Origin of the sequence: Comamonas sp. A23, assembly GCF_004522605.1 — a bacterium.
Taxonomy (GTDB): Bacteria; Pseudomonadota; Gammaproteobacteria; order Burkholderiales; family Burkholderiaceae_C; genus Comamonas; species Comamonas thiooxydans.
On record NZ_RSDT01000001.1, the window covers coordinates 226327 to 452883 of the forward strand.

Here is a 226557-nt window from a genome sequence, read left to right on the forward strand (position 1 = left end):
AGTACGCAAATGCGTATATTTGTCAATATTGAGTTACTCATATGGGTATTGGTGCGCGTTTGCGTGAGGAACGAGAACGCCTTGGCTTGAACCAGGAAGGGTTTGGCCAACTTGGCGGTGTGCGCAAGCAGGCGCAGCTGCTCTACGAGAAAGACGAACGAAAGCCGGATAGCGATTACCTTGTTGCGGTTGCCGCAGCAGGTGTTGATGTGCTGTTTGTGCTGACAGGCCGGCGCCAGTCAGATCTTCCAGCGGGGGATGCCAGCGAACAGCTTTTGCTGGAGAACTTTCGACGCTGTTCGTTAGCTGCCAGACAGAATCTCTTGCAGTCTTCTGTGTTGTTGGCCGCGGGCTTGCCAGCCGAAGCATCGTCAGTGGCTAATTCTCCGACCCAGAGCCGACTTCCAAGGCTGTGACACAGGGCGTGTTTGGCATCGACGGTGTCCTGGTCGATTTGACCCAGAGCATTCAGACCCTCGGTAGCAATTTGACAGCCGGATAGGCAGCAAGGTGCACTTGCGGGCAGCTGGCGCGGTATGAGCACCGAAGCCGGGTCGAGCCATTGGTAAGCAAAAGTAGCAGGAATGTCGTGGCTTGGCTGCGGCGGAGTCGGTACTTGCATCTGCAGCAGCGTCGGTGGGCTGAATGTTCACCGGGAACAGCGGTACCGCAGCTTGACGAGGAAGCCGGCTGATGCATGTCACCCGGCTTCTCTCTGTTCTGATTTTTTGCACGTTTTCATCGGCACAGTGCCATGGCGATGATAGGCTGACGCATTGCGCGCAACGGTTTGCGCGGTCTGTCAAACCACAGTTTTTGCCGCGCTGAAAGCACAGTTTCAGCAAAGTGCGGACGAGGTTTTCCGAGGGGAGTTTCGCACTCGCCCTTGGTGCGTAAGCGCCTCGAACTATCAGGATATTGCGTCGATTCGGGACGGGAGACATTGGTGTCGCGTGTATTAGCAACGGAAGCGGAAGTTTTGGCGCTGTCGCCGGATGCTGCGTCATCCAAGGCGGCCAAGGGACTGCAGTCCCTGAGCAAATGGCCGAACACAGGCAGCAATGATGCTGCGGTTTGGGGGGAATGCCAGGGCAGCGGCAGCAAGCCGTATCAGACTCAGGTCGATCTGAGCGGGCCGGCCTTCAAGTGCTCCTGCCCCAGCCGCAAGTTCCCCTGCAAGCACGGGCTGGCGCTGATGCTGCTGCGCGCAGGCGGCCAGGTGCCGGAGGGCGGCGAGCCCCCGGAATGGGTCAGCAACTGGTTGGGTGGCCGTCAGCAAAAAGCCGAGCAGAAAGAGGCCAAGGCGGCCGCCATTGCCGCTGCGCCAGTGGCGGATCAGGAGGCTCTGGCCAGACAGCAGGCCAAGCGCGAGGACAAGCGCTGGGACAAGGTTGCTGGCGGCATGCAGGAGCTGTCGCTATGGATGCAGGACATGGTGCGCACCGGCCTGGCCAATCAGGCCGGCGACAGCCAGACGCGCCAGCACTGGAACACCATGGCGGCACGCATGGTGGATGCCCAGGCCACGGGCATGGCCGCACGTATCAGGGAAGCCTGGGAGTTGGTGGACAGCCACCCGACCTGGCCGCGTGACCTGCTGGTGCAGCTTGGCCATTGGCAACTGCTGGTGGACGCGGTGCAGCGGCGTGACTCGCTGAGCCCCGAGGTGAAGGCCGACGTCATGGCTGCCCTGGGCTGGCCCATGGACAAGGCCGAAGTACAGGCCCGTGGCGAGACCATCAGCGACGATTGGCGCGTACTGGGCCAGCGCCTGATCGAGCGCGAGGGTCGCCTGCTGGAACGCCGCGTCTGGCTGCAGGGCCTCAATACCGGCCGCGCGGCCCTGATGCTGGACTATGCCCAGGGCGGTCGCGGGTTCGAGACGGCCTGGGTGAGCGGCGGCGCTTACCGCACAGCCTTGAGCTTTTATCCGGGCAGGGCGAGCCTGCGGGCGGTTGCCGTCAATGGGGTTGAAGCAATCGACAGCTCCGATGCCGCAGCCCTGACGCTTAAGGCTCTGGGCGAACCGTTGCAGCAACTGGGCGAGCGCATTGCCGCCAATGCGCTGCAGCCGGTGCTGCCGCTGTGGTGTGCGAATGCCCAGCTGTTGTATGTCGAGGGGCAATGGCTGGTGGGCTGGCCCACAGGGCAGAGCCAGCCGGCGCCGGTGCCTGCGGTGATTGCTGACGACGAAGCTTGGCGGCTGCTGGCGCTGAGCGGCGGCACGCCTCTGGCACTGTTCGGCGAGTGGGAGTGTGGGCCGCAACTGGGGCGCTGGCGCTTGCTCAGCGCCTGGCAGCAGGGTGCCCACAGCCAGGACTTGTCCCCCATCTGGCAGAACCAAGGAGAGATGCGATGAGCAGCGCCAATTTATGGGCTGCGCTGCAGCAGTCAAGTCTGGTCGGCGCGGACAGGCTGGCCGTGCCTGCGGTGTTGACCGCGCAGGTCGATGCCGCAGCCAGCACCGGTTTGCAAGCCATGCAAGCCGCCTGGCTGCAGCCGGCTGCATCAACGGCTGCGCAGCTGCTGAGGGCCAGCGCCGTCGCTGCCGTCCTGGAGCGGGCGGGCTGGCAACCCGGCGCGCAGGTCAGGCTCGGTGCACCTTTGAGCTCCCCGGCATTGCCTGCCGACGAGTCTCGCCGTGCGCCCGAGGATGAGCGCTTGCATGGCCTGATGTGTGATGTGTTGCAGCATGGGCCCGAGAGCATGCTGGCTCCCATGTTTCATGCCCTCGATCAGGCTGGACAGCGCTTGCCTTATGCGCTTTTGGTCGAGGCTTTGAACGAAGGCCGCCGTTCTGTGGAGTTGCGTACCTGGCTGACGCCGGTGCTTGGCGAGCGAGGACGCTGGCTGGCCGGGCTCAACTCGCAATGGAGCTATGCCAGCGGCGTGCAGGAGACGGCCAATGCCGAGCTGATCTGGCAGGAGGGCTCCATCGAGCAGCGCGTGGCGCTGCTGCACAGCGAACGTGAGACCGATGCCGACCAGGCGCGCGCCAGACTGGAAGCCAGCTTGAAGGAGCTCAATGCCAAGGAGCGTGCGCCCATGGTGCTGGCTCTGGGCGTGGGACTGTCCATGGCGGACGAGCCGCTGCTGGAAAAGCTGCTGACCGATCGTAGCAAGGAGGTGCGCGAGAACGCGGCCCGTCTGCTGTCGCGCCTGCCGCAAAGCGCGCACAGCCTGCGCATCACGGGCTGGCTGCAGTCCATGCTGAGCCGCAATGCCAAGGGGGAATGGCAGATCGAGCCGCCCGAGGAGGGCAGCAAGGACTGGGAGCGCGACGGCATTGCGCTGCAGCCGCCGGCCTATATCAAGGGCGTGAAAGCCTGGTGGCTGCAGCAGATGGTGGAGCTTGCGCCCATCGATTTCTGGCTGCAGACCCTGGAGATGACGCCCGAGCAGCTCTGGGACTGGAGCCGCCGCAGCGACTGGAAGACCGCTTTGCGTCAGGGCTGGCTGGCGGCCCTGCGCGATCAGCCAGATGTACGCTGGATTGCGCTGTTGCAGACCATGGAACGCGATGCACGGGCCGAAGCGCTGCTGCCGGCCCTGCTGGACCGGCTGAGCCAGCAGGAGCGCGAGGCGCTCTGGCAGGCGCAGTTGCAGCAGGCCAAGGGTAGCCTGGTGGACCGCGTCAACACCATCGAGAGCAGCATGCCTGTGGTTGGCGTATTTTCTCAATCCATGTCTGAGCAACTGATGGACGCTCTGGACAAGGCGCTGGGCGGCAAGCAGGCCACAGGCAGCTGGCATAGCTGGCAGGCCGATCAGGCCGTGCTGGCCTGCGCGCGCCGACTGCATCCGACGGTTCTGCCGCGCTTTGTGCGACTCTGGCGTCAGCCTTCACAGGCTGAGAAACCTGCCGTGCCAGAGCAGCAGCCCGAGGCAGCAGCCCCGTCAGGGCTGGCCGGGCTCTGGCAAAAATTGGTATCCAAGGTGGCCGATGCGGCCGAAGAGGCCACTACCGTTGCTGCGCAAAGCAGCCTGACTCCCGAACAACAGGCGCGGCTGGAGCGCGCCCGTCTGCGTCCCTGGGATGACGAGCGCGTGCTCGAGCAACTCAACCGTATCGTCGATCTGCGCCTGGCCCTGCATGCCGCGCTGAGCGCCTAAGCCTTCGAATTTTTCTGCATTCAACCGAAAGTCATCATGAGCCAAGTACTACGTCAGCACGCCGAGGCGCAATTTGCCGAAGAACTCGATGCCCTGCAGAAGGTGGACGACCGTCCGCGCCCGCCAAACTGGAAGCTCTCACCCTGGGCCGTGCTCCAGTATCTGATGGGCGGCAAGCTCAGCAACGGGTTTGAGCTCAGCCCCAAATACATCGGCAATCCGCGTCTGATGGAGATTGCCGTGTCCACGCTGGCCACCGACCGTGCCTTGCTGCTGTACGGCGTGCCAGGCACGGCCAAGTCCTGGGTGTCCGAGCATCTGTCTGCGGCCGTGAGCGGCGATTCGACCATGCTGATTCAGGGCACGGCCGGCACCAGCGAGGAGCAGCTGCGCTATGGCTGGAACTACGCCCAGTTGCTGGCCCACGGTCCGTCCGAGAAAGCGCTGATTCCCAGCCCGCTGGTCAATGCCATGAAGCTGGGCAAGATCGCGCGCATCGAGGAGCTCACACGTATTCCCGCCGATGTGCAGGACACGCTGATCACCGTGCTGTCCGAAAAGACGCTGCCCGTGCCGGAACTGTCCATGGAGTTCCAAGCCGTTCAGGGATTCTCTGTCATCGCCACGGCCAATAACCGCGACAAGGGCGTCAACGAGTTGTCGAGCGCATTGAAGCGCCGCTTCAACACCGTGGTGCTGCCTGTACCTGCCTCGCAGGACGAAGAGGTGCAAATCGTCACCAAGCGGGTGGCCGAGCAGGGGCGGGCGCTGCAGCTGCCAACCGAGCCGCCTGCGCTGCAAGAGGTGCGCCGTGTGGTGCAGATCTTCCGCGAGCTGCGCCACGGCCAGACCGAGGACGGCAAGACCGTGCGCGTGAAGTCGCCCAGCTCCACGCTGTCCACGGCGGAGGCCATCTCGGTCATCAACAGCGGCATGGCGCTGGCCGGCCATTTCGGCGATGGCGTACTGCGCGCGGCCGATGTGGCCTCGGGCTTGCTGGGAGCCGTGATCAAGGACCCGGTGCAGGACACGGTGGTGTGGAAGGAATATCTGGAGACCGTGGTCAAGGAGCGCAGCGACTGGAAGGATCTGTACCGCGCCTGCCGCGAGCAACTGTGAGTTGTGCTGCAGTGAATACAGCTCTTGATACGTCGTTGCATCACCTCGCCCTGGCGTTGCTGCTGTCTTCGGTGATGACACCGACCGCCCATCCGTGATGGGCTGAGCTGTCTTCACTGCCAGAGACCTTGCCATCCCTTTCTTGAGCCGTCTGACAAGCCCATGGCCACTTCCGCTGATTCTGTTCATTTCTTTGGCATACGCCATCACGGCCCGGGCTGTGCTCGCAGTCTGCTGCAGGCACTGCAAGCACTGCAGCCCGATTGCCTGCTGGTGGAAGGCCCGCCCGAGGGGGAGGTGCTGCTGCCCATGCTGCAAAATGCCGAGCTGCGCCCGCCCGTGGCGATGTTGGTCTATATGCAGGACGAGCCCAGCCAGGCCGCGTTCTATCCGTTTGCCGTGTTCTCACCCGAATGGCAGGCATTGCAGTGGGCCAGTCGCCAGGGTGTTGCAACCCGCTTCATCGACCTGCCCCAGACCCATGGCATGGCCATCGAGTTTGCGCGACGCGAAGCGCTGAAGAAGGCGACACAGGAGGCAGAGGATGCTGTGCAGGCGGCGGCTGTCTCGGACTCGGAGCAGGATGGCGCACAAGCGCCAGACGACGCGAAGGCCGCGACGCTTGCCGATATGCAGGACGGCGATGAGCATGAGCTGCAGCTGGACCTCCCGGCACCGGCCCCTCAACACCTGCACCGCGATCCGCTGGACTGGCTGGCCCATGCCGCAGGCTTTGACGATGGCGAGAGCTGGTGGAACCGTCTGGTCGAGGAGCGAGGCGACAGCGAAGCATTGTTTGAAAGCATTGGCGAGGTGATGACGGCAGCTCGTGAAGAGCTAGCCAAGGACGGCGAACATTGGCGTGGCGAGGAATACATGAAGCGCGAAGCACTGCGCGAAGCCCATATGCGCCAGTGCATTCGCGAGGCGATCAAGGCCGGTCACCAGCGCATTGCCGTGGTTTGTGGCGCCTGGCATGTGCCGGCGCTCAAGGCCAGCGTGACGGCCAAGGCAGATAGCGCCCTGCTCAAGGGCCTGCCCAAGGCCAAGGTGATGGCGACCTGGGCCCCCTGGACTTATCGCAACCTGGCCAGCAGCAGCGGCTATGGCGCGGGTGTGACTTCTCCGGGTTGGTACCAGCATCTGTGGCAGTGCTATCAATCGTCCCCGGGTTTTGAGTCAAATCAGCCTCAAACGCTTGATGGTAAAGCGCAAGCAGCTATCAAAAACGACGTTTCTCCAACCACGCTGCGCACGGCGGGCTGGCTGACGCGCGTGGCCCATCTGCTGCGCGACAAGGATCTGGACTGTTCCAGCGCCCACATCATCGAGGCCACGCGTCTGGCCGAGGGCTTGGCGGCGCTGCGCGGCCAGCCCGTGCCCGGCCTGGACGAAATCAACGAGGCCATAGTCACCGTGATCTGCATGGGCGAGGACGCACCGCTCAGGTTGATCGATGAGGAGCTGACCGTCGGTCATGTGCTGGGCCAGGTGCCCGCCGATGTACCCCAGGTGCCGCTGCAGCGCGATATCGAGCAGCAGCAGAAGTCGCTGCGCCTCAAGCCCGAGGCGGCAAGCAAGCTGCTGGCGCTGGATTTGCGCAAGGACATGGATCTGGCACGTAGCCATTTTCTGCACCGTCTGCGACTGCTCGGCATTGACTGGGGCGTTCGCGCCACCGATGCCCAGCGCAACCGGGGCACTTTCCGCGAAAGCTGGCAGCTGCAGTGGGAGCCCGAGCTGGCGGTGCGCATCATCGAGGCCAGCGTGCACGGAGCGACCGTGGCCCAGGCCGCCACGGCCAGGCTGCGCTCCAGCCTGACCCCCGAGACCTCGCTGCCCGAAATCGCGCAGGCCATCGATGATGCGCTGCTGGCCGATTTGCCGCAGCTGGTCGAGGCCCTGATTGCCACACTGGCCCAGCGTGCAGCCACCACGGGTGATGTGGCCCAGTTGCTGCAGGCCTTGCCGCCACTGGCCAATGTCTATCGCTATGGCAGTGTGCGCCAGACGGATACAGCCCTGCTGGCCGGCGTGATCGATTCGCTGATGCTGCGCGCCGCCATCGGCCTGCCTGTCGCCTGCATGGCCATGGACGAGGATGCTGCGGTCGCCATGAAGACCAAGGTGCTGGCGGCCCACGAGGCACTGCGGTTGCGCACCAGCAACGGCGAGGCGCAGCAAGCGGTGGATGCCTGGCGCCTGGCACTGCGCAGCTTGGCCATGGGGGATGCCGCAGCGGCACTGCTGCGCGGCATGGCTTGCCGTTTGCTGCTGGACGAGCAGTTGCTGGAAAGCGCCGAGATCGTGCGCCAGTTCAACCGCAATCTTTCGCTGGGTGCGGCGCCCATGGATGTGGCGGCCTGGCTGGACGGTTTTCTGAACCAGCAGGCGCTGGTGTTGCTGCATGACGAGTCCATCTGGGGTGCTGTCGATGCCTGGCTCAGTGGTCTGGGCGAGGTGCAGTTTGCCCAGATTCTGCCGCTGGTGCGGCGTAGCTTCTCGAGCTTCAGCAATCACGAGCGCCAAAGCCTGGGCGACAAGGTCAAGCGAACGCCTGTGGGAGGCGTTGCGGCACCCGATCCTGCCGTAGGTGCTGCGGACGATGCCGCGCCCTGGGATGAGTCGCGTGCCTTGCTGGCCTTGCCCGTGCTCAATGAGTTGCTGGGCTTGAATCTGCCACAGGCGCTGATGGGGCAAGCCCAGGCAGCTACCGAATTTGATGCGGCCGCGGCCAAGGTGTGACGATGAAGCAAACAGCAAACTTGGCGACCGAGCCGCAACAGGAGTCCGAAGAGCTGCAGCCCACTACGCGGCTGCAGCGCTGGCGCATGGTGCTGGGTAGCCCCGCTGACGCCAGTTGCGGCGGTGTGACGGGCCGCTTGCAGGAGATGGACCAGGCGCTGGCCGCCTTGTATGAGGAAGACAGCAAGCTGGCATCGCGCAAGGGCGGACGCGGCAACTCCTCGCCTTCGGTATCGCGCTGGCTGGGCGATATCCGCAAATACTTTCCGAGCCAGGTCGTGCAGGTCATGCAGCGCGATGCCATGGAGCGCCTGAATCTGCGCGAGCTGCTGCTGCAGCCCGAGATGCTGGAGAACGTGCAGCCCGATGTGCATCTGGTGGCGGACCTGATTTCGCTGGGCTCGGTGATTCCGCAGAACACCAAGGCCACGGCGCGGCTGGTGGTGCGCAAGGTGGTGGACGAGCTGATGAAAAAGCTCGAGGAGCCCATGCGCAGTGCCGTGGCCGGGGCGCTGGATCGCAGCCAGCGCAACCGACGCCCGCGTCATGCAGAAATCGACTGGAATCGCACCATACGCGCCAACCTGCGCCATTGGCAGCCCGAGTACAAGACCATTGTTCCAGAGACGCTGATCGGTTATGGGCGCAAGGCGCGCCGCCCGCAGCGCGAGGTGATTCTGTGCATTGACCAGAGCGGCTCCATGGCTAACTCGGTGGTCTATTCCAGCATCTTTGGTGCGGTGATGGCCAGCCTGCCGGCCGTAGCCACCAAGCTGGTGGTGTTTGATACGGCCGTGGTTGATCTGACGGAAAAGCTCGACGACCCCGTGGATGTGCTGTTTGGCGTGCAACTGGGCGGCGGCACCGATATCAATGGTGCGGTCGGCTATTGCCAGGGACTAATCAGCGAGCCGCGCAACAGCATTCTGGTGCTGATCTCCGACCTCTACGAGGGCGGTGTGGAGTCGGGCCTGCTGCGCCGCGCCAACGAGCTGGTGGAAGCAGGCGTGCAGTTCATCACGCTGCTGGCGCTCAGCGACGAGGGAGCTCCGGCCTATGACGCGGAACTGGCGGCCAAGCTGGCGGCACTGGGCGTGCCCTCGTTTGCCTGTACCCCCGATGCCTTTCCACAGCTTATGGCTGCGGCCATCCGTCGCGACGATGTGGCAGCCTGGGCGGCGACACAGGGCTTCAAGACCAGCAAATAAGAAGACTGCCCGAAGAAGGCTGCTTGTTGGGGCTCAGCCCGGCAGAATGACGCCGAGTTTGGCCAGCCTGGCGGCCATCACATCACGGCGGCGCGCGGCCTTGGCAGCGGTTTCGCTGACCGTTGCAATGGTCTTGGGGCCTTTGCCTGCGGCGGCCTTGACCAGCGCGGCCTTCTTGGCGGCCTCTGCGGCAAGTTTGCGGTAGCTGGCAATCAGTTCGGCATGAGCGATGGCTTGAGTCACAGGGTTTCCGTTCGATGAGGGCGCTCATTGTCGCTGCAAAGCCAGGGTGTGGCGAACGCGCAGCTGATTGGCAATTTCCTGTCGCAATCGTGGCATGGTTTGCAGGCATGATGGCGATTTTGCAAACCAGCGGGAGAAGCGATGGCAGGTGCCGGCCTTTTGATGTTGCTAGACGATATTGCTAGCTTGCTCGACGACGTGGCCTTGATGACCAAGACCGCGGCAGGCAAGAGCACGGCAATTCTGGACGATGTGGCTACCCAGACCAAGGTTGCGGTGCAGAAGACGGCCGGCGTGCTGGGCGATGACCTGGCGCTCAATGCCGAGCAGGTTACGGGAGTGAAGGCCAACCGGGAGCTGCCCGTGGTCTGGGCGGTGGCCAAAGGTTCGTTGATGAACAAGGCCATCCTGGTGCCGGCGGCGCTGTTGATCAGCGCTTTTGTGCCCTGGTTGATCACGCCCTTGCTGATGGTGGGGGGCGCGTTTCTCTGCTTTGAGGGCGTGGAGAAGATCCTGGAGCTGTTTCACAAGCATCAAAAGCATGATGCGCATGATGCCGTGGTGGATGCCGAGGAGGCGGCACATAAAGGTGTTGCGCCTTCATCGGTGCGTGCCGCGCGTGAAAAGCAGATGGACCCGATGGAGTACGAGAAGCAGAAGGTCAAGGGGGCCGTGCGCACGGACTTTATCTTGTCGGCCGAAATCATGGCGATTGCGCTGGGTACGGTGTCCGCCAAACCCATCTGGGAGCAGGCCTCGGTGCTGATCGCTGTAGCTCTGGCCATCACCGTGTTCGTCTATGGACTGGTGGCCGGGATCGTGCGCATGGATGACGTGGGCGGCTGGCTGATGGCCAAGAGCAGCAGCGCTGCCAAGGCCATGGGCCGTGGTCTGATTGCTTTTACCCCGTGGCTGATGCGCGGGCTGTCCATCGTGGGCACGGCTGCCATGTTCATGGTGGGCGGTAGCTTGCTGGTGCACGGCATAGAGCCGGTCGAACATTGGATAGAGCAGGTGATTGTGCCCACTGGCGGTATTGTTGCAGCGCTGGGACCGGTGTTGGTGCATGTGCTGGTTGGGGCCGTCATTGGCGGTGCGGTTGTGGTGTGCGTGGAGTTGTGGCACAAGCTGCGACCAGCCAGGGTGGCTCATCCGAATTGACGACTACCATCACTGCTGACGCAAATTTTTGCGCTTCATCAGTATCCTGGGCGGACGTGGCCGATGGGCAACGTCCGCTTTTTTCTTTGCGGTGTTGGTGTGTGGGTTGACCTGGGACAAACCCGTGTGGCAGTGGCTTTGTTTCAATGGATGCCAAGGGATGCAAAGCATTGCTCTCACCCAATTCTTCAAGGAAAGAACCCATGAAAAAGACTCTGATCGCGATTGCTGCTGTTGCCAGCGCCCTGACGGCCGGTACCGCTTTTGCCCAATCTTCGTTTGACGGCTCCAGCCCTTGGCAGGTTCGCGTGCGTGCTCTGCATCTGGACAGCGACAACGGTGGCGCTGCCGGAGACGCAGGCGTGAGCATCAACAACAAGTGGATGCCTGAGCTGGACGTGTCCTACTTCTTCACGCCCAACATCGCGGCAGAGCTGGTGCTGACCTATCCTCAAAAGCATGATGTGCGCCTGAATGGCGGCAAGATCGGTTCGCTCAAGCATCTGCCTCCCACCTTGCTGGCACAGTACCACTTCACCAACTTTGGGGCCTTCAAGCCTTATGTGGGGGCCGGCGTGAACTACACACGCTTCTCGAACGTGGACATCCTGGATGGTGCCGTGACCGTGAAGAAGAACAGCTTTGGCGGCGCGCTGCAGGTTGGCTTCGACTATGCGCTGGACAAGAACTGGTCACTGAACTTCGATATCAAGAAGGTGTATCTGGGTACCAAGATCACAGGTGCAGGCGTGTTTGAAAACACCAAGTTCAAGGTTGACCCATGGCTGGTGGGCGTGGGCGTGGGCTATCGCTTCTGATAGCTTCACGGCAAAGAGTGTTCTTGTCTGCGGCCTTCTTCCCGCAGGCGAGGCACGCACCGCAGGCTCTGCGGTGCATCGGAGTCAGCAGGTCGGCATGGCCTGATGACTTCGGAGGCTAGGGTGTATGTTTAGATCGGTATTCCGCCAGCGCGGGGTACCGATTTTTTTTGCTGAATTCTTTGACCAGTATTGACTTTGTCAGCATTGCTGCATGTGCATGCAGTAAAAGGATCGCTGGCTTCAGTCCTACTTCTGCCGATTGCCGGCCGCGCTAGGCTGAGGGTCTAAAGCAGGCTTGGCAGTGATGGCGCGGGCAATGGCTGCATCGCGCGATCAGCTCATCAGGAGGATCAGCATGCGCGCGACACCGGACAGGCAGGCAGCATCGATAGAGTTTGCATCACGCGCAGGGCGCATTCCATTGCCTCTGGCGTCCTCGTTGAGACCTCCACCGCTTCAGGACGAGGGTTGCAGCTTCATGGACGCGTATACCCCCCCGACGCATCTGCGCTATGAGCTGGCGCAGGGGCTGATGCAGCGGCAGGCGCAGATTTCTCCCAAGTTCCTATATGACGCGCATGGCTGCGCCCTGTTTGAGCAGATAACCGAGCTGCCCGAGTACTACCCCACAAGAACCGAGGCTGCCATCATGGCCCGCTATGACCTGGAGATCGCCCAAGCCATGGCGGGTTGCCAGGTGTTGATAGAGCTGGGAGCGGGCAATTGCGAAAAAGTGCGGCGCCTGTGCCGCAGCGTGGGGCCGCAGCAGTTTCTGGGAGTGGATATTGCGGTCGAGTTTCTGCAGGCCGCTGTGGCCAGGCTGGAGCACGACTTCCCGCGACTTACGGCTCGTGCGGTTGCTGCGGATTTCACGGGGGACTGGCATTTGCCGTCAGGCGTGCCACAGACGCGGCGTGAGCTGTTCTATCCTGGCTCCTCGATCGGCAACTTCGATACGCAGCAGGCTTTGCATATGCTCGGACATATGCATTCACTTCTGGGGGGCGACGGCGGGCTGCTGATTGGCATTGATCTGCCCAAGCCGGTATCGGTTCTGATAGCCGCTTACGACGATGAGCAGGGCGTCACAGCCGAATTCAATCTCAATGTGCTCAATCATGTGAACCGTCTGCTGGGCAGCGATTTCAATCTTCAGGACTGGGCGCATGAGGCGCGCTTCGACAGCCGGACATCGCGGATAGAGATGCATTTGCGCGCCCGTCGCCCCGTCATGGTGTGCTGGCCTCAGGGCCTGCGCTATTTTGCTCAGGGCGAGACCATCCATACGGAGAACAGCTACAAATACCCGCTGTCCGATTTCCTCTCCATGCTGGCTTGCGCGGGATTTGCCGCGCCCAGGGTCTGGACCGATGAGCAGCAATGGTTTGCCGTCATTCATGCCCATGCCTGAAACCATGGCGCGGGCATTTTTCATGACACCTGCTGCCGGGGACTGGATAGTGCTGGCGCAGCAGTTCGAGCGGGTGAGGGCCTGCACGCAAAAGCTGGCTGCGCCCTTGTCTGCAGAAGACGCCTGTGTGCAATCCATGCCGGACGCCAGTCCTGCCAAATGGCATCTGGCCCATACCAGCTGGTTCTTCGAAACCTTTGTACTGGCCGTGCACCAGCCAGGGCATCAGGCTTTTGACGGCAGTTTTCGCATGCTGTTCAACTCCTATTACCAGCAGGTGGGGGAACGCCATCCCAGAGCCCAGAGGGGCTTGTTGACCAGGCCGGCTCTGGCGCAGGTCATGGCTTATCGCGCTGTGGTGGATGAGCAGATGCTGGCGCTGATGGCCGCCATGAAAGAGAAAAGTCCGACGACTCAGCAGGCCGTTGCTCAGCTCGTCGCATTGGGCTTGCAGCACGAGCAGCAGCATCAGGAGTTGATGCTCACCGATATCAAGCATTTGCTTTCTTGTCACCCGCTCTGGCCTGCTTATGCGTCAGATGGGGTGGCAGAGGAGAATTGCGTGCAGGCCTATGCTGATCTCACATGGCTGCCGCTTGAGGCGGGCATCTACAGCATGGGTCATGGCGGCGGCAGCTTTGCGTTTGACAATGAAATGCCCAGGCACAGTGTCTATGTGCAAGCTGCGCAGATTGCATCGAGGCCCGTGAACAATGGCGAGTTTCTGCGCTTTGTGCTGGATGGCGGCTACAGCCAGCCTCAATGGTGGTTGGCCGAAGGCTGGGACTGGTGCCAGGCCCAGCAACTGAGCCACCCCTGGTACTGGAGGCAAGCTGAAGATGCTGCGGGTGATGCGGGCTGGCAGGAGTTCAGCCTGTATGGCGTGACGGCTCTGCATGCACTGAGGCCTGCCTGCCATATCTCCTATTTCGAGGCTGATGCCTATGCGCGCTGGGCCGGGGCGCGCCTGCCGACGGAGATGGAGTGGGAGGTGGCAATGGGCAGGCCGGCCTGGCCTGCGTCCCGCTTCGGCGAGCCTGGCAGTCTGCACCCCGAGGTTGCAGGCACCCGTGCGGGAGCCGCAATCGGCCAGGTATGGGAGTGGTCGCAGTCATCCTATGCCGCCTATCCGGGCTTTCGCCTGGCCGAGGGTGCCGTGGGGGAGTACAACGGCAAGTTCATGGTCAACCAGTATGTGCTGCGCGGCGGCTCCTGCCTCACGCCTGCCGGTCATGCGCGGCTGACCTATCGCAACTTCTTTCCCGCAACGGCTCGATGGCAGATGACGGGGCTGCGACTGGCGCGCGATGCCTGAGGTCGCGCGCCGGAGTCTCAGCTCGCTTCAGACCTGTTTCAACGCCTGGTTCAGGTCGGCCAGCAGATCGTCAATATGCTCGATGCCCACGGACAGGCGCACCATGCCTTCGGTCACGCCGGCCTTGGCCAGTTCGTCCGCATCCAGCTGACGGTGCGTGGTTGAAGCGGGGTGGGTGGCCAGCGACTTGGCATCGCCGATATTGACCAGGCGCGTGAACAGCTGCAAGGCGTCCAGGAAGCGTGCTCCGGCCGCACGGCCTTCGCTGCCTTTGAGGCTGAAGGACAGAATGCCCGATGCGCGGCCGCCAGACTGTTTTTGCACGATGGCATGGTCGGGGTGGTCTTTCAGGCCTGCATAGCGCACCCATTCCACCTTGGGGTGTTTTTGCAGCGTTTCTGCAATCTTCTGCGTGTTTTCGCAGATGCGGTCCATACGCAGGGCCAGGGTTTCAATGCCTTGCAGGATCTGGAAGGCGTTCTGCGGCGAGATGGCGGCGCCCATATTGCGCAGCGGAACGACGCGGGCGCGGCCGATGAAGGCGGCGGGGCCCAGTGCTTCAGTGTAGACCACGCCGTGATAGCTGACGTCGGGTTCGTTCAGGCGCTTGAAGCGGGCCTTGTGCTCCGCCCAGGGGAACTTGCCGCTGTCCACGATCGCCCCGCCAACGCTGGTGCCGTGGCCGCCCAGGTATTTGGTCAGCGAATGCACGACGATGTCAGCGCCATGCTCGAACGGGCGCAACAGATAGGGAGAGGGCACGGTGTTGTCGACGATCAGCGGCACGCCGTGCCGGTGGGCCACATCGGCCAGAGCGCGGATATCGGTCACATTGCCCAGCGGGTTGCCGATGGACTCGATGAATACCGCCTTGGTCCTTGCATCGATCAGCTTGCCGAAGCTGGCCGGATCGCGCGGATCGGCAAAGCGCACCTCGATGCCTTGCTGCGGGAAGGTGTGGGCAAACAGGTTGTAGGTGCCGCCGTAGAGCGTGCTGGCCGACACGATGTTGTCACCCGTTTCGGCCAGGGTCTGGATGGCGGCGGTGATGGCAGCCATGCCCGATGCCACGGCCAGTGCGGCAATGCCGCCTTCGAGCGCCGCGACGCGCTTTTCCAGCACGTCGGTGGTGGGATTCATGATGCGCGTGTAGATATTGCCCGGGACCTTCAGATCAAACAGATCGGCGCCATGCTGGGCGCTGTCAAACGCGTAGGCCACCGTCTGGTAGATGGGCACGGCCACAGCCTTGGTGGTGGGGTCGGGGGAATAGCCGGCATGTACGGCGAGTGTCTCTATGCGCATGTGTGTGTCTCTTTGGCAAGTTATTCGAACGCCACAGCCCGGGCTTTGGCGTCATTGATTATGGGCAGGACGTTGACTCAGGAGAACGACCTAATGGCTATGTGCTTATGCCAGAGTGAAAGCGAGCGCTGTATTGGAATATTGGAGATACTTCTCGCCGGAGAATGGACGACGTTGAATTCACAGTTTCCTGCGCGGAGAACCTAAATTGGGCCAGCCTGCAGATTTGTACTTTGCCTTGATTGCGCCGGCTTGCGTGGTGTTGTTCGGGTTTGCCTTGTTGGCTTGCTGGTATGTGCAGCGCCGACAGCCGCGTGCGCTGTTCCTGCTCTGGCTGGTGGGCGGTTATGTGTTGCTTGCGACGGCTCTGGCTGCGCAAAGCCTGATGAGCAATGCGCAGCTGAGCCAGTTTGCAATCGCCACGGCATGTCTGTATCTGCTGGGGACCTGGTCGCTGGCGCAAGGGGTGTCCCTGAGGCAGGGGGCTGCAGGGGCGAGTGTGCCCTGCGGCCTGTTGATCGCTGTCGCCGCCCTGTCCGCGCTGTTCTATTTTTCCCGGATCGAGAATGATTTGTGGGTCCGCGTGCAGTGCCTGGCTCTGGCCATGGCCTTGCAGCTGGCCCTGGCCATGCCGGCATTTCTCAAGGCCGATTCGTCAAAGGACTGGCTGGAGCGTGGCGTGCGCTGGGCCTATGGGCTCAACGTCTGTTATGCCTTGTTCAGGCCGGCGGCCGTAAGTCTGTTGCCCGTTCACGAAGTGCAGGAGCTGACCCGATCTGGATACTGGTTGCTCACCCAGGCCATAGCGCTTCTGTTTGCGATGTGGTTTGCGGTAGGACTGCTGGCCTGCTCGGTCAGGGATGTGATGACGACATTGCGCGAAGAGCGCAACCGTGACTCTTTGACGCGCCTGCTCAATCGCCGCGCCTTCATGGAGGCCGCAGAGTCGCGCTTGGCCGATCAGCGGCTGGTGCCCTGGGCCGTGGTTGCCGTGGACATCGATCATTTCAAATACATCAACGACAACTGGGGCCATGCGGCCGGCGATCAGGTGCTACAGCAACTGGCACAGTTGCTGACTCAGCAGGTCAGAGACTGCGATCTGGTTGCCCGCTTCGGCGGAGAGGAGTTTGTCTTGCTGCTCTCCCGAGTGCAGCTGTTCGAAGCGCAAGCCATTGTGGAGCGTGTGCGTGAGCGCTTGCAAAGCCAGGTGCTCGGAGGATTGGCTGCGCAACTCAGGGTAACAGCCAGTTTTGGCATCGCTGCACTCAGTTCCGCACAGGATCTCGAGCAGGCACTGGCTCGGGCCGATGCGCTGCTATACCAGGCCAAGAAGGCAGGGCGGGATTGTGTCATGAGTTCTGCGCAGGACGAGAGCGAGCTGCAATGGAAAATGTTTGCCTGAATCCCGCTGTCGGGCGCAGAGTCTATGGTGCTTTGACGATTGGCTTCTTTTCGCGATCTGAGGGCTGAACGTTCACGACCTCGGACTCCGGGGGCCGCGTCGGGCAAGGACGGGTTGTGTGCTTTCCCAGGCGGGCAGGCGGGCATAGATCACGACCGGAGCATGGGCGTCATTGGCGGCATAACGCCGCTGGGCCGGGCTGAGTTCTGTGGCAGCCCAGTTGGAGGTGGTGGTGCGCTTGGACTTGCGAAAGCTCTGCTGGAGTACCAGCGCTGCGGCGGCGCGCACACCCACTGATGGGCCATAGCCTAGCCGCTTGAAGCGGCTGTCCAGATCCTGAATATTGATCAGCGGCGCCCCCAGCCTGCGGGGCAGGGAGTGTTTATCGTTATCGAGCCCGAAGCCGACCTTGCAGATATGTTCTGCAGCCAGCACCATGCGCGATACTTCCAGAGCCATGGGCCTATGCAGTTGCAGCAGCCAGACCTGACTGGCCGTGGCAAGCTGCACCAGATGAGGGCCGCTGTCTTGCTGGCCAATATTGAAGATGGGTTTGCTTTCCGTGTCAAAGCCGAGCACGGGCTCGGCATTCATGGCCTTGAAGGCGGCTTCAAATTCGGTTTCGGACTGCGGTATGTGGATTGCATGTTCGGGCAATTCCAGAAACGGAGGGAGCAGGGCACTTTCGTCCTTGCTGGGTGCAATCAATCGGGGCATGTCGGTGATTACACACCAGCTTCGTGCTTATCCCCAGAACATGTGGTCTGGCCTGTGGGTAAATATCGGAATAAATGCGCAAAGCCTTGACTGGCAAGGCTTTGCCTGTTGCGCCTAAAAAACAGGCAAACGATTCAGCGACGCTGAAAAACGGGCTTGCGCTTTTGCAAAAAGGCAGTCACGCCTTCGAGGCTGTTGCCTGAGCGGGCGCAGGCCAGCATGGCTTCGCGCTCGGCACTCAGTTGCTGCTGAAGATCTTGCCGATGTGCCGAGTCACAGAGGCTTTTGATGCCCGCCAGGGAGTTGGTGGGACCGCCGGCAAGCTCTTCGGCCAGCGCGGTTGCCGCCGTGAGCAGTTGTTCGGGCTCGTGCAGCTCGTCGACCAGGCCCATGCGCAGACAGTCCTCGGCCGCGACGGCGCGGTTGCTCATCAGAATGTATTTGGCCCTGGCAGCACCGGCACGGCGGGTGAGATAGCCCGATACACCAAGATCCGGGCTCAGGCCGATGGCGGAGTACCCTCCGCGCAAAAACATGTGACGGCTGGCCAGTACCAGGTCCGCACACAGTGCGAGCCCGATGCCGCCACCTCCGACAGGGCCTTGCACGGCACTGATGACTGGCAGCGGCAAGCTGGCCAGCTGATGCATGACAGGGTTGAGCAGATCAAGCATGGCGCCGATCAGCGGTGCCAGTCGCTCGCGATGTTCGCCAAACTCGCTGATATCGCCCCCGACGCAGAATTGCTTACCGCTTGCGGAAATGAGCAGGGCACCGATATCCGCGTTGCAGGCCCGCTCTACCACTGCCTTCAGGTTGTGAGCCATGGCCGTGCTGATCACGTTGCCCCGCTCGGGCTGGTTCAGGACCATATGACCTACGCCGTTACGAACTTCCCAGAGAACCAGATCAGACATCAGGTGACCTTTCTTTCATGATGGGCCCAGAACGGGGCCCGCAAGCTGGTTTTGAGGATCTTGCCTGCACCGGATAGCGGCATGGCCTCGACAAAGGAAACATCACGGGGACATTTGTAGCCGGCGATGCGCTCCTTGCAGAAATGGATCAGCTCCTGGGCTTCCAGGCTCTGTCCGGGCTTAAGCACGATGAAGACATGGACCTGCTCGCCCCAATGCTCATGGGGAATGCCTATGACGGCGCACGAGGCCACGGCAGGATGGGTGGCAATAACGCTCTCCACCTCGATGCTGTAGACGTTCTCGCCACCGGTAACGATCATGTCCTTGATGCGGTCCACGACAAAGACGTAGCCTTCGTCATCCATGCGGCCGCCATCGCCCGTATGCATCCAGCCATCACGGATGGCGGCTTCGGTTTCGGCGGGCTTGTTCCAGTAGCCCAGCATCACTCCGGGGCCCCGAACCACAATTTCACCGACCTCGCCACGTGGCACCTCCCGCCCTTCGGGATCGACGATGCGCACCTCGGTGCAGGCAGTGGCGCGTCCGGCGCTGCGGTGGCGGCCCTTGGCTCGGCCTGGCTCGCGGTGCATCTCGGCGGAAAGAATGGTGGCGATGGGGGATACCTCCGTCATGCCATAGGCCTGCACAAAATCCACGTCGGGGATGGTCCGCATGGCCCGGTCCAGCAGGCCCTCGGAGATGGGTGAGGCTCCATAAGCCATCTGACGCAGCGACTTCAGATCATATTTGTGCAGATCGGGGTGGTCCACCAGCATTTGAATCATGGTGGGCACCAGCAGCGTATCGGTCACGCCGGTGCTGGCGATGGCCTGCAGTACCGCGAGAGGATCGAAGCGCGGCACCATGACATGGCAGCCGCCTGCGGCGAACAGGGCATTCATGAACGCACCGTCAGCCAGATGGAACATTGGGGCTGCGTGCAGGCCAATGCTGCCTGCGCGCACGATCTGTGACGACACACCCGAAATGGCATTGGTATAGAGATTGCGATGGCAGAGCATGACCCCCTTGGGAGAGCCAGTGGTGCCACCGGTATAGAAGACGCCGGCCAGATCGTCGCCGCTGCGCATGGAGTCTTCAACCGGGCTGCTGTCTGCCACCAGCGCTTCATAGGAGAGCATGTTCTGCGGGGCAGGGCCATCGCCCAGATGGATTAGCGTCTGCAGAGAGCGGGACAGCTTGAGGAGCTCCGGTGTCAAAGGCGCGAAACTGTCATCCACCAGCAGAAGGCGGGTGTCGCAATCATCGAGGGAGTAGGCGATCTCGTTGGCGCTCCAGCGGATATTGATGGGGTTGACGGCCACGCCTGCCCAGTAGCAGGCCATGTAGTACTCCAGATACCAGTCTGAGTTGAGGCTCAGAATCCCGACCCGGTCCCCGGCCTGGGCGCCCAGCGCCTGCAGCGCACCAGCGAAGCGGGCGACCCGCTCCCCCAGTTGCGCAAAACTGCGTTTGCGACCGTTGTAGATGCTGGCTGTGGCATGGGGCGTCTGCTGCATGGCGCGACGCAAGCTTTGCGTGAGATACATGGCTGGCCTTTCTTGAAACAGAGAAAGCGATCAATGCGAGGCTATTGGGCGAAAAGGCGTCTGGCGATCAGGTCCTTCATGATTTCGTTAGCGCCGCCGTAGATCTTCTGGATCCGGGCATCGGTGTACAGGCGCGCGATGGGGTATTCCTCCATATAGCCGTAGCCGCCGAACAGCTGCAGGCATTCATCCATCACCTTGCACTGCTGCTCGCTGCACCACCACTTGGCCATATAGGCGGCCTCGTTATCCAGAGTGCCGTCGAGCAGGCGCTGTATGCAGTCGTTGACAAAGCTGCGCACCACATGAGCCGTGGTGGCGCATTCGGCCAGCTTGAAGCGCGTGTTCTGGAAATCTGCAATCGTCTGGCCGAATGCCTTGCGTTGCTGGGTGTAGTCCACGGTCAGTGCAACAGCCATCTCGATGGCTGCAGCGGCGCTGACCCCCAGTAGCATGCGTTCATAGGGCAATTGGCTCATCAGTTGCTTGAAGCCTTGCCCCTCGGTGCCTCCCAGCAGGTGGCTGACGGGTATGCGCAGGTCTTCAAAGAACAGCTCGGCAGTGTCCGAAATATGTTGACCGATCTTGCCTAGCCTGCGGCCCACGCGAAAGCCGGGCAGGTTTTCCGTCTCCAGCACCACCAGCGATACGCCGCCGCTTCCGGCATCTCCGGTGCGCACGGCCACCACCAGCAAATTGGCCGTGTAGCCATTGGTGATGAAGGTCTTGGAGCCATTGATGACGTAGTGCTCGCCATCGCGCTGGGCCCGTGTGCGCATGGCCTTGAGGTCGGAGCCCACGCTGGGTTCGGTCATGGCGATGCCGGCCAGCAATTCGCCGCTGCAAAGCCTGGGCAACCAGCGCTGCTTTTGTTCCTCGGTTCCATAGGCCAGCAGGTAGTGCGAGGCGATGGTGTGCACGCTGGTGATGGCATGTACCTCGGCCTTGGTCAGCTCTTCCTGTACCACCAACTGATAGGCCAGATTGCCGCCACCGCCACCCCATTGCTCGTCCATCTCGGGCAGCAGAAAGCCATATGTGCCAAAGCCGCGCCAGATCTCGCGCGGCACGTAACCCTGAGCGCGCCAGGCGGGTACATGGGGTGCCAGCTCGCGCTCTATGTAGCGGCTTACCTGCTCTCTGAAAGCATCGATATCTGCATTCATCCAGGCATGTTGAAAGGGTTTGGGCAGCAGCATGTTCAGGCCCCTGTCAGGCCGCCGGTACACATCAAGGTCTGGCCGCTGATGTAGTCCGACTCGGGTTGGCAAAAGAGGTAGACCGCACCCGCCGCTTCGTCGGGCGTGCCGGCGCGACCCAGGGGAATCGTCTGTTCCATGGCTGCCATCAGGCCGGGGTTCACGCCTACCTTGATGTCGCGGCCTTCGATGTGGGCCGTCTCGCCATTGGCGGCGGAGTTGGTCAGCCTGGTCTTGATGAGTCCGAATGCCACGCAGTTCACATTGACGTTCATGCGTCCCCACTCTTTGGCCAGCGTCATGGTCATGCCCGTGATTCCGGCCTTGGCCACGGAGTAGTTGGTCTGGCCCGCATTGCCGAACAGGCCCGCTACCGATGAGATATTGACCACCTTGCGCATGACGCGCTGGCCAGCTTCCAGCTCGGTCTTGGATAAGGTCCTGATAACAGGCTGGGCCGCACGCAGTATGCGAAACGGTGCCGTCAGATGGCAGTCGAGAATGGCGTACCACTGCTCGTCGCTCATCTTCTGGATGACGTTGTCCCAGGTGTAGCCGGCGTTGTTGACGATGATGTCCAGTCCCTGGTATTGCTGGACGGCGGCGCCAACAAAGCGCTCGGCAAAGTCGGTGTGGGTGACATTGCCCACGCAGGCAACGGCCTCGCCGCCCATCTCGCGTATCAGGGCCAGGGTCTCATTGGCGGGTTCGGCATCGAGGTCGTTGATGACCAGGCGTGCGCCTTCGCTGGCCAGCTTGAGGGCGATGCTGCGGCCTATGCCGCGGCCCGATCCTGAAACCAGGGCTACCTTGCCGTCGAGTTTTCCTGTCATTGCTGTCTCCTTGGGCGAATCAATACGTTCTCAGGGCAGGCTGATCCAGGCATCGCCCGTGATCTTGGTCTGGCCATGCTGGTTGCTGCTTTGCACCTCGACGCGGACGCTGCGGTCCGCATCTCGTTTTTCCATAACGCGGCCCGTGCACGAGATCGCATTGGCCAGATGGGTAATGCCCTGAAAGCGCACGTCGAAGCGGCGCAGCCTGGATTGCGGCGCCCAGTTGGTCAGCAGCCGCCCCAGCCAGGCCATGCCCAGCATGCCGTGGGCAAACACATCGGGCATGCCGGCCTTGCGCGCAAAGTCGGTGTCGATATGAATCGGGTTGTGGTCGCCCGAGGCTCCGGCAAACAAGGCCAGCGTGGTGCGGCTGATCGGGGACAGTTCGAGGGTCGGCAGTGCATCTCCAACCTGGACCTTGTCGTAGCGAGGGGTGTTCATTGCCGGCCCTTTCTAGTTGCGAACCACGATGACGGAGCGCATCTCGGCCACCAACTCGTTGTCCTGATTGACAGCGCGCGATGACTTCACGACAAATTCCAGTGCGCCGTTCTTCTTGCTGTAGATGTCATCGATCCTGGACTGCACTGTGATGCGGTCTCCGGCGCAGGCGCTCCGGTGATAGCAGAAGCTCTGCTCGCCATGCAGGATCTTGGCGATCGGGATGTTCAGGGTTTGCAGGAGCAGGTCGGACGCGCCGCTGTCCATCTCCGCCGCAAACAAAAAGGTGGGGGGCGCGGGCAGGTCCGGGTAGCCCGCTGCGCGGGCGGCTTCCAGATCGGTATAGATGGCGTTGTTTTCACCGATGGCCTTGGCAAAGAAGCGCAGGCGGCTGCGGTCCAGGCTGAGCTCGGAAGAGGGCAGGGCATGCCCTATCCATTGGGTGTCAATCATTGGCCACTCCTTCAGACGCGCTCGTAGAGGGTGACCACGCAGGCGCCACCGAGGCCGAGGTTGTGCTGCAGCGCCAGGCGGGCATTGGCAACCTGGCGCTGATCGGCGCGGCCGCGCAGTTGCTGCACCAGCTCCGTGCACTGGGCAAGGCCGGTGGCGCCCAGCGGGTGGCCCTTGGACAGCAGGCCGCCCGAGGGATTGGTCACAAACTTGCCTCCATAGGTGTTGTCGCCGTCACAGACAAACTTTTCCGCGCCGCCCACAGGGCACAGGCCCAGGGCCTCGTAGGTCAGCAATTCGTTCTGTGCAAAGCAGTCATGCAGCTCCACCACGTCCACGTCCTGGGGGCTGATGCCGGCCTGTTCATAGACCTGGCGCGCAGCATCCTGTGCCATGCTGAAGCCCACCACTTCGCGCATGTCGTGGGCCTCGAAGGTTCTGGGACTGTCCGTGGTCATGGATTGGGCGCGGATGCGCACGCTGTGGTCCAGGCCATGCTTGAGCGCATAGGCTTTCGACACCAGCAGGGCCGCCGCCGCGCCGCAGGTCGGTGGGCAGGCCATGAGCCGGGTCATGACGCCCGGCCACATCACGGGAGAGGCCATGACCTCCTCCTCTGACACCTCGGTGCGAAACAGGGCCAGGGGATTGCGCGCTGCATGGCGGCTGGCCTTGGCGCGGATCTTGGCAAAGGTGGAAAGCTGCGTGCCGTACTGATCCATATGCGCCTTGCCTGCTCCGCCGAAGTAGCGCAGGGCCAGTGGCACGCCGTTATCGCCGACCAGGGCATCGGTTTCCGCTTCGAATCGGTCAAAGGGACTGGGCCGGTCGCTGAAGACCGAGCCCAGTGCGCCAGGGGTCATCTGCTCGAACCCCAGGGCCAGCACACAGTCGGCAGCGCCGCTGGCCACGGCTTGACGTGCCAGGAACAGTGCGGTCGAGCCGGTGGAGCAGTTGTTGTTGACATTGATGATGGGAATGCCGGACATGCCCACCTCATACAGCGCTCTCTGCCCGGCGGTGGAGTCACCGTAGACATAGCCCACATAGGCTTGCTGCACTGCGTCATACGCGAGGCCTGCATCTGCCAGCGCCAGGGACGTGGCGCTGGAGCCCATCTGGAAGTAGGGATCACTCTTTCCGGGCTTGGCAAATGGAATCATGCCTACGCCGGCAACAAACACATTGCGACTCATGGAGGCTCCTTGGGAAAGTGGCAAACAGGTGTTGGGCAATGAGAGCCATCGTAGGAATTACCGATGCGCAAACCCATTGCCGAGCGCATCTTTCGTATGTCAAAAGACCTCAATGTGATCTGTTCATGGCTGCTGCTTCCATCATTCCTTTCACGATCTCCATGGCGCTGGTGCGGGGTATTGCTGCCGGGGTGAGAAGACGCGGCCATGACTGCGAGGAGCTGCTGCTGCGTGCCGGCATAGCCCCTTTGCTGCTGGCGCAGGACGGCGCCAGAGTCACGGCAGACCAGTATGTGGCTCTGATGTGGCGAGTGGTGGAGATGCTGGGGGATGAGGCCATGTGCCAGTTCTCCAGACCGCTCAAGCGCGGCAGCCTGGAGCTGATTGCGCGTCAGGCCCTGTCAGGGCACGGGATGGAGACCGCGTTGCAGCGCATGTGCCAGGCCCATGTGCTGCTGCAGGATCAGGTAGATGTGCAACTGGTGCGTGATGGAGCGCTGGCAGGCATTGTGCTGCGCCCTGTGGGCGATGAGCCCTTGCCCAATTTCCTCTATGAGTTTTCCCTGCGCGTGCTGTGGCGGCTTACTACCTGGCTGATGGGCGGTACGCTCAAGGTGCAGCACTTTGACTTTGCCTTCGGCCAGCCTGATTACGCCAACGACTACGGCGATACCTTTCCTGCGCCCTTGCATTTCGGTCTGCCGTTTTCGGCATTCTGGTTTGATGCGCGCAAGCTCGCCCGTGTCTGCAGTCGCGACGAGCAGGCACTGCAGACCTTTGTGGCCAGCTGGCCGGCGGCAGCCATCATGCCGCCGCGTACGGGAGAAGGTGTGGATGCCCGTGTGCATGCCCATTTGCTGCAGTCGCGTCCGCAGTGGGCGGGGCTGGAAGCCACGGCCGCCGAGCTGAACATGTCGGCCCCTACGCTGCAGCGCAAGCTGGCGGCTGCGGGCACCTCCTTTCAGGCCATCAAGGATGAGCTACGCCGAGACATCGCGGTCTCCCGTCTGGGAACCAGCAAAGTCAGTTTTACGGAGCTAGCGGCAGACCTGGGGTTTGCCGACGCAGCGGCGTTTCAGCGTGCCTTCAAGGGCTGGACGGGCAGCTCGCCAGGCCTTTACCGTGCCAGGCCGGTTGAGAGCTGATTGCTTGAAAACCCTTGCGTACAAGCCCTAGTTATTTTTACAAATCAAATGATTGGTAAAAATAGCAAAGGCCGATATGCTGCGTCTCATGCAAACAAGTCATGAAGCAGTCATAGCAAAAAAGCGCGGTCGCGGCAGGCCACCCAAATCGGCCGATGAGCGCAATGAAAGCATGCGTCGTGGCGAGCTGGTGAAGGTCGCGGCGCAGCTGTTCAGACAGCGCGGATTTCACGGCACCAGCACACGCGACATCGCCGCAGCCGCAGGCATGCAGCCAGGCTCCCTGTTTTATTTTTTCGAGAGCAAGGAGGCCATCCTGCATGCGGTCATGCGTGACGGAATGGCGCAGGCTGCAGCGAGTCAGGCCGCCGCGCTCGATGGGCTGACAGCGCGTGCCAGCGGTGTGCAGCGCCTGCGGGCCCTGGTGCGCAATCACCTGCAGATCATGGTCGGGCCCGAGAGCGACTTCATCCCCGTCATGCTTTACGAATGGCGGCTGCTCAGCGAGGAGCAGCGTGTGGATGTGGGGGCGCAAAAAGACGAATACGAGGCGCAGTGGATGCCTGCACTGCAGGCGCTGCATCACACGGGAAAGCTCAAGGCCAGTCCCGAGATTGCGCGCCTGTTGATCTTCGGTGCGTTGAACTGGACGGCTCAATGGTTTACCGAGGGCCGCGGGCTGACGCTGGATGAGTTGACCGAGCAAGCCCTGGCCTTATTCATTGGAGAGCACTGATGTACCGATCCGTATTCCGTGCCGCATTGTTTGCGGGGCAGGTGGTTGTGGTGACCGGTAGTGGCTCGGGCATCGGCCGCTGTGTTGCGCACGAGCTGGCATCCCTGGGCGCCACAGTTGCCTTGGTGGGACGCAATCAGGACAAGCTGGCTGCTGTTCAAGCCGAGTTGCAGCAGGCCGGAGTATCGGAAGATAGAGTCAGCCGGCACGGCGCGGATATACGGGATGAGGCTGCCGTCAAAGCGCTGGTGACCGAGGTTCTGGCCCGCCACGGGCGCATCGACGCCCTGGTCAATAACGCGGGTGGGCAATACATCGCCCCCCTGGCCAGCATCGGAGCCAAGGGCTGGCAGGCCGTGCTGGACACCAATCTCACAGGCGGCTTCCTCATGGCGCGCGAATGCTTTGTGCAACACATGGCAGAGCATGGGGGCTCCATCGTCAACATGGTGGCCGATATGTGGGGCTCCATGCCGGGCATGGGGCACAGCGGCGCGGCGCGAGCAGGCATGGTCAGCTTGACCGAGACGGCTGCTGCGGAATGGGCGCCCCATGGCGTGCGTGTGAATGCCATCGCACCCGGCTACATCGCCTCCAGCGGCATGGATCATTACCCACCCGAAGCGGCAGCCATGCTGCGCAAGATGCCCGCTACCGTGCCGGCGGGGCGCTTTGGCAACGAGGCCGAGGTTTCCGCCTCCATCGTGTTTTTGCTCAGTCCCGCAGCCAGTTTCATCAGCGGCACGGTGCTGCGCGTCGATGGCGCCCGTCCCCAGGTGCGCATGGGCATGGGGCCGGTGGCCGCCAGTGCCGAGGTGCAGCAACGCGGCGCAGTGCGTGCATTTGACGGCTTTTCTCTCTACCAGACTCCCAAGGTGTTTCAGTCATGAGCGTCTTTGCATCGCAATGGAATGCAGCCGGCGAGCAGGCGCAGCAGCGCCGGGCCGCCACGCTGGCGCGCATCGCCGCGCTGCGTGAGCTGGAGCAGCGCGCAGCGCAGGCATCGCAGCGCTCCAAGCCGCAGTTTGAAAAGCGCGGCCAGTTGCTGCCGCGCGAGCGCGTGGCCTTGCTGCTGGACCCGGGTGCCCCCTGGTTGCCGCTGTGCTCACTGGCAGGCTATCTGCAGGACAGGGCAGACCCTGAAAAATCCGTGCCCGGCGGCGGCATGTTGGCGGGCATCGGCTTTGTCAGCGGCGTGCGCTGCATGGTCGTGGCCAGCGACTCGGGCATCGAGGCGGGAGCCATCCAGGAAAAAGGCCTGGACAAGATGCTGCGCGTGCAGGAGATCGCGCTGCAGAACAAGCTGCCCTTTATTCATTTGGTGGAGAGTGCAGGCGCCAATCTCATGCGCTACCGCGTCGAGGGCTTTGTGATGGGCGGTGCCTTGTTTCGCAACCTGGCGCGGTTGTCGGCCGCAGGTTTGCCTGTCATCACCGTGCAGCATGGCTCGGGCACGGCTGGCGGTGCCTATATGCCGGGGTTGTCGGATGTGGTCATCATGGTGCGCGGTCGCTCGCGTGCCTTTCTGGCCGGGCCGCCCTTGCTCAAGGCGGCGACCGGTGAAATTGCGACCGAGGAAGAGCTGGGTGGTGCCGAGATGCACACCAGTGTCTCGGGGCTGGGCGAGTATCTCGCGGAGGACGACCGCCAAGCCCTGGGCATGGCACGCGCCGTGGTGTCTCAGCTGTCTCAGTGGAAAAGGCCTGAAGCGCTTGATATATCCAAACGGGAGGCTATTGGCTCAGGAATCGTCGAGCCGCTTTACCAGGCCGATGAGCTCTTGGGGCTGATGCCGGCACACCATCGCGAGCCAGTGGATATGCACGAAGTCATGGCGCGGCTGGTCGATGGTTCCGAGCTGCTGCTGTTCAAGTCCGGCTACGGTGCGGCCACGCTGTGTGCGCAGGCGCATATCGGGGGCCATGCCGTGGGCCTGATCTCCAACAACGGTCCCATCGATGTGGCTGGTGCCAACAAGGCTGCGCATTTCATCCAATGGATGTGCCAGCTCGGTCATCCCATCATCTATCTGCAGAACACCACGGGCTATATGGTGGGCAAGGACAGCGAGCAGGCCGGCATGATCAAGCACGGCAGCAAGATGATCCAGGCCGTGACCAATGCCACCGTGCCGCAGATCACCATCCAGTGCGGGGCCAGCTTCGGTGCGGGCAACTACGGAATGTGCGGCCGCGGCTATGCGCCGCGCTTTCTTTTCAGCTGGCCCGGCGCCAGGACGGCGGTGATGGGCGGCGAGCAGGCGGCCAGCACCATGCGTCAGGTCACCGAGGCCGCCATGGCACGCAAGGGGCTGCCTGTGGATGCCGAGCTGATGCGAAAGCAGTACGACCAGATCGTGGCCATGTTCGAGGCCCAGGCCGATGCGCTGGTGACCAGCGGGCTGTTGCTGGATGACGGCGTGATCGACCCGCGCGACACCCGCGAAGTGCTCTCGTTCTGCCTGCAGACCTTGTACGAAGCACAGCAGCGCACGGTGCGCCCCATGCAGTTCGGGGTCGCGCGTATGTAGTACCGCACCTTTTCCCTTTTCTTCCAAACAGGACTCGACGGAGACAAGCCATGCAATGGACCCATGAACATCTGGAAGTGCGCAAGACCCTCAAGCGCTATATCGACGAGAAGATCAATCCTCATGTCGATGAATGGGAGCGGGAGGAGATCTTCCCGGCGCACCAGGTGTTCAAGGGGTTGGGCGATCTGGGCCTGCTGGGCCTGACCAAGCCAGAAGCCTATGGCGGCTCGGGGCTGGATTACTCTTACAGCTTGATGATGGCCGAGACTCTGGGCCATATCCGCTGCGGCGGCGTGCCCATGGCCATTGGCGTGCAGACCGATATGTGCACGCCCGCACTGGCACGCTTTGGCAGCGATGCCTTGCGCGATCAGTTTCTGGCGCCCGCCATCGCGGGCGATATGGTGGGCTGCATAGGCGTGAGCGAGCCCGGTGCGGGCAGCGATGTGTCGGGTATCAAAAGCCATGCCCGCAAGGATGGCGACGACTACGTCATCAGCGGCCAGAAGATGTGGATCACCAACAGCATTCAGGCGGACTGGATGTGCATGCTGGTCAACACCGGCGATGGACCGGTGCACAAGAACAAAAGTCTCATCATGGTGCCGCTGCGGGAGGGCCCGCGCGGCAAGCTGACCAGAGGCGTGGAAGTGGCGCAGAAGCTGCGCAAGATCGGCATGAACTCCTCGGACACGGGCCTGCTGTTCTTTGACGAGGTGCGCGTGCCGCAGCGCTATCTGGTTGGGCAGGAGGGGCAGGGCTTCATCTATCAGATGCAGCAGTTTCAGGAGGAGCGGCTCTGGGCCTCGGCCAGCGGCCTGCTCGCCATGGAGGACTGCATTCAGCAGACCATCGAGTGGGCACAGCAGCGGCAGATGTTCGGCAGCACCCTGATCGATCAGCAATGGGTGCAGTTCAAGCTGGCCGAGCTGCAGACCGAAGTCGAGGCGCTGCGAGCACTGACCTATCGTGCCGCTCAGATATATATGGCGGGCCAGGATGCGCTGCAACTGGCCAGCATGGCCAAGCTCAAGTCGGGGCGGCTGACGCGTGAAGTGGCCGATACCTGTCTGCAGTTCTGGGGTGGCATGGGCTTTACCTGGGACAACCGCGTCTCGCGCCTGTACCGCGACGGGCGTCTGGGCTCGATAGGCGGCGGTGCCGACGAGGTCATGCTGGGCATCATCGGCAAGACCATGGGGCTGATCAAGCGCCAGGCGCACTGAGGAGCGGCGCATGACCCAGGTGCTTGAAATCGAACGTCTTCCCTTGGGCAGCGGCTTTGTGGAATGGTGGCGACTGAACTCGCCGCAAACCCGCAATGCACTGACTGATGAGGTGGTGCAAGCCTTGCGCGATCACGCCGCCAGAGCGCAGAAGGATTCACTGCTGCGCGTGGTGGTGCTGTTCGGCAACGGCGGGCATTTCTGCGCGGGTGGGAGCCTGGGAGGCTTTGCCAGCAGCATAGGCTCGCCGCTGCCTGCGGGCGCACAGGACCCGCTGGTTCAGGTCAACCGCGAGTTTGGTCATCTGCTGCAGCAACTGGCAGAGTTGCCCCAGTTGCTGATCGCTGCCGTGCAGGGCGCAGCCATGGGCGGCGGTGTGGGGCTGGTCTGCGTGGCCGACTGGGTGGTGGCGGATCAGCAGGCCGTCTTTGCCACACCCGAGGTGACGCTGGGCATTGTGCCCGCGCAGATCGCGCCGTTTGTGCTGCGCAGGCTGGGCGACGGTTCTGGGCGTCAATGGCTGCTGGGCGGTCAGCGCTGGTCCGCAAGCCAGGCGCAGGAGGTTGGCCTGGTGCAGACCGTGATCCAGGCCACAGACGCTGCCCATTGGCGCGAGCAGTTGCAGCATCAGCTTGAAATCTGCGTGCAGACCGCACCGCAGGCGGTGGCTGCCACCAAAAAATTGCTGGCAGCGATTGGCGGGCAAAGTCTGGATGCATCGCTGAACCAGGGCGCGCAGGTCTTTGCCAGTGCACTGCGCAGCGCTGAGGCAGGGGCGGGGCTCAAGGCCTTTTCCAGCAAGCAGCCCGCTCCCTGGACCTGCGTTGCAGGAGGCACATCATGAAGCGCATTCTGATTGCCAATCGTGGCGAGATTGCGCTGCGCATCATGGCTACGGCCAGGCGCATGGGCATAGATACCGTGGCGGTGTACTCGGATGCGGATGCAGGAAGCCTCCATGTGCAACAGTCCACACAGGCCTATGCACTGGGCGGGCTGACATCGGCACAGAGCTATCTGGACATGCACAAGCTGCTGGCGGCTGCCAAGGCAACAGGGGCTGATGCCGTGCACCCCGGCTACGGCTTTCTCAGCGAGGATGCCGGCTTTGCCCAGGCCGTCCAGGAAGCGGGCCTGATATGGATTGGCCCTCCGCCGGCGGCGATTCGCCAGCTCGGCAGCAAGGCCGCCGCCAAGCAACTGGCCAAGGCCCATGGCGTGCCCTGTCTGCCGGGCTATGAAGGCGATGACCAATGCGACGCGCGCTTTGCCGACGAAGCCGCCATGATTGGCTACCCCGTCATGGTCAAGGCCGTGGCCGGTGGGGGAGGACGCGGCATGCGGCTGGTGGAAAGTGCTCAGCAATTGCATGCCGCTCTGAACAGTGCACGTTCCGAAGCCTTGGCTGGTTTCGGCAATGGTGACTTGCTGGTGGAGCGTGCCGTCATGCATCCGCGCCATGTGGAGGTGCAGGTGTTTGCCGACGGGCATGGCCATGTGATTCATCTGGGGGAGCGCGACTGCTCGGTTCAGCGCCGCCACCAGAAGATCATCGAGGAATCCCCCAGTCCGGCCGTCAATGTCGAGCTGCGAGAGCAGATGGGCAACTGCGCCGTGGCCTTGGCCAAGGCCGCAGGCTATGTGGGTGCGGGTACGGTGGAATTCCTGGTCGAAGGCCGGCAGTTCTATCTGATGGAGATGAATACCAGGCTGCAGGTTGAGCATCCTGTGACCGAGGCCTTGACGGGCCTGGATCTGGTCGAGTGGCAGATTCGCGTGGCGCGTGGCGAAGCCTTGCCGTTGACGCAGCAGCAGGTTCGGCTCGACGGCCACGCCATCGAGGTGCGGCTGTGCGCCGAAGACGAGAACTTTCAGCCACATGCCGGCGTGGTGCGGCATTTCTCGCCCCCCGAGGCTGCCATCTTCAGCCGCGCGCCACTGCGCTTTGACCACGCATTGCACATCGGCAGCGAAGTCACGCCCTATTACGACGCCATGCTGGGCAAGCTGATCGTCCATGCGCCAACGCGGGAGCAAGCCATCGACCGGCTGATTCATGCGCTGGGCCGGCTCAGGGTGCTGGGCTTGCCGACCAACCGCGCCTTTCTGATTGAATGCCTGAACGACGAGGTGTTCAGGCGCGGTCAGGCTCTAATCTCCTATCTGGCGGGCGATGCGCCACGCTTGCAGCAGCAGCTGCGAGAAAAGGAGGCTCTGGCGCACCAGCACTGGGGAGCGCTGTGCGCCGTGGGCCAAAGGCCGGGGCCGCTGGCTTGCAGTTATGCCCAGTTGCGCAAGCTGCAGCACCGGGGCCGGACACAGGAGCTGACCCTGAGGCCCGAGACCGCACAAAGCTGGCTGCTGCAGTGGCATGGCGCCGAGCCTGCGCTGCTGCAGGTGGACGAGTTGTTGGGCGATGGCTGGCGAGCGAGATGTGAGGGCCTGACCCAAACCGTGCAGGCCGTGCAACTGCCCGCCGGGCAGGGCGGCTCGCGCTGGCATCTGCAGGCCGGCGGCGTGGACTGGTGGCTCGAAGATGTGAGCTATGCCCCGCCCGAGAATGCGGCAGCAGCGGGCCAGACTGCAGAACTGCGCGCGCCATTCAACGGCCGTGTGGTGCAACTGGGGGCGGTGGCCGGGCAGGCGCTCAAGGCCGGCGATGTGGTCGTGGTCATCGAATCCATGAAGCTGGAGCACAGTCTGAGCGTGAAGGCCGACTGTCGGGTCGAGGCCGTGCTGGTCAATGCCGGCCAGCAGGTGGCGCCGGGTCAGGTGCTGCTGAAACTGGCGCCCATGTCTGGAGGTCCTGCATGACGGATGCTGCTGAACGTGAAATGCTCTATGACCTGGTGCGTCGCTTTGCGCGCGAGCAAATCGCCCCCCATGTCACGGCCTGGGACGAGGCGGGCGAGTTCCCGCGCCAGCTCTATCGCCAGGCCGCCGAGCTGGGGCTGCTCGGCATTGGCTACCCCGAGGAGCTCGGTGGTACTGCGGCTACACACAGCCTGCGCGCAGCTCTGTGGCTGGCGCTGTGCCGCTACGGCGGCAGTGGCGGCGTGCTGGCCAGTCTGCTGTCGCACAACATCGGCCTGCCGCCCGTGGTGGCTCTGGGTAGTGATGCGCTCAAGCAGCAGGTGGTGCCCGATGTGCTCTTGGGCCGCAAGATCGCGGCGCTGGCGATTACCGAGCCAGGCGGCGGATCGGACGTAGCGGCGCTGCGTACCTGGGCCAGGCGCGATGGCCACGAGTATGTGATCGAGGGCGAGAAGACCTTCATCACTTCGGGCATGCGTGCGGACTGGATCACGGTGGCGGTGCGTACGGGCGAGGAAAGAGGTGCATCCGGCATCTCCCTGATCCTGGTGCCTGGCGGCAGCGAGGGTTTGAGACGCAGCCCGTTGCACAAGATGGGCTGGCAATGCTCGGACACGGCCCACCTGTTGTTTGATGGCGTACGCGTGCCGGCCAGCCATTTGCTCGGCGCCGAGGGCGAGGGTTTTCGCGCCATCATGCAGAACTTCAACGGCGAGCGCCTGGGCATTGCCTGTGGTGCACTGGGCTTTGCCCAGGCCTGCTATGACGAGGCGCTGGCCTGGGCCCAGCAGCGCCAGACCTTTGGCGTGACGCTCAATCAGCATCAGGTCATACGCCACAAGCTGGTGGACATGCAGCAGCGCCTGCGCAGCACCGAAGCCTGGCTCAACGCCGTCTGCGCACGTGCCGATGGTGGCGATAGCGGTGCGGATTGGGTGGGCGAGGTCTGCGTGCTCAAGAACCACGCCACCCAGACCATGCAGTTCTGCGCCGATACGGCGGTGCAGATTCTGGGTGGCATGGGCTTTATGCGCGGCACGCTGAGCGAGCGCATCTACCGCGAAGTCAAGGTGCTGACGATTGGCGGCGGCACCGAGGAAATCATGAAAGAGCTGGCCGCGCGCCAGTGGCGTATCTAGCGCGGTTGTTGCAGCGGCCTCAGCCGTTGCCGGGAAATTTGAGCGAAATCAGCCTGAAACGCTTGTGAATGAAGCGTTATCAGCTTCTATCCAAGGAGCGATATGTCCGACAAAGCCATTATTACCTGTTCCATTACCGGGGTACTGACCGATCCGAATCAGCATCATGTGCCCGTGACGCCAGAGCAACTGGCGCAGGAGGCGCGCCGAGCCTACGACGCAGGCGCATCGGTGGTTCATGTCCACTTCAGGCGCCAGGAGGAGGGCAAGGGTCATCTGCCCAGCTGGGATCCGGCAGTGGCCAGGGCCTGCGTGGATGCCATGCGTGCAGCCTGCCCCGAGCTCATCATCAATCAGACCACTGGCGTGGTCGGCCCCGACTACCAGGGACCGTTGGATTGTTTACGTGCCACGCGGCCAGAGATGGCGGCCTGCAATGCGGGCTCGCTCAACTATCTCAAGACCCGCAGCAATGGAAGCTGGGCCTGGCCGCCCATGCTGTTCGACAATCAGCCCGCCAAGGTGCAGGACTTTCTCGATGTGATGGCAGAGACCGGCACATTGCCCGAGTTCGAGTGCTTTGACGTGGGCATCGTGCGCTGCGTGGGCATGTATGTGGAAACCGGCATGTACCGAGGCCTGCCCGAATACAACTTCGTGATGGGGGTGGAGTCCGGCATGCCGGCAGACCCCGATCTGCTGCCCATACTGCTCAGGCTCAAGATCAAGGATGCGCCCTGGCAGACCACGCTGATCGGGCGCAGCGAGATCTGGCCCACCCATTTGCGCACAGCCGAGCTCGGCGGACATCTGCGCAGCGGACTGGAAGACACTTTCTATCTGCCCGACGGCAGCAAGGTCACATCCAACGCTCCGCTGATAGAGCAGCTGGCTCGCTATGCGCGTGATGTGGGCCGTGAAGTCGCCACTCCCAGGGAGGCCAGGCAGATGCTGCACCTGGCGGCCTGAATCGGGGAGAAGTCACAGATGAACGCTTGTACTCCTCCTCGGACCGTGGCGCAGGCACTGGCGCAGACCGTAGCCGACCATCCCCACAGGAATGCCTATATCGACCAGGGGCGCAGCTACAGCTGGCAGCAGGTGGATGTCATGGCCAGCGCCTGGGCTGCCCATCTGTCCTCGCTGGGCCTGAGACCCGGTGATCGCATCGGCATCATCCTGCCCAACGGTCTGCCCTGGGTGCTGAGCTATCTTACGGCGGCGAAGACGGGGCTGGTCGTGGTGGGCCTCAGCGTCCGATACCGCGATGCCGAGCTGGACTTCATGCTGCAGGACAGCCAGGTCAAGGCCGTGCTTGCGCCGCGCGAGTTTGCCGGCTTCGACTACCAGAACTATCTGGCGCAGGCCCGTCGGCGTTTTGCGGCGCTGGAGCATCTGCTGTGGGTGGATGAAGGATTCGAGCAAGCGCTGCGGTCCGGCGCGAAAGCCTTGCATGAAGGCGACGGTCCTGCACCGGATGACCTGCTGATGATCATCTACACATCCGGCACCACGGGCAGGCCCAAGGCAGCGGGGCTGACGCATCGCTCTCAATTGGGCTCAGCGCTGGCGCAGCATGCGCATGTGAAGGCTGCGGCGGAGGATATGGTGCAACTGGCCATGCCGCTCAACCATGTGGGCGGCATTACCTGCGGCGTGCTGACCATGTTGCTGGCGGGCGGTTGCTGCGAGCTGGTGCCCATGTTCAGCCCCGAATCCGTGTTGAGGATGGCGCAAAAGCATCCGCCGACCTGGCTGGTGGGCGTGCCCACCATGCTGACGCTGCTGCTCATGCATCCGCTTCTGGCCGAGGTGGATATGAGCCGGCTGCGCCTGATTGTGGTGGGCGGATCGAATGTGGAGCCGGTGTTGCTGCAGCGGCTGCAGCAGCAGTTTCCGGGCGTGAACATCATGAATCTCTACGGTCTGTCCGAGACTTCCGGGGCCATCGCGATGACACCTTGGCAGGCGGGTCAGCAAGCCCTGCTGCACAGCATAGGCAAGCCGCTGCAAGGGGCGCAGCTGCGCGTGGCCGGGGCCGATGGCGAAGAGCTGCGCAGCGGCGAGGTGGGGGAGCTGTGGTTTCGTGGTGCAGGGGTGATTCCGGCCTATGTTGGGCAGCAGCAGGACGAAGATGCTTTTGCCGGTGGCTGGCTTCATTCGGGTGATCTGGGGCTTGTCGATGAGGAGGGGCTGATCCACCTCAAGGGGCGGCAAAAAGACATGTTCATACAGGGCGGCTTCAACGTCTATCCCAGCGAGGTGGAGGGCGTGATTGCCAGTCATGCAGGCGTGCTGATGGTCGCCGGCATAGGCGTGCCGGACCCCGTGCTGGGCGAGGTGGGGCGCTACTACATCGTGATCAGACCTGATGCCAGCGTGAGCGAGGAGGAACTGCTCACGCATTGCCGTCAGCAGCTCGCTGACTACAAGCTGCCGCGCCAGCTGGTGTTTCGCACCGAGTTGCCGTTGACCCCGGCAGGAAAGATCCAGAAAGCCTTGTTGCGAACAGAGGAGTGCTTTCCATGAATGTGCAATTCGATTTTTCGGGCCGCCATGTGATGGTGTTTGGCGGCACCACAGGCATCAACCTGGGCATTGCCCAGCACTACGCGATGGCAGGAGCCCGGGTCTCGGTCGTCAGCCGCAAGCAGGCCAATGTGGACGCGGCCCTGGCGACGCTGGGGGCGCAGGCCTTTGGCGTGGTAGCCGATGTGCGCGATGAACAGGCGGTGGCAGCGGCGCTGGCGCAGGCCGTGGCTTGCCACGGGCCGCTCGACGTCCTGGTATCTGGTGCGGCAGGCAACTTTCTCGCACCTGCCCAGCAGATGTCGTCCAACGCTTTCAGGGTGGTGGTGGACATTGATCTGCTGGGCAGCTTTCATGTCGCGCGTCAGGCTCTGGCGCACTTGCGGCAGCCCGGGGCGAGCCTGATCTTCATCACCGCGCCGCAGTCCACCGTCCCCATGATGTACCAGGCCCATGTCTGCGCCGCCAAGGCGGGAGTGGACCATCTGGCGCGGGTACTGGCGCTGGAGTGGGGCGCCAAGGGCATTCGTGTGAACGCCATTTCTCCCGGCCCCATCGAGGGCACGGAAGGCATGCGCCGGCTGGCCCCGCAGGGAGCTGAAGGAGACGCTCTGGTACGCAGCATGGTGCCGCTGGGGCGCATGGGAACGACCGCGGACATTGCCCAGCTGGCCCTGTTTCTGGGCAGCGATGCGGCCAGCTATATCTCCGGCACGGTCATTGCCTGTGACGGTGGGGCGCAGGGCCAGCTTTCGCCCATGGTTGCTGCCGCCGCGATGGCCATGCCGCAGCAGGATTAGAGACACAACAAGAAAAAGCGTGGGTTATGGGTTCCGGGTTGCACACTATCAAGGAGACAAACCATGATCGAGATGAGTCTGACGAAGGAGGCACGGGGCATCCGGCGCATTGCGCTGGGTGATCTGCTCTACCGCAGTGCGCGCAAGTCTGGCAGCCGCACGGCGCTGGTCGATGGTGCTGAGCGCATCAGCTATGCCGAGCTGGATGCGCGAAGTTCACGCTTCGCGCATTATTTGCTCTCGACGCTGGGGACGGGCAAGCAGATCGGCATGCTGTGCGCCAATTCCATAGACATGGTGGTGGCCTGCAATGCCATTCACAAGGCGGGGCAGGTGTGGGTGCCCGTCAATATCAAGCTGGAGGTATCGAGCATCGACTACATCCTGCGGCATGCAGAGGTGTCGGCAGTGGTGGTCGATCAGGAGTTGCTGGCCCTGCCCGGGCTGGCCGAAATTCTGCAGCAATTGCAGGTGCCGCTCATCATCACGCGCCTGCAAACGCAGCAAATACAGCCAGGACTGCCGGGCATGTCGTTGGCACAGTCCGAGGCAGGCCAGTCCGATGCTTTGCCCGAGGTTGATATTGACGACAACCAGGCGGCCTTGCTCATGTACACCAGCGGCACCACCGGCAATCCCAAGGGCGTGGTGCATTCTCATCTGTCGGTATATGCGGCGGTCAAGGGCAATATCGAGGAGATGAAATATGGCGAGGCCGATGTGCTCAGCGGCTGGTTGCCTCTGTTTCATTGCGCCCAGCATGCGCTGGTGCAGACTGCGCTGGCGGCAGGCGCTTGCACCGTGCTCACGCGGCAGTTTGTGCCGGCGGAGGTAGGGCAACTAGTGATGAAGGAAGGTGTGACGATCTTTGTCGGACTGCCCCTGATGTATGCCGCGGTGCTGGCCGATCCGGGTTTCGCGCCCAGCACCATCCGGCAGTGCATCTATGCCATGGCGCCCATTCCCAAACCCTTGATCGCCCAGATTGCGCAGCGCATGTGCCGCAATATCTCTCTAGCCACGGGGCAGACCGAGATATATCCGGCCACCATGACTTTCCACCCCTTGCTCAACGTCGAATGCGATGCCAATTTCTGGGGGCGCTCTCTGAGCACTTGTGAGACCGCCGTTATGGATGACGATGGCAATCTGCTGGGAGCGGGTCAGGTCGGCGAGATCGTGCATCGCGGCCCCAATGTCATGCTGGGTTATTTCAAGGACCCCAAGGCGACGGCAGAGGCACAGAAGTTCGGCTGGCACCATACCGGCGACCTGGGCATGTGGGACGCACAGGGACGGATGGAGTTCATAGATCGCAAGAAGGACATGATCAAGACCGGCGGCGAGAACGTGGCCAGCGTGAAGGTTGAAGCCGTGGTGCTGGCGCATCCGGAGGTGGCGGCCGCCGCCGTGTTCGGACTGCCGCACCCCCACTGGAGCGAGGCGGTCTGTGCCTTTGTCATGCGCAAGCCGGGGGCTCAGGTGGATTCGGAGTCGATACTGGCCCATTGCCGCAATCATCTCAGCGGCTTTGAAGTGCCAAAACTGGTCCATTTTGTGGAGGCCTTCCCGTCCACGGCGACGGGCAAGGTGCAGAAAAACGTGATGCGACGCCAGTTCGAGCAGGTGGCCAGAGAGCTTTGGGGCACCTGATATCCGGGTGTGCCCCGCAAATGCTGCCAGGGCCTGCAAAAGCAGGCTCTGGTTTCACTCTGCGGTCTCCTGCGTCCAGGACAGTACTGGGTCGGCTCGCGTCTCGATGAGCTTGTTGCGGGCCTTGAGCAGCGGGTCCAACATTTCCGGCTGAGGCACGATCCAGTATTCACCACGGTCAATGGCAGCAAAGACGCGGTTGGCGAACTCCTCGGTGTCCATGCCGTTTTCGTCGAGCAAATGGGTCATCATGCCGTGAAATTTTGCCGACGCCGCGTCAGGTGCTTCTCGGAAGATGGCTGTCCTGACGGGGCCTGGTGCCAGCAGCGAGACCTTGATTTGCGGATCAATGGCCGCGAGTTCGCCAGCCAGACCTTCGGTCAGCGCGACCACTGCGAACTTGGTGGCGGAGTAGGGGGCCATCATGGCACTGGGCAGAAAACCGCCTACCGATGCTGTGTTGATGATGCGGGCAGGCCGGTTGGCCTTGAGCAGACGCGGCACAAAAGCGCGCAGGCCATTGACAATGCCGTTGACGTTGACTTGCCAGGCCTGCTGCCACTTGGCATCGCTGATCTCCCAGCTATTGCCGGTGCTGAGAACGCCTGCGTTGTTGAACAGCAGATCGACCTGACCGAAAGCTGCATAGGCTTTGTCGGCCAGTGTATCCAGCGACGCCTGGCTGGTGACATCGGTGGCCACGGCCAATGCCTGATCTCCCAGTTCCAGCGCGACTTTCTCAAGACCCACCTGGTCGCGGTCTGCAACCACGACCTTCATTCCAAGAGTGACTGCCTTTTTGGCAAGGCCTGCACCAATTCCACTGGCTGCACCGGTGATGACTGCAACTTTCATGATTTCCTCATTGGCTAAATACGAATGGATTAAAGCATTTTCGGCTTATCTATATTTCTCACGAATTCCCGCTTGACAGTTATTGAAGGTGTTTACAGTCTTTATTGATTGATTAAATGGGAAGACCTGCTTGACATATAAAAAATCCGGGCACAGTACGTCCGAATGAATTAATGGTTTCTACTAGGGACTGTAAAAACAAACTTATTTTGTAAAGAGGAAAAATCAGAGTGATTTGAATTTGAAAAGAACAAAGAATCTCAATCCTCATCGCCAATTGGTGGCGGTCAGCCAGTATTGAGGTTTGAAAATGAATCCATTCATCAGTGGTTTGGAAGGAAAAGTGGTTCTGGTTACAGGTGGTGCCTCGGGCATAGGCCTGGCCAGCGCCCAGGCCCTGGCAGCCAGCGGAGCCAAGGTGGTGTGTGCCGATCTTCAGCAAAGCCAGGATTTGCCGCAGGGCTGCGAATTTCGCAAGCTTGACGTGAGCAGCGAGAAGCTGACCAATGAGTTGGTTACTTACATGCTGGACCGCTATGGGCAGATTGATGGGCTGGTGACTTCTGCTGGCATTTCCCGCGTGGGTGATCTGGAGAGCATGCCCTTGCAGGAGTGGGAGCAGGTACTGCAGGTCAATTTGACGGGGACCATGCTCAGTGCTCGTGCTGTGGCCAGCCACATGAAACAGCGTGGTCAGGGCTCCATCGTCACCATCGCCAGCATCAACGGAATGCTGGGCAACCCGACCAATCTGGCCTATTGCACCTCCAAGGGGGCTGTGATCCAGATGGTGCGCAGTCTGGCATCGGATCTCGGTCCTTACGGGGTGCGGGTCAACAGCATCAGCCCCGGCTATATCCATACACCCATGACCACCATGCTTGATGAACTGCCTGTAGGCCGGGCTTTCGAGGCCATGCATTTGCTCAAGCGGGCGGGCAGGTCGCAAGAGGTGGGTAATGCCGTGGCATTTTTGCTTTCCGATATTTCTTCATTTATTACCGGGGTCAATCTTCCGGTAGATGGTGGATTCTCTGCAGCAAAAGTAATTAATATTTAAGGAATTCCAATGAAATATGACGTCATAGTGATTGGTTGCGGAATGTCCGGAATTCTGGCTGGTATTCATCTGAAGAATAGCGGGAAGAAATTCATTATTCTGGAAAAGGCCGGGACATTGGGGGGGACCTGGCGGGATAATACTTATCCTGGCCTGACTTGCGATGTGCCATCGCACGCCTATACCTATTCTTTCGAGCCCAACCCCGAATGGTCTCGGGTACTTCCGCCCGGAGCCGAGATTCAGCAGTATTTCGAAGGCGTGTTCAAAAAATACGGTATTGCCGATTTTTCGCAGTTCGGCACCGAAATCACGCGTGCCGAATGGACGTGCGATGCATGGACGCTGCAGGATCAGCATGGCAAGCAATACCAGGGCAAGGTGGTGGTGGCCGCCACAGGTGTGCTGCACCACCCCAACTATCCGCAGATCAAGGGCCTGGAGGAGTTCGAGGGAGACATGATTCACAGTGCGCGCTGGGATCATTCTGTACCGCTGGACGGCAAGAGGATCGCCGTCATCGGCACGGGATCAACGGGCGTGCAAATTGTCTCGGCACTGGCGTCGCGTGCCAGGGTGCGACATTTTCAGCGCACGGCCCAATGGATTTTTCCGGTCGAGAATCCAGCTTTCAGCGAAGAGCAGCGTGCCGAATTCCGCAGCAACCGCGATCTGCTGGTTTATCTGCAGCGCGAACCCACTTATGTAGCCAATGTGGAGCGCTTTACCGAGGGTGTGCTGGATCCGAATTCGGAGCAGATTCAGGAAATTCAGAAAATCTGCCAGGACAACCTGGATGGCTCTGTTGCAGACGCAGCCTTGCGTGAAAAACTGCAGCCTCATTACCGGGCTGGTTGCAAGCGCCTGATTTATTCTCCCGACTATTACAAGGCGATCCAGCACCCCGATTCCGAGTTGATCACCGAAGCTATTGCCAAGGTCGAGAAAAAGGGAGTGCGTACCAGCGACGGCGTGCTGCATGAGGTGGACATCATCGTCCTGGCCACGGGATTCAAGGCCGACCGCTATGTGCGCCCCATGAATGTGACGGGCCTGAACGGAGCCACGCTGGAGCAGGCCTGGAGCGATGTGCCCACGGCATACAAGTCCATCTCGGTGCCGGGCTTTCCCAACTTTTACTTCATGAACGGGCCGACCTCTCCCGTGGGCAACTTCTCGCTGATCGATACCTCGGAAATGCAGTGGGGCTATATCTCGCAGCTGATAGAGCGTGGTCAGCAAGCCGGTGTGGCAGGGCTTTCGGCCAGGCCCGAAGCCCTGGCTCAGTACGACCAGGAGCGCTTGCAGGCCGCCAAAGGCTCGGTCTTCGGCTCGGGCTGCAACAGCTGGTACCTGGACAGAAACGGTGTGCCCAACACATGGCCCTGGTCGCAGTCGCGCTTCCGGCAGGAGATGAGTGCGCCGGTATGGCAGGACTATATCCACCACCAGACCGAAGAGCTTGTGGCCTGAGTGCCGTCTTGCGCCCGTCCTGGCCTGTCCTGGTCGGGCGCGCTCCATCAACTTCAAGGAGTCCCAATGCAGATACACCCAGAAATGGCTGCTGTGCTGGAGCAGTTCAAGGATGCTCCGCCCATGGATTTTGTGGCCACTCCGGTGCCCGAAATCCGCAAGCTCATGGACCACATGGCCTTTCCGCCTGCCGACCTGCCCATGCATGAGGTGCGCGAGATCGACATTCCCGGTGGCGATGGCCAGCCGCTCAAGCTGCGCCTGTACCGTCCCGGCACCGCGCAGGCAGCGCCGGTCATGGTCTATTTTCACGGCGGTGGCTGGTGCATAGGCACGCTGGAAACGCATGACAATCTGTGCCGCCACCTGGCGCGTATAACCGGCATGAATATTGTGTCGGTCGATTACCGGCTGGCTCCCGAGCATGTCTTTCCTGCCGCGCTGGACGACGCCTATGCCGCCACGCGCTGGGTGGCACTGCATGCGGCCGAGCTGCATTGCGATGCGCGGCAGCTGATGGTGGCGGGCGACAGCGCGGGGGGCAATCTGGCCGTCGCCACCTGCCTGCGCGCAAAAGAAGACGGCTGGAGAGGCATATCCCAGCAACTGCTGTTCTATCCGGTCTGCGATGCGCATATGGATGCGCCATCGCATGCGCTTTATGGGCAGATGCCGTTTCTCACCACCGAAGCCATGGCCGCGATGTGGCATCACTATCACCCTGCCAGGCCTGCACATCCACTGGCCTCCATCATGCAGTACCCCGATCTCGCTGGTTTGCCGGCAGCGGTGCTGGTGACGGCGGAGCTGGACATATTGCGCGACGAAGGAGAGGCCTTTGGCCTGCGCCTGCAGCAGGCCGGCGTACCCGTTTCCAGCCTTCGTGCGCAAGGCATGTTGCATGGGTTTGCCAACTTCAGCACCCTGGTGCCGGCAGTGGCAAAGTTGCTGCAGGAGGCTTGTACAAAGCTGTCTTTTGGCAAGATATCGGCTGTTGGACAAGCCTGATACATGCAACTGTTCATGTATACAGTTATGTGTGGTGGATGCCTCAGTTTTATCCCCGCATCATGTGGACGCTCTTGTGGAAAACTATGCTTTCAAGCCTTGAAACCCGCGCCAGATGGTGATTTGCACGGATTGCCTAAAAAATAGACGATTTGAGCAAAGGGATTGAACCGAGGGTTTTTACCAGTGGTTTTGAGGCTGTAAAAAAGCCCGCCAACCGTTGCCGGTGGCGGGCTTTTTTGTGGGCTCAAACGTGCTCAGGAAAGTTGCTGAGGCGTGGGGCGTGTGCGGTAGAACTGCATGGGAGACTCTTTCATTTCCTTGGCATGCTGGTTGAGCACCGACTTCTTCATCTTGCCAACCACATGCATCTCGCAGGGCTTGCAGTCAAAGCGCAGCGTGAGCTTTTCCTTGCCGTTGATCAGCTGCAGCGGCTCTGCCTTGATGGTGCCCTTGACGCCGATCACGCCCTTGGCCTGTTTGGGACACAGGCTCATCGAGAAGCGCACGCAGTGCTTGGTGATCATCAGCGAGACTTCGCCTTCCTCTTCCTTGCTCTCGTAGGCGGCGTCGATGATCTTCACACCATGCTTCACATAGAAGTCATGGGCCTTCTGGTTGTAGACATTGGCCAGATAGGTCAGTGTGTCTTCAGGAAAAGGCACGGGCGGCTCCACGGGCTTGGCGCGGGGCAGACGCACAAAGCCGTCGGCGCGGGCCTGTTCCAATGCGGCAACGGCATCGCGACGCAGCTGGTTGAGCACGGAGGCGGGTACAAACCAGGGCTGACTCAGGCTCAGTGAAATATCGTTCACCTCGAAAACCGTCGCGCCAAAGCGTCCCAGTTGCTCGCGCAGCGTGGCTTCTGCCTTGGCTGGGTCGGTGGCGCTCTGGTGCTCATGCGCGATGGCGGCAGCCCCGACAAACCCGTCCTCGTCGGTCAGCGTCAGCGCAAAGCCGGCAGCAGCTTCCTTGAACTCGGCCCATAGACCGATACGGCGCTCGCTGGACTTCTTCTCCAGCGTGCGTACCCAGTCCATATCGCGGTTGCGGTTGATTTCCAGGCCCTTGCGCAGATCCTTGAATTCGGCGATCTCGTTTTTGGGGAAGACGCGCCAGATGCCTTTTTTGGCGCTCACGCATTCGGCACGGTTGATGTGCACGCCCACCAGTTCCTTTTGCAGATCGTAGTAGCACAGACCGTCGCCGTTGTGCAGCTCGGCGGTCTTGTCGCTGGTTTCGATCTCGAACCATTTGTCGCCGACCTGTGTCACCCAGCCGATGGCACGACCCGGTGTCTTGGGCGTGTCGAAGGCGCCGATGTCATCCTTGCGGCCGTTGACGAAGTAGTCTGTGAACTCGCGGTTGAAATTCTGATCCGGATCGGGTTCGAACGAGAAAGTGGTGCGGCCTGACGACGAGCGCGCCAGCGGCTGATCGGAGAACTCGCGCTCCTCGATGATTTCGTCGAGCAGCTTGCGGTAATGGGCCGTGATGTTCTTCACATAGCCCATGTCCTTGTAGCGGCCCTCGATCTTGAAGCTGCGCACGCCGGCGTCGATCAGCGCGCGCAGGTTATCGCTCTGGTTGTTGTCCTTCATGGACAGCACGTGCTTTTCGTGCGCGATGATGCGGCCGCTGGCGTCTGTCACCTCATAAGGCAGGCGGCAGGCCTGGTTGCAGTCGCCACGGTTGGCGCTGCGTCCGGTATGGGCATGGCTGATGAAGCACTGGCCCGAGTAGGCCACGCACAGCGCGCCATGCACAAAGTATTCGATGGTGGTGCGGCTCGGGTCTGTCGCGGCGCGCACGGCGGCAATCTGTTTCAGATCCAGCTCGCGCGCCAGCACGATCTGCGACAGGCCGGCGTCCTGCAGAAAGCGGGCCTTCTCGGGCGTGCGGATATCGGTCTGGGTGGACGCGTGCAGCTGGATGGGTGGCAGATCGAGTTCCAGCAGACCCATGTCCTGAATGATCAGCGCATCGGCGCCGGCGTTGTAGATCTGCCAGGCCATATCGCGTGCGCCCTGCAGCTCATCGTCGCGCAAGATGGTGTTGAGCGTGATGAAGATGCGGCTGCCAAAGCGGTGGGCATGCTTGATGAGCCGCTCCAGATCGCGGATGTCGTTGCCTGCAGTCGCTCGCGCGCCAAAGGCCGGTCCGCCGATATAGACGGCGTCCGCGCCATGATTGACGGCTTCGATGCCGATATCGGCGTCGCGCGCCGGGGACAGGAGTTCGAGCTGGTGGGGCAGGAGAGACATAGGGGCAGGATTATCTCAGCAAGCCCCGGTTTCGGCACAGCGGCGGGTAATCGCCTGTATCAATGGCCGCGTGGGCTGAATGTGCGCGGAAATACCACGGGCCCGCTGCGGTCCGCCAGCCGGTAGCCCATGGCGGGGCGGTTCGACACGCCTTCCACATGGCCGGCTTCGACCAGAAAGTTCGCTGCCAGCATGCGGGTGCGAAAGCCGCTTTTGTCCACGCTGCGACCCAGCACGGTTTCATAGACTTGCTGCAACTGAGGCAGGGTGAAGGGCTCGTTCAGCAAAAAAGCGGGCAGCGAGGTGTATTCGACCTTGCTGCGCAGTCTCTCCACCGCCGCCTGCAAGATGCTGCCATGGTCAAACGCCAGTGCGGGCCGGCGCAGCAATTCATCCACTTCGAACCAGGCCACATCGGCCGCATTGGCGCCTTTGGTCAGTTGCAGTTCATGGGCGGGAATCAGCGCAAAGTACACATGGGTGGCCGACCAGCCACGCGGATCACGTGCCGCGCCGCCCCAGCTGCCAAGCTGTTCCAGATAAGGGCTGTCCACACCCGTCTTCTCCTTGAGCTTGCGCGCGGCGCAGGCCTGCAGATCGGCATCGAGATCCACATTCACAAACCCTCCGGGCAGGGCCCAGAGGGCGGGAAATGGATCGTCTTCATGGCCTGGGCGTTGCACCAGCAATACATTCAAGCGGGCTTGCGCAATCGTGAAGATCACCACATCCACCGTGGTGTAGGGACGGGGAAAGTCCGGCGCTGGCTTGGAGTGACGCTGTGTAACGGTCATGAATCAGGCTTGACTGGATGAATGTTGGGTTGTATTGTACAACTTGCATAAGTTGTTCAATGCAACTTATATCTGTAGCTGGAGCACAGTCCAAGCATGCAGACGAATGCCAACAAAGCAGGGTCCGGGTTTGCGACCAGGCTGTGGCACCGCGGAAAGTACGCCCAGGCCGGGCCTCGGCAGCGCTAGAACCTGTCATGAGCCAGGACGACAGCTTCAAACAAAGAGAACAAGAAAATGAAAAATCAAAACACCACTGCACGCAGCAAATTCCTCAGCCTGGTGCTGAGACACAGTCCCGAGACCATAGGCCTCAAACTCGACGATGCGGGTTGGGCCCACACCGATGAACTGCTGGCCTGTCTGGCGCGCTCCGGCCGACCCACCAGTCTGGAGGATTTGCAGATCATGGTGGCCAATAACAACAAGCAACGCTATTCCTTCAGCGCAGATGGCAAGCGCATACGCGCCAATCAGGGCCACTCCATCAAGGTCGAACTGGGTCTTGAGGCAAGACGCCCTCCGGCAGTGCTCTACCACGGCACGGCCACGCGTTTTCTGGATGCGATCTTTCATGAGGGCCTGAACCGGCAGTCACGCCATCATGTCCACTTGTCGGAAAGCCAGGCAGTGGCTGCTCAGGTCGGCAGTCGTCACGGCAAGCTGGCCTTGCTGCAGGTGGACGCCGCGCGTATGCAGGGCGAGGGCCATGTGTTCTACCGCTCCGACAACGGCGTGTGGCTGACCGATGTCGTCCCGGCCCGGTATCTGCTGAAGCTACCGTCATGAAAGTTTCAAAAATCATAGCTATCGACGCAGATGGCGTGCTGCTGGACTACAACCTCGCCTATGCCTCAGCCTGGGAGCGGGTGTTTGGCGAGCGTCCGGTGTTGAAGCAGCCTGACGCCTACTGGGCCATGGAGCGATGGGGGGTCGCCAACTTGCAGGGCGAGGCTCTGAACCGTTTTCGCACCGGCTTTGATGCGCAGTTCTGGTCCGGTATTCCCGCGATTGCAGGAGCGCTACAGGCTTGCGAGCAGCTGTGCGCCGCCGGTTACGAGCTGGTCTGTGTGTCGGCGATCAAGCCGCAGTTCGCCGAGGCTCGGCAGACCAATCTGCGCAAGCTGGGCTTTCCCATATCGCGTGTGATCGCCACCAGCAGCCGTACTGATCCGGGCCTCAGCCCCAAGGCTCAAGCCCTGGCCCAGTTGCAGCCCTTGGCATTTGTCGATGACTTTCTGCCGTATTTCGAAGGCGTGGGCGAGCGGATGCACAAGGCACTGGTGCTGCGCGAGCAAGGCGGGTCGCCCAATACCGGGCCGGGTCTGCAGGCCATTGACTCCACTCACGCCACGCTGGCGGGCTTCTCCCGTTGGTGGCTGAACCATTATCAAGAAGAACAGACATGAACCGAGATTACGAAATTCGATCCGTACCCGATCTGGTGGCCCAGCTCGACCAAGGCTACCGCCCCAAATACCTTTGCTTCTGGGGCCATCAGCCCGAGAAGAATGGCTCAGCGGGAAAAGGCTGCCTGAGCCAGTGGTTTCCTGCTCCATTCACCGTCGAAGGAGACCGCTTTGCCACGGCAGAGCATTTCATGATGGCAGCCAAGGCGCGGCTGTTCGGGGATGAAGAGGCGCGCGCTCAGGTGCTGGCTGCGCCGTCTCCGGCCAGTGCCAAGCAGATAGGGCGCAGCGTGCGAAATTTTGACGAGGCACGCTGGAAGGCGGAGTGCTTCGATATCGTGGTGCGCGCCAGTGTGGCCAAGTTCTCGCAGAACCCGGCCATGGGGGAGTTTCTGCTGAGAACTGGTGAGCGTGTACTGGTCGAGGCCAGTCCGCGCGACCGCATCTGGGGCATCGGCATGGGCGCGGCCAATCCCGACGCCGAGCAGCCGCGCAAATGGCGCGGACAGAACCTGCTGGGTTTCGCGCTGATGGCCGCGCGTGCGCAGCTGAGGGGCGGACAATGAGCACGCTGGACCGTTTTGAAGGCGCTCTGCTGGGCCTGGCCTGCGGCGATGCCGTGGGCACGACGCTGGAGTTTCGGACGCGCGGCAGCTTTGCGCCGCTGACCGATATGGTGGGGGGCGGGCCGTTTTCACTGAGGGCCGGACAATGGACGGATGACACGTCCATGGCTTTGTGCCTGGCCGAGAGCCTGGTCGTCAAGGAAGGTTGCGACCCCGGGGACCAGATGACGCGCTACGCCAACTGGTATCAGTGGGGTTACTGGAGCTCCACCGGTCACTGCTTTGATATCGGCATGGCAACACGCGAGGCGATACAGCAATACCTACGCACCGGCAATGCGCTGGCGGGAAGCGAAGATGCGCGCAGCGCCGGCAATGGCTCGCTGATGCGGCTGGCCCCGGTGGCCATGGCGTATGCCCATGACGAGCAAGAGGTGCAGGAGCGGGCGGCGCTGAGCTCTCGCACCACGCATGCGGCTGCGGAGTGTCTGGATGCCTGTCGTCTGTTTGCCGTGGCATTAAGCCGTGCCCTGCGGGGTGCAGGCAAGGCGCAGGTGCTGGATCTGGCTGCACTGCCGTTTGGCAGCCCACGCATTGCCGAGATTGCGCAAGGCAGCTGGCGCAGCAAAAGCCGCGAGCAAATCCAGAGTTCTGGCTATGTGGTGCACAGTCTGGAAGCTGCCTTGTGGTGTTTCGACCGTCACGAGAGCTTTGAAGCCACCGTGCTGGAGGCTGCCAATCTTGGTGATGATGCCGACACCACAGCGGCCATTGCCGGCCAGATCGCGGGGGCGTTCTGGGGGCGCAGAGGCATTCCTGCGCACTGGCTGGAAAGACTGTATCAGCAGGCTGATATTCGCGCGCTGGCGCAATCGATTTATGCGCTGAATCAGGTGCTGGCCCGATAGATTGAGCGTGGCCATGCTCCCACCACGGGACCTGCTCACACTGTGCAGGTAGGTCACAGATCCTTGGTTGTCGCCGCGGAGGTCGGGCCTGCACGGTCTGCGGGTGCCTGTGGCCGTGGTGAACTTGCCGGCCTTCAAAAAAGGCTTTCCCTGCAGCCAGGAAAGTCCGGCGCAGCGTGCACCATCCCTGTCAACGCGGCACAATCAAGGCGCTGAGTCGAGTCGGCGATGGTGCAAGAGCATGGTCGGCAGCTTCAGCCGAAATCCGAAATATCCCCAGCAGCCGGAGTCTGTGCTCAACGCAGGAAGAGTCGGGCCTGCTCGGGCTTGCTAGCAATTGCTCCAATGGAGTTCTGGTCCTTAGACTCCAGGGTTTGCCCCTTCGCTTGCACATCGAGCTGGTATCGCAGGCTTTGCCGCTACGCTTGAGGCTTTGGCCTGGCGTAGGCTTGCGTGCCACAGCCTTCCGCTTCATCAAGGAGAAAGCATGTCCATGACTGATCGCTCGGCCCAGCGCCGCTGTGTTCGCACCTCGTCTGCCCTGAGCCTGGCCCTGGTCGCCGCATCCCTGTCGTCCGCTTACGCTGCGGATGCGGAAAAGCCTCTGGTGGTGCGCATTGCCCATGGAGGCCCGGTCTCCGGTCCCATCGCAGCCCTGGGCAAGGATGAGGAGAACGGCGTGCGCATGGCGGTTGACGAGCTCAACGCCCGCAAGCTGCAACTGGGCGGCCGTCCCGTGCACTGGAAGCTGGAGGCCGGCGACGATGTGGGCGACCCCGGTCAGGCCACGGCGCTGGCACGCCGCTTCTGCGACAAGAAGGTGGCGGCCGTGGTGGGGCATCTTCAGTCGGGCACGACCTTGCCGGCTGCCAAGATCTACAACGACTGCGGCATTCCCAATATCACCCCCGCAGCCACCAACCCCGCGATTACCGAGGCAGGCTATGACGACACCTTCCGCGTCATCGCCAATGACCGGGCCATGGTCAATGCCCTGCTGGACTATGCCGTCAAGCATCAGGGCGTCAAACGCATCGCGATCGTGGACGATCGCACGGCCTATGGGCAAGGCATCGTCAAGCTGTTTGAAGCCGCAGCGGCCGAGCGCGATGTGCAGATCGTCGACAAGCAGTACACCAGCGACAAGGCCACTCAGTTCTCGTCCATCCTGACCGCCATCAAAGGCCGCAAGCCCGATGCGATCTTCTTCGGCGGGCTCGATGCACAGGCCGGTCTCATGCTGCGCCAGATGTCGCAGCTGGCCATGAATCAGGTGAAGTTCCTGGGCGGCGATGCGCAATGTTCGGAGCGCCTGCCTGCCATGGCCGACAAGGTGCCGGCGCTCAAGAACGTGGTTTGCGTGATGAGCGGCAGCTCCCTGGGCAATATGCCCGGCGGTCTGCTCTGGAAGCAGAAGTACGATCAGCATTTTCCCGGCCAGTATCAGGTCTACAGCCCTTACGCGTATGACGCGACCATGGTGCTGGCCAAGGCCATGCTGAGTGCCGATTCGGCCCAGGCCGAGGCTTATCTGCCCCGCTTGCGCCAGATGCGCTACGAGGGGGTGACGGGCACGATTGCCTTTGATTCGCAGGGCGAGTTGCAAAGCCCGCGGGTCACGCTCTACGGCTATGACTCCGGCGAGCGCAAGGAACTGGTGATCAGCGGTCATTGAGCGGTATCGGTGTTTCTTGAAGGAATATCCGTCAAGCCTTTGTCTGTCAGGTGCATATAGCTATGGATTTTGATGCTTCCGTGCACGAGCACTTCATGCACCAGGCGCTGGAGCAGGCGCGCCGCGCCGCCGCCTGTGGCGAGGTGCCGGTGGGGGCTGTGGTCGTCAAGGACGGGCAGGTCATAGGCCGCGGTCATAACAGCCCGCTCTCTGCCCAGGACCCAACGGCCCATGCCGAGGTGCTGGCCCTGCGCGAAGCGGCTCGGACTCTGGGCAATTACCGGCTTGAGGGCTGCACGCTGTATGTGACGCTGGAGCCCTGCACCATGTGCAGCGGTGCCATGCTGCATGCGCGTGTGGATGCCGTGGTCTATGGTGCGGCCGAACCCAGGACCGGTGCGGCAGGTTCGGTGCTCGATGTCTTCGACTACCCCGCCATCAATCACCAGACGCGGGTGCTGCGTGGCGTGCTGGCCGCGCAATGCTCGGCGCTGATGGCCGAGTTCTTCCAGCAGCGACGCCAGGAAAAAAAAGCGCAGCAGCCGCACCCGCTCAGGGACTGGGCGCTGCGCAATGCCGATGAGGCGTTTGCCGACCTGCCCGCCTGGCCCTGGCGGCCGCAGTGGCGCAGCGACCTGCCGGCGCTGCAGGGCCTGCGTCTGGCGGTGGTCGATGAAGGGCCTGAGGATGCAGCACTGACCTGGCTGTGCCTGCATGGCAGCCCGGGCTGGGGCTATGGCTTTCGGCATCTGCTGCCCGATTTGCTGGCCGCCGGTTATCGTGTGGTGGTGCCCGATCTGCCAGGGTTCGGGCGCAGCGACCAGCCCAAGAAAGACAAACGACACAGCGCGCAGTGGCATTTGCAGGTCATCACCGAGCTGATCGAAGCGCTCAACCTGCGGCGGCTGGTCCTGGTCGGGCAGGGCGATGGCGGCCGCCTGGGTCTGGCTGCAGCGCAAGCCCTGCCAGAGCGCTTTGCCGGCGCGTGGCTGATCGATACCTGGCCGCTGAATGCGCAGCCAGAGCCGCGTCGGCAATGGTTTGAGCAGGCAGCGCGCAAGCCCGGCTGGGATGTGGCCAGGACCATGGCCGAATTGGAAGGGTGCAGCAATGCCGAAGAGGACCGCGCCTGGAATGCACCGTTTGCGCAGCCCGGCCATCGGGCCGCGCTCAAGGCCTGGCCGCGTTTGCAGACCGAGCTGGCTGCGCCGCCCGCCGATCTGCTGCAGCAATGGGCGCAGGCCGGCAGGCTGTGGCTGCAGCCCGCAGCCACGCAGCAGCCCGTGTCTGCTGCGCAATGGCAGGCAGCCTGGCTGCAGGCCGTTCCGCAACTGGCGGTGCAGGCCGGGGTCTGGCGGCAAACCCGGCCTGGCGCTCCGGTTCCTGCAGCACAGCAGGGCGGTGGTGCAGCGGCTGTGGAATACTTTGCGCCGTAGCCCGATCGGTCAGACCGGCGGAGCAAGAATCTGAACTAGGACTTACGCAAACAAGAATGCAACAAGGGCTCGCCTTCTGAGGCAGTCGCCCGGCCTGAACCTGTTTTGCGGAAGTCGTATGAACTTCTGAATCTGCGGATTCACCCACTTTTCACGGAGCATGCGGCCGACGGTCGCATGAAAAGGCTTTGGCAACCTCGCGCAAATCCCCTGGATCCACTACAGCGTCCCAGCAGCAAGATCCCCGCCACGCCCACTCGCACGGGCAGGAGTCGGTCCACCAGGCTCATGTGCATGACGAGCACTGCAGCCATGAGCACGGTCACCACGATCATCACGACCATGTGCACAGCGCCGATGGCAGCTGCTGCGGCCATGATCACAGCCATGGCGGCAAGCATGTCTATATCTATTCGCCCTCGGGGGCGGTGCGCGACAAGGCAGCCTTCAAACGCGGCATCAAGCAGCTGGAGGCCCTGGGCCACGAGGTGGAGGTCGATGCCGATGCGCTGGCCAGCAGCCAGCGCTTTGCGGGTGACGACGCCACCCGTCTGGCTGCTATCCACCGTGCAGCGGCCAGCGGAGCCGATGTGGCGCTGATTTCGCGCGGCGGCTACGGTCTCACGCGCATCCTGCCGGGCATCAAGTACAAGACCGTGGCGAAGGCGATTGCGGGCGGTACCAAGTTTGTCGGCCTCAGCGACTTCACGGCTTTTCAGCTGGCCATGCTGGCACAGACCGGTTCGGTCACCTGGGCGGGTCCCGCGCTTAACGCCGACTTCGGTGTGGACAGCAAAAAGACCGGCGAGCCCGTGGACGACATCATGCTGGACTGCTTCGAGGACCTGCTTAGCGGCCAGGGCGAGGGCGCGGGCTGGCAGATGCCCAGGATTGGCGAGCTGCCCAATGGCAAGCCACAACTCAAGGACTTCTATGTTCCTGGCGGGGCCACCTTGTGGGGCGGCAACCTGGCGGTGCTGGTGTCCTTGCTGGGCACGCCTTACTTCCCGCAGGTCGACGGCGGCATTCTGTTCATCGAAGACGTGGGAGAGCATCCCTACAAGATCGAGCGCATGCTGACCCAGCTGCTGCTGGCGGGCGTGCTGCAAAAGCAAAAAGCCATCATCTTTGGCCAGTTCACCGATTTCAAGCTCACCACCCACGACAAGGGCTTCAAGCTGCAGACCGTTGTCGACTGGCTGCGCATGCAGCTCAAGCGCCCCGTGCTGCAAGGCCTGCCCTTCGGCCATGTGCCCACCAAGGTGCTGCTGCCCGTGGGCGCGCAGGTATCGCTGTCTGTGGAAGGCCGGGATGCGCTGATCTACTGGGGGCATGTCTGACGACAGAATGCCGCTGAGGTTGAGCCGCCAGCATGGCCTGCGCCTCGTGTATGTGCCTAAGAAGATTCAGTTTTAATAGCTGTTAACGTAGGCCGCATATGGGCTGAATGCCAATCTGGCTTGTATTTTTGAGATCTGGAAGGACGCACGCATGGGCAAGGCTGCACTGCCGTGGACCGAGGAAATGCTGGCCCTGCTGGGCCAGGAAAAAGACGCCGTGCTGGCCCAGCGCTGGGGCACATCGGCCAAGACGGTCAACCTCAAGCGCAATGCGCTGGGCATTCCCGCCTTCGGGCATTTCCAGTGGACACAGCCAGCGCTGGCTCTGCTGGGCCGGGAAGCGGACGCCGAGGTGGCGAAGCAGCTGGGCATCAGCAAGGCCAGCGTGGTGGTCAAGCGCACCGAGCTCGGTATTGACTCGGTGACAGGAGCTGCTGCCAGCAGCGCTTTCGACTGGAGCAACGAGGCTGTGGCTTTGCTCGGCACCGCATCCGACGCCAAGATTGCCGGGCAACTGGGCCTGAGCCGCCTCACGGTCTACAACGCGCGCATCGCCAGGGGGATTGCTGCAGCAGGCCGTGGGGCAGCGGGCAAGAGCCGCGAACCATGAACCGTGCTGGCGCGCCAGCGACCGAGCTTGGGCCGACCCGGCCGCGGACTCTGCTGCGCGCGGTACTGCTGGGCTGGCTGTGGCTGGCGGCCCTGGCCGGCTTTTCCCATCTGCTGACGCGCTTGCCGCCCTGGGGCTGGCTGTTCGCAGTCTTGTTGCTGGTGCTGTTGCCAGCCTGGGGGCATTGGCTGCTCCTGATGCTGCGCAAAAAGCTGCTGCGCTTGCAGTTCGCGCCGCAGGGGCATATCGGCCGCTGGCTTGGCGGCGGTTGGTGGCCGGCCTGCAAGGCATTGGCACTGGCCTTGCTGCTGTGCACCAGCTCACTCTGGCAGGCCTGGTTTCTGGCGCCCTGGGAATGGGCGCTGCTGGCGCTGGCACCCTTGCTTTATGTCTTGCTGGCCTGTGGCATGCAGGCGGGCCTGAAGCGAGAGTTTTCATCGCCGGCCTTTGCCTGGGCCTGGGCTCAGCGCGCTGCCACTTGGCTGCTGTTGGTGCTTTGGGGCGGCAGCTGGCTCTGTGCCATGGCCAGCCAGCAGGATCTGGGGCGGGGGCTGGCCCCAGGCATGGAGCCCGAGGCATTGAATCATGCGCTGGCCCAGATTCACGCAGCGCCCTCGGGGCTGGTGCGCTGGGGGCTGGATGCCCTGCTGGCCGTGCAACTGGCGAGTGGCGCCATGGCCGACCTGCCCCAGTTGCCCGTGCTGCGCCTGTTGCTGCTGGCGCTGTTCGGCCCCGTAGGCGTGTTGCTGTGCCTGGGGCGCGCCATGCAGGGGGCATCGGCTTCCTCGGCGCTGCTGCTGCAGGCCAGGCCTTCGGGGGCAGTGCGCAATGCCGCGCCTTTGCTGGCCCTGGTTGCCGTGCTGGTGCTGGGCATTCTGGTGCAGACCACGGCCGCCCTTGACGGTCTGGCGCGTGCGCAGGAGAGCCCGCTGGCGCTCAAGCGTCTGCCCGAGTGCGAGCGCGTCGGGCAGCAACTCTATCGCCTCGGCACGCTGAACGCCACACGTCAGCAGGTCCTGCAACTGCTGGGGCGGGCCCAGGCCGGGCAGGCCCTGTGCCAGAGCATCCCGCAGATGAACCGGCAGCTGGATGCCGCCGTCGAGCGCTATCTGGACTGGTATTTCAGTCTGGGGGCGGAGTGGGGCCGCATCCTCAGTCTGCTCACGGGCGATGTGAGCCAGTTTCTGCAGAACAAGCTCAGCGAAACCCTGGGAGCCACGCCAGGGCTGGAGGGCTGGGTGCAGACTCTGCAGAAGCAGGCACTGACCAGCGGCGCTGCTCTGGCCGAGGGCCAGCAGCGCATTGAGGAAACCCTGACGCGTCATCATCTGGCCCTGAGTCCCGAGCAATGTCTGGTGCGTGCCGAGGTTGCCAGCCTGCCTGCGCTGGAGCTGCTGGGCGATGCACGCCAGCGGCTGACGGCCAGTGCCCTGGTGGGCACGGGGGGCGGTGCTTTTGCCGCAGCCGTCGCGGGCAAAGCCATGGCCAAGACCTCGATGAAGGCCGCCAGCAAGGTGCTGGCCAAGGCCGCTGCCAAGCAGGGTCTGGGCAAGGCCGGGGCAGCGGTAGCCGGTGCGGCCGTGGGCTCTGTCGTTCCCGGTGTCGGCACGGCCGTGGGGGCGGTGGCGGGAGCGGTCGCTGGTGTGGTGCTGGGCGTGGGGATTGACTGGGCGGCACTTTATGCCGAAGAACTGCTGACACGCGATGCCATGCGCGCCGATCTGCGTGCCGCGCTGGGCGAGCAGATGCAGAGCCTGAGCCGAGCCATGGGCTGCCAGTAGGCGAATCAGTCGGGTTTCAGCAAGTCCGTACAGAGCGGCGGCAAGAGCCGAGGAAAACCTGTGCTGCGGGTGCTGTCTAGGGCTGCATTCCCGCGAGCGCAGGCGTACAGTGAAGTTTCGCTGCAGGAGTTGCATATGCTCAATTACTCCCTCATGAAACCCGAAGGCATCTTGCTGCTGGAGCCCCATGGGCCCCTGACCGAGCAGGATTTCGACGGCGTCAGCCAGGATGTGGACGAATTCCTGGCCGAGCATCCCAAACTGCATGGGGTGATGATTCAGTCCAAGGACTTTCCCGGCTGGGAAAACTGGGCCGGCTTCAGCGCCCATATGGGCTTTGTCAGAGACCATCGCCATCAGGTGGAGCAGATCGCTCTGGTGACCGACAGTCATTTGGCGGGCATGGCCGAGTTCGTCGGCAGGCATATCACGCATGCCGAGGTCAGGCATTTCCCCTTTACCGAAGATGCCATGGCCATGCAGTGGCTGCATGCGGCCTGAGTCGTCTGTCTGAACCCGCCCGGCAACTCTGCCGCCGAGCCGCGGCAAAGTTGCCTGGATCCGCCTAGCCCTGTTTTCGGTGACCGGTCGTCGCGGTCGCTGCGGTTGCTGCCTGCTGGGGGGCCTGTGCGTAGCGCTTGAACTCCATGGTGTAGGTGGCGCGGCCCTGAGTCATGGAGCGCAGATGCGTGGCATAGCCGAACATTTCCGATAGCGGTACCTCGGCCCTGATGGTCTTGCCGTCGCCTGCGATATCGTCCATGCCCTGCACGGCGCCGCGGCGCGAGGACAGATTGCCCATCACGGCGCCTGCGTATTCTTCGGGCGTCTCCACCTCGACGGCCATGATGGGCTCCAGAATCACAGGGTCGGCTTTCTTGCAGGCTTCCTTGAAGCCCAGGATGGCGGCCATGCGGAAGGCCTGCTCCGAGGAGTCCACATCGTGGTAGGAGCCGAAGGTCAGCCGCACCCGCACATCGACCACGGGGTAGCCGGCCAGAACGCCCGAGTTCATGGCTTCACGCAGGCCTTTTTCCACGGCAGGAATGAACTCGCGCGGAATCACGCCGCCCTTGATTTCATCGACAAATTCAAAGCCCTTGCCCGATTCCAGCGGCTCCACGCTCAGCACCACATGGCCGTACTGGCCCTTGCCACCGGACTGGCGCACGAACTTGCCGTCCACATCGTTGACTGTTTTGCGAATGGTTTCGCGGTAGGCCACCTGGGGCTTGCCCACATTGGCGGCCACATTGAATTCCCGTTTCATGCGGTCGACGATGATTTCCAGGTGCAACTCGCCCATGCCGGCAATGATGGTCTGGCCCGATTCCTCGTCGGTGCTGACTCTGAAGGACGGGTCTTCGGCCGCGAGGCGCGCCAGTGCCAGGCCCATTTTTTCCTGGTCGGCCTTGCTCCTGGGTTCCACGGCCTGGGCGATCACGGGTTCGGGGAAGGAGATTTTTTCGAGCACGATGGGCGCTTGCGGATCGCACAGCGTCTCGCCCGTGCTCACGTCCTTGAGGCCCACGCAGGCCGCAATGTCGCCGGCGCGGATTTCGTCGATCTCCTGGCGTGCATTGGCATGCATCTGCACGATACGGCCTATGCGCTCCTTTTTACCCCGGGTCGGGTTGTAGACCAGATCGCCCTTGGTCAATACGCCCGAGTAAACGCGTACAAAGGTCAACTGGCCCACGAAGGGGTCGGTCATGAGCTTGAAGGCCAGGGCGGCGAATCTCTCATCATCGCTGGCATGGCGTATCAGCGTGGTGCTGGCGCTGTCGTCCTCGCTATGCCCTTCGATGGCAGGAACATCGAGCGGCGAGGGCATGAGCTCGACAATCGCATCGAGCAGGCGCTGCACGCCCCGGTTCTTGAAGGCCGAGCCGCAGAGCATGGGCTGAATTTCGGTGGCAATGGTGCGCAGGCGCAGGCCGGTGATGATGTCCTCGGCATCGAGGTCGCCGCTGTCCAGGTATTTCTCAGTCAGGACTTCATTGGCCTCGGCAGCGGCCTCCACCATTTTCTGGCGCCATTCCTGTGCGCTGGCCAGAAGCGCAGAGGGGATCTCCTGGTACTCGAACTTCACCCCCTGCGACTCGTCGTCCCAGAAGATGGCTTTCATCTTGATGAGGTCGACCAGACCATGAAAACCGGCTTCGGCTCCGATGGGGATGACGATGGGAACCGGGTGGGCCTTGAGGCGGTCCACCATCATCTGGCGCACACGAAAGAAATCGGCGCCCACGCGGTCCATCTTGTTGACGAAGGCCAGGCGCGGCACTTTGTACTTGTTGGCCTGGCGCCAGACGGTCTCCGACTGTGGTTGCACGCCGCCCACGGAGTCGTAGACCATGACTGCGCCGTCGAGAACGCGCATGGAACGCTCGACCTCGATGGTGAAGTCCACGTGGCCAGGGGTGTCGATGATGTTGATGCGATGGGCCGGGAAATTGTGTTCCATGCCCGACCAGAAGGCCGTGGTGGCTGCCGAGGTGATGGTGATGCCGCGTTCCTGCTCCTGCTCCATCCAGTCCATGGTGGCAGCGCCGTCATGGACTTCGCCCAGCTTGTGGTTGACCCCGGTATAGAACAGTATGCGCTCGGTGGTGGTGGTCTTGCCGGCATCGATATGCGCGGAGATGCCGATATTGCGATAGCGTTCTATGGGCGTGTGGCGAGCCATGATGACCTCCCTGAAACACAGTTCTGAAACTGAAGTGCCGGCGCCATGGTTGCGGAGCCGGCAAGCAGAGGAAACGCATCGGAAATACTAGAGAGATGGCTACAAACTCACTGCCAGAGTGGGTATGGCCCGCGGCATAAAACACAAGCCGCAGGCCAGGGCGCAAGGCCTGGAGCCTGGCGGGCATCCGGCTTTCCCTTCATTCAAGAACAAGGACTTGTGAACATGACAGAGCAGAGCATTCAGATCGCAGCCCACAAGATGGTCTACATCCTGGTGGTGGAGCAAAGCTTGCGTGCCGGTGAAGGAATGAGCGAGAAAGCGCTTGCTGCCGACCTGCAAAAGCATGGCATCTTCGACGGCGAGCGTCAGTCTGCGCTGGACTGGGCCGTCGCGAGGGGCTGGCTGCAAAAAGCAGGCGGCGAGGTACGCCTGACTGAAGCCGGCTTCGACATGAATTTCACGCAGTAGCGGCAGGCGTCGGGCAGCCGCCGCCCCGGCGCCTATTCCAGATAAACGCCTTTTTCCTTTTTGCGCGCCCGCATGCCGGTGCGCAGGAACAGCTCGCTGCCGCCCTGCACGGCCAGGGGCTGACCGGGCTTGCCGCCGTCCTGGGCCAGATGGGCATCGGCGCGCGTATTCCAGTGCTCCAGCAGATCATGCAGGGCAAGGCGCTCTGCTTCGGTCAACTGCGGATGCTGCTCCAGGAACTCCTGCAGATACTGGCGCGCATCCAGCTCAAGCTGCTCGCGCGTGGTGGCCAGCGAGATATAGCTGATGTCATCGTCGCGCCCGCTGGTATGCGTGCCCAGCAGATAGCAGCCGATATAGTCGCCCCGGGGCTGACCCACGGCCGGGTCCTGGCTGAGTTTCTTGAACAGACTGAAGGGCCACATGCGTTGAATTCCTTGGGACTGACGCGAACAGGGAAACACGACAGGCATGGAGCGCCATGCCTGATCCGAATCTGCGTAAGTCGTTTTCCTAACACCGGGCCGTGGCCCAAACAGGTATTGTCGCCCATGGCTGGACGCGATCAGCATGTGGATGTTGCGCACCGGACGCATGACAAGAGGCGATATGGGAGACATCACTTCGGCGGCAGAACCTTCCGCCCACCCTTGGCTCAGGCGCACATGGCATCTGGCGGTTGCGGCCACCGGGCTGGTTTTGCTGGCAGGGGCCGCGTTGGCGGTCTATGGCGTGCGGGCCCAGCCGCGCATGGACGGCAAGCTGGTCCTCGCCGGGCTTGAGCGCAGCGTGTGGGTCAGGCGCGACGAGTCCGATGTCACGCATATCAGCGCCCAGTCGCCGCAGGATGTCTGGCGGGCCCTGGGCTTTGTCCATGCGCAGGAGCGCGGCTGGCAGCTCGAGTTCAACCGCCGTCTCATGCAGGGACGGCTGTCGGAGATTCTGGGCCCGGCCACGCTGGAGCTGGACAAGCTGATGCGTGCTCTCGATATCCATGGTGCGGCGCGTCGCCAGTACGCGGCGCTGCCGCCCTCGGTGCAGGAGGCCTTGCAGGCCTATAGCCAGGGTATAGCCGCCTTTTACGCCAGGCCTTCGCAGGCTGCAGCGCCGGAGTTCCTGCTGTTGGGCACCAGGGCCGGAGCAGGAGGGCCATCGACCTGGGAGCCTGAAGACACCGTGGGCTGGGCGCTGATGATGGCGCTGGATCTGGGCGGCAACTGGGGCAACGAGTTCGCACGGCTGAATCTGCTGCAGGTCCTGAGCACCGAGCAGCTGTGGCAGCTGATGCCGGCCTATCCGGGCGAGCAGCCCGCGACGGCGGTGGATCTCGCCAGCCTGTACCGCCAGCTCGGTGTTTACCGGGAGACGAATGCCCAGCCCAAGGCTTCGGCGCCGGCCGGGCAGATTCAATCAGTCTTACAGCAATGGGCGGCCTCCATGGCGAAGGATATGGGCACGAATGACGGACTGGGCAGCAATAACTGGGTGGTGGCCGGCAGCAAGACCCGAAGCGGCAAGCCCTTGCTGGCCAACGATCCGCATCTGGGGCTGAGCGCTCCGGCCATCTGGTACTTCGCGCGTCTTCAGTCGCCAGAGGGCCGGGCCGGTGACGGCAGTGCCCTGAGCGAGCTGGATGTGACAGGGGCCACCTTGCCCGGCATGCCCTTTGTGGTGCTGGGCCGCACGGCGCAGGTGGCCTGGGGCTTTACCAACACCAACCCCGATGTGCAGGATCTGTATCTGGAGCAGATCAACCCGGCCGATGCCAGCCAATACCGCACGCCCACGGGCTGGGAAAAGTTTGTCGTGCGCGAGGAAATCTTCAAGGTCAAGGGCCAGAGCGATGTCAGGGTGACGCTGCGCAGCACGCGCCACGGCCCGGTGATCAGCGACGCGCAGCAGCAATATGGCAAGGTCATCAACACCGATCGCTATGCGCTGGCCCTGCGCTGGGCGGCGCTGGATACGGACAACCGCACGGTGGAGGCCGGCCTCAGGGCCAACGGGGCGCAGACTGTGTCCGAATTGTTCGAGGCATTCTCCATCTACCACTCGCCCATGCAAAGCATTGTGGCGGCCGATGTGCAGGGACATATCGGCTTCAAGGCCGCAGGCAGGGTGCCTGTGCGTGCGCCCGGCAATGACTTGCGCGGCGTGGCGCCGGCGCCCGGCTGGGATGCGCGCTATGACTGGCAGGGCTGGCTGGGGTACGACCAGACGCCGCAGGACGATGGCGGCACGCGAGGCTTTGTGGCCACGGCCAACCAGCGCGTGACGGAAGCCGGCTATGCGCATTTTCTGACCCAGGACTGGAGCCTGCCCTACCGCCACCAGCGCATAGAGCAGTTGCTGGCGGCAGGCAGCGAGCATGACGTGGCCAGCATGGCGGCGATTCAGAACGATGTGCAGTCCCTGGCCACCCGGGCCTTGCTGCCCGTGCTGCGCAAGGCTCAATCGAGCCACGCCCTGGCAGCGCACGCACAGCAACTGCTGGCGGGCTTTGATGGGCTGATGGAGCGGGACAGGCCCGAGCCGCTGATCTTCTCGGTCTGGGTCGACGAGCTGACGCGCGGCCTGGTGATTCCGCGTATTGGCGAGCAGCGCTTTGTCATGAGCTACGGCAAGCGGGACTTCCGTGCCGGGCTGGAGGGAATGCTGGCGCGCAATGACGCCTGGTGGTGCGCGCCGCTGAGCTGCGAGCAACAGGCCGGACAGGCGCTGACCCGCACGCTGGACAAGCTGCAGTCGGCCTACGGCAATGATCCGCGCCAATGGCGCTGGGGCGCTGCGCACCCGGCGCTCAGCGCGCACAAGCCTCTGGGCTCGGTGGCGGCACTGGCGGGGGTCTTCAATGTGAGCGTGGCCTCGGGCGGCGACACCTATAGCATCAATGTCGGGCAGTACAACGCCAACCCGCCGCCCTCCGATGCCAAGGGACCGCTGGCCGGACGTTTTGTCAGCCGCCACGCGCCCTCGCTGCGCGCCATCTACGACCTCGGCGATCCGGAGTCCTCGCAGTTCATCTACCAGACCGGGCAGAGCGGACTGGCGCTGTCGGCCCGTTATGCGGACATGAGTGCGGAGTGGGTCGATGGCCGCTACCGAAAGCTGCAAATGCAGCCGAGGCGCTGGCGCCATGTGCTGGAGCTGCAGACCGGACAGGGCGTGGGCGGCTATAAATAAGTGAGCTTATAGCGCATGTTGTAAATTGATTTCAGATATAGATAATGCTGAAAATCAATGATTACATGCGCTACAAGCTCCTGTAGAGATAGCAAGCAGCAGTCGCAGTCTCAGCAGTAGCAGTCTTTCAGCGCAGAAAGTCCTCGATCAGCCTGGCCACGGCCTCGGGCTGGTCGTGGTGCAGCATATGGCCTGCGTCCTGCACGCGGGCGATCTCGCATTGTGGGATGTGGCGAATGCGTTCGTGGTATTGCTCCAGCGTGTAACGGCCCTGGTGCCAATGGCCCAGGCTGTCGTCCGAGGCTTCGACCGACAAGGTAGGTGCGCTGATGGCGGCCAGGCAGGCAAGTGCTTCATCCACGCGATACAGATAGGGGTTGGAGAGCTTGTGTGCGGCGTCGCCCAGAATATGCCAGCGACCCTGGGCATCGGGGGCCGACCAGTGATGAGCCAGCCATAGGGCTTTGTCGCGGGGCAGGCGGCGATTGGTTTTCTGCAGGCGATTGGCCACGGCCTCCACGCTGTCGTAGGGGGCGAGACCCATGGCGCCCGCCCGCTGCTCGCGCAGCTGATCCATCCATTGGGCCAGACGCCCGGGGGCCTGGTCGGGCCTTGTGGGCGCCATGCCGAAGCCCTCGAGATTGACAAAGCGGCGTATACGCTCGGGCCGCGCGCCCGCATACATGCAGGAGATATTGCCGCCCATGCTGTGGCCGACCAGGTCGATGGGCCGATCGGGTGAAATCTGCTCCAGCAGCATGTCCAGGTCGGCCAGGTAGTCGGTGAAGTAGTAGCTGTCGCAGGGCTCGGCGCTGCGGCTCAGGCCGAAGCCGCGCCAGTCGTGAGCAAGGATACGGCGGCCCTGCACAAAGGCGTCGCTGAAGGCGTCGACCACAAACTGGTAGGAGGCGGCCACATCCATCCAGCCATGAGCCAGCACCAGCACGGGCAACTCGGGATCGATTCCCGAAACTGGTTCGGGCTCCCAGCTGCGCTGGTGGTAGTGCATATTGCGCACGGGCAGCATCTGCGAGCGCCACTGGCGGCGCGGCTGATAGGGCGGGATATCGGTGAGCTGGCCGGTCAGCGTGGGGTTGTGCGTTGTCATATTGTCTCCGTTGTTTTGATTATTGCTGCGCTTGCAGCATGGCCCGTCGTGCACGGGACAGCTGTGTCAGCAAAAACAAGGAGTCTGCCCTGATCTTGTACTGTCAGGCTCTAAACTTGGAAGCATGACTTCTGCTGCATCCACTTCCCGTCTTTCCATGAATCCCGTCGCTCTGGGGCAGAGCGATCTGCGTGTCAGCCCCATCTGTCTGGGCACCATGACATTCGGCGAGCAGGTCGATGAGGCTCAAGCCTGGCGCATCATGGATCGAGCCGTCGAGCGCGGCGTGGATTTCTTCGACACGGCCGAGATGTATGCCGTGCCCGCCCGTGAGGCCACCTTTGGCGCGACGGAATCCATTATCGGCCGCTGGCTCAAGGCCCGCCCCGGCATGCGCGAGCAGATCACGCTGGCCAGCAAGGTGGCCGGCCCCTCGCGCGGCATGCCCTGGATCCGCGAAGGCTCGGGCCTGTCGGCGGATGACATTATTCGTTCCTGCGACGCCAGTCTAGAGCGCCTGCAGACCGAGGTGATCGACCTCTACCAGATCCACTGGCCCGAGCGCCATGTGCCGGCCTTCGGCGGCATGTATTACGACCCGAAAAAGGAAAGCTCGCTCACGCCCATCCACGAACAGCTGCAGGCGCTGGCCGGTCTGGTCAGGCAGGGCAAGATCCGCCACATCGGCCTGTCCAACGAGACGCCTTATGGCGTGCACGAGTTCGTGCGCCTGGCAGAGCAGCATGGACTGCCGCGTGTGGCTGCGATCCAGAACCCTTACTGCCTGATCAACCGCAGCTATGAGAACGGGCTGGACGAAAGCTGTCACCGCCTCGAGGTGTCGCTGCTGGCCTATTCGCCGCTGGCTTTCGGCCTGCTGACGGGAAAGTTCGATCAGTTTGCACCGACCGAGGCCGGTGCGCCCAAGGAGGCACGCATTGCCAGGTATGAATCCGTGCAGAAACAGCGCTGGGGTCGCCCCGATGCGCTGGCCGCAGCGCGCCGCTACAACGCGCTGGCGCGCGAGCACGGCCTCACTCCCACGCAGCTGGCATTGGCCTTTTGCTACACCAAGTGGCAGGTGGCCAGCACCATCATCGGTGTGACTTCGGTAGCCCAGCTCGACGAGGATCTCGATGCCTGGGAAACCAAGCTGTCTGCCGAGCTGCTGGCCGAGATCGACCGCATCCGCTGGGAGATGCGCGATCCCGCTGTCTGATCGCTTTATTGAGGGAAAATGGCGGATGGCCCATATCGGGCATGCGCCACTAGCTATCAAAATTGAATCATGGCAAAAAAAGACAAAAACGCCCATGTGAGCGAGACTCCAGCCACGCAGATGCTCAGGGCCCACAAGGTGGAGTTCACCGAGCACCCCTATGACTATGTGGAGCATGGCGGCACTGAAGAGTCAGCGCGCCAGCTGGGGCTGGACGAGCACGCAGTGGTCAAGACCCTGGTGATGCAGGATCAGGATGCCAAGCCGCTCATCGTGCTCATGCATGGCGATTGCAAGGTATCGACCAAGAACCTGGCGCGCCAGATCGGGGCCAAGAGCGTGGAGCCTTGCAAACCCGACGTGGCCAACCGCCACAGCGGCTATCTGGTGGGCGGCACCTCACCCTTCGGCACTAGGCGCGAGATGCCGGTCTATATCGAGGAAACCATACTCGCGCTGCCACGCATTGCCATCAACGGCGGGCGGCGCGGCTATCTGGTGCAACTGGCCCCTGAGGTTTGTACCCGTCTACTCGATGCCCGGCCGGTGCACTGCGCGCTGGCAGAATAGGGGACTAGCCAGCCGGGGGCAGACGCCGGCCGGCAAAAATGTAAACAACAAGGACTTACGCAAACCAGGATGCACAACGGGCATGGCGGTCTACAAACCGCCATGACTGATCCGGGTTGCGCAAGTCGTGACAACAATCGGTGCCGTCGACCTTGGTTGGCGAGCCTTAGGGCCAGTCTCTGGCCGAGGAATTCCTTTGAACGCCCTCTATCCCGTTATTGCCGTCATCGCGGCCTATCTGATTGGTTCGCTGTCCTTTGCCGTCATCGTCAGCCGCGTCATGGGCCTGAACGATCCGCGCACCTATGGCAGCGGCAACCCCGGGGCCACCAATGTGCTGCGCTCGGGCAGCAAGGCGGCTGCGGCCGTCACGCTGCTGCTGGATGCGCTCAAGGGTCTGGTGCCTGTGGTCCTGGTCAAAGCCTTCGGCGCGCAGTTCGGGCTGGGCGACAGCACGGTCGCGCTGGTCGGCCTGGCGGCTTTCCTGGGCCATCTGTACCCGGTGTTCTTTGGCTTCAAGGGGGGCAAGGGCGTGGCCACGGCCTTGGGCGTGCTGCTGGGCATCAGCGGCTGGCTGGGTCTGGCGACGGCGCTGACCTGGGTCATTGTGGCCGTGTTCTTCCGCTATTCCTCCCTGGCCGCGCTGGTGGCATCGGTGTTCGCGCCCGTGTATTACGTGCTGTGCAGCGGCATTGTCTGGGATGCGGAAACCCCCATCACTGCCGCGATTGTCGTGATGGCGATCCTGCTGGTCTGGCGTCATCGCGAAAACATTCAGCGCCTGATCGCCGGCAAGGAATCCAGGCTGGGACAGAAAAAGACCGATGGCTCCAAGCCTGCAGAGGGCGCTGCCCGCAAGAGCGGTAAGAGCAAGCATCGCTAGGGCGCGGCTGCTGCATTTCTCCGAGGCCGCCCTCAGGCCTTTTCCATTCAAGCGCAAGAAGCTCCTGATTAAATAGCAAAAAATATGGCTTCCAGCCCATCGCAGCGCGACTACAGCGCTCCCTGTCCTGGTTGTGGCGCGCCGGTCCACTTCGCCAGTGCGCAATCGAGTTTTGCCGTCTGCGAGTTTTGCCGCAGCACCGTGTTGCGCGATGGCGAGACGCTCAAGCGCATTGGCTCCATGGCCGAGGTGTTCGAGGACTACAGCCCGCTGCAGCTGGGTGCCTCGGGCATGGTCAAGCGCAACGGCAAGCCCGAGCCCTTCACCATCGTGGGCCGCGCGCAGTACAAAAGCGCGGCCGGCAACTGGTCGGAGTGGGTAGCTACGCTCAGCAACGGCGAGCTGGCCTGGCTGAGCGAGGACAACGGCAGCTTTGTCTTTGCCGTGAACTGGCAGCCGCCGGGCTGGAACGTGAAAGAGTTCCAGCAGCGCGAATGGCGCATGGGCCGCGAGCTCAAGGCAGGCACCGAATCCTTCACCGTCACCAGCATTCAGGATGCGCAACTGATGGCGGCTCAGGGCGAGCTGCCCCAGCTGCCCCAGCTCGGCAAGAGCTTCAAGCTGGTGGAGTTGCGCAGCGACAAGAACCAGATTCTCTCCATCGACTTCAGCGACAAGACACCGGCCTTCAGCCTGGGGGCAGCCGTGGCGCTGGAGGCTTTGCAGATGCAGGGCCTGCGCAGCAGTGCCCAGCAGAAAGCCCAGGGCCGCCACTTCAACTGTCCCAAGTGCGGTGCCGTGGTGCCCGTGCGCTTCGACACCACCAAGGCCCTGAGTTGCCCCAGCTGCGGCAGCCTGATCGACATGTCCAAGGGCATGGGGGCGGAGCTGAGCTATGCCGAGCAGCGCAGAAAGGTCAAGCCTCTGATTCCGCTGGGCAGCGAAGGCACACTCGACGGCCTGAAATGGCAGGTCGTGGGTTTTCAGAGGCGCAGCGGGCGTGGTCTGGGCGAAGATGAGGACGACAGCTTCATCTGGGACGAGTACCTGCTCTACAACAAGAAGGCGGGCTTTTCGTTCATCGTCGATTCGGAAGACGGCTGGAGCACGGCCCGCGTCATCACGGGTGCTCCCAAGCTCAGCAAGAACGGCGCCACTGCGACCTATCTGCAGCGCAAATACCAGCGCGATTACGCCTACCTGGCGGAGACGGAATATGCAGAGGGCGAGTTCTACTGGCCCGTCTTCAAGGGCGCCAAGTCCAGCAATGTGGACTTTGCCAATGGCGGCAAGCAGTCCACGCTGGCGCTGGAGACCGCCAATCAGGAAACGACCTGGACCCATGGCCAGCGCGTTTCGGCTGAGACGGTGGCCAAGGCGTTCGGCACGGCCAAGCTCAAGGATCGCTCCCAGGTCAGTCCTCTGTCGGGCAGCGGCTTCAGCTGGGGCACGATTCTGTTCTGGTTGTTCCTGCTGCTGTTCATCCTGCCGTTCCTGCGTGCCTGCATGTCCAGTCCCAACTGCGACCCGCGCACAGATCCCAACTGCACATACAGCCGCTCCAGCAGCGGTTCCTACGGTGGTTACACCTCGGGTGGCAGCCATAAATAAGCTCGCTGCTCTCACAGGCAGGCTCCCCATCTCATTACAGGAGAGACATCATGAATTTCGACTGGTTCAGCGCCCAGAACTTCTTCGGCTCCATCATCTACGCCCTGGTGGGCGTGGTGGTGTTCTGGCTGTGCTTCATCATCATCGACAAGATCACGCCCGTGGACATGTGGGCCGAGATCGTGGAGAAGCACAACAAGGCACTGGCCATGGTGGTGGCGGCCATGTGCCTGGGGATCAGCATCATCGTCGCTGCGGCGATACATTGAGGCTCCCCCTGAGGCGCTGCGCGCCTTCCCCCTCTCTCTACGCGCTGGGCGCTAGGGGAGGGGGACGACAGCTTTGCTGCGGGGCGGCCCTTGCTCGCTGTCCCTGGCAGGCAGAGGACGGCGCGCCTGTTTTACGGTTAAAGGAATTAGATGACTTCGATGGTGGCCGAGCAGGACAGCGCTGGCCTGGGGCCTAGGCCCATTGATGTGGCGCTGCTGGCCAGCGTCTTCGTGATTGCGGCCTGCGGCCTGCTCTACGAGCTGGCGGCAGGCGCGCTGGCATCCTATCTGCTCGGTGATTCGGTGCTGCAGTTCTCCACCATCATCGGCACCTATCTGTTTGCCATGGGCATAGGCTCGTGGCTGTCGCGCTATTTCGAAGATCAGCTGCCCGCGCATTTTCTGCGTGTGGAGCTGATGGTGGCGCTGGTCGGCGGTGCCTTGCCGGCCGTGCTGTTTCTCGCCAATGCCTATGCGCCGGGCGCGTTCCGCTTTCTGCTCTACGGCATGGTGATGGTGGTGGGAACGCTGGTGGGGCTGGAGATTCCGCTTGTCATGCGCATTCTCAAGCGCAATGCATCGCTCAAGGATCTGGTCTCCAAGGTGCTGACCTTCGACTATCTGGGGGCCTTGGCCGTGTCGCTGGCGTTTCCCATCGTGCTGGTGCCCAAGCTGGGCCTGGTGCGCACAGGTCTGCTGTTCGGCTTCATGAACGCGGCCATTGCCGTGTGGGCCCTGGTGCTGTTCAAGCATGAGCTGCGCAATCTGCGTGCCCATGCCTGGGCCTGTGCACTGGTGCTGCTGGCCCTGGGCGGCGGCATCGCGGGCGCGGATCAGCTGACCCGGCTGGCCGACGACCATTTCTACCAGGACCGCATCGTGCTGAGCAGCAGCTCGCCCTACCAGCGCATCGTGGTGACACAGGGACGCCAGGGCGCGCGGCTGTACCTGAACGGCAATCTGCAGTTTGCCCAGAGCGACGAGTACCGCTATCACGAAGCGCTGGTCCACCCCGCCATGGCCGCACATGGTGCACCGAGAAAGGTGGCGGTGCTGGGCGGCGGCGACGGCATGGCCGTGCGCGAGGTGCTCAAGTACCCCGGCGTCGAGTCCGTGGTGCTGGTGGAGCTGGACCCGGCCATGACCGGCCTGTTCAAGAGCAACGCCATGATGACGGCGCTCAATGGCAATGCACTCAACGATGCCCGCGTGAGCATCGTCAACACCGACGCCTTTCACTGGTTGCAGGAGACTGCGGACACCTTCGATGTGATCGTGGTGGACTTTCCCGATCCCACCAATTTCGCCATAGGCAAGCTGTTCACCAATAGTTTTTATTCGCTGCTGGACAAGCGTCTGGCGGCCAGCGGCTATGCCGTGATTCAGACCACCTCGCCGCTGATTGCGCGCCAGAGCTTTTGGACCGTGGTGCAGACCGTGGAGTCCGTGGGTCTGAGGGCAAAGCCCTATCACGTGCATGTGCCCAGTTTTGGCGAATGGGGTTTTGTGCTGGCCAGCCACCGTCCCTGGCGCGAGCCCGAGGCTTTGCCCGCGGGCATGCGTTTTCTGACTCTGCCCACGCTGCGCCTGATGTTTGACTTCCCTCTCGATATGGCGCGCGTGCCGACCGAGGTGAATCGCCTCTCGAATCAGGTGCTGGTCAACACCTATGAGCGCGAGTGGGGCAAGGTGGAGCATTGATGCGGGCCGATCTGAAGCGGCGCGACTGGCTCGGGCTGGCGGCCGCCAGCGCTTTGGGCGCAGCGGGCCTGGCCGGCTGCAAGCAGCCAGCGCCCAGACTGGAGGACTTGCCTGGCGGCTTCAGCGGCGTGGCGCTGGAGCGTGGTCATGGCCTGCGCCCTTTCTGGCAGCGCCTGGCACAGGGGCTGGAGCTACCTGCACCTGCGATGGTACACCGGGCGCCGGTAGTGATTGCGGGCGGGGGCATGGCCGGGCTGGCGGCGGCACGCGCGCTGGAACTGGCTGGCGTGCAGGGCGCAGCCTTGCTCGATACCCAGGCCGCCATGGGAGGCAACAGCCAGGGCGGGCAAGTCAAGGGCATTGCCTGCCCTCTGGGTGCCCACTATCTGCCCGTTCCCGGCGACGATGCTCATGAGGTGCAGGACTGGCTGGAGGAGCTGGGCGTGCGCCAGCGCTTCGCTGGCCGCTGGCGCTATGACGAGCGCTATCTCTGCCATAGCCCGCAGGAGCGCCTGTACTGGCAGGGCGGCTGGCATGAGGGACTGCTGCCCGTGCAGGGCGTGAGCCAGCGCACGCTGGAGCAATATGCGCTGTTTGAAAAGCAGGTTGAGGCAGCGGCTCAGGCGGCGGCCTTTGCCATGCCTTCCATCCGTGTCTGGCAGCGCGAAGCGGGTTTGCCTGCCTCTCATGCGGTGCTCGATGCACAGCGTTTCGACCAATGGCTGGCGGCGCAGGGCCTCGATGACGAGCGTCTGCTCTGGTATCTGGACTACAGCTGCCGCGATGATTTCGGTGCCGGTCTGAGCCGCGTCTCGGCCTGGGCGGGGATTCATTATTTCGCCAGCCGCCATGGTTTCCACGCGCCGCGTCTGCAGTCCGGGCATGAGAGCGAAGCGGATGGCGAGCAGGTGCTGACCTGGCCCCAGGGCAATGGCTGGCTGGCGCAGCAACTGGCGGCGGGACTGAAAGCCACGCAGCTGCAGACCGATTGCAGCGTGCTTGCCGTCACCGAGGACGCGGGCGGTGTGCAGATCGAGGTTTATCACCATGGCCGCCAGCAGCATGAACGCTGGCTGGCGCGCCATTGCGTGATGGCGCTGCCCAGCTTTATTGCTGCAAGAGTGCTGCGCAATGCGCCCGATTTTCTGCGTGCCGTGGCGGCTCGCCTGGACTGGGCTCCCTGGCTGGTGGCGAACATCCATATCGACCGACCGCTGGCCGACTACCCCGGCGCCGAGCCCGCCTGGGACAATGTGCTGTACCGCGATGGCAATGCGGGCGGGCTGGGCTATGTGGATGCGGGCAATCAGCGGCTGGACCGCATACGCCGCCAGCCAACGGTGCTGAGCTACTACCAGGCGCTGGGCGACTGGGCCGATGGGCGCAGGCAATTGATGCAGCAGCCGTTTGCCTTCTGGCGCGAGCGCATCGTGAACACGCTGAGCGAGCCGCACCCAGACCTGCTGCAGCATGCCACACGCATGGAAATCACCCGCTATGGCCATGCCATGGCGATTCCGCGTCCTGGCGATCAGCAGATATTGAGCGAAATAGCCGTCAAGTTCAGTGCCAGCAAGCGCAATCTGCTATTGAATGGGGAGCGAGTGCAGGGCCTGCCCACGCCTGCGACGGCGCGGCTGAGCTTTGCGCATTCGGACTGGGCCGGCTATTCGGTGCTGGAAGAGGCGTTCACGCGTGGCCACCATGCCGGCCTGATCGCTGCACAAGGCGTTTAGAAAGGGTCAGCGTCTGCTGCCCGGCAGCTTGACCATGCGGTACAGCTCGGCGTTGCCGCGTGCACTGTGAATGCCCAGCTGTGCCATGGAGCGAAGGTCCAGATCCAGCGTCAGCGAGGAACGCGCCAGCGCGGAGGTGATGGCCGGCCTGCGCCCCTCCAGATGCCAGATGGGCGGGTACATGCTGTGGCCGTCACGGTCGATCACGCTGGCAATCTCGGGTTCTTCCAGACTTTTTCCGCGGCGCAGCACCACGGCCACTTCGCCATTGTCCAGCTGCACATAGGTGCCGGGCGGGTACAGGCCCACGACATCGATCAAGGCCTGCTTGACCTCATCGGCGTATTGGCCGCCCTGCTGCAGCACTTGCAGAGACTCGATGGCCGAGCGGCCGCTACGGGTCTTGCGCGGGCTGATCAGGGCAGCATAACGGTCTACCGTGCCCAGAATGCGTACCAGACGCTCCAGCGGCTGCAACTGTGCCAGCGGCGCGGGCTGCAGCACCACATGGTGGTATTGAACGCTGTCCAGCCAGAGTCGGTCACGCACCATGAGCCGCTCCAGCATCAGCCGGCCCTCTGTGGGGTGCTGCTTGACGGCTTCGGCCTGCTGGCTGCTCAGCGGTGTACGTTGCTCGGCCAGCTGGTTCTGTAGCACGGTCATGCCGATGTTCATGGTCAGAGCGGCCTGGATCAGCGTGTCGCGTTCGGATTGAGGCAGGTCAAGCTCCTTGGCAAGGATATGGCACAGGCCCGCGCAGACCACGGCGTGAGACGGGCTATAGCCCACGGTTGTCGAGCTGGCACGCTGAAACATCAGATACAACGCGGCATCGCTGTCCTGCGTGATGAGGTCTTGCAGCCATAGATCAAGCTGGTGCAGCTTGATGGCAAAGCCGGGGATGCGCAGCGGCGCGGTCAGCAAAACCGCGAGTGCGGCCTCCAGATCTGACCATAGGCCCAGCAGGTCTTCATAGGGGTCGTCGTAGCGTGCGTGCATGGGCGAGAGGCGGGTTCAGTTCTTTTCCAGAACCATCTCATTGCCCTTGCGGGTCATCTGAAACCGGGTCAGCAGACTGTTGCCCAGCAGCACATAGGGCATGGACTGGGGGGCAACGACGGCCTCTATGCCGTAGACCTCCATCTCGCCCAGTCTGACGCTGTCGAGCTTGATGCGCCAGCCCTGGGCAGTGCCGTTGGCCGTGCGCATCAGGACGGGGGCACCCTGCTCGTAGGGCAGGCCCATGCGATCGGCATCGGCGCGGCCTATGGCAATGGTGCTGGCGCCGGTGTCCACCATGTACTGCATGGTTTTTCCGTTGATATAGCCGCGATCCACAAAATGGCCGCGCGAGTCGGCAATCAGGACCAGCCGGCCCGAGCGCGCAGCGCCGCCAATGCCGCCCCGGCTGCCCACGCTGACCGGAGCTGCTCCCAGATGCACGGTCTGGCGCTGGCCCTTGATATCCACCACGGCGGAGTCGCCGCTGATCTGCAGCAGGCGCACCTCCTTGTGGCTTTCGTTGACGGCCAGCGCCTTGGGGGCACTGCCATCAATGACCAGCAAGGCCTTGCTGCCCAGCACGCCGGTCAGGGCTACGGACTGTCCAAAGGCACTGCTGGAGGCCACAGCGACTGAAAGCATGAGCCCCATGCGACGCAGGCGAGAGGCGCGGGGCAAGGAGCTGGGCTGGCCGCGTCGCCCTGTGGCAAGGGCCTCGCCCCCCTCTCGCAAGGCGAGGGAAGGGGAAGCAGCGGAGCTGCGCAGGGGGGGCTTCATTCAATCGCGGAAGTTGTTGAACGACAGAGGGTGGTCTGCCAGATCCTTGCGGATCAATGCCATGGCCGCCTGCAGATCGTCACGCTTGGCTCCGGTGATGCGGACCTTCTCTTCCTGAATGGCAGCCTGCACCTTGAGCTTGCTTTCCTTCATCAGCTTCTGGATCTTCTTGGCCAGCTCGGACTCGATGCCGTTCTTGACCTTGATGAGCTGCTTGACCTTGTCGCCGCCAATCTTCTGTGCCTTCTGGATGTCCAGGAAGCGCACATCGACATTGCGCTTGGTCAGCTTGTTGCGCAGCAGGTCCTCGACTTGCTGCAGCTGGAACTCGGCATCGCCGTAAATGGTGATTTCCTTGTCCTTGAGTTCGACGGCGGCCGATGTGCCCTTGAAGTCGAAACGGGTGCCAATTTCCTTGGTGGCGTTGTCAACGGCGTTCTTCACTTCGACGAAATCGGCTTCGCAAACAGTGTCAAAAGAAGGCATGTGTAATTCCTATCAGTATCAGAGCGGTAAACAGCCACAGTGCGCCGGGCCGTGATGTGCGGCTTGCCAGCAGCAGAGCAGGCGCAGTGCGACAATTGGATGGATGTTAGTCGAGAAAAATGTTCCCCTGCAGCATTGCAACACCTTTGGCATTGCCGCGCGCGCCGAAACCTTGGTGCGCATTCGTAGCCAGGACGATATCCGTCAGTTTCTCGCCGACCCGCTATGGGGACGGCAGCCTGTGTTCGTCCTTGGCGGTGGCAGCAATGTGGTGCTGACGGGCGACGTGGCCCCCGTGGTGCTCAAGATGGAAATCATGGGCATGCGACTGCTGCGCGAAACTGACAAGCACTGGATTGTCGAGATCGGGGCGGGCGAGCGCTGGCATGACATGGTGGCATGGACGCTGGCCCAGGGCTATACAGGCCTTGAAAACATGGCCCTGATTCCAGGCACGGTAGGCGCGGCCCCGGTGCAGAACATCGGCGCTTACGGGATGGAGCTGCAGGATCGCTTCGACTCCCTGGACGCGATCGATCTGGTCACCGGCGAGCAGTTCAGCCTCAATGCCGCGCAATGCGCCTTCGGCTACCGTGACTCGGTGTTCAAACATGCACCGGCTCAGCCCAAGTACTGGCCCGTGACGGGCTCGACGGCTGTCCCGCGCGGCCTGGGACTCAAAGGGCGGGCGGTGATCACCCGGGTGCGTCTGGCGCTGCCCAAGAGTTGGCAACCGGATCTGGGCTACCTGGATCTGCAGCGCAAGCAGGCGGAAAAAGGCATAGAGCAGCCGACCGCGCAGCAGATCTTTGAATGGGTCTGCGAGATTCGTCGTGCCAAGCTGCCGGACCCCGACGTCATCGGCAATGCGGGCAGCTTCTTCAAGAATCCCACGGTGACGACCGAGCAATGCGCGGACATCATCGCGCGCGAGCCCAAGATTGTTCACTATCCCATGGATGACGGCTCCATCAAGCTGGCGGCCGGCTGGCTGATCGATGCCTGCGGCTGGAAAGGCAAGACCATGGGCCGGGCGGGCGTCTACGACAGGCAGGCGCTGGTGCTGGTCAATCGCGGAGATCGCCACAGCCTCGACGCCAGCGTGACCGGCGGCGAGGTGATGACGCTTGCAGGGGCAATCCAGACCAGTGTCTACGAACGTTTTGGCATTCGCCTGGAGCCCGAGCCGGTGGTGATCTGACTTTGTCGGTGCCAACAAAAAATGGAGCCGGTAGGCTCCATTTTTGATGGCGAAATGCGCTTATTTCCAGAAGGCCGGGCGCAGCAAAATGCCCGAAATACGGTAAGGAGCCTTGGGCTCGACCGCCAGTTCCATGGGCACAAAGCCCTTGGTGCAGCTCAGCAGCACGCTGGTGGCCAGAGGTGTGGAGCTTTCCATGCGGCCAACCGTCTGGCAGCTGCCGACGCCAGTGCGCACGGAGTCCAGGGCTTTCTGCACGGTGTCGATGGGGGAGTTCTTGAGGAACTCCTCGTTGAAATTGTTGGCAGCCAGCTTGGACTTGCCGTCCATGGCTGCGACAACTGCCTGCAGGCGCTTGCGCAATGCGGCGTCTGCGGCGGCGGCATCCACATTGGCAGGGACTGCCTGAGCTGCCGGTGCTGCCTGCGGTGCAGCAGCCTTGGCGGCATCGGTCGCAGCAGCATCGGGCTGGGCCTGTGCTGCGGTCATGAAGCCGGCAGCAGCCAGCAGGGCGGTCAGACAAACAGCATTGCGTGTTTTGGTGGTAATCATCCGTTGAGCCTTTCGTCAAACAACGAGAGGCACTGTAAACCTTCTGCAAGCTTGATTTCGATAGACGGCAAACTGTTTTTTGTGAATAAATGGCAAAGACCTGATGCTGGCTGTGACGGTGGTGCGACTTTGTTGCAGCGCAGACAAGCTTGTTTGTCAGGGTTACTGCTTGCCGATGAGGCTTGTGCACTGCCTAAAATCTGTTGCACTGCAATAGCTCAATTGACGACGGGGCCGACCCCCAGAACATAAAGGACTTGCGATGCAAGAAAACAAAGAGGGCAAAGAGGGTGATGTCCAGGTGGGGAGCCAGCGAATCATCAAGAAGTATCCCAATCGCCGCCTCTACGACACCAATACCTCTTCATACATCACTCTGGCCGAGGTCAAGCAACTGGTCATGGACAGCGAGCCGGTGGTCATCAGGGATGCCAAGACCAATGAAGACCTGACGCGCTCCATCCTGCTGCAGATCATTCTGGAAGAAGAAGCGGGCGGGGCTCCCATGTTCTCCGAGGCCATGCTGGCCAACATCATTCGCTTCTATGGTCATGCCATGCAGGGCTTCATGGGGAGCTACATCGAAAAGAACGTGCAGATGTTCACGGACTTCCAGAGCAAGCTTGCGGGCCAGTCCCAGGGCATGAACCCCGAGGCCTGGAAGCAGTTCATGAGCATGCAGCCTCAAGCCATGCAGGGTTTGATGGGCAGCTATATGGAGCAGTCTCAGAGCATGTTCACGCAGATGCAGGAGCAGATGCAAAAGCAGACGGAGCAGATGCTGGGTGTGTTCGGCATCAAGCGCTGAACGAAAACTGCTTTTCCATAGCGGGCCAATGGCCCGCTTTTTTGTGTCTGTTGCTGGCGCCTGCCTGCGCTAGTCCTAATTGACGATGTTTGCGATCGTCGCCGGTCGAACAATGATTTCGTTGCTTCGCAATTGCGAGTGGGCAAGGAAGAAGAACGATAAGAGAAGTTCAATGACAGGTAGATGCATGGCGGATGCATCCAAGGAGACTAGGCATGAAGTTAGGAGAGGGACCCCGTTTGATGGCGGTCTTGGCTGCAGGCGTATTGTTTGTGGGGGGGGCTTGGGCCAAGGCGACGCCCGATGAACTGGCCAGGCTGGGCAAGTCCCTGACCTGCACGGGGGGCGAAAAAGCGGGTACAGCCAGCGGTGTGCCCGAGTTCACGGGCAAATGGCTGGGTACGCCGCCCGGCATTCAATACAACCCGCATGCTGGCCAGCACCCGGTGGACCCCTATGCCGGTGAAAAGCCGCTGCTCACCATCACGGCTGAGAATCTGGCGCAGTATGGCGAGCGCCTGAGCGAGGGTCAGAAGGCCATGTTTGCCAAATACCCCAAGACCTATCGTATTCCGGTCTATCAGGGCCACCGTGACTTTCGCTTCTCGGATGCCGTCTGCGCGGCGGCCAGAAAGAATGCCCAGGATGCCGTGATGAACGCAGACGGTCAGGGTACAACGGGTGCGGTCAAGGGGGCGCTGCCCTTCCCGTTCCCCAGAAATGGACTTGAGCTGGCCTTCAACAACCTGCTGCCTTCGCGTGCTTTCACCGAACACACGCTGCGTGACAACGCCAATGTGCTGGCCGATGGCAGCATCGTCTGGGGTCGTGCCGACAATCGCGCCTTCAGTCAGGTCAACGACCCGGCCAACGCAGGTCAACCACTGAGCAGTCCCATGTCCCAGGGCATGAATGCCGTCAAGTTGCCCGAGCGCGAGAAAGGCGGCGTCAGCGTGGTGTCCGAGCCGGTTGAATTTGGCAAGGAAAAGCGCCTGGGCTGGAGCTATGACCCCGGCACACGTCGTGTGCGCCAGATTCCCGAATACGGTTTCGACCAGCCTCTATCGGGCACCGGTGGCAAGCTGACGATTGACTCCGATCGCCTGTTCAACGGCTCGCCCGAGCGCTACAACTGGAAGTCGCTGGGCAAGAAGGAAGTCTATGTGCCGGCCAATGCCTACAGGATTCACGGCAGCAACGTGAAGTATGCCGATCTGCTCAAACCCGGTCATGAAAACCCCGACTACATGCGCTACGAGCTGCGCCGGGTCTGGGTGCTGGAGGCTTCGCTCAAGGATGGCTACCGCCACATGTTTGGCAAGCGCGTGCTGTTCCTCGACGAAGATACCGGCCAGGCACTGATGAGCGATTACTACGATGCACGCGGCCAGCTGTGGCTGCAGGCGGTGGTCAATCATTACTACGCCTTCGACGCAAGGATCTGGCATGCGGGCACCAGCTTCTATCACGACCTGAACTCTGGCGGCTATGTGGCCTACAACCTGTTCCAGGAGCGCCCCCAGGGTCCCGTCTTGAACAAGGGCAATATGACTGCAGCCATGTTTACGCCCGAAGCAGCACGTAATGCAGGCAATTAAAAAATGAATCCGGCAAACAGCTTGTGGCGTAGTTTCTGTGGCTGCGGGCTTTTGCCATTCAAGTCAGGAGGCGCTTGCGCCTCCTTTTTTATGTGGCAGTAGCAATGCCCTGCTCAGGGCTTGGAAAAACAAGAGGAGACGTAGATGACAAATCGTTTGCAGGGCAAGGTGGCGCTGGTCACTGGTGGTGCCAGTGGTGTGGGTCTGGAGGTGGTCAAGTTGCTTCTTGGTGAAGGCGCCAAGGTCGCATTCAGCGATATCAATGAAACGGCGGGGCAGCAACTGGCGGCTGAATTGGGCGAAGGCTCCATGTTCGTCCGCCATGACGTGAGCAGCGAGACGGACTGGACGCTTGTGATGGCGGCGGTGCAGCAACGTCTTGGCCGGCTCGATGTGCTGGTCAACAATGCCGGCATCCTGCTGCCTGGTGATATGGAAACAGGGCGTCTGGAGGATTTCAGCCGCCTGCTCAAGATCAACACCGAGTCGGTCTTCATCGGTTGCCAGCAGGGCATTGCGGCGATGAAGCAGGCCGGTGGCTCCATCATCAATATGGCTTCGGTATCCAGCTGGCTGCCCGTGGAGCAATATGCCGGCTACAGCGCCAGCAAGGCTGCAGTGTCCGCGCTGACGCGCGCCGCTGCGCTGAACTGTCGCAAGCAAGGCTATGCGATTCGCGTCAACTCCATTCATCCCGATGGCATTTATACGCCCATGATGCAGGCTTCGCTGCCAAAGGGCGTGAGCAAGGAAATGATCTTGCATGACCCCAAACTCAACCGCGCCGGCCGCGCCTATATGCCCGAGCGCATCGCGCAACTGGTGCTGTTCCTGGCCAGCGACGAGTCCAGCGTCATGAGCGGGAGCGAGCTGCATGCCGATAACTCGATTCTGGGCATGGGGCTATAGATGAAAGCTTGAATCTGACCGTTCCCCGGAAGGCCTTGAAGCGTTTCAAGGCCTTTGCCGTTTTGCTGAGTAGGATGATGCAGGCAATGGTCTTGAGCGGTAAAGATGCGGTCGTTCAAGTTCGGTTGGGTTTTGAGAGGATGCCTTCATGAAATTGGGTTACACAATCATCTACGTCCCGGATGTCTCGGCATCGCTGGAATTCTTTAGCCGGGCATTCGGCATACAACAGCGTTTTCTGCATGAATCCGGAACCTATGGCGAGCTCGAGACAGGGCAGACCACGCTGGCATTTGCCGCCCATGAGCTGGGCGCGTTGAATTTTCCTGGAGGCCATGTCGAAGCGCACAGCTCTGCCAAGCCATTGGGATTTGAAATCGCGCTGGTCACGGAGGATGTCGAGCAGGCTCATCGGAGCGCGCTGAGCGCCGGCGCCATCGAGATGGCCGCTCCGACGGCCAAGCCCTGGGGGCAGATGGTGTCTTATCTGCGTTGCCCCGACGGCTGCGTGGTGGAGCTTTGTACGCCCATGGCTGGCTGATCCGCAGAGATGCTTGCCTGCAAAGGCGCAAGGTCCGGGCCGGGTATCCCGCACTGTTTGCAATATCGCGAACATGCGACGCAAATTGCACCCCGGCGGAGTTTGACCGGGCAGATCTCTGTGTTGCCTGGCCTGGGAGAGCCTCGAGCAGCAATGCTGTCCCGAGACAAGAGAGACTTCGCGGGCGTATAGCGGCTCTGTGACTACAGTCTAGGGAGAGCCCCGTCGGCAGTCATTTCCGTGCTGAGGCGGGTCAGTATGGTTTTGATAGCTGCCAACGCTTTATGGACAAGGTATTGCTTCTATATACTCCCATTTTTTCTGTGAACAGGGGAAGCAATGCTTGCGCGATGGTCTGGTGCTTTGGTTCTGTCGGCTTGGCTGTCAGTTTGGGGTTGTGCGCAGGCTCAGCCCAGCGAAATGGTCAATGCCGCGAAGACAGGAGATGTCGCGGCACAGTACGAGTTGGGAAAAGCCCATCTTTACGGCAAGGGCGTGGAAAAGAATGCCGACGATGCCTTGCGCTGGCTGCATCTGGCCGCAGAGCACAATCATGCGCCGTCCCAGTATCTGCTGGGTCTGGTCTATGTGCTGGGTGCCGAGGGTGTGAAAAAAGATCCTGAGGCAGGGCTGACACACATTCATCAGGCTGCAAACGCCGGAAATCTCGATGCGCAGAACCTGCTGGGAACTATTTATCTAAAAGGCGAAGCAGTTGAAAAGGACGCCGCAACAGGTGTCGCATGGCTGGAGCGCGCCGCGCAACAAGGCTCTGCAACGGCACAAAATAGCCTGGGCTTTGTCTACCGCAAAGGCGAGTTGCTTGCCCAGGATTTGCAGGCCTCGTTTCGCTGGTATCTGATGGCGGCCCAGCAAGCCGATGTGCTCGCGCAGTTCACGGTGGCCGAGATGTACTACCTTGGCGAAGGCGTAGAGAAGAACCATGCGGAAGCTGCGAAATGGCTGACCCCGCTGGCAGACAAAGGCGTGCAGAAAGCCCAATTGCTGCTGGGAAAGATTTGCTTCGAAGGCCAGGGTGTGGCCCCCGACTACAAGCGGGCCGTGCTGCTGCTGCACGCTGTCGCCATCCGCGGCTCGGGCGAGGCTTACTATGAACTGGGCCGTCTGTTCGAGCAGGGAGAGGGCGAGTATCGCAACGAAAAAGAAGCGATTGCCTATTACACCCAGGCGCTGAAGTACCAGCATGCAGCGGCGGCGCAGCGGCTGGAGCAGCTCTCCGCTTCGTCGCCAAAGTCCGCAGAGTTTGCGCAGTCCATGGAATACATGGAGAACCTGAACTCGGCTCTCAAGGGCAATGTTCTGGCCCAGTACAACGTCGGTGTCTTTCAATATCTGGGCAAGGGCTTTGCGCAACCCAACTACACGGAGGCCGCCAAGTGGTTCACCATGGCAGCCAATCAAGGCTATGCCAAGGCCCAGTACAACCTGGGCACCTTGTACGAAAACGGCGAGGGTGTGGGCAAGAGCCTGGCTCAGGCGCTGAAGTGGTATCGGCTTGCCGCCGAGCAGCAGGATGCCCCGGCCCAGTACGCGCTGGGAACTTTGTACCGGGACGGTCTGGGTGTGAAGAAGAATGCCAAGCAGGCTCGTGAGTGGTTGCAGCGCGCCGCAGAGCAAGGCCATGCACCGGCAAAAAAGGCTTTGGCACAGCTCTGAGCAGACAAGCGGGGCTGTTTTTAGAGGCCCCGGCTTGCCAGCGCGAGGGCGGCTAGGCTGGCTCCGAGATCTCGATGAGGTTCAGGTCGGGGTCACGCACATAGATGGAGCGGATTTTCGATGTGGCACCGGTGCGCATCACAGGGCCTTCGGCGATGGGAACCGACAACTGCTGCAGACGCGCGATAACCTCGTCCAGCGGCACCGAGGCCAGAAAGCACAGATCAAGGGCACCGGGCACAGGCGTGTGGGCCTTGGGCTCGAACTCGCGCCCTTTCACATGCAGATTGATCTTCTGCCGGCCGAACACAAAGGCCTTGCGCTCCACGGGCGGGGTGCCGCCGATGAAGGATTCCAGCCGCATGCCCAGGACTTCGGTGTAAAAGCGTATGCAGTGGGCTTCGTTGGCCGTGGTGAGAACCAGGTGGTCGAGGTGACTGATCATGACAAGGCTACTCTCTGGTTGTGAAAGCGAGTGTGAAGGTACGCGAACTCGCGTTGTAGGGGAACGGCATGACCATGGTGCAGCTGGAGGCCGGCATGGCCGGTAAGGCTGCAGTCGGGGTCGATTCTGTCAGGCTGTCGCCGTCCCATCCTGGCGCATGACTCCCTGCAAAAATGCCTGCTCGGCAAGTTGTGCCAGCGGGGCGCGTGGGATGCGACCGCGGCGCTCTCCATCGATGAGCGCGATCACGGTTCCCAGCCACAGCTCGGTCAGCGTTGCGGCGCTGAAATCGATGCGGAACACGCCTTCCTGTTGGCCGCGCAGGAAAAAAGCGTCGACCTTGGGTTCCCAGATCGCATTTTCCTCCATGGGTTTTTCGACTTCATTCCAGTAATAGGTCAGGAACAGCGTGAATTCGCGGTGTTCAAGATGCTTGGCATTGAGGCGCTTGAGGGCCTCGAGCACCGGGCCTTCCTCGATGCGGGCTTCGTCCAGCGCATCGTCCAGCGTGCGCAGGCTTTGCTCCAGCAGGCGCTTGATCAGCAGATCGCGCGTGGGGCAGAAGCGATAGAGCGTGGCCTTGCTGATGCCTATGGCCTTGGCCAGCTCCTGCAAGGTGGCGCGCGGGTGGTTGACCAGGGCCAGGGCCAGGGCCAGTGGGGGGAGGATTGCTGTGTTGTCGTGGGGGGCGGTCGTCATTCGTGGCTCCGGTTGGGGCGGATACGGATGAACCTATTTTGATTCAAGCGGCGGGCCTAAAAGCTTGGGATAGCAACTTTACTTGGTATCAAAATGCCATGAATCAATATAGGCCTTAATGAATCAAATTTGATTCAAAAAATATTTTCATGCATCATGCGCTTCTTTCAAGATTTGACAAGACTCAAAAGCCATGAAGAAGAAAAGCCAGAATGTGCGTGCCTGGTCGGCCCTGGCCGCATTGGCAGCCGCAATGATGTTGGCCGGCTGCATCAAGTCGGAAGCGGGCGGACCGCCTCAGGAATTGCCGCTGGTGGATGTGGTGACCGTCAAGCCCAGGGCGCTGAGCCTCAGCGCTGAGCTGCCCGGGCGCATCGAGCCCGTACGTGTGGCGGAGGTGCGTGCGCGGGTGCCAGGTATCGTGCTGAGCCGCAACTTCAAAGAGGGTGCCGATGTGAAGGCTGGAGAGGTGCTGTTCAATATCGACCCGGCACCGCTGCGCGCGGCGCTGTCGCGGGCCCGGGGCGAATTGGCGCGAGCCGAGGCCGCGCACTCCGATGCTCAGTCCGTGGTGCGTCGTTACGAGCCGCTGGTGGAACAGGAAGCTGTGAGTCGCCAGGATTTCGACAGCGCCAAGGCCGCGCTGCACAGCGCCTTGGCCATGCGCCAATCGGCCCAGGCCGAAGTCGAGGCGGCACGCCTGAACCTGGACTATGCGACGGTGAGGGCCCCGATTGCGGGCCGCATCGGCCGTGCCTTGGTGACGGAAGGTGCCCTGGTCGGCCAGGGGGAGGCCACACCGATGGCAGTGATACAGCAGCTTGACCCCATTTATGCCGATTTCCGCCAGACCGCAGCGCTGGCCACGCGCTTGCGTTCACAGCAGCAGGGAGAGCAGTCGCAGAAGAGTGCTCCAGTGACGCTGGTGGCGGACGGCCTGGACGATAAGCGCCAGGGACGCATGCTGTTTTCGGATGTGACGGTGGATCGCGGCACCGGCCAGCTTGCACTGCGCGGTGAATTCCCCAACAAGGATGGCTTGCTGCTGCCCGGCATGTATGTGCGCGTGACCATGGGCCTGGGCGAGGATCCTGCGGCCATTCTCGTGCCTCAGCGCGCGGTGCAGCGCGGCGCCGACGGACTGGCCCATGTGCTGGTGCTCGACGAGAACGACATTGTGCAATCCCAGAAGGTGAGCACCGGTGCCATGTACGGCTCCGACTGGCATATCACCGAGGGTCTCAAGGAAAACGCCAGGGTGTTGGTCGGAGGCCTTGCGGCAGCCGTGCCCGGCACCAAGGTGCAGATCAGAGCTGCCGCTGCAAATCTCGCTGACGCTGTCAAAGATGCGGAAGTCACGGAAAAGAAATGAGCACTATGCGCTGGTCCTGCAAGCGCTGAATGCCAAGAAGACAAGCCTTATTCAAGGATAGACAATGTCCCGGTTTTTTATTGATCGCCCCAAGCTGGCCTGGGTGGTCGCGATCTTCATTCTGCTGGCCGGCCTGCTGGCGATCCCGGCCTTGCCCGTGGCGCAGTTTCCCAACGTGGCTCCGCCGCAGATCTCCATCTCTGCAACCTATCCGGGGGCATCGGCCACCACGGTGATGGAGTCGGTGACCAGCGTCATCGAGGAGGAGCTCAACGGCACCAAGGGGCTGTTGTACTTCGACTCTTCCAGCGGTGCCACGGGCCTGGCCGAGATCACGGCCACCTTCGCGCCGGGCACCGATCCCGCACTGGCCCAGGTCGAGGTGCAGAACCGCATCAAGAAGGCCGAGGCCAGACTGCCCGCATCGGTGATGCAGATGGGTCTGCAGGTAGAGCAGGCCAGCGCCAACTTCCTGCTGATCTATTCGCTGACCTACAAGGGTGACGACAGCGGCAAGAACGAGGTCCGCCTCTCCGACTATGCGGTGCGCAACATCAACAACGAGATCCGGCGCGTACCCGGTGTGGGCAAGGTGCAGTACTTCGGCGCCGATGTCGCCATGCGGGTCTGGGTCGATCCGCAGAAGCTGCTGGGCTACGGCCTGTCGGTGGCCGACGTGAATGCGGCCATTGCCGCGCAGAATGCCCAGGTGCCGGCGGGCAGCTTCGGCAGCCAGCCCGGATCGTCAGAGCAGGAACTCAGCGCCACGATTGCCGTCAAGGGAACGCTGAGTTCGCCCGAGGAGTTCGGTCAGATCGTGTTGCAGGCCAGGGCCGATGGCTCGGCCGTGCACCTGGCCGATGTGGCGCGTCTCGAAGTCGGCCAGCTCGACTACAGCTTTGCCTCGCGCGAGGACGGCCACAAAGGAGTGGCGGCCGCCGTGCAACTGGCACCTGGTGCCAATGCTATGCAGACCGCCAAGGCGGTCAAGGCGAGGCTAGCCGAGCTGTCGCAGAACTTCCCCGACGATATTCAGTACGCAGTGCCCTACGACACCTCGCGCTTTGTCGAAGTCGCTATCGGCAAGGTGATCCAGACCCTGGTCGAGGCCGTGGTGCTGGTGTTCCTGGTGATGTGGCTGTTTCTGCAGAACCTGCGCTATACGCTGATTCCCACCATCGTGGTCCCGGTGTGTCTGGCCGGTACCCTGGCGGTGATGTATGCGCTGGGCTTCTCGGTCAATATGATGACCATGTTCGGCATGGTGCTGGCCATCGGCATTCTGGTCGACGATGCCATCGTGGTGGTGGAGAACGTGGAGCGTCTCATGGCCGAGGAGGGGCTTTCGCCGCTGGCCGCCACGGTGAAGGCCATGCAGCAGGTCTCGGGGGCCATCGTCGGCATCACGCTGGTGCTGGTGGCCGTGTTCCTGCCTCTGGCCTTCATGAGCGGCTCGGTGGGCGTGATCTACCGCCAGTTCTCGCTGTCGCTGGCGGTCTCCATCCTGTTTTCGGGCCTGCTGGCGCTGACTTTCACGCCGGCGCTGTGCGCCACGCTGCTCAAGCCTGTTGCCGAGGATCACCACAAGGAGAAAAAAGGCCTCTTCGGCTGGTTCAACCGCCACTTTGCCAAGCTGACCGAGCGCTTTTCGCTGCTCAACCAGCGTCTGGTCAGGCGCACAGGCCGCTATATGCTGATCTATGCGGCCATCGTGGGCGGGCTGGGCTTTGCCTATACGCGCATGCCCGAGTCCTTTGTGCCTTATGAAGACATGGGCTACTACATCGTCAGCGTGCAACTGCCTCCTGGTGCAACCGAAGCACGTACCGAGGCCGTGGTGCGTGACATGGAAGCCTATGTGCAAAGCCGCCCCGCGACGGCCCAGGCCGAGTTCCTGATGGGCTACAGCTTCTCGGGCATGGGGCAGAACGCGGCCATGGCCTTCGTCACGCTCAAGGATTGGTCCTTGCGCGGCAAGGGCCAGGCGTCGTGGGACGAGGTCCAGGCCTTCAACCAGCGCTTCGGCCGTCTGTCCGACGGTGCTGCCATGGCGGTGGACCCGCCACCCATCGACGGCCTGGGCAATTCCGGTGGCTTTGCGCTGCGTCTGCAGGATCGCGCCAGTCTGGGCCGTGAGGCCTTGGTTGCCGCGCGCGACGAACTGCTGAAGAAGGCCAATGCCTCGCCGGTGATCGCCTACGCGATGATGGAAAACCTCGAAGACGCGCCGCAGCTGCGCCTGGACATAGACCGGCGCAAGGCCCAGGCCCAGGGCGTGAGCTTCGCGAGCATCAGTGCCGTGCTGTCCACGGCCTATGGCTCGGCCGTGATCAACGAGTTTCCGAATGCGGGGCGCCTGCAGCGCGTGGTGGTGCAGGCCGACACGGCAGCGCGCATGACGCCCGAGGCCCTGCTGCGGCTGTATGTGCCCAATGCCCAGGGCGAGCAGGTGCCGCTGGCCTCGTTTGCCAGCGTGGAGTGGGAGCAGGGGCCGGTGCAGATCTCGCGCTACAACGGCTATCCGGCCTTCCGTATCGCGGGCGATGCCAAGCCCGGCCACACCACGGGTGAGGCCATGGCCGAGCTCGAACGCATTCTGGGCGAGATGCCGCGCGGCATAGGTTACGAGTGGACGGCGCTGTCCTATCAGGAAAAGGCTGCTGGCGCACAGGCTCCCAAGCTGTTCGCACTGGCCATCGTGGTGGTGTTCCTGCTGCTCGTGGCCCTGTACGAAAGCTGGAGCATTCCCGCAGCCGTGATGCTGATCGTGCCCATAGGGGCGCTGGGCTCGGTGCTGGCCACCTCGGCGCTGGGTCTCTCGAACGACGTGTACTTCAAGGTCGGCCTGATCACCATCATCGGCCTGGCGGCCAAGAACGCCATCCTGATCGTGGAGTTCGCCAAGGACCTGCACGAGCGCGGCCATTCGCTGGCGGAAGCTGCATTGCAGGCAGCCCGTTTGCGCTTCCGCCCCATCGTGATGACTTCGCTGGCCTTCATCCTCGGGGTGGTGCCGCTGGCGCTGGCCACCGGGGCGGGGGCCTCCAGCCAGGCCGCCATCGGTGTAGGCGTGATCGGCGGCATGCTCAGCGCCACATTGCTGGGCGTGCTGTTCGTGCCCATCTTCTTTGTCTTCGTGCTCTCGCTGCGGCGCAAGCGCCCCGCAGTGCCGGAGGAAAAAAACACAGACTCCGAAGGAGAACCCGTATGAACGGGCGAAACACCATGCGTACCGCGACGCTGACGCTGATTGCCGCGATGCTTGCCGGCTGCTCTTTTGCACCGACCTATGAAAGACCTGCTGCGCCCATTCCCGGCAACTGGAGCGCGGCATCATCGGCCTCGGCTGCATCGATGCAGAGCTTGCACTGGAAGGATTTCGTGATCGATGAGCGCCTGCGCTCGCGTATCGAAACGGCGCTGGCCAACAACCGCGATCTGCGCCAGACGCTGCTCAATGTGCAGACAGCACGAGCGGCCTATCGCGTGCAGCGTGCGGACCAACTGCCCGGTCTGGAAGCGCAAGCCAGTGGTAACCGCCAGCGCCTGCCTGCCGACCTGAGCGGCACAGGAGCGGCCAGGGTGCAGAGCAACTATCAGGCAGGCGCCGGGCTGATGGCTTTCGAGCTTGATCTCTTCGGCCGCGTGAGCTCGCTGTCCGAGGCTGCGCTGATGGAATACCTGGCCACCGAAGAGGCCGCGCGCAGCGTGCAGATCAGTCTGGTTGCCGAAGTGATCCAGGCCTCGCTGGCGCAGGACAGCGCGCGGCAGCGCCAGGCCCTGGCGCTGCGCACCCTGCAGGCGCGCGAGAAAGAATTGCAGCTGATGAGCGAGCGTCGCAAGACCGGCATGGCCAGCCGCCTTGACGAGCAGGAGGCTCAAGGCCAGCTCGAGCAGGCGCGCGCCGAAGTCGAGCGCTTCGAGCGCGAGCTGCGCCAGGCCGGCAATGCTCTGGACTGGCTGGTGGGTGATGGCAGGGTCCAGCCGGCAGCAGATCTGAGCGCCACGCCCCTGGTGCAGGAGATAGGCCCGGGTCTGCCCTCAGATCTGCTGGTGCTGCGCCCCGATATCCGCTCCGCCGAATATCAGCTGCGCGCGCGCAATGCAAGCATTGGCGCTGCGCGGGCTGCATTCTTTCCACGCATTTCGCTCACGGGCTCCTACGGCTCGGCCAGTGCCGAGCTTGGCGATTTGTTTGCCGGCGGTCAGCGCTCCTGGTCCTTCATGCCGCAGCTCAGCTTGCCGATTTTCGATGGCGGCCGCAATCGCGCCAATCTGGAGATCGCGCAGCTGCGCAAGGACATGGCGATAGCTAGCTACGAGCGCAGCATTCAGACGGCGTTTCGTGAAGTCAGCGATGCACTGGCCTCCGTGGAGACGCTGAGGCGCGAGGAGCTTGCCCGCCAGCGCCTGGTGCAGACCAGCGCGAATACGCTCAAGCTTGCCGAGCTGCGTTATCGCGCGGGGGTGGACAGTCATCTGCGCTATCTGGATGCGCAGCGCACGGACTACGCGCAGCAGATGGCACTGATCGAGGTCAGCGCGCAGCGGCAGATGGCCCTGGCCACGCTGTTCAAGGCCTTGGGTGGCGGCTGGCAGGCCAGTCCTGGTGCCCAGGGTTGAGTGCGCCCAACCCGTCCGCAGCATGAGAAGAGCGTTGGTGTGGCCTATGAAGGCCGCCCCAACGCTCATGAAACTCAGCCAGATTGCACAGATGGGCCGAGCCTTGCTTGACCTCTGAAATCAAGGAACTGAACCGGTCGTCGAAAGCCATGTGATTCGCCGGATGCCGGTGAGTTTGTTGGCGAGGAGGGGATGGTCGGCAGGCGAAGCACAGGCCGAGCCAAAGTTCCCAAAAAACCACATCTATTTCAATTTTGACTTTAATCGATAATAATTCTCATTATCATAAATGAGTAACGCATCGTATCTTGTCATACCCATTCCGCTCCTTGACCGACGTGGCCAAGATTTATGGAGAGCATCACCCCTGGCTTTTGGGCTGGCTGAGGCGCAAGCTCGGCGGAGCTGATCATGCCGCGGATCTTGCGCAAGATACCTTTGTGAGAGTGCTGGCTGCCCAGGCGGAGCAGCGCGCGCTGGTGTTGCGCGAACCGCGTGCCTATCTGACCACGGTGGCGCGCAATCTGCTCATCAATCATGTGCAGCGGCTGTCGCTGGAGAAGGCATGGCTGGACGCGATGGCCCAGTTGCCGGAGCCTCTGGCGCCTTCGCCCGAGCAGCAGTTGCTGGTGCTGGAGTCATTGCATCAGGTCGATGCCATGCTCAACGGCTTGCCACCCAAGGTGCGCGAGGCGTTTCTACTATCCCAACTCGATGGTCTGAGCTATGCACAGGTGGCAGAGCGCTTGGGAGTCACGTCTCGCACCGTCAAGCGCTATATGGCCCAGGCATTCGAGCAGTGCATTTTGCTGGTGATTTGAGTCATGGTCGTTGTACCTCCTTCGGCTCTGGATATCGATCCGAGCGCAGCACGGCAGGCTGCACAGTGGCTTGTGCGGCTGCATGCCGGCGATGCCGACATGACAGTGCATGCCGAACTCATGCGCTGGCGCAACTCGGATCCGAGTCATGAAATGGCCTGGCAACGCGCTGAACTGGTTCTTGGCAAACTGAATGCAACCCGGGCCGGCAACAGTGCCGAAGCAGGCAATACGCTGGGCGGCCTGAGCGCTGCGGCGCTGCGCGAGGCGAATCGCTCGCAGCGGCGTGCCGTCGCGCGGCTGCTGGCGACAGCGATTGTGGCGGGGCCGCTCGGCTATGGGGTCTGGCGTCTTGCGCCCTGGCATGAATGGTCGGCGGACATGCGTACCGACACGGGCGAGAGCCGTGAATCGACGCTGGCCGACGGCAGCAGAATCCAGCTGGATACCGGCAGCGCCGTCGACATGGCGTTCACATCATCGGAGCGTCGCCTGATCCTGCGCACGGGCGCCATCTGGGTGCAGACCGCCGCCGATGCCGCGCTGCGGCCTTTTCTGGTTCAGACGGCGCAAGGAACGGTCCGGGCATTGGGGACGCGTTTTACCGTGCGCATCGCTCCGCCCTTTGCGCGAACGGAACACAGCTGTCTCATTGCGGTTCAACAAGGAGCGGTGGAGTTGAGTCCCGTCAACGACGACACAAGCGTGCGCATCGATGCGGGAAAGCAGGCACAGATGAGCGCGGGGAATGTCGGCGTACCCGAAGCAGCCGGCCTGGCCTCCGATGGCTGGACTCACGGGGTGCTCTATGCGGAAAAGACACCGCTGGGGATTTTTGCTGCCGAGCTTTCGCGCTATCGCCCGGGCATCGTGCGATGCGATCCGGCTGTTGCTGCGCTGCCTGTGAGCGGAGCCTTTCAACTGCGCGATACGGATCAGGCCCTGGCGGCGCTGGCTGCCTCCCTGCCCATCAGAATCTTGCAGCGCTCGCGTTACTGGGTGACTATCGTGTCGCGCTGAAACGCTCGATTTCTTCACCTTCCATGTCCCCTTTTTGCCAGGACGCCGGTCATACAAGAAAGGCAACACATTTATCGGCTTTTTCAAAAAGGGTTACTCCATGGTCTTGGCGCAGCATATTTCCGGGCAAATTTCAGTGCCCCCATCCTCCTCTGTGTCCGTCGGGAGCCTGGGCCTCAAACAGAACGCAGTTCAAGCTGCGCTGATCCTGCTGCTCGGGATGGCAGGTGCCGGCAGCGTCCAAGCCCAGTCGAGTCAGGGCTCCGCCAGCAGCCCGCAAGCGAGAGAGTACAGCCTCCCCAGGGGACTATTGAGCCAGGCGCTGGCGCGCTTTGCAGGGGAGTCGGGAGTGACGCTATCCGCGGACTCTGCGCTGACCGGGGAGCTCCAGACGGCTGGTTTGAATGGCAGATTTGCCGTCGCTGAGGGCTTTGCGCAGCTGCTGCGTGGTACCGGGCTTGAGGTCGCGCAAACCCAGCCCGGTATTTTCATTCTGCGCAAAAGCACTCAGGCCCCTGTGGCGGCGGGTGCAGCCCCCAGTCTGGCGGAAGTGCTGGTGACTGCTGCGGCCGAAGCATCGACCTTCTCGGAAGGCACGGGTTCCTATGCTGCACAGCTCGTCACGATCGGCAAGAGTGCACAGAGTCTGCGAGAAATTCCGCAGTCAGTATCGGTGGTGACGCGTCAAATGCTGGAGGACCAGAATATCCAGAGTCTCGATGACGCCATGCGCACAGTGCCTGGCGTCACTGTGGAGCCAGGCAGCACAGGGGGCAATCATGGCAATTTCTACCTGCGCGGCTACGCGGTAGATACCGTGCAGATCGACGGTGTCAACACTCCTGCGAGCACCGGCAATGATCTTTCCAGCGGATTCGGCATGGCCATGTATGACCGTATTGAGGTTCTGCGCGGCCCTGCAGGACTGTTCCAGGGGGCCGGCGACCCTGGCGGCTCCATCAATCTTGTGCGCAAGCGCCCCAAGGCGCAGCGGGAGTTCAGCACGCAACTATCGGCCGGCTCTTGGAATCGCTATTACGCGGAGGCGGACATGAGCGGGCCTCTGAGCAGTGATGGACGCATACGCGGGCGTCTTGTCACCGCCTATCAGGATCACGGCTCTTTTGTGGATCATGTGTACTCCAGGAAGCCGTTGATCTATGGCGTGCTGGAAGCCGACCTCACTCCCTCGAGCACGCTTACCGCCGGAGCCAGCCATCAGCAATACAAGGGGCGTCCCGCCTTCGGCCTGCCTGCCTATCCGGATGGCCGCCTGCTGGATATTCCGCGCTCCAGCTATCTGGATCCCATCTGGAACCACATCACCGAACGCAACACCGAGTACTTCGCAGAATTTCAGCATCGCCTGGACAATGGCGGGCAGATCAAGCTCAATGCGACCTACCGGGAGCAGGATGAACCCTCTCGCCTGTTCGGCTGGTCGGACTGCGCGGCCGACCCTGCTACCGGCGACAGCTGCCTCATCAGCTGGGCTTACCGCAGCCACTGGAAGACGCATGGCCTTGACGGCTTCATCACCACGCCGTTTGCCGCGCTGGGCTCATCCAATAATGAGCTGACGCTGGGAGCGGACTATCGCAAGGTGCACAAGAGCTTCAAATACGGCGGCGGAGACGGTGCTCCCATCAATATCTTCGATCCCGACAACAACGTTCCCAAGCCTGCGAATTACAGCTTCTCCAACGGCAACGACAACCGAACCGAGCAGTACGGGCTGTATGGGCGGGTCAATCTGCGCCCGGCCAGCGGCGTGTTGCTCAGCATGGGAGGGCGCATGACCTGGTGGGACAACCATGCCGTCAATCGCAACGCCTATTTCAACCAGTTCTCCGAAACCGATACGCGCATCAGCGGCAAGTTCACTCCCTATGCGGGAGTCGTGTTCGACCTGAGCGAGCAGTTGTCTGCCTATGCCAGCTACACCCGCATTTTCGCGCCGCAGACCGCCAGCGACGCTGAGGGCATGACATTGCGTCCACGCGTGGGCCAGCAGTACGAGGCAGGCCTGAAGGGTGAATGGCTGAACAAACAGCTCAATGCCCGTGCGGCTGTTTTCCGCATGGAGGACAGCAATCGTGCAATGACCGATCCGGCCAATCCGCTGTTCTCCCTTGCCGCTGGCAAGATGCGCAGTCAGGGTGTGGAGGCGGAAATCAACGGTCGCATAGCTCCGGGCTGGAATCTCGCTGTCGGATACGCGTACACACAGACCAAAACGCTGGAAGGAACACCGGACGAGAAGGCCCAGCTCTATACCTTCATCGCTCCGCGCCACAGCTTCAACCTGTGGACACGATACCAGTTTGGTTCGGGGCCTCTGGAAGGCTTCAGTGTGGGTGGTGGTCTGCGCAGCGCCAGCCGGATGTACCGCCTCAATGGTGAGGTGAAGTTCTCTCAGGGTCCGGTGACTACGGCAGCACTGCAGATCGGCTATCGCTTCAACAAAAATCTGGATGCAACGCTGACCGTCAACAATGTCTTTGACAAGGTGTATTACCAGCGTGTCTGGGCGGCTTATGGCTCCAACTACTATGGCGAGCCGCGCAATGTGATGCTGACGCTGCGCGGCAGGTTCTGAGCGCCTGGTTCAAGGCGAACCCTGGGTCCGGCCTGCAGATGCCCTGGCCCGTGAAAGCCCGCCAATGCGGGCGCGAGAGCCCGGGACGCAGTCCGGTGCTCGGGGCATTGCTGGCAGGCAGATCGTGCGCTGCGTTTTTTCAGGCCGGCCCGAAAATGGCCGGGCTCGACTTTTACGATTCGGGCCCCTGGCATCGGCCGGTGCCGGGCAGGATATGCAAGAGGCTATTGCCGTACAGTGAATTCAAATCGCATTCACGGTTGAAGGCGGCAAAAAGAAAAAAGGCCTTGAATTTCTTCAAGGCCTTTTGTCATTTGGCGGAGCAGGCGGGATTCGAACCCGCGGTGGGCTATTAACCCACACACGCTTTCCAGGCGTGCGACTTAAACCACTCATCCACCGCTCCACAGCGATCCCAAAAATACTTCATTGCTGAAGTAAAAAACCAAGTGTGGTCGACTTGATTTTAAAATCTGGCGGAGCAGGCGGGATTCGAACCCGCGGTGGGCTATTAACCCACACACGCTTTCCAGGCGTGCGACTTAAACCACTCATCCACCGCTCCGTGTGATGAAGCCGCTATTCTAACCAGAAATTTCGACCTCAAAATGAAAGTGCAGAAAGTTCTTTTCTGCATGCAGCCTGCAGCGAGCAGGCTCAGGCGCTCTTGCCCACCTGAACCATCTTCATGGCAGAGGCAATCAGGCCGGAGACTTCAGTCATGTTCGCAGGAATGACCAGGGTGGTGTTGGAGTCCGCTGCCACCTTGCTGTAAGCCTCCACGGCGCTCTCAGCCACCTTGAGCTGAACGGCCTGCTCGCCGCCGGGCTGGCGGATGGCCGTGGCCACACGCTCCAGCGCCTGTCCGGTGGCTTCGGCCACGGTGGTGATGGCGGCAGCTTCACCTTGCGCCTTGTTGATGGCGGCTTGCTTCTCGCCTTCGGAGCGGGCGATGAAGGCCTCGCGCTCGCCGGTGGCGATGTTGATCTGTTCCTGGCGTCGGCCTTCGGAAGCTGCAATCAAGGCGCGCTTTTCGCGTTCTGCCGTGATCTGGGCCTGCATGGCGCGCAGAATTTCAGCGGGTGGCGTCAGATCCTTGATTTCGTAGCGCAGCACCTTCACGCCCCAGTTCAGCGCGGCCTCGTCGATGGCATTGACGACCTGGGCGTTGATCATGTCGCGCTCTTCAAAGGTCTTGTCCAGCTCCAGCTTGCCGATCACGCTGCGCAGCGAGGTCTGGGCGAGCTGGGTGACGGCCATGATGTAGTTGGACGAACCATAGCTGGCGCGCATGGGGTCGGTGACCTGGAAGTAGAGAATGCCGTCCACGGTCAGCTGCGTGTTGTCGCGCGTGATGCAGACTTGGCTGGGCACGTCCAGGGGAATTTCCTTGAGGCTGTGCTTGTAGGCGATGCGATCCACGAACGGGATCAGAAAGTTCAGGCCAGGTGTGAGCGTGCCTGCGTATTTGCCCAGACGCTCCTTGACCCATGCATGCTGCTGGGGAACCACCTTGATCGAGCGGACGATGAAGATGACGGCAATGATGGCGATGGCGAGAGGGACTGCGTAATCCATATTGTCTCCAGCCCTTGTGGGGCGTTGGTGTGAAGAAAGAGAGCGAAGCGTTCCAGCGTTCAGCATAACCATGCCGGGGCCGGTCGATGATCAGATCTTGTCAACCAGCAGGCGGTTGCCAATGACTTCGGCCACGCGATGCGGGCCCGGAATGGGCAGCGCGCCCTGGCGTCCCATGACAGTCCAGGTGGCGCCGCGATAGCGGACCTGGGCCGTGCCGTCGGTGTTCCACTGTTCGATGACCACGGTTTCGCCCACATCCAGGTTGACATCGCGATTGCTGGACGCGGGCTGTCTGCGCGGGCTGCGCTTGCGCAGCAGATAGCAGACGAGGACGGCACCGGAGCCCAGCAGGGCGGCAGCGACGATCTGGCTGCTGGTGCCCAGGCCGAAATGAGCGCAAAGCGCTCCGGCAATGGCACCCAGAGCCAGCATGAGGAGATAGAAAGTGCCGGTCAACAGCTCCGCAATGACCAGCAAACCGACAAGCAACCACCACGCGGTGGAGTGATCCATACCTGAGCTCCTGTTAAGGCCTGTATTTAGTGCACCACATTCTGGGTTAAAAACAGCCTGTTTCAAAGCCGCAATAAGGATATTCCTTACACTTCGCGGCTGTTTCGTTTTTTAGGCCTGATTGGTACGGAGGCTGTTCATGAAGTTTCGCTTTCCCATCGTCATCATCGACGAGGACTATCGTTCCGAGAACACCTCGGGACTGGGCATCCGCGCCCTGGCTCAAGCCATTGAAGAAGAGGGCTTTGAAGTCCTGGGCGTGACCAGCTATGGCGATCTGTCGCAGTTCGCCCAGCAGCAAAGCCGGGCCAGTGCCTTTATCTTGTCGATCGACGACGAGGAATTCCAGCTCGGCGGCGACAAGGACCCCATCATTCACAGCCTGCGCGACTTCATCGGTGAAGTGCGCCGCAAGAATGAGGAGGTGCCCATCTATATCTACGGCGAGACCAAGACCAGCCGTCACCTGCCCAACGACATTCTGCGTGAGCTGCATGGCTTCATTCACATGTTCGAGGACACGCCCGAGTTCGTGGCCAAGCACATCATCCGCGAAGCCAAGAGCTATCTGGAGAGCGTGCAGCCCCCGTTCTTCAAGGCGCTGCTGGACTACGCCGAAGACGGCTCCTACAGCTGGCACTGCCCCGGTCACTCGGGTGGCGTGGCCTTTCTGAAGAGCCCCGTGGGCCAGATGTATCACCAGTTCTACGGTGAGAACATGCTGCGCGCCGACGTCTGCAATGCCGTGGAGGAACTGGGCCAGCTGCTGGACCACAACGGCGCCATCGGCGAGTCCGAGCGCAATGCGGCACGCATCTTCAATGCCGATCACTGCTACTTTGTGACCAATGGCACATCGACCTCCAACAAGATCGTCTGGCACCACACCGTGGCACCTGGCGATGTGGTGGTGGTGGATCGCAACTGCCACAAGTCCATCCTGCACTCCATCATCATGACGGGTGCGATTCCGGTGTTCCTCAAGCCCACGCGCAATCATTTCGGCATCATCGGTCCCATCCCGCAGAGCGAGTTCTCGGTCGAGTCCATCCAGGCCAAGATTGCCGCCAACCCGCTGCTCAAGGGCGTGGATGCCAAGGCCGTCAAGCCCCGCGTGCTGACGCTGACGCAGTCCACCTACGACGGCGTGCTCTACAACACCGAGACCATCAAGGGCATGCTGGACGGCTATGTGGCCAATCTGCACTTCGATGAGGCCTGGCTGCCCCACGCTGCCTTCCATCCCTTCTATGGCAGCTATCACGCCATGGGCAAGAAGCGCAAGCGCCCGATGCACTCGGTGGTCTATGCCACCCAGTCCATCCACAAGCTGCTCGCTGGCATCAGCCAGGCCTCGCATGTGCTGGTGCAGGACAGCCAGACCGAGAAGCTGGATCACCCTCTGTTCAACGAGGCGTATCTGATGCACACCTCGACCAGCCCCCAGTACAGCATCATCGCCAGCTGCGACGTGGCTGCCGCCATGATGGAGCCGCCCGGCGGCACGGCGCTGGTGGAAGAGTCGATTGTCGAGGCGCTGGACTTCCGCCGTGCCATGCGCAAGGTGGAGGACGAGTTCGGCGACGACGACTGGTGGTTCGAGGTCTGGGGGCCTGAAGCTCTGGCCGAGGAAGGCGTGGGCACGGCCCAGGACTGGATCATCCGCGGCACGGACGCATCGACCAAGACCCGCTCCAAGAAGAACGGCAAGGAGTTCGACAACTGGCACGGCTTTGGCGATCTGGCCGACGGCTTCAACATGCTGGACCCGATCAAGTCCACGATCGTCACGCCCGGCCTGGACCTGGACGGTGATTTTGCCGACACCGGCATTCCCGCGTCCATCGTCACCAAGTACCTGGCCGAGCATGGCGTGGTGGTCGAGAAGACCGGCCTGTATTCCTTCTTCATCATGTTCACCATCGGCATTACCAAGGGCCGCTGGAACACCATGCTGACTGCGCTGCAGCAGTTCAAGGACGACTACGACCGCAATCAGCCGCTGGCGCGCATCCTGCCCGAGTTCTGCCAGCAGCACCGCCGCTACGAGCGCATGGGCCTGCGTGATCTGTGCCAGCATGTGCACGAGCTGTATGCCAAGTACGACATCGCACGCCTGACGACCGAGATGTATCTGTCGGATCTCAAGCCCACGATGAAGCCCTCGGATGCCTACGCGCATATCGCGCAGCGCAAGACCGAGCGCGTGGAAATCGACCATCTGGTCGGCCGCACCACCGTGGGTCTGGTCACGCCTTACCCGCCCGGAATTCCGCTGCTGATCCCCGGTGAAGTCTTCAACAAGAAGATCGTGGACTACCTGGTGTTCGCGCGCGAATTCGCCAAGGAGTGCCCGGGCTTCGAGACCGATATCCACGGTCTGGTCGAGCTGGAAGACGAAAACGGCGAAATCCGCTACTACGCGGACTGCGTGGCCGAGGAAAGCGCCAAGCCTGTGGCAGCGAAGAAGACTGCTGCGGTGAAGAAGCCCGCTGCCGAGAAGACGGTTGCCAAGAAGACGGCTGCCAAGAAGACGGCTGCCAAGAAGACGGCTGCGGCGCCCGGAGCCACGACAGTTGCCAAGACACCCGCCAAAAAGCCGGCAACAAAGCCGGCAGCCAAGTCCGTCGCAAAGCCTGCGGTGAAGGCTGCGGCCAAAACGGCAAGGAAGGCCGCATAAGCCTTGGCTTTTGCAAGGTCGGGGCGATCCCGGCCTTTTTGCACATCAGCCCGGAGTGCCTGCACTTCGGGCTTTTTCATATCCCTGCCATGCATTCATTCCTGCAACCGGCTGGCGCCGTGCCTCTGTGGAAGCTGTTGGCGGCAGCCAGCCTGGGCTGGGCCTTGTTCATGCTCTGGGGCTGTCTCAATGAGACAGGCAGCAGCGGTGGGCTGATTCTCAGGCTGTTCCCGTTTCTGAGTGGCTTCGCGCACACGGACAAGCTGGTGCATGCCGGCCTGCATACGGTGCTGGCGGGTTTGCTCTGCTGCGCGGGGCTGGCCCGTGCGCATGCTACGGGCTTGCGCTGGACCGCCGGGCAAGCACTGGCCGTGGTGCTGGTCTGTGCCGGCTACGGCGGCGTGATCGAGCTGCTGCAGGCCGGCTTCTCCACCACGCGGTCAGCCGAGTGGCTGGATGCGCTGGCCAATGCCGCGGGCGCGAGCCTGGCCGTGCTGTTCATTCAGGGGCTGCGCTGCATGAAGCAAAAATAGTAGCTGCTTGCGCTTGACCTGAGTTTTGTATAGGCATGAACCTATTTGAGACATAGGTGGTTATTGCGCAAGCTGCTCCTGCTTTTGATGACTATTCCAGCGTGATCTTCGCATCGCGGATCAGCGCGGCCCAGCTGGCCTGCTCCTTTTGCAGATAGGCCTGGGCATCCTGAAGGCTGCCGCCCATGGGTGTGCTGCCTTCGGACTGCAGCTGCTTGAGCACGGCAGGGTCCTGCAGGCCGGTGTTCACTGCGGCGTTGATCTTCTGCGCCAGCGCGGCGGGCGTGTTTCTGGGGGCCACGATCAGCTTCCAGTCCACGGCTTCAAAGCCCGGAAAGCCGGACTCGGCCACGGTGGGGACCTGGGGCAGGATGGCAAGACGCTTGGCCGAGGTCACGGCCAGTGCGCGCAGGCGCTGGCCCTTGATCATGGGGTAGACCGCCTGAGGCGTGCCGAACATATAGTGGGTCTGCTTGCCCAGCAGGTCGGTCACGGCCGGCGCGGCGCCTTTGTAGGGTACGTTGAGCACATCGATCTTGGCCTTGTAGGAAAGCATTTCCCCCGCCAGATGGCCGACGGTGCCCGTGGACGCCAGGCCTTGCTTGATGGCTCCAGGCTGGGCCTTGGCCGCGGCGATCAGATCCTGCAGTGATTTCCAGGGCGAATCGGTGGGCACGACCAGCACCACAGGCTGCGAGGCCACCAGCGCCACGGGAAGCAGATCGGTCTTGGCGTTGAACGGCATGCTGGGCAGCAGCGAGGGATTGATGGCCAGATTGGCGGTCTGCCCCATGCCGAAGGTATAGCCGTCGGCCGGCGCCTTGGCGACGGCATCGAGGCCGATATTGCCGCCCGCGCCGGGCTTGTTGTCCACCACGATGACCCAGCGATTCGCGGTCGCCATGCGTTCGCTGATCTGGCGCGTCACCGTGTCGGTGCCGCCGCCAGGCGTGAAGGGCACGACCATGCGGATCGACTTGGCAGGCCATTCGCCGGGCTGGGCCGCAGCACTGCCGGCGGCCAGCGTCATGGCCGTCAGCGCGCATGCTGCCATCGCCAGGCGGCGGTTCGGGTGTCGGGAAGAGGGGCTGTGCGGCATGGTTTTGTCTCCTGAATGATGGAAATGGGGCGAAAGAATCCCCACAGGGCGCGCTTGGGCGCCCTGTTCTGGGGTGGGTGAGTCGTGCGGGGCGATGGCCCCGCAGGGCCACTCAGTCGGGCTGGCCCTGTGCCAGCGCCTGGGCCTGGGCCTGGCTATAGCCCAGCGCTGTCAGAATCTCCAGGCTGTGCTCGCTGAGCTTGGGCGGCGAGAGGCGCACCTGCAGATGCTTGCCGTCCAGGGTCAGCGGCAGCAGCACGGTCTTGCTGTCGCGGCCGTCGGGCAAGGTGATGGGTGCCAGCGCACCGGTGGCGTTCAGGTGCGGGTCCTCGAGCAGATCGTGCGGGCGGGCGATGGGCGCGAACGGCAGGCCCTTGTCCTCGAAGACGTTGGCGATATGTGCGGCGCTGTAGCCGGCCATGGTTTCGCGCAGCAGCGGCATCAGCCAGCTGCGGGCCTGCACGCGGTCGTTGTTGCTGCCAAGGTGCGGATCGTCACGCAGCTGCTCCAGGCCAAAGGCGTTGCAGAACTCGCGCCATGCTCCGTCGCTGACCACGGCCAGAAAGATCTGCTCGCCGCCCTGGACCTCGAACACGTCGTAGATCGCCCAGGCCGAAATGCGTGCGGGCATGGGTGCTGCAGGCTTGCCGGTCACCGCGTACTGCATCATGTGCTGGGCGATCAGAAACACATTGTTCTCGAACAGAGCGCTCTGCACTTCCTGGCCCTTGCCGGTCTTCTCGCGCTGGGCCAGGGCGGCCATGGCTCCCATGGCACCGAACATGCCGCCCATGATGTCGTTGACACTGGTGCCCGCGCGCAGCGGGTCGCCGGGCCGGCCCGTCATATAGGCCAGGCCGCCCATCATCTGTACCACCTCGTCGAGGGCCGTGCGGTGTTCGTAGGGGCCGGGCAGAAAGCCCTTGTGACTCACATAGATGAGGCGTGGGAATTGTTGCTTGAGACTTTCATAGTCCAGGCCCAGCTTCTTCATGGTGCCGGGCTTGAAGTTCTCGGTCACCACATCGGCCGTGGCGATCAGCTTGAGCGCGGCCTCCTTGCCCTCGGGGGTCTGCAGATCCAGCGTCAGGCTTTTCTTGTTGCGGTTGAACAGCGGGAAAAAGCCCGAGCCCGAGCCCAGCAGCTTGCGCGTGGCATCGCCATTGCGGCCGCGGCCCACGGGCTCGACCTTGATGACTTCGGCGCCCAGGTCGGCCAGCATCAGGCCGCAGCTGGGGCCCATGACCATATGGGTGAACTCCACCACGCGGATGCCGCTATAGGGCAGGGGGGAAGAAGTCTCGGCGGTTTCGGTTGAGGAGTGCATATTCATCTCTTGTGGTGCTCGGCTCGTCGGCGAGCCGAGGCGTGATCAGTAACGGTGAGGCACAAAGCCCTTGGGCAGGCCTGCGGGTGGCAGCATGCCGTAGAGTGCCTCGCCCGGCAGGCCGGCGGCCAGCATTTCTCGCGCTGCAAGCAATCGTTCAATGTCAATGCCGGTGCGCAGCCCCATGGCTTCGAACATGAAGACCAGATCTTCGGTCACCACATTGCCCGAGGCGCCGGGGGCATAGGGGCAGCCGCCCAGTCCGGCCTGGGAGGCGTCGAAAGTGCGTACGCCGGCTTCATAGGCGGCCAGGCAGTTGGCCAGGCCCAGGCCTCGGGTGTTGTGCATATGCGCGGCGCCAGCCTTGTCGCCGAGTTCGCTGCGCAGGCGCGTGAACAGGCGCTTGACCTGGGCCGGGTTGGCCATGCCCGTGGTGTCGGACAGCCCCGATTCATCGGCGCCGGCGGCCACGCAGGCGGCAGCCAGAGCGATCACCTCGTCCTCGGGCACCAGGCCTTGCAAGGTACAGCCGAAGGCGGTGGAGATGCCGGCTTCTATATGTACGGCTGGGGCCATTTCGTCGCGCAGCCTGGCGATGGCGCGCACCTCTTCCACCATCTGCGCCGGGGTCTTGCGCACGTTGGCCATGGAGTGCGCAGGGCTGGCCGATACGGGCAGCGTGATCTTGTGCGCGCCGGCGCGCATGGCGGCTTCGGCGCCCTTGAGATTGGGCACCAGGGCCATGATGGTGACGCCGGGATGGGTGACGGCGTGGCGCACGACCTCGGCGGCATCGGCCATCTGCGGCAGCAGTTTGGGCGAGACAAAGGAGCCGACCTCGATCTCCTGCACGCCCGCTGCCACTAGAGCATCGATCCATGCATGTTTGTGGGCCGTGCTCATGGTGGCCGAGACCGACTGCAGGCCGTCGCGGGGGCCGACTTCGCTGATCAGGAGATCGAAACGCTGGGGGAATGACATGGTTGCCTCACTTGGATTTCATACTTGCATTGCAGCTGGCACAATGCTTTAATGTTGTTCTATCTAGTAGAACTTAATTCTTTCTATTGAAATATTGCCTTGCGTACTGATGCCCTGTCAAGCTGAGGGGCAGGAGTTTTTATGCCGCGTAAATCCCTGAATGAATCCGTAGCCGACGAGAATGCCGCGCCTGGCGGTGTGGCCGCAGTGGACCGCGCCCTCAGCGTGCTGGGCGCATTCCAGGATGGCGATGCCGCGCTGAGCCTGGCCGAGCTGGCCGAGCGCACGCGCCTTTACAAGAGCACGGTGCTGCGATTGCTGGCCTCTTTGGAGCATGGCGGCTGGGTTCAGCGCCAGGATGACGGGCGCTATGCGGTGGGCTCGGCCGTGGCCAGGCTGCATGCGGTTTACGAACAGAGCTTCTCGCTGGACAAGCTGGTCATGCCGGTGCTGCGCGCACTGGTTCAGGCCACAGGCGAGAGCGCTGCCTACCATGTGCGCCAGGGGCGTGAACGCCTGTGTCTGTACCGCGTGGATTCGCCGCACCCGGTACGCGATCATGCGCGTGCCGGCGATCTGCTCCCCCTGGATAAGGGAGCCGGCGGGCGTGTGCTGGTCGCTTTCGATCCGGAGCTGAGCGACTGGGTGAAGAGGAATCGCAACCACTATGCGCGTGTACGGGCCGATGGCTACGAAGCCCTGGTGGGCGACAGGCATAGCGAGATCGCCGGCATCTCGGCCCCGGTTTTTCGCCGCAGCGGGGAGCTGGCCGCTGCCCTGACGCTGACCATGCCCGCGCATCGCTATGACGAACGCTATGTCAAAAACGTGTTGCAGGCTGCACGCGACCTGGGGGCGCAACTGTCGTAGGTTTGGGCGCCGTGGGCTTGAGACGCAGGACCGGCAGTCGCAGGCAGCGATGAAGCCCGAGTCAGGGGCCTGCCGGCTCGGGCTGAAAGCCCGGCTCGCTGCGCACGCGCAAAAAGCGGGCAAAGCGCGGCAGCCCGCTTTTTTCGTGCAGGCCCTGGTAGCGGTAGGTGACCCAGCTGCCGAGCGCGGGCGGGCTTTTGCGCATCTGCGCCGTCAGTCCGGAGCCCAGTGAAAACTGCTTGCCGTCCGGGGTCTGCACCAGCAGCGCACCCGTCATGCCCTGCCATTGTCCGCGTCCGCTTTTGTAGCCTATGACCCGGGCTTCGGCATCATCGAAAGGCTTGAGCTTGAGCAGATCGTCGCTGCGGCCCGGGCGATAGGGGGCGCTGCCTTTGTGCAGCATCAAGCCCTCGCCGCCACCTTTGACGACTGTGTGCAGCCATTGCCGCAATTCGGCTTCCGAGCCCAGCTTGCGCTGCTCCACCATCTGCACCCAGTCCTGGGCAATGGCCCCGACGGTGCGCTGCAGCAGCGGCAGGCGCTGGTCAAAGCTGCCCGGAGCTGCGGGCAGATCAAACACCATGAATTTCATCTGGTGCCAGGCCTTGTCGTCCGGGATGGCCTGTGCCGTGGTGGACTGGGCATGGGCAAACCGGCCGCGTCCGGCCCAGAGCTCGCCATCCATGGGAGTGGCCGGCCAGTCCCGGACAAACCACTCTGGCGTCGCGATCCGCTGCCCGCCACGGCTGACGAGCTGGTGGCCGTTCCAGTAGCCGCGTACGCCATCCAGTTTCTCGCTGACCCAATAGTCCTGCAGCGGCAGGCCGCTGCGCCAGACCTGGGCCAGCATCAGTGAAGGCGGCTGTGTCGTGGTCTGGGCCCGCACGGCAACAAAGCCCATGCAGAGACAGGCACAGACCAGCCAGAGAATGCATTCCCGCAGGGGGCGATGCCGTGGTTCAGGCATGGCTATCTCCCGGTAAAGAGGCAGCTCATGCTAGAGCGCGGAGCCTATGCTGTCGATGCGGGTACGAACCCATATCAAAAAACATGGCTATCAGCGGCTTATCCATCAGTAATTACGGCGATTTCAATGAAAAAGCCGCTGCAGCCAGGCAGCGGCTTTTGTCAAAGGGGCAAGACCTTCAGTCGCGGCTGATAACGGCGCAGGCGATGCGCGCGCCGGCATTGCCCGTGGGCTGGGTGGTGTAGTCGTCGGGCTGCGCATGGACGATGACCGCCCGGCCTATGACATTGCCAGGGCCGGCCAGCAAGGTGATGTCCGCCGACTGTACGTTGACGGTGGCCACGCCGTTGGAGTCGGCCTTCAGGCTGGGCAGGTCGCCCATATGGTGCTGGGTCGAGTCATATTTGCCATGCGGATTGCCCAGCGGGTTGAAGTGGCCGGCAGCGGCATTGCCGTTGTCGCCGCAGTCGCCCTTGTCGTGGATGTGAAAGCCATGCTCGGAATTGGGCTTGAGGCCGTGAATCACGGCATTGACCACCACCTGCTGGCCGGTCTTCTGGGTGAATTTCACATCGCCGCCGACCTTGCTGCCCGAAGTGGCCTGCAGCCTGGCGATGGCCTGGGCGGGCTGGGGCTCGGGAGTGCTGCAGGCCGTCAGGGCAGCAGCGGATGCGGCCAGGACGAGAAAACGATATGGCATGTAAGCTCCTCTTGAATATTCGTCAGAACCATAGAGAAAACACTGTGAACCATAGCGTCAGTGCTTTGCCGCGCTTGTAGGGCAAGGGCCAAGATGTCGGGCACGGCCCCAAAAAACAAAGCCCCGCAGGCGGCTGAGGCCTGCGGGGCTGGTGTCGTCAAAAGCCTGGGGCTCAGACCTGATCGGCAGACAGGCCTGCAGTCTGGCTGAAGCCGCCGTCCACATAGGTGATCTCGGCGGTCACGCCGGAGGCCAGGTCGGACAGCAGGAAGGCCGCGACATTGCCCACGTCTTCAATGGTCACGTTGCGGCGCAGAGGAGCGGCGTCGGCCACGCGGCCCAGCAGCTTGCCGAAGTCCTTGATGCCGGAGGCTGCCAGGGTCTTGATGGGGCCGGCGGAGATGCCGTTGGCACGAATGGCGCGGCCGTCGGCAGTGCGGCCCACGGCTTCGGCCAGGTAGCGCACGGATGCTTCCAGCGATGCCTTGGCCAGGCCCATGGTGTTGTAGTTGGGGATGGAGCGCAGAGCACCCAGGTAGGACAGGGTCAGCAGCGAGGACTTGTCGTTCAGGTAAGGCAGGGCTGCCTTGGCCATGGCGGGGAAGCTGTAGGCGCTGATATCGTGGGCGATCTTGAAGTTCTCGCGGCTCAGGCCGTCGAGGAAGTTGCCGGCAATGGCTTCACGGGGGGCAAAACCGATGGAGTGCACAAAGCCGTCGAACTTGCCCCAGGTGGCACCCAGGTCGGCGAACAGCTTTTCGATCTGGGCGTCGTCGCCCACGTCGCAGTCGAACACCAGCTTGGAGTCGAAGTCGGCAGCAAATTCGGTGATGCGGTCCTTGAAGCGTTCGCCCACATAGCTGAAAGCCAGTTCTGCGCCTTGCTCATGGCAGGCCTTGGCAATGCCGTAGGCAATGGAACGGTTGGACAGAACGCCCGTGATCAGCAGCTTTTTACCGGCGAGAAAACCCATTGTTGTTCTCCAAAGAAAATTGAAAGAGACGATGGCTGCATCTGTGGCAGACGCGCCATCTTTGAAAACGTATCTGTTCGAACTGGGTGCGAATCAGTCGGGGTAGGGCAGAATTGTCGCATGCGCCATTGGATGATTTGCTCAGCCCTGATTGTCAGCAGCCAAGTTGCCACACCTGCCCTGGCAGCACATGGCTATGCGCTCTGGGGTCAGCCCAGGTACGCGGCCGACTTCAGGCACTTTGACTATGTGAATCCTCAAGCGCCCAAGGGCGGCGAGTTGCGCATGGTCAGCAATCTGCGCTATTCGACCTTCGACAAGTACAACCCCTTCACCATCAAGGGCTCGCCGCCTGCCTACCTGGCGGACATGCTGTTCGAGACCCTGTTGACCCCCAGTCTCGACGAGACGGCCACGGGCTACGGCCTGCTGGCCGAGGATGTGGAGGTGGCGGCCGACGGCCTGTCCGCGACATTCAAATTGCGCAAGCAGGCGCGCTTTCACAACGGAAAGCCCGTGCTGGCCCAGGATGTGAAGCACAGCTACGAGACACTGCTGAGCAAATATGTCTCGCCCGGCTACAAGACGCTGTTTGCCGAGGTGGCTGCCTGTGATGTGCTCGACGAGCGCACGGTGCGCTTTCGCTTCAAAAAGCCCAACCGCGACCTGCCGCTGACCGTGGGCGCTCTGTTGCCGGTGTTCAGCCGTGACTGGGGGCTGGGCGCGGATGGCAAGCCCAAGGCCTTCGATCAGGTGGTGATGGACACGCCCATCGGCAGCGGGCCCTACAAGATAGGGCCGGTCAAGTTTGGCAAGGACATCAGCTATGTTCGCGACCCTAAGTATTGGGGGGCAGCCTTGCCGGTGCGTGTCGGTTTGGCCAATTTTGACCGAATCACCATCAAGATCTACAAGGACAACACGGCGCGGCTGGAGGCACTCAAGGCCGGTGAGTTCGATCTCATGCGCATCAACAGCGCGGGCGACTGGGCCAGGCGTCTGACGGGGCGTCGCTTCGCCTCGGGCGAACTGGTTAAGGGCGCGTTCGAGAACAAGCTGCCCTCGGGCTTTCAGAGTTTTTTCCTGAATACGCGGCGTGAGCTGCTCAAGGATGTGCGTGTGCGCGAGGCCTTGGGCCTGGCTTATGACTTTGAGTGGATGAGCCGTCAGATGTTCTATGGCGCATATCAGCGCGTGCATGGATTGTTTGGCAACACCGCTTGCGAAACCACGGGCGATCCCAGCGATGCCGAGTTGGCCCTGCTCAAGCCCTATGAGAGCAGTCTGCCGCCAGGCACGCTGGGGCAGATGGCCCAGCCGCCACGCACCGATGGGCCTGACGGCCTGCGCGGCAATCTGCGGCGTGCGCAGAAGCTGCTGGCCGATGCCGGCTGGACGGTCAGGGATGGAGCCTTGCGCAATGCCGGGGGCGAGCCCATGGTGCTGGAATATCTGGACAGCAGCGACAGTGCGCGTCTGATCAGCTCCTGGTCGCGGAATCTGGAGAAGCTGGGCATCACGCTCAAGCTGCACAATGTCGATTTTGCGCTCTACCAGCAGCGGCAAGACAAGTTTGATTTCGACATCATCACGCTCAATGTGCCGGGTACACACAACCCGGGTCAGGACTATGCCGAGCTGTTTGGCAGTGCCTCCGCCGATCAGGAGGGAGGCTTTAACTTTCCCGGGGTGAAAAGCAAGGCGGTTGATGCCATCATTGCTCGCATGGCCGCCGCCAAGTCCGAGCAGGACATGCTGCCCGCCTGCCACGCGCTGGAGCGCATCATCGTGCACGGCCACTACCTGATCCCGCAATACTACTCAGGCGCGCACCGCATGGTCTATGACGCCTGGAGGCTGGCGCTGCCAGGGCAGATTCCGGCCTATTCTCCGGGCGAGCTATGGGCCGTCTATGCCTGGTGGGCCAAGTAAGATGGCCCCCACGCTCCGCCGTTGCACGGGTCGCTGCCCCCCGAGGGGGCTGGCCTTGCTTGGGGCGGCCCGGCGCGGCGGCCCAGGTAAAGTGGCCCCCACGCTCCACCGTTGCACGGGTCGCTGCCCCCCGAGGGGGCTGGCCTTGCTTGGGGCGGCCCGGCGCTGCGGCCCAGGTAAAGTGGCCCCCACGCTCCACCGTTGCACGGGTCGCTGCCCCCAAGGGGGCTGGCCTTGCTTGGGGCGGCCCGGCGCTGCGGCCCAGGTAAAGTGGCCCCCACGCTCCACCGTTGCACGGGTCGCTGCCCCCCAAGGGGGCTGGCCTTGCTTGGGGCGGCCCGGCGCTGCGGCCATCGCCATCGCGGCTGAAAACAAGGGTTGATCGAAGATGTTTGCCTATATTTTCAAACGCATTTTGCTGATGATCCCCACGCTGCTGGGCGTGCTGCTGCTGACCTTTGTCGTCATCCAGTTCGTGCCCGGCGGCCCGGTGGAGCAATATCTGGCCGAGGCCAAGGCCGGTGCCGGACATGGAGCCGAAGGCGCTGCCATGAGCTACCGGGGTGGCCAGGGCGTGGACCCCAAGCGGCTCGAAGAGATCAAGGCGCTGTACGGCTTTGACAAGCCGCCGGTAGAACGCTTTGTGCAGATGCTGGGTCAGTTCGCGCGCTTCGATCTGGGCACCAGCTTTTTTCAGAACAAAAGCGTCTGGGCGCTGGTCAAGGAAAAACTGCCGGTCTCCATCAGCCTGGGGCTGTGGACGTTTTTCATCAGCTATCTGGTGGCTGTGCCCCTTGGCGTGGCCAAGGCCGTGCGGGCCGGCTCGCGCTTCGATCTGGTGACCACAATCGTGATTCTCATCGGCTATGCCATCCCGGGCTTTGTGCTGGGCGTGGCGCTGCTGGTCGTCTTTGGCGGGCAGCTGCAGTGGTTTCCGCTGCGCGGGCTGACATCGGCCAATTTCGACGAACTCAGCACCATGGGCAAGGTGGCGGACTATCTCTGGCATATCGCGCTGCCCGTGACCGCCATGGTGGCCGGCAGCTTTGCCGTGACGGCCATGCTGACCAAGAACTCGTTTCTCGAAGAGATCCGCAAGCAATATGTGCTGACGGCCCGCGCCAAGGGCCTGTCCGAGCGCCAGGTGCTCTACAAGCATGTGTTTCGCAATGCGCTGATTCCCATCGTCACGGGCTTTCCCTCGGCTTTCATCGGTGCCTTCTTTGCCGGCGCGCTGCTGATCGAGACCCTGTTCTCGCTCGACGGCCTGGGTCTGCTCAGCTATGAAAGCGTGATCCGGCGCGACTTTCCCGTGGTGCTGGGCACGCTGTATCTGTTCACGCTGATCGGCCTGGTGACCAAGCTCATCAGCGATCTTTGCTATGTCTGGGTGGACCCCCGGGTCAAGTTTGACTGATTTATGCAAGATAATCCTCAAACCATTGCCCTGCAAGCGCAAGAAGCTATGAATATAGGAGTGGAACGTGTGCCGGCGACGCCTGCTGCCAAGTCCGAATCCCCGGGGCGCCGGGCCTGGCGGCGCTTCAAAGGCAATCGACTGGGCTTTGTCAGCCTGCTGATCTTCTCGGTGCTGGTGTTGCTCAGCCTGTTTGCCGAACTGCTGTCCAACGACAAACCGCTCATCGTGCGCTACGAGGGGCAGACCTATCTGCCGCTGCTGCACGATTACCCGGAAACCACGTTTGGCGGCGATTTCCATACGCCGACCGATTACCTCGATCCCTTCATCCAGCAAAGGCTCGGCGAGGGCGACAACTGGGCGATCTTCCCCATCAACCGCTATGGCAAGTCCACCATCAACTACTTTGCCAAGTCGCCCAATCCTTCTGCGCCGTCGGCCGACAACTGGCTGGGCACCGACGACCGGGGGCGCGATCTGCTGGCGCAGCTCATCTACGGTTTTCGCGTCAGCGTGCTGTTCGGCCTGGCGCTGACGGCCGTGGGCGTGCTGCTGGGCGTGCTGGCGGGAGCGGTGCAGGGCTTTTTTGGCGGCAAGACGGATCTGGCCTTCCAGCGCCTGACGGAAATCTGGGGCTCCATGCCCGAGCTCTACCTGCTCATCATCTTCAGCGCGCTGTTTGCGCCCAGTGTCTCGCTGCTGCTGATCCTGCTGAGCCTGTTCGGCTGGATGGGGCTGGCCGACTATGTGAGAGCCGAGTTTCTGCGCAATCGCCAGCTCGACTATGTGAAATCCGCCCAGGCCCTGGGTGCCAGCAATCGTTCCATCATCTTTCGCCACATTCTGCCCAACAGCATGACGCCGGTGATCACCTTTTTGCCGTTTCGCATGAGCGGGGCCATCCTGGCGCTGACCTCGCTCGATTTTCTGGGTCTGGGCGTCCCGCCAGGCACGCCAAGCCTGGGCGAGCTGCTGAGCCAGGGCAAGAACAATATCGATGCCTGGTGGATTTCCCTGTCCACCTTTGGCGTGCTGGTCATCACGCTGCTGTTGCTGACCTTTATGGGCGACGCCCTGCGCGATGCGTTGGACCCGCGCAAGCAGGCGCGTACCGAGGCTGCAAAGCGCGCAGGAGGCAAGCCATGAGCCAGGAAAAGTATGGGATTGAGAGCCGCAGCCAGTTGCTGAGCGTGCACGATCTGAGTGTGTCTTTTGCGGGCAAGCCCGTGGTGCAGGGCGTGAGCTTCGAGATGGCTGCCGGTGAAAAGCTGGCGCTGGTGGGGGAGTCCGGCTCGGGCAAGTCGGTCACGGCGCTGTCGCTGCTGCGCCTGGTGGGCGATGCACAGCTGGGTGGCCGGGCCCTACTGGACGGGCGCGATCTGCTGGGGCTTTCGGAGCGCGAGATGCAGGGCATACGCGGCGGCGATATCGCCATGATCTTTCAGGAGCCGATGACGGCGCTGAACCCGCTGATGACCGTCGGCGCGCAGGTGGCGGAGGTGCTGCAGCTCAAGCAGGCCTTGAGCCGGGCGCAGGCCTTGAAGCAGGCCGTCGAGCTGCTGGCCACTACCGGCATCCCTGAGCCAGAGCGTCGCGCGCAGAGCTTTCCGCACCAGCTCAGCGGTGGCCAGCGTCAGCGCGCCATGATCGCCATGGCCCTGGCCAGCCGTCCCCGGCTGCTGCTGGCCGACGAGCCGACAACGGCGCTGGATGTGACGCTGCGTGGCCAGATCCTGGATTTGCTGGCCGATCTGCAGCGGCAGACCGGCATGGCCGTGCTGATGATCACGCATGACCTGAACCTGGTGCGCCGCTTTGCCGACCGCGTGGCCGTCATGGAAAAAGGCCGTCTCGTGGAGCAGGGCGCGGTGGCCGAGCTGATGCGGAACCCGCAGCATGCCTATACCCGCAAGTTGCTGGCCAGCCGGCCGGTGCGCAATGTGGCGGATGAGACCGTGCTGGCCGGTGAGGCTGCCGTGGTGCAGACCCAGGCCTTGCAGGTGAGCTATGCCACGCCCTTGCCCGGCATTCGCGGCTGGTTCAAAAAGGGGGCGTTCGTCGCGGTCAAGGGCGCGGATATGCTGCTGCGGCCCGGCCGTACCCTGGGCGTGATCGGTGAATCGGGCTCCGGTAAATCCACGTTGGCCCAGGCCGTGCTGGGGTTGTTGCCTGCGGCCGGGGAGCTGCAGGTGGCCGGCAGGCAATGGCAGCAGCCGGCAATCCGCAACAGCGCCGCCAATCTGGCGCTGCGGCGCAAGATTCAGGTGGTGTTCCAGGATCCGTTTTCCTCGCTGTCGCCGCGCATGACGGTGGAGGAGATCGTCGGCGAAGGCCTGCAGATCCATGCCCCTGAGCTCGCTGCCGGGCCGCGGCGCGAGCGCGTGCTCAAGATGCTCGAAGAGGTGGGCTTGACCGAGGCCCAGTTTCCCGGCCTGCTGCAGCGCTATCCGCATGAATTCTCGGGCGGGCAGCGGCAGCGCCTGGCGATTTCACGCGCGCTCATCATGGAGCCCGAGGTCCTGGTGCTGGACGAGCCCACGAGTGCACTCGACGTCACCATTCAGCAGCAGGTGCTGGCCCTGTTGCAGCGGCTGCAGAAGGAGCGTGGTCTGGCCTATCTGCTCATCACCCACGATGTGGATGTGATTCGCGCCATGGCCCATGAGGTGCTGGTCATGAAGGACGGGCAGATCGTGGAGCAGGGCGATGTGCAGGCGGTGCTGACTGCGCCGAGGCAGGCATACACGCGCCAGTTGGTCGAGGCCGCCGGGGTCGTTGCCGAGCCTCCGGCGGTCTGAATGTGATGGCGAGCAGTGCCTTCCCTTCAAAGGTTTGAGGCTTTGAATGCCTGCAATTGCTGTCGGTTCACTGATTCGCGAGGCAGGCATTCGCTGAAAAACACTGAATCCGCACTCGAAAGTCTGTATTTATTTGGCGCGAATTCTCTGGCTGTGGCCTAATTGATCCTTTTCAACCTCCCAATTGAGAATTCGACATGGGCAATAAGATCGTTACCGAAGCAGACCGCAAGGCCACTCCCCGTCCCCAGGCACCCAATGGCGTGACCCTGCCCACTCCCGGCCGTGGCCAGCGCGTGAGCCTGGAGCGTGGTTCGCACACTCGCAGCAAGAAGCAGCCCGGCAAGCGCCACGGCTAATTCCTGCGGCAGGCTGCGCCCTGGTGTGCGGCCCGCAAAAAAGCCCTCGTCACTTCGGTGCGAGGGCTTTTTGCTTTTCACGGCTTCAGAGCGTTGGTTTGCTCATCCCTGAAGATTTTTCAGCTTGCGGCGCAGCTGCTGCACTTCCTCGATGAGATCGGTGGTCAGGGCGGCGAGCTGAGGGTCGGCGTCGAAGCTGTGTTCCAGCTGGGCAATGCGGCGTGCACGCACCAGCGTCTGGCTGCTGAAGCGCCATTGCTCGTGGCTGATCTCGCGCAGCTGACCTTCGTTGTCGTAGCTGATGACGCCTGTCTGCACATGCTCGATCACCCATTGCGGGCTGGTGCAGCAATGGCGCGCCAGCTCGTGCAGATCGAGCACGGCCTGTTCCAGCAGCTCGGCAGGCTCGTAGAAAGGGTAGTGGGAGGGGCTCATGGGAAAACCTTTCAACTCAGGCTGCGGGCATCGAACTGCGGGAAGGCCCTGGCAAAGTCGGCATAAGCCTGCTTTTGCGCGGGTGTCGCCGCGGGTGGGAAGACCACATCCAGCACCAGGTACAGATCACCCGGCGTGGCGGCGGGCAGGCCCTTGCCCTTGAGGCGCAGCTTGCGACCCGAGCGATAGCCGGCGGGCACGGTGACTTCCAGTTCCCCGGCCAGCGTCTTGAAGGGGACGGGGCCACCGAGCTCGGCTTCCCAGGGCGCGAGCGGTACTCGCTGGTAGACATCCTTGCCTTCGGACCACCAGCGCGGATCGCTACGGAAGTGCACCTCCAGCAGCAGATCGCCTGGAGCACCCTTGCCCAGACCCGGGTTGCCCTGACCGGCAAGGCGAATCATCTGGCCCTCGCGCACGCCCTTGGGAATGGTGACCTGCAGCTCCTTGTCCTTGTGGGTGGGGATGCCCTGGTCGTCGAGCACGGTGCTGCGCAGATGCAGCGAGCGCACGGCGCCGCTATAGCTGTCCTGCAGATCCAGCTCTATGCTGGCATGCTGGTCCTGGCCGCGCATGTCTGGGGTGCTGCGCGCGCCTTGCTGGCCCTGATGGCGCCGTGCACGAGCGGCCTGGCCGAACATCTGCGAGAAAAAGTCGCTGAAATCGGCGTCGCTGCCGGCATCGCCCTGGCTGCTGAAGTGAAAGTCCTGCTGATCCCAGTCGGGCGGCGGGCGAAAGCCTCCCTTGCCCTGAGCTCTGGCATTTTGAGCAAACTGCATTTCGTCGCCCATGGCGTCGTAGGCGGCGCGCTTTTCGGGGTCAGAGAGCACGGTGTTGGCTTCGTTGACCTCGGCCATGCGAGCAGCCGCGTCTTTTTCCTTGCTGATGTCGGGGTGGTATTTGCGGGCGAGTTTGCGATAGGCCTTTTTGATGTCCTCGGTGGAGGCCTTTTTGTCCACGCCAAGTATCTTGTAATAGTCCTTGTAATCCATGGAGTCACCAATCTTCTTGTCAAAAGATGGGCGCAAGACTGTTGCCTTGGCTGCTGCCATTGCTGCGCCCGCATTCAGGAAAATAATAGGGATAGAGTGCGGCAGCTTCAAGGGTCTCAATGCGCGCTGGTGGGGTGATGACCGGGGTTTGAGTCCTTGGGGGCATCTGGCGCTACCATTGCCGGGATCAATGCAGGGGCGTGTGCGAAGGCCTGCCCAGAGTTCGTGAAATGAAACAAGAAATTACAAAAGCAGACGCATGGCTGGTTGTCTGCCTCTGTGCTGACTGGTGCGGTACCTGTAAACAGTACCGGCAGCCCTTCGAGGCTCTTGCTGCCCAGTTTCCACAGATGCGTTTTGTCTGGCTCGATGTGGAAGACCGTGAGGATGTCGCTGGCGATCTGGACATAGAAACCTTTCCGTCCATTTTGATGGCGCAGGGCGAGCAGGCCAGATTTCTGGGGCCTGTGCTTCCGCAGACGGGGGTGCTGGCGCGGATGCTGCAATCCCTGCCCGCAGATGCGGCGGCGAGGCCCGCCGATGTGCAGGAGGCCCAGGATTTGCTGCAGCGATTGTTGCGCGCTGATGACCTGCAGGAAGTCTTGCGTTGATCGCTGTTTTATGCGAGACACTTTTTGCGAAAACAGTGGTTTGCGGCTACAATCACGGCTTCACGACCAAACGGGCGGGTACATACCGCCCGTTTTTTTTGGGCAATTCATGGCGAAACCTGTTTTTGGCAGAGCTAAGTCCATGATTTGACAGATTTTTCGGGATTGAACTGAATACACGTGGCACTACAGCAAATCGTTGAACAAACCGTGACAGGTCTGGGCTATGACCTGGTTGAAATCGAGCGCTCGGCCGGCGGCCTGCTGCGCATCACGATTGATTTGCCTTGGCAGGCGCCGGAGGAAGGTGCGCCTGAGCTGCCCGAGCAGTTCGTGACAGTGGAAGACTGCGAAAAGGTCACGCGCCAGCTTCAGTTTGCGCTGGAAGTCGATGGTGCGGACTACGCCCGCCTGGAGGTCTCTTCTCCAGGCATTGATCGTTTGCTGCGCCATGAGCAGGACTTCATCCGCTTTGAAGGCTCGGAGGTGGATCTGACGCTCAAGGCTCCCATCGGGGCTGCGGGTGGCGACAAGATCAATGCAAACCGCAAAAAATTTCGTGGCACGCTGGAGCGGACTGAAGAAGGTGGCTGGCAGATCGTCTGGAGCGATGAGCCGCCTCCCAAGCCGGGCGTGCGCGTCAGCAAGAAGCGTGAGCCAGCGCCGTTGAACGCGATGGGCTTTACGCTTGACGAGTTGCGCGAAGCTCGTCTGGCACCGATTGTGAATTTCAAAGGACGCGCAGCCAAGCCCGAATGAGGCAGCTGAAGCGTTTGAATCTTTTGGGGCAAAGAGGTCGCATGCAAATCCTCTTTGTGTGATTGAAATAGGAGAGTCGTCGCATGAATCGCGAACTGTTGATGTTGGTTGAAGCCATTTCGCGTGAAAAGAACGTGGAACGCGATGTGGTTTTTGGTGCCGTGGAATCCGCACTGGCACAGGCCACCAAGAAGCTGTACCAAGGTGAAGTAGACATCCGCGTGTCCATCGATCGCGAAAGCGGCGACTACGACACCTTCCGCCGCTGGGTGGTGGTGTCTGACGATGCCGGTCTGCAGAACCCCGACGCCGAAGAAATGCTGATGGATGCGGAAGACCGCGTGCCCGGCATTCAAATTGGTGAGTTCATTGAAGAGCAGATCGAGTCGCTGCCCATCGGCCGTATCGGTGCCATGGCTGCCAAGCAGGTCATCCTGCAGAAGATTCGCGACGCCGAGCGCGAAATGCTGCTCAACGAATTCCTGGCCCGTGGCGAGAAGATTTTCACCGGTACCGTCAAGCGCATGGACAAGGGCGACATCATTGTCGAATCCGGCCGTGTGGAAGGCCGACTCAAGCGCGGCGAGATGATCCCCAAGGAAAATCTGCGCAATGGCGACCGTGTGCGCGCCATGATCATGGAAGTCGATGCCACCTTGCGCGGTGCTCCCATCCTGCTGTCGCGCTCGGCTCCCGAATTCATGGTGGAATTGTTCCGCAATGAAGTGCCCGAGATCGAGCAAGGCCTGCTGGAGATCAAGAGCTGCGCCCGTGACGCCGGCTCTCGTGCCAAGATCGCCGTGCTCAGCCACGACAAGCGCGTGGACCCCATCGGCACCTGCGTCGGCGTGCGCGGCACCCGCGTGAATGCCGTGACCAACGAACTGGCCGGCGAGCGTGTGGATATCGTGCTGTGGTCCGAAGACCCCGCCCAGTTCGTGATCGGTGCCCTGGCTCCTGCCAATGTCTCTTCCATCGTTGTGGATGAGGAAAAGCACGCCATGGACGTGGTGGTGGACGAGGAAAATCTGGCCATCGCCATCGGTCGCGGCGGTCAGAACGTGCGTCTGGCCTCCGAGCTGACAGGCTGGAAGATCAACATCATGGACGCTGCAGAGTCTGCCCAGAAGCAGGCCGACGAGTCGGCTGTCTCGCGCAAGCTGTTCATGGAAAAGCTGGATGTGGACGAGGAAATCGCCAACATCCTGATCGAAGAAGGTTTCGAGACCCTGGAAGAGGTGGCCTATGTGCCGCTGCAGGAAATGCTCGAAATCGAATCCTTCGACGAAGAGACGGTGAACGAGCTGCGTAGCCGCGCCAAGGATGCACTGCTGAGTCAGGAAATTGCTCGCGAAGAAAATGTGAGCAAGGCATCCGAGGATCTGGTGTCTCTGGACGGCATGACTGCCGAGCTGCTGGACAAGCTGGCGCAAGCTGATGTGCACACCCGTGACGATCTGGCCGACCTGGCGATCGACGAGCTGACCGAAATCACCGGTCAGACTGCCGAAGAAGCCAAGGCCTTGATCATGAAGGCGCGTGAGCACTGGTTTACCGATGGGCAAGAGTAAGGTCAGGGAGGTACAGAGCATTTATGTCGAGTAATACGGTTGCAGAATTTGCGAAAGAGCGCAACACGACCCCTGATACCTTGCTGCAGCAGCTCAAGGCCGCCGGGGTTGACAAGGCCAATGCGGCTGACGCGCTGACCGAAGGTGACAAGCAGCGCTTGCTGTCTCACCTGCAGGCAAGCCATGGCAGCGGTGCCAAGAAGATCACGCTGACCAAGAAGTCCACCAGCGAAATCAAGCAGGCGGATTCATCGGGCCGTGCCCGTACGATTCAGGTGGAAGTGCGCAAGAAGCGCACTTTCGTGAAGCGGGAAGACACTCCCGCCGAGGCTCAGGCCAATGCGGAAAGCATGGCTAAGGCTGTGCAGGAGCGTGCCGCTAGTCAAGAGCTGGTACGCCGTGAAGAAGATGCTCGCCGCGAGGCCGAGCTGTTGAGCCATCAGGAAGAACAATTGGCCAAGGAACGTCAAGAGCGCGAAGAGCGCGAGCGCCGCGAGCGCGAAGCCGAGGAACGTGCTGCAGCCTATGCAGCCGCGGAAGTCGCCAAGGTGGCTGAAGCCAAGGCGGCAAAGGAAGAAGAAAAGCGCGAGCACGCCGCAGGCGCTGCCGCACGTGCTGCGGCCCAGGCCGAGGCACGCGCCAAGGCGGAAGCCGAATCCCAGGCCAAGGCTGCTGAAGAAGCCAGCCGCGCCAAGGATCTGGATGAGCGCCGCCGCAAGGCCCTGGCCGAAGCGGAAGCCATCCGCGCCATGATGGCTGCACCCAAGAAGGTGCTGGTCGCCAAGAAGCCCGAGGAGCCCAAGAAGGCTGCTCCGGTTGCCGCCGATGTCAAGAAGCCTGTTGCCGCCAAGGATGGCAACAAGCCTGCAGGCAGCGCTGGCGCGGCCAATGCCGGCGGCGGCGCCCGTCCAGGTAAGGAAGTTAAGTCCGCCAAGCTGTCTTCGAGCTGGTCCAACGACGCCGGCAAGAAGAAGGAAATCAAGACCCGTGGCGACAGCTCCGGCGGCGTGGCTGGCCGTTCCAACTGGCGCGGTGGTCCCAAGGGCGGCCGTCGTGGCAATGATCGTCACGAGCAGCAACAGCAGCAGGCTCCCGAGTTCCGTCAGCTGGAGATTTCGGTGCCCGAGACCATCACCGTGGCCGAACTGGCTCACAAGATGGCCATCAAGGCATCCGAGGTCATCAAGGTTCTGATGAAGATGGGCCAGATGGTCACCATCAACCAGCCGCTGGACCAGGATACCGCCATGATCGTGGTGGAAGAAATGGGTCACACCGCCAAGGTGGCAGCACTGGACGATCCCGAGGCCTTCACCGCCGAGGAAGTCTCCAACTCCGAAGCCGAGCAACTGCCGCGCGCTCCCGTGGTGACCGTCATGGGTCACGTGGACCACGGCAAGACCTCGCTGCTGGACTACATCCGTCGCACCAAGGTGGCGTCGGGCGAAGCCGGCGGCATCACTCAGCACATCGGTGCCTACCATGTGAAGACGCCTCGCGGCATCATCACCTTCCTGGACACTCCCGGTCACGAGGCCTTCACGGCCATGCGTGCTCGCGGTGCCAAGTCCACCGACATCGTGATTCTGGTGGCCGCTGCCGACGACGGCGTCATGCCCCAGACCAAGGAAGCCATCAAGCACGCCAAGGCGGCTGGTGTTCCCATCGTGGTGGCCATCACCAAGGCCGACAAGCCCGAAGCCAACCCCGATCGCGTCAAGCAGGAGCTGGTCGTGGAAGAGGTGCTGCCCGAAGAATACGGCGGCGACTCTCCCTTCGTGGCCGTGTCCTCCAAGACCGGCCAGGGCATCGACGAGCTGCTGGAGCAAGTGCTGCTGCAGGCCGAAGTGCTGGAACTCAAGGCGCCCGTGGACGCCGCAGCCAAGGGTATCGTGATCGAAGCCCAGCTGGACAAGGGTCGCGGTACCGTGGCTACGGTGCTGGTGCAGTCCGGTACGCTGAAGGTCGGCGACGTGGTGCTGGCGGGCCAGACCTATGGTCGCGTGCGAGCCATGCTCGACGAAGACGGCAAGCAGACCAAGGAAGCCGGTCCTTCCATCCCTGTAGAGATTCAGGGTCTGAACGAAGTGCCCCAGGCGGGTGACGACTTCATGGTGCTGAGCGACGAACGCCGTGCCCGTGAAATCGCGACCTACCGCGCCGGCAAGTTCCGCAACACCAAGCTGGCCAAGCAGCAGGCTGCGAAGCTGGAAAACATGTTCGCCGAAATGTCCGCTGGCGATGTGCAGACCCTGCCCATCATCATCAAGGCCGACATGCAAGGCTCGCAGGAAGCTCTGGCAGCCTCGCTGCTCAAGCTGTCCACCGACGAGATCAAGGTTCAGCTGGTGTACTCCGGCGTGGGCGGTATCTCCGAGTCCGACGTCAACCTGGCGCTGGCTTCCAAGGCCATCATCATCGGCTTCAACGTGCGTGCGGATGCTCAGGCCCGCAAGACCGCTGAAGGCAACGATGTCGACGTTCGCTACTACAACATCATCTACGATGCCGTGGATGAAGTGAAGGCTGCGATGTCCGGCATGCTGGCTCCCGAGAAGCGCGAAGAGATCATCGGTATGGCCGAGATCCGTACCGTGTTCGTGGCAACGAAGATCGGCACCATTGCCGGCTCGTACATCACGCAAGGTCACGTCACCCGCAATGCACACTTCCGTCTGCTGCGCGACAACGTGGTCATCTACACGGGCGAGATCGAGTCGCTGCGCCGCATGAAGGACGATGTCAAGGAAGTCAAGGAAGGCTTCGAGTGCGGTATCAAGCTGCGCAACTACAACGACATCAAGGAAGGCGACGTGCTGGAAGTCTTCGAGATCAAGGAAATCGCTCGTACGCTGTAAAAGCAATAGCTGCTAGCGCCTGCTCTGCAAGGGTTTGAGGCTGAAAATGCCTTGAACTCCTTGTGAAGCAAGCGCAAATAGCTCCTTTTTTATTCATGGCAACCAAACGCAAATCTGCTGCTCCCAACCGCAGCTTCAAAGTTTCCGACCAGATCCAGCGTGATCTGTCGGAGCTGATCGCCCGCGAGTTGAAGGACCCGCGCGTCGGCATGGTCACGCTGCAAGGCGTGGAGGTGACTCCTGACTATGCCCACGCCAAGGTGTTCTTCAGCGTGCTCGTCGGCGATCCCGAAGTGACGCTGGCAGCACTCAATCAGGCCGCAGGCTTTCTGCGCAACGGCCTGTTCAAGCGTCTGCACATTCATACCGTGCCCACGCTGCATTTCGTCTACGACCGCACTACAGAGCGCGCTGCCGACATGAACGCCTTGATCGCCAAGGCTGTGGCGTCGCGCGGACCCGAACAGGAATAAGCACATGAACGCCCCTCGCACCCGGGTGCAGCGGCGCCCTGTGCATGGGGTGTTGCTGCTTGATAAACCGCTGGGTTGGTCCAGCAACGATATCTTGCAGAAGGTCAAGTGGCTGCTGCGCGCCGAAAAGGCCGGCCATACAGGCACGCTTGATCCGCTGGCCAGTGGCGTGCTGCCGCTGTGTTTCGGCGCTGCCACCAAATTCAGTCAGCTTCAGCTCGAAGCCGAGAAAACCTACGAAGCCATTGCCCGCCTGGGCCAGACCACAACCACGGCCGATGCCGAGGGCGATGTGGTGCTGGAGCGTGCCGTGGATCTGGCCGCCATCACGCCCGAGCGCCTGGCGCAGGTGCAAGCCCAGTTCACGGGCGATATCAAGCAGGTGCCGCCCATGCACAGTGCGCTGAAGAAGGACGGCAAGGCACTCTATGAATATGCCCGTGCGGGCGTGGAAGTGGAGCGCCCCGCACGAGATGTCACCATTCATGCATTGGAGCTGACTCTGGTGCAGGACGATCAGGGGCATCCGGCCGTCAAGATGAGAGTGAGCTGCAGCAAGGGCACTTACATCCGCACATTGGGCGAAGACGTGGGCGAGGCCTTGGGCTGTGGCGCCCACTTGCGTTTTCTGCGCCGTGTGGAAACCGGCGGTCTTGAGGTGTCGCGCTGCGTGACGCTGGAGGCGCTGGAAGCCATGAACGATGAAGAGCGCATCGCGCAGGTCCAGCCTGTGGATACCCTGCTGCATCGTCATGCCGTCGTCACCTTGGGTGAACAGGATGCAGGTCGCTTTCTATCAGGCTTGCGCCGTCGAGGGTCTTGGGCGGATGCCCCGGCCGTGGCGGTGTATGGTGAGCGCCCGCATGCCCTTTTAGGGGTAGGCCGTGTGGCGAGCGGGGAATTGATTCCCGAGCGCCTGCTCAGTCCGCTAGAAATTCAACAAATTTTGGAAGGAACGCCGCGTCCACAAGCAAGCGGCATTTTGGAAACATTATGAGCAAACAAATCCGCAACATTGCGATCATCGCGCACGTTGACCACGGTAAGACCACCATGGTGGACCAGCTGCTGCGCCAGTCCGGCACTTTTGCCGAGCACGAAAAAGTCGTCGACACCGTGATGGACAACCATGCCATCGAACGTGAGCGCGGCATCACCATTCTGGCCAAGAACTGTGCCGTGTCCTGGAAGGACACCCACATCAACATTCTCGACACGCCCGGTCACGCGGACTTCGGCGGCGAAGTGGAACGTGCCCTGTCCATGGTCGACGGCGTGGTGCTGCTGATCGATGCGCAGGAAGGCCCCATGCCCCAGACGCGCTTCGTGACCAAGAAGGCTCTGGCCCTGGGTCTGCGCCCCATCGTGGTGGTGAACAAGGTGGACAAGCCCGGTGCCAACCCCGACAAGGTGATCAACGCCGCTTTCGACCTGTTCGACAAGCTGGGCGCCACCGACGAGCAACTGGACTTCCCCGTGGTCTACGCCTCCGGCATCAACGGCTGGTCGTCCAAGGAAGAGGGCGAGCCCGGTGCCAAGTGGGGTGAGGACATGTCCGCCCTGTTCGATACCATCCTCGACCATGTGCCTTCCGTGCAGGGCGATGCCAGCGCTCCCCTGCAACTGCAGGTCTCCGCTCTGGACTATTCCACCTTCGTGGGTCGTATCGGCGTGGGCCGCATCACCCAGGGTACGCTCAAGCCCGGTCAGCAAGTGGCCGTGATGGCAGGTCCTGACGGCAAGAGCTACAGCGGCAAGATCAACCAGGTGCATACCTTCCAGGGTATCGATCGCGTGCAGGCCACCGAAGCCGGTCCTTCCGAGATCGTGCTGATCAGCGGTATCGAAAACATCGGTATCGGCGAGACCGTCACCGATCCCGCCAATCCTCAGCCTCTGCCCATGCTGAAGATTGACGAGCCCACGCTGACCATGAACTTCTGCGTGAACACCTCGCCCCTGGCAGGTCGTGAAGGCAAGTTCGTGACCAGCCGCCAGATCTGGGACCGTCTGCAAAAGGAACTGCGCTCCAACGTGGCTCTGCGCGTCAAGGAAACCGACGAAGACGGTATCTTTGAAGTCTCCGGCCGTGGTGAACTGCACCTGACCATCTTGCTGGAAGAAATGCGCCGCGAAGGCTACGAGCTGGCAGTGTCCAAGCCCCGCGTCGTGATGCAGATGATCGACGGTGAAAAGCACGAGCCCATCGAGCTGGTGACTGCCGACATCGAAGAAGGCCACCAGGGCGGCGTGATGCAGGCACTGGGCGAGCGCAAGGGCGAGCTGGTGAACATGGAACCCGATGGCCGCGGTCGCGTCCGTCTGGAATACCGTATTCCTGCCCGTGGCCTGATCGGTTTCACCAACGAATTCCTGAACCTGACACGTGGTTCCGGCCTGATCGCCAATATCTTCGACAGCTACGAACCCCATAAGGGTGACATCGGCGGCCGCAAGAACGGCGTGCTGATCTCCATGGACGACGGTGAAATCTTCACCTACGCCCTGGGCAAGCTGGACGACCGTGGCCGCATGTTCGTGAAGGCCGGCGACCCCGTGTACGAAGGCATGATCATCGGCATCCACAGCCGCGACAACGACCTGGTGGTGAACGCCACGCGTACCAAGCAGCTGACCAACTTCCGTGTTTCCGGCAAGGAAGACGCGATCAAGATCACGCCTCCCATCGAGCTGTCGCTGGAGTACGGCGTGGAATTCATCGAAGACGACGAGCTGCTGGAAATCACCCCCACCAGCCTGCGCGTGCGCAAGCGTCACCTGAAGGAACACGACCGCAAGCGTGCTTCGCGTGATGCGTAATTCACAGGCCTAGGCTGTGAATCCAAAAAGGCCCTTCGGGGCCTTTTTTATTGCACGCTGCTGCCTGACAGTCTGCATTGCAACGGCTGCGGTATTGATTCGTCGCTGCACGAGCCACGGGCCGAGTTGCTGCCGAGTTGCAGCAGTCAAGTGTTGCGGATGCTGACCTCACGGGTGCGGAGCGAAGTCTGGAATCCTGGTGCCGTAGGGCTGATGGAAGAGCAGGGCCGCTGAGTCGCGGTAGCTTCAGAAACAAAAAACCGCATGGGAGCCATGCGGTTTTTGATAACGGCCCTGTCTCGCGCCGTTGAGAAGCAGTCGATTTACTTCTGCGTCAGAATCCAGGCCACCAGCTTCTTGGCATCGGCGTCGTTCACCTGGGGATTGGCGGGCATGGGCACGGGGCCCCACACGCCGGAGCCGCCCTTGATGACCTTGGCAGCCAGCTTGTCGGCGGCGTCCTTCTGGCCTGCATACTTGGCGGCCACATCCTTGAATGCGGGACCAACCAGCTTCTTGTCAACAGCGTGGCAGGCCATGCAGTTCTTGGACTGCGCCAGGGCCTGATCGGCCATGGCTGGGGCCACGGCAGCGGCGGAAAGGGCGAAAGCGATCAGAAATTGCTTCATCATGAGTTCCCAGGGTGCGGGGTTAAAGTTGATCTTTTAGCGCATTGTAGTGCTTGGCTTGTGTACTCTCCAGTGCACTCTGTGTTCTGGAAAATCAACAAAAAAGGGGATGTATGTATCTGTTAGGTTTGGCGATCGTGTTGTCGCTGCTCAAGCTGGCTCAGATCGGGCCTGTCGCAGGCTGGAGCTGGTGGCCTATTCTGGGCGTTTATGGCGCGGCTGCCGCCTGGTGGGCCTGGGCCGATGCTTCGGGCTATACCAAGCGCAAGGCCATGGAGAAGATGGACCAGCGCAAGAAAGAGCGTATCGAACGTCAGAAGCAGGCCATGGCACCGGGCCAGCGACGTCGTTGAGCAGTGAATCAGGCATCGTGATTGACGATGTCTTGTGATTGTTTTGCCTGACAGCCCGCCATGGGCTAGGCATCGCTGCCTTGCAGTGCTGGGCCATAATCCAAAGAATCATTTCCCGATAACGTCTTATAGCGAACCCCATGCCCGCATACCGTTCCAAAACCTCCACTGGCGGCCGCAACATGGCCGGTGCGCGCGCCCTGTGGCGTGCCACCGGCATGAAAGATGGCGATTTCGACAAGCCCATCATTGCGATTGCCAACTCCTTCACCCAGTTCGTGCCCGGTCATGTGCATCTGAAGGATCTGGGGCAACTGGTCGCGCGCGAGATCGAAAAGGCCGGCGGCGTGGCCAAGGAGTTCAACACCATCGCCGTGGACGATGGCATCGCCATGGGCCATGACGGCATGCTGTATTCGCTGCCCAGCCGCGACCTGATCGCGGACTCGGTCGAGTACATGGTCAATGCCCATTGCGCCGATGCGCTGGTGTGCATCTCCAACTGCGACAAGATCACCCCCGGCATGCTGATGGCCGCGATGCGCCTGAACATTCCGGTGATCTTTGTTTCGGGCGGCCCCATGGAAGCCGGCAAGACCAAGCTGGCCAACCCCGAAACCAAGACCATAGAGTTCAAGAAGCTGGACCTGGTGGACGCCATGGTGATCGCGGCCGATCAGCGCTATTCCGATGCCGAAGTGGCCGAGGTGGAGCGCTCCGCCTGCCCGACCTGCGGTTCCTGCTCGGGCATGTTCACCGCCAATTCGATGAACTGCCTGACCGAAGCGCTGGGCCTGTCCCTGCCCGGCAATGGCACCGTGGTGGCCACGCATGCCGACCGCGAAGAGCTGTTCCTGCGCGCTGGCCGCCGCATCGTCGAGCTGGCCCGCGACTACTACGAGAACGACAACGACAGCGTGCTGCCGCGCTCCGTGGGCTTCAAGGCCTTCGAGAACTGCATCACGCTGGACATCGCCATGGGCGGCTCCACCAATACCATCCTGCACCTGCTGGCCATCGCCCAGGAAGCGGGTATCGACTTCACCATGGCCGACATCGACCGCCTCTCGCGCGTCGTGCCCCAGCTGTGCAAGGTGGCACCCAACACGCCCAAGTACCACATCGAAGACGTGCACCGCGCTGGCGGCATCATGGCCATCCTGGGCGAGCTGGACCGCGCCGGCAAGCTGCACACCGATGTGCCCACGGTGCATGCCAAGACCATGAAGGATGCGCTGGAGCAGTGGGACATCATGCGCACGCAGGACGAGGCCGTGCGCCACTTCTACATGGCCGGCCCCGCTGGCATTCCCACGCAGGTGGCGTTCAGCCAGAACACCCGCTGGCCCAGCCTGGACCTGGACCGTGCCGAAGGCTGCATCCGCAGCTACGAGCACGCTTTCAGCAAGGAAGGCGGCTTGGCCGTGCTGCGTGGCAACATCGCGCTGGACGGCTGCGTGGTGAAGTCCGCAGGCGTGGACGAGTCGATCCTGGTCTTCGAAGGCCCTGCCCATGTGGTCGAGTCGCAGGACGAGGCCGTGGCCAACATCCTGGCCGACAAGGTCAAGGCAGGCGATGTGGTCATCGTGCGCTACGAAGGCCCCAAGGGCGGCCCCGGCATGCAGGAAATGCTCTACCCCACCAGCTACATCAAGTCCAAGGGCCTGGGCAAGGCCTGTGCGCTGCTGACGGACGGCCGCTTCTCGGGCGGTACCTCCGGCCTGTCCATCGGTCACTGCTCTCCCGAAGCGGCAGCCGGCGGCGCGATTGGCCTGGTGCAGAACGGCGACATCATCCGCATCGACATTCCCAACCGCAGCATCAATATGCTGGTCAGCGACGAAGAGCTGGCCCGCCGCCGTGAAGCGCAGAATGCCAAGGGCTGGAAGCCTGCCCAGGCCCGTCCCCGCAAGATCTCTGCGGCCCTCAAGGCCTATGCCAAGCTGGTGACCAGCGCCGATACCGGCGCCGTGCGAGATCTGTCGCTGCTCGACGATTAAGTTACGTTTGTTTCGTCATTTCGTCAGCGCGGACTTTGTCTGCTGACGGACAATCCCACAGCCGCTCGATGCAAGTCGCGCGGCTGTTTTTATTGTCTTGCCAGAAAGTGATCTCCATGTCTTTCGCTGTTCGCCCCTCCTTCTTGTTGAAGACAGCAGGGCTGCTGGCCTTGCTGGGGGCATTGACGGCGCAGGCTGCAGAAGGGCGTTACCCGCAGCGTCCCGTGCGTCTGGTGGTCCCTTTCACGCCCGGAGGCTCCACCGATATCGTGGCGCGCCTGGTTGCCGATGCCATGCACACAACCCTGGGTCAGCCCGTGGTGGTCGACAACCGGTCCGGCGCCAGCGGCTTCATCGGGGCCGAGGCCGTGGCCAATGCGGCGCCTGACGGCTACACCATAGGCCTGGGCACCATCAGCACGCTGGTGGTCAATCCCGTCATGCTGCCCCAGTCGGCACGCATAGATCCTGCCAAGGCCTTTGTACCGGTGGTTGCACTGGCGTCCATTCCGTCGGTGTTTTCCGTGCATCCCAATATGGGTGTGCAGAACTACGCCCAGTTCCTCACTCTTGCGCGCAGCAAGCCGGGTCAGTTCAATATCGGATCGGCCGGAATTGGCTCCATCGGGCATCTGATTGCCGAGCGCCTCAATGCCGATCTCAAGCTCAAGCTGCACCATATTCCCTACAAGGGGCAGGGGCCGGTGATCAGCGGCGCGCTGTCGGGCGAGACCCAGGTGCTCAGCGATCAATACCCTTCGTCGGCTCCGCATGTGGCTGCGGGCCGCCTGGTTCCGTTTGCCGTGGCCGCGCAGGAGCGCTTGCCGACCCTGCCGCAGGTGCCCACGTTCAGGGAGTTGGGCCACCCTGCGCTCAACGATCTGGCCATCACCTGGTTCGGCATCGTTGCTCCGGCAGCAACGCCGCAGGCCGTCGTGACCAGGCTCAACGGCGCTGCCAACGCGGCCTTGCAGGATCCTGCCGTGCAGGAGCGGTTGCAGACCATGGGCGTGCAGGTATTGGGCGGCACACCGCAGCGATTGAGCACCATGATGGATGAGACCGCCAAGGTCGTGCGTCAGACCGTGCGCGAGCAGGGCCTGGCGGTGGACAAGCCGCATTGACACTTGAAAGAGCGCCGTTGACGCCGGATGCAGCAGGATGCCAGGTCGAGGTTTTTCGCATCAGGGGGGCTTTGAGCCGGTGAATGAGGCTCTGCAACGTTCTCGGAGCATGCAGTTTTGCAGAAACGTCATCGGCCTGCGGCACAATGCCTGACATGCTGATGTATCCGCACATTGATCCTGTAGCCGTGCAGATTGGCCCGCTGGCCGTGCACTGGTATGGCATTACCTATCTGGTGGCCTTTGGTCTGTTCCTGTTTCTGGGCACGCGCCGACTGCACCACCCTCCATTCAAATACATGACGGGCGAGCGTGCCTGGGCGCGCAAGGATGTGGAGGACATTCTCTTTCTCGGCGTGCTGGGCGTGGTCGTGGGCGGGCGCATCGGCTACTGTCTGTTCTACAAGCCCGGTTACTACCTCTCGCATCCGCTGGAGATTCTTGCCGTCTGGCAGGGTGGCATGAGCTTTCACGGCGGCCTGCTGGGCGTCATCGGCTCCATGATCTGGTTTGCGCGCTCGCGCAAGCGCAACTGGCTGGAAGTCGCAGATTTTGTGGCGCCCTGCGTGCCCACAGGGCTGGCTGCGGGCCGCATCGGCAACTTCATCAACGGCGAGCTCTGGGGGCGTTTTGCGAGTGCGGATCTGCCCTGGGCCATGGTGTTTCCGCAAAGCGGCTCCATGCTGCCGCGTCATCCCTCGCAGATCTATCAGTTCCTGATGGAAGGGCTGCTGCTGTTCATCATCCTGTGGCTTTACGCGCGCAAGGAGCGCAAGCCCGGCCAGGTCGCGGCGGTTTTTCTGATCGGTTATGGGGTCTTCCGCTTCATCGCAGAGTACTTCCGCGAGCCCGACGACTTTCTGGGCATTCTCTCGCTGGGCATGAGCATGGGGCAGTGGCTGTGCATTCCCATGATCGTGGCCGGTGTGCTCATGTGGGTGTGGTGCGGCAAGCGCCAGGCCTACGCAGTTCAGCGGACTACGGCCTGAAGGCCGAATCCTGAAAAACGCAGACTTCGGTCTGCGTTTTTCATGGTGTGGTGTACGAGGCTGAAAAACTGCACATAATGGCTGAAAGCGTTACTGCAATTGCGGTATCTGCTTCTTCAATGAGAGCATGATGGTGCTGGAACAAGGAGATGCATATGGGGTGGGCAGCCGAGTGGATTGAGCAAACCAAGCTGTGGGTGCGCGGTGCCGAGGGCGAGAAGGGCGACGCCCAGCATCGTCCGCTGGCGCAACGTCTGGAGGCCACCTTGCGTCGTGGGGAGGAGGCGCTGTCGCCGCGCGAGCTGCGCCGCTTGCTGCTGGACATGCAGCAGGTGGCGGATACCGCGCTCAGCGACGTGGAGGGCGGCCGTCACGCGCAGCTGCTGATGGATTGGTATGCCAAGGCCGATCTGGCCGCACGCAAGGACTTCTGGCTGCTGGCGATCGAAAAGTTCGGCCCCGATGCCAAGGCCCTGCAGGCGGCCCGCGAGCGCTACGACAAGGCGGGCAGCGATGTGGAGCGCAGCGAGGCCGAGATGAGCCTGCGCCGTGCCCTGGTTTCGTCGCGCACGCGGCTGCTGCAGCGTTTTGCCCAGCCCAAGGGCGGCATGGGCTTTCTGGTCGACATGCGCGCCGAGTTGCTGGCCTTGCCCAAGGCGGAGCAGCACTATGTGGCGCTGGACGCCGAGCTGGAGCATCTGTTTTCCAGCTGGTTCGATGTGGCCTTGCTGGAGCTCAGAAGCCTGAACTGGGATTCGCCCGCATCGCTGCTCGAAAAGCTGATCAAGTACGAGGCTGTGCACGACATCCGCAGCTGGGCCGATCTGAAGAATCGCCTCGACAGCGACCGCCGCTGCTATGGGTTCTTTCACCCGCGCATGCCCAATGTGCCGCTGATCTTTGTGGAGGTGGCGCTGCTGGACAAGATGGCAGGCAGCATGGCTCCGTTGCTGGACGAGGCCGCGGCGGCTGCCGATCTGGCCAAGGCCAACACCGCCATCTTCTATTCCATCAGCAACACCCAGACCGGACTCAAGGGCGTGAGCTTCGGCGATTCGCTCATCAAGCATGTGGTGGAGACGCTCACCCAGGAGTTTCCCAAGCTCAAGCAGTTCGCCACGCTGTCGCCGATTCCGGGACTGCGCAGCTGGCTGAGCAAGAACGGCGATGCGGCGCTGGCGGAGCTCGACGACAAGCAAAAGGCAGCCCTGGAAAAAGTCGCCGGCGGAGTGAGTGCCGCGCAATTGCTGGCCGCGCTGGACGATCCGGGCTCGCTGCCGGAGAAATCGGTGGTGCGTCAGGCCGCCATGTTTTGCGCCGCGCGCTATCTGGGTCGGGAAACTGCCAAGGGGCGTCCGCTGGATGCCGTGGCACGCTTTCACCTTGGCAACGGTGCGCGCGTGGAGCGCCTGAACTGGGCGGCAGACCTGTCGTCCAAGGGGCTCAAGCAATCCATGGGGCTGATGGTCAACTATCTGTATGACCTCAAGCGCCTGGACAAGCACCGAAGCCTGTTGGCGCAGAGCAAGATTCCCGTTTCCTCGGAGATCGAATCGCTGTGCAAGGGTTGAGTGCATCGCGACTCGCGCTGCGCCCGGCCTGAGCCGGCTTTTGCTGCTGCGTCTTCCAACCACAAGCCTGGCTGCAGCGATGCCTGCTGACCAGGCGCGCAGAGGAGATATAGATGCAGGATTCTTGGGAAAAGAGCGTGGGTTTGCAGCGGCGCACGCTGCTGGGGGCGACGGGGGCGCTGCTGGCGGCTGGGGCATCGGGCTGGACGGGCATGGCCCAGGCATCGGAGTGGCCGAGCAGGCCTGTCAATCTGATCGTGCCTTTTCCTGCCGGCGGCGGCACCGACACCTTTGCCAGGCCTTTTTCTGCCCAGTTCGCCAAGACCTCGGGCAAGACCCTGGTGATAGACAACCGCGGTGGCGCGGGCGGCACGCTGGGCGCCAGCATTGCGGCCAAGGCCGCACCCGACGGCTACAACTTCTTCATGGGCGGCACCCACCATGTGATTGCGCCATCGGTCTACCCCAAGCTCGAATACGATCTGGAGCGCGACTTCATCCCGCTGGCGCTGCTGGCCAGCGTGCCGCAAGTCGTGGTGGTCAATCCCAAGAAGGTGACGCATGCCAGCTTGCAGGCTCTTGTACAGGATCTGCGTGCCAACCCCGGCAAGTACAACTATGCCTCGGCAGGGCCGGGTTCCTCGCACCATCTGGCGGGCGAGTTGTTCAAGCTGCAGACCAAGACCCAGATCACCCATATTCCCTACAAGGGTGCGGGCCCTGCGCTGCAGGACCTGATCGCCGGCAATGTGGACATGCTGTTCGATGGCCTGGGCTCATCGGCCCAGCATATCAAGGGCGGCCGCATCAAGGCCTTGATGGTGGCGGGCGCCAAGCGCAATCCCGCCTTCCCCGATGTGCCCAGCGCGGCCGAGTGCGGCCTGCCGGATTTCACCGTCACCACCTGGTATGGACTATGGGCGCCCAAGGGCACGCCTGCCGCCGTGCAGCAGCAGATGCTGGACGAGGTGCGCAAGATCGGAGCCGCCGAGGACATCAAGGCTGCCTGGGCCAAGAACGGCGCCGATTACGGCCAGCTGAGCCAGCCGCAGTTTGCCGCCATGGTGCAAAGCGAGATCCAGCGCTGGGCCCATGTGGTCAAGGCGGCGAATGTGAAGATTGACTCCTGAGCCCGCTGGCTGCCTTGCGGGGCGCCCTTTGCCGGCGCCCCATTTTGAAGAAGTGATTTTTTCAGTGCCTGGCGCCACCGGCCAGGCCAGGGCAGGGCCTATGATGGCCGTGGACCTTTTGCTTTCACCGTTTCCGAGTTCGACAGCATCACGATGACCGACATGCCTCAAGCCAATCTTTTCAGCGCGCTGCGCGCTGCGTTTCCTGCGGATCTGACGAAAATCGCCGTGGAGGCCATCGAGCCCGATGGCTCCAGCCTCTACTACACCTGGGCCGATCTGGAGCAGGGCAGTGCACGCATGGCCAATCTGCTGGCCTCGCTGGATCTGCCCGAAGGCAGCCGCATTGCGGTGCAGGTGGAAAAGTCGGTCGAAGCCATGATGCTCTACCTGGCCACGCTGCGCAGCGGCCATGTGTTCCTGCCGCTGAACACCGCCTACCAGAGCGCCGAGATGGAGTACTTCATCACCAATGCCGAGCCGGCCGTGGTGGTGTGCGCCCCCGGCTGTTTTGGCTGGGTGTCCAAGATTGCCTTCAACCACGGCGTGGGCCATGTCTACACCCTGGGAACCGATCGCACGGGCAGCTTGCTGGAGCGTGCGGCCCACCACAGCGACGAGCATCAGGTCGTGCCACGTCGCGCCGACGATCTGGCGGCGATTCTCTACACCAGCGGCACCACGGGGCGCAGCAAGGGCGCCATGCTCAGCCACGGCAATCTGCTGAGCAATGCGGCCATGCTCAAGGTGTACTGGGGCTGGCAGGAAGGCGATGTGCTGATTCACGCGCTGCCCATCTTCCATGTGCATGGCCTGTTTGTCGCCATTCACGGGGCGCTGCTCAACGGCAGTCCCATGATCTGGTTTGCCCGCTTCGAGCCCGAGGCCGTCATGGCGCGCTTCAAGGATGCGACCGTCTTCATGGGGGTACCAACCCTTTATGTGCGCATGCTGGCCGATGCCAGGCTGGACCGCGACATGGCCGCGCACATGCGTCTGTTCATCTCGGGATCGGCTCCCATGCTGATCGAGACCTTCCGCGCCTGGAAGACGCGTACCGGTCACACCATCCTGGAGCGCTATGGCATGAGCGAGACCATCATGCTGACCTCCAACCCTTATCAGGCCGATGCGCGCTACGGCAACGAGGCCGAGCGCCGCGGCGCAACCGTGGGCTTTCCCCTGCCTGGCGTGGGCGTGCGCATTCATGGCGATGACGGCAAAGCCCTGCCCGCAGGCGAGATCGGCAATATCGAGGTGCAGGGCCCCAACGTCTTCAAGGGCTACTGGCGCATGCCCGAGAAGACGGCAGAGGAGTTCACGGCCGACGGCTGGTTCAAGACCGGCGATGTAGGCATGCAGGACGAGCGCGGCTATTTCAGCATTGTGGGGCGCAGCAAGGACTTGATCATCTCGGGCGGCTACAACGTCTATCCGGCCGAGGTGGAGGGCTTCATCAACGATCTTCCCGGCGTGGACGAAAGCGCCCTGGTGGGCGTGCCTCACCCGGACTTTGGCGAGGTCGGCGTTGCCGTCATCGTGCCGCGCAAGGGCGCGCAGCTCGATGGGCTGAAGATTCTGGAGTCGCTCAAAGCCAGGCTGGCCAATTTCAAGGTGCCCAAGCGCTGCTATGTGGTGGACAGCCTGCCGCGCAACACCATGGGCAAGGTCCAGAAGAAGCTGCTGCGCGACCAGTATCAGCAAGAGTTCTCCTGAAGCCGGTCGAAGCGGACGCCAGGCGTTGGTTTTTGGCTGCAGTATTGGCTGCGTTTCAGGCGCTTGTCTTTTGACTTGACTCCTGAAAAGTGAGCTGATTGCGCAGCTTGCAAGACGGATTCAGCATTGAATCGATCCGAAAATAAAGCAGCTTGTACGCAAGCTGCTTTTAATTTGTGAGTGGCAAACGGCGGCCCCTGAGCGGCCTGTCACTGGATATCAGGGGCAAGTCCAGCAAGGGGCGCCCGGCCAGGGGTGCCCGGCGCGTCCCCCAGTACAGATGCCGTCCCCTCAAGGGAAGCCGCTAAGCGGCTCAGGGGGATCCGATCAGCGCAGCACCAGTACCGGCACCGGTGAGTGCGTCAGCACATGCTGGGTTTCGCTGCCCAGCAGCAGGCGCTGCAGACCCTTGCGACCGTGCGAAGCCATGACGATCAGGTCGCAATCATGCTTTTTGGCCATCTCCACAATCGACTCGGCCACCAGGTCTGAGTGGGCGATTTCGGTCGTGACATTGACCTTGCGCTCATGGCCAAAGGCTTTGACGCCGTTCAACAGGGTCTGGGCCTGATTGGTCCATTGCTCCTCAATGCGCTTGGCTTCCTTGATGTCCAGCAAGTCGCTGCCTTCCAGATAGCTGCGCGGATAGTGCGAGACAACCTTGAGCGCAATCACGCTGGCGCCGCACAAAGCGGCCAGATCCAGGCCTGCATGCACAGCCTTGTCTGAGAGTTCGGTGCCGTCGGTAGCAATCAAAATGCGGTTGTACATAGCTTTCTCCTTAGGTTGCATGCGTTGTAAATACAAGCATATGTCGATTGGGCAGTTAACGGTTGATTAATGTCAAGGTGGGTATCATCTGGCGTCGTTACGCTTGAAACATGTCCCAACACACTACTGTCCAGCCTTCCGCGGCAGAGCATGCTGTTGCTGACACCGGTTTCCTGAACTTGTCCCAGATGCACAGTCATCTGCTGGACGATCCGCAAGAATGGAGCTCGTTTGGTCGCCCCGCCGGCCAGAGCTCCAAGGCCCCAATCTCCGAGAATGCAACCGATTCCCCGGTGTGGGATTCCTTTGTGGTTCTGGAGGGCATGCACTGTGCTGCATGTGCGCTGACCATCGAGGAGGCGCTTCGGGCTGTCCCCGGAGTGCAGGCAGCCGAAGTCAGTGCCGCAACGCGCCGAGCCCGTGTCGAGTGGCGTCCTGCCCAGGTGCTTCCATCGCAATGGATGGAGGCCGTGTCGCGTGCCGGCTATCGCGCCTTGCCCGCGCGCGACGCGTTTGCGCGCGAGCTGCGCCAGGCCGAGACGCGCCGTGCCCTGTGGCGCTGGCTGGTGGCCGGCCTGTGCATGATGCAGGTGATGATGTATGCATGGCCAGCCTACACGGCGCGGCCCGGCGACCTGTCGCTGGAGATGGAGACCTTGCTGCGCTGGGCATCCTGGGTGATTTCTCTGCCCGTGGTGCTGTTTTGTTGCGGCCCGTTCTTCAAGAGCGCGCTCAAGGACATCACCCAGCGCCGCGTGAGCATGGACCTGCCCGTGGCCCTGGGCATGTTGATCACCTTTGTCATCAGCACGCTGGGCACTTTTGATCCCTCCGGTCCTTTCGGTCAGGAAGTCTTCTTCGACTCGCTGACCATGTTTGTCTTCTTCCTGCTCACAGGGCGCTGGCTGGAGCTGCGCCTGCGCGACCGCACGGCCGGTGCATTGGAAGCAGTGATGAACCGGCTACCGGATTCGGTGCTGCGTCAGCAGCCTGACTCGGGAGAGTTCGTGCGTGTGGCCACGCGCCGTCTGCGTGTGGGTGATGTGGTGCGTGTGCTCACAGGCGAGGCTTTCCCCGCAGACGGCCGGATTCTGCGCGGCACCACCCATGCCGATGAGGCGCTTCTGACTGGCGAGTCCACGCCTGTTTTGCGCGCACAAGGCGATGCAGTCACCGCCGGCAGCTACAACCTGGACAGTGTTGTCGAGGTGAGAGTGGACAGCGTGGGTGAGGGCACCCGCTTTGCGCAGATCGTGAATCTGATGGAAAGCGCTTCGCTGCAAAAGCCAACCCTGGCCCAGTTGGCCGACAAGGTGGCCCGGCCTTTTCTCGTCGTGGTGCTGCTGGCGGCGCTGGCCGCCGCCATCTGGTGGTGGCCCGCCGACCCGGGCAAGGCCATGATGGTGGCCGTGGCCGTGCTCATCGTCACCTGTCCCTGTGCGCTTTCGCTGGCCACGCCCGTGGCCATGCTGACGGCGGCCGGCACCTTGGCTCGCAGCGGCGTGCTGGTGCGCAATCTGCAGGGGCTGGAGGCGCTGGCCGCCGTGGATACGCTGGTGTTCGACAAGACCGGAACGCTGACGCGCGACGGCCTGGTGCTGCGCGCGCTGACACCTGCTGAAGGTCAAAATACTGATGAGCTGCTGGCGCTGGCCGCCTTGCTGGCGCGCCAGTCCATGCATCCTGCTTCCAAGGCACTGGCGCAGGCGGCCGAGGTGGCCGAATTGCCTGCCAGCGCATGGCTGCTGGATTCCGTCCAGGAAATCGCTGGCAGCGGCCTCGATGTCTGGGTGCAGGCGCGCAGCAATACCGCCTTGCGCCGCCATCTTCGTCTGGGCTCGGCCGCGCATTGCGGCGTACCCGAGTTGGCACCGCATGAGCCAGGGCAGAGCGTGGTGTTGGCCGAGGAATCGCAAGATGGCTGGCTGCCCCTGGCGCAGTTCCATCTGAGCGAGGACGTGCGCCCCGAAGCGGCCCAGGTCATTGCCGACCTCAGGCAGCAAGGCGTGACGGTGCAACTGCTCTCGGGTGACCGCTCTGCAGCGGTGCAAACCGTGGCCGCCAAGCTGGGCATAGAGCAGGCGCAGGGCGACTGCAAACCGCAGGACAAGCTGGCCGCCATGCAGGCGGCACAGGCTGCAGGGCATAAGGTTGCCATGGTGGGCGACGGCCTGAATGACGGCCCAGTTTTAGCCGGAGCGCATGTCTCTTTTGCTTTTGGTAAAGCAGTGCCGCTGGCACAATCGCGAGCAGACTTCGTGGTACTGGGAGACAGCCTGGAGTTAGTGTTGCAAAGCCTGTTGCTGGCCCGACGGACCCTGTCCGTGGTGCGCCAGAACCTGGGCTGGGCAGCAGCCTATAACGCGATCTCTATTCCTCTGGCCCTCGTGGGCTGGATGCCTGCCTGGCTGGCAGGGCTCGGCATGGCGCTGAGCTCCTTGCTGGTCGTCGCCAACGCAGCCCGTCTTGCACGTGTGTTGCCGCTGCAGGCAGCCGATAGCAACGCGTCCGCCCCCGCGCACCTTGCGCCGCGGGGCACCGTCATGCCACTGACTCAAGGAGGCCATTGATGGACATTTTGTATGTATTGATTCCGCTGTCGGTTGTTTTGGTCATGGCCATTGTGGCTGCCCTGTGGTGGGCCGTGTACCGGGGCCAGTTCGAGAGCGTGGAACAAGAAGGCGAGCGCATTCTTCGCGACGATTGATGTGGCTCAACGAGTCCGACCAGAAACCAATGAACACTTTGCAAGATATCTAAGAGGTGCCCGATGGAAGCAACAAATAACAATGCTGTCTATTACGACGACACCGTCGTAAGACAGTTCTCTATCATGGCCGTGGTATGGGGGGTGGTAGGTATGGCGGTGGGCGTGTTTATCGCGTCCCAGCTGGCCTGGCCGGAACTCAACTTCGGCATTCCATGGCTGAGCTACGGACGTCTGCGTCCGCTGCATACCAATGCCGTGATCTTCGCTTTTGGTGGCTCGGCGCTGTTCGCGACCAGCTACTACGTGGTGCAACGCACCTGCCAGACCAAGCTGTTCATGCCCAAGTTGGCTAGCCTGACTTTCTGGGCCTGGCAACTGGTTATCGTCGGCGCAGCCATCAGCCTGCCTCTGGGTTACACCCAGGGCAAGGAATACGCCGAGCTGGAATGGCCTCTGGACTTGCTGATTGCCGTGACCTGGGTGTCCTATGCCATCGTGTTCTTCGGCACTATCGGTATCCGCAAGGTCAAGCACATCTATGTGGCCAACTGGTTCTTCGGTGCTTTCATTCTGGCCGTGGCCCTGCTGCACATCGTCAACAATATTTCCATCCCCGCCGGCTGGATGAAGAGCTACTCGGCATACGCCGGCGTGCAGGACGCGATGGTTCAGTGGTGGTACGGGCACAATGCCGTGGGCTTCTTCCTGACCGCCGGCTTCCTGGGCATGATGTATTACTTCATCCCCAAGCAGGCGGGCCGTCCCGTGTATTCGTATCGCCTGTCGATCGTGCACTTCTGGGCGCTGATCTTCACGTACATGTGGGCGGGTCCTCACCACCTGCACTACACCGCTTTGCCTGACTGGACCCAGTCCGTGGGCATGGTGTTCTCGCTGATCCTGCTGGCTCCCAGCTGGGGCGGCATGATTAACGGCATCATGACGCTGTCGGGTGCCTGGCACAAGCTGCGCGACGATCCCATCCTGCGTTTCCTGATCGTGTCCCTGTCGTTCTACGGCATGTCCACCTTCGAAGGCCCGATGATGGCCATCAAGACCGTGAACGCGCTGAGCCACTACACCGATTGGACCGTGGGCCACGTGCACTCCGGCGCTCTGGGCTGGGTGGGTCTGATCACCATGGGCTCTCTGTACTACCTGATCCCCCGTCTGTTCGGCCGCGAGAAGATGCACTCCGTGCCCGCGATCGAGCTGCACTTCTGGATGGCGACCATCGGCATCGTGCTGTACATCGCCGCAATGTGGATTGCCGGTGTGATGCAGGGCCTGATGTGGCGCGCTGTCAACCCCGACGGCACGCTGACCTACACCTTCGTGGAAAGCGTGAAGGCGACCTATCCCTTCTATGTGATTCGCGTGACTGGCGGTCTGCTGTATCTGGGCGGCATGCTGGTGATGGCATGGAACACCTGGAAGACCGCAATGGCCGGTCGTTCCGTCAAGGTGGCAGTGCCTGCCGTGGTGGCTCACGCCTGAGCATTGAGGAGCAAAAGCAATGTCTGATCAAAATAACGCAGCTCCCAAGAGCTTTTCGCACGAGAAGATCGAGACCAGCAACTTTCTGCTGATCGCGCTGACGCTGTTCGTGCTGACCATTGGCGGCCTGGTGGAAATCGTGCCGCTGTTCTTCCAGAAGTCCACGACCGAAGCCGTGGCGGGTCTCAAGCCCTACACACCGTTGCAGCTGATGGGGCGCGACGTCTATCTGCGCGAGGGTTGCTACAACTGCCACTCGCAGATGATCCGTCCCTTCCGCGCCGAGACCATGCGCTACGGCCACTACTCGGTGGCTGGCGAGTTCGTCTACGACCACCCCTTCCAGTGGGGCTCCAAACGTACCGGCCCCGACCTGCATCGCGTGGGCGGCAAGTACAGCGACGAATGGCATCGCATCCACCTGAACAACCCGCGTGACGTGGTGCCCGAGTCCAACATGCCTGCTTACCCCTGGCTGGAAGCCAACAAGGTGGATGACACGGCCGTGGCAACGCGCATGAGCGCGCTGCGCAAGGTGGGCGTGCCGTACACCGATGCGGAAATCGCCGGTGCTCAGGCCGAGGTCAAGGACAAGACAGAGATGGAGGCAGTGATTGCCTATCTGCAGGTCCTTGGTCGCGCCGTCAAGTAAGAGAGAAAGGGCTGGAAATGGATATCACCACCATGCGTATCGTGGCCACGCTGGCATCGCTGGCGTGTTTCGTGGGCATCTGGTGGTGGGCGTATGCCCGCCGCAACCAGGCCCGTTTTGACGAGGCAGCTCAGGTTCCATTCCTGGAAGACTGAGTCTGATCACCACAACGAGAACATCCCATGAGCGATTTCATTAACAATTTCTGGTCGGTGTATGTCGCGGCGATTACGCTGATCGGCATCTTTGGCTGCTTGCTGCTGCTGATTCTGGTGGCCCGCAAGAAGGTCGTTCCCTCGGGCGACAACACCACAGGCCATGTCTGGGACGAAGACCTGCGTGAACTCAACAACCCCATGCCCAAGTGGTGGATGGGTCTGTTCGTGATCACCGTGGTTTTCAGCCTGGGCTATCTTGTGGTCTATCCCGGTCTGGGCGGCTTCGGCGGCAAGCTGGACTGGAGCCAGACCGGCGCCTACGACAAGGAAATGGCCAAGGCCAAGGCGGACCTGGAGCCTCTGTATGCCAAGTTCACCAGCATGCCTACCGAAGAAATGGCCAAGGACCCTCAGGCCATGGCCATTGGCGAGCGTCTGTTCATGAACAACTGTGCGCAATGCCACGGCTCTGACGCTCGCGGCAGCAAGTCCTTCCCGAATCTGGCGGACGGCGACTGGTTGCATGGCGGATCTCCCGAGAAGATCAGGGAGACCATCACCAACGGCCGTATCGGCATGATGCCGCCCATGGCGGCAGCCGTGGGCTCGGCGGAGGATGTGCGCAATGTGGCGCACTATGTGCTGAGCCTGTCGGGCAGCCCTCACGATGCCGTCAAGGCTTCGCAGGGCAAGTCCAAATTCGTGGCCTGTGCGGCTTGTCACGGCATGGACGGCAAGGGCAACCCCGCGCTGGGAGCTCCTAACCTGACCGATGACATCTGGCTGCATGGCTGGGGTGAGGCGGCAATCGTCAACATCGTCAACAACGGCAAGCACAATGAGATGCCTGCCCAGAAAGAGAAGTTGACGGAGGCGCAAATTGCCGTGCTGGCTTCCTATGTCTGGAGTCTTTCGAATACGCAAAACCAGAAGTAATGCGTTTTTAAAAGGCGGTGCCCTGGCACCGCCTTTTTCGCGTTTCAATTTTCAGTAATTACAAAAATATTAAGGAACTGCGATGCCGTGCGATCAGGGGAAGCCCCGAAAAGTCATACCGATCACGCCTGAGCCTCATGAGGGCGGGCCTGAGTTGGTGCCTATGTTCGCTTCCGAGCAAAAAGTGTACTCACGCTCTATTAGCGGCGTGTTCTCACGGTGGCGCTGGGCCATGGTGTTTCTGACCCAGATCGTCTTCTACGGCCTGCCCTGGCTACAGTGGGGCGAGCGCCAGATGGTGCTGTTCGATCTGGGGGCCCGGCGCTTCTATCTGTTCGGACTGGTGCTGTACCCGCAGGACTTCATCTATCTGACGGGGCTGCTGATCATCAGCGCACTGGGGCTGTTCCTGTTTACCGCCGTAGCCGGGCGTCTGTGGTGTGGCTTCTCCTGTCCGCAGACGGTCTACACCGAGATCTTCATGTGGATCGAAAGCAAGGTCGAAGGCGATCGCAGTGCCCGCATGCGTATCGACAAGAGCGGCTGGACTTTGGAGAAGATCTGGAAAAAGTCGCTCAAGCAGTTTCTCTGGATCGCTCTGTCTCTTTGGACAGGTTTCACCTTTGTCGGCTACTTCGTGCCCATCCGTGAGTTGGGTGTGGAGTTGATGGCCTTCCAGGGCAGCTGGCAGATTTTCTGGGTGGCGTTCTACGGCTTCGCCACCTACGGCAACGCCGGCTATATGCGCGAGCAGGTCTGCAAGTACATGTGTCCCTATGCACGCTTTCAGAGTGCCATGTTCGACAAGGACACCATGATCGTCAGCTACGACGCCGAACGTGGTGAAGCTCGCGGCCCGCGCAAGAAAGATGTCGACTACAAGGCACAGGGCCTGGGGGACTGCATAGATTGCAAGCTTTGCGTTCAGGTCTGCCCCGTGGGCATCGATATCCGCAAAGGGTTGCAGTACGAATGCATCGGCTGCGGTCTGTGCATCGATGCCTGCAACTCCGTGATGGACAAGATGGAGTATCCGCGTGGCCTGATCCGATTGACCACTCAGAATGCCGTCGCCAAGGCCTGGAAGCAGGTGCAGGTGATTCGCCGCATTTTCCGCCCGCGTGTGCTGATTTACTCGGCCGTGCTGGTGGCCCTCAGCGCCGCCATGATCGCCAGTCTGGTGCTGCGCGAGCCGCTCAAGGTCGATGTGATTCGCGACCGTGCTGCGCTTTCGCGCATCGTGGCGGGCGGCAAGCTGGAGAACGTCTACCGTCTGCAGATCATGAACGCCACCGAGTCCGAGCAGCGCTACCGTATCAGCGCCGTGGGCCTGGAGAATCTGGAAGTCGCATCCGAGCAGGAAGTGAGCGTTGGCCCTGCAGAGACGCGCGGCATTGCGGTGCGGCTGCAGATTCCGTATGGCTCAGCAACTCCAGGCTCGCACCCCGTACACTTCAATGTGGATGCAGTGACTGCCGGAGCAGGGCGTATTTCCGAGAAGACGGTGTTCCTGGTGCCGCGTTAATGCCAGGTCTTGACGGTCTTCGTGAGCCATCACGGAGGCCGGACAAGGGCACCGCCAATCGGCAACAATTTATGCCACCCTGCCGTGTGTGTCTGGGTGGTCAGAATTTTGGAAAGAGGTTTCATCATGTCGGCAGCACAAGCCAAGGTCTCGCAAACGGCCAAGATCATCCACCCCGAGGACGGCAAGCCCTGGTGGAAGTTTGCCCATGTCTGGCTCATCATCGCCGGCCCGGTGATCGTGGTGATTGCCGGCTTTGTCACCGCATACATCGCACTGAGCAGGCCTGATCCCGTGATTGACCCTGACTACTACCGCCATGGCATGGAAATCAACCAGCGCCTGAGCGAAAGTGAAAAAAGCCTGGCCCCAGCAGTCACCGGCCGCAATCATGCGGCCACGCCAGCCAAGGACCATCCGCTGGATCGCTGAGCGCTCCGGCGCTTGCTCCGCCAAGGTCGCTTTTGCGGCCTTTTTTGTTGCCGATATCAAAATCAGAGCGTGTTGCGCATGTTCTGTCTAACGTTGATGTAGAAGCAAATAGTTTTTTGATATCCAGATGGCGCAGGATGCTACTGAAAAGAGAGTGGTTCAGGGTTTCCCGCCACGGTGCATGCCCGCAGTCCTGCATGAACGGTCACCACTGTTGTGCAAAATATGACCAAGCCCACAGCCCAAGGAGAATCAGGATGGATGCTCGACGCTGGATGTGGATTGTCTGGCCGGCCTTTCTGGCGGCGGCAATCATGGAGATGGTGGTTTTCGCCTTTGTGGACCCGCTGGATGTGCACTGGCTGGGCTCCCCCCTGGACTGGTCGCGCCAAGCCATCTATACGGTCGCTTTTTTTGCCTTCTGGGTCGTGACCCTGATCGGAGGTGCGATGACGGTGATGCTGGGTCGCTCCGTCAGCGATCTCAATGGCGGCATCGTTTCCGAGCCTCTGCCCGATTAATTCGCACAGACAAAAAAGCCCGCTGTCCGCGGGCTTTGTCTTGAGAGTGTCTGTCGACTCGGTTCAGTTCTGGCATTGCTGGCTGTTGACGATGCGTTTGAGCGCCTCGGTATCCAGGATGCGCAGGTGGCGCTGCTTGACTTCCACAATGCCTTCCTCTGCAAATTTGGAGAAAGTGCGGCTCACGGTCTCGAGCTTGAGGCCCAGGTAACTGCCGATTTCTTCGCGCGTCATGCGCAGCACCAGTTCCGACTTGGAAAAGCCGCGTGCCGACAGGCGCTGAACCAGGTTCAACACAAAGGCCGCCAGGCGCTCTTCGGCACGCATGCTGCCCAGCAGCAGCATCACGCCATGCTCGCGCACGATTTCGCGGCTCATGACCTTGTGCACATGGTTCTGCAGGGCCGTGACCTCGCGCGAGAGCTGCTCCAGTTTGTCAAACGGCATGACGCAGACCTCGGCGTCTTCCAGGGCCACGGCATCACAAGTGTGGTGGTCGTTGACGATGCCGTCCAGACCAATGATTTCGCCAGCCATCTGAAAGCCTGTGACCTGGTCGCGTCCGTCTTCGGTGGCCACGCTGGTCTTGAAGAAGCCGGTTCGAATGGCATACAGCGAGGTGAACTCTTCGCCATTGCGAAACAGCAGACCGCCGCGCTTGACCTTGCGGCGCGTGGCCACAATCTCGTCAATGCGCTCCATTTGTTCATCGTCCAGGCCCATGGGCATGCACAGTTCACGCAGATTGCAGTTGGAGCAGGATGCTTTGATGGTCTGAAGATTCATGGGCTTTTTGCAACGGCGCAGACAGACACGGAGTGGAGAGTCGCGCTGGTCATTGACCTCGTGGTTGAAGATGAGATGGATCAAATTGTCGCAGCACTTGCCTTGAGGTCTCTTGATTTTCATCAAGGACAGGGTGATTGCCTTGGGGCACATTGCCTGTATTCGTTCAAAAACATGCGCTTTTGCCTATTTTGGGCATGATTTTCAGGATCTGATTTCCATTGAAATCTGCTCTATACAGAGTGTGGGCGCACCCTAACTCCCAGTTATGACCGCAGTCACGCCTGAGTTGCTGAGCCGCTTTGATATCCCCGGCCCACGCTACACATCGTTCCCAACAGCCGACCGTTTTGTTGAGGCTTTTGGTGCAGACGACTACATACTGGCACTCAAGCAGCGCAAGACGCATTCTGGCTCGCGCGCTTTGCCCCTGTCCGTTTATGTGCATGTGCCGTTCTGTGAGTCGCTTTGCTATTACTGCGCCTGCAACAAGATCGTGACCAAGCATCATGAGAAGGCTGCCGAGTATCTGGACTACTTGAGCCGTGAGCTGGCCATGCATACCGAGCATTGCGGCAAAGGCCAGCTCGTAAGCCAGCTGCATCTGGGCGGAGGCACACCGACCTTCTTCAGCGATGCCGAGTTGCAGCAGCTGATGGTCTTGATGCGTGAACATTTCAAGCTGGATCCCGCGGGCGAGTACTCCATCGAGGTCGATCCGCGCACCGTCAGCAACGAGCGGCTGAGAGCTCTCAAGGACATGGGGTTCAATCGCCTGAGCTTTGGCGTGCAGGACTTTGATCCCGCGGTGCAGAAAGCGGTGCACCGCGAGCAGCCCGCCGAGCAAGTCTTTTCGTTGGTGGCCGAGGCGCGCCGCCTGGGCTTTGTTTCCATCAATGTGGACCTGATCTACGGGCTGCCCAGGCAGACGCCCGAGTCTTTTGCGCGCACGCTGGCACAGGTCAATGAGCTGCGCCCCGATCGCATTGCACTGTATGCCTATGCGCATCTGCCCGAGCGCTTCAAGCCGCAAAGGCGCATCGAATCGGCAGACCTGCCCATGGGGCAGGACAAGCTGAACATGCTCTCCGGCGCAATTGATGCATTCATGGATGGCGGCTATGTCTATGTAGGCATGGACCACTTTGCGCTGCCTGACGACTCTTTGGCCATTGCCAAGCGCCAGGGGCGCCTGCATCGCAATTTTCAGGGCTACAGCACCCAGCCTGATTGCGATCTGATTGCACTGGGCGTATCGGCTATCGGCAAGGTGGGCGCGACCTACAGCCAGAACGTCAAGACTCTTGAAGAGTATTACGATGCCGTCGATGGCGGCATGTTGCCCGTGCAGCGCGGACTGGCACTTTCACGTGACGATCTGGTGCGCAGAGCCGTCATCATGTCCATCATGTGCCAGGGCTCCGTCCTGTATGAGCCCATGGAGCAGGCCTGGCTTATCAATTTCCGCGAATACTTCGCTGCGGAGCTGGATGCGCTGGCAGAGATGCAGCGCAACGGCTTGGTCGAGCTGTCCGCCGAGGGCTTCAAGGTCACTGGCCTGGGCTGGTTTTTTGTGCGCGGAGTAGCCATGCTGTTTGACCGATATTTGCAGGCCGACCGGAACCGCGCCCGCTTTTCGCGCATCATCTAGCGCATGTTGTTTTCGCTGGTCTGGACTGCTTTGATCATGGGGCTCGTGGGTGGGCCCCATTGTCTTGTGATGTGCGCTGCCCCCTGCAGTGTGGTCACAGCAGCGAAGCCTGTCGGCGGCGGGCAGCCAGTTGTCGTGCTCGGCCTGCAAAAACGCCAATGGCTGCGTACCAGTCTGTTTCATCTGGGGCGCATCGCTGCCTATGCCCTGCTGGGCGGGATCGCGGCCGTGGCCATGGAAAGTCTGGCCTGGCTGACCAGTCAGACAACGGCATTGCAGAGACTTTGGACGCTGATGCATGTGGCGGTCATGGCCTGGGGACTGGCCATGGTGGTGCAGGCGCGGCAGCCAGCCTGGCTGGAGCGGGCGGGGCGTTCCGTCTGGGCCAGGGTTCAGCCCTGGGTCACCGCGCCAGGCGGCAGTCTGGCAGCAGGCTTTGCCTGGGCACTGATGCCTTGTGGTTTGCTGTATTCGGCTGTGTTGGTGGCGGCCTTGAGTGGCGGCGCCTGGCAAGGGGCTTTGTCCATGGCAGCCTTTGCCGTTGGTGGTGCACTGTGGCTGCTGGCGGGTCCCTGGCTGTGGCAACTGGGACAGTCGCATGTCAATGCATTGCGGGCCAGATGGGGCACCAGAGTTGCAGGTCTGATGCTGATTGGCGTTGCGAGTTGGGCTTTGTGGATGGACCTGGTCTACAAACCCAGCCTTTGGTGCCGATAAGTCACACAAGAGGGGATTGTTGATGCTGTTTGCATCCCAACAGACCCTAGTCATGCTTGAGCAGTCATGGAACTGCGGAATAATGTCTTATCTTGTGTGTAGCGCTCAAAGTGAATCGTTTCGTTGCTATTGATATCGGACAACTGCGTATCGGCATGTATGTCCATCTGGAGACCGGCTGGTTGCGCCATCCGTTTCCCGTCAGCAGTTTCAAGATTGTCAATGACGAGCAGTTGCAGACACTTAGGACCCTGAAGCTCAAGGCAGTTCAGGTCGATCTATCGAGAAGCGATCTGGAGGAAGCGGCAGCACCTCCGGCCGCAGACCCTCAACCCGCTCCTGTCCCCCCTGAGAACGATGCGCATGCATGGCGTAACAGTATTTTGGGCGTGCAGTCCAGGTTTCTGGGCGCGGTTTCCGTATTTGATGACGTGCAGGCCTTGTTGCCTGTCAACCCCGAGAAGGCGCGGACAACGACGGATATGCTGGTTGCACAGCAAGTCGTCAAACTGGCGCAGGCTCGTGATCTGAGTTTGCATCTGCTCGCGGATACGGGGGGCGCCACCTTTGGCGTACATGGTGTCAACGTCTCCGTGCTGAGCCTGTTGCTGGGTAAGACGCTGGGCCTGTGCGATGACGTATTGAAGGATCTGGGCACGGCGGCCCTGTTGCATGACATCGGCAAGCCGGGGCTTGAAATTTCCGCATCGGCCAATGCACTGAATCAGGGCACGGGCCGCACGCCTCTGCGAGAGACCGTGTATGCGCGTCATGTCGGAGAGTCGGTGGCATTGGCTCTATCCATGGGCTATCCTCCTTCCGTCACGACGGCCATCGCCCAGCATCATGAATGGGCCGATGGGTCAGGCTTTCCACTTGGCTTGCTGGCCGAAGATATGGACATTGCCGGACAGATCCTGGCGCTGGTCAATAATTTTGAGCGCTTGTGCAATCTGCCATTGCAAGGCAACGAAATGACGCCTCATGAAGCCATGGCTGCACTGTATGGACAGTATCGCCAGCGATATGCGCCCGATGTGCTCAAGGCATTCGTGCAGACCTTGGGGGTCTATCCGCCGGGCTCTTTGGTGGAACTAAGCGATGGGCGGATGGGCGTGGTGGTGTCTGTCAACACCAGCCAGTCGCTCAAGCCGCAGGTGCTGACCTATGACATGCAGGCGCCGCAGAAGCTGCGGTTCGTAGATTTGCTTGAATATGTGGGTTTGGGTATTCGCCGGGGCTTGACGCGAAATCAGCTTTCTCGAAATGCGTTAGAAGCTTTACAGCCGCAAAGGCGTCTTTGCTACTTTTTTGACAGTTCTGCAGCACCTGCTGCCGAGAAAGACCTCGCGTGACTTTGCAGCAGAGTTTTCTGATTGACCCTCTGCTTGCCTCCATGCTCGATGGTTTGCAGGAGGCGGTCTGGCTGCTGGATGCGCAGACATTGCGTGTCGTGCATGCCAATGCAGCCAGTATGCAGCTCACAGGCTACACGCCCGAGCAGGCGCAGGAGCAGTATGTCGATGTGCTGTGCGCCTCTCTGGTGCAAAAGGCGTTCTGGCAGGATGCCTCAAACTGGGTGGGTGGGGCGAAATTCCTCACAGAAATCTGTACAGCCAATGGTTCATTGACAGCTGTGGAGATGGCGGTGGGCTCCATCGCCCTGAATCCACGCTGGTTGATGCTCACCATGCTCGACCGCAGCGAGCAGTTGCGGCACGAGAGCGAACTGGACATGCTGCTTGCAGAGTTGCGGGCGACGCTTGAGTCCGCTGCAGATGGCATGCTGGTCTGTGATCTGCGCGGCGGCATTCGTGCATTCAATCACCGTTTCGCGGAGCTGTGGCAACTACCCGAACCACTGCTCGTGCAGCGAGATGATGCGGCCGTCTTTGCCCATTTGGAAGCGCAGACCATCAGCAGCGAGAGTCAGTTCACTCTTCTACAGGATGCGCAGGACCTGTCGGCTCCTGAAACCTCGGAGGTACTGCAGCTGCTCAGTGGCAGGGTTCTGGAGCGCCGCTCCGTGCCTCAGCTCAGCCGCGGTGTGGCGATAGGGCGTATCTACTCCTATCGAGACATCACGGTGGAATCCAGCTCGGCGACAGAACTGCGTCTGGCTGCAAGAGTGTTCGAGTCCAGCCTGGACGGTATCTTCATTGCCGATGCCAATGGTGTCATCGTTCAGGTCAACCCGGCTGGCGGGCAGTTGCTGCATGGCAAGGCGGTGCTGGGGCTCGCTGCCTGGACTCTGTTCGAGTCCGAGGGAGGGCCTGTGTCCGACCTGCTGGAGCTAGCCGCTGCGCGCTGGGATGTGGGCAGCTTCTGGGAGGGCAATCTTTGGCTCAAGCAGAGTGAAGGTCAGCGCTGCGCGGTCTGGCTGTCCTGGGTGGCATTGCGTGACGGATATGGGCGTCTGGTACAAAGCATTGGCTTTATGCGCGACATGACCATGCAGCGCAGCGCTCAAAAGCAGATTGAGCAGCTGGCTTACAGTGATGCGTTGACAGGGCTGCCCAATCGCCTGAGTCTGAGCCGTCACGTGCAAGCCGCCATCACGGCGGCGCGCTTCACACAGCAGCCCTTCAGCATTCTGTTTCTGGATCTGGACCGTTTCAAGATCATCAACGATTCACTGGGCCATGACTTCGGCGACCGGGTGCTCAAGCTGGTTGCTCAGCGGCTGAGCGGACTGCTGCGCCCTGCCGATGTGCTGTGCCGTCAGGGCGGGGACGAATTTGTTCTCTATCTGCATGATTGCACGGGGGAAGGGGCTTCGGCCGTGGCCGCCCGTATTCTGGACGAAATGCGCCAGCCCTTCATGCTTGACGGTCTGGGCTTTTCCGTTCAGTGCAGCATTGGGGCTGCGCAATTTCCGGCGGATGGTTTGACGCTGGACGAACTGATTCGCCAGGCAGATATCGCCATGTATCGCGTCAAGGAGCGTGGACGCGGTAATTTCAGCTTCTACCAGCCGCAAATGAGTGCGGGTCTGCTCTCGCGAATGAAGCTGGAGCATGCTATGCGCCAGGCGCTGGACAAGGGGCATATGGCCGTGCACTTTCAGCCACAGGTACATATCCGTTCGGGTCGAATTGTGGCGGCAGAGGCTTTGCTTCGATGGACGGACCCCGAACTGGGGGTGATCTCTCCCGCAGCCTTCATTCCCTTGGCGGAGGAGTCCGGATATGTGGTTGCGCTGGATGCCTGGGTGCTTGAGCAATCGGTGCAAGAGGCGGCGCGCTGGCTGGCTATGGACATGCCCGTCAAGGTATCGGTGAATGTATCCGCGCTGGAGTTCAGGCAGCCGGACTTCGTGGATCGCCTCAAATATGTGTTGGAAGCCAGCGGCTTGCCGGCACAGTGGCTGGAGCTGGAGCTGACCGAGAGCATCTTGCTGCAGGAGGCGCAGGAAATGGCTTTACGCGTGCACCAGATCGCAGAGCTGGGTGTGGGCCTGGTCATTGACGACTTCGGTACCGGCTATTCGAGCTTGGCCTATTTGAAAAAACTGCCGATCTCCAAGATCAAGATCGACCAGAGTTTTGTGCGCGGCCTGCCGCACGATGCGGGAGACAAGGCCATTGTGGGCGCCATCATCAGCATGGGGCAGGCATTGGGCGTGGAACTTGTGGCAGAAGGTGTGGAAACGCAGGAGCAATGCCAGGCCATTGAGCAGTTGCAGGGCGACTACTTTCAGGGCTATCTGTGCTCGCCAGCCTTGCCTGCGGAGCAATTCCGAAAGCGTCTGGAGCAGGGCACATCCGAGCAGGAGTCGAGAGTTCAGCCGTATTCGCCGGATGACGATGCCAGCGGTATTCATATTGCAGGTCTGCAATAGTCGGAGGGCATGCTTTTTTGCTAGGTTTCCTATCGTCTGATTTGACGATGCGCAGTTTGTGGGGGCTCAGCAAAATCAAGGCATTTCTTGGGCCGACTTCCGGGTGCGTGCATCAATGAAGAACGCGCGCAGAGTTGAGTAACTGTGCGCTATTTGATGGGCCGGATTTTTTGAGACAGCAAATGCCCAAAAGCGATTACGCAACTTTTGATTTCTACAACTATCGCTCGGATGCTCTTCAGGCCGTCACCGGCTTTCCCGTCCCGTATGCCGTGGAGACTGAGGCCGCTTCTTCGCCGGAACAGGCCTCGGTCATCGGTACCGAAGCCCTGAGTCAACTGATTACTGCGCTGTACGAGTCAGCCATGGACCCGCAGAACTGGAAGGTATTTCTGGAGCTGCTGCGCTCAAGTGCCAATGGCAACTACGCCTCACTCGTGGTGCGCGACCCTCATGGTGAGAATGTGGGCTGGGTGATTTCAGCATCGAGCGGTCGCTCCGAAGTCATTCCTTACGACCCCTATGCGCAATGGAGCCCGTTTCTCGGTATCGCCAAGGACAAGGTGCTCACCCTGTCGGATGTGATGACGGAGGCCGAATGGCATTCCTGTCGCTACTACACCGACTGGTGCAAGGGGGTGAACATCGAGCACATTCTGGCCGTGGATGTCATGACCGATAACGGCTGTTCCTATGGTTGGCGTATCACGCGGCCTACGGCGGCGGGAGCATTCGAGTCAACACATCTGGACGTGGTGCGCATGTTGGTGCCGCACCTCAAGCGGGTGTTGAACATGCAGCTGAATCTGCATCGTGACCGGCAGGTCATTTCGCTATACGGGCGTGCCACTGCGCAGCTGATGATGGGCGTGGTCATTCTCGATCAGACGGGGAAGCTGATCGAGGCCAACCCAGCAGCCACCACCATTCTGAACGTGGGCGATGGAATACGGGTCAACAACGGTGCGCTCGAGGCCGTCTATGCCAATGACAATCGCCGGCTGCAGCGTCTGATCCGCGATGCCTTGCTCTCTCCCAGGCTGGAGAGCGTCTCCATGACCGAGGGCATGTCCATCACTCGCCAGTCCGGTCAACTCAACTGGGGCGTGGTGGTGCAAAGCATCTCTCCAGATGAATGGACCGAAGGCAAGCAGCGTCCCAGCGTAGCGGTTTTTCTGCGTGATACGACGGGGAAGGCAGAGCCGCCCGTCAAGCTCACGCAGCAGCTTTTCCATCTGACTCCTGCAGAGACAGCAGTGGCCACGCATCTGAGCAACGGCATGTCTTTGGAGGAGGCGGCCGAGGCCCTGGGTATCAAACCCAATACCGCCCGCGCCCATTTGCGCTCCATTTTCTCCAAGACCGGGGTACGTCGTCAGACCGAACTGGTGCGACTCTTTCTCAACAGTGTGGCCTGGTTGGGCAATCATTGATTCCAGCCCGGAAAGCAGGCAAAAAAAGGCCCGCATTGCGGGCTGTTTCTTGTGCCTGGCTGGAAGCTGTTGTCAGCCTGGGGTTTGCATCCGTCATCGCCTCATGCTTGTTGGAGTCGCAGTCATGATGCTTGAAGTCGTCATTCACTGGCTGGGTCATGCCTTAAAGGTCGGCACTATCACGGCGGAGACGCTGCCTGCAAGGTTGAAACCAGCTTTGAATGCGAAGGCAGATTCGCCACTGACGTCTGGAGCTGTCGAATGCCGGTCGCAGTCTTTCTGTTAGTCGCTTAGTGCGCTTGCTGCAGAGGCGAGAGCATCGAGCACTGTCGGCCGGGTTGCCTGCGCAGGCTGCATGCTGGGGAACAGGGTGGCAGTTGTTTGCAATGCTTTGCGGCATGGTCGGGTATCTTGCTTTCCATTTCGGCTCCTCGAATGAGAAAAGCACGCGACGGCCGGGGTGTTTGTGGACAGTGGCTGCAGGGCGGTACTCGTCCCTGGCCTTCTTGAAAGCTGGAGGAGATGGATGAATGGCAGCTGCCGCAGCGCTTACCGGATTGAGTGTCGAGTACAGGACTCCAGAAAGTAAAATCCACATAGTGGAGAGCTATGGGTAAACTATTGCTGATTAATTCAGTGAGGCATGTATGGATCGAATGGATGCCGGCGCAACGTATGAAATGAGCCCGCGCAGGGTTGTGTTTGAGTACAGGACCAACGGTGAGGCTCGATCAGCAGCTATCAGTGGCGATGCGCTTGAGCGCCTGACGAGAGCCAAGGAACTTGCTGGAGCGGGGCAGAACCTGGCTGCATACAGAGCCCATTGGCAAGCAATTCATGGGCTGGCTGCGACAAAGCACAATCAAGGTCAGGGGCCTGTCGTCATCCGCGTCGGTGATATTCAAGCTCGATAGAGTGATGTGAGACCTGTGCCAGGCTCTCTGTGCTCATGAAGGAATCGGGCGGCAATCTTTCTTGCTTCCTGAATCTGGGCGTCAAGCCATTCGGCCTTGGCGGTTCGCTCTGTACCTTGCGAAGCGGCTGCAGAGGGTATGGGGCTTGCTTAGTGGTGCAGTGCGCATGGTGCTCCAGGAAGCAAAAGCTCGCGCGATGGCGAGCCTGTCTGTTGGTTGAGGTGGCTTGTCAGAGCCCACTCATGCGGCTCACGGTTGGAGTGCAGTTAATTCATGTTGGGCGTCGTGGCGTTGGCAGATGGCCGCCGTCGACGTAGATGCTCTGACCGGTGATCCATTCGCCTTGGTCGCTGCACAGGAATGCGACCAAGTGGGCGATATCTTCGCCGGTACCTGCCCGACCCAGAGAGATGTAGCCGGCGATCATGTCGTCCCACACTTTGCCGCGAGGCACATCATCCAGACGACTTGTTTCCACGATGCCGGGAGCCACGACATTCACGCGAATCTTCTTGGGGCCAAGCTCTCGCGCCATGATGGTGGTCAGGCCATTGATGGCCACCTTGGTGGTGGCGTAGGCGCCAGTGTCGGGTGCCAGCAGCTGCGCTGCCAGCGACGAGATATTGATGATGACGCCGCCTTCTCCCTGTGCCCCCATTTGTTTTGCGAACGCACGAGACATATAGAAGGTTCCGTTCAGGTTGACATTCATCACCCGATGCCATGTATCGATGGATAGCTCCGTCACCGGGATGCGGTCGTCGCCGCGGGTTGCGCCCGCGTTGTTGATCAGAAAATCCACACGTCCCCATTCTGCAATCGTACGTGCAAGCAATGCATCGATGGACACTGGGTTGCTGACATCGGAGACCACAGGCAGGGCGCGGCGCCCGAGCTGACGGATTTCATCCGCCACCGATTCGATATCTCGCCAATGCGCTTTGCGCTCATCTTCCGGATAGGTGTCGGGGGCGCGGCCCGTGCCCGTCAGGACAACATCACAACCCGCCTGCGCCAATGCCAGTGCAATGGGGCGACCGATGCTGCGCATCCGGCCTGCACCGGTGACCACGGCCACTTTGCCTTCAAAACCAGTCAACGTATACGACATGCCACTTCCTTGCGATAGGGACCCAGAACATTCAGACGCATCAAGATTCTTCGGTCTGGCTTGATGCTCCTGCACTCCAATCTGCGCATCAAGGACGATGCAGCCGTTGAAGATCGAGCAACTCTTCAGCCGGATTCTTGAAGTGGCGGAGTTGAGGGAAATCGTCTGATGGGACTAGGGATACGCGCCCATTGAAGGGTTCCTGCTTGCTGGTCAGTCAGGGATCTTTTGGGGTGCGCTGAGTGCAAGTGGATGAGGTCGGTACGCCTTTTTGCGGTAGGACTGTGGTAACTCAGAAGCGGGGTTGGCGGACCGTCAGCATTGGCTGAAACATCGCGCTCCAGAAAGAAAAACCCGCACGATGCGGGTTTGTATCAGGGCAGAATCATTGGCTGGGAAATGATCAGATGCCTTGAAATTTAAACGGCTCGGATGCCTTGAATTGGCCAGTGGCATCCCCTGAATACGTGTGATTCTGGTCCGGTCCCAGATCGATCTTCATGACCTTGCCTTTTTCCTTGCTGAAGTCCAGTGCCTTCAGGTCCACCCAGAATGTGTTGGGTGTCAGTGCCGACTCAAAGAAATACAGCTTGCGCTCGTGATCAAACACGGTGCGCCAGCGGGTGGAGGATATATTGGGCTCTTCCGGAGTATTAAGGCCGTACGGCACGGAGGCATTGCGGATCACGCTGAAGACGCTGGCCAGTGCCTTGTTCGGACCTTGATCCTTGGGTATTGCGTTCACGTAGAACGAAGCGCGGGCGAAGCGGTCTGCTGCACGGTTGGTGCCAGGCAGCATTGTGGTGCCTCCAATCTGTTTCCAGTATGCATTGAGCGCCAGTTGCTGGTCGAAGGTTGGCGAGTTTGTCATGACCTGGTATTGGCGACCATGATGAATGACTTGCTTGCCTGCGATGTATTCCACGATCGCGCTATCGCCGCTGGAGTCGGAGATTGAAAGGTGTACGGTTGTCAGCCGGTTTTCACCGGGCATGGTGTCGGATACGAGGGTGAATGGTTCCTTACTTAGCGCAGCTACCGCCTGCTGCACTGTTGCAAAGTTGTCCAGTACATATTGAGCCCAGGCGGCAATCGACAAGCCTGGCTTGCTATTGGTGCCAAATGCAGGGTATTGCGACTCGACGAGCCATAGAAGGTTGGCATTCAGACCGGCTTCGTTGACTCCGTCGGTAGTGGAAATGTCATAGCCTGAAGTGATGACGCTGCCGTACTTGGACGTCCAGCGCACAGTATTGGGGCCGGTTTCGCCAGTGCGCTGCATGCCTCGCGGCAGTACCCAGAGGTTGCTGACGATGTCACTCTTCCAGTCCATGGATCGTGCGGTGATCACGTGGCCGTTGGCGCCGTGAAATACCAGCCGTGTGCATGCCCAGGAACTGGACACGGCCGCTAGACCTGAAACTCCAAGCAGCAAGGCTGCCACACGAGGGCGGATACACGGCATATTCATCTTCATTGAGCCTCCACGGTTAAAAAATGTGAATGGTGCCAAGCATGCCACATGCATCGGTAGTGAGATATTGATCGAACTCCAGCGACGTAGATGCCAAGCCGTAAACATTCAAATGGCCTCAGTACCTGCTCTTGCAACAAGTCCAGCAAGGCAGTGGCGATTCATGAACCTCGGGTGCATGTGCTTTTCCAAACACAAAATTCCGCTGCATGGCAGGAAGGGCTCGATAAGTGGAGGTTGAAAACGGCTGTTCGCATGGCATGTTTTATCTCCGGGCGCGGCCTTCGCCTCCCTGTGCCTCAATCAGATCGGTAGTCAGGCGCGAGGGCTTGTCCCTGGCAATGGCACCTCCTGTACCAAGGAAAGCTGCATCGTCCAGGCTCTCGGCGTCCATGACCGCATCAAGAAGCGCAAAGTGCTTGATGGCGGTGGGCGGGAATGACCATTCACAAGGAAGCGATCTGACGGCTCAGGGTCTTGGCAAGCGAAAGATTTGAACTAGGCGAGAACTACGCGATTGCGTCCAGCGGCCTTGCCTCGATACATAGCAGCATCAGCGCGCGAGATGAGGGCTTCTGCGGTTTCTCCCTGTCGATACTGAGTCACACCCAACGTACATGTCACTCGCAGATCTTTGTGCACTAACTGTGTCCACGGGAGTGCTTCTGTGCTTTCGCGAATTCTTTCGAGCAGCACTCCTGCCTGGGCCAATGGTGTATCACAGAGCACCAGAAGAAATTCCTCTCCGCCGTAACGACCAGCGCAATCGGTTGCACGAATCTGCGAAGACAGAAGTTGCCCAAAGGCTCGAAGCACTTGATCTCCTCCTTCATGACCGTAACGGTCATTGACCTGTTTGAAGAAATCAATGTCAAGCAATGCGATGCAAAACGGGGCGTCTCTGCGTTGAGCCGCATGAATACATTGTTGCAGTCGATCCATGACCCCTCGGCGGTTTGCCAGTCCCGTCAAGTCATCGTTGCGCACCAAGTTTTCAATCTGCTTCAGCGCGAGGGCCAGTTTTTCATTACTCGCACTGAGTCGATATTGCATGCCACGAAAGTAGGTGACCAGCACGCTGCATCGGACGACTGCTCCGAGCATGACGCCGACAGTGAGGAACTGCCCGATGAGGGTGTCGGTAGTCATGCGCATCTGTGGCCCTGCCCAGTAAACAGCCAGCGCAATTGCAATGAGCGTGCAACTCCAGGTCATCCAGAAACTTGTACGCCGCGGCGCAAGAAAGCCGTCGGTACTGAAGACCAGAAGCATAACCAGCGCCTGGAACGCAACCTGAGGAGCTGCGACAAGCAAGCCCAGCACCCCTGTAACCGAGACCAGTTGGTGCCAGAAGAACAAGCCAGGGTCACTCTGAGTCTGGCTCCAGCCACTGGCGTAGGCCCAGGTGATGAAGGCCATCCCTGCACCTATCCAGAGCCCATACAGCAGCACTGCATGCAACGGCACGTAGCCTGCCCAGCAGTGGCCGAGAAATAGCATGAAGGCATATAGATGGCTCAATAGGACCGAAGCGTGCAACTGCCAGGTGCGCTTGCGCCAGCGTTCGAAATGCTGAGTTTCATTGGCAAGAGGCGATGAAGACCTAGGGCCCCACAAAGGTGGTCCGCGTGTTTTTTCAGGGGAGTGAGCCATTGCCGGTTAATGGTCGCCAAAGTGCGATTGGTTGTTGCAAATAACAGTTTGCCCGAATTCCGGCCCCGGAAAATTACGGTGGGTGACCTGACAAAGCTTGGGTCGAACTGATCGCTAACGGTGCATACGGCAAGGTGACCCAGAGCCATCGGAAGGCTATATCGGTAGAAGTGTTTCCTGGCGCCTTCAACTCGACATGCCGACCTACGACACTGCGGTAAATGATCATGCTCCTGAACATTGCGATCCAGAAACAAATAAAGCCCGCTTGAGCCGGGACGGTGCACGAATTGGGTAGGCAAACAGGAAGTTCAACAAGAACTTACATGCAGCGCGCGCGGCAAGACTAGCCTGCAATGCTCCACGTTCTTAAGGAGTTGCTATGAAAGCGCTACTTTTAATCGCGGCACTTGCCAGCATGCTGGCAGGATGCTCAATGATGCCGGGACGTAGTTCCGGGTCTATGCCTGCCGAGAGTTCCAGCCAGACGATGGGCGGCATGAATATGATCGGCGACCGGGATCGCTGGATGCATGACGACAATGGGCGTCCTTGGACCGGAGGTGATGGTGCCTTCTATGGCGCTCAGAACATGTAGGGGAGTGGCAGGGTCAAGCTTTTGCTTCGAGGCACTGCACGGCCCTTTCGTCCGGCCGCTCGGCATGCGTGCCTGGGCACACGAATTCGTCGCGCAGTGCCTTCACTGGAACAAAGGGCTCATCAGCCTGCCAGAAAGAGCCGATCAGTCTTGACATCAGGTAGACAGCCAAGTTTTATGGCTTCAAAGCTTCAAAAAACAGAGCGCATCAATACTGACTGTTGTATGAATTAGGTAAGCAAAGTAGCCGTTCAACAAGAATTTACAGTGGGCACACGCCCCAGGAATAGCCTTGAAGACTCCTTCTTCTTAAGGAGTTGTCATGAAAGCGCTACTTTTAATTGCAGCAGTAGTCAGTACGCTGGCGGGTTGCTCGATGATGCCGGGGCGTGATGCCGGACACATGTCAGAGCAAGGTGTCCAGCGGACGATGGGAAGCAGTGATATGCGCTATGAATGGGGGCGTGGAGCGTATCAAGGTCCGGGAAGCATGCCGCTGTGGGCAGGCGGGGATGACACTTCTGGAGGCCTTGGCTGGCGTCGTGATTAAGCAGGAAGAACCACATCTTGCAGCGTTGTTGCATAAATCGCTTTCTGCCGTCGGGTAGCCTCGGACGGTGAGTCAGTCCCCCGCTATCGCACAAACCACTGGAAACAGTACAACGCAGTGCTCAAGGCGCGAGGCTCCCTGACCATCTTGTTGGACAAGGATATGTCATGGTTTGCCGCTATCAGCGGCAAACGTGGGCGTAGCCGCAGTTCTCGCATGCAGCTATCCAGTTCTGCTTGACCAGTCTGGCACGGCACTGATTTATGCAACAGTGCCAACCGGAAGTGAAACTGCCTATGGATGACAGAGGCGCAACTATCGTCACTAGCGCAAATGCCAGCACATTTGCAACTTTGATAAGTACCGAGCATGCGGATGAGTAAAGTGGCGCAAGAGGCCAATACTTGTTACTCGTGTCGATTAGTCTGAGCTTCGACCCGATTGGATTGAAGACCAGTCCAGCCTGTGGTGGTGATTCAAGAATCAGAGCCTGTCAGAAAAAGACGAACGCGAAATTCTCGCTCACCTTGCTGCAGTCCACAGGTAAAAGCAGTCGGTCAAGGAAATCTTCTGGGCGTCTGCTTCTGACGGATTGTGGCTGTCGCTGGTCGACCCAGAGCAGACCGCAAGAACGTGGGTAGCTGGGCCTGAAGCAAGCTCAGCTAGAAAGCACCGCACGAATCAAAGCCTCTACGTGAATTTCGACGGTATCAAGGCAAGGAACAGGGCTGTTGCTGTCACTAAGGATCAGAGGCAGTTCAGTGCAAGCGAGTGCTACATGGTCGATACCTTCCCGTTGCTGCAAATCCTGAATGATGGCGACGAACTCCTGTCGGGTGTTCTCTTTGACAAGGCCGTGTTCAAGCTCGGCCTCGATCTTGGCTTGGATGCGCGCAATCTGATGCTCACAGGGCACGATAACTTGTATGCCCCGATCTTCAAAAGGTGTCTTGAAGAATGTATTCGTCATGGTGAACACAGTACCCAGCAAACCGACTCTTTGCGCACCTCGCTCCTTTGCCGCATTGCAGGTGGCGTCAATGGCACTCACTATGGGAATCGGCGACAGCGGAAGTATGCGGTCCAGAACGATGTTGGGCGTATTGCCAGTCAGCCCCACCATGTCCGCACCACCGGCGGCCAGGCAGTGAATTGCGCCGAGCACGTAGTCGGCAAGCTGGTCAAACTCGCGTGCATGACAAAGGCTGAATACCTTGAAAGCGTTGAGGCTTTCGATGGACAGGCGAGGCAGATTCTCCTTGCCTACCTGTGTCTGAACGCCGTGAATGATCTTTCGGTAATAGGCCACGGTGGACTCCGGGCCTATGCCACCAATGAGGCCGAGTTTCTTCATTTCGCTGTTCATTGAGGTAATTCCGGGTGCTTGCCCATGGCTGCATTCAGCGAGGCTGCTGCATTGCCTGCTGGAGCGGTTCCAGCATGGGTTTCGATGAAGCGCCTGAGCAGCATCAACGGCGTTGGTGTGGGGCTAACGCCTTGCAGCATGGCCGCTGGATCTAGACCTTCCGCGCGAAGCAGTTGCGCTCTCGCATTGATGCAGGCCGCCATGACTTCCGATGTGAACTCTGGATGAAACTGCACGGACACTGCGGTGGGGCTGTAGCGGACGATCTGATGAGGATCGTGAGCTGAGCGAGCCAGTGCCCTGGCTCCATTGGGTAAGCACAGGATGGTCTGAAGATGTGTGAGGTGAGCCTGGAAGCGAGGTGGGCATCCGGCGAGCCAGGCGTCCGGCTCTGCAGCCGAGAGCTGTTCGATTTCCAGACATCCCATCTCTCTGCCGTCAGGGTGGTAATCCACGATTCCTCCCAGTGCGTGGGCCATAAGCTGATGCCCATAGCAAACGCCCATGAGCGGCATCCCCTGTGTCACAGCCTGCCGTATCCATTTGGCTGTCGCTTCGCTCCAGGGGTGCTGATCGGTCACCATGGACCACGAGCCCGTGATGATCGCCGCACGGTGCTGTCCGGGCTCGGGCAGAGATTCCCCTTCATACACCTTCACTATGTCAATGGTTTCGGGCCTGCAGCCGATGGCTGTCAGAAACCACTGGGGAAGATCGCCTGTGATGGCTCGAATGTCCTCGGGCGGTGTGCCCGCCTGGATCAGCAGCAAAGATTGATAGTCCACGAGAAATGGGGGAAGGTGGCAAGACCTCACACTTTAGTGAAACAAAACCATCATGAATACTGAATTTCAATGATGAGAGAATCTTGAAATGAGAAAGATTGATCTGGAATCGCTGGCGTTCTTCAAGTCTGTTGTGGATACCGGTAGTGTCACCCAGGCTGCCAGGCAGATGAACCGCGTGCAGTCCAATGTCACCACGCGCATCCGCAATCTGGAGGAGCGCTTGGGCGTGCAACTCTTTCTGCGGCATGGCAACCGGCTCAAGCTCTCGGCCGAAGGCGAGGTGCTGCGCGGCTACGCCGAACGGATACTGCGACTGTCGTCAGAGGCCGAGTCCGCGATGCTGCTTCGCGCGCCGCAGGGTACGCTGCGACTGGGCACACTGGAGAGCACGGCTGCGGCGCGACTCCCCCCGTTCCTATCCCGATTTCATGAGCGCTACCCGGATGTGTTCATTGAACTGGTTACCGGATCCACATCACGATTGCTGGACATGGTTCAGCGTTATGAAGTGGATGCAGCGCTGATTTCTGAGCCCTTCACTGCACCGGAGCTGGCGACCCAGAAAGCATTCGATGAGGAACTGGTGCTCATTGCTGCACGCTCGGCTACCGGTGTGCTGGATCCGGAACAGCTGTCACGTTGCACAGTGATTGCATTCCCTGCAGGCTGTTCGTACCGGCGAATCCTGGAGGAATGGTTTGCCAGTACCGGAGCTGCTCCTCACCGCATTCTGGAGATGGCGTCCTACCACGCCATCGTGGCTTGCATTGCAGCCGGTACGGGCATTGGCATCATGCCGCGCTCCATCTTGAAGGCCGTACATGCTGAACCACAGTTGCAGGTGCTTTCCCTGCCCAGACGCTACGCAGAAGTGACCACGCATCTGGTCTGGTTGCCACGGCAGGAGTCAGCCTCCACGGAGGCATTGAGGCAAATGCTGGCCGCCGATCTGCCCCCCCAGTGAAGTGGTGATGACAGGCCTTTATTGCGACCTATGCATCAAGAACTCCGCCAGCATATCCACTCCATGCTTTTCGGGAGTTTCAGGTAGCAACAAGCCGATTGCTGCCAATGTGCGGGGAAACTGCAGAGCCAGCACCTTCAGCCAACCAGCCTGGACAAAGGGCTGAACCACGCTCAGAGGGGTTAGCGCCACCGCATACGTGGCGCGCAAATACTCCAAAAGCATGGGCAGAGATCGCGTGATGAGAGGCGAGCGCTCTGGGAGGTGTTCGCAAGACTCGAACAGACGCTCGAAAGCTTCATGCATCTGCGTGGATAGTGGTGCCAGAACCCATTGCTGCTCAAGCAGCTGGCTTGCGTGCAGGTTACGTTTTCGATGCAGCGGATGGGTGGGGGCTGCCACCACAACCACTTCGTCCTGCAGCAGCGGCACAAAACGCGTTCCGCTGATAGCAGCCGCGGGCGCGCGTACGAGCACCATATCGAGCGTGCGCGCCGCCAGCCCAGCTAACAGAGCATGGTGACTGTCTTCCACCACCTCTACACGCAGTTGCGGATGCTGCTGAAGGAATGGCGGAAGTTCTCGACCCAGGAACCCCGACAGAGCCCCTGTGATGGCTCCGACACTGAGTATCCCCTGCACGCCTTCGGCGGCTGCCGCCAACATTTCTGCGCAGCCATTGAGCGAGCCCAGCATGTTGCGCAATAGCGGCAGAAGGTCGCGGCAGATCAAAGTGGGGCGTACTCCGCGCGCATGGCGCTCGAATAGCGGCAAACCCACCATCCGCTCAAGCTCCGACAAGGCTTTGGTTGCTGACGACTGTGTTTGCCCCACAACCTCGGCAGCGCGCTGGATGCTGCCCAGGTCGGCAATCAACACGAGCAGTTGCAGCTGTCGCAGCCGCGTGCGTGCCAACAGACGATTGAGCAAGGCAGAAGAACGCCCAGAGCTGGGTAAGTGCGAGGTAGTCATGGATTGCATAGCTCAATGCAATTTAGCACTTAAAAGATGGATGTTCTGCCCCAGACTTCTCCCTACCCGCTATCGAGTTTCGCCATCAATAAAAGGAGACATGTCATGACCTCTGCGCCTCACTCATTGGCCCGTAGCCTGATTCGCACTACGGCCACCGCCTGCGCCTTATGGGCATTGGCTGCCTCTGCCATGGCGGAAAGCTTTCCAGAGAAGCCCATTACCTTGGTTGTTCCGTTCGCCTCGGGCGGCTCCATTGATGCTGCCATCCGTGTGGTGCAGCCCAGGCTGTCGGCTGAACTGGGCCAGCCTGTGGTCATTGAAAACCTGGGTGGCGCTGGCGGAGCTCTGGGCGCAGCCAAGGTAGCCAATGCCGCCAAGGATGGGTACACGCTGCTGGTTGGCTCCATCAACGATGTGGTGCTGGTGCCCATGCTCAACAAAAACGTGCGCTATGGCACCAAAGACTTCGCACCTGTCGGTCCTATCAGCTCGAACTCGCCGCTGCTGGTCGCCCGCAAGGATTTACCTGCGAATGACCTGGATGGCGTGATCTCTGCATTGCGAGCCAAGCCAGATTCGATCAGCTATGGCAGTCCCGGCATGGGCACCATGCAGCATCTGGTGATGGAGGATCTGCAGCAACGTGCCAATGTGCGGATGTTGCATGCGCCGTACAAAGGCGCAGGCCCCCTGCTGACGGACTTGCTGGGTGGCCAGATCGACTTGGCCGTAATGGTGCCCGCTACGGCTCTGCCGCATATAGAAGCCGGGCGCATCAAGGTTCTGGGTGTGGCGAGTCTGCAGCGACAACCCATGATCAAGAATATTCCCACGCTCAACGAAGGCAAGGTCGTCAAAGGCCTGGAGATGAATGGCTGGATGGGGCTCTTGGCTCCCAAGGGCGTAGCACCAGATCGTCTCGCTCGTCTGAAGACGGCGTTGGAAGCTGCTCTTGCATCAAAAGGCGTTCCCGAGCAACTGACGGCCATGGGCATGCAAGTGGCGACAGCGGCGGAGCAGAGCCAGTTTGCCGATCAAATCGCGCGTGACCAGGCCAAGGCCCGTAGCTTGAGCGTGAAACTGCAATAAGAGCGCACCATGCCAATTATTCAAGCCATTGCCGACAACCCTGAATTCCGTCAGATCCGTCGTGACCTGCATGCCCATCCTGAGCTGGGCTTTCAAGAGGAGCGCACGAGCGCGCTGGTAGCCGACTACTTGTTGCACTGGGGCTATGAAGTCACGCGCGGCGTGGGCGGCACGGGGGTAGTCGGCACACTCAGGCGCGGATCGGGAGGGCGCAGCATAGGCCTGCGTGCAGACATGGATGCTCTGCCCATGCAGGAACTCAATACCTTCGAACATCGTTCGCAGCATGCAGGCCGTATGCATGCCTGTGGCCATGACGGGCACACGGCAACATTGTTGGCGGCTGCCTGGCATCTAGCCCAAAGCGGCAAGTTTGACGGCACGCTGCACTGTATATTCCAGCCCGCTGAAGAAGGTGGGCAGGCCGGTGCCCGCGCCATGATTGAAGATGGCCTCTTTGAGCGCTTTGACTGTGATGCCGTCTTCGGGCTGCACAATGCACCAGGACGGGCTGTAGGCAGCTTTGGCGTGCGAGCTGGTCCTTTCATGAGCTCCAGCAATCGCTTTCGCATTGATGTCCAAGGCAAGGGAGCCCATGCCTCACAGCCTGACACTGGTGTGGATCCGCTGATGTGTGCAGGCCAGATCCTTATCGGTTTGCAGACCATCATTTCGCGCAACCGCACACCTGACGACGCAGCGGTGCTATCCGTTACCCAGATTCACGGCGGTGATGCCGTCAACGTGATCCCGGACGGCGCCTGGCTGGGTGGCACCGTGCGCACGCAAAGCGCCAGTACATTGGACATGATCGAGCAGCGCATGAAGCATATCGTGCAAGGTTCGGCCATCGCTTATGGCTGTGAAGCGCGGTTGCACTTTGAACGTAACTATCCGGCGCTGGTCAATGACCCGGAACAAACTGCATTTGCGGTATCCGTCATGCGGGAGGTCGTTGGAATTGAACAGGTCGATGACAATGCGCCCCGGCTTACCAACTCCGAGGACTTTGCCTTCATGCTTCAACAGCGTCCCGGTTGCTACGTATTGCTGGGCAATGGAGAGGGCGAGCACCGTTTGCCCGGCCATGGACCTGGACCTTGCCAAGTGCACAACCCTTCGTATGACTTCAACGATGCGCTGATTCCTGTCGGTGCCAGCTATTTTGCGCGACTGGTGGAAAGCTTTCTGAAGTGAACTGCAGCCAGGCAGGCATAGTTGGTGAAGTTACATGGATATCTCTGTAAAAAGTTCGGCACCAGCCGTTGCTAGTGTTTGCTGCTCTTACAGTTGGACTGTGCCTTGCATGCAGGTGACTGTGTGGCCTCCAATCCACAGTTGTTGTTGTGCATCCTGCTGCACGGACACTCGGCCATTGCGGCCCACGCGGGTCCCTTGGCTTGCCATGTAGGGCGCCTGCACATGTTCCTGGGCGATTAGCCACTGAGCCAGGCTGCCATTCAGGCTGCCGGTGACCGGGTCTTCCACTCCGGTGCTGGAAAAGGCGCGCACCTCCAGCTGTGTCTGTATCTCCTGGCAGGCGCCGCCAATCAGTGGCATCGCATTGGCGGTCTGATACAGAGCAGCCACCCCCACCTTGTGGCCCAGGGCCTTGATGCGTGCCAAGTCGGGCTCCAGGCCGAGAACGCTGTCGGTATTGTCCAGCAGCAGGCACAGCCACTGTGCTCCATTGTCCAGGTAGGTGGCATCCTGTACCTGGGCTGCGTCTATACCCAGAGCCTCGTAGATCAGGTGCAAATGGTCAGGCAGGGGCAGGGCCTGGTGGGCCGGAGTGGCGAACGCCAGGCCGTGGATCGAGCGCTGGATGGGGATCAGGCCCTTGGCGCACTCTTGCACGATGCGCTCGGAATGGTTGGGGACTCCGCCCTGGGCGAGCCAAGCGTGGCAGGTGCCCAGCGTCGGGTAGCCGGCAAACGGCATCTCGGCGGCCGGGGTGAAGATGCGCACCCTATAGTCGGCCCCCTGGGCGCGGCCCGCGTCCGTCGGGGGCAGGACAAAGGTGGTCTCGGACAAGTTGGTCCAGCGCGCAAAGTTTTGCATCTGTGCATCGTCAAGGCCGCGTCCATCAAGCACCACAGTCACGGGGTTGCCGCAGTAGGGAACGGCCGTGAAGACATCCACGGTCATGAAAGGGCGGAGCTGAAGGGGAACGGCGGTGGCCATGGCGGAGGGATGTTGGTGGACAGGGGCAGATAAGAAAGCGCACAGCCTGCGAGAAGCAGCGCGCGAGCTAGGGGATGCCTGCGACGAGGGTGGCGCTGAATCATGTCATACGCTTGCTGGCGATTTCACGTCGGAACGGCTGTTTTGTGTTGAACGGCGACAGTCGCAATCGGGCAGAAGCAGGTCACAGGATTAAGAGTTGGAATGGCCGCTTACCGAAGTACGTCAATTGCTTCCACGAGATTTATCACCTGCCATTGCATGCTGCCGGAGGCCTGCGTGCCCTGGGGCCGCAGTTGCACGCTCATGAGCTGTCAGCTTGATGCTCTCATCTGTAGAAGTTCCGATCTGATCTGACAGTTGCTCCCGTTTCGGGCGGTACGGCTGTCAGATTAATTCAGCGCTTTTACCTTCTCGTCCCAGACCTCCTTTGCATCCATCAGCGTTTGCAGCGGCGTCCGGCCACAGCACATCTTGCCTTGATGTGTTCGCTGCCCGTTGTAGTAATTGATCCAGTCGTCCAGATCCGTTTGCAGCTCGTCAATTGATCGGTAGATCTTGCGCCTGAACGCCACCTGGTAGAACTCCTGCAGGATGGTCTTGTGGAATCGCTCGCAGATGCCATTGGTCTGCGGGTGACGCACCTTCGTCTTGGTGTGTTCAATGTCATTGACGGCTAGGTACAACTGGTAGTCGTGCGTTTCGGCCTTGCCGCAATACTCCGTGCCTCGATCCGTCAGGATTCGCAGCAACCCCATGCCTTGCTCGGCCAGGAAGGGCAGAACCCGGTCATTGAGCAGATCGGCACCCGTGATCGGTGTTTTGGTGGTGTAGAGCTTGGCAGCGGCCCATTTGGAATAGGTGTCCACAAAGGTCTGCTGGTAGATGCGCCCGACGCCCTTGATCGTGCCTACGTAAAAGGTGTCTTGGCTGCCCAGATAGCCAGGATGGGCGGTTTCTATTTCTCCGCAGGCCAGGTCATCTTCACGCTTCCTCTCCAAGGCCGTCACCTGGGCTTCGGTGAGCACGGCGCCCGTCTTGGCGACCTCAGCCTCCAAGTTTGACAGACGCTGTTTGAAGCTGGCCAGTTGATGGCGCATCCAGATAAAACGCACACCGGATGGCGACACAAAGATGCCTCGTTGCCGTAGCTCATTGCTGGCACGCAGTTGCCCATGCGCTGGCTGCTCAAGGGCATAGGCGAGGACAACCGCTTCAATGGCTTCATCAACCCGGTTCTTGGGATTGGGCTTTCGCCGAGAGATCTGGATCAGGGCTTCAACGCCACCTTCTTCGTGGGCATGCTGATAGCGATAAAAGGTGTCACGGGACACGCCCATGACTTTGCATGCCTTGGAGATGTTGCCCAGCTCACTGGCCAGATTGAGTAGGCCGACCTTGTGCCGAATGATGGTTTGGTTGAAACTGTTCATGAGGTTTCTCCGTTGGGCGCTTGCGCGCCCGGATTGATAAAGATTCGTAGCCTTATCAAAACGGGAAACCTCACCTATTGGCAAGGTCCACTGTCAGATCAAGTCTGAACTTCTACATCTCATCCCGCAGTATTTGCAGCATCCAAAATTCTGCAGAGGGTCGGCAGCACCTGCAACGTGTTGCTCTATCTTCGGAGCCAGTCGCTCGGCTGTGCGACTAGGCACGAACCGAATCGAACTACCGCTTCTGCGTTCAGCGACAGGGTGATGCTTGCCCAGAGCAGACAGCTATAGCACCTGAATTAAGCCGCGCAGCGAAGCGACGTGGCTTTGTATCCCTAGGGCCTGTACGCGTTGACGTGATCAACTTGCTTGTGGAGACGGTTGAGCATATCGATCAGCAACTCCACTTCTTCATGTGTCAGCGTTTGCAGAAGGCGACGCTCTCTTTCTTTTGCCACATCGAAGATCTGATCATGCAAATGTTGGCCCTCTGCGGTGAGGCTGAGGGTGTATCGCCTCGCGTCTACCGCATCAACTTGCGACTGCACATAACCTGCGTTTTGCAGAACTTGAACAGATTTGCTCACTGCACTCTTGTCCAGTCCGACTACCTGGCATATCCGCTGCGCAGGAATGTGGTTCTCCACCGCCAGCATGGACAACACACGCCACTCGACGATGCCTACATCGAAGTTCTCTCGATAGACCTGTGATGCCCCGGAGGACAGCTTGTTCGCGATGAAGGCCAGTAACGCCGGCGCGTAGCGCTCAAGGTCGAGTTTCTTTTTTTTCTTCATGCAATCTATGCCAACTTAGGGTAAATATTAGTTGAGATCTCAACAGATTTTTCTACACTGACGCATCTTTGCTTGCACTATAGCTGCGTTTTATTGGTTGATATCTCAACAAAATTTCGAGGCCAACTAGTCAACTGTGAACGGGATCTTGAACATGAGCCATCAATCGATCAAACGCTAAGCCTTGCTCCGCGAGTCCAACTACCCGGTAGCGGCAACTTAGAACAGGCAACCCAATTACAGCCAAAGTCCATGACGCTCTGTGTCAGGGAGAGGCGTTGGCTTTTTCAATAGAGAGTCCCACATGCTAGAGCTTGTTGTTCAACGAAGAGTGCAGGAAGCTGAAGACATCATCAGCCTTGACTTCATATCTGCGCAAGGAACGGTTCTTCCCGCATTTGAACCAGGAGCCCACATTGATGTTCATTTGCCGAATGGTCTGATCCGGCAATATTCCTTGTGCCATCCAAGCGAATCCCGATCTTCAGCCAAGTACACGATCGCAGTTCAGCGCGAGAAAGAGTCACGCGGTGGCTCGATTTCCGTGCATGAACAGCTCACGGTTGGCTCTAGGGTTCATGCCAGCGAACCCAGAAATCTATTTGAACTGGCACCCGCAGCGAGAAAGCATCTGCTTCTAGCTGGAGGTATCGGGATTACGCCGCTGATCTGCATGGCGCAAGCACTCGCCCTCCGGCAACATGACTTTGAGCTTCATTACTTCTGTCGATCTCAGGCCCGCGCAGCCTTTGGCGATCTGCTGAGATCGGACTCCTTGGCGCAGTCAGTGCATTTGTATCTGGATGGCAATACCAGCGCCCACTTGGCAGAACTTCTGAAAAGGCCTGATCCAGACACTCATATCTACGTGTGTGGTCCAAGTGGCTTCATGGACTGTGTGCTTGGCATTGCATCGGAGCGTAATTGGCCATTAGGCAATGTGCACAAGGAGTTCTTCGCCGCTGGCTCATCGCCGCAGGAAGGCGACCAGCTGTTTGAAGTGCAGATTGCCAGTACAGGATACCGATACGAGATACCGGTGGGTGCATCGGTGTTCGAAGTGCTTGATCAAGCCGGCGTGGATATCCCCGTGTCTTGCGAGCAAGGCATATGCGGAACTTGCGTGACCCGTGTGCTGGAGGGTGTTCCAGATCACCGTGACCAATACCTGACGGACGCAGAGAAGGCTGCGAACAAGTGCTTCACGCCTTGTTGCTCACGAGCTCGCAGCAAGCTGCTGGTGCTCGATCTTTGATTTCAGCTTTCCCTCAACGATTTTCCAAGGAGACCTACGATGACCACTATTTCGATTCATCCTGCTCGAGAGAGCGCTGTGCAGCAAAGGAGCAAATTTCCTCTCAATCAGTGGTATGTCGCAGCACATTCATCAGAGCTGGCCGACAAGCCGGTTGGGCGTAAGTTACTGGGAGAGGCTGTAGTGCTGTTTCGTATCGGTGACGGCACAGTGGCGGCACTTGAAGATCGTTGCTGCCATCGTGCTTTGCCGTTGTCCGCTGGAACTGTGGAGAGCTGCGGATTGCGCTGCGGCTACCACGGTCTGCTCTACAACCATGAGGGCAAGTGCGTGGAGATCCCCGGCCAGGAGAAAATTCCTACCAAGGCCAAAGTTTCGGCCTATCACGTACAAGAGCGGGACGGACTCATTTGGATCTGGTTTGGTAAGCCAGAGAATCCCGAGCCTATGTGCGACGCACCCTCGTATTCGGTTCACAGCTCGCCAGAGTATGTCTATGGAGGCGACGTTTACCACTACAACGCACCGTACCAGCTCATCCACGACAACCTGTTGGATCTCAGTCACCTTGGTTATGTGCATTTGCACACCATCGGGGGCAATGCCAAGCTGCATATGAATGCAGAAATGAAGGTCGAAAGCGAAGGAGACTTTGTCAGAGTGGTGCGGTATATGCCCGACTCGGTACCGCCTCCGACATACTCCGCAGCTTATCCTTTCAAGGGGAATGTGGACCGTTGGCAGGAGATCGAATTTCGCGTATCCCATCTGCTGATCTGGACAGGTGCTGTCGATCAGGGAACCGACGCTATGGACGATCCACAAAGAGGTGGCTTTCACATGCGCGGCTTTCATGGGGTTACGCCAGAGAGCGAGACGACTTGCCACTACTTCTGGACCATGGCGACCAATCCGGCCAAGGACGTGGAGGAGGTCAAACGCAAGGTGCTGGAACAAACCGAGCTCACTTTTGACGAAGACAAGGTCGTGATTGAAGCGCAATATCAGAACATGATCCGCTTCGGACCCAAGTCCATGATCGATATCCACGTCGATGTGGGAGCGAATCGCGCTCGACGGATTATTGAAAGATTAATGGCTTAACTCCCAATGCGAAAGGCATGAGCTGTTCTGGCTCAATCCTCTCAAGTACACCCTGCATCAACGGTAATCGCCGGTATCTAGCCCGCGCCTTATCGCCACTCAAATCCGCTTCAGAAAACCCAGGTGGACTGCTTTAGCCATGAGCAGGCCAAGGCCAAGCTACGCCTGACGTAGCAACTTATAAAAGGAGACAACCATGAACTCTTCAGTCGTGGGGAAAATGAATGACAAGCCAATGTCTGCATACCAATGGTTTGTCATCGCACTATGCTTTCTCATCAATATGCTTGATGGGTTTGATGTGCTGGTGATGGCTTTCACAGCTGCCTCGGTTGCCAGTCAATGGGCGTTGAGTGGCGTACAGCTGGGCTATTTACTCAGTGCAGGGCTTGTGGGTATGGCCCTGGGTTCCCTGGTTATCGCCCCTTGGGCAGACAGGATAGGTCGACGGCCGCTCATCATGCTGTGTATTGCGATTGCTGGCGTTGGCATGTTGGCATCTGCATATACACAGTCCGCAGTTCAACTGGGAGCGCTGCGACTGTTCACCGGGTTGGGCATCGGAGGCATTCTAGCCAGCAGTTACGTGATCGCTGGCGAGTATGCATCTAGTCGCTGGCGTGGTTTGGCCATCAGTTTGCAAGCCACGGCATATGCCTTGGGGGCCACTATTGGGGGGCTGATTGCAACACAACTGATCCCTAGCCTAGGCTGGCGATCAGTATTCCTGTATGGCGGGGTGGCGACATTGGTGACTTTGCCAGTCATGTTTTTGTGGTTGCCTGAATCGTTGGATTTCCTGATTGCTAAGCGTCCCTCCAATGCGCTTGGGAAGATGAACATCATTCGATTGAAAGTAGGATTGGAGCCTCTGGTGCAAATGCCCGCTTTCAATCAATCGACGGCAACAGCAGGAGCGAACCGTGTTGCCAGCTTGCTTGCACCTGGACTTGCCGCGTCTACCTTGCTGATTTGGGCCGCCTTTTTTATCGTTATGTTCGGCTTTTACTTTGTGATGAGCTGGACCCCGAAGTTGCTGGTGACGGCGGGATTGTCCAACCAGCAAGGTATCACTGGTGGCGTTCTGCTCAATGTGGGAGGCATTGTCGGTACTTCGCTAATTGGTTTCCTGGCAGCAAAGTACCGCCTGTCCCGGGTACTCATGCTCTACCTCATCATTAACGCAGCATTGATGTGCACGTTTGTGAGCCTGCTTGGTAACTTGGGGATGGCATTCGCTGCCGCCTTGGCCATTGGCGTGTTTGTCAATGGATGCGTTGCTGGCCTTTATGCTTTGACACCAAACATCTATACAGCGACACAGCGCGTCACGGGGCTAGGGTGGGCAATCGGTGTGGGGCGTATCGGCGCGATTGTCTCGCCATTGGTCGCGGGCAAGCTCATTGACGCCAGTTGGAGGCCTGACGAGCTCTTTTCGCTCTATGGTCTTGTCTTCTTGGGTGCTGCATTAGCCGTTTATCAACTACAGCGCAGGAGTTCTGCTTCAACTGCGCCTCAGCCATTGGTGATGAATGATGCCCCTGAAACAGCCGATTGATATGAACTTCTGACCGCCTGCTCCTGGCCGTTAGCACTGGTTCGCGGACCTCGCTACCTACGGCGCGGTTGGCTCTGGATCACGCCACAGCGCGACTTTGCGTGCCATTGCCTCTTGCTCGGCAAACTCATACTGTCCGCGCGCCTGGGGAGACTGTTCGTGGCCACAGGCGCGGGACCATCGGGCCATGCCTTGGGTGATCATGGCCAGGCCGGCATCGAGTGTGCGCGGCCCGCTGGATGCCGACGCAGGCGCCACCCAAACAGAGCAGACCTGTCGCTGGAACCGATCTGTCTTGGTGCAGCGCAGTTCGGCCTCCTTAAGAAATATCAGCTCAGCCAATGCCTGTCGGACTCTCTCTCCGAATGGCTGCTTGCGCTCGGGTGCATCGATGCCCTGCAGCCTGACCGTGACCTGCTCATAAGCGCCAGGCTCACCACAGCGCACGGTCAGGGTGCGACCGTCTGAGATGCCGATGACGAGGCAGAGGAGGGTAGCTGCAAGCATGGCTTCAGTCTATTGGGCAAGAAAAAGGCCCGCAACGCGGGCCAATCATCAATCCAGATAGATGCACAAGTTGTTGATTTCAATTGCCTGCAATTGCTCGGCTTTGTTTGATTCTTCAGGCCATCTTCGTGGCTGGAAAGCAAGCAAATCAACAGCTTGTGTGTGTAAAGGTGTCTGCAAATGCCACCGGTTCGTCATCCTGAACCGGGGGTTCAGGTGGGCAAGAGCAACCTATCGTTGGGTTCATCTGACGCGAGACGATCACGCTCAATAGGTGATTTATCAAGCCCATGCTCGTTGAGCATTGGTTCAAGGAAATATAAAAACCGGCAGATTTGCAGACGGTTTTATTCTAACGGGTATTGGCAGTCGCGCGGAGGTCATGACTGCTTTGCTGCTGAGGTTACCCGATCAGAGCAGCCTGGCGTCAGCATCCAGTGCCTGATCGAGCTTGAGCACCAGTTGCTCGGCAAGCTCCTGCTGGCGCTGCAGCTCAGCCTGGGCGGCCTCATTGACCTCGGCGGGGGCGAACTGCTCCTGAGCAAGCGCCTGCATTTCTGCCTGGGCGTTGGCCATAAGGGCTTGCTGGGCATCGCGGTCAAGCACGTCGAAAGCCATGTTGAGGGCTGCCAGCACTGCCACGCGCTCGCGCGAGCGGACCTTGCCGCTGTCGCGGATGCGGTTCATGGCTTCGTCCACGCGGCGAACGGCTTCCTGCACACGTTCTTCTTGACCATCGGGGCAGGTCAGCACATAGCTTTGCTGCATGATTTGCACATCGATCTGCTTCATGGGCGTCAGTGGCGGGTCTGGTGATGGAGGGTGACGACTGTCACTCTCCCTGGTTGGCGGGCAGGCGTTCGATCAAGGCATCGACGCGCGCACGTGCGGCCTGCAGGCGCAGACGCAGCAAATCGCGCTCTTGCGTCAGAGCGATGACCTGATCGGTGAGCAGGGTGTTGGTGCGCTGCAGTTCCTCGTGGCGCACCAGCAGACGCTCTACGCGCTCGGCAATGAGATCAAGAGAGGGCTGGGTGGTCATAGACTCTGCCATTGTAGGTCTTGCAGTCCGTGGGTGAGTATAAATGTGCAGGCAAATTCAGCAGTTTGTGCAGGAGCACAGGCTGCTTGACTGCCGCAATCCTAAAACTGCAATATTTCTCTCAAAATCGTAGCGTGCTGCACAAGTTCTGTGTACCTCAAACGCATATTTAAGGTAAAAAATCGTCACCTGAGCCGCGCTCGGTTACTCCGAATGAAGGATCTGCGCCGCGTAGCGCTCATTACAATGGGCGTCTGTTGGTGCTCGAGGCCGCTTTTCTGTGGTCTCAGTTCAACGGGAAGCAGGGAGGTGCTGGCCAGACACACTGGCACACCGAACCTGCGCTGCCCCCGCAACGGTCGGCGAATGGAGTGCGCAGCACTCCTCCTTTTCCATTCATAGCCACTGGCGCTTGCGTGCTGGGAAGGCTGGCAAAAGGAAGAATCGCCTAGCCCGGATACCGGCCAACATGGGTTGCCTGCATTCTGTGCAGGTATGTTTGCTCAATGTCGGCGGGTTGGCTGGGTTGGGCGCTTTCTTGCAGATTTCTCATGCCTAGAGTTTCCTCGCCAGTGCGCAGCGTGGCGCCATTTTCCCGCACCCGTGTAGCAGTTGCGGCTGTGCTTTTTTTTGCTTCTTTCTCTAGTCTGAGTACCCATGCGCAAACTGCGGGGGGACGTCAGCTGGCTGAGACAGTCGTCACTGGCAGCCGTGCTGAGGCTTCTGTGGACCAGCTGGCGGCAGATGTGACCGTAATTGACACCAAGAAGATTGAGCGTGCGGTTGGCAGCAGCCTGCCAGAGCTACTCCAGCGTGAGGCCGGGCTGCAGATGAGCAGCAATGGTGGCCTTGGGAAGGAGACTAGTGTCTTCACACGTGGCACGGAGAGTCGCCACACTATTTTGCTGGTGGATGGTGTGCGTTATGGTTCTGCGACTAGCGGTGGTCCTTCTTGGAGCAATATTCCGCTGGCTTCCATTGAGCGCATTGAAGTGATCAAGGGCCCCGCTTCATCCTTGTACGGCAGCGATGCGGTGGGCGGGGTGGTGCAGATTTTCACCAAAAAGGGGGTGGGTGATAAGCCTTTCAACCCCTACGCCAGCGTGACGCTTGGAAGCGATCACTTTGCACAGGCTGCTGCAGGTCTGAGTGGTTCGCAGCAAGGCTGGAACTATTCGCTGAATGCCCAGCGTACGACGGAGCATGGCTTCTCTTCTACTAACCCTAAAGTGCCATACGGCAACTTTAATCCGGACCGTGATCCTTTTCGTCAAAGCTCACTCAATGCCTCCTTGGGCTACGAGATCAACCCCAATTGGCGCGTAGATGGCAGCGTGCTCTATTCCGAGGGTGTCAATCATTTCGATGACGGCCCGGGCGTGGATACACGCAGCGCTCTGCGCTCCCAAGTCAGCACGGCATCTGTCACAGGCAGGATCTTGCCGGATTGGAAGTCCAAGTTCACCATTAGTCATTCGCGCGATGAAAGCAATGCCATCGCGTCGGCCCAGTCGTACAACTTGCCTGGTCTGTTTGCAACGACACAGCGCCAGTACCAATGGCAAAACGATATCGCTACGCCTGTGGGTCTGGTGGTGGCGGGTCTGGAGCGTCTTGAGCAAGAGGTCAAGAGCAGCACCAAATACTCGGTGACCGAGCGGACAGTGAACTCCGGTTTTGTGGGTCTGACCGGTGAAAAAGCAGGCCATAGCTGGCAGGCGAATCTGCGCAGAGACGACAACTCCCAGTTCGGCAGCAAGAATACCTGGGGTGTTGGATATGGATTGCAGCTGAGCTCTCAATGGCGGATGCATGCGTCCCACGGAACCAGCTTTGTCGCGCCGACCTTCAATCAGTTGTACTGGCCTGACTATGGCTCGCCGGACCTTAAGCCGGAGCAGGGACGCAACACTGATGTAGGAGTGACTTGGAGCGAGGGCGGTCACTCTGTGAAGCTGGTCCGCTTTGATAATCGTATTCGTGGCTACATCGCGAACACCACCAAGCCAGAGAACATTCCTCGCAGTCGTATCAAAGGTTGGACCTTGGGGTATAGCGGCCAGTTCATGGGCTGGACCCTGCGTGCTGACTACGATCAGCTTGACCCGCGCAACAGCCTGACTGGCACGCTGCTGCCACGTCGTGCGCGCCATGTGACGCGGCTGTCGGCGGACAAGGATTGGGGTGGCTGGACCTTTGGCGCTTTTGCCCAGTCTGTGGGCAAGCGCTATGACGACGTTAAAAGCACACCAGAAAAGCTACTGGGGCAATACACAACCGTGGACTTGTATGCCAGCTACCGTCTGGACAAGGACTGGACGCTGTCTGCCAGGGTATCCAACCTCACGGACAAGGACTACACCACGGCCTATGGCTACAACACGCGCGGCCGTGCAGGTTATCTGACCTTGCAGTGGCAGCCGCGATGAGAGGTGACCAGTGCAATCGAGGTGTTTGCAATGACTGAGATCACGCGCTGCCCGGCGCTGCTGATCAGTGCTCCGGCCTCCGGCCAGGGCAAGACCACCATCACGGCTGCCCTGGCTCGCCTGCATGCGCGCCAGGGACGCAAGGTGCGCGTATTCAAGTGCGGGCCGGATTTTCTGGACCCCTATTGGCACGAGCTGGCCAGCGGTTCGCCCGTGCATTCGGTGGATTTGTGGATGACGGGCGAGGGGGATGTGCGCCAGCGTCTGAATGAGGCGGCCCAGGAGGCCGATCTGATTCTTGTCGAAGGCGTGATGGGCTTGTTCGACGGCAACTTCAGCGCTGGCGATCTGGCGCAACTGCTGGGTCTGCCTGTGCTGGCCGTGGTCGATGCCTCGGCCATGGCGGGCACTTTCGGGGCGCTGGCCTATGGCTTGCAGCATTACCAGGGCGGTCTGCGCTGGGCCGGCATGCTGGCCAACCGCGTGGCCACGGCTCATCATGCCGATCTGCTCAGGCAAGGCCTGCGCGACCAGTCGCTGTGGCTGGGTGCCATGCCCGGTGTGCAACTGGGCGATGCAGCGGTCAAGGCCAAGTCAGCAGCGCTGCTGCCCGAGCGCCACCTGGGCCTGATCGCAGCCCACGAGCTCGGCGATGCCATGGAGCGCCTGGACGCTGCGGCCGACGCCCTGGCCCAGACTCCCCTGGGGCAACGGGCCTGGAGCTCGGACGACGGTCAGCCCAGCTGGCAGGACTGGAACGTGGACTTTGCAGCGCCCGACATGGCCGGCGATCAAGCTCGGCTGGAGCCCTGGCTGGGCGGGCGTCGCATTGCCATCGCGCGCGATGCGGCGTTTTCCTTTATTTATCCCGCCAATCTGGACTGTCTGCGTGCCATGGGGGCCGAGTTGTGCTTTTTCTCGCCGCTGGCTGGCGATGCGCTGCCGCCCTGCGATGCGATCTGGCTGCCCGGCGGCTATCCGGAGCTGCATGCCCGGGCCTTGCATGAGAACCGGCCGTTGCGCGACGGCCTTGCCGAGCATATGGCGCAGGGCAAGCCGGTCTGGGCCGAGTGCGGCGGCATGCTGGCCCTGTGTGATGGAGTAACTGCCCTGGACGGCAGCACCCAGCCCATGTGGGGGCTGCTGCCAGGTCAGGTTGTGATGCAGAGCCGGCTTGGCGGTCTGGGCATGCAGCAGCTGGCGCTCGATATGGGCTTGCTGCGCGGCCATACCTTTCACTACACAAGGCTGGAGACGGCCATGCCGGTGCTCACGCGCAGCTGCCGTCCCGGCGCAGCCGTACAGGCAGACCGTGGCGAGGCACTTTATCAATATGGCAGTGTGCGGGCCAGTTACTTTCATGCCTGGTTTCCGTCCTGCCCGGCAGCGGTGGCGTCGCTTTTTGGCGCAACAATCGAAGACTGAGCCTTTTGTCCATCACCACCATGAGCCCTGCAAGCACCACCTCCTTCGTCATGCCGCGTACTCAGCTGATTCTGGGCGGGCAAAAAAGCGGTAAATCCCGTCGTGCAGAGCTGCTGGCGCGCCAGTGGCTGCAGACGGATGCCGGGAATCAGGCTGCGCTGGTGGCGACCGGCCAGGCCTGGGATGCGGAAATGAGCGAGCGCATTGCGCGCCACCAGCGCGACCGTGCCGAGCGCGTGCCAGGCATGTTGACCATAGAGGAGCCTCGCGAGCTGGCCCAGGTGCTGGCCCGGCACAGCAGCCCGCAGCGCCTGCTGGTGATTGATTGCCTGACCTTGTGGCTGACAAACTGGTTGATGCCGGTGCAGACCGGGAATTCTGAAGACAGCCCATCTCCAGCTCCGGACTGGCAATCACAGCTAGCTCTCTTTCTGAAAGCGCTTGACGAAGCTGCCGGCCCCGTGATTCTGGTCGGCAACGAAATCGGTCTGGGCGTGATTCCCATGGGGCGCGAAGTGCGCGCATTTGTCGATGCGCTGGGCTTGCTCAATCAGCAGGCGGCAGCGCATTGCGAAAGCGTCACGCTGATGTGCGCCGGCTTGCCTCTGGCGTTGAAAGGGCCGCAGGCATGAGGGCCACCGTAAAACAGTTTGCCGCTGCTGCGCTGCTTGTTTGCGGCCTGGCCGGGGCTTTGTCGGTGGCGGCGCAGTCCGTGCAGATCATCGATGCACGTGGCGCGCAGGTGCAATTGGCCAAACCGCCGCAGCGCATCGTCAGCCTGCTGCCCTCGCTGACCGAGAGCCTGTGCGCGCTGGGCGGTTGCGAGCGTCTGGTGGGGGTGGATCGCTATTCCAATTGGCCCGCCCATGTGAAGACCGTGCCCGTGGTGGGGGGCGGGCTGGATCCGAATATCGAGGCTATTGTGGCGCTAAAGCCAGATCTGGTGCTGGTTTCCATGGCATCACGGGCCATTGCGCGAATGGAGGCACTGGGCCTCAAGGTGGTGGCGCTGGAGCCGCGTACCCACGAGGAAGCGCGCACCGTGATGCAGAAAATAGGTCAGCTGCTCGCCTTGCCTCCCACACAGGGCGCAGACCGCGTCTGGGCCGCTATCGAAGCCGACCTGAACAAGGCCGCTGCCAGCGTGCCCGAAGCCATGCGCGGTCAGCGCGTGTACTTTGAAGCCAGTCGCGGCCCGTATGCCGCCGGTGAAAAATCCTTTATCGGCCAGACACTGACGCGGCTGCATCTGCGCAACGTGGTCGACGCCAGGCAAGGGCCGTTTCCGCGCCTGAATCCCGAATATGTGGTCAAGCAGGACCCAGACCTGTTGATGGCCGGTGAGCGCTCCTGGAAAAATGGCATGCCCGAGTATCCGGGCTGGGCGCAAATGCGAGCCGTGAAGCAGGGGGCTATTTGCTCCTTTACGCCCGAGGAATCCGACATTTTGGTGCGCCCAGGCCCCCGCATGGCCGAAGGCGCGCAGCTTATCGCCCGATGCCTGAAGGGACTGGCCGCCAAGCAGGGCAAGAGTCAATGAGCGACAAGCCCTCAGGCAGCACTCATGCGCCCTATATACAGGCAGGTATTGCCGCGCCCTGGCTGCTGATCTGGCTGGCGCTGGCTGCAACTGTGCTGGTCCTGCTGGGCGCGGGAGTTGGCAGCACGGGTTTTGAGAGCGTACTCAATGCTCGCCAAGACCCGCTAGCCTGGCAGATCGTGATGGATATTCGCCTGCCGCGCACGGCGGCGGCCTTGCTGGCCGGAGGCCTGCTGGGGCTGGCCGGAGCGGTGGCGCAGGGCGTGTTTCGCAACCCCCTGGCCGATCCTTATTTGCTGGGCAGTGCCTCGGGCGCATCGCTGGGCGTGGCGCTGGCCATGGGAGCTCTGGGCGTTTCGCCTTTTGCGCTGACCGGGCTGGCGCGCTGGGGCGTGACGGGCGCGGCTTTTGCGGGTGCCGTGCTTGCCGTGGTGCTGACCCTGGTGCTGGCCAAGGGCGTGCAGAACACCATGCGACTGCTGCTGGCCGGCGTGGTGGTGGGCGTGGTGCTGGGGGCCGTGGCGTCGCTGGTGGTGCTGATGAATCCCGATATTTTGCAGGCCATGCAGTCCTTCATGCTGGGCAGCACAGCCTTTGCGGGCTGGCCTGCCTGCAGGCTGATGCTGTGGGTGCTGCTGCCCACGCTGGTGCTGTCATGGAGTCTGAGCCGCGTGCTCGACGGGCTGGCACTCGGCGAGGCCACGGCTCATAGTCTGGGTCTGCCCCTGGCGCCGCTGCGTCTGCTGCTGATCGTGCTGCTGGCGCTTGCCACGGGCACCGCCGTGGCGCAGACCGGTTTGATCGCTTTTGTAGGCCTGGCTGCGCCCCATCTGGTGCGTTCCATGGTGCGCGCGCTGCACCGCTGGCTGCTGGTGCTAAGCAGTCTGATGGGGGCGGTGCTGCTGCTGGCCGCCGACCTGCTGGCGCGATGGTTGATCGCACCGCAGGAGCTTCCCGTGGGGGTGCTGACGGCGGTGCTGGGAGGCAGCTATCTGCTCTGGCTGATGCACAAGCGTGGCGCCATGCCGTCTGGAGAGGGCGCATGAGCAGCAATACCGAGACCGGAATCGCTTTGGTGACCGAGGCTCTGAGCGTACAGCTGGGCGAGCGTGAAGTGCTGCGCCAGATCAGCCTGCGCATTCCCCGGGGTCGCTGGACGGCCATCGTTGGCCCCAATGGCGCGGGTAAATCCACGCTGCTGCGCGCCATGGCCGGCATGCGTGCCGCCAACCAGCGGCAAAGCGGCGCGGTGCTTTTGCAGGGCCGTGAGCTGGGCGACTGGAATGGCCGCGAGCGTGCCAAGGCCCTGGCCTGGCTGGGCCAGAATCAGCCTGTTGCGGCTGATATGGCCGTGTATGACGTGGTCATGCTGGGGCGTTTGCCCCACCAGGGTTGGCTGGCTCCGGCCTCGAACGCCGACCGGCAGGCCGTGGAGCAGGCGCTGCGCCAGACCCATGCCTGGGACTGGCGCCAGCGCAGCATAGGCCAGCTATCGGGAGGTGAACGTCAGCGCGTGCTGCTGGCAAGGGCCCTGGCCGTGCAGGCACGGACTCTGCTGATGGATGAGCCACTGGCCAATCTTGACCCGCCGCACCAGACCGACTGGATGCTGACGGCCCGCAGTCTGGTGCAGCAAGGCGCGACCCTGGTCAGCGTGCTGCACGAGTTGTCCTTCGCCTTGCTGGCTGACGAAATGGTCGTCATGCAGGCCGGCCGTATCACCCACCAGGGCGCTTGCAGCGATCCCGCCACCCATGCCGCGCTGGAGTCCGTGTTTGACCGGCGCATACAGGTGCGCGAACTCGATGGCCTGTGGCTGGCCCTGCCGCGCCTGAGCTGAGCTCGGTCGCAATTCTTGATTTTTTGCCCTTTAGCCCTTGATAGACAAGCGAGAGTAGCTATGAATATTGAAAATCCTCCCACCGAGAAGCCTTACGAAAAGCCCGAGGGCGAGCGCCGCGGCCTGATCATCGTCAACACCGGCAATGGCAAGGGCAAGAGTACGGCCGCCTTTGGTCTGGCCTTTCGCGCCACGGGCCGGGGCAAGGCCGTCAAGGTCTATCAGTTCATGAAGGTGCCTACGGCCCGCTTTGGCGAGCACCGCCTGGCCGAGCAGGTCGGTCTGCCCATCGAAGGGCTTGGCGACGGCTTTAGCTGGAAGAGCAAGGACCTCGATCACTCCGCCCAACTGGCGCGTGACGGCTGGGAAAAGGCCAAGGCCGATATTCTCTCGGGCGAGCTGTTTCTGGTCGTGCTCGACGAGATCACCTATCCGCTGATCTATGGCTGGCTGCCGCTGCAGGAGGTGCTGGACACGCTCAAGGCACGCCCCAAGGATGTGCATGTCTGCCTGACAGGCCGCCGCTGCCCGCAGGAAATCATCGACATCGCCGACACCGTGACCGAGATGACGCTGATCAAACATGCTTTCCAGGCGGGTATTCCCGCTCAAAGAGGTATCGAAGACTGATGGCTTTTGCCATGTCTGTGGCGCGACAATAGTTCCATGACCGAATCCAAGACCAGCTCTTTCGCGACGATTGCCGCAACGCCTTTCACCGAGGCCGAGCGGGCTGCCGTCTACCGCGCCATCTATGAGCGCCGCGACATGCGTCATTTTGCGGGCGGTAAGGTCCCCGACGAGGTCTTGCTGCGCCTGTTGCGCGCCGCGCATCACGCGCCCAGCGTGGGGTTCATGCAGCCCTGGCGCTTTATTCGGGTCAAGAGTGCCGAATTGCGCTTGCAGATCCACGGCCTGATCGAGGAGGAGCGCGTGCGCACTGCCCATGCTCTGGGCGAACGTGAAGAAGACTTCATGAAGCTCAAGGTTCAGGGTGTGCTCGATGCGGCCGAGGTGCTGGTTGTCGCCATGCCGCCGGGACGCGAGGCCCATATCTTCGGCCGCCGCACCCTGCCCGAGATGGATATCGCCAGCAGCGCTTGTGCCATCCAGAACCTCTGGCTGGCAGTGCGTGCCGAAGGTCTGGGCATGGGCTGGGTCTCGATTTTCGATCCGCTGGCGCTGGCAAGGCTGTTGCAGATGCCTGAAGGTGCCCACCCGCTGGGCGTGCTCTGCCTGGGCCCAGTCGATGCCTACTATGCCGAGCCCATGCTGCAGCAGGAAAAATGGGCCTGCCGTGCGCCTCTGGAAGACATGCTGATGGACGATGTCTGGGACGACTCGCGTGTGGTGGCCGCGGCGACCAAGGGCAAGCCGGGCAGCGGGCCGTGCGCCGCGAAGAGCAAAACAGACACATGACGAGTTTTGGCTGGACTGAGCTGATCGGTCTTTCTCTCAGTCCGCTGGCATGGCTCTATCAGACATTTACCGCCAGTGATCTGGCGGCGTCCAACTGGGCTGCCAATGTGCAGGCCGGCTTGCTGGCCTTGCTGGTTGCCTTGCTGCTGGACCGGCTTTGGGGCGAGCCGCCGGTGTGGCTGCACCCCGTGGTGCTGATGGGCAAATTGCTGGGCTGGTCGGGGCAAGCGCTTGCACCGCGTGTTGAAGTGCCGCGCGACTATCTGCGTTTTTGCCTGGCAGCAATTGTCTGGTGTGCGCTGGCAGCTCTGTTTTTCATGGTTTATGGCCTGGCCCAGTTCATGCTGGGTTTTGCGCCCTGGTGGCTCTGGGGTCTGGTGATGGGGGTGTTGTTCAAGCCGCTGTTGTCCTGGCGCATGCTCAAAGATGAGGTGCAGGCCGTGGAGGCCGCACTGCAGCAATCGCTGCCCGCAGGGCGGGAGCGCCTGAGCTGGCTGGTGAGTCGCGACACGACACAGCTGGACGCGGCCACCGTACGCGAAAGCGCCATCGAGACGCTGGCCGAGAACCTCAGCGACTCCGTGATTGCTCCGCTGTTCTGGTTTGCCGTGGCCGGCTTGCCCGGGGCGGCCGTCTATCGTTTTGCCAATACGGCCGATGCCATGTGGGGCTACCCCGGCTGGCGAGGCCAGGGCGAGCGCCGCCGCCACTGGCAATGGGCAGGCAAATGGGCGGCCCGCGCCGACGATGTGCTGAACTGGATTCCGGCGCGCATCACCGCAATGTGGCTGGCGCTGCTGGCCGGCGGCCTGTCCTGGACCGGTTTGAGGCGCGATGCAGCCGTGACACCGTCGCCCAATGGCGGCTGGCCCATGGGCGCCATGGCGCAGGCGATAGGGGTTCAGCTTTCCAAGCCCGGCGTCTATCGACTCAACCCGCAGGGACGGGCACCGCAGGCGGCTGATCTGAAGCTGTCTGTAAAATTGGCATCAAAAGTGATTAAGTTGCATGTGCTGCTTGCATTGATTGCTATGATTTTGATGTTTTTGTGGAGAGGAAGGCTGCTTGCCAATGTTTGATGTGAATGCGGCAGCCATGCATGGCGGTACCGATGCGCTGGGCGTTCCGGCGCATGATTTTTCGACCAATCGCAATGCCTGCGGGCCTTGTCCCATGGCCGTGAAGGCGTTGCAGGCCGCCCATGTAGCGCAATACCCCGATCCGCAATACGGGGCATTGCGCGCGCAGCTGGCGGCTTTTCATGGCGTGGCGGTCGAGCGCATCCTGATCGGCGGCAGCAGCAGCGAGCTGATTCATCGCCTCACGTTGCACGCTGTGCGCAGCGGTGCCAAAAGCGTGCAGTTTCCCCAGCATCACTATGGCGACTATCTGCAGGCTGCGCGGGTGTGGCGGCTGGCGCTGTGCCGCCGCACAGAAGCGGCCGTGGCGCCGGTGCTCAGCTGGGCCTGCGAGCCTTCAAGCCCGCTGGGGGCGATGGAAGACATCTGGCCTGCCTGGCAGCAGCCGCCGGCGCAGAAGGAATGGCGCGTGCTGGATTGCGCCTACCGTCCGCTATGGCTGGAAGGCGAGCCGCCCGAGCGCGATCTCGACACGGTCTGGCAGCTGTGGACGCCGAACAAGGCCCTGGGAATGACGGGTGTGCGCGCTGCCTATGCGATTGCGCCCATGCAGGCCGCAGCGGCAGAGCTGCAGGCGCTGAATGCGCTGGCGGCATCCTGGGTGGTGGGCTCGCATGGCGTGGCCATGCTGCAGGCCTGGGTGACGGACGAGGTGCAGCAGTGGCTGGCCCACAGCCTCATGACCTTGCGCCGCTGGAAGGCGCAGCAGCTGGCGCTGTGCGAGAGGCTGGGCTGGCAGGTCGTTCCCGGTCATCAGGGCAATTACTTTGTCGCAGGTCTGCCGCTGGCAGAGCTGGCCGCGCCTCTTGCCGGCCTGCGTGCCCAGGGCATCAAACTGCGCGACTGCGCAAGCTTTGGCCTGAGCGGCCATGTGCGGCTGGGTGTGCTGCCGCCCGTCTCGCAGGCCGCGCTGGAGCAAGCCTGGAAAAGCATCCAATGACCTTGCCGATCAGACCTGATGGGCGCAAGGCGCTACCATTTCTCATGGACACTGAAACCTTGAAGCTGCGCTCGGTGCTGGTGGAGCGCTATGTCACGCCGCTGCGCGAAGGCGGCTCCATGCCGGCAATTGTCGAGACTGACGATCTGGGCACCTATGTGCTCAAGTTCCGGGGCGCTGGGCAGGGCGTGCGCGCGCTGATGGCCGAGATCATCTCTGGCGGCATGGCACGTGCGCTGGGCCTGCCGGTGCCCGAAATCGTGCTGCTGCACTTGAACGGCGACCTGTCCCGCACCGAATCCGACCCCGAGATTCAGGACCTGATTCGCGCCAGCGACGGGCTGAACGTGGGGCTGGACTATCTGCCGGGCTCCATCAACTTTGACCCGGCGGTGGACGTGGTGGACGACGACTTTGCATCGCGCCTCGTGTGGTTCGACACCCTGGTCAGCAATGTGGACCGCACGGCGCGCAACACCAATATGCTGATGTACCAGAAGCAGCCCTGGCTGATCGATCATGGCGCGAGTCTGACCTTTCACCATGCCTGGAGCGGAGTCGTCGCCGATCCGGCCAAGCCTTTTGCGCCCAGTGCCGAGCATGTGCTGCTGCCGCAGGCCAGCCAGCTGGCGCAGCTGGATGCGCAGCTGGCCGCCAAGCTTGGGCCCGAAGTGCTCAAGAGCATCGTGGACGAGGTGCCCGACTGCTTTCTGGAGCAGGCCGCAGCCGACAAAGAGGGCGATGTGCTCAGGAATGTGCAGGCCCATCGCGCGGCCTATGTGAATTATTTCGTGGCCCGGCTTGCCGAGCGTGGCCGCTGGTTGCAAGGAGTGATCGATGCACGCGCATGAGGTCTACGACTACGCCATCGTGCGGGTAGTGCCGCGCGTGGAGCGTGAGGAATTTGTGAACGCGGGTGTGATCCTCTCCTGCCAGCGCACCGGTCATCTGCAGGCTGCCGTGGCCCTTGACGAACAGCGTCTGCTGGCGCTGGATCCGAATGTGGATCTGGAGGCCGTGCACCGTCACCTGGGTTCCATCGTGGCCATCTGCGAAGGCAGGATCGATGGCGGGCCGATTGCGCAGCTGCCCATGCGTGCACGCTATCACTGGCTCACGGCCAAGCGCAGCAGCATCATCCAGACCTCGCCCTCGCATATGGGCATGTGCACCCATCCCGGCGAGGCGCTGGTCAGAATCCTGCAGCGCGTGGTGCTGCCGATCCCAATCGAGACTTAAGACATGACAGCACGTTGCATCATGGTGCTGGGCACCAGCAGTGGCGCGGGCAAAAGCTGGGTGGCCACGGCGCTGTGCGCCTACTACCGCAGCCAGGGCCTGAAGGTTGCGCCGTTCAAGGCGCAGAACATGAGCAACAACGCGCGCGTTGTGGCCACGCCCGAGGGCCGCTGGGGCGAGATCGGCACGGCCCAGTATCTGCAGGCGCTGGCCGCGGGTGCGGTTCCCGATGTACGGATGAACCCGCTGCTGCTCAAGCCCGAGGCTGACACGCGCAGCCAGGTCGTGCTGTTCGGACAGGTCAATGAGGAGCTGAGCGCCATGCCCTGGCGAGGTCGCAGCCTCAAGGTTTGGCCGCAGATCGCGCAGGCGCTGGACGAGCTGCGTGCCGAAAACGATGTGGTGGTGATCGAAGGCGCGGGCTCGCCGGCCGAAATCAATCTGCATGCCAGCGATGTGGTCAATATGCGTGTGGCCAAACATTGCAATGCACACTGCCTGCTGGTCTCGGACATAGACCGAGGCGGAGCCTTTGCCCATCTCTACGGCACCTGGGCACTGCTGCCTGAGGATGAGCAAAAGCTCATCAAGGGCTTTGTGCTCAACAAGTTCCGGGGTGATGCAGCACTGCTGGCACCGGCGCCCCAGATGCTGGAAGAGAAGACGGGTGTGCCCACGGTGGCTTGCATTCCCATGCAGTTCCAGCATGGTCTGCCCGAGGAGGACGGCGTGTTCGATGATCGCGGCAGCACGGGAGCCGGGCGGGCCGTTCACACCACGATTGCCATCATCGCCTATCCGCGCATCAGCAATCTCGATGAATTTCAGCCCCTGTTGCAAGTGCCAGGCGTGCGCGTGATCTGGGCTCGCTCTCCCGCGCAACTCGCCGAGGCGGACTGGGTCATTCTGCCGGGCAGCAAGGCCACGGCTGCCGACCTGGCCTGGATGCGTGCACAGGGGCTGGATGCAGCCGTCGTCGCTCATGCCGGACTCGGCAAGCGGGTGCTGGGTATTTGCGGCGGTCTGCAGATGTTGGGCGAGGCGCTGATCGATCTGCATGGAGTGGACGGCAATGCCGCAGGCCTGGGTCTGCTGCCGCTGGCGACCCTGTTTGCGCAGGACAAGACTGTGCAACCCACGACCCTGCAACTGCCTGCGTTGCAAGCCCCATGGAATGCCCTGAGTGGCGTGCCGGCACGTGGCTACGAGATCCACCACGGCCAGACCCAACTACGTGCCGACATGCAGATGGCCAGTGTGCGACCGGCTCAGGAGCTGTTGCCCGGCATGCTATGGCAGGGAGGCAACAGCGCTGTCATCGGTACCTATCTGCACGGTCTGTTTGAAAACGCCGAGGTGATCCATGCGCTGTTCGGCCACGATGCACCCAGCCTGGAGCAGGTGTTTGCGCGGTTGGCGCAGGGCGTGGGGCAATGGTTTGAGCCGACCGCGCTCCCGCTTACTCGCTGATTTGTAGGATTGATCCTGCGGACTCATAGCCGCTGAACCGATAAGCCCTGCCTGAGAGTGCGTGCAAGCTGACCGAGCTATTCACTTTTTGGAATGGAGTTGCGTATGGCTTTTTTCAAGGTTCAGACTCTTCAACTAGCTTTGGGTGCGGCGGTTTTGTCGCTGGCAGGCATGGCCAGCGCACAGGTGGATGCAGCCAAGCCGGCGGCTGAAGCAGCTGCGATGGATGCGGCCAAGCCCGCGATGAAAAAGCACCACCATCGCCATCATCACAAGGGCCAGCGTTCCATGCGCGAGAGCAATTCGTCTTCACGCGAGGCGATGGCGGCAAGTGCCGAAGCCAAGAAGGGCAAGCTCGACGACGGCCAGGGCATCAGCCAGTACGAGCGCAATGCCTACGCCCGTTGCGGTGTGTTCAAGACCGAAATCGACCAGCAGGCCTGTATGGCGCGTGTCAAGGATGGCGCGGTCAGCGGCTCGGTCAAGGACGGAGGCATTCTGCGCGAAATCACGGTTGAGGAAGTCATTCGCTGAGGCTTTGCCGCGTCTTCCGCCAAGGCCCTTAGGGGCCTTTTTTCATGCAGCTTCTGAGCAATCGTTGAACTTGGCGTTGCGGCGCCGATGAAAGCGCGATACTTGCAGGATCCCAAAAACGTGCCTTCCGCATCCCGGTGGTGGATGGCACTCAGGCCTGATGCACCGGGAATGACTGCACGCATGAGTTCCGCTTCTTTTTCCGAATTCCTACCGTCCACCATCTGGTCCTGTCCGCAGGTGCAGGACATCCATGACGCGGCGCTGCAAGCCCGCGTCCAGCATCGCCTGGATTTCAAGACCAAGCCCCAGGGATCGCTGGGCGTGCTGGAACAACTGGCCTTGCGCATTGCCGGCATCGTGGGTTGCGAGACTCCCAATCTGTATGCACCGCAGATGGTGGTGTTCGCTGCGGATCATGGACTGGCTGCTCAGGGTGTGTCGGCCTATCCGGTCGATGTGACTTGGCAGATGGTGGAAAACTTCCTCGCTGGCGGCGCGGCCGTAAGCGTGCTGTCTCTGCAGAACGGAATTGATCTGAATGTCGTGGACTGCGGCGTGGCCCGCGACTTTGAGGTGCGCGAGCAGGATCCTGCGCACAAGCTTCCCAAGGCCCATGAGCCACGCCTGTGGCGGCGCAAGGTGGCCTATGGCACGGCGGACTGCAGCCAGGGGCCGGCCATGAGCGAAGCGCAATGTGCGATGGCGCTTCGCAATGGCGGGGAAGTGGTCAAGAAACTGCCGGGCAATGCGCTGTTGCTGGGCGAGATGGGCATAGGCAATACATCCAGCGCTTCATTGCTGCTGGCGCGTCTGTGCGGCGAGCCGATAGAGGAGGTGACCGGGGTGGGCACGGGCCTGAGCAGCGAAGGTCTGGCGCGCAAGATCGCCGTGCTCCGTCAGGTGCTGGATCTGCATGTCGACGTGCAAGATCCCCTGGCCGTGCTGGCAGCTATGGGCGGACTGGAGATTGCGACCATGACGGGAGCCGTGCTGCAGGCCGCTGCAGAACGCCGCCTGATCGTGGTGGATGGCTTCATCACCACGGCCGCCGTGCTGGTGGCCAGCCGTCTTCAACCCCATGTGCTGCAGCGCTGCGTGTATGCGCACCGATCGGGTGAGCCGGGTCATGCTCGTATGTTGGCTCACCTCCAGGCCCAGCCCATGCTGGACTGGCAATTGCGCCTGGGCGAGGGTTCTGGCGCGGCGCTGGTCTGGCCGCTGCTGCGCTCGGCCTGCACCATGCTCAACGAAATGGCCAGTTTTGAATCGGCCGGCGTCAGCGGCAAGAGCTGAGGAACTTGAAAAAATATAGCTGCAAGCGCTTTGTGGATATTCGTTTGAGGCGTTTTCAGCTCTTTTTTCCAGCTGCCGGTGCCGGGGTTTGGGGTGTGAAATCGCAGTATTTTGAAGCCACGCATTCCCAGCAGCGGGGCTTGCGCGCCTGGCAGACATAGCGGCCTAGCAGGATCAGCCAGTGATGGGAGTCCACCGCGTATTCGTCGGGTACGCGCTTGAGCAACTGCTTTTCGACTTCCAGCGGATTCTTGCCGGGTGCCAGCCCCGTGCGGTTGCTGACGCGGAAGATGTGCGTGTCCACGGCCATGGTAGGCTGACCGAAAGCCACGTTGAGCACCACATTGGCGGTCTTGCGGCCTACGCCGGGAAGGGCTTCCAGCTCTTCGCGGGTTCTGGGTACTGTGCCTCCATGCAGCTGAACCAGCATGCGGCAGGTCTCCATCAGATGCTTGGCCTTGCTGCGGTACAGGCCTATGGTCTTGATGTAGCTCTCCAGCCCCTCAAGCCCCAGATCCAGAATGGCCTGCGGAGTGTTGGCAACAGGAAAAAGCTTGCGCGTGGCCTTGTTCACCCCTACGTCGGTGGCCTGGGCAGACAGCAGCACGGCGGTCAGTAACTCGAACACCGTGGTGTATTCCAGCTCGGTTTGTGGCGTGGGGTTGGCGGCCTTGAGCGCAGCAAAAAACGGCGCTATATCGTTTTTCTTCATGGGCGATATTGTGGCTTGTCGTTCAGGGGGCGGAACAAAGAAAAAGCCGCGGCGTTACACAGCGGCTCGGCGGGCGGAGTCGCAGCAAGTCAGGGATCCAGGTTGTAGCTCAATACAAGGCTGTAGCGCAGTTCCCTATCGGGATTGTTGACAGAGCGATCGCCCAGCGGCTTGCTCATGGCAAGGTCCAGTGCATAGTGGCGGCTGTCGGACAGGCGCAGCCCCAGGCTGGCAGAGCGCAGCGTATTGCCTTTGACTCCGCTGGTCTGCTGATGCGTGCGTGCCCATTCGTAAAGCAGATAGGGCTCAGCCGACTTGATCCAGGCCTGGTTGATGAGGAACTGGTAGTTGAGTTCGGCACTGGCACCCATGCCGGAGTCGCCCGAGAACTCGCCAGCCTGATAGCCGCGGCCGAAGCGGGTAGAGCCAAAGGAGATTTTCTCCGGGATGGGAAGAATGTCGGCACTGTATTGCCCGCCCACGGCAAAAGCGGCGCCCATCTTGTTCGCGAAGCGATGGCGCTGTGCATAGTCGGCGGTGATGCGCGTGAAGTCCAGCTTGGCAGGGTTTTCAAGCTTTTGCAGCAAGCCCTGCCGATAGTAGAGGTCCAGATTCTTGTAGGCCCCCAGGCTGTCCAGGCCGTGGGCCAGCAGGACCGACGCCGAACGGGTGGTGGTCTTGCCAAAGGACGCCCAGGCCATTTGCGCATAGAGCGTGCGAACCTTTTCCTCGCGCAGCAGGGAGGCCTGGCTATCGGCCAGTTCACGGCTGTAATTGATGGCATACAGACCCGCCGTGGTGCTGAGCTGGGTGGTATTGCTCAAGATCCATGGGTGGCTGATATTGAAGTCCAGCTTGCGTTGCTGTGTCAGGTCATCAATGCCGGGAATGCGCGTTGCCGGCGGGTTGAAGCTGCGGTAGTCGGAATAGCTGACACGTGCCTGCGTGCCCTCGGGCGTTAGCTGCTGAGTGAAACCGATGCTGCCGAAACGCTCCTTGTCGGGGTTTTGCAACATCGCCGAAGCCTGAAGCTGGCTGCCTGACCACAGAGGGTCGTTCAGGGTGAGGGAGGCAATGATGCGCGGCGTTGGCTTGCGCGCCTCGCCCCCGACGGTGACTGCAATGGGCTTGTGCTTGGATTTGATGACCAGGGGCACTGCACCATCGGTGGTGGTCGGCAGATTGGCCGACGCGGTGATCTGCACTCCTGGAAGGCGTGCCATCAGCTGGGTCTGGTGCTGAAAGGTTTTGGTGGTCAAAGGCCTCTCATTGAGCAGCGGCTGGGCAATTTCGCGTATCTGGTCCTCGGAGCGACCGAAATTTCCCTCCAGATTCAAGCTCTGCACATAGCCTTCGACCACGATGACCTGCACCGCGCCATTGGCAAAGTCCTGCGGAGGAAGGTAGGCAAAAGACAGGGCGTAGCCATGGCGTTGATACAGCTCGCTGACCTTCTGGGTTGCGGCATTGAGCTCGCCCACCGTATGCGTGCCATTGATGAAGGGTGTGAAAAGTGCGCTAACTTCTTCGAAAGGAATCGCCGTGCTTCCCTGCACATTGACGCCACGTACTGCGACCCGGAGGTTGATGAGGTCCTGAAGACTTGGCTGGGGCTTGTCTATCTGCACCGGAACCTGCCTGGGCTGCTGTTGCAGATTCCTTGCCGATTCGGGCGTTTGGGGCAGGCTGTTGAGCGGATTGCCGCCCTGCTGTGACCAGGCTAGAGGAGCCCAGGCCGCAAGTGCCAACGCCTGAATCCTGGGGCCGATGCGGCCCTGTGGTTTTGCTTTTGACTGCAAAAGTCCCTCCTATTCTATTTTTATGACTCTCATTGTTCCCTACATCCCCAGAACTGGGTATGGGGCTGTCGTAAAAAAGCCCGCCTGCAGGCGGGCCAGGCTCAAGCGGTGCACAGACCACCGCCGTTCGCCTTATTTGCTGGTGGCTACCGCTCCACCGCCCAGGCCGAGCGCCAGATTGCCGCCCAGCAGTCCACCCAGCAGGCCGCCCGAGGTGCTTGCACCACCTGCTGCTCCTGCGCCTGCAGCGACATTGGTCACGCCGCCAAGTACACCGCCCACAAGGCCTGTGACTGCGCCAACGGTGTTGCCGACCAGGCCTGTCACCGCAGTGCCTGCACTGCCGCTGCCTCCTGCTGGAGCGCCTGCCGATCCCGTGACACCGCCGACAAGCCCTGTGACGCCGCCCAACACGCCTCCGACCAGATTGCCTGTTCCTGCGACAGGGCTACCACCGCTTGCTCCACCGGTCACGCCACCGACCAGGCCCGTGACGCCGCCCAGCACGCCGCCGACAATATTGCCTGGCCCACCAGCGGGGCCGCCTGCGCCGCCCGTGACATTGCCAAGTACGCCACCGAGCAGGCCGCCGCTAGGTGTGCCGGGGCCTGTCACCACGCCGCCCAGGCCGGCCACGGTCTGGCCGACGCCCGAGACCACACCGCCCAGCGGAGCAACAATAGGAACCCCGGTGCTGGTGACGGAAGCTCCCACATGATTGACGACGCCGCCAACGGTGCCCAGCAAGCTGTTAACCGGCTGGCCGAGGCCAGTGGTCTGAACCAGATTCTGGGTGGTGCCCAGGACGGTGCTCAGTACCGGTGTGGCGACCTGGCTGACCTGGGTCGTAAGACCCGAGACCAGCGGGTTGCCGGTCAGCTTTGCCACCGTGCCCTCGACGCCGGAAACGGTGGTGCCCAGGATTTGCACCGTGCCGCCCGCCAGGCCCGCCACATCGCCGACCACGCCAAGCTGAGGAGTGTCCAGCGCACTGACCGTCTTGCCTGCCGAAGTGACCGCAGCGCCCAGATAGCCGACAGCAGGAGCCACGCCTTGCAAGGTGGTGCCTATGGGGTCGGCCGTCTTGCCGATCTGGCCCAGGCCTGCGCTGACGCCGCTACCCACGCTGCTGACGGCATTGTTCACATTGCCAAGAATGCCGCCGGCCGGCTGGGCCACACCGCTCAGAGGCGTGCCGTTGGTGGCCGTGCCCAGAGTGGAGGTCACGATGTTGTTGACGTCGCTGATGACGCCGCTTGTTCCGGAAAGCGTTCCTGTGACATCCGCCACGGTGTCGCGCACCGGCGTGAGCGGAGTGCTTGCCACAGGCGGGTTGCCCGTGCCGCCATCACCGCCACCGGTGTTGCCACCACCAGTACCGCCGCCTGTGCCTCCACCTGTTCCACCGCCAGTTCCACCTCCGGTACCGCCACCAGTGCCGCCGCCGGTGCCACCACCAGTGCCGCCTCCGGCAACAACATCTCCACCGCCGGTGCCGTCGGGTCCGAGGTCGCTGCGCAGAGAGCCGCTAGAGCCACAGGCAGCCAGACTGGCAACCAAGGCTACGGCACACAGGCTGCGTAGGCTCAACGGGGTTTTGCCGTCAATGGCAACAGACAGTGCCTTGCCGGTAAAAGTAGTAGTACGCATAAATCCTCCATCCCAAAAACAAGTGAAAAAATCCGTCAAATACGCGGTCCGTTGATCGGTAGGCGTATGTTCTTGTCAGAGCCTTGGCGCTGTCCAATTCAAAGTTTGAGACACGAAGTTATGCGCAATTAACAATTGCTATCAACTTTTGTAGTTTGGTAGGAGTTTGATTACTTGCAGCATGGAATAGCGCCTACATAAAAGCCACTTCCTGTCTCTGGGGCGATTCGCACGCCACAATGGGCATCTGCCGCTCAAGCAGCGACGAGATTCCCGTAGCGCTTTAACCAAGAAAACGTATGCAATTTGCCAAACGACTCGATAACGTAGAAACCTCTGCGATCCGCGAACTCTTCAAGCTGCTGGGCAAGCCAGGCATCATCAGCTTTGCGGGCGGCTTTCCGGACAGTGCCATGTTTGACGTAGCGGGCATCAGCGCTGCCTCCGCGGCAGCCCTGCAGCAGGAGGCGGGAGCCGCATTGCAGTACGGTGCGACAGAGGGTTACCAGCCGCTGCGCGAGCAACTGTCGTCCTTTATGGCTGGCAAGGGCGTGCCCGATGTGGCGCCCGATCAACTCATCGTCACCACCGGCAGCCAGCAGGCACTGGACTTGCTGGGCAAGACCATGGTGGGAGAGGGTGACAAGGTCATCGTCGAAGGCCCCACTTTCCTGGCCACGATTCAGTGTTTCCGCCTCTATGGCGCAGAGGTGATCTCCGCCCCTGTGGACGAGCATGGTGTGAAGACCGACGAACTGGAAAAGCTGATTGCCGAGCACAAGCCCAAGCTGGTCTATCTGATCCCGACCTTCGGCAATCCCAGTGGTGCCATGCTGAGCCTGGAACGCCGCAAAAAGGTGCTGGAGCTGGCCGTCAAGTACCAGACTCTGGTGGTGGAAGACGACCCCTACGGCGATCTGTACTTCAATGAAGCGCCTCCTGCCAGCCTGCTGTCGCTGACGCGCGAAGTTCCTGGCAGCCGAGAGTGGCTGGCTCACTGCGGTTCATTGTCCAAGGTGCTCAGCCCCGGTCTGCGTATCGGCTGGCTGATTGCACATCCCGAATTGCTTGCTCGCGCCGTGATGTGCAAGCAGTTCAGCGATGCCCATACCAGCACCTTTGCCCAGGCCACTGCAGCCCAGTATCTGAAGTCCGGCGCCATGCCCAAGACCCTGGCCCATGTGCGCGAGGTCTATGCCAAGCGTGCCGAGACCATGGGCGATGCGCTGCGCGAGCAACTGGGCGATGCCGTCGAGTTCGTGCAGCCTGCCGGCGGCCTGTTCATGTGGGTGCGTCTGACGGGCGCGCGTGGCCAATTGGCGGATGCGGCCGTGCTGGCCAAGAAGGCTATTGAAGAGGGCGTGGCCTTTGTACCGGGCGCTCCGTTCTATGCACAGAACCCCGATACGGCGACCTTCCGCCTCTCGTTTGCCACGGCTGACGAGGACAAGATTCGCGCAGGCATTGCTCGTCTTGCCAAGGCGCTGAAGTCATGAGCGACAGTCACGAAGCCTTGCAAGAGCGAATCATGGAGCTGGAGATCAAGGCCAGCTACACCGAGGATTTGCTTGAGCAACTCAATATGACGATCTACCGCCAGCAGCAGCAGATCGATCTGTTGATCAACGAGGTGAGGGAACTCAAGCGCCAAGCGCCAGAAGGCGGGGGCGCGATGGTGCGCAATCTGCGCGACGAGTTGCCGCCGCATTACTGAGCACGCTGGGCGATGCGGTCAAGAAAAAGGCCGGAGTGAAAGCTCCGGCCTTTTTTGCACTCAAACCGCACCATATCGCCAGCAACCCAAGGCAGTACATGCGCAGCGTGCTATGAAGTTTGGATTTACTCCAATGGGGTGCTGGCAACGTTCTTCATCTTGCCAAGAAAGAGGCGGGTAAAGAAAGCGGCCATGACGATGATCAGCAAAATCACGGCCAGGCTCATCAGTCCGTAGTCGGTTGAAAAGAGATCGATCATCAGCTTCATGGTGCCTCCCTGTTGAGTTTCCGCAGTCTTGCGGCATGTCTCACTATGGCCGCTCGGCCTGGCCGGGGGCTTGTGCTGCATCAAGCTTTGACCGCAGCCGCTTTGAGGCAGAGCAAGCATGGCGAATCCTCAATCCTGGCGGGCGTTTTCAGGGGCTTTTGCTTTGAGGTTGCCGAAATTCCTTTCAGAGGAGGGAGGCGTTGCCAACTTACTTTCGCAAAAAGGGCAGGGCTACCTCTTCTGGAATAGGGCAGACATAGGGCTTGCCCTCACGGCGTTGCACTAGTTCTTCCTTGGCGCGTTCCAGCAACTCGGGCTGGGCGAACAGTTCCACAGCGGTGGCGGTCAGAATTTTTGCGGCGTGCACCATGCCGGTGTGAGCCAGGCCGGACTGCCCCTGCGACACCATCTGCCAGGAGTGCAGCGGTGTGCCGAAAGCATAGCAGGCCACCCAGGCCTGAACCGTGGGCGTGATCCAGCTCACATCGGCCACGTCGGTGGAGCCGAACATGATGTCTTTGGCGTTCGGGTCGTAGGGAGTCAGACCTTCAAAAATGGCCGGCACCTTGCCGCGCAGCACGCTGGCCAAAGGGCGGCTGACGGCATCGACATCGTTTTTGTCCAGCGTGGCCTGGAACTGGCCGGCAACAGCATGCGCCTGTGCATTGGCTTGCAACTGTCCCAGTGCCTGCATCTGCGCATGCATCACGCTGTTCAGCGTGCTGTTTTGCAGCAGATTGGAACAGGCCTTGTCGAAGATGATTTCGAGCTTGCAGTCCGTCATCAGTGCGGCGCCACGCGCCACGTTCTGAACGCGCTCATAGAGTTCGGCGGCTTCGTGGTTGCGTGCTGCCCGCACCAGATACAGCACTTCGGCGCGCGCCTGCACGACATTGGGCGACAGACCACCGCTATCGGTGACGGCGTAGTGCACGCGGGCGTCCGAGGGCATGTGCTCGCGCAAATAGTTCACCCCCACGTTCATGAGCTCCACTGCATCCAAGGCGCTGCGGCCCAGGTGGGGCGAGTGCGCGGCATGCGATGCCTTGCCATGGAAGACAAACTTTGCCTGAATATTGGCCAGCGTGCTCTGGCTGAACAGACCGGTGTAGCTGGCTGGGTGCCAGGTCAGTGCTGCATCCACATCATCGAACACGCCGGCGCGGGCCATGAAGGTCTTGCCGGAGCCGCCTTCCTCGGCTGGACAGCCGTAATAGCGCACGCGTCCGCTCGTGCCGGTGCTTTTCAGGTGCTGCTGCAGCGCAATAGCGGCAAAGTGCGCAGAAGTTCCCAGTAGATGGTGGCCGCAGCCGTGGCCGGCCAGACCAGGGCTGTCGGTGGACGGGGTGCAAACCAGAGCACCGCTTTGCTGGTTCAGGCCTGACAGGGCGTCGTATTCACCGAGCAAGGCAATGACCGGGCCTGCATCGCCCCATTCGGCCATGAAGGCGGTGGGGATGCCTGCCACATCGCGCGTGATGCGGAAACCAGCCTGCTGCAGCGCATCGATGTGAAGCTGGGCCGAAGCGTTCTCGGCATAGCGCAGCTCGGCCAGAGACCAGATCTGGTCGGCCAATGCCGTCATGCGTGGTGTCTCGCGTTGAAAAAAATCCTGCAGGGCGCTCATCGCTTGCATGGCAAAAGGGTCCTTGAGCTGTGGTGAAGAAGATAGGGCATGAAGAAGCAACCGGCCGGCTGCAGCGAGCGCCGGCTGCAGGGCAGGCTCTTATTCGGGCTTGACGCCGGCCTTGTCGAGCAGGGCCTTGTTGCGCTTGAGTTCGGCGGCGATCTGGGCCGGGAACTGGGAGGGCGCTGCCTCGGTCGCCGTCGCGCCCAGATTCTTCAGGTGCTTTTGCACCTCGGGCAGGTGTACTGCCTTGACAGCCGCATCCTGCAACTGCTTCACGATGGGGGCCGGTGTGTTGCTGGGGACGACCAGACCGAACCAGCTGATGCCCAGTTCGTTGAGTTCGTCGTAGCCCAGTTCCTTGAAGGTCGGCACATTGGGCAGGTCGGGTGAGCGGCCATGTGAGGCCACCACCACAGGCAGCAGCTTGCCGCCCTTGATCTGTGGCATTGCCGAGGGCAACTGGTCGGTCATGATCTGAACCATGCCGGCCAAGGCGTCATTGAGTGCAGGGCCGTTGCCGCGATAGGGCACGATCTGGATCTGGGTCTTCATGGTTTCGTTGAACGAGGCAACCATCAGATGTCCCAGCGTTCCCAGGCCTGGCACTCCGGCACTGTAGGTGCCGGGCTGGGCCTTGACCTTGGCGAGAAAGTCCTTGAAGTTGTTCACGCCCATCTTGGGGTGGGCCATATAGACCGAAGGCATGGTCACCAGATTGGCAACTGGCAGCAGCTTGCCTTCAATCTTGCTGGCGCGTTTGTAGAGCAGGGGGTTGATGGTGGCTGTGCTCACGGTAGCCATGCCAATGCTGTAGCCGTCCGGAGCTGCCTGGGCGATGGCCTCGCTGCCGATCAGTCCTCCTGCGCCGCCCTTGTTGTCCACGATCACCGGTTGCCCCAGCGTGGTGCGCATGCCTTCGGCAATCACGCGGGCCACGATGTCGGTGGAGCCGCCGGCGGCAAAAGGCACGATGAGCTTGACAGGCTTGCTTGGATAGGCGTCAGCAGCCAGCGCCTGCGGCGCAGCCAGGGTCCACAAGGAGCTGGCAATCGCCAGCGAGAGCAGGCCGACGCTGCGATTGAGGCCATTTGTGCAGCCGCGAGTGCGTGAAGAGATGGGCATGGAGGGCTCCTGAAAGATATCGGCCGATGCGTGCCTGCACCATCAGTGCTGTTCACGAACTTCTGCCGTCATGGGAATGAAATATAGAAATTCCGGAGCCTGGGCAGTACATGTTATTTGCGGTTAGCTATAAGCTTTGTCGATACCTCGGGTGCGCCTCTCTCTGTGGGGCTGGATGGCTTCTAGTAAAAACCCTTGTATTTCTCGCGATCATTGATCATGTTTGCCATGGACAGTGCCTGGGACAGAGATGCCGCTCAATATCGCTGGATCTGTTTAGGGGTTGTGTGTATTTGCTCACGCTCGGCGACAGCGGTGGTTTCGACTTCTCAAGTTGATGACTTGAAAGCTGCCGTCGAGGTTCTATCAGCAGGTTGCCTTGGCGGTGTGATCGAGCGGCTGCAATATTGCCTTGCCCGCGGCAGGTGCTGCTTGGCCGGCATGGACGCCAGAAATTGCATCGAGCTTGAGTTCAGACTGCTTGCCAGGATTCATAGCTGGACGCCGGCCGGGTCAGACTCTCGAATGAGTGCTAGGCAAGGCCTGGGACTGTTGGCGGCGTCGTGGCCTGTTGGGGCACAAGGGCTGTATTGTGTGCACAATGGTGGCTACGCTCGGACGAGCGGCTCGCGCATTACAAATGCTGCTTTATATTGATTCGCGTCGCAGACCATCCAAGAAGACCGCATGTCGATCAAATCCATTCTGAAATCCACCGTGGTGGCACTGACGATCGTGACCGGTGGGTCGCTTTTCGCACAGGGCACTCCCATCAATGCAGCGGCCTATGACGCACTGGTTGTGCAAGGGCCTGTGGCCGATGCGGCGACCATCGCATCGAGCACCTGGGCCAGCAAGATCAAACAGGCTGGCACGCTGCGCCTCGGCAGCACGCAAACCTCGAATCTTTTCTCGCTGCTCAATGAGAAAGACGGCAAGATCCGCGGCTTTGACCTGGGTCTGGCCCAGCTCATCACTCGCTACATTCTGGGCGACGCCGCCAAGTACCAGTTCACGCAGGTGACCTCGTCCACGCGCGAGCAGGTGCTTATCAATAATCAGGTGGACATGGTCTTCGCCACCTACTCCATCACTCCTGCTCGCGCCGAGAAGATCTCGTTTGCCGGCCCTTACTACACATCGCAGTCCGGCGTGCTGGTCAAGTCGAACAACAAGACGGTTCAGTCTTACAACGACCTGGGCGGCAAGAAGGTGGCCACGCAAGCGGGCTCCACGGGGCCTGCGATATTGGCCCAATATGCTCCCAAGGCTGTCGTGCAAGAGTTTCAGACACATCAGGAAGCCCTCGATGCACTGCGTCAGGGGCGCGTGGATGCCTACGTGACTGATTACACGCTGCTGCTCAACGCCCTGAGCCTTGGCACCAGCAACGCGCGGCTGGCGGGTGCGCCATTCGGCGCGCAGGACCCCTATGGAGTTGGACTGCCCAAGGGCTCGGACGGCGTAGCATTCATCAATGCCTTCCTGAAGAAGCTGGAGGCTGATGGTACCTGGGCCAAACTTTGGACTATCTCCATAGGGCAGCGTACCGGTAGCACGACTGTTCCGACGCCGCCTGCTCTGCCTTGAACAATGGGTGAGGTTTCCAGGCTCCTGGCCGATTATGGGCCTGCCTTCTGGCAGGCCCTCTTGCTGACATGGAAGCTCACGGTGGTGTCCTTTGTGCCCGGGGTCATGCTGGGTACGGTCGTCGCGGTGCTTAGGCTTATGCCATTGCCGCCGTTGCGCTTGGCTCTGACCGTCTACGTCGAGATCTTCCGCAATATTCCCAGCGTAGCGCTGCTGATCTTCATCGTTTTCGCGCTACCCGATCTCAACATCGTGATCGACTATGAGCCCAGCGTGATACTGACGCTGACGCTGGTCTGCTCCGCATTCACGGCGGATTACCTGCGCTCGGGTATCAACACCATTCCCGGCAGCCAGATTGAGGCAGCACTCAGCCTGGGCATGCGGCCGCTGCAGATTGTTTCTGCCGTGGTCTTGCCGCAGGCGCTGCGTTCGGTGGTGCAGCCGATGACTTCGTTGCTGATTGCATTGATGCTGTCGACATCTCTGGCGTCGCAGTTGCCGTTTCCAGGCCGGGAGCTCACTGCGCTCGTATCCAAGATCGCCAACGACTCGGCGCTCGGCATTGCCGCGTTCGCAGTGGCTGCCACCATGTATGTGGTGACAGGCCTGCTCATCGCCTGGGCCGGCGCAGCTCTGGAAAAGAAAGTGCGGATACTGCGATGAGCCGCTCTCTGGAGGACATTCTGTTTGCTGCGCCGGGCCCCCAGGCCCGGGCCGTCGCCAACGCGGTGAGCGTGATCGCCGCAGCCGTGCTGCTTTTGCTGGCGGTGGCCATCGTGTTCCGCTTCCATTCGGCAGGGCAGCTCGATGCCCCGTATTGGGAATTCTTTGCCTGGCCGACGACCTGGAGCTTTCTTGCCAAAGGTCTGCTCGGCACGCTGGCATCGTCGGCGATGGCCGCCGTCATTGCTCTGGCCCTCGGGCTGGTGCTGCTGCTGGGGCGGCTGTCGCGGCTGAGGCTGATGCGTTGGCCCAGCATTGCTGTCATCGAGTTCCTGCGCGGCACGCCGACGCTGCTGCTCATCTATGTTTGCTTTCTGGTGCTGCCATCGGTCGGGATCAAGCTGAGCACCTATTGGATGCTGACCTTGCCCATAGGCCTGAGTACCGCAGCCGTGGTTGCCGAGGTATACCGCGCGGGCGTGCTAGCCGTTCCGCGCGGCCAGACCGACGCCGCGCGAAGCCTGGGTTTGACCGAAGTCCAGGTCTTTTTCTTCGTCGTTTTTCCTCAGGCCCTTCGCTACATCGTTCCGGCACTGGTTGCGCAACTGGTCATTGTGGTCAAGGACACCACCTTCGGCTATGTCGTTACCTATGGTGAGCTCATGCAGAACGCCAAGGTGCTGATAGCGAACTACCACTCGCTGGTGCCTGTGTACCTGGTTGTGGCGGCGCTTTACTGCCTTGTGAACTATGCGATTTCAAAGGCGAGCCAGCGACTAGGTAGGCCCATGCATTGACCGCTCTCGGGTGGTTCGCGGGCGGCTGGTACGGCGCTCTGTCATCCGCAGACGGGGCAATTGCATGACAATGCGGTGTCGCGGCGTTTCCTCCGACCGTTCAAGCGGGAGTGAATGCATAGTCGGATGCGTGCAAACCATCCGAATCATGCTCACTTCGGTGCTCGATGCGAGCGGCTCGCTCTCGAACACGGGCTGTGTTCGGTGCCGGCGTTGGCGAGATGCTGCAACGAACTTTGTGGAAGCGATCGACATCCGTTGAAATCATGGCTGCTGACTCGTCTTTTTCTCAGATACAGGCCGGAGCAGGGGCTGCAAGCCCCGAGGGCCGCTTGCTCTTTTCCCGTATGGTCAAGCAGGTGCGGCTGCGTCAGTTGCAGCTTTTGCTGGCTTTGCAGCAATGCGGCTCGGTCATGCAGGCGGCAGTGGAGCTGAGCATGAGCCAGTCAGCGGCTACCCAAGCCCTGGCCGAGCTGGAGCGGGTGCTGGATATCAAGCTGTTCGAGCGCCATGCACGCGGCATGCGGCCCACAGTGGCAGGCCAGGCCTTGATCGATGCGGCACGCGGCATGCTGGTGGGATTGCAGGAAGTGTCCGAATCGCTGGCCTCCATCCGTCGCGGGGCTTCGGCAGCGTTACGCCTCGGGGCCATTCCGGCAGCTGCGCTTTCGGTGCTCTCACAGCTGCTGCCACGCTTTTACGAGGCACACCCGCAGGTCTATGTGGATGTGCATGAGGATGCCAGCGCCCCTTTGCTGTCGCAGCTCATGGCCTCCGGTCTCGATGTGGTGTTCTGTCGCCAGCCCCAGCTTTTGCCGGTGGAGTTTTCCTTCGAGCCGCTGCTGCTGGATGCCGCCGTGGTGATTGCGGATGCTGATCATCCGCTGGTCGGGCGGCGCGATGTGCCGCTGCCTGCCTTGAGGGGCGCACGCTGGGTGCTGCCGAGCTTTGGCATCGCGGTGCGCAATATCGTGGAGACCGAGGTGCTGCCCGTGCTGGAGGATGCCTCCTGGTTTCCGGCCTCCACGGTGTCCCTGCCCGTGCTCGAGGGCCTGCTCACCCAGCCTGGGGCCGTATCACTGGTGCCCCGCAGCATTCTGCCGGGACTGCGTTCCCAGGGGCGTGTGCGTGCGCTGGATGTGCGTATGGAGGGCGGTTTGCCGCCGTTGGGCGCGGTGTATCGCACAGACCATGCGCCAGCGCTGCTGCAGGAGATGCTCAGGCTCTGGCATCGGCTCGAGCTGCCTCATGCATCAGTACCTGCGTCCGCATAGGCTGGCATCGGCAAGCAAGCTGAACACCCTAGGCCATCGAGTCCTTGATGAAGTGACGCACACCGCACGGTGATCCGGTGTGCCCGCCAGGCGACGGATGCGCCTGGGCGACCTTGGGTCAGGGGGCCGCGACCCTGCGCAGCAGGTAGATGTCCATGATCCAGCCATTTTGCGCGCGGGCCTGGGCGCGCCTGCTGGTGATGTCTGGCGCGATGTCGCAAAGCCGGCCATGCATGAGCAATTGCTGGGGCATGCCCAGATAGGCGCCCCAGTAGATGTCGACATCGGTGTCTTTCAACTGTTCATAGCTGCGTTGACCATCCAGCATCACGATCAGGGTGTTCACCCCGGATGGCCAGCCGTTTTCGCGCAGCTGGCGACCGGTGGTGATCAGAAAGGGTTCGCCGATCTCATTGAGGGCAATGCCGTGGGCACTGCACAGCACCTGCATGGAAGTGATGCCAGGCACGACGCATACCTGTTCGCGGGCCAGGCCCAGACGCGAGGCAATGCGCAACGTGCTGTCGTAGAGGGCCGGGTCGCCCCAGACAAGCAGGGCCACGCGTCCCGAACGGGCAGGCAGGCGGTCCTGAAGACTGGCTTGCCAGCGCCGGGCAATGGCCTCATGCCATTCGTCCACCTGCTGGTCGTAGTCCGATCCCTGCTGACGGCGTTGCGGCATGTCGAAGTGAGCAATTCGGCTCTCTTCCACGGCCAGGCTTTGCAGCAGCGACAGGCGGACCTGGGCCAGCTCTGCCTTGCTGTCCTCCTTGTGTGGCAAAAGAACCAGGTCGGCGCAGCGAATCGCTTTCTCTGCTTCTCGGGTGAGGTGATCGGGGTTGCCGGTGCCGATGCCGATCAGGAACAGCTCCAGCATCAGGCGCCCTCGGTTCCGCGAGGGAAGCGCGGTTCGTCGCCGCGCGGCCGGTAGCGGCGATCGTAGTCATTGGCATAGAGTCGGCTGTTGCCGAAATCCTGCTGATTCAGGGTGGCCCCGACCAGAATCAGTGCGCTGCGCTGCAGCGGATTGGATTGAGCGGCGCTGGCGATATCTCCCACGCGGGTGCGCAGCAGTTGCTCGTCCGGCCATGAGGCGCGCCAGACAATGGCTGCAGGGCAATCCGGGCCGTAATGGCTGGTGAGTTCCTGCTGCACCTGCTCGGCCACATGGACCGACAGATGAATCGCCAGCACGGCGCCGGTCGCCGCGAAGGCGGCCAGGGTTTCGCCGTCGGGCATGCTCGACGCCCGGCCCGGGGTACGTGTCAGCACCACCGATTGGCAGGAGCCGGGCAGTGTCAGCTCGGCCTCCAGCGCAGCGGCTGCGGCACTGAAGGCGGGGACGCCGGGAGTGACGGTGTAGGGGATGTTCAGCTCGCGCAGGGCGCGCAACTGCTCACCCATGGCAGACCAGATGCTCAGGTCGCCGGAATGCAGGCGGGCGACATCCAGCCCTTGTTCGTGTGCAGTCTGGATTTCGGCCACGATGTCTTCCAGCGACATGGGGGCGGTGTTGACGAGACGGGCTCCGGCAGGGCAGTGCGCCAGCAGCTCGCTGGGTACCAGCGAGCCTGCGTACAGGCACACAGGTGAGGCGGCCAGCAGATCACGCCCGCGAACGGTGATGAGGTCGGCCGCACCGGGGCCGGCTCCGATGAAATGAACGGTCAAGGCAAAACTCCAGGGATAAATGGTGTGGGCAGAGGCAAGCCGGCAATCGCCAGCGTCGCACGTCGGTCTGCCGAAACGGTGCGCAGCACCAGCAGCCGGCTATGGGCCAGGGCGGCGCCGGCATGCAGGGCCAGGGCTTCTGCAACGCTGCCCGTGGCAAAGCGCTGCTGCAATCTTGCCGAATGCGACGGCGTGGCTATATGCGCAATCGCGCTTTCGGCACAGGTCTTCCAGTCGATATGGCCAGGAATCTGGCTCGCCCAATCCTGCAAGGCGCGCGCTGCTGAGGTCTGGCTCCTGGTGGCCAGCAGGGCAAAGGTCCAGCGGCAGGGCGCTGAATCCGCGCTCTCGAGGCTCTGGCAGGCCTGGGTCCAGCAGCTTTCGAATGATTGAGGCAGAGCACCGGCTTGAAAGCCCCAGCCTGCGAACAGATATCTCATTGGCTGCTCCAGACCCACTGCACCAGGGGGCGGGCTGGGGACCAGGAATGCATGCTGCCCAGGCTCTGAGCTTCGCTCCATTGCAACTGATAAAGCTGGCCGCCATGCGTACGGTGCAGCTCCAGCAGCAGTGCCTGGGTGTGCAGCGCCACGGCATTCACCACGAGGCGCCAAGGCCCGGAAAGACGCATGCACAGGGCATTGAACAGCTCCGCGCTGAAGCCGCCGCCGACAAAGACGGCCTGCGGCTCTGGCTGCAGACGGGGCAGGGCTGCCAGGGCATGGTCATGAACCACTTCGAGCGCTGCCGCATAGCGCTGCGCATTCTGCGCAATATTGGCCGTACGCGCGGCATGCTGCTCCACGCAGATGGCCTGTCCGCCAGCCAGACACCACTCGACGGCGACCGAGCCCGAACCCGCACCCAGATCCCAGAGCCACTCGCCCTGGCGCGGAGCCAGCGCAGCCAGCGTCATGGCGCGCACCGGGCTTTTGGTGATCTGCCCGTCGTGTGCAAACTCACCGATGGGTCTGCCTGGTACCCGGGACAGACCTTTATCGCCGCGCGCTTCGAAAGCCGCAGTCACAGGGGCCTTGGCCGGCTGGGTTGCCAGCAGGGCGGCCAGCTCGCGCACCGTGCCGCTGCGTATGTCCTGCTGATCGCTGCCTGCCTGCTCCACCAGCCACAGAGGGCTGTCGCCCCAGCCCTGCTGCAGCAGCCATTGAGCCAGAGTGTGAGCGGCCGGGCCATCGCGCAACAGGCAGATAAAGCGCTCTTGAGGCGCCAGCAGAGGCGTCAGGCTGCTCAGGCTGCGGGCATGCAGGCCCAGGCAGTGGGTGCGCTCCTGGGACCAGCCCAGCTCGCCTGCAACCCAGGAAAATGTCGAGGGTTGAGGGTAATTGCGCCACTCGCCCAACTCCAGGTGCCTGGCCAGCGATGCCCCGGCACCGAAGTGAAACGGATCGCCGGACACCAGCACGGCCACGCCTTGCTGTCCACGCAGCTGCAGCACGGGCTCGACGCTGAAGGGGATCGGCCAGGCTCTGCCACGCGCTCCTGCTTGCGCCAGCGCCAGATGACGCGGACTGCCGAACACAACACTGGCATCATCCAGGGCTTGTCGCGCTGCAGGGCTTAGGCCTTCCAGCCCTGACGGATGAATTCCGATAATTGAAAGCCACGGATTGGCCATGACCCAAGTTCTCCTGTTAGGCGGCACTTTCGATGCCTATATCTTGTCCACGCTGCTGCATGAGGCCGGGGTGCAAGCCATCTATTCCTATGCCGGGGCCACCCAGACGCGTCGTACTCCGGCCTTGCCCGTGCGTGTGGGCGGTTTTGGCGGCGTGCAGGGGCTGGTCGATTACCTGAGTGCGCATCACATCACCCATGTCATCGACGCCACCCACCCATTCGCCGCACAGATGAGTGCCAATGCCATCGCGGCCTGCGCCCAACTGGATCTGCCCTTGCTGTCCATGGAGCGGCCAGCCTGGCAGGCGCAGCCTGGCGACCAATGGCAGCATGTGCCGGATATGGCGGCTGCCGCACAGGTCTTGAGTCGGTCTTTGAAGCGAGTGTTTCTGGCCATAGGACGCAAGCAGCTGGCGGCGTTTGCAGGCCTGGACGATCAGCACCAGTTTGTGCTGCGCGTCATCGACCAGGAGGGCGGCGCCTTGCCGTTGCCGGCATCCAGCTATGAGCTGATCGTTGCGCGCGGTCCGTTTCGGCTCACCGACGAACTGGCGCTGCTCGGGCAGTACCGCATCGACTGCATCGTCAGCAAGAACGCCGGTGGCGCAGATACCTATGCCAAGATCGAGGCCGCGCGGCAGCTGGGCATTCCGGTCATCATGGTCGACAGGCCGGTGCTGGCGCCGCGTACCCAGTGCCAAAGCCCGCAGCAGGCCATGGAGTGGTTGCGCCGGCAGCGCTGCTGAGCACTTGAGCCCGGCAAGGCCTTGCGTGCGTTCAGGCATGGTCTGTCACGGCAGAGGTAGCGCTGCTGCAGGCTTCATAGCTGCGCGGGGTGTAGACATGCTTGCCCACCTGGCGGGTCTGGCTGTTGCCCACAATCACCACCGTGCGCATATCGGCCATGTGGGCTTGTGCGTTCAGCAGCCGCACAACCAGCAGCGTCTCATCGGGGCGGCTGACGTTGCGGGCAAAGCAGATCAGGCGCTCGGGCTCGCATTCCTGCTGCAGCACCTGCAGTGCCCGGGAAAAGCCTTGCGGGCGTGATCGGGAGCAGGGGTTGTAGAACGCCATGGCGAAATCGGCCTGGGCGGCCAGACGGATGCGGCGCTCGATGATGCTGGCGGGCTTGAGGTTGTCGGACAGATTGATGGTGCAGAAGTCATGTCCCAAGGGGGCGCCCAGACGCGCTGCTGCGGCCAGCATGGCGGTGATGCCCGGCTGCACCTGCACGTCCACGCCCTGCCAGCGTGCATGCTCCTCGGGGCTGGCCTGCTCCAGCGTCTCGAACACGGCACTGGCCATGGCGAATACGCCCGGGTCGCCCGACGAGAGCATCAGCACCTTGCGGCCCTGGGCTGCAAGATTCAGGGCATTGCGCGCACGCTCCAACTCTTCACGGTTGTCGCTGGCATGCAGCTGCAGATGTTCCAGACCCTGCAGCCGCTCCACATAGGGAAAGTAGCCGAATGCATCGCTTGCGCTGGCGATGCTGTCGCGAACCTGCTGCGTCAGCAGAGCATCATCGCCCGGGCCCAGGCCCAGCACCAGGAGTTGTGGAGGCATTGTGGTCGTGCTCATGACAGCGCATTCACATGTCGTTTGCCGGGCGGCGGCCCTGGCCGTGCACGACGATGATGGCGAAATAGGGGCAGCGCTCGGGCGCATCGCGCAGCGGCATGACCTGCTGATCGCTCATGGTGCCGTTGATGACCAGCCAGGCTCGCTCCAGCTTGCCTTGCTCGCTCAGCAGCGCACGGATGCGGCCCAGATGCCGTCCCACCTTCATGATGACCAGCGCATCCGAGCGCGCCATATGCTCGCGCAGCGGTGTATCGGGCAGGGTCGCGGGCAGCACGCTCATCACATCGTCACCCCAGGTCATGGGAATGCCGGTGGCATGCCAGCAGCCCACCATGCCGGGTATGCCGGGCAGCACCTCGACCGTCACCTGCGCCGCCTGGCGCAGACGCACATAGAGGTGCATGAAGGAGCCGTAGAAGAATGGATCGCCTTCGCAAAGCACGATCACATCCTCGCTGCGCGTCAGCTGTGTCAGCCGGGACTGCCAGTCCTGATAGAAGCTGGACAGCTGGGCGATATAGCGCGGGTCGTCGTGCGGGATCTCCGTGGTCAGCGGGTACTCCATCGGGTACTCCGTGACCTCGGCATGCAGCAGGCCGTTGACCAGTTGCCGCGCCTTGCCCGGGTGACCGCGTTTGCGGAAGTAGGCCACATGGCGGGCGTTCCTCAGCAGGCGGTCGGCCTTCACGCTCATCATGTCGGGATCGCCGGGACCCAGTCCCACGCAGAAGATTTTTCCGTGATTCATGGTGACTCTTCCTACTCCACCGTGGTTGCCAGCGCGTTGATGGCGGCAACCGTGATGGCGGAGCCACCGAGGCGTCCTTGCACGATGGCAAACGGAATCTGTCCCCATTCGCGCAGAGCGTCCTTGGACTCCGCAGCTCCCACAAAGCCGACCGGGCAGCCGACGATGGCCGCCGGGCGCGGACAGCCCGGGTCCTGCAGCATATGGAGCAGATGAAACAGGGCCGTCGGCGCATTGCCGATGGCGACCACGGCGCCGTCCAGATGCTCGCGCCACAGCTCCAGTGCTGCGGCGCTGCGGGTGTTGCCCATGTCGGCTGCCAGCGCTGGCACACGCGGGTCCTGCAGGGTGCAGATGATGGGGTTCTGGGCCGACAGGCGCTTGCGCGTGATGCCCTCGCTGACCATGCGTGCATCGCAGAGCACGGGTGCTCCGCGCCGCAGTGCGGCTTCCGCCGCTTCGGCAAAGGTCGGGGAGAAATGGATATGTGCGGCCAGCTCCACCATGCCAGCTGCGTGAATCATGCGGCAGGCGACCCGCTCTTCCACGGGGTTGAAGCGCTTGAGATCGGCCTCTCGGCGGATGATGCTGAAGGATTGCCGGTAAATCTCTTCACCGCACTTTTCATAGTTGTAGGTCATTGAGTTGTTGCTGTATATCGTGAGGATCGGAGTTCAGAGGCCGATAGGGAATGGATGCCCTGGCTGACGGTTGCGCTTCGGCGGGGCTGGCGTGCAGCCATATCTGGCCCGTTGTGTCCTGGCTGGCAAACACCACACTTGTCGCATCGGCAGGCAGGGCACAGAGCTTGGCGCAGCCGCTGATATGAAGATGCCGGTCCGCTGCCTGTGAGCTGGCGAATTGCAAGGCCATGGGCTGGGCCGGGATATGGGCCTGAGGGCAGTTGGGGGCTCCGGTGCAGGCCGAGACCCGCAGGCGCACATCCGTGGACTGGCTGATCCAGTCCCTGGCATCGAGCCGGGCAGGCAGTGAATCCAGGTGCTTGTTCGGCAGAAGCAAGGATTTCCAGGGCGTGACCCGGATCTCCGCTTGTTCGGGCATGAGAGCTGCCAGCTTCTGTATGGCCCATGCGTCCAGGCGTCCCAACGGGGCGCCGAGCAGCAGGCCGTGAGGGTTGGGCGCTCCGGGCCGCAACGACCTGGCAGCGTTCCTGTCCAGAGTCCGGGGCTCAAGGTGATGACTGGCCTTGGCGAGTCCGCAGACCTGAAGGTCAATGGGCTTGACAAGGCCGCGCAATCGGCCTGCCGTCTGCGAGCTGCGCTCACGGGCAAACCACAGGGCAATCTGTATGGCGGCCTGCACGGCAGCCGGTGCAGTCTCAAAGCCATACCAGTCTTCCGATTGGCCCAGGGCAAGCCCATAGCCTCCATCGGCGCAGGCCCATAGCTGAAGGTCGGAGCTCAGGCTTCGGAGATGACACTGCGGATCGTCAACCAGCATGTCGAATTTGCCGGGCAGGGCCGGCATGTTCTGCTGTTGCAGGGCCAGGGGACTGAGATCACGCGCCGTTGCCACGGAAAGCGCCAGAGCCAGTGCATGGGTGCGATCTCCTCTTGTATAGAACGGAGTGCAATGCACGGCAGGCGCCAGATCTGCCTGTTCATCGGCTGGGGCCAGTCTCGAGACAACGAGCGCTGCGCGCAAGGCAGGCAGGGCCGATTCGTGCACGCCGCGCAATTGCAGATTGCCGAGGCGGGTCAACTCGATCTGGCCCGAGGCATGGGTTCGTGCGAGGTCGGCCAGTACCAGCCACTGAACGGCGGTTAGAGATGCGCAGCGAGGGCGTACGCGCACAATCCAGCCGTCCTGTGCCTGCATGGGTTTCCAGGTGCTGGGGCACCAGCCACGAATCCGGATGGGCTCAGGGCTGGACAAGCTCTGCTCCAGGCGACGAGGCCAGGGCACGGCCGGCCCACTGGGACAAATCTGACTGGCAAATTCCATGCAACATAGTTCATCCACGGTCGGTTTGGCCGATACCCGGGCCAGACAAACAAAATGTGCAGAGGGAAATGAAGAGGTGATGAGCCGCACGCAGGCGCTGGCATATCACAAGCCACATGCAACCCCGCTGCGCCTTGTACACACCAGGCCGGTCTCCGGACTTACAGAGCCCACCTGAGGGTGGCATGTCGATGCGCCTTCCCGCTTTCGCAGTGGCGGCCATGGCCGTGGGCCAGAGCGTGCATCTCCATATCTCTGATTACCGTTGCGGGTGCAGTGCAGGATTGGTGGGAACTCCATTCACCTGCTTCTCGTTTCACCTCCGCATGCCAAAGCACGCCATGAGGCACCTGTGGTGGCGCGATCTTACGCGATAACCTGGTGCACACGGCCGAACTCATCGGCCTGGCAGCAGCTTTCCTGCCGCTTGTGCGGCGACCGGATATCGATAGGGCAGGCAGGGGGCGGCGTGATGTCCTGCCAGATGATTATCAAAATAGATAGCTATTAACGCTTTCCTGTTAAGCGGTAGATGCCTTTTCTTAGCTAAATTTCAGCGGCAGTCGCAAGGTATCCGGCCAGACCTTTGCCAACCGCTCGGCACCGCCAAACAGACGCTTGCTCTGGACCGCAGCGGTTTCACAGTCCACCAGAACCTGTGCCACGGCAGGAGCAGGCCAGCGCTCCAGCTGCAGCACATCGGGGCTGCGGAAGTCGCTGATCAGCCACAGGCAGGATGATTGCCGGGAGTATCTGGCCGTCATCTGCCAGCCCGCCTGCAGGGCCTGGGCCAACGGCGTGCCGCCTCCGCCGCGTAGTGGCTCGATCAGATCGGCATTCCAGCGTGGCGCCCGCGTGGGCTCCAGCAGCCAGTGCAGCCGGCCTGCGCCGAAGCACAGCAGGGCCACGGATTCGCGCTGCAGATAGGCCCGGCGCAGCCACTGCAGCAGCAGGCCCTTGGCCTGGGCGAATGCGCCGCTCTCCACCATGGAGGCCGAGCAGTCCAGCAGGAACAGGTGTTGCCTGCGTACAGCTCCCTCGGGCTGGCGCCAGCGCAGATGTGCGTGTACCAGTGGCTGGTCCTGGCGTTGGCGCAGGGTGGCTGTCCAGTCAATCGACGCCCCTGGCATCTTGTGGACGCTGGGTACGGCATGGCTGGCCAAGGCCAGGCCATGGTTTTCGGAGCCGATTTGCCCCCGGCCGGCGCTCAGCGCAGCGGACCGGAGGCTCGGGCTTTTTTTGCGGCCAGGGCCTCCAGGGCTGCCTGTGCCATGGCATCGGCCTGTTGTGCATCGAAGGCGGTGCTGCTCACGGCTTGAGCCTGTCCCCAGCCGGCAGGCGGCTGTTCGAGGCTCGGGCCTGCCTCTTGAGGCAAGGAGCTGGTGGCGCCGGGCTCGCGGGTAGCCGGTGAATGAGATGCTGGTGCCTGGGTATCAGGCTCTGTGCGGGCTGCGCTGCCCGCGCCTGACGGTGTGGCGGGCGTTGCCGGCGGCTGGGCGGAAGGCGTGGCTGCGGGGGGCTGCCGCAGCTGGCTGGAGCTGCCCGGATCTGGCTGGCTGGCGCGATGCTGCAGCACCAGTGGCGCGACTTCGGACACATGTGCGGGCGTGATGCTCTGACTGCCTTGCCAGGCCGCCAGAGCGCGTGCAGCGCGCAGCATGACCAGGTCGGCACGCAGTCCGTCCACCTGGGCGGCAATGCACTGCAGGGCCACGGCCTCGTGGACGGCATCGCTCCATGTCAGCTCCGAGGCATTGCGGCAACGGCTGCGGGCCAGCGTCAGCCTTTGGCGAATCTCCTGCTGCCCGGTTGCATGAGATCGGGCGAAGCCCTGGGGATCCTGATCAAAGCGCAGCCTTGCCTTGACGATGCTGCTGCGCAGCTGCGGGTCCTGAGCATTGTCCAATTGCACACAAAGGCCCAGTCGGTCCAGCAACTGTGGCCGCAGCATGCCTTCTTCGGGGTTCATGGTGCCGATCAGCACAAAGCGCGCGGCATGGCTGTGCGAGATGCCGTCGCGCTCTATGCGATTGATGCCGGAGGCCGCCACGTCAAGCAGCACATCGACGATGGCATCGGGCAGCAGATTGATTTCATCGACATAGAGCACGCCGTCGTGCGCCTTGGCAATCAGACCCGGAGCGAAGCCCACTTCGTGGCCTGAGAGCGCCTTGGACAGGTCCAGACTGCCGGTCACATGCTCGATGGAAGCGCCTAGCGGCAGGGTGACAAAGGGCGCAGGGGTCAGCAGGTCCGCCAGCGCGCGGGCCGCCGTGGACTTGGCCGTGCCGCGCGGGCCTCGAATCAGCACGCCGCCCAGCTGCGGCTCTATCGCGGCGAGCAGCAGGGCCTGTACCAGGGTGGGCTGCCCCTGTATCGCCGAGAGTGGGAATACGGGTGCCGGATCGTGGTTGGGGCTCATTGGGAAACCTGTCCTTCCATGAATTCTTCGTGCTCCAGCATCTGGGCCAGCAGGTTCTGGCGGTGCGCGCCGGGCTGTTCCCACATGCCGCGGTCTATGGCTTCCAGCAGGCGCGAGACGATATCGCCCAGTGCTTGTGGATTGTGCTGGCGCAGAAACTGTCGCACGTTCTCGTCTTCCACATAGGCCTGGGTGACCATGGCGTAATGCTGGTCCGAGACCAGCGCGGTGGTGGCATCGAAGCCGAACAGATAATCCACCGTCGCCGCCATCTCGAAGCCGCCCTTGTAGCCGTGGCGCATGGCGCCCGCAATCCATTTGGGGTTGGTGACGCGGGCGCGCACCACGCGGCCTATCTCCTCGGCCAGGGAGCGAATCCTGGCAGACTGAGGATTGCCGTGGTCGCCATGATAGATGGCAGGGTCGTTGCCGCCCAGGTGCCGCACGGCCGCCACCATGCCGCCCTGATGCTGGTAGTACTCGCTGGAGTCCAGCAGGTCATGCTCGCGGCTGTCCTGGTTCTGTAGAACCACATCGAGTGCCTGCAGACGCTGCTCCAGCGCGGCGCGGGCCGGCACGCCATCGGCCTGCTGGCCGTAGGCATAGGCACCCCAGTGCAGATAGTGGCGTGCAAAGTCGCCCGCATCGGTCCACTGACCGGTACGCAGCATCTCATGCATGCTGGCACCATAGCTGCCGGTGGGCGCTCCGAAGACGCGCCATAGCGCCTGTTCGCGGGCCGCGTCGGCGCTCAGGCCCTGGTCCATGGCGGTTTGCGTGTCGCGCAGCATGCGGGCGCGGATAGGGTTGTCCTCGGCGTCCTCATCGAGCTCGGCCACGGCACGCACCGCGGCATCGAACATCTGCACCACGTTGGGAAAGGCATCGCGGAAGAAGCCGCTGATGCGCAAGGTCACGTCGACACGCGGGCGACGCAGCCCCACGGCGGGAATGACTTCAAAGTCGGTCACGCGCTGGCTGCCGGCCGCCCATTTGGGACGAACCCCGATCAGGGCAAAGGCCTGGGCGATGTCGTCACCGCCTGTACGCATGGTGGCTGTTCCCCAGACGGAAAGACCGATGGCCTGTGGATATTCGCCATGCTCCTGCAGATAACGCTCCAGCACGCGCTGCGCGGACTGCTGCCCCAGCGCCCAGGCGGTCTGGGTGGGGATGGCACGGGTGTCCACGGTGTAGAAGTTTCGCCCTGTAGGCAAGGTGTCGCAGCGCCCGCGCGAGGGCGAGCCGCTGGGGCCCGGCGGCACAAAGCGCCCTTGCAGTGCTCGCGAGAACTGCAGCAGCTCCTGCGGGCCGCAGGCGTCCAGTGACGGTGCAATCTGATGCTCGATGCGCGTCAGCACTTGTTGCGTGTGCGGCCAGTCGCGGGCCAGCTCGGGCCGGGCAATGACCTGCAGGGCCAGCAGCTCGAGCCGCTCGCGCGTGTCGCCGCCATGGCGCCAGCTGCCGGCATCCTGCTGCTGCAGCGCGGCCGGGCGCGGGCCGTTCCAGGGGGCTGCGGCATCCATGTCCAGCGGGTTCCAGTCCATGGCCGGCAGCAGGTCTGCGGTCAGCGCGTTGAGCAGGCCCTGCTCGCTGCCGGCATTGCCGGGATAGCGCGCCAGCGAGAGCAGGGTGGATTCGCGCAACTGGCCCTGTGGCGAGCTGCCGAAGATATGCAGGCCATCGCGGATCTGGGTTTCCTTGAGTTCGCACAGATAGGCATCGATGCGTTCCAGCAGCAGCTCGTCGGCACCGGGCTGCGCGCCCGCCGCTTCGAGGCCGAGTTCGCGCAGCAGATCCTGCTGTCTGGCGCAGTCCAGAATCTGCTCGCGCAGCATGCCGGAGCGGCGCAGATCGACCAGCAGGGCTTCGTAGTACTCGTCCACCAGGCGTTCCAGCTCCTGCATGGGGCCGTGGTTTTCGGCGCGCGTGAGCGGCGGCATCAGATGGTCGATGATGACGGCCTGGCTGCGGCGCTTGGCCTGAGCCCCTTCGCCGGGGTCGTTGACGATGAAGGGGTAGACATGCGGCAGCGGGCCGAGAATGGCATCGGGCCAGCATTGCTGCGACAGCGCCAGGCTCTTGCCCGGCAGCCATTCCAGATTGCCATGCTTGCCCACATGGACCATGGCGTCCACGCCGAACACATCTCGCAGCCAGAAATAGAACGCCAGATAGTGATGGGGCGGCACCAGCTCGGCGTCGTGATAGCTGGCGTAGTCATTGCGTCCATCGAGAGCGCGCGCGGGCTGTATGCCGACAAAGACATGGCCCAGCTGCAGGCCGGCAATCATGAACCAGCCATCGCGCAGCATGGGGTCCTGCTCGGGCACACCCCAGCGCTCGGCGATGGCCTGGGCCATATCGCCGGGCAGCTGTGCCAGACGCTGTTGATAGGCCTGCAGCGAATAGCCCTGGCTTGCAGGACGCAGCGGCCATTTTTTGGGGTCATTGGCAATGCCTTGTTGCAGCAGGCCCATCAGCGCCAGGCCGGAGTCGGGCCGCGCAGCAGCATCCCCCAGTTGCCAGCCGTCGCGTGCCAGCTGATCCAGCAGGGCAATGACGGATTCCGGCGTATCGAGACCCACGCCGCTGCCCATGCGTGCCTCGCTGCCGGGGTAGTTGGCCAGTATCAGCGCGGCTTTCTTCTGAGCCGCAGGCTTGCTGCGCAACTGGCTCCAGCGCCAGGCCAGCTCGGCAATCCAGGCAATGCGGTCGGGCTCGGCCTGGTAGCTGATCACATCGGTTTGCGTCAGCTCGCAGCGATGGGCCAGGCCTTTGAAGCTCATGGCGCGCGTCATGATGCGACCGTCCATCTCGGGCAGCACCACCTGCATGGCAATGTCGCGCGGGCGCAGGCCCTGGCTGTCGGCCAGCCAGTCCTCGCGGTTGCTGCCGCTGGCAATCACCTGCAGCACGGGAATGTCGCCGGCCAGCGCGTCGGCCGCCTCGCCGGTGCGCGCATGTTCTCCGAGGGCCACAAACGCGGTGGTGTTGAGAATGATCTGCACCTGGTGGGTGATGCACAGGGAGCGCAGCGTCTGCAGGCACAGCCCGTCCTTGAGCGACTCCAGGGCCAGCGGCAGCGGGTTCAGGCCGCGTGCGAGCAGGGCGTCGGCCATGGCATCGAAGGCCTCGGTATTGGCCGCCAGCAGATGCGAGCGGTAGAAGACCAGCATGGCCACGGGAGCGCCGGGCGTCCAGCGTGCCTGCAGGTCGTCCAGGCCCGGAAGATGCCCTGCATCGTCAGCCAGCCAGGCTTGAGGCACATGCACGGCCACGGGGGGCAGCACCCGCACGGGCGCTCCCTCGCGGCCCTGGTTCAGGCCCCAGGCTGCCGCCATGTGCAGGAACTCGCGGGCATTGCCCAGGCCGCCGGCGCGCAGGTATTGCCACAGCGCACGGCTTTGCTCGGGCTCCAGCGTGCCTTTGGCCAGCAGCTCCGGATCCTCCTGGTTGTCGCCCGAGAACATGGCCAGCTTCTGGCCCTTGCGGCGCGCCAGCTTTTGCAGCTGCTCGATGCCGTAGGGCCAGGTGGACTCGGCTCCCAGATGATCAACGATGACCAGCCTGGCATGCTGTAGCACCTCGTCGATATACAGATCGAGCGAGGCGCTCTGGCGCAGATGCAGCAGGTTGGCCAGGCGCAGCGTGGGCGTGGAACTCGCGGCCCGGGGCTCGGCCTGCAGCCACATCCGGTAGGCATCGGCCAGCAGCGACAGCGTGGTGTCGGCGGAACTGAGCACCACCATGTCTGCAGGCGTCTGGTCCAGACGGGTGATGATGCTGTCGTCTTCGACAAAGCCGCCAGGGCGGGAGCTGAGCAGGTGCATGATTCAAAAAGATAGCTTTATCCGCTTGCCAGTAAAGCGATAGAGGCCGATTTGCTTGGATTTTATGCCTGGGCGCCCAGCAAGGCCTGGCGCAGCACGGCGGCGTCTAGCTGCTTGCCGATGAACACCAGACGCGTGGCCGCAGCTTCGCCGTCGGCCCAGGCACGGTCGAAATAGGCATCAAAACGGCGGCCCACGCCCTGCACCAACAGACGCATCTTCTTGCCCGGCAGGGCGGCAAAGCCCTTGACGCGCAGCACGCCATGTTGCTCAACGATGGACTGCAAGGCCTGCATCAGGCGGTCGCGGTCCACGGCACCCAGGTCGAGGTGCAGGGAGTCGAAGGCGTCGTGGTCATGGTCTTCGTCATGGTCATGGTGGCTGTGCTTGTCGTCGATCGACAGCTCGGCGGCGCGATGCTGGCCCAGCAGCACGTTCAGGGGCACCTGGCCCTGCACGGCTTCGATCATCTTCACGCTGGCAGGTACTTCTTCGGCCACCAGGGCTCGCACCTGACCGAGTTGTTCGGCCGTGACCAGATCGGCTTTGGACAGCACCACCAGGTCGGCGGCCGAGAGCTGATCCTCGAACAGCTCATGCAGGCTGGCGTCATGGTCCAGATTGGGGTCGGCCTGACGCTGCTCGTCGACAGCATGCGGGTCATGGGCAAACTGGCCGGCAGCCGCAGCGGGCGTGTCGACCACGGTGACCACCGAATCGACGGTGAAGACATTGGCAATGTCGGGCCACTGGAAGGCCTGGACCAGGGGCTTGGGCAGGGCCAGGCCGCTGGTCTCGATCAGCAGCACATCGATGTCGGCGCGGCGTTCTGCCAGGGCCTTCATGACGGGGAAGAACTCTTCCTGCACGGTGCAGCACATGCAGCCGTTGGCCAGCTCGTAAATCTGGCCCGACTGCGTATCCGCGCCGCCTTCTTCCTTGCAGCCTATGGCGCAGGTCTTGAGGATTTCGCCGTCAATGCCCAGTTCGCCGAACTCGTTGACGATGACCGCCACGCGCAGACCCTTGGCCTGCTCGAGAATATGGCGCATCAGCGTGGTCTTGCCGCTGCCGAGAAAGCCTGTGACGATGGTGGCGGGGATTTTGGTGGTTTGCATGGATCACTCTCCGGATGGGGATCAACAGGGAAATTCGACAGGTAAAACTCATTCGTGCAGTGCGGGCTGTGGCCCATGCACTCGCAGGTGTTCGTGGGGGCAGTCATGCTGCCGCACATGGGCTGTCAGCACGGACTCGATCGTCGTGGCATCCATAGGGCCGTACCACACGCCTTCGGGGTAGGCGATCATCAGCGGGCCGTGGTTGCACGGGTACTGGCAACTGGTTTGCAGCAGCATCACCTGCTTTTTGAGCAGCGGGTTTTGCTGCACGGTGCGTGTCAGTTGAGGCCACAGCGCGACGGCTCCCTTGGCCGCGCAGCGCGGGCCCACGCACCACAGCACATGGTGCTGGTGCTCCGGCACTTGGGACCAAGCTTTGGGGTCGCGCTCCCAGTCTCCATCGGCCAGCAATTGCGGCACATCGGGCTGCTGCAGCGCGCTGGGAATGGTGGCGGCCAGCAGCTCGGCCAACGCTGGCAATTGCAGCAGGGGTTGAGCAAACACGATGCGAGGGGCATGTTTGCCGGGTTGCCCTCCAGCCTGTTGCTTGGCGCGCCAGCGCATGATGAGCTTGTGCAGCCAGCGGCGCAGCGAAGGCTCGTCGGGCACCATGACGGGCAAGATCAGGATCTGATCGGCATCGGCACACAGGTCCAGCGCTTCGGGCAAGGCAGGCTGTGCTCGGTCCACAAAGGCGGGTTGCACACGCAGCACAGGCGTTTGTGCGGCAGCCAGCCGGGCCTCAAGCTGCGTTGCCAGATCGCTCAGTTCCGTCAGGCCGCCTGCATAGGCCGCACCGCGGCTGAGCAGTACGATGGCCAGGCCGGCGTTGGCTGCAGGTAAAGAGGGTGTGGGCTCAGTGCTGGTCTGGGTCATAACAGCTCATCCGGCATGAATTCGATCACGGGCTTGCCCGTGCGTGCGCTGGTGTGCACCTGGGCGCGCACGCCGTAGACACGGGCAATGGTCTCGGGCGTCAGCACCTCGGTCGGAGTGCCTTGCGCCACCAGTGCACCGTGCTGCAAAAGGTAGATGCGGTCGCAGTAGTGCGCGGCCAGCGGAAGCTCGTGCAGAGCGGCCAAAGTGGTCAGGCTCAGGCCGCGAATCAGATTCATCAGCTCGAACTGGTGGCGCACGTCGAGGTGGTTGGTGGGCTCATCCAGCACCAGCAGTGGCGCCTGTTGGGCCAGTGCGCGGGCCATGAGCACGCGCTGCTTCTCACCGCCCGAGAGCGTGGAAAACATGCGCTCGGCCAGTGGCTGGGCCTGCACCCGCGCCAGCGACTGGGCGACGATGGCAAAGTCTTGCGCGCTGTCTTTGTCAAAGGCGCTTTGGTGCGGCGTGCGTCCCATCAGCACCACATCGCGCACGCGCAGATCGAACTCGTTGGCATTTTCCTGTGCCAGCACGGCCATGGCACGGGCGTTGTCGCGGGCACTGTGCCGCCAGACGTCGCGCTCCTGCATACAGACCGTGCCGCTGGCGGGTCTGAGGATGCGGTAGATCATGCGCAGCAGCGTGGACTTGCCACTGCCGTTGGGCCCGAGCAGGCCCACGAACTGGCCACGCGCCACCTGCAGGCTGACATCACGCACGATATGCGCCGCAGCGGCCTGAAAGTTGAGCTGACTGGCCTGCAAAAGCAGCTCGCTGTGGTTGGGGGCCTGAGCTTGATGGGCTTGGAGCATCACAGGCTCAGCCTTTCCCGGACATTCTTGCGGCACAGCATCCAGACAAAGAAGGGGCCGCCCAGCAGCGAGGTGATGACGCCCACAGGCACCTCGGCCGGGGCAAAGCTGATGCGCGAGAACACATCGACCCAGACCAGGAAGATGGCGCCCACCAGCGCCGCCACGGGCAGCACGCTGCGATGCTCGGCCCCCACAAGCATGCGTGTGACATGAGGCACGATGAGGCCCACAAAGCCGATTGGGCCTGTCAGCGCCACCAGCACGCCGGTGACCAGGGAGACCAGCACAAACAGCCAGCGCCTGGTGCGCGTGGTGTCCACGCCCAGCGTCATGGCGGTTTCTTCGCCCGCGAGCAGGGCATTGAGTGAGCGCGCCTGCGTCAGCAGCAGCACCACGCCCGCCAGCAGCAGCAAGGCTGGCAGGCCCAGCTCGTCCCAGCGCGTGCCGGCCAGGCTGCCCAGTGTCCAGGTCAGCACCGAGTTAGCCAGCTCGCGCTGATCGGCCGTGAGCACGATCAGGCTGGTGACGCCGCCCAGGCAGTAGGCAATGGCCACGCCGCCCAGAATCAGGCGCGAGGCCAATAGCCTGCCGCGGGCATGGGCGAGAAAATACACCGTGGTGCAGGCGGCCAGCGCACCGCCAAAAGCGCCCAGCGGCAGGGCCAGCTCGCCCGCAAACGCCAGTGTGCCAAAGGCCAGCACGCTGACCGCGCCTACCGAAGCGCCAGACGACACGCCCAGCAGATAGGGGTCGGCCAAGGGGTTGCGCACCATGGCCTGCATGGCCACGCCCACCACGGCCAGTCCTGCTCCGGCCAGAGCGGCAAGCAGCACGCGCGGCAGGCGCACGCGCCAGACGATTTGCTGCTGGGCCACGGTCCAGTCACCTCCGGACCCACCAAAGCTCAAGCCCAGGTTGTTGAGCTGCTGGCCTATTTCATGCGCCGTGATCTGCCATGCCAGTTGCGGCGCCATGCGCACCGGCCCCAGCGTAATGGCCAGCGTGAGCGAAAGCAGCAGCAGCGCGATCAACGCCGCCAGCCACAGTGCCAGTTGACGGCGCTGGGCCGAGAAAGCATTGGCGGTGGCGCTGACCGAAGCCGCACTGCTTGGGTGCTCGGCGGTCTGCATCATGGCTCGCTCACCTGCTCGGGTATCTGCTCGGGGTGCAGCGCATGGGCCAGGCGCTGGGTGGCGGCGACATTGCGCGGGCCTGGCGTTGCCTCGGCAAACTCCAGCAGCACGAACTTTTGCTCGCGTATGGCCTTGAGGTGGGCCAACTCGGGCTTGGCCAGCAGAAACTGGCGTTTGCCATCGGCCACGGGTCTGTCGTTATCGACGATGACTATCCAGTCCGGTTCGCGGGCAATCACGTCTTCCCAGTTGCCGCGCATCCAGCTGCTGTCCAGATCGTCAAAGATATTCGTTGCGCCCGCGGCCTCGATCATGGCCTGGGGCATGGCATAGCGGCCCGTGGTGACGGGGATGTCTGTGCCGCTGTCAAACACAAAGACCTTGGGTTTGTGGCTCACGTTCTGGAGGGCATCGGTCACGCGCTGCAACTGGGCGCGCTGCTTGCCCACCAGCGCCTGGGCGCGTGCCTCAATGTCAAAGATGCGGCCCAGGTTGAGCAGGTCGTTGAAAGTGTCTTCCAGCGAAACGCGCTCGCGAGCCACCTGGCGTATGCAGGATTCGCTGAGCACATAGCTGGCAATGCCCAGCTCCTTGAGGCTGGCGGGAGTGATCTGGCCGGGTCTAAAGCCATAGGACCAGCCGCTGAAGACAAAGTCCGGCTGGGCGTTGAGCAAGGTCTCCAGGTTCATGCCCTGGCTGGACAGATCGGGCACGCCGGCCAGCAGCGGCTGCATGGCGGTGGGCAGGCGGCTGATGTCGCGCAGACCGCCATAGCCCGCCAGCCTGTCCTGCAGGCCCAGGGCAAGAAACATCTCCAGCAGATTGATGCCGTGCACCACGGCCCGCTGCGGAACTTTGTCATAGACCACGGGCTGGGTGCAGACATCGATGGTGAGCGCTGTTTTTGCCGCCTTGCTGGTCGAGGCTTGCGGGATGCTGCCGGCCTGATGCCTTTCGCCGCAGGCGCTGAGCGCTGCTGCCGAAGCCAGCATCGCGACAAACCATAGTGGTTGCTTCAGTAACAGGAGCTGCTGGCGAATGTACTTAAAGGACTTCATGGCTGAAAGTGTCTGAACTCAAGAAAATACAAGCGCAGGCAGCTACTGATATCAAAGTGATGCATGGCACTTAGAACGTGAACTCGGCCGTGAGATCGACGCGCCGCCCCTCACCCGGGTAAGCCTGTGCCGCCCTGGCGCTGGAGACGGCCGAGTAGGTGTAGAGCTTGTCCGTCAGGTTGCGCAGCGTCAGTCGATAGGTGCTGTGCGGCTGGGGACGCCAGCTCAGTGCAGCATCCCAGACGGTGTAGCCGCCACTGCGCGCGGTGTTGGCGTTGTCCGCAAAGCGGCTGCCCACTGCACGTGCGCCCAGCGATGCCTGCCAGCGGCCCAGGGTGCTATGGGTGGTGTAGTGGGCCCACAGATTGGCGGTGTTGCGCGCCACGTTGGTGGGACGCTTGCCGGAGCGGTCGGCGCCACCAGCTTCGATCAGTTGGTCATACTTGGCGTCGACAAAGGCGTAATTACCCTCAAGGCGCCAGTTGGGTGACAGGCGCATCACCGCGCTCAGCTCCAGCCCCTGCGAGCTTTGCTTGCCGCCTTGCACGGACAGCAAAGCGTTGTTTGGGTCGCGCGTGATGATGTCTTTCTTCTCGATGCGATAGGCAGCGGCCGTCCACTCGCCCTGGCCCTGGGCGAACTGCTGCTTCAGGCCCAGCTCGATCTGGCGTGCCGTGGTCAGCTTGAAGGGGCTGTTGCCCAGGTTCAGGGTCAGCACATTGGTGACGGGGTCATGGCCTTGGGATAGCTGGCCGTAGAGGCTGGTCTGGGCACTGAGCTTGTGCGTCAGACCCAGGCGCCAGGCCGTGCCGTTCAGACGTTTGTCGAAGGAGCCGCTGCCCACCAGATCATTGCGTTCAAAGTCCGTGAGGGCGCGGCGTATGCCGGCCAGCAGCAGCCATTTGTCGCTCAGCGTCCAGGCATCCTCGGCATAGAAGTCATGCGTGGTAGCCTGAGTGCGATAACTTGGCAGCATGGGCGAAGTATTGGGCCAGTAGCCCAGCGAGGGCTCGTTCACGCCGATGGTCGCGCTGCCCGCATAGTCGTTGCGTGCAAAGTTGAATCGGGCGCGGCTTACCTCCCAGCCCGCTACTACTTTGTGTGTACCGGCCTGGATGGTGGTTTCCAGCCGATTGCCGGTCTGGGCCAGATCGTGGGCCAGCTCCAGATAGTCACCCAGCGTCACTTGCTGCTTGCTGGGGTTGTAGCTATAGGCTTCGATGTTGCGCCAGTAGCGATCGGCCTTGAAATGGTAGAGCTCGTTGCTCACGCTCAGCCAGTCGTTGACCTGGTACTGGGCACGGGCGCGCACGCGCTTGTCCTTGATGCGGATATCGCTGTCAGCGGTGTTGAAGTTGCGTCCCAGCAGCTCGGGCACGATGGCACCGTTCACGGTGGGCGTGCCGAAATAGCGTGCAGGTTTTTCGTCGCTGACATCGGCCAGCAGTTCCATGCGCAGGGCCGCCGTAGGCTGCCAGCGCAGCGTGCTCATCAGCTTGCCGCCGCTGGCGTGGCTCATGTCGTGCTCGCCACCTGTGTGGTGGCCATAGGCATCCAGGCGGTAGCTCAGCGTGTCGCTAAGCGCGCCGCCCATGCCCAGACCAAGCTTGGCCGTACCGTGCGAGCCGGCCCCGACCAGTACTTCGCGCACCGTCTCCTTGCTGGGCTGCTTGCGCACCACATTGGCCGTGGCGCCCACGGTACCCGTGCCATAGACGATGGAGGCAGGGCCGCGCAGCACTTCCACGCGCTCATAGCCCCAGCTGTTGGCAGGGTAGGGCGTGGTCGACGAGGCCACGCTCAGGCGCACGCCGTCTTCGGCGATGCCCACCGAGTTGGTGCCGGTGAAGCCGCGCGTGCTGAAGGACAGGCTGCTGTAGCTGGTGGCAGACAGTGGCGTCATGCCCACGGTGCGGCCGATGATGTCGGCCATGCGGCTGTCACCGCGCTCCTGCCAGGTCTGCTCGTCCACATGGTCGAGGCTGGCGGGCAGGTCACGGGTGGTGATACCGGTCCGGCTGCCCGATGTTGTTGGCTGCGACAGACCCAGTCCGCCAGGGGCGTTGTCTGTGACCTGTACGGTGGGCAGTTGTGCTGCCGAGGAGAAAGTGGAGGGGCTTGAGCTGTTGGCCGAAGGTTCTGCGGCCAAGGTCAAGGCAGGTGCCAGGCCGATCAGGGCAGCAGGCAGGGCGAAAGATTTCATGTCGTCAGCGAGAACTGACCAGCCTGCATGCATGTGACGAGACCATGACCGGCGTCCGGAGTGCGCCTGGGTGTGCGCGCCTGTCGCCGATCAGTTGCCGTCACGCTGCTCCCCGCAGACGGTCGTTGCAAATGCCGACTGCCGGAGTTGCACCCGGACGGTCAGCGCTTAACAGGCCGGTATCCGGGCTGGCAGATTGCGCGAGGCATGCCACTTCGTCTTCCCAGCGCTGCCGCGCACCTCTTGAAGAGGCCACGTAGAACGCCAGTGACTGGCTCTTGCTGGTGCAAAAGCCGTGAAGTGGATTGATCTGCTTACCGTTGCGGGGGCAGCCAAGGCTTTGAACCTTGTTCCCGTTTAACCCGATGAAACATCGGGCACCTGCTACGTTGAACAAGCTTGGCAGACCGTAGTCTGAAAGATCGTTCGCGAAAAATTATATAGCAGCAGCCATCGGTAGTGCCTACGAGGCGGGATCCATGGCGACAAGGACAGACGCAGGGCCAGCACCGGCATTGCGGCAGGCATGCCAATTGCCGTCAAACATCTGGCGCAGTAGAAAAGCAGCCGTGGCTGTTTTGTGAGTGAATTCAGTCAAAGCTGAGCTGATATTTGTGCATAAAAATAGAGGCTGAGACAGCCCCCTGATTTTGAGGACACCATGAGCATCTGGTCCATCGACGCACAGACCGTCACCCACAGCATTCAGCTCGCTGTTGCGCCGGTTTTTTTTCTGACTGCCGTGGCCGGCATGATTGGCTCCGTAGCGGGGCGGCTGGCCCGCATCATTGACCGGGCCCGCAAGCTGGAGGAAAGCCTGCGCACCCTGGACGATCACGATCTGATCGCCCGCCATCTCAAGGAGCTGCATTTTCTGCGCGAGCGCGGGCGGCTGGCCAACGTCTCCATCGCGCTGCTGACGCTGTGCGGCATGTGCATAGGGCTGACCATCGTGCTGCTGTTCGTGGGCCAGGCCTATGGTGTCAGCGGCCACGGCTATGCCGTTTTCAGCTTTCTGCTTGGGGTGCTGGCCTTTGTGCTGGCGCTGTGCTGCTTCCTCTGGGAGACCATCATGGCGACACGCATTCTGGACTTTCATATGCTCACCCAGGCCAGGGCGGCCGTGCGCCATGTGGAGTCCGAGCATCGCCCCTGATTGCGCTGTGAGGCATGTTTTTCCTGCCTCTGATCCTGGTGCCCATCGTCTTTCTGATGGCACTTGCTCGCCTCTATCAGATTCCCGTGCAGCTGTGTTCGGGCCGGTTGCTGCTGGTCGAGCGCGGCAGGCCGGTCTTGCGTATGACCACCTTGCTGGCCTATGCCGGCCTGCTGGCAGGTAGCGGGGCATTGCTTGCGGCCTTGGTGTATGCAAGCTTTTTCGCGGCCGACCGATGGTCGGCCTATCTGCATCTGGTGCCTTATCTGGCGCTTTATCCCTTTCTCTACCTGGCGGCTGCCTGGGTGTTCTATTACGGCCTGAAAAAGTCTTCAGCAGACTGAGCTAGTCCTTCATGGGCTCCAGCCAGGCAGCTGCGGCATGGATGATGCAGTCGGTCAGGCGTTGCAGGCTGGCCTGGGCATTGCGGGTATGGGCCCAGTACATGGGGATGTGGAGATCTCTGCCCGGGAGCAGTTCCGTCAAATCGCCACTGGCCAGCTGCGGGGTGATCAGCTGGGCCGGGTGCATGCCCCAGCCCATGCCCAGTTCCACGGCACGTGTGTAGCCCTGGTTGGAGGGCAGAAAGTGACGCGCATTGTTGCGCCGTCCGTCCAGCCCCAGGCCGTGCAGCCATTGGTCCTGCAGGCTGTCCTTGCGGCCGTAGTACATCATTGGCGCCTTGGCCAGCATCTGGGCCAGCTCCCGATCCGACTCGGCCTGGGCCAGGTGGCGCTGCACAAACTCCGGGCTGGCCACGGCGATATAGCGCATGCGGCCCAGCGGCCAGGTGTTGCAGCCTGCAATCGCCGAGCCCGTGGCCGTGACGGCGGCCATGACTTCGCCTTCCTTGATGCGTTTGGCCGTGTGGTCCTGGTCGTCAATGCTGATGTCCAGCAGCTCGTTGCCATCCTGCGTGAAGGCCGCCATGGCATCCATGAACCAGGTCGACAGGGAGTCGGCATTGACCGCCAGCTTCAGCGTGGGCAGGGCGGTCTGTCCTTCGGGGACCAGCTCGGGGTTCTTGCGTCGCAAATCGTTTTCCAGCAGCGCCACCTGCTCCACATGCAGGCACAGGCGTCGGCCGGCCTCCGTGCCGGTGCAAGGCGTGCCGCGCAGCACCAGCACCTGTCCCACGCGTTCCTCGAGCAGCTTGATGCGCTGGGAGATGGCGGAGGGGGTGACATGCAGCTTGCGCGCCGCACGCTCGAAGCTTCCCTCGCGCAATACGGCGGCAAGCGCTTCCAGTCCCGCGTAGTCCAACATTAGAAATTCTTCATTGAATTGAGTAAATGTAATTTTACTTAATTGTTGCGCAGAGCAAGAATCCGGGCCGGTTTGGAGGAGTCAGCGGCTCATGGACATGACAACTAATTTCTATTCCGCCTGGATTGCAGGCTTTACGGTGTGCGCTTCGCTCATCGTTTCCATAGGTGCCCAGAACCTGTATGTGCTGCGACAGGCAGTGCATGGCGAACATGTGAAGGCCTGCGTGGCTCTGTGTGTGCTCAGCGACGGGCTGCTGGTTGCGCTGGGGGTGGCCGGCATGGCGCAGATGCTGGCCAGCTATCCGGCATTGGCCCAGTATCTGACGCTAGGTGGCGCCGCATTCTTGCTGGCCTATGGCCTTTTCGCCTTGCGGCGGATGTGGCTGGCCCCGGATGCCGCCATGGAGGCCGGCGAGCGCAGGGCTGCACCACGCGGAATGATGAGCGTGCTGGCTGCGCTGGCAGCCATCACTTTGCTCAATCCTCATGTGTACCTGGATACGGTGTTGCTGATGGGCTCGATTGGCGCCCAGCAGGAGGGTGCGGGCCGCTGGTCCTACGTGATGGGGGCAGCCTCGGCCAGTTGCCTCTGGTTTGTGCTGCTGGCGATGGCGGGGCGCCGTCTCAAGCACTTGTTTGCCAACCCCGGTGCCTGGCGCGTCATGGACGGTATCACCGGTGTGATGATGCTGTGTCTGGCCTGGTGGGTGGCAAACAGCGCTTTGGGAATGGAGATTTGAGTCTCAAGTTGCGCCAGCGCCATTCATTGCAAGCTCTTTCACACCCCCACATCGGGTTTCAAGCCTCTGCGGCTTGTTCCCACAGACCCACGGCTTCGATGAGGTTCCAGCTATTGCATTCAATGCGGTAGTGGCCTGTGGCTCCGGTCTTCTGGCTCTGGCCCTCGATCACCACAATATGCCTGCCATGGCGCTGGGCTTCGGAGAGCGGGCGGATCTTGTCATAGTTGTGCCTCTCGGCAATGTCGCCACGAAAGGCAATCGTCACTTGCTCGCGCCGGGGGAAGTAGTCCTTGGCATATTTGTCCAGAGTGCGATCGGCAACCAGCGTGGCCATATCGGGCGAGGTGGCGGAAGAAGCGTTCATCGTGTCTCCTCAAGAGTGGACTCTTGTTTGTGTGCGGAATCTGAGCCGGTTTATGACGTAATTGTTGCATTTTGTTTCCGGTGGCGCCAGTGCCAACCTCCATGACAAAAGGCAGACCTCGTCCTGCATCAACTCCGGCCGGGCGGTCGCACGGCGGAACCGCCTTATGGCGCAGACAACGGCAGCTGCAGACCTGTCTTGATGCGCTCCAGCGCGATCGAGGTGCTGTAGCGGCGAATGTTTTCGTCCCCTTCGAACAGGCGTTTGCAGATGGCCTGGTAATCATCCATGTCGGTTGCCGTGACGACCAGGATGTAGTCGGTTTCGCCCGTCACATAGAAGCACTGCTGCACAGCCGCTTCGTCGGCGATACGCGCCCTGAAGCCGCGCGACAGATCCGGCCTGTCATTGACCAACTGCACGGTGATGACCGCAGTCAGCGTGCGGCCCACCTTGACGGGCTCCAGCACGGCCACATTGGCGGCAATCACCCCGGTTTCCTGCAATCGTTTGATGCGCCGCTGCACGGCTGGGGCCGAGAGGTTGATGTGCTCAGCAATCAGACGCTGCGGCATGAGGTTGTCACGCTGGAGCAGGGCAAGAATCGCGTGGTCAAAGGAGTCCAGGTCGGCAGCAGGCATGGTGTTGGATGGGTTGAGAGCGAAACTTGCAGATTCAGGGCTGAAAACGAGCAAATTTCGCGGGTGACATGCAATATCGTACCCACCTATGTCAAAAAACAGCTGGAATCATTGGTGGCCCGTGTTGGCCGTATTGGGCTCGGTCACTGCACTCGGGTTGGGGACTTCGCTGGCCAAGCAGCTGTTTCCCTTGATTGGTGCCCAGGGTACATCGGCACTGCGAGTGGGTTTTGCCGCGTTGATTCTGGTGTGCGTCTGGCGGCCCTGGCGCTGGTCGCTCAACCGTCAGCAGGCACTGGCTCTGCTGGTTTTCGGCATGGCACTGGGCGGCATGAATCTGATGTTCTACATGGCGCTGCGCGATATTCCGTTTGGCCTGGCCGTGGCCATCGAGTTTTCAGGACCGCTGGCCGTTGCCATCTACTACTCACGCCGCGCGCTGGACTTCATCTGGCTGGCGCTGGCGGTTGTCGGCCTGGCCTTGATTCTTCCTCTGGGTGGCAGTGCTTCGGGCCTCCACCTGTCCCCGGTGGGTATTGCCTGCGCACTCGGAGCTGCCATCTGCTGGGCCTCCTACATCGTGCTGGGGCGCAGGCTGGGCCATATCCCCAGCGGCCAGGCCGTCTCCCTGGGCTTGCTGTGCGCGGCGTTGGTGGTGGTGCCGTTTGGTGTGGCAGAGGCTGGAGTCAAGTTGCTGACGCCGTCGATTCTGCTGTTCGGGCTGATGGTGGCGGCCATCTCCAGTGCCTTGCCTTACTCACTGGAAATGCTGGCTCTGCGCCGTCTGCCGCCTGCCACCTTCGGCATCGCGCTGGCGACCGAGCCGGCCATTGCAGCACTGATGGGCATGCTGCTGCTCAGCGAGAACCTGACGGCCACGCAGTGGACCGCCATTGCCTGCATCATGGCTGCGGCCATGGGCAGCGCCGTGACGCGCGCAGGTACCAAATCGCCCGTGGTGGATGCTTCGGCAGCCACTTCCGGATGAATACCCATGCTATGAAAAGAGATGCTGCTAGCGCTTGCTCATCAATGCTTTGCCGAAATATTTCTAGTGAATAACCCTTGGAATTTGAGCGGCAAGCTCTGTTTTCTGTAGCTGCAATTGTTCGAAACGCTGCTTGTGCAGCGTTTTTTGTTGCCACCCAGATTACCTGTAAAGCAATGTTCCGATCAGTTTTGCTAGTCGTCGAAATCTTGAATGATGGCAGATAGATAGGGGGCTTTATTGCTTCCATGAGGACAGGCTTCTATGCTCATTTCGAGTCATATTTTTTGACCGATTTTTGCGCTATCCGGTTTGCGGTTTTGGCTGTCGTGGCTACTGCGTATTTGTAGGAATCTCGGTCTATTCAAATTAGGAGCGAGGTGCTACAACGGACGCACACGGTAACGAATGCCTTGCAACTTTGCGGCACTGATTCGAGCCCTGGTGCCGCCACGGGAGGTCATATGGATGTCATCAGCAATTCCGCAGCACGCTACGTTCGCCTGCGTGAAGAAGAAATGTCGCTGGACGAGTACCTTAGCCTTTGCCAGCGTGATCCCATGGCCTACGCCGGAGCCTCACAGCGCATGCTGTCCGTCATCGGTGAACCCGAAATGGTGGATACCCGCAACGATCCCGTGCTGTCGCGTCTGTTTGCCAACAAGGTCATCCGCCGCTATCCCGCATTCTCTGAGTTCTACGGCATGGAAGATGCCATCGAGCAGGTGGTGAGCTTCTTTCGCCATGCGGCCCAGGGCCTGGAGGAACGCAAACAGATTCTCTATCTGCTGGGACCTGTGGGCGGCGGTAAAAGCTCGATTGCAGAGCGTCTCAAATACCTGATGCAAAAGGCACCGTTCTACGCGCTCAAGGGATCGCCTGTGAACGAGTCGCCACTGGGTTTGTTCGACCCCGTGGAAGACGGCCCGGTGCTGGAAGACGAGTTCGGCATTCCGCGTCGCAGTCTGCAGCATGTACTCTCGCCCTGGGCCGTGAAGCGGCTGGAGGAGTTCGGCGGAGACATTCGCCAGTTCCGAGTGGTCAAACGCTACCCCAGCATCCTCAAGCAGATAGGCATTGCCAAGACCGAGCCCGGCGATGAGAACAACCAGGATATTTCCAGCCTGGTGGGCAAGGTGGACATCCGCAAGCTGGAGAACTTTTCGCAGGACGACACCGACGCCTACAGCTACTCGGGTGGCCTGTGCCTGGCCAATCAGGGCCTGCTGGAGTTCGTGGAAATGTTCAAGGCTCCGATCAAGGTGCTGCACCCCCTGCTGACGGCCACGCAGGAAGGCAATTACAAGGGCACGGAAGGCTTTGGCGCGATTCCGTTTGACGGCGTGGTGCTGGCGCACAGCAATGAAAGCGAATGGAAGGCCTTCCGCAACAACCGCAACAACGAGGCGTTTCTCGATCGTATCTACATTGTCAAGGTGCCTTACTGCCTGCGCGTGAGCGAGGAAGTCCGCATCTACGAGAAGCTGATCCGGGAGTCTTCGCTGGCCAACGCCATCTGCGCGCCTGGCACGCTCAAGATGATGGCGCAGTTCTCCGTGCTCACGCGCCTCAAGGAGCCAGAGAACTCCAGCATC

At 61.6% G+C, this 226557-nt stretch carries 203 protein-coding genes, 2 tRNA genes, 1 pseudogene and 3 riboswitches (1 of these 209 only partly in view); of the genes and pseudogenes, 129 read left to right on the forward strand and 77 right to left on the reverse strand.

Annotated elements, in window-relative coordinates; genetic code table 11:
- The first annotated feature begins 41 nt into the window (after positions 1-41).
- From EIC84_RS01135 to EIC84_RS01160, 6 genes are all read left to right on the forward strand, one after another.
- Positions 42-416, forward strand: a complete 375-nt coding sequence (locus tag EIC84_RS01135; protein ID WP_003069723.1) for a helix-turn-helix domain-containing protein — start codon at positions 42-44, stop codon at positions 414-416.
- Positions 417-979: 563 nt separating this feature from the next.
- Positions 980-2359, forward strand: a complete 1380-nt coding sequence (locus EIC84_RS01140; protein WP_003069725.1) for an SWIM zinc finger family protein — start codon at positions 980-982, stop codon at positions 2357-2359.
- Complete coding sequence (locus EIC84_RS01145) at positions 2356-4113, forward strand: DUF5691 domain-containing protein (protein WP_003069727.1); 1758 nt, start codon at positions 2356-2358, stop codon at positions 4111-4113. Before EIC84_RS01140 ends, EIC84_RS01145 begins: the two co-directional genes overlap by 4 nt.
- Positions 4114-4149: 36 nt before the next feature.
- Complete coding sequence (locus tag EIC84_RS01150) at positions 4150-5232, forward strand: AAA family ATPase (protein WP_003069729.1); 1083 nt, start codon at positions 4150-4152, stop codon at positions 5230-5232.
- A gap of 162 nt (positions 5233-5394) precedes the next feature.
- Positions 5395-7977, forward strand: coding sequence for a DUF5682 family protein (locus tag EIC84_RS01155; RefSeq protein WP_003069730.1), 2583 nt, complete (start codon positions 5395-5397; stop codon positions 7975-7977).
- 2 nt (positions 7978-7979) lie between these two features.
- Complete coding sequence (locus tag EIC84_RS01160) at positions 7980-9185, forward strand: VWA domain-containing protein (RefSeq protein WP_003056497.1); 1206 nt, start codon at positions 7980-7982, stop codon at positions 9183-9185.
- A 33-nt stretch (positions 9186-9218) separates the two neighbouring features.
- Here EIC84_RS01160 and EIC84_RS01165 read toward each other — a convergent pair whose 3' ends face one another.
- On the reverse strand, positions 9219-9428 hold the full coding sequence (locus EIC84_RS01165; RefSeq protein WP_003069733.1) for a hypothetical protein: 210 nt from the start codon (positions 9426-9428) through the stop codon (positions 9219-9221).
- Between the two features lie 141 nt (positions 9429-9569).
- Between EIC84_RS01165 and EIC84_RS01170 the strand changes: the two genes are divergently transcribed.
- The 4 genes from EIC84_RS01170 to egtB all read left to right on the forward strand — a co-directional run bounded on the left by EIC84_RS01170 (position 9570) and on the right by egtB (position 14136).
- Positions 9570-10589 (forward strand): DUF808 domain-containing protein, encoded by a 1020-nt coding sequence (locus EIC84_RS01170; RefSeq protein WP_003069734.1) that lies wholly within the window; start codon positions 9570-9572, stop codon positions 10587-10589.
- Between the two features lie 203 nt (positions 10590-10792).
- Positions 10793-11407 carry an OmpW family protein gene (locus EIC84_RS01175; protein WP_003069736.1) on the forward strand — a complete coding sequence of 205 codons (615 nt, stop codon included), beginning with the start codon at positions 10793-10795 and terminating at the stop codon, positions 11405-11407.
- A gap of 358 nt (positions 11408-11765) precedes the next feature.
- The gene (gene egtD / locus EIC84_RS01180; RefSeq protein WP_370456483.1) at positions 11766-12821 is read left to right on the forward strand and encodes an L-histidine N(alpha)-methyltransferase; all 1056 of its coding nucleotides are present in this window, start codon (positions 11766-11768) and stop codon (positions 12819-12821) included.
- Entirely contained in the window at positions 12808-14136 is a 1329-nt protein-coding gene (egtB, locus tag EIC84_RS01185) for an ergothioneine biosynthesis protein EgtB (protein ID WP_003069741.1), read from the forward strand. The genes egtD and egtB overlap by 14 nt, the downstream gene beginning before the upstream one ends.
- 27 nt (positions 14137-14163) lie before the next feature.
- Here egtB and EIC84_RS01190 read toward each other — a convergent pair whose 3' ends face one another.
- Positions 14164-15441: an O-acetylhomoserine aminocarboxypropyltransferase/cysteine synthase family protein gene (locus tag EIC84_RS01190; RefSeq protein ID WP_003069743.1), complete on the reverse strand. Its 1278-nt coding sequence runs from the start codon at positions 15439-15441 to the stop codon at positions 14164-14166.
- Between the two features lie 208 nt (positions 15442-15649).
- Here EIC84_RS01190 and EIC84_RS01195 point away from each other — a divergent pair, with 208 nt between their 5' ends.
- Positions 15650-16846 (forward strand): diguanylate cyclase, encoded by a 1197-nt coding sequence (locus EIC84_RS01195; RefSeq protein WP_003069744.1) that lies wholly within the window; start codon positions 15650-15652, stop codon positions 16844-16846.
- 72 nt (positions 16847-16918) lie between these two features.
- Here the strand turns inward: EIC84_RS01195 and EIC84_RS01200 are convergent, their stop codons facing one another.
- The 8 genes from EIC84_RS01200 to EIC84_RS01235 all read right to left on the reverse strand — a co-directional run bounded on the left by EIC84_RS01200 (position 16919) and on the right by EIC84_RS01235 (position 24161).
- Positions 16919-17563, reverse strand: a complete 645-nt coding sequence (locus EIC84_RS01200; protein ID WP_012837841.1) for a 3'-5' exonuclease — start codon at positions 17561-17563, stop codon at positions 16919-16921.
- A 134-nt stretch (positions 17564-17697) separates the two neighbouring features.
- A complete protein-coding gene (locus EIC84_RS01205; RefSeq protein ID WP_003069750.1) occupies positions 17698-18480 on the reverse strand; it encodes an enoyl-CoA hydratase/isomerase family protein in 783 nt (260 codons plus the stop codon).
- Positions 18480-20036 (reverse strand): long-chain fatty acid--CoA ligase, encoded by a 1557-nt coding sequence (locus EIC84_RS01210; RefSeq protein ID WP_003069753.1) that lies wholly within the window; start codon positions 20034-20036, stop codon positions 18480-18482. The genes EIC84_RS01205 and EIC84_RS01210 overlap by 1 nt, the downstream gene beginning before the upstream one ends.
- Positions 20037-20077: 41 nt before the next feature.
- Entirely contained in the window at positions 20078-21235 is a 1158-nt protein-coding gene (locus EIC84_RS01215) for an acyl-CoA dehydrogenase family protein (RefSeq protein WP_003069755.1), read from the reverse strand.
- A gap of 2 nt (positions 21236-21237) precedes the next feature.
- On the reverse strand, positions 21238-22068 hold the full coding sequence (locus tag EIC84_RS01220) for an SDR family NAD(P)-dependent oxidoreductase (protein WP_003069756.1): 831 nt from the start codon (positions 22066-22068) through the stop codon (positions 21238-21240).
- A 30-nt stretch (positions 22069-22098) separates the two neighbouring features.
- Positions 22099-22512: a MaoC family dehydratase gene (locus tag EIC84_RS01225; protein ID WP_003069758.1), complete on the reverse strand. Its 414-nt coding sequence runs from the start codon at positions 22510-22512 to the stop codon at positions 22099-22101.
- A 12-nt stretch (positions 22513-22524) separates the two neighbouring features.
- On the reverse strand, positions 22525-22965 hold the full coding sequence (locus EIC84_RS01230; protein WP_003069760.1) for a MaoC family dehydratase N-terminal domain-containing protein: 441 nt from the start codon (positions 22963-22965) through the stop codon (positions 22525-22527).
- A gap of 11 nt (positions 22966-22976) precedes the next feature.
- Positions 22977-24161 carry a lipid-transfer protein gene (locus tag EIC84_RS01235; protein ID WP_003069761.1) on the reverse strand — a complete coding sequence of 395 codons (1185 nt, stop codon included), beginning with the start codon at positions 24159-24161 and terminating at the stop codon, positions 22977-22979.
- Positions 24162-24286: 125 nt separating this feature from the next.
- On the opposite strand from EIC84_RS01235, the gene EIC84_RS01240 reads away from it, so the two are divergent.
- From EIC84_RS01240 to EIC84_RS01295, 12 genes are all read left to right on the forward strand, one after another.
- Positions 24287-25306 (forward strand): AraC family transcriptional regulator, encoded by a 1020-nt coding sequence (locus tag EIC84_RS01240; protein ID WP_003069763.1) that lies wholly within the window; start codon positions 24287-24289, stop codon positions 25304-25306.
- An 88-nt stretch (positions 25307-25394) separates the two neighbouring features.
- A complete protein-coding gene (locus EIC84_RS01245; RefSeq protein ID WP_231879627.1) occupies positions 25395-26042 on the forward strand; it encodes a TetR/AcrR family transcriptional regulator in 648 nt (215 codons plus the stop codon).
- Positions 26042-26932 (forward strand): SDR family oxidoreductase, encoded by an 891-nt coding sequence (locus EIC84_RS01250; RefSeq protein ID WP_003069767.1) that lies wholly within the window; start codon positions 26042-26044, stop codon positions 26930-26932. The genes EIC84_RS01245 and EIC84_RS01250 overlap by 1 nt, the downstream gene beginning before the upstream one ends.
- Positions 26929-28572 (forward strand): acyl-CoA carboxylase subunit beta, encoded by a 1644-nt coding sequence (locus tag EIC84_RS01255; RefSeq protein WP_003069769.1) that lies wholly within the window; start codon positions 26929-26931, stop codon positions 28570-28572. The genes EIC84_RS01250 and EIC84_RS01255 overlap by 4 nt, the downstream gene beginning before the upstream one ends.
- Positions 28573-28622: 50 nt before the next feature.
- On the forward strand, positions 28623-29801 hold the full coding sequence (locus EIC84_RS01260; RefSeq protein WP_003069771.1) for an acyl-CoA dehydrogenase family protein: 1179 nt from the start codon (positions 28623-28625) through the stop codon (positions 29799-29801).
- A gap of 10 nt (positions 29802-29811) precedes the next feature.
- Complete coding sequence (locus EIC84_RS01265; protein WP_003069773.1) at positions 29812-30645, forward strand: enoyl-CoA hydratase/isomerase family protein; 834 nt, start codon at positions 29812-29814, stop codon at positions 30643-30645.
- Positions 30642-32615 carry a biotin carboxylase N-terminal domain-containing protein gene (locus tag EIC84_RS01270; protein ID WP_003069774.1) on the forward strand — a complete coding sequence of 658 codons (1974 nt, stop codon included), beginning with the start codon at positions 30642-30644 and terminating at the stop codon, positions 32613-32615. The genes EIC84_RS01265 and EIC84_RS01270 overlap by 4 nt, the downstream gene beginning before the upstream one ends.
- The gene (locus tag EIC84_RS01275) at positions 32612-33754 is read left to right on the forward strand and encodes an acyl-CoA dehydrogenase family protein (protein ID WP_003069776.1); all 1143 of its coding nucleotides are present in this window, start codon (positions 32612-32614) and stop codon (positions 33752-33754) included. Before EIC84_RS01270 ends, EIC84_RS01275 begins: the two co-directional genes overlap by 4 nt.
- A 102-nt stretch (positions 33755-33856) precedes the next feature.
- A complete protein-coding gene (locus EIC84_RS01280; protein WP_003069778.1) occupies positions 33857-34723 on the forward strand; it encodes a 3-keto-5-aminohexanoate cleavage protein in 867 nt (288 codons plus the stop codon).
- Positions 34724-34741: 18 nt separating this feature from the next.
- Positions 34742-36283 carry a class I adenylate-forming enzyme family protein gene (locus tag EIC84_RS01285; protein WP_134737288.1) on the forward strand — a complete coding sequence of 514 codons (1542 nt, stop codon included), beginning with the start codon at positions 34742-34744 and terminating at the stop codon, positions 36281-36283.
- Positions 36280-37083 carry an SDR family oxidoreductase gene (locus EIC84_RS01290; protein ID WP_003063298.1) on the forward strand — a complete coding sequence of 268 codons (804 nt, stop codon included), beginning with the start codon at positions 36280-36282 and terminating at the stop codon, positions 37081-37083. The genes EIC84_RS01285 and EIC84_RS01290 overlap by 4 nt, the downstream gene beginning before the upstream one ends.
- Before the next feature lie 63 nt (positions 37084-37146).
- Complete coding sequence (locus EIC84_RS01295; RefSeq protein WP_003063297.1) at positions 37147-38736, forward strand: class I adenylate-forming enzyme family protein; 1590 nt, start codon at positions 37147-37149, stop codon at positions 38734-38736.
- Positions 38737-38790: 54 nt separating this feature from the next.
- Here the strand turns inward: EIC84_RS01295 and EIC84_RS01300 are convergent, their stop codons facing one another.
- A complete protein-coding gene (locus EIC84_RS01300; RefSeq protein ID WP_003063295.1) occupies positions 38791-39591 on the reverse strand; it encodes an SDR family oxidoreductase in 801 nt (266 codons plus the stop codon).
- A 310-nt stretch (positions 39592-39901) separates the two neighbouring features.
- Here EIC84_RS01300 and EIC84_RS01305 point away from each other — a divergent pair, with 310 nt between their 5' ends.
- The 3 genes from EIC84_RS01305 (at position 39902) to EIC84_RS01315 (ending at position 43132) form a co-directional block, all read left to right on the forward strand.
- Positions 39902-40651 carry an SDR family NAD(P)-dependent oxidoreductase gene (locus EIC84_RS01305; protein WP_003063293.1) on the forward strand — a complete coding sequence of 250 codons (750 nt, stop codon included), beginning with the start codon at positions 39902-39904 and terminating at the stop codon, positions 40649-40651.
- Between the two features lie 9 nt (positions 40652-40660).
- Positions 40661-42124 (forward strand): NAD(P)/FAD-dependent oxidoreductase, encoded by a 1464-nt coding sequence (locus EIC84_RS01310; protein WP_003063291.1) that lies wholly within the window; start codon positions 40661-40663, stop codon positions 42122-42124.
- Between the two features lie 66 nt (positions 42125-42190).
- Positions 42191-43132, forward strand: a complete 942-nt coding sequence (locus EIC84_RS01315) for an alpha/beta hydrolase (RefSeq protein ID WP_003063290.1) — start codon at positions 42191-42193, stop codon at positions 43130-43132.
- A gap of 257 nt (positions 43133-43389) precedes the next feature.
- Here the strand turns inward: EIC84_RS01315 and EIC84_RS01320 are convergent, their stop codons facing one another.
- Complete coding sequence (locus tag EIC84_RS01320) at positions 43390-45396, reverse strand: U32 family peptidase (protein ID WP_003063288.1); 2007 nt, start codon at positions 45394-45396, stop codon at positions 43390-43392.
- 59 nt (positions 45397-45455) lie between these two features.
- Positions 45456-46190, reverse strand: a complete 735-nt coding sequence (locus EIC84_RS01325) for an NUDIX domain-containing protein (RefSeq protein WP_003063287.1) — start codon at positions 46188-46190, stop codon at positions 45456-45458.
- Between the two features lie 237 nt (positions 46191-46427).
- Between EIC84_RS01325 and EIC84_RS01330 the strand changes: the two genes are divergently transcribed.
- The 10 genes from EIC84_RS01330 (at position 46428) to EIC84_RS01375 (ending at position 56416) form a co-directional block, all read left to right on the forward strand.
- Complete coding sequence (locus EIC84_RS01330; RefSeq protein WP_003063285.1) at positions 46428-46979, forward strand: RNA 2'-phosphotransferase; 552 nt, start codon at positions 46428-46430, stop codon at positions 46977-46979.
- Positions 46976-47599, forward strand: coding sequence for a phosphate acetyltransferase (locus EIC84_RS01335; protein ID WP_003063283.1), 624 nt, complete (start codon positions 46976-46978; stop codon positions 47597-47599). The genes EIC84_RS01330 and EIC84_RS01335 overlap by 4 nt, the downstream gene beginning before the upstream one ends.
- A complete protein-coding gene (locus EIC84_RS01340; protein ID WP_003063282.1) occupies positions 47596-48165 on the forward strand; it encodes an NADAR family protein in 570 nt (189 codons plus the stop codon). The genes EIC84_RS01335 and EIC84_RS01340 overlap by 4 nt, the downstream gene beginning before the upstream one ends.
- Positions 48162-49073, forward strand: coding sequence for an ADP-ribosylglycohydrolase family protein (locus tag EIC84_RS01345; protein ID WP_003063280.1), 912 nt, complete (start codon positions 48162-48164; stop codon positions 49071-49073). Before EIC84_RS01340 ends, EIC84_RS01345 begins: the two co-directional genes overlap by 4 nt.
- Positions 49074-49560: 487 nt before the next feature.
- Complete coding sequence (locus EIC84_RS01350; protein WP_003063279.1) at positions 49561-50748, forward strand: branched-chain amino acid ABC transporter substrate-binding protein; 1188 nt, start codon at positions 49561-49563, stop codon at positions 50746-50748.
- Positions 50749-50810: 62 nt separating this feature from the next.
- Positions 50811-52184, forward strand: a complete 1374-nt coding sequence (gene tadA / locus EIC84_RS01355) for a tRNA adenosine(34) deaminase TadA (RefSeq protein WP_134737289.1) — start codon at positions 50811-50813, stop codon at positions 52182-52184.
- A gap of 290 nt (positions 52185-52474) precedes the next feature.
- The gene (locus EIC84_RS01360) at positions 52475-53524 is read left to right on the forward strand and encodes an LD-carboxypeptidase (protein ID WP_003063276.1); all 1050 of its coding nucleotides are present in this window, start codon (positions 52475-52477) and stop codon (positions 53522-53524) included.
- A 151-nt stretch (positions 53525-53675) separates the two neighbouring features.
- A complete protein-coding gene (locus tag EIC84_RS01365) occupies positions 53676-54134 on the forward strand; it encodes a hypothetical protein (RefSeq protein ID WP_003063274.1) in 459 nt (152 codons plus the stop codon).
- A complete protein-coding gene (locus EIC84_RS01370; RefSeq protein ID WP_003063272.1) occupies positions 54131-55915 on the forward strand; it encodes a hypothetical protein in 1785 nt (594 codons plus the stop codon). The genes EIC84_RS01365 and EIC84_RS01370 overlap by 4 nt, the downstream gene beginning before the upstream one ends.
- Positions 55916-56050: 135 nt before the next feature.
- Positions 56051-56416, forward strand: coding sequence for an STAS/SEC14 domain-containing protein (locus tag EIC84_RS01375; RefSeq protein ID WP_003063270.1), 366 nt, complete (start codon positions 56051-56053; stop codon positions 56414-56416).
- 64 nt (positions 56417-56480) lie between these two features.
- Here EIC84_RS01375 and fusA read toward each other — a convergent pair whose 3' ends face one another.
- On the reverse strand, positions 56481-58604 hold the full coding sequence (fusA, locus tag EIC84_RS01380; protein WP_003063268.1) for an elongation factor G: 2124 nt from the start codon (positions 58602-58604) through the stop codon (positions 56481-56483).
- Positions 58605-58829: 225 nt separating this feature from the next.
- Between fusA and EIC84_RS01385 the strand changes: the two genes are divergently transcribed.
- Positions 58830-59075 carry a hypothetical protein gene (locus tag EIC84_RS01385; RefSeq protein ID WP_003063265.1) on the forward strand — a complete coding sequence of 82 codons (246 nt, stop codon included), beginning with the start codon at positions 58830-58832 and terminating at the stop codon, positions 59073-59075.
- Positions 59076-59107: 32 nt separating this feature from the next.
- Here the strand turns inward: EIC84_RS01385 and EIC84_RS01390 are convergent, their stop codons facing one another.
- A complete protein-coding gene (locus EIC84_RS01390; protein ID WP_003063263.1) occupies positions 59108-59500 on the reverse strand; it encodes a hypothetical protein in 393 nt (130 codons plus the stop codon).
- 184 nt (positions 59501-59684) lie between these two features.
- On the opposite strand from EIC84_RS01390, the gene EIC84_RS01395 reads away from it, so the two are divergent.
- Positions 59685-62258, forward strand: a complete 2574-nt coding sequence (locus EIC84_RS01395) for a penicillin acylase family protein (protein WP_003063260.1) — start codon at positions 59685-59687, stop codon at positions 62256-62258.
- Between the two features lie 127 nt (positions 62259-62385).
- Here EIC84_RS01395 and EIC84_RS01400 read toward each other — a convergent pair whose 3' ends face one another.
- Positions 62386-63366 carry an alpha/beta fold hydrolase gene (locus EIC84_RS01400; protein ID WP_003063257.1) on the reverse strand — a complete coding sequence of 327 codons (981 nt, stop codon included), beginning with the start codon at positions 63364-63366 and terminating at the stop codon, positions 62386-62388.
- A 157-nt stretch (positions 63367-63523) separates the two neighbouring features.
- On the opposite strand from EIC84_RS01400, the gene EIC84_RS01405 reads away from it, so the two are divergent.
- The 7 genes from EIC84_RS01405 (at position 63524) to EIC84_RS01435 (ending at position 71355) form a co-directional block, all read left to right on the forward strand.
- Positions 63524-64585: an aldo/keto reductase gene (locus tag EIC84_RS01405; RefSeq protein WP_003063254.1), complete on the forward strand. Its 1062-nt coding sequence runs from the start codon at positions 63524-63526 to the stop codon at positions 64583-64585.
- A gap of 69 nt (positions 64586-64654) precedes the next feature.
- Positions 64655-65155 carry a Cys-tRNA(Pro) deacylase gene (ybaK, locus tag EIC84_RS01410; protein ID WP_003063251.1) on the forward strand — a complete coding sequence of 167 codons (501 nt, stop codon included), beginning with the start codon at positions 64655-64657 and terminating at the stop codon, positions 65153-65155.
- 196 nt (positions 65156-65351) lie between these two features.
- Positions 65352-66038 carry a glycerol-3-phosphate 1-O-acyltransferase PlsY gene (gene plsY, locus EIC84_RS01415; RefSeq protein WP_003063247.1) on the forward strand — a complete coding sequence of 229 codons (687 nt, stop codon included), beginning with the start codon at positions 65352-65354 and terminating at the stop codon, positions 66036-66038.
- 84 nt (positions 66039-66122) lie between these two features.
- Positions 66123-67649, forward strand: coding sequence for a DUF4178 domain-containing protein (locus EIC84_RS01420; protein WP_003063244.1), 1527 nt, complete (start codon positions 66123-66125; stop codon positions 67647-67649).
- A gap of 50 nt (positions 67650-67699) precedes the next feature.
- The gene (locus EIC84_RS01425; RefSeq protein WP_003063240.1) at positions 67700-67918 is read left to right on the forward strand and encodes a DUF350 domain-containing protein; all 219 of its coding nucleotides are present in this window, start codon (positions 67700-67702) and stop codon (positions 67916-67918) included.
- A 150-nt stretch (positions 67919-68068) separates the two neighbouring features.
- Positions 68069-69619, forward strand: coding sequence for a polyamine aminopropyltransferase (locus EIC84_RS01430; RefSeq protein WP_034361594.1), 1551 nt, complete (start codon positions 68069-68071; stop codon positions 69617-69619).
- Positions 69619-71355 carry an NAD(P)-binding protein gene (locus tag EIC84_RS01435; protein WP_003063233.1) on the forward strand — a complete coding sequence of 579 codons (1737 nt, stop codon included), beginning with the start codon at positions 69619-69621 and terminating at the stop codon, positions 71353-71355. The genes EIC84_RS01430 and EIC84_RS01435 overlap by 1 nt, the downstream gene beginning before the upstream one ends.
- 6 nt (positions 71356-71361) lie before the next feature.
- Here EIC84_RS01435 and EIC84_RS01440 read toward each other — a convergent pair whose 3' ends face one another.
- The 3 genes from EIC84_RS01440 to EIC84_RS01450 form a co-directional block, all read right to left on the reverse strand.
- The gene (locus tag EIC84_RS01440; RefSeq protein WP_003063230.1) at positions 71362-72354 is read right to left on the reverse strand and encodes an HD-GYP domain-containing protein; all 993 of its coding nucleotides are present in this window, start codon (positions 72352-72354) and stop codon (positions 71362-71364) included.
- A gap of 15 nt (positions 72355-72369) precedes the next feature.
- Positions 72370-72999, reverse strand: coding sequence for a TIGR02281 family clan AA aspartic protease (locus EIC84_RS01445; RefSeq protein ID WP_237704415.1), 630 nt, complete (start codon positions 72997-72999; stop codon positions 72370-72372).
- A 135-nt stretch (positions 73000-73134) separates the two neighbouring features.
- Positions 73135-73620, reverse strand: a complete 486-nt coding sequence (locus EIC84_RS01450) for a YajQ family cyclic di-GMP-binding protein (protein WP_003063225.1) — start codon at positions 73618-73620, stop codon at positions 73135-73137.
- A 103-nt stretch (positions 73621-73723) separates the two neighbouring features.
- Between EIC84_RS01450 and murB the strand changes: the two genes are divergently transcribed.
- On the forward strand, positions 73724-74821 hold the full coding sequence (gene murB, locus EIC84_RS01455; RefSeq protein ID WP_003063222.1) for a UDP-N-acetylmuramate dehydrogenase: 1098 nt from the start codon (positions 73724-73726) through the stop codon (positions 74819-74821).
- A 60-nt stretch (positions 74822-74881) separates the two neighbouring features.
- Here murB and EIC84_RS01460 read toward each other — a convergent pair whose 3' ends face one another.
- A complete protein-coding gene (locus EIC84_RS01460) occupies positions 74882-75373 on the reverse strand; it encodes a hypothetical protein (protein ID WP_003063220.1) in 492 nt (163 codons plus the stop codon).
- A 262-nt stretch (positions 75374-75635) separates the two neighbouring features.
- Here EIC84_RS01460 and phaR point away from each other — a divergent pair, with 262 nt between their 5' ends.
- From phaR to EIC84_RS01485, 5 genes are all read left to right on the forward strand, one after another.
- A complete protein-coding gene (phaR, locus tag EIC84_RS01465) occupies positions 75636-76181 on the forward strand; it encodes a polyhydroxyalkanoate synthesis repressor PhaR (protein ID WP_003063218.1) in 546 nt (181 codons plus the stop codon).
- 215 nt (positions 76182-76396) lie between these two features.
- Positions 76397-77779, forward strand: coding sequence for a DUF1329 domain-containing protein (locus tag EIC84_RS01470; RefSeq protein WP_034361591.1), 1383 nt, complete (start codon positions 76397-76399; stop codon positions 77777-77779).
- Between the two features lie 144 nt (positions 77780-77923).
- A complete protein-coding gene (locus EIC84_RS01475; protein ID WP_003063214.1) occupies positions 77924-78688 on the forward strand; it encodes an SDR family oxidoreductase in 765 nt (254 codons plus the stop codon).
- A 148-nt stretch (positions 78689-78836) separates the two neighbouring features.
- The gene (locus tag EIC84_RS01480) at positions 78837-79229 is read left to right on the forward strand and encodes a VOC family protein (RefSeq protein ID WP_003063209.1); all 393 of its coding nucleotides are present in this window, start codon (positions 78837-78839) and stop codon (positions 79227-79229) included.
- 420 nt (positions 79230-79649) lie between these two features.
- Positions 79650-80906: a tetratricopeptide repeat protein gene (locus tag EIC84_RS01485; protein WP_003063207.1), complete on the forward strand. Its 1257-nt coding sequence runs from the start codon at positions 79650-79652 to the stop codon at positions 80904-80906.
- A gap of 52 nt (positions 80907-80958) precedes the next feature.
- Here the strand turns inward: EIC84_RS01485 and EIC84_RS01490 are convergent, their stop codons facing one another.
- Together EIC84_RS01490 and EIC84_RS01495 are read right to left on the reverse strand one after the other, a co-directional pair.
- Positions 80959-81351, reverse strand: coding sequence for a VOC family protein (locus EIC84_RS01490; protein ID WP_003063205.1), 393 nt, complete (start codon positions 81349-81351; stop codon positions 80959-80961).
- A 129-nt stretch (positions 81352-81480) separates the two neighbouring features.
- Positions 81481-82050 carry a TetR/AcrR family transcriptional regulator gene (locus tag EIC84_RS01495; RefSeq protein ID WP_134737290.1) on the reverse strand — a complete coding sequence of 190 codons (570 nt, stop codon included), beginning with the start codon at positions 82048-82050 and terminating at the stop codon, positions 81481-81483.
- Between the two features lie 193 nt (positions 82051-82243).
- On the opposite strand from EIC84_RS01495, the gene EIC84_RS01500 reads away from it, so the two are divergent.
- From EIC84_RS01500 to EIC84_RS01530, 7 genes are all read left to right on the forward strand, one after another.
- Positions 82244-83422: an efflux RND transporter periplasmic adaptor subunit gene (locus tag EIC84_RS01500; protein ID WP_003063202.1), complete on the forward strand. Its 1179-nt coding sequence runs from the start codon at positions 82244-82246 to the stop codon at positions 83420-83422.
- A gap of 64 nt (positions 83423-83486) precedes the next feature.
- The gene (locus EIC84_RS01505) at positions 83487-86633 is read left to right on the forward strand and encodes an efflux RND transporter permease subunit (RefSeq protein ID WP_003063200.1); all 3147 of its coding nucleotides are present in this window, start codon (positions 83487-83489) and stop codon (positions 86631-86633) included.
- The gene (locus EIC84_RS01510; RefSeq protein WP_003063198.1) at positions 86630-88045 is read left to right on the forward strand and encodes an efflux transporter outer membrane subunit; all 1416 of its coding nucleotides are present in this window, start codon (positions 86630-86632) and stop codon (positions 88043-88045) included. Before EIC84_RS01505 ends, EIC84_RS01510 begins: the two co-directional genes overlap by 4 nt.
- 329 nt (positions 88046-88374) lie before the next feature.
- A complete protein-coding gene (locus EIC84_RS01515) occupies positions 88375-88866 on the forward strand; it encodes a sigma-70 family RNA polymerase sigma factor (protein ID WP_012837896.1) in 492 nt (163 codons plus the stop codon).
- Positions 88867-88869: 3 nt separating this feature from the next.
- On the forward strand, positions 88870-89886 hold the full coding sequence (locus EIC84_RS01520) for a FecR domain-containing protein (RefSeq protein ID WP_003063195.1): 1017 nt from the start codon (positions 88870-88872) through the stop codon (positions 89884-89886).
- A gap of 349 nt (positions 89887-90235) precedes the next feature.
- Positions 90236-92485: a TonB-dependent siderophore receptor gene (locus EIC84_RS01525; protein WP_237704413.1), complete on the forward strand. Its 2250-nt coding sequence runs from the start codon at positions 90236-90238 to the stop codon at positions 92483-92485.
- Between the two features lie 50 nt (positions 92486-92535).
- Positions 92536-92841, forward strand: coding sequence for a hypothetical protein (locus EIC84_RS01530; RefSeq protein WP_131361307.1), 306 nt, complete (start codon positions 92536-92538; stop codon positions 92839-92841).
- Here the strand turns inward: EIC84_RS01530 and EIC84_RS01535 are convergent.
- From EIC84_RS01535 to EIC84_RS01550, 4 genes are all read right to left on the reverse strand, one after another.
- A tRNA-Ser gene (locus EIC84_RS01535) sits at positions 92801-92891 on the reverse strand. The two genes, EIC84_RS01530 and EIC84_RS01535, sit on opposite strands and share 41 nt — an antisense overlap.
- A 68-nt stretch (positions 92892-92959) precedes the next feature.
- Positions 92960-93050 (reverse strand) — tRNA-Ser (locus EIC84_RS01540).
- A gap of 92 nt (positions 93051-93142) precedes the next feature.
- On the reverse strand, positions 93143-94063 hold the full coding sequence (locus EIC84_RS01545) for an SPFH domain-containing protein (protein WP_003063190.1): 921 nt from the start codon (positions 94061-94063) through the stop codon (positions 93143-93145).
- 90 nt (positions 94064-94153) lie between these two features.
- Complete coding sequence (locus EIC84_RS01550) at positions 94154-94579, reverse strand: NfeD family protein (RefSeq protein ID WP_003063189.1); 426 nt, start codon at positions 94577-94579, stop codon at positions 94154-94156.
- A 139-nt stretch (positions 94580-94718) separates the two neighbouring features.
- Between EIC84_RS01550 and EIC84_RS01555 the strand changes: the two genes are divergently transcribed.
- Together EIC84_RS01555 and EIC84_RS01560 are read left to right on the forward strand one after the other, a co-directional pair.
- Entirely contained in the window at positions 94719-97259 is a 2541-nt protein-coding gene (locus EIC84_RS01555) for an arginine/lysine/ornithine decarboxylase (RefSeq protein WP_003063187.1), read from the forward strand.
- A gap of 89 nt (positions 97260-97348) precedes the next feature.
- Positions 97349-97792 (forward strand): VanZ family protein, encoded by a 444-nt coding sequence (locus EIC84_RS01560; protein WP_034361583.1) that lies wholly within the window; start codon positions 97349-97351, stop codon positions 97790-97792.
- 91 nt (positions 97793-97883) lie between these two features.
- Here EIC84_RS01560 and EIC84_RS01565 read toward each other — a convergent pair whose 3' ends face one another.
- From EIC84_RS01565 to EIC84_RS26155, 3 genes are all read right to left on the reverse strand, one after another.
- Positions 97884-98846: a tripartite tricarboxylate transporter substrate binding protein gene (locus tag EIC84_RS01565; RefSeq protein ID WP_100086387.1), complete on the reverse strand. Its 963-nt coding sequence runs from the start codon at positions 98844-98846 to the stop codon at positions 97884-97886.
- Between the two features lie 157 nt (positions 98847-99003).
- Positions 99004-100218: a CaiB/BaiF CoA-transferase family protein gene (locus EIC84_RS26150; RefSeq protein ID WP_003063181.1), complete on the reverse strand. Its 1215-nt coding sequence runs from the start codon at positions 100216-100218 to the stop codon at positions 99004-99006.
- Positions 100219-100263: 45 nt separating this feature from the next.
- A complete protein-coding gene (locus EIC84_RS26155) occupies positions 100264-101199 on the reverse strand; it encodes a hydroxymethylglutaryl-CoA lyase (protein ID WP_003063180.1) in 936 nt (311 codons plus the stop codon).
- A gap of 141 nt (positions 101200-101340) precedes the next feature.
- Between EIC84_RS26155 and EIC84_RS01580 the strand changes: the two genes are divergently transcribed.
- A complete protein-coding gene (locus tag EIC84_RS01580) occupies positions 101341-102069 on the forward strand; it encodes an IclR family transcriptional regulator (protein WP_003063178.1) in 729 nt (242 codons plus the stop codon).
- A gap of 61 nt (positions 102070-102130) precedes the next feature.
- On the opposite strand, the gene EIC84_RS01585 is transcribed toward EIC84_RS01580, so the two are convergent.
- The 3 genes from EIC84_RS01585 to fabI all read right to left on the reverse strand — a co-directional run bounded on the left by EIC84_RS01585 (position 102131) and on the right by fabI (position 104709).
- Positions 102131-103036, reverse strand: a complete 906-nt coding sequence (locus tag EIC84_RS01585) for a DNA ligase (protein WP_003063176.1) — start codon at positions 103034-103036, stop codon at positions 102131-102133.
- A gap of 178 nt (positions 103037-103214) precedes the next feature.
- Positions 103215-103736 (reverse strand): superoxide dismutase family protein, encoded by a 522-nt coding sequence (locus EIC84_RS01590; RefSeq protein ID WP_003063174.1) that lies wholly within the window; start codon positions 103734-103736, stop codon positions 103215-103217.
- Positions 103737-103908: 172 nt separating this feature from the next.
- A complete protein-coding gene (gene fabI / locus EIC84_RS01595; RefSeq protein ID WP_003063172.1) occupies positions 103909-104709 on the reverse strand; it encodes an enoyl-ACP reductase FabI in 801 nt (266 codons plus the stop codon).
- 120 nt (positions 104710-104829) lie between these two features.
- Between fabI and EIC84_RS01600 the strand changes: the two genes are divergently transcribed.
- The 5 genes from EIC84_RS01600 (at position 104830) to EIC84_RS25910 (ending at position 111218) form a co-directional block, all read left to right on the forward strand.
- Positions 104830-106641 carry an extracellular solute-binding protein gene (locus tag EIC84_RS01600; protein WP_003063170.1) on the forward strand — a complete coding sequence of 604 codons (1812 nt, stop codon included), beginning with the start codon at positions 104830-104832 and terminating at the stop codon, positions 106639-106641.
- Between the two features lie 388 nt (positions 106642-107029).
- Positions 107030-108058 (forward strand): microcin C ABC transporter permease YejB, encoded by a 1029-nt coding sequence (locus tag EIC84_RS01605; protein ID WP_003063168.1) that lies wholly within the window; start codon positions 107030-107032, stop codon positions 108056-108058.
- Positions 108059-108106: 48 nt separating this feature from the next.
- Entirely contained in the window at positions 108107-109207 is a 1101-nt protein-coding gene (locus tag EIC84_RS01610; RefSeq protein ID WP_085960373.1) for an ABC transporter permease, read from the forward strand.
- The gene (locus tag EIC84_RS01615; protein WP_003063165.1) at positions 109204-110859 is read left to right on the forward strand and encodes an ABC transporter ATP-binding protein; all 1656 of its coding nucleotides are present in this window, start codon (positions 109204-109206) and stop codon (positions 110857-110859) included. The genes EIC84_RS01610 and EIC84_RS01615 overlap by 4 nt, the downstream gene beginning before the upstream one ends.
- Positions 110860-111056: 197 nt before the next feature.
- On the forward strand, positions 111057-111218 hold the full coding sequence (locus tag EIC84_RS25910) for a hypothetical protein (protein WP_003056362.1): 162 nt from the start codon (positions 111057-111059) through the stop codon (positions 111216-111218).
- A 102-nt stretch (positions 111219-111320) separates the two neighbouring features.
- Here the strand turns inward: EIC84_RS25910 and EIC84_RS01620 are convergent, their stop codons facing one another.
- Together EIC84_RS01620 and EIC84_RS01625 are read right to left on the reverse strand one after the other, a co-directional pair.
- On the reverse strand, positions 111321-111653 hold the full coding sequence (locus EIC84_RS01620) for a chaperone modulator CbpM (RefSeq protein WP_003063164.1): 333 nt from the start codon (positions 111651-111653) through the stop codon (positions 111321-111323).
- Positions 111654-111664: 11 nt separating this feature from the next.
- Entirely contained in the window at positions 111665-112645 is a 981-nt protein-coding gene (locus EIC84_RS01625) for a DnaJ C-terminal domain-containing protein (RefSeq protein ID WP_034361624.1), read from the reverse strand.
- A gap of 230 nt (positions 112646-112875) precedes the next feature.
- Here EIC84_RS01625 and EIC84_RS01630 point away from each other — a divergent pair, with 230 nt between their 5' ends.
- The 7 genes from EIC84_RS01630 (at position 112876) to typA (ending at position 121737) form a co-directional block, all read left to right on the forward strand.
- Entirely contained in the window at positions 112876-113256 is a 381-nt protein-coding gene (locus tag EIC84_RS01630) for a thioredoxin family protein (RefSeq protein WP_003063159.1), read from the forward strand.
- A gap of 180 nt (positions 113257-113436) precedes the next feature.
- Positions 113437-114015 carry a ribosome maturation factor RimP gene (gene rimP / locus EIC84_RS01635; RefSeq protein ID WP_003080490.1) on the forward strand — a complete coding sequence of 193 codons (579 nt, stop codon included), beginning with the start codon at positions 113437-113439 and terminating at the stop codon, positions 114013-114015.
- Between the two features lie 83 nt (positions 114016-114098).
- Complete coding sequence (nusA, locus tag EIC84_RS01640) at positions 114099-115586, forward strand: transcription termination factor NusA (protein WP_003063156.1); 1488 nt, start codon at positions 114099-114101, stop codon at positions 115584-115586.
- Positions 115587-115609: 23 nt separating this feature from the next.
- Positions 115610-118444, forward strand: coding sequence for a translation initiation factor IF-2 (gene infB / locus EIC84_RS01645; protein ID WP_034361575.1), 2835 nt, complete (start codon positions 115610-115612; stop codon positions 118442-118444).
- A gap of 95 nt (positions 118445-118539) precedes the next feature.
- Positions 118540-118917 carry a 30S ribosome-binding factor RbfA gene (rbfA, locus tag EIC84_RS01650; protein ID WP_003056352.1) on the forward strand — a complete coding sequence of 126 codons (378 nt, stop codon included), beginning with the start codon at positions 118540-118542 and terminating at the stop codon, positions 118915-118917.
- 4 nt (positions 118918-118921) lie between these two features.
- Positions 118922-119914, forward strand: coding sequence for a tRNA pseudouridine(55) synthase TruB (truB, locus tag EIC84_RS01655; RefSeq protein WP_003063153.1), 993 nt, complete (start codon positions 118922-118924; stop codon positions 119912-119914).
- On the forward strand, positions 119911-121737 hold the full coding sequence (gene typA, locus EIC84_RS01660; protein ID WP_003063151.1) for a translational GTPase TypA: 1827 nt from the start codon (positions 119911-119913) through the stop codon (positions 121735-121737). Before truB ends, typA begins: the two co-directional genes overlap by 4 nt.
- A gap of 323 nt (positions 121738-122060) precedes the next feature.
- Here the strand turns inward: typA and EIC84_RS01665 are convergent, their stop codons facing one another.
- Positions 122061-122366 (reverse strand): c-type cytochrome, encoded by a 306-nt coding sequence (locus EIC84_RS01665; protein ID WP_003063149.1) that lies wholly within the window; start codon positions 122364-122366, stop codon positions 122061-122063.
- Between the two features lie 113 nt (positions 122367-122479).
- Between EIC84_RS01665 and EIC84_RS01670 the strand changes: the two genes are divergently transcribed.
- From EIC84_RS01670 to EIC84_RS01700, 7 genes are all read left to right on the forward strand, one after another.
- Positions 122480-122719 (forward strand): TIGR04438 family Trp-rich protein, encoded by a 240-nt coding sequence (locus EIC84_RS01670; protein ID WP_003063147.1) that lies wholly within the window; start codon positions 122480-122482, stop codon positions 122717-122719.
- Between the two features lie 140 nt (positions 122720-122859).
- On the forward strand, positions 122860-124719 hold the full coding sequence (ilvD, locus tag EIC84_RS01675; protein WP_003063146.1) for a dihydroxy-acid dehydratase: 1860 nt from the start codon (positions 122860-122862) through the stop codon (positions 124717-124719).
- 116 nt (positions 124720-124835) lie between these two features.
- The gene (locus EIC84_RS01680) at positions 124836-125843 is read left to right on the forward strand and encodes a tripartite tricarboxylate transporter substrate binding protein (RefSeq protein ID WP_003063144.1); all 1008 of its coding nucleotides are present in this window, start codon (positions 124836-124838) and stop codon (positions 125841-125843) included.
- Positions 125844-125989: 146 nt separating this feature from the next.
- Positions 125990-126832: a prolipoprotein diacylglyceryl transferase gene (gene lgt, locus EIC84_RS01685; protein WP_003063142.1), complete on the forward strand. Its 843-nt coding sequence runs from the start codon at positions 125990-125992 to the stop codon at positions 126830-126832.
- Between the two features lie 155 nt (positions 126833-126987).
- The gene (locus tag EIC84_RS01690) at positions 126988-128403 is read left to right on the forward strand and encodes a malonyl-CoA decarboxylase (protein WP_134737291.1); all 1416 of its coding nucleotides are present in this window, start codon (positions 126988-126990) and stop codon (positions 128401-128403) included.
- Positions 128404-128516: 113 nt separating this feature from the next.
- The gene (locus tag EIC84_RS01695; RefSeq protein WP_003063139.1) at positions 128517-129533 is read left to right on the forward strand and encodes a tripartite tricarboxylate transporter substrate binding protein; all 1017 of its coding nucleotides are present in this window, start codon (positions 128517-128519) and stop codon (positions 129531-129533) included.
- Between the two features lie 162 nt (positions 129534-129695).
- A complete protein-coding gene (locus EIC84_RS01700; RefSeq protein WP_034361621.1) occupies positions 129696-131249 on the forward strand; it encodes a malonyl-CoA synthase in 1554 nt (517 codons plus the stop codon).
- A gap of 327 nt (positions 131250-131576) precedes the next feature.
- Here the strand turns inward: EIC84_RS01700 and EIC84_RS01705 are convergent, their stop codons facing one another.
- Positions 131577-132020, reverse strand: a complete 444-nt coding sequence (locus EIC84_RS01705; protein ID WP_003063135.1) for a universal stress protein — start codon at positions 132018-132020, stop codon at positions 131577-131579.
- A 188-nt stretch (positions 132021-132208) separates the two neighbouring features.
- Between EIC84_RS01705 and EIC84_RS01710 the strand changes: the two genes are divergently transcribed.
- The 9 genes from EIC84_RS01710 (at position 132209) to EIC84_RS01750 (ending at position 140451) form a co-directional block, all read left to right on the forward strand.
- Positions 132209-134590, forward strand: a complete 2382-nt coding sequence (locus tag EIC84_RS01710; protein WP_003063133.1) for a cation-translocating P-type ATPase — start codon at positions 132209-132211, stop codon at positions 134588-134590.
- Positions 134590-134727 carry a cbb3-type cytochrome oxidase assembly protein CcoS gene (ccoS, locus tag EIC84_RS01715; protein ID WP_003056328.1) on the forward strand — a complete coding sequence of 46 codons (138 nt, stop codon included), beginning with the start codon at positions 134590-134592 and terminating at the stop codon, positions 134725-134727. The genes EIC84_RS01710 and ccoS overlap by 1 nt, the downstream gene beginning before the upstream one ends.
- Positions 134728-134790: 63 nt before the next feature.
- Entirely contained in the window at positions 134791-136227 is a 1437-nt protein-coding gene (gene ccoN / locus EIC84_RS01720) for a cytochrome-c oxidase, cbb3-type subunit I (protein WP_034351806.1), read from the forward strand.
- Positions 136228-136246: 19 nt separating this feature from the next.
- Positions 136247-136879 carry a cytochrome-c oxidase, cbb3-type subunit II gene (gene ccoO / locus EIC84_RS01725; protein ID WP_003063130.1) on the forward strand — a complete coding sequence of 211 codons (633 nt, stop codon included), beginning with the start codon at positions 136247-136249 and terminating at the stop codon, positions 136877-136879.
- A 17-nt stretch (positions 136880-136896) separates the two neighbouring features.
- Positions 136897-137034: a CcoQ/FixQ family Cbb3-type cytochrome c oxidase assembly chaperone gene (locus EIC84_RS01730; protein WP_003063128.1), complete on the forward strand. Its 138-nt coding sequence runs from the start codon at positions 136897-136899 to the stop codon at positions 137032-137034.
- Positions 137035-137061: 27 nt separating this feature from the next.
- Positions 137062-137973, forward strand: coding sequence for a cytochrome-c oxidase, cbb3-type subunit III (gene ccoP / locus EIC84_RS01735; RefSeq protein WP_003063126.1), 912 nt, complete (start codon positions 137062-137064; stop codon positions 137971-137973).
- A gap of 82 nt (positions 137974-138055) precedes the next feature.
- Positions 138056-139498, forward strand: coding sequence for a cytochrome c oxidase accessory protein CcoG (gene ccoG / locus EIC84_RS01740; RefSeq protein ID WP_034351807.1), 1443 nt, complete (start codon positions 138056-138058; stop codon positions 139496-139498).
- 126 nt (positions 139499-139624) lie between these two features.
- Positions 139625-139930, forward strand: a complete 306-nt coding sequence (locus tag EIC84_RS01745; protein ID WP_003063123.1) for a FixH family protein — start codon at positions 139625-139627, stop codon at positions 139928-139930.
- Positions 139931-140187: 257 nt separating this feature from the next.
- The gene (locus tag EIC84_RS01750) at positions 140188-140451 is read left to right on the forward strand and encodes a hypothetical protein (RefSeq protein WP_003063120.1); all 264 of its coding nucleotides are present in this window, start codon (positions 140188-140190) and stop codon (positions 140449-140451) included.
- A gap of 63 nt (positions 140452-140514) precedes the next feature.
- On the opposite strand, the gene fnr is transcribed toward EIC84_RS01750, so the two are convergent.
- Positions 140515-141237, reverse strand: a complete 723-nt coding sequence (gene fnr / locus EIC84_RS01755; RefSeq protein WP_034351808.1) for a fumarate/nitrate reduction transcriptional regulator Fnr — start codon at positions 141235-141237, stop codon at positions 140515-140517.
- A gap of 268 nt (positions 141238-141505) precedes the next feature.
- Here fnr and hemN point away from each other — a divergent pair, with 268 nt between their 5' ends.
- The 5 genes from hemN (at position 141506) to EIC84_RS01780 (ending at position 148879) form a co-directional block, all read left to right on the forward strand.
- The gene (gene hemN / locus EIC84_RS01760) at positions 141506-142888 is read left to right on the forward strand and encodes an oxygen-independent coproporphyrinogen III oxidase (protein ID WP_003063116.1); all 1383 of its coding nucleotides are present in this window, start codon (positions 141506-141508) and stop codon (positions 142886-142888) included.
- A gap of 3 nt (positions 142889-142891) precedes the next feature.
- Positions 142892-143605 (forward strand): sulfite exporter TauE/SafE family protein, encoded by a 714-nt coding sequence (locus EIC84_RS01765; protein WP_034351810.1) that lies wholly within the window; start codon positions 142892-142894, stop codon positions 143603-143605.
- 92 nt (positions 143606-143697) lie between these two features.
- Positions 143698-144960 (forward strand): HD-GYP domain-containing protein, encoded by a 1263-nt coding sequence (locus EIC84_RS01770; protein WP_237704411.1) that lies wholly within the window; start codon positions 143698-143700, stop codon positions 144958-144960.
- Positions 144957-147446, forward strand: a complete 2490-nt coding sequence (locus EIC84_RS01775; protein WP_003063109.1) for a bifunctional diguanylate cyclase/phosphodiesterase — start codon at positions 144957-144959, stop codon at positions 147444-147446. The genes EIC84_RS01770 and EIC84_RS01775 overlap by 4 nt, the downstream gene beginning before the upstream one ends.
- Before the next feature lie 182 nt (positions 147447-147628).
- A complete protein-coding gene (locus EIC84_RS01780; RefSeq protein WP_003063107.1) occupies positions 147629-148879 on the forward strand; it encodes a helix-turn-helix transcriptional regulator in 1251 nt (416 codons plus the stop codon).
- 1185 nt (positions 148880-150064) lie between these two features.
- Here EIC84_RS01780 and EIC84_RS01790 read toward each other — a convergent pair.
- The 4 genes from EIC84_RS01790 to EIC84_RS01800 form a co-directional block, all read right to left on the reverse strand.
- Positions 150065-150904: an SDR family NAD(P)-dependent oxidoreductase gene (locus EIC84_RS01790; RefSeq protein ID WP_003063105.1), complete on the reverse strand. Its 840-nt coding sequence runs from the start codon at positions 150902-150904 to the stop codon at positions 150065-150067.
- Between the two features lie 403 nt (positions 150905-151307).
- Positions 151308-152381: a linear amide C-N hydrolase gene (locus EIC84_RS01795; RefSeq protein WP_034361570.1), complete on the reverse strand. Its 1074-nt coding sequence runs from the start codon at positions 152379-152381 to the stop codon at positions 151308-151310.
- A 262-nt stretch (positions 152382-152643) separates the two neighbouring features.
- Positions 152644-152772, reverse strand: coding sequence for a hypothetical protein (locus EIC84_RS26270; RefSeq protein ID WP_003063099.1), 129 nt, complete (start codon positions 152770-152772; stop codon positions 152644-152646).
- A 104-nt stretch (positions 152773-152876) separates the two neighbouring features.
- The gene (locus EIC84_RS01800) at positions 152877-153797 is read right to left on the reverse strand and encodes a GGDEF domain-containing protein (protein ID WP_003063096.1); all 921 of its coding nucleotides are present in this window, start codon (positions 153795-153797) and stop codon (positions 152877-152879) included.
- Positions 153798-154413: 616 nt separating this feature from the next.
- On the opposite strand from EIC84_RS01800, the gene EIC84_RS01805 reads away from it, so the two are divergent.
- Positions 154414-154629 carry a hypothetical protein gene (locus EIC84_RS01805; protein WP_003063093.1) on the forward strand — a complete coding sequence of 72 codons (216 nt, stop codon included), beginning with the start codon at positions 154414-154416 and terminating at the stop codon, positions 154627-154629.
- Between the two features lie 586 nt (positions 154630-155215).
- Positions 155216-155421 (forward strand): annotated as a pseudogene (locus tag EIC84_RS01815) (transposase); the annotation flags it as partial.
- Positions 155422-155837: 416 nt separating this feature from the next.
- Here EIC84_RS01815 and EIC84_RS01820 read toward each other — a convergent pair.
- Both EIC84_RS01820 and EIC84_RS01825 read right to left on the reverse strand, forming a co-directional pair.
- The gene (locus EIC84_RS01820) at positions 155838-156545 is read right to left on the reverse strand and encodes an aspartate/glutamate racemase family protein (RefSeq protein ID WP_003063086.1); all 708 of its coding nucleotides are present in this window, start codon (positions 156543-156545) and stop codon (positions 155838-155840) included.
- Entirely contained in the window at positions 156542-157315 is a 774-nt protein-coding gene (locus EIC84_RS01825; protein WP_003063085.1) for a glutamine amidotransferase, read from the reverse strand. The genes EIC84_RS01820 and EIC84_RS01825 overlap by 4 nt, the downstream gene beginning before the upstream one ends.
- 103 nt (positions 157316-157418) lie before the next feature.
- Between EIC84_RS01825 and EIC84_RS01830 the strand changes: the two genes are divergently transcribed.
- Complete coding sequence (locus EIC84_RS01830) at positions 157419-158297, forward strand: LysR family transcriptional regulator (protein WP_003063082.1); 879 nt, start codon at positions 157419-157421, stop codon at positions 158295-158297.
- An 18-nt stretch (positions 158298-158315) separates the two neighbouring features.
- Here the strand turns inward: EIC84_RS01830 and EIC84_RS01835 are convergent, their stop codons facing one another.
- Positions 158316-159227, reverse strand: a complete 912-nt coding sequence (locus tag EIC84_RS01835; RefSeq protein WP_003063080.1) for a LysR family transcriptional regulator — start codon at positions 159225-159227, stop codon at positions 158316-158318.
- Between the two features lie 147 nt (positions 159228-159374).
- Between EIC84_RS01835 and EIC84_RS01840 the strand changes: the two genes are divergently transcribed.
- Both EIC84_RS01840 and EIC84_RS01845 read left to right on the forward strand, forming a co-directional pair.
- Positions 159375-160361: a tripartite tricarboxylate transporter substrate binding protein gene (locus EIC84_RS01840; protein ID WP_003063079.1), complete on the forward strand. Its 987-nt coding sequence runs from the start codon at positions 159375-159377 to the stop codon at positions 160359-160361.
- Between the two features lie 9 nt (positions 160362-160370).
- The gene (locus EIC84_RS01845) at positions 160371-161558 is read left to right on the forward strand and encodes a M20 aminoacylase family protein (RefSeq protein WP_003063076.1); all 1188 of its coding nucleotides are present in this window, start codon (positions 160371-160373) and stop codon (positions 161556-161558) included.
- Positions 161559-161645: 87 nt separating this feature from the next.
- Here EIC84_RS01845 and EIC84_RS01850 read toward each other — a convergent pair whose 3' ends face one another.
- From EIC84_RS01850 to EIC84_RS01860, 3 genes are all read right to left on the reverse strand, one after another.
- A complete protein-coding gene (locus tag EIC84_RS01850; protein ID WP_003063074.1) occupies positions 161646-162545 on the reverse strand; it encodes a PhzF family phenazine biosynthesis protein in 900 nt (299 codons plus the stop codon).
- A gap of 392 nt (positions 162546-162937) precedes the next feature.
- Positions 162938-163978, reverse strand: coding sequence for an IS481 family transposase (locus EIC84_RS01855; RefSeq protein ID WP_003063069.1), 1041 nt, complete (start codon positions 163976-163978; stop codon positions 162938-162940).
- Between the two features lie 338 nt (positions 163979-164316).
- Complete coding sequence (locus EIC84_RS01860; protein WP_003063067.1) at positions 164317-164778, reverse strand: MarR family winged helix-turn-helix transcriptional regulator; 462 nt, start codon at positions 164776-164778, stop codon at positions 164317-164319.
- A 304-nt stretch (positions 164779-165082) separates the two neighbouring features.
- Here EIC84_RS01860 and EIC84_RS01865 point away from each other — a divergent pair, with 304 nt between their 5' ends.
- From EIC84_RS01865 to EIC84_RS01875, 3 genes are all read left to right on the forward strand, one after another.
- Positions 165083-166033 (forward strand): PDR/VanB family oxidoreductase, encoded by a 951-nt coding sequence (locus tag EIC84_RS01865; protein WP_003063064.1) that lies wholly within the window; start codon positions 165083-165085, stop codon positions 166031-166033.
- Positions 166034-166072: 39 nt separating this feature from the next.
- Positions 166073-167137, forward strand: a complete 1065-nt coding sequence (locus tag EIC84_RS01870) for an aromatic ring-hydroxylating dioxygenase subunit alpha (RefSeq protein WP_003063062.1) — start codon at positions 166073-166075, stop codon at positions 167135-167137.
- A 196-nt stretch (positions 167138-167333) separates the two neighbouring features.
- On the forward strand, positions 167334-168695 hold the full coding sequence (locus EIC84_RS01875) for an MFS transporter (RefSeq protein WP_003063059.1): 1362 nt from the start codon (positions 167334-167336) through the stop codon (positions 168693-168695).
- A 57-nt stretch (positions 168696-168752) separates the two neighbouring features.
- On the opposite strand, the gene EIC84_RS01880 is transcribed toward EIC84_RS01875, so the two are convergent.
- From EIC84_RS01880 to EIC84_RS01890, 3 genes are all read right to left on the reverse strand, one after another.
- Positions 168753-169202, reverse strand: coding sequence for a thermonuclease family protein (locus EIC84_RS01880; RefSeq protein ID WP_003063057.1), 450 nt, complete (start codon positions 169200-169202; stop codon positions 168753-168755).
- A 411-nt stretch (positions 169203-169613) separates the two neighbouring features.
- A complete protein-coding gene (locus EIC84_RS01885) occupies positions 169614-169994 on the reverse strand; it encodes a cell division protein ZapA (protein ID WP_003063055.1) in 381 nt (126 codons plus the stop codon).
- 40 nt (positions 169995-170034) lie between these two features.
- Positions 170035-170244, reverse strand: a complete 210-nt coding sequence (locus EIC84_RS01890; protein WP_003063053.1) for a hypothetical protein — start codon at positions 170242-170244, stop codon at positions 170035-170037.
- 241 nt (positions 170245-170485) lie between these two features.
- Positions 170486-170728, forward strand: a riboswitch (cobalamin riboswitch).
- A 241-nt stretch (positions 170729-170969) separates the two neighbouring features.
- Between EIC84_RS01890 and EIC84_RS01895 the strand changes: the two genes are divergently transcribed.
- The 15 genes from EIC84_RS01895 to cobT all read left to right on the forward strand — a co-directional run bounded on the left by EIC84_RS01895 (position 170970) and on the right by cobT (position 185515).
- Positions 170970-172673 (forward strand): TonB-dependent receptor domain-containing protein, encoded by a 1704-nt coding sequence (locus EIC84_RS01895; RefSeq protein WP_003063050.1) that lies wholly within the window; start codon positions 170970-170972, stop codon positions 172671-172673.
- A gap of 30 nt (positions 172674-172703) precedes the next feature.
- The gene (locus tag EIC84_RS01900; RefSeq protein WP_034361615.1) at positions 172704-174098 is read left to right on the forward strand and encodes a cobyrinate a,c-diamide synthase; all 1395 of its coding nucleotides are present in this window, start codon (positions 172704-172706) and stop codon (positions 174096-174098) included.
- A 50-nt stretch (positions 174099-174148) separates the two neighbouring features.
- Positions 174149-174730 (forward strand): bifunctional adenosylcobinamide kinase/adenosylcobinamide-phosphate guanylyltransferase, encoded by a 582-nt coding sequence (locus tag EIC84_RS01905; protein WP_034361613.1) that lies wholly within the window; start codon positions 174149-174151, stop codon positions 174728-174730.
- Positions 174727-175638 (forward strand): ABC transporter substrate-binding protein, encoded by a 912-nt coding sequence (locus EIC84_RS01910; protein ID WP_003063046.1) that lies wholly within the window; start codon positions 174727-174729, stop codon positions 175636-175638. The genes EIC84_RS01905 and EIC84_RS01910 overlap by 4 nt, the downstream gene beginning before the upstream one ends.
- Positions 175635-176684 carry an iron ABC transporter permease gene (locus EIC84_RS01915; RefSeq protein WP_003063044.1) on the forward strand — a complete coding sequence of 350 codons (1050 nt, stop codon included), beginning with the start codon at positions 175635-175637 and terminating at the stop codon, positions 176682-176684. The genes EIC84_RS01910 and EIC84_RS01915 overlap by 4 nt, the downstream gene beginning before the upstream one ends.
- Positions 176681-177478 carry an ABC transporter ATP-binding protein gene (locus EIC84_RS01920; protein WP_003063042.1) on the forward strand — a complete coding sequence of 266 codons (798 nt, stop codon included), beginning with the start codon at positions 176681-176683 and terminating at the stop codon, positions 177476-177478. The genes EIC84_RS01915 and EIC84_RS01920 overlap by 4 nt, the downstream gene beginning before the upstream one ends.
- A 60-nt stretch (positions 177479-177538) precedes the next feature.
- Complete coding sequence (gene cobO / locus EIC84_RS01925) at positions 177539-178108, forward strand: cob(I)yrinic acid a,c-diamide adenosyltransferase (protein WP_003063040.1); 570 nt, start codon at positions 177539-177541, stop codon at positions 178106-178108.
- Between the two features lie 36 nt (positions 178109-178144).
- Positions 178145-178897 carry a 5,6-dimethylbenzimidazole synthase gene (gene bluB, locus EIC84_RS01930; protein ID WP_003063039.1) on the forward strand — a complete coding sequence of 251 codons (753 nt, stop codon included), beginning with the start codon at positions 178145-178147 and terminating at the stop codon, positions 178895-178897.
- Complete coding sequence (gene cbiB / locus EIC84_RS01935) at positions 178894-179976, forward strand: adenosylcobinamide-phosphate synthase CbiB (protein WP_003063036.1); 1083 nt, start codon at positions 178894-178896, stop codon at positions 179974-179976. The genes bluB and cbiB overlap by 4 nt, the downstream gene beginning before the upstream one ends.
- Complete coding sequence (locus EIC84_RS01940) at positions 179969-180976, forward strand: aminotransferase class I/II-fold pyridoxal phosphate-dependent enzyme (RefSeq protein ID WP_003063034.1); 1008 nt, start codon at positions 179969-179971, stop codon at positions 180974-180976. Before cbiB ends, EIC84_RS01940 begins: the two co-directional genes overlap by 8 nt.
- Before the next feature lie 65 nt (positions 180977-181041).
- Positions 181042-181827 carry a HipA family kinase gene (locus EIC84_RS01945; RefSeq protein WP_034361611.1) on the forward strand — a complete coding sequence of 262 codons (786 nt, stop codon included), beginning with the start codon at positions 181042-181044 and terminating at the stop codon, positions 181825-181827.
- Complete coding sequence (locus tag EIC84_RS01950) at positions 181814-182215, forward strand: DUF3037 domain-containing protein (RefSeq protein WP_003063030.1); 402 nt, start codon at positions 181814-181816, stop codon at positions 182213-182215. Before EIC84_RS01945 ends, EIC84_RS01950 begins: the two co-directional genes overlap by 14 nt.
- Before the next feature lie 3 nt (positions 182216-182218).
- Complete coding sequence (locus tag EIC84_RS01955; RefSeq protein WP_003063028.1) at positions 182219-183685, forward strand: cobyric acid synthase; 1467 nt, start codon at positions 182219-182221, stop codon at positions 183683-183685.
- Positions 183686-183790: 105 nt separating this feature from the next.
- Positions 183791-184219: a hypothetical protein gene (locus EIC84_RS01960; protein ID WP_003063026.1), complete on the forward strand. Its 429-nt coding sequence runs from the start codon at positions 183791-183793 to the stop codon at positions 184217-184219.
- Positions 184220-184402: 183 nt separating this feature from the next.
- Entirely contained in the window at positions 184403-185515 is a 1113-nt protein-coding gene (cobT, locus tag EIC84_RS01965; protein WP_003063024.1) for a nicotinate-nucleotide--dimethylbenzimidazole phosphoribosyltransferase, read from the forward strand.
- A gap of 55 nt (positions 185516-185570) precedes the next feature.
- Here the strand turns inward: cobT and nth are convergent, their stop codons facing one another.
- The 3 genes from nth to EIC84_RS01980 all read right to left on the reverse strand — a co-directional run bounded on the left by nth (position 185571) and on the right by EIC84_RS01980 (position 189676).
- Complete coding sequence (gene nth, locus EIC84_RS01970) at positions 185571-186227, reverse strand: endonuclease III (RefSeq protein ID WP_003063022.1); 657 nt, start codon at positions 186225-186227, stop codon at positions 185571-185573.
- Positions 186228-186316: 89 nt separating this feature from the next.
- On the reverse strand, positions 186317-188026 hold the full coding sequence (locus EIC84_RS01975; RefSeq protein ID WP_012837965.1) for a ShlB/FhaC/HecB family hemolysin secretion/activation protein: 1710 nt from the start codon (positions 188024-188026) through the stop codon (positions 186317-186319).
- Positions 188027-188158: 132 nt separating this feature from the next.
- Positions 188159-189676 (reverse strand): collagen-like triple helix repeat-containing protein, encoded by a 1518-nt coding sequence (locus tag EIC84_RS01980; RefSeq protein WP_003063018.1) that lies wholly within the window; start codon positions 189674-189676, stop codon positions 188159-188161.
- Between the two features lie 299 nt (positions 189677-189975).
- Here EIC84_RS01980 and EIC84_RS01985 point away from each other — a divergent pair, with 299 nt between their 5' ends.
- Together EIC84_RS01985 and EIC84_RS01990 are read left to right on the forward strand one after the other, a co-directional pair.
- Positions 189976-191172 (forward strand): PLP-dependent aminotransferase family protein, encoded by a 1197-nt coding sequence (locus tag EIC84_RS01985; RefSeq protein ID WP_003063017.1) that lies wholly within the window; start codon positions 189976-189978, stop codon positions 191170-191172.
- Positions 191169-191390 carry a SlyX family protein gene (locus EIC84_RS01990; protein ID WP_003063015.1) on the forward strand — a complete coding sequence of 74 codons (222 nt, stop codon included), beginning with the start codon at positions 191169-191171 and terminating at the stop codon, positions 191388-191390. Before EIC84_RS01985 ends, EIC84_RS01990 begins: the two co-directional genes overlap by 4 nt.
- Positions 191391-191515: 125 nt before the next feature.
- On the opposite strand, the gene EIC84_RS01995 is transcribed toward EIC84_RS01990, so the two are convergent.
- From EIC84_RS01995 to EIC84_RS26525, 4 genes are all read right to left on the reverse strand, one after another.
- Positions 191516-191659, reverse strand: a complete 144-nt coding sequence (locus tag EIC84_RS01995; RefSeq protein WP_012837967.1) for a DUF3149 domain-containing protein — start codon at positions 191657-191659, stop codon at positions 191516-191518.
- Positions 191660-191867: 208 nt separating this feature from the next.
- A complete protein-coding gene (locus tag EIC84_RS02000) occupies positions 191868-193295 on the reverse strand; it encodes a M20 family metallopeptidase (RefSeq protein ID WP_003063012.1) in 1428 nt (475 codons plus the stop codon).
- Positions 193296-193385: 90 nt separating this feature from the next.
- On the reverse strand, positions 193386-194411 hold the full coding sequence (locus EIC84_RS02005) for a tripartite tricarboxylate transporter substrate binding protein BugE (RefSeq protein ID WP_003063010.1): 1026 nt from the start codon (positions 194409-194411) through the stop codon (positions 193386-193388).
- Between the two features lie 366 nt (positions 194412-194777).
- Positions 194778-194906: a hypothetical protein gene (locus EIC84_RS26525; RefSeq protein WP_003063008.1), complete on the reverse strand. Its 129-nt coding sequence runs from the start codon at positions 194904-194906 to the stop codon at positions 194778-194780.
- A gap of 192 nt (positions 194907-195098) precedes the next feature.
- On the opposite strand from EIC84_RS26525, the gene EIC84_RS02010 reads away from it, so the two are divergent.
- From EIC84_RS02010 to EIC84_RS02025, 4 genes are all read left to right on the forward strand, one after another.
- Entirely contained in the window at positions 195099-196001 is a 903-nt protein-coding gene (locus EIC84_RS02010) for a glutamate ABC transporter substrate-binding protein (protein WP_003063006.1), read from the forward strand.
- Between the two features lie 3 nt (positions 196002-196004).
- Complete coding sequence (locus tag EIC84_RS02015; RefSeq protein ID WP_003063004.1) at positions 196005-196667, forward strand: amino acid ABC transporter permease; 663 nt, start codon at positions 196005-196007, stop codon at positions 196665-196667.
- Positions 196664-197464 carry an amino acid ABC transporter permease gene (locus tag EIC84_RS02020; protein ID WP_003063002.1) on the forward strand — a complete coding sequence of 267 codons (801 nt, stop codon included), beginning with the start codon at positions 196664-196666 and terminating at the stop codon, positions 197462-197464. The genes EIC84_RS02015 and EIC84_RS02020 overlap by 4 nt, the downstream gene beginning before the upstream one ends.
- Positions 197465-197730: 266 nt before the next feature.
- On the forward strand, positions 197731-198738 hold the full coding sequence (locus EIC84_RS02025) for a LysR family transcriptional regulator (RefSeq protein ID WP_003063000.1): 1008 nt from the start codon (positions 197731-197733) through the stop codon (positions 198736-198738).
- Between the two features lie 118 nt (positions 198739-198856).
- On the opposite strand, the gene cobF is transcribed toward EIC84_RS02025, so the two are convergent.
- Genes cobF through EIC84_RS02045 form a run of 4 tightly spaced genes read right to left on the reverse strand, consistent with a single transcriptional unit; the run spans position 198857 to position 202042 of the window.
- Positions 198857-199615: a precorrin-6A synthase (deacetylating) gene (gene cobF, locus EIC84_RS02030; RefSeq protein ID WP_003062998.1), complete on the reverse strand. Its 759-nt coding sequence runs from the start codon at positions 199613-199615 to the stop codon at positions 198857-198859.
- Positions 199615-200409 (reverse strand): precorrin-4 C(11)-methyltransferase, encoded by a 795-nt coding sequence (gene cobM, locus EIC84_RS02035; RefSeq protein WP_003062996.1) that lies wholly within the window; start codon positions 200407-200409, stop codon positions 199615-199617. Before cobM ends, cobF begins: the two co-directional genes overlap by 1 nt.
- Positions 200406-200849: a cobalamin biosynthesis protein gene (locus tag EIC84_RS02040; RefSeq protein WP_003062995.1), complete on the reverse strand. Its 444-nt coding sequence runs from the start codon at positions 200847-200849 to the stop codon at positions 200406-200408. The genes cobM and EIC84_RS02040 overlap by 4 nt, the downstream gene beginning before the upstream one ends.
- The gene (locus EIC84_RS02045; protein WP_003062993.1) at positions 200846-202042 is read right to left on the reverse strand and encodes a bifunctional cobalt-precorrin-7 (C(5))-methyltransferase/cobalt-precorrin-6B (C(15))-methyltransferase; all 1197 of its coding nucleotides are present in this window, start codon (positions 202040-202042) and stop codon (positions 200846-200848) included. Before EIC84_RS02045 ends, EIC84_RS02040 begins: the two co-directional genes overlap by 4 nt.
- On the opposite strand from EIC84_RS02045, the gene EIC84_RS02050 reads away from it, so the two are divergent.
- Positions 202035-202790, forward strand: a complete 756-nt coding sequence (locus tag EIC84_RS02050; protein WP_003062991.1) for a cobalt-precorrin-6A reductase — start codon at positions 202035-202037, stop codon at positions 202788-202790. The genes EIC84_RS02045 and EIC84_RS02050 overlap by 8 nt on opposite strands.
- Before the next feature lie 31 nt (positions 202791-202821).
- Here the strand turns inward: EIC84_RS02050 and cobJ are convergent, their stop codons facing one another.
- From cobJ to EIC84_RS02115, 13 genes are all read right to left on the reverse strand, one after another.
- Complete coding sequence (gene cobJ, locus EIC84_RS02055; RefSeq protein ID WP_003062990.1) at positions 202822-203610, reverse strand: precorrin-3B C(17)-methyltransferase; 789 nt, start codon at positions 203608-203610, stop codon at positions 202822-202824.
- A 25-nt stretch (positions 203611-203635) separates the two neighbouring features.
- Positions 203636-204376 (reverse strand): precorrin-2 C(20)-methyltransferase, encoded by a 741-nt coding sequence (gene cobI / locus EIC84_RS02060; protein WP_003062988.1) that lies wholly within the window; start codon positions 204374-204376, stop codon positions 203636-203638.
- An 11-nt stretch (positions 204377-204387) separates the two neighbouring features.
- Positions 204388-205017: a precorrin-8X methylmutase gene (locus EIC84_RS02065; protein ID WP_003062987.1), complete on the reverse strand. Its 630-nt coding sequence runs from the start codon at positions 205015-205017 to the stop codon at positions 204388-204390.
- Positions 205001-206341, reverse strand: a complete 1341-nt coding sequence (locus EIC84_RS02070; RefSeq protein WP_034361563.1) for a nitrite reductase — start codon at positions 206339-206341, stop codon at positions 205001-205003. Before EIC84_RS02070 ends, EIC84_RS02065 begins: the two co-directional genes overlap by 17 nt.
- A gap of 128 nt (positions 206342-206469) precedes the next feature.
- Positions 206470-206710: riboswitch (cobalamin riboswitch) on the reverse strand.
- A 173-nt stretch (positions 206711-206883) separates the two neighbouring features.
- Complete coding sequence (locus EIC84_RS02075; RefSeq protein ID WP_003062982.1) at positions 206884-207504, reverse strand: VWA domain-containing protein; 621 nt, start codon at positions 207502-207504, stop codon at positions 206884-206886.
- Between the two features lie 44 nt (positions 207505-207548).
- Positions 207549-208763 carry an ATP-binding protein gene (locus EIC84_RS02080; RefSeq protein ID WP_003062981.1) on the reverse strand — a complete coding sequence of 405 codons (1215 nt, stop codon included), beginning with the start codon at positions 208761-208763 and terminating at the stop codon, positions 207549-207551.
- Positions 208760-212596 (reverse strand): cobaltochelatase subunit CobN, encoded by a 3837-nt coding sequence (cobN, locus tag EIC84_RS02085; protein WP_003062978.1) that lies wholly within the window; start codon positions 212594-212596, stop codon positions 208760-208762. Before cobN ends, EIC84_RS02080 begins: the two co-directional genes overlap by 4 nt.
- Positions 212597-212658: 62 nt before the next feature.
- A complete protein-coding gene (gene cobW, locus EIC84_RS02090; protein WP_003062976.1) occupies positions 212659-213714 on the reverse strand; it encodes a cobalamin biosynthesis protein CobW in 1056 nt (351 codons plus the stop codon).
- Positions 213715-213762: 48 nt separating this feature from the next.
- Positions 213763-214593, reverse strand: coding sequence for a (2Fe-2S) ferredoxin domain-containing protein (locus EIC84_RS02095; protein WP_003062975.1), 831 nt, complete (start codon positions 214591-214593; stop codon positions 213763-213765).
- Complete coding sequence (locus EIC84_RS02100; RefSeq protein ID WP_003062972.1) at positions 214590-215405, reverse strand: ABC transporter ATP-binding protein; 816 nt, start codon at positions 215403-215405, stop codon at positions 214590-214592. Before EIC84_RS02100 ends, EIC84_RS02095 begins: the two co-directional genes overlap by 4 nt.
- Positions 215405-216541: an iron ABC transporter permease gene (locus EIC84_RS02105; protein ID WP_003062971.1), complete on the reverse strand. Its 1137-nt coding sequence runs from the start codon at positions 216539-216541 to the stop codon at positions 215405-215407. The genes EIC84_RS02100 and EIC84_RS02105 overlap by 1 nt, the downstream gene beginning before the upstream one ends.
- Positions 216538-217533: an ABC transporter substrate-binding protein gene (locus tag EIC84_RS02110; RefSeq protein WP_003062969.1), complete on the reverse strand. Its 996-nt coding sequence runs from the start codon at positions 217531-217533 to the stop codon at positions 216538-216540. The genes EIC84_RS02105 and EIC84_RS02110 overlap by 4 nt, the downstream gene beginning before the upstream one ends.
- A gap of 136 nt (positions 217534-217669) precedes the next feature.
- Positions 217670-219802: a TonB-dependent siderophore receptor gene (locus EIC84_RS02115; RefSeq protein ID WP_003062967.1), complete on the reverse strand. Its 2133-nt coding sequence runs from the start codon at positions 219800-219802 to the stop codon at positions 217670-217672.
- Positions 219803-219958: 156 nt separating this feature from the next.
- A riboswitch (cobalamin riboswitch) is annotated at positions 219959-220202 on the reverse strand.
- A 261-nt stretch (positions 220203-220463) separates the two neighbouring features.
- On the opposite strand from EIC84_RS02115, the gene EIC84_RS02120 reads away from it, so the two are divergent.
- Positions 220464-220958, forward strand: coding sequence for a DUF2721 domain-containing protein (locus EIC84_RS02120; protein ID WP_003062966.1), 495 nt, complete (start codon positions 220464-220466; stop codon positions 220956-220958).
- A gap of 14 nt (positions 220959-220972) precedes the next feature.
- Positions 220973-221302, forward strand: coding sequence for a hypothetical protein (locus EIC84_RS02125; RefSeq protein ID WP_003062965.1), 330 nt, complete (start codon positions 220973-220975; stop codon positions 221300-221302).
- A 1-nt stretch (position 221303) separates the two neighbouring features.
- On the opposite strand, the gene EIC84_RS02130 is transcribed toward EIC84_RS02125, so the two are convergent.
- The gene (locus EIC84_RS02130; RefSeq protein WP_003062964.1) at positions 221304-222224 is read right to left on the reverse strand and encodes an HTH-type transcriptional regulator ArgP; all 921 of its coding nucleotides are present in this window, start codon (positions 222222-222224) and stop codon (positions 221304-221306) included.
- Between the two features lie 91 nt (positions 222225-222315).
- Between EIC84_RS02130 and EIC84_RS02135 the strand changes: the two genes are divergently transcribed.
- On the forward strand, positions 222316-222966 hold the full coding sequence (locus EIC84_RS02135; protein ID WP_003062963.1) for a LysE/ArgO family amino acid transporter: 651 nt from the start codon (positions 222316-222318) through the stop codon (positions 222964-222966).
- A gap of 58 nt (positions 222967-223024) precedes the next feature.
- Here EIC84_RS02135 and EIC84_RS02140 read toward each other — a convergent pair whose 3' ends face one another.
- Complete coding sequence (locus EIC84_RS02140) at positions 223025-223333, reverse strand: hypothetical protein (protein WP_003062961.1); 309 nt, start codon at positions 223331-223333, stop codon at positions 223025-223027.
- Positions 223334-223497: 164 nt separating this feature from the next.
- The gene (locus EIC84_RS02145) at positions 223498-223974 is read right to left on the reverse strand and encodes an Lrp/AsnC family transcriptional regulator (protein WP_003062959.1); all 477 of its coding nucleotides are present in this window, start codon (positions 223972-223974) and stop codon (positions 223498-223500) included.
- Positions 223975-224062: 88 nt separating this feature from the next.
- Between EIC84_RS02145 and EIC84_RS02150 the strand changes: the two genes are divergently transcribed.
- Positions 224063-224962, forward strand: a complete 900-nt coding sequence (locus EIC84_RS02150; RefSeq protein WP_034351893.1) for an EamA family transporter — start codon at positions 224063-224065, stop codon at positions 224960-224962.
- Between the two features lie 464 nt (positions 224963-225426).
- Positions 225427-226557 carry the 5' portion of a PrkA family serine protein kinase gene (locus EIC84_RS02155; RefSeq protein ID WP_003062956.1) on the forward strand. Its footprint extends 792 nt past the window's final position, so the window shows 1131 of its 1923 coding nt (coding positions 1-1131); it begins with the start codon at positions 225427-225429; the stop codon falls past the right edge of the window.

What these genes read in the sequence shown, in the direction of transcription:
- EIC84_RS01135 (WP_003069723.1), top strand. Translation starts at nt 42, where the DNA reads ATGGGTATTGGTGCGCGTTTGCGTGAGGAACGAGAACGCCTTGGCTTG.
- EIC84_RS01145 (WP_003069727.1), top strand. Translation starts at nt 2,356, where the DNA reads ATGAGCAGCGCCAATTTATGGGCTGCGCTGCAGCAGTCAAGTCTGGTC.
- EIC84_RS01150 (WP_003069729.1), top strand. Translation starts at nt 4,150, where the DNA reads ATGAGCCAAGTACTACGTCAGCACGCCGAGGCGCAATTTGCCGAAGAA.
- EIC84_RS01155 (WP_003069730.1), top strand. Translation starts at nt 5,395, where the DNA reads ATGGCCACTTCCGCTGATTCTGTTCATTTCTTTGGCATACGCCATCAC.
- EIC84_RS01160 (WP_003056497.1), top strand. Translation starts at nt 7,980, where the DNA reads ATGAAGCAAACAGCAAACTTGGCGACCGAGCCGCAACAGGAGTCCGAA.
- EIC84_RS01170 (WP_003069734.1), top strand. Translation starts at nt 9,570, where the DNA reads ATGGCAGGTGCCGGCCTTTTGATGTTGCTAGACGATATTGCTAGCTTG.
- EIC84_RS01175 (WP_003069736.1), top strand. Translation starts at nt 10,793, where the DNA reads ATGAAAAAGACTCTGATCGCGATTGCTGCTGTTGCCAGCGCCCTGACG.
- egtD (WP_370456483.1), top strand. Translation starts at nt 11,766, where the DNA reads ATGCGCGCGACACCGGACAGGCAGGCAGCATCGATAGAGTTTGCATCA.
- egtB (WP_003069741.1), top strand. Translation starts at nt 12,808, where the DNA reads ATGCCCATGCCTGAAACCATGGCGCGGGCATTTTTCATGACACCTGCT.
- EIC84_RS01190 (WP_003069743.1), bottom strand. Translation starts at nt 15,441, where the DNA reads ATGCGCATAGAGACACTCGCCGTACATGCCGGCTATTCCCCCGACCCC.
- EIC84_RS01200 (WP_012837841.1), bottom strand. Translation starts at nt 17,563, where the DNA reads ATGCCCCGATTGATTGCACCCAGCAAGGACGAAAGTGCCCTGCTCCCT.
- EIC84_RS01205 (WP_003069750.1), bottom strand. Translation starts at nt 18,480, where the DNA reads ATGTCTGATCTGGTTCTCTGGGAAGTTCGTAACGGCGTAGGTCATATG.
- EIC84_RS01210 (WP_003069753.1), bottom strand. Translation starts at nt 20,036, where the DNA reads ATGTATCTCACGCAAAGCTTGCGTCGCGCCATGCAGCAGACGCCCCAT.
- EIC84_RS01215 (WP_003069755.1), bottom strand. Translation starts at nt 21,235, where the DNA reads ATGCTGCTGCCCAAACCCTTTCAACATGCCTGGATGAATGCAGATATC.
- EIC84_RS01220 (WP_003069756.1), bottom strand. Translation starts at nt 22,068, where the DNA reads ATGACAGGAAAACTCGACGGCAAGGTAGCCCTGGTTTCAGGATCGGGC.
- EIC84_RS01225 (WP_003069758.1), bottom strand. Translation starts at nt 22,512, where the DNA reads ATGAACACCCCTCGCTACGACAAGGTCCAGGTTGGAGATGCACTGCCG.
- EIC84_RS01230 (WP_003069760.1), bottom strand. Translation starts at nt 22,965, where the DNA reads ATGATTGACACCCAATGGATAGGGCATGCCCTGCCCTCTTCCGAGCTC.
- EIC84_RS01235 (WP_003069761.1), bottom strand. Translation starts at nt 24,161, where the DNA reads ATGAGTCGCAATGTGTTTGTTGCCGGCGTAGGCATGATTCCATTTGCC.
- EIC84_RS01240 (WP_003069763.1), top strand. Translation starts at nt 24,287, where the DNA reads ATGGCTGCTGCTTCCATCATTCCTTTCACGATCTCCATGGCGCTGGTG.
- EIC84_RS01245 (WP_231879627.1), top strand. Translation starts at nt 25,395, where the DNA reads ATGCAAACAAGTCATGAAGCAGTCATAGCAAAAAAGCGCGGTCGCGGC.
- EIC84_RS01250 (WP_003069767.1), top strand. Translation starts at nt 26,042, where the DNA reads ATGTACCGATCCGTATTCCGTGCCGCATTGTTTGCGGGGCAGGTGGTT.
- EIC84_RS01255 (WP_003069769.1), top strand. Translation starts at nt 26,929, where the DNA reads ATGAGCGTCTTTGCATCGCAATGGAATGCAGCCGGCGAGCAGGCGCAG.
- EIC84_RS01260 (WP_003069771.1), top strand. Translation starts at nt 28,623, where the DNA reads ATGCAATGGACCCATGAACATCTGGAAGTGCGCAAGACCCTCAAGCGC.
- EIC84_RS01265 (WP_003069773.1), top strand. Translation starts at nt 29,812, where the DNA reads ATGACCCAGGTGCTTGAAATCGAACGTCTTCCCTTGGGCAGCGGCTTT.
- EIC84_RS01270 (WP_003069774.1), top strand. Translation starts at nt 30,642, where the DNA reads ATGAAGCGCATTCTGATTGCCAATCGTGGCGAGATTGCGCTGCGCATC.
- EIC84_RS01275 (WP_003069776.1), top strand. Translation starts at nt 32,612, where the DNA reads ATGACGGATGCTGCTGAACGTGAAATGCTCTATGACCTGGTGCGTCGC.
- EIC84_RS01280 (WP_003069778.1), top strand. Translation starts at nt 33,857, where the DNA reads ATGTCCGACAAAGCCATTATTACCTGTTCCATTACCGGGGTACTGACC.
- EIC84_RS01285 (WP_134737288.1), top strand. Translation starts at nt 34,742, where the DNA reads ATGAACGCTTGTACTCCTCCTCGGACCGTGGCGCAGGCACTGGCGCAG.
- EIC84_RS01290 (WP_003063298.1), top strand. Translation starts at nt 36,280, where the DNA reads ATGAATGTGCAATTCGATTTTTCGGGCCGCCATGTGATGGTGTTTGGC.
- EIC84_RS01295 (WP_003063297.1), top strand. Translation starts at nt 37,147, where the DNA reads ATGATCGAGATGAGTCTGACGAAGGAGGCACGGGGCATCCGGCGCATT.
- EIC84_RS01300 (WP_003063295.1), bottom strand. Translation starts at nt 39,591, where the DNA reads ATGAAAGTTGCAGTCATCACCGGTGCAGCCAGTGGAATTGGTGCAGGC.
- EIC84_RS01305 (WP_003063293.1), top strand. Translation starts at nt 39,902, where the DNA reads ATGAATCCATTCATCAGTGGTTTGGAAGGAAAAGTGGTTCTGGTTACA.
- EIC84_RS01310 (WP_003063291.1), top strand. Translation starts at nt 40,661, where the DNA reads ATGAAATATGACGTCATAGTGATTGGTTGCGGAATGTCCGGAATTCTG.
- EIC84_RS01315 (WP_003063290.1), top strand. Translation starts at nt 42,191, where the DNA reads ATGCAGATACACCCAGAAATGGCTGCTGTGCTGGAGCAGTTCAAGGAT.
- EIC84_RS01320 (WP_003063288.1), bottom strand. Translation starts at nt 45,396, where the DNA reads ATGTCTCTCCTGCCCCACCAGCTCGAACTCCTGTCCCCGGCGCGCGAC.
- EIC84_RS01325 (WP_003063287.1), bottom strand. Translation starts at nt 46,190, where the DNA reads ATGACCGTTACACAGCGTCACTCCAAGCCAGCGCCGGACTTTCCCCGT.
- EIC84_RS01330 (WP_003063285.1), top strand. Translation starts at nt 46,428, where the DNA reads ATGAAAAATCAAAACACCACTGCACGCAGCAAATTCCTCAGCCTGGTG.
- EIC84_RS01335 (WP_003063283.1), top strand. Translation starts at nt 46,976, where the DNA reads ATGAAAGTTTCAAAAATCATAGCTATCGACGCAGATGGCGTGCTGCTG.
- EIC84_RS01340 (WP_003063282.1), top strand. Translation starts at nt 47,596, where the DNA reads ATGAACCGAGATTACGAAATTCGATCCGTACCCGATCTGGTGGCCCAG.
- EIC84_RS01345 (WP_003063280.1), top strand. Translation starts at nt 48,162, where the DNA reads ATGAGCACGCTGGACCGTTTTGAAGGCGCTCTGCTGGGCCTGGCCTGC.
- EIC84_RS01350 (WP_003063279.1), top strand. Translation starts at nt 49,561, where the DNA reads ATGTCCATGACTGATCGCTCGGCCCAGCGCCGCTGTGTTCGCACCTCG.
- tadA (WP_134737289.1), top strand. Translation starts at nt 50,811, where the DNA reads ATGGATTTTGATGCTTCCGTGCACGAGCACTTCATGCACCAGGCGCTG.
- EIC84_RS01365 (WP_003063274.1), top strand. Translation starts at nt 53,676, where the DNA reads ATGGGCAAGGCTGCACTGCCGTGGACCGAGGAAATGCTGGCCCTGCTG.
- EIC84_RS01370 (WP_003063272.1), top strand. Translation starts at nt 54,131, where the DNA reads ATGAACCGTGCTGGCGCGCCAGCGACCGAGCTTGGGCCGACCCGGCCG.
- EIC84_RS01375 (WP_003063270.1), top strand. Translation starts at nt 56,051, where the DNA reads ATGCTCAATTACTCCCTCATGAAACCCGAAGGCATCTTGCTGCTGGAG.
- fusA (WP_003063268.1), bottom strand. Translation starts at nt 58,604, where the DNA reads ATGGCTCGCCACACGCCCATAGAACGCTATCGCAATATCGGCATCTCC.
- EIC84_RS01385 (WP_003063265.1), top strand. Translation starts at nt 58,830, where the DNA reads ATGACAGAGCAGAGCATTCAGATCGCAGCCCACAAGATGGTCTACATC.
- EIC84_RS01390 (WP_003063263.1), bottom strand. Translation starts at nt 59,500, where the DNA reads ATGTGGCCCTTCAGTCTGTTCAAGAAACTCAGCCAGGACCCGGCCGTG.
- EIC84_RS01395 (WP_003063260.1), top strand. Translation starts at nt 59,685, where the DNA reads ATGGGAGACATCACTTCGGCGGCAGAACCTTCCGCCCACCCTTGGCTC.
- EIC84_RS01400 (WP_003063257.1), bottom strand. Translation starts at nt 63,366, where the DNA reads ATGACAACGCACAACCCCACGCTGACCGGCCAGCTCACCGATATCCCG.
- EIC84_RS01405 (WP_003063254.1), top strand. Translation starts at nt 63,524, where the DNA reads ATGAATCCCGTCGCTCTGGGGCAGAGCGATCTGCGTGTCAGCCCCATC.
- ybaK (WP_003063251.1), top strand. Translation starts at nt 64,655, where the DNA reads ATGGCAAAAAAAGACAAAAACGCCCATGTGAGCGAGACTCCAGCCACG.
- EIC84_RS01420 (WP_003063244.1), top strand. Translation starts at nt 66,123, where the DNA reads ATGGCTTCCAGCCCATCGCAGCGCGACTACAGCGCTCCCTGTCCTGGT.
- EIC84_RS01425 (WP_003063240.1), top strand. Translation starts at nt 67,700, where the DNA reads ATGAATTTCGACTGGTTCAGCGCCCAGAACTTCTTCGGCTCCATCATC.
- EIC84_RS01430 (WP_034361594.1), top strand. Translation starts at nt 68,069, where the DNA reads ATGACTTCGATGGTGGCCGAGCAGGACAGCGCTGGCCTGGGGCCTAGG.
- EIC84_RS01435 (WP_003063233.1), top strand. Translation starts at nt 69,619, where the DNA reads ATGCGGGCCGATCTGAAGCGGCGCGACTGGCTCGGGCTGGCGGCCGCC.
- EIC84_RS01440 (WP_003063230.1), bottom strand. Translation starts at nt 72,354, where the DNA reads ATGCACGCACGCTACGACGACCCCTATGAAGACCTGCTGGGCCTATGG.
- EIC84_RS01445 (WP_237704415.1), bottom strand. Translation starts at nt 72,999, where the DNA reads ATGCTTTCAGTCGCTGTGGCCTCCAGCAGTGCCTTTGGACAGTCCGTA.
- EIC84_RS01450 (WP_003063225.1), bottom strand. Translation starts at nt 73,620, where the DNA reads ATGCCTTCTTTTGACACTGTTTGCGAAGCCGATTTCGTCGAAGTGAAG.
- murB (WP_003063222.1), top strand. Translation starts at nt 73,724, where the DNA reads ATGTTAGTCGAGAAAAATGTTCCCCTGCAGCATTGCAACACCTTTGGC.
- EIC84_RS01460 (WP_003063220.1), bottom strand. Translation starts at nt 75,373, where the DNA reads ATGATTACCACCAAAACACGCAATGCTGTTTGTCTGACCGCCCTGCTG.
- phaR (WP_003063218.1), top strand. Translation starts at nt 75,636, where the DNA reads ATGCAAGAAAACAAAGAGGGCAAAGAGGGTGATGTCCAGGTGGGGAGC.
- EIC84_RS01470 (WP_034361591.1), top strand. Translation starts at nt 76,397, where the DNA reads ATGAAGTTAGGAGAGGGACCCCGTTTGATGGCGGTCTTGGCTGCAGGC.
- EIC84_RS01475 (WP_003063214.1), top strand. Translation starts at nt 77,924, where the DNA reads ATGACAAATCGTTTGCAGGGCAAGGTGGCGCTGGTCACTGGTGGTGCC.
- EIC84_RS01480 (WP_003063209.1), top strand. Translation starts at nt 78,837, where the DNA reads ATGAAATTGGGTTACACAATCATCTACGTCCCGGATGTCTCGGCATCG.
- EIC84_RS01485 (WP_003063207.1), top strand. Translation starts at nt 79,650, where the DNA reads ATGGTCAATGCCGCGAAGACAGGAGATGTCGCGGCACAGTACGAGTTG.
- EIC84_RS01490 (WP_003063205.1), bottom strand. Translation starts at nt 81,351, where the DNA reads ATGATCAGTCACCTCGACCACCTGGTTCTCACCACGGCCAACGAAGCC.
- EIC84_RS01495 (WP_134737290.1), bottom strand. Translation starts at nt 82,050, where the DNA reads ATGACGACCGCCCCCCACGACAACACAGCAATCCTCCCCCCACTGGCC.
- EIC84_RS01500 (WP_003063202.1), top strand. Translation starts at nt 82,244, where the DNA reads ATGAAGAAGAAAAGCCAGAATGTGCGTGCCTGGTCGGCCCTGGCCGCA.
- EIC84_RS01505 (WP_003063200.1), top strand. Translation starts at nt 83,487, where the DNA reads ATGTCCCGGTTTTTTATTGATCGCCCCAAGCTGGCCTGGGTGGTCGCG.
- EIC84_RS01510 (WP_003063198.1), top strand. Translation starts at nt 86,630, where the DNA reads ATGAACGGGCGAAACACCATGCGTACCGCGACGCTGACGCTGATTGCC.
- EIC84_RS01520 (WP_003063195.1), top strand. Translation starts at nt 88,870, where the DNA reads ATGGTCGTTGTACCTCCTTCGGCTCTGGATATCGATCCGAGCGCAGCA.
- EIC84_RS01545 (WP_003063190.1), bottom strand. Translation starts at nt 94,063, where the DNA reads ATGGATTACGCAGTCCCTCTCGCCATCGCCATCATTGCCGTCATCTTC.
- EIC84_RS01550 (WP_003063189.1), bottom strand. Translation starts at nt 94,579, where the DNA reads ATGGATCACTCCACCGCGTGGTGGTTGCTTGTCGGTTTGCTGGTCATT.
- EIC84_RS01555 (WP_003063187.1), top strand. Translation starts at nt 94,719, where the DNA reads ATGAAGTTTCGCTTTCCCATCGTCATCATCGACGAGGACTATCGTTCC.
- EIC84_RS01560 (WP_034361583.1), top strand. Translation starts at nt 97,349, where the DNA reads ATGCATTCATTCCTGCAACCGGCTGGCGCCGTGCCTCTGTGGAAGCTG.
- EIC84_RS01565 (WP_100086387.1), bottom strand. Translation starts at nt 98,846, where the DNA reads ATGGCAGCATGCGCGCTGACGGCCATGACGCTGGCCGCCGGCAGTGCT.
- EIC84_RS26150 (WP_003063181.1), bottom strand. Translation starts at nt 100,218, where the DNA reads ATGCACTCCTCAACCGAAACCGCCGAGACTTCTTCCCCCCTGCCCTAT.
- EIC84_RS26155 (WP_003063180.1), bottom strand. Translation starts at nt 101,199, where the DNA reads ATGTCATTCCCCCAGCGTTTCGATCTCCTGATCAGCGAAGTCGGCCCC.
- EIC84_RS01580 (WP_003063178.1), top strand. Translation starts at nt 101,341, where the DNA reads ATGCCGCGTAAATCCCTGAATGAATCCGTAGCCGACGAGAATGCCGCG.
- EIC84_RS01585 (WP_003063176.1), bottom strand. Translation starts at nt 103,036, where the DNA reads ATGCCTGAACCACGGCATCGCCCCCTGCGGGAATGCATTCTCTGGCTG.
- EIC84_RS01590 (WP_003063174.1), bottom strand. Translation starts at nt 103,736, where the DNA reads ATGCCATATCGTTTTCTCGTCCTGGCCGCATCCGCTGCTGCCCTGACG.
- fabI (WP_003063172.1), bottom strand. Translation starts at nt 104,709, where the DNA reads ATGGGTTTTCTCGCCGGTAAAAAGCTGCTGATCACGGGCGTTCTGTCC.
- EIC84_RS01600 (WP_003063170.1), top strand. Translation starts at nt 104,830, where the DNA reads ATGCGCCATTGGATGATTTGCTCAGCCCTGATTGTCAGCAGCCAAGTT.
- EIC84_RS01605 (WP_003063168.1), top strand. Translation starts at nt 107,030, where the DNA reads ATGTTTGCCTATATTTTCAAACGCATTTTGCTGATGATCCCCACGCTG.
- EIC84_RS01610 (WP_085960373.1), top strand. Translation starts at nt 108,107, where the DNA reads ATGAATATAGGAGTGGAACGTGTGCCGGCGACGCCTGCTGCCAAGTCC.
- EIC84_RS01615 (WP_003063165.1), top strand. Translation starts at nt 109,204, where the DNA reads ATGAGCCAGGAAAAGTATGGGATTGAGAGCCGCAGCCAGTTGCTGAGC.
- EIC84_RS25910 (WP_003056362.1), top strand. Translation starts at nt 111,057, where the DNA reads ATGGGCAATAAGATCGTTACCGAAGCAGACCGCAAGGCCACTCCCCGT.
- EIC84_RS01620 (WP_003063164.1), bottom strand. Translation starts at nt 111,653, where the DNA reads ATGAGCCCCTCCCACTACCCTTTCTACGAGCCTGCCGAGCTGCTGGAA.
- EIC84_RS01625 (WP_034361624.1), bottom strand. Translation starts at nt 112,645, where the DNA reads ATGGATTACAAGGACTATTACAAGATACTTGGCGTGGACAAAAAGGCC.
- EIC84_RS01630 (WP_003063159.1), top strand. Translation starts at nt 112,876, where the DNA reads ATGAAACAAGAAATTACAAAAGCAGACGCATGGCTGGTTGTCTGCCTC.
- nusA (WP_003063156.1), top strand. Translation starts at nt 114,099, where the DNA reads ATGAATCGCGAACTGTTGATGTTGGTTGAAGCCATTTCGCGTGAAAAG.
- infB (WP_034361575.1), top strand. Translation starts at nt 115,610, where the DNA reads ATGTCGAGTAATACGGTTGCAGAATTTGCGAAAGAGCGCAACACGACC.
- rbfA (WP_003056352.1), top strand. Translation starts at nt 118,540, where the DNA reads ATGGCAACCAAACGCAAATCTGCTGCTCCCAACCGCAGCTTCAAAGTT.
- truB (WP_003063153.1), top strand. Translation starts at nt 118,922, where the DNA reads ATGAACGCCCCTCGCACCCGGGTGCAGCGGCGCCCTGTGCATGGGGTG.
- typA (WP_003063151.1), top strand. Translation starts at nt 119,911, where the DNA reads ATGAGCAAACAAATCCGCAACATTGCGATCATCGCGCACGTTGACCAC.
- EIC84_RS01665 (WP_003063149.1), bottom strand. Translation starts at nt 122,366, where the DNA reads ATGAAGCAATTTCTGATCGCTTTCGCCCTTTCCGCCGCTGCCGTGGCC.
- EIC84_RS01670 (WP_003063147.1), top strand. Translation starts at nt 122,480, where the DNA reads ATGTATCTGTTAGGTTTGGCGATCGTGTTGTCGCTGCTCAAGCTGGCT.
- ilvD (WP_003063146.1), top strand. Translation starts at nt 122,860, where the DNA reads ATGCCCGCATACCGTTCCAAAACCTCCACTGGCGGCCGCAACATGGCC.
- EIC84_RS01680 (WP_003063144.1), top strand. Translation starts at nt 124,836, where the DNA reads ATGTCTTTCGCTGTTCGCCCCTCCTTCTTGTTGAAGACAGCAGGGCTG.
- lgt (WP_003063142.1), top strand. Translation starts at nt 125,990, where the DNA reads ATGCCTGACATGCTGATGTATCCGCACATTGATCCTGTAGCCGTGCAG.
- EIC84_RS01690 (WP_134737291.1), top strand. Translation starts at nt 126,988, where the DNA reads ATGGGGTGGGCAGCCGAGTGGATTGAGCAAACCAAGCTGTGGGTGCGC.
- EIC84_RS01695 (WP_003063139.1), top strand. Translation starts at nt 128,517, where the DNA reads ATGCAGGATTCTTGGGAAAAGAGCGTGGGTTTGCAGCGGCGCACGCTG.
- EIC84_RS01700 (WP_034361621.1), top strand. Translation starts at nt 129,696, where the DNA reads ATGCCTCAAGCCAATCTTTTCAGCGCGCTGCGCGCTGCGTTTCCTGCG.
- EIC84_RS01705 (WP_003063135.1), bottom strand. Translation starts at nt 132,020, where the DNA reads ATGTACAACCGCATTTTGATTGCTACCGACGGCACCGAACTCTCAGAC.
- EIC84_RS01710 (WP_003063133.1), top strand. Translation starts at nt 132,209, where the DNA reads ATGCACAGTCATCTGCTGGACGATCCGCAAGAATGGAGCTCGTTTGGT.
- ccoS (WP_003056328.1), top strand. Translation starts at nt 134,590, where the DNA reads ATGGACATTTTGTATGTATTGATTCCGCTGTCGGTTGTTTTGGTCATG.
- ccoN (WP_034351806.1), top strand. Translation starts at nt 134,791, where the DNA reads ATGGAAGCAACAAATAACAATGCTGTCTATTACGACGACACCGTCGTA.
- ccoO (WP_003063130.1), top strand. Translation starts at nt 136,247, where the DNA reads ATGTCTGATCAAAATAACGCAGCTCCCAAGAGCTTTTCGCACGAGAAG.
- EIC84_RS01730 (WP_003063128.1), top strand. Translation starts at nt 136,897, where the DNA reads ATGGATATCACCACCATGCGTATCGTGGCCACGCTGGCATCGCTGGCG.
- ccoP (WP_003063126.1), top strand. Translation starts at nt 137,062, where the DNA reads ATGAGCGATTTCATTAACAATTTCTGGTCGGTGTATGTCGCGGCGATT.
- ccoG (WP_034351807.1), top strand. Translation starts at nt 138,056, where the DNA reads ATGCCGTGCGATCAGGGGAAGCCCCGAAAAGTCATACCGATCACGCCT.
- EIC84_RS01745 (WP_003063123.1), top strand. Translation starts at nt 139,625, where the DNA reads ATGTCGGCAGCACAAGCCAAGGTCTCGCAAACGGCCAAGATCATCCAC.
- EIC84_RS01750 (WP_003063120.1), top strand. Translation starts at nt 140,188, where the DNA reads ATGGATGCTCGACGCTGGATGTGGATTGTCTGGCCGGCCTTTCTGGCG.
- fnr (WP_034351808.1), bottom strand. Translation starts at nt 141,237, where the DNA reads ATGAATCTTCAGACCATCAAAGCATCCTGCTCCAACTGCAATCTGCGT.
- hemN (WP_003063116.1), top strand. Translation starts at nt 141,506, where the DNA reads ATGACCGCAGTCACGCCTGAGTTGCTGAGCCGCTTTGATATCCCCGGC.
- EIC84_RS01765 (WP_034351810.1), top strand. Translation starts at nt 142,892, where the DNA reads ATGTTGTTTTCGCTGGTCTGGACTGCTTTGATCATGGGGCTCGTGGGT.
- EIC84_RS01780 (WP_003063107.1), top strand. Translation starts at nt 147,629, where the DNA reads ATGCCCAAAAGCGATTACGCAACTTTTGATTTCTACAACTATCGCTCG.
- EIC84_RS01790 (WP_003063105.1), bottom strand. Translation starts at nt 150,904, where the DNA reads ATGTCGTATACGTTGACTGGTTTTGAAGGCAAAGTGGCCGTGGTCACC.
- EIC84_RS01795 (WP_034361570.1), bottom strand. Translation starts at nt 152,381, where the DNA reads ATGAAGATGAATATGCCGTGTATCCGCCCTCGTGTGGCAGCCTTGCTG.
- EIC84_RS26270 (WP_003063099.1), bottom strand. Translation starts at nt 152,772, where the DNA reads ATGGACGCCGAGAGCCTGGACGATGCAGCTTTCCTTGGTACAGGAGGT.
- EIC84_RS01800 (WP_003063096.1), bottom strand. Translation starts at nt 153,797, where the DNA reads ATGGCCTTCATCACCTGGGCCTACGCCAGTGGCTGGAGCCAGACTCAG.
- EIC84_RS01805 (WP_003063093.1), top strand. Translation starts at nt 154,414, where the DNA reads ATGAAAGCGCTACTTTTAATCGCGGCACTTGCCAGCATGCTGGCAGGA.
- EIC84_RS01820 (WP_003063086.1), bottom strand. Translation starts at nt 156,545, where the DNA reads ATGAACAGCGAAATGAAGAAACTCGGCCTCATTGGTGGCATAGGCCCG.
- EIC84_RS01830 (WP_003063082.1), top strand. Translation starts at nt 157,419, where the DNA reads ATGAGAAAGATTGATCTGGAATCGCTGGCGTTCTTCAAGTCTGTTGTG.
- EIC84_RS01840 (WP_003063079.1), top strand. Translation starts at nt 159,375, where the DNA reads ATGACCTCTGCGCCTCACTCATTGGCCCGTAGCCTGATTCGCACTACG.
- EIC84_RS01845 (WP_003063076.1), top strand. Translation starts at nt 160,371, where the DNA reads ATGCCAATTATTCAAGCCATTGCCGACAACCCTGAATTCCGTCAGATC.
- EIC84_RS01850 (WP_003063074.1), bottom strand. Translation starts at nt 162,545, where the DNA reads ATGGCCACCGCCGTTCCCCTTCAGCTCCGCCCTTTCATGACCGTGGAT.
- EIC84_RS01855 (WP_003063069.1), bottom strand. Translation starts at nt 163,978, where the DNA reads ATGAACAGTTTCAACCAAACCATCATTCGGCACAAGGTCGGCCTACTC.
- EIC84_RS01860 (WP_003063067.1), bottom strand. Translation starts at nt 164,778, where the DNA reads ATGAAGAAAAAAAAGAAACTCGACCTTGAGCGCTACGCGCCGGCGTTA.
- EIC84_RS01865 (WP_003063064.1), top strand. Translation starts at nt 165,083, where the DNA reads ATGCTAGAGCTTGTTGTTCAACGAAGAGTGCAGGAAGCTGAAGACATC.
- EIC84_RS01870 (WP_003063062.1), top strand. Translation starts at nt 166,073, where the DNA reads ATGACCACTATTTCGATTCATCCTGCTCGAGAGAGCGCTGTGCAGCAA.
- EIC84_RS01875 (WP_003063059.1), top strand. Translation starts at nt 167,334, where the DNA reads ATGAACTCTTCAGTCGTGGGGAAAATGAATGACAAGCCAATGTCTGCA.
- EIC84_RS01880 (WP_003063057.1), bottom strand. Translation starts at nt 169,202, where the DNA reads ATGCTTGCAGCTACCCTCCTCTGCCTCGTCATCGGCATCTCAGACGGT.
- EIC84_RS01885 (WP_003063055.1), bottom strand. Translation starts at nt 169,994, where the DNA reads ATGAAGCAGATCGATGTGCAAATCATGCAGCAAAGCTATGTGCTGACC.
- EIC84_RS01890 (WP_003063053.1), bottom strand. Translation starts at nt 170,244, where the DNA reads ATGACCACCCAGCCCTCTCTTGATCTCATTGCCGAGCGCGTAGAGCGT.
- EIC84_RS01900 (WP_034361615.1), top strand. Translation starts at nt 172,704, where the DNA reads ATGACTGAGATCACGCGCTGCCCGGCGCTGCTGATCAGTGCTCCGGCC.
- EIC84_RS01905 (WP_034361613.1), top strand. Translation starts at nt 174,149, where the DNA reads ATGCCGCGTACTCAGCTGATTCTGGGCGGGCAAAAAAGCGGTAAATCC.
- EIC84_RS01910 (WP_003063046.1), top strand. Translation starts at nt 174,727, where the DNA reads ATGAGGGCCACCGTAAAACAGTTTGCCGCTGCTGCGCTGCTTGTTTGC.
- EIC84_RS01915 (WP_003063044.1), top strand. Translation starts at nt 175,635, where the DNA reads ATGAGCGACAAGCCCTCAGGCAGCACTCATGCGCCCTATATACAGGCA.
- EIC84_RS01920 (WP_003063042.1), top strand. Translation starts at nt 176,681, where the DNA reads ATGAGCAGCAATACCGAGACCGGAATCGCTTTGGTGACCGAGGCTCTG.
- cobO (WP_003063040.1), top strand. Translation starts at nt 177,539, where the DNA reads ATGAATATTGAAAATCCTCCCACCGAGAAGCCTTACGAAAAGCCCGAG.
- bluB (WP_003063039.1), top strand. Translation starts at nt 178,145, where the DNA reads ATGACCGAATCCAAGACCAGCTCTTTCGCGACGATTGCCGCAACGCCT.
- cbiB (WP_003063036.1), top strand. Translation starts at nt 178,894, where the DNA reads ATGACGAGTTTTGGCTGGACTGAGCTGATCGGTCTTTCTCTCAGTCCG.
- EIC84_RS01940 (WP_003063034.1), top strand. Translation starts at nt 179,969, where the DNA reads ATGTTTGATGTGAATGCGGCAGCCATGCATGGCGGTACCGATGCGCTG.
- EIC84_RS01950 (WP_003063030.1), top strand. Translation starts at nt 181,814, where the DNA reads ATGCACGCGCATGAGGTCTACGACTACGCCATCGTGCGGGTAGTGCCG.
- EIC84_RS01955 (WP_003063028.1), top strand. Translation starts at nt 182,219, where the DNA reads ATGACAGCACGTTGCATCATGGTGCTGGGCACCAGCAGTGGCGCGGGC.
- EIC84_RS01960 (WP_003063026.1), top strand. Translation starts at nt 183,791, where the DNA reads ATGGCTTTTTTCAAGGTTCAGACTCTTCAACTAGCTTTGGGTGCGGCG.
- cobT (WP_003063024.1), top strand. Translation starts at nt 184,403, where the DNA reads ATGAGTTCCGCTTCTTTTTCCGAATTCCTACCGTCCACCATCTGGTCC.
- nth (WP_003063022.1), bottom strand. Translation starts at nt 186,227, where the DNA reads ATGAAGAAAAACGATATAGCGCCGTTTTTTGCTGCGCTCAAGGCCGCC.
- EIC84_RS01980 (WP_003063018.1), bottom strand. Translation starts at nt 189,676, where the DNA reads ATGCGTACTACTACTTTTACCGGCAAGGCACTGTCTGTTGCCATTGAC.
- EIC84_RS01985 (WP_003063017.1), top strand. Translation starts at nt 189,976, where the DNA reads ATGCAATTTGCCAAACGACTCGATAACGTAGAAACCTCTGCGATCCGC.
- EIC84_RS01990 (WP_003063015.1), top strand. Translation starts at nt 191,169, where the DNA reads ATGAGCGACAGTCACGAAGCCTTGCAAGAGCGAATCATGGAGCTGGAG.
- EIC84_RS01995 (WP_012837967.1), bottom strand. Translation starts at nt 191,659, where the DNA reads ATGAAGCTGATGATCGATCTCTTTTCAACCGACTACGGACTGATGAGC.
- EIC84_RS02000 (WP_003063012.1), bottom strand. Translation starts at nt 193,295, where the DNA reads ATGCAAGCGATGAGCGCCCTGCAGGATTTTTTTCAACGCGAGACACCA.
- EIC84_RS02005 (WP_003063010.1), bottom strand. Translation starts at nt 194,411, where the DNA reads ATGCCCATCTCTTCACGCACTCGCGGCTGCACAAATGGCCTCAATCGC.
- EIC84_RS26525 (WP_003063008.1), bottom strand. Translation starts at nt 194,906, where the DNA reads ATGAATCCTGGCAAGCAGTCTGAACTCAAGCTCGATGCAATTTCTGGC.
- EIC84_RS02010 (WP_003063006.1), top strand. Translation starts at nt 195,099, where the DNA reads ATGTCGATCAAATCCATTCTGAAATCCACCGTGGTGGCACTGACGATC.
- EIC84_RS02015 (WP_003063004.1), top strand. Translation starts at nt 196,005, where the DNA reads ATGGGTGAGGTTTCCAGGCTCCTGGCCGATTATGGGCCTGCCTTCTGG.
- EIC84_RS02020 (WP_003063002.1), top strand. Translation starts at nt 196,664, where the DNA reads ATGAGCCGCTCTCTGGAGGACATTCTGTTTGCTGCGCCGGGCCCCCAG.
- EIC84_RS02025 (WP_003063000.1), top strand. Translation starts at nt 197,731, where the DNA reads ATGGCTGCTGACTCGTCTTTTTCTCAGATACAGGCCGGAGCAGGGGCT.
- cobF (WP_003062998.1), bottom strand. Translation starts at nt 199,615, where the DNA reads ATGCTGGAGCTGTTCCTGATCGGCATCGGCACCGGCAACCCCGATCAC.
- EIC84_RS02040 (WP_003062995.1), bottom strand. Translation starts at nt 200,849, where the DNA reads ATGAGATATCTGTTCGCAGGCTGGGGCTTTCAAGCCGGTGCTCTGCCT.
- EIC84_RS02045 (WP_003062993.1), bottom strand. Translation starts at nt 202,042, where the DNA reads ATGGCCAATCCGTGGCTTTCAATTATCGGAATTCATCCGTCAGGGCTG.
- cobJ (WP_003062990.1), bottom strand. Translation starts at nt 203,610, where the DNA reads ATGCCTCCACAACTCCTGGTGCTGGGCCTGGGCCCGGGCGATGATGCT.
- cobI (WP_003062988.1), bottom strand. Translation starts at nt 204,376, where the DNA reads ATGAATCACGGAAAAATCTTCTGCGTGGGACTGGGTCCCGGCGATCCC.
- EIC84_RS02065 (WP_003062987.1), bottom strand. Translation starts at nt 205,017, where the DNA reads ATGACCTACAACTATGAAAAGTGCGGTGAAGAGATTTACCGGCAATCC.
- EIC84_RS02070 (WP_034361563.1), bottom strand. Translation starts at nt 206,341, where the DNA reads ATGGAATTTGCCAGTCAGATTTGTCCCAGTGGGCCGGCCGTGCCCTGG.
- EIC84_RS02080 (WP_003062981.1), bottom strand. Translation starts at nt 208,763, where the DNA reads ATGAGCCCCAACCACGATCCGGCACCCGTATTCCCACTCTCGGCGATA.
- cobN (WP_003062978.1), bottom strand. Translation starts at nt 212,596, where the DNA reads ATGCACCTGCTCAGCTCCCGCCCTGGCGGCTTTGTCGAAGACGACAGC.
- cobW (WP_003062976.1), bottom strand. Translation starts at nt 213,714, where the DNA reads ATGCAAACCACCAAAATCCCCGCCACCATCGTCACAGGCTTTCTCGGC.
- EIC84_RS02095 (WP_003062975.1), bottom strand. Translation starts at nt 214,593, where the DNA reads ATGACCCAGACCAGCACTGAGCCCACACCCTCTTTACCTGCAGCCAAC.
- EIC84_RS02100 (WP_003062972.1), bottom strand. Translation starts at nt 215,405, where the DNA reads ATGCTCCAAGCCCATCAAGCTCAGGCCCCCAACCACAGCGAGCTGCTT.
- EIC84_RS02105 (WP_003062971.1), bottom strand. Translation starts at nt 216,541, where the DNA reads ATGATGCAGACCGCCGAGCACCCAAGCAGTGCGGCTTCGGTCAGCGCC.
- EIC84_RS02110 (WP_003062969.1), bottom strand. Translation starts at nt 217,533, where the DNA reads ATGCTGGCTTCGGCAGCAGCGCTCAGCGCCTGCGGCGAAAGGCATCAG.
- EIC84_RS02115 (WP_003062967.1), bottom strand. Translation starts at nt 219,802, where the DNA reads ATGAAATCTTTCGCCCTGCCTGCTGCCCTGATCGGCCTGGCACCTGCC.
- EIC84_RS02120 (WP_003062966.1), top strand. Translation starts at nt 220,464, where the DNA reads ATGAGCATCTGGTCCATCGACGCACAGACCGTCACCCACAGCATTCAG.
- EIC84_RS02125 (WP_003062965.1), top strand. Translation starts at nt 220,973, where the DNA reads ATGTTTTTCCTGCCTCTGATCCTGGTGCCCATCGTCTTTCTGATGGCA.
- EIC84_RS02130 (WP_003062964.1), bottom strand. Translation starts at nt 222,224, where the DNA reads ATGTTGGACTACGCGGGACTGGAAGCGCTTGCCGCCGTATTGCGCGAG.
- EIC84_RS02135 (WP_003062963.1), top strand. Translation starts at nt 222,316, where the DNA reads ATGGACATGACAACTAATTTCTATTCCGCCTGGATTGCAGGCTTTACG.
- EIC84_RS02140 (WP_003062961.1), bottom strand. Translation starts at nt 223,333, where the DNA reads ATGAACGCTTCTTCCGCCACCTCGCCCGATATGGCCACGCTGGTTGCC.
- EIC84_RS02145 (WP_003062959.1), bottom strand. Translation starts at nt 223,974, where the DNA reads ATGCCTGCTGCCGACCTGGACTCCTTTGACCACGCGATTCTTGCCCTG.
- EIC84_RS02150 (WP_034351893.1), top strand. Translation starts at nt 224,063, where the DNA reads ATGTCAAAAAACAGCTGGAATCATTGGTGGCCCGTGTTGGCCGTATTG.